Genomic DNA, 230686 nt, shown 5'->3' on the forward strand with positions numbered 1-230686 from the left:
ATCAAAGAGAAAAGTCAAGGAGTCCATGCTGCTGTATGACGCCGGGTTCATCGGATTTATTTGTTTTGGCGAACGTAATCCGTAACCTATACCGCCCATGGCTCGACCTGCGCCGAACGAACGTTCTCCCAAATCACCATACCCGAAACGGGTGTAGGGCGAATTAGTATTGTTTTGCGCCATCAAAGGCAACAGTATGAATATAAGAACGCTTGTTATTAGTACTTTATTAATCTTCAACATTATACTCTAAGATTCTGTTTAATCCTGTCAACACTAAATTAATGTCTGCAAAGATGGAGTTTTTTAGCCGTCTTTCAAAATAAAACGAATGACCGCCTGTTAAAAAAACTAAAAGGTTAGGATATTTTAGCCGAAGCAAATCAATATACCCATCCATCTCGCACACTATACCATTTACTACTCCAGCCAAAATGGCTGTTTCCGTATCCGTTCCGACCAGAGGGACATCCTCCTGTTCGACCACCAAAGGCAATTTCCTCGTAAACTGGTTCAATGCCCTGAACCGGGTTGTCATTCCGGGTGAGATATTCCCCCCTAAATAAGAACCGGAAGCATCGATCAGTTCATATGTAATAGCTGTTCCTGCGTCGATCACCAGCAAATCCTTTCCGGGTTGCAGGTAATTAGCCCCGACAGCGGCCGCCAACCGGTCTCTGCCCAACGTCTCAGGTGTTTTATATTGCACCTTAACCGGAAGAGACACCTTTTCATCGAAAAACACAAAATCCCGAAGATTGCTTTCCAAATATGCAACCAATTCGTCATCTTTATCTATCACTGTCGAATATATTCCTTTTGTCAACGGATATTCCTTAAAGATAGAAGGGATAACTTCCACGCCGAAATCCTTAAACACAAAAGAAGCCTCCATATGCTTCTTGTTGTATACAGCCACCTTCGTTGATGTGTTTCCTTGTTCTATAATGAGATTCACGTGTCTGATTTTTTCCGCAAAGAAAAACAAAAATGATGAGATAACAGACATATCGAAGGCACAAAGTACAAAAAACAGGAAAGGAATGACTTCCTCTCCTGTTTCATCATCTAATATCTTGTTCAATTAATCAGCCAAAATCACCAATTCGGCCCCCGATGCAAAATCCTGTCCGCGTTGCTCGCTCAATGCGGTAAAGCGGATATAGCGGGCTTCGACCGGCTGATCGAACAACACTTTCTTTTCCTTCAGGTTATTTTCAAAAGTGCCTTTCAGGATCGGTTCGCCCCAGTTTTTACCATCCTGGCTGACACTGATCGAATAATCCTTGACGTTACCATTCGATCCGTCCTGCCGGGGAAGGAATGAAAAACCTTTGATCTGTTTTACTTCACCGGCATCCAGATCCACCCAATGCGGATATTTGGCAACGGTCACAGAAAACATCGTATGCCAGATCGTATTCGGATCACCATCCGTCAGGTTCTTGGCATCTCCGTAACCGGACTCTTCGCTGCTTGTATAAATCACTTCCGTCTGTATGCTCTCTATCTTGCTGAATGAAGCCGTCGCATTGATTTTCGGATTATCTTTAAACCAGGCTTTTACGACACCGCCATTACGGAACGGGATAGCCTCCGTATATTCCTTTGCTTTTCCTTTTCCGTCGATCGTATAGCAAATCACAGCGTCTTTACGGGCCGATGAAAGCTCAACAGCTCCGGCACGATTACGCATGATTGTCAACGGCACTTCTCCGGCGGGTGCGACATTTGCAGTAACCGTTAAATCTTCTCCGGCGGGACGGATTATAAAGCCCATGTCATGATGTCCGGCAAAAACACGATCCTGTTCCAGCGGTCCGCCTTGCCCGCAACTGTTTCCACCCAACCCGGTCACTGCCGCATCCAAGTGCAGATAAGTATCTCCAGCAGCCGGCAACTGATAGGGATGGGAAGCCAAAATCAAATCCAGCGCTGAGTATTGAAGAGCCGATGCTGACAAACGACCGGTAGCCACAAACACAGCCCCCTCGCCGTCCGAATCGGTCAGGGCACACCAACGTACATCCTCGTGGTTGCCCATATCTTGCGGTTTCGGGAAATTAACAAACTCACCGGCCACCGTATTCTTATGTTGCTCGATAAACTGTCCGCTCTTGCGGTCGGCATAGTTGTCGATCGGGCCACGTCCGTAATAAGTGAAGCCGGCATATTGCTGCGGGATTTTCATCACATATCCCAAGCGCGGCAATACCAAGCTCGGATGATTGGAGGTGATGCTCGACTGCAATTCGACAGAGCCGTCAGGATAAACGGTCCAGATTTGATTTGTCGTAAACTTGAAATCATTTTCCCCGAAACTCTTATCCGTCAATTCCTCTATGCTGTTCTTCCCCGTACTGGTCCCGCCTTTGATCTTAGCTCCGTTCGGTGCTTGCGACTCGACAGTAAAGGCCAGGACAACCGTGCCATCGTTTCTTTCCTGTACCGTGCTGTTCGTTGCCCGATGTTGCAGGTTATGCAAACCGTGTTCAAACCACTGCGAATAGAACCAGTTGTCGTTATTGGTAAAAGCACGCAAGGCATCGAGCTTCGGGCCGTTTCCTTCGGTTATAACCGTCTTGCCTCCGTAGGCCAGGCTGTAGATCGTACCCGTCTCCATATCAAACTTGGCTACAAAATTGTCACCGCTCACCGTCCTAATCGAAGTATCCGATTTATCCAACTCCGCTTTTCCGGCAGAAGCCGTCACGGCACTGATGGAAGGACGTTCCGTAGCTTCCTGCAACAAAATTTGTTCCTCCGCCATCACAAATCCTTTTTCAGCCCACGGCATATTGTCCTTCAAAAGGAACTGCATCTTTACAAAATATTCGGAATCATTCTTCAGCTTGCCAAAAGGCACAGGTATCGACACTTGTACTTTGGTACGGGCAGGAACCGTCCCGGAATTAACCAAACCCGATTGTAGTTCTTTTCCGTTTTCATAAAGCGACCATCTTATATCATAATCCGAAAGATCCTTAAAATAGTATTTATTGAATATCTCAAAGAGCCCCTTACGGACATCAACCGCTTTCACGCCAATATGCTGATAGACCTTCTTCACTTCATAATACTGTGGTTTCGGTTCCAGATCACCGAACACTATGCCATTCATCACGAACTGACCGTCATTCGGAGTATCACCGAAATCCCCGCCGTATGCCAAATATCGTTTACCGGTCTTTTTATCATAGTTATACATCGACTGGTCCACCCAATCCCAGATAGCACCGCCGCAGAAGAAGTTTGTCGATTCCATCGCCTCCCAGTAATCCACCAGATTACCACAGGCGTTCCCCATCGAATGAGCATATTCGGAAATATGGAACGGATATTTGATATCATAATCGCCTTTCACCGCACCACGCGTCCAACCGATCGACGGGTATTGGTTCGAACCCATATCCACGATATCATTATTACGTTCATATTGAACAGGGCGGGATTTATCCACCTGTTTCAACGCGTCATAAGCAGCCACGAAGTTTTCACCCGGCCCCGCCTCATTGCCCAACGACCAGATCACGATAGACGGATTGTTGATATTGGCATGAACCATTTCCATCACACGTGCGACATGCGCCTTTTTCCATTCCGCCGGATGCGAAAGGGATGCAGCGCCGTAATAATATTCATGCGACTCGATATTGGCTTCGTCTTCCAGGTAAAGGCCATATTTATTGCATAAGAAATACCAGTAAGGATCATCCGGATAATGCGAATTACGCACATGGTTGATATTGGCACGCTTCATCAGCATCACCTCTTTTTCCATCATATCGCGCGTGATGGCATGCCCGACTGCCGGATTCGACTCATGGCGGTTGACACCTTTCAACTTGACAGTCTTACCATTTATATAATAGTAACGTCCGGCCAACCCGAATTCATCTTCTTCTGCCGGTGTATCTTTGATTTCCACTTTACGGAAACCGACTACAGTCGAAACTGTTTCCACCGTTTTGCCTTTGGCATTTTTCAACTCCGCCACCAACGTATAGCAATACGGGAACTCTGCCGACCATTTGTTCGGAGCCTTTACATTTAATAAAGCCTGCGACGTTTGCGTCTGGCCTGGGTTTACGACATCTACCGTTGCCGAAGTTGCCACATTATCAACTTTCGTGTTCTCATCCGAATACAACTTGTTGGCATACAGCGTATATTCCAACTTATACCCTTTAGCCGCTTTCTTATCCAGGTTCCGCACATCGGCCGAGATCGCCAGTGAGCCATCCGTATATACCGCATCCAGATCAGGAGTCACAACCAGGTCGCGAACGTGTACTTTAGGAGCCGAATAGAGAGCGACCGTCCGGAAGATTCCCGGCAGGCGGAACATATCCTGTGCTTCCAGGAAAGAACCGTCGGAACTGCGATACACTTCGGCGGCTACCACATTCGTTCCCTTACGGAGATAAGGAGTGATATTGAAATTAGCCGTATTGCGTGAATTCTTGGAGAAACCCACATAACGGCCGTTAATCCACAGATAGAAGAAAGAGTCGACTCCATCGAAACTGATAAAAACTTCGCGTCCGTCCCAATCCTGGGGTATCTCGAAGTCACGACGGAAAGAACCGACTTCATTCCGATGCTTGTAGGTCGTCCAATTTGCCAGCGGAGTGCGCATCACGCCTCCGCGCCAGTCGTCGACCGCCACCTTATGCTGGAAGATTACCGGCTGGTTCACATAGATCGGAACTCCATATTTTTGGCTGCCGTCTTTCTGGATTCCGTAGATATTCCAACTGGAAGGAACCGGGATATTGTCCCAGCCGGATACATCGAACTCCGTCTTATAGAAGTCTTTCGGCCGTGAATCGGGATCAGGCGCCCAATTGAACTTCCAGTCTCCATTCAGGGACTGCCAAAATTTACTGTTTTCCGGCAATACCTTACGAGCACTTTCCACATCCTGGAAAGGGAAAATATAAGCATGCGGTTGTTCTTTGTTCAGAGCCAGATTCTCAGGAGACTCCCACTCTTTACCGGTCGGCGCTTCTGCCGGTCCGTAACTAAATCCCCCAAGCGGCAATTGATCAGCCATGCTACAGAAAGAAGCACAACAGAGCGCTAAGGCTAATGAGATTTTTTTCATGATGTTCATTTTAGGAATAATAGATTCTATTTGTATATTCACATTTTTCAGACATACCAAAATATCTACAAATATAGGCAATTAACACAGAATACGAAAGAACCACCAGGATAACTGCATCAACTATCATATATTATCATTGATAAAACAACAAAAAAATCACATATCAATTATTTATCAAATATCGGATATGCTTTAAAACTGATATTGAATATGTTAGAACCGACCTTTTTTCCATAACGATAAGTGACTTTTTTCTGTAATAACTTGAAAAACTTCTTTAGAACCGGATGAAACTAAAAACATGATAGTTGCATGATAGTAGTATGACAGTTAAAAACAGGAACTATCATGCTTTAAAGCATTGAATAACAAAATCTATAGAATAATAATGATAGTATGATGGTTATTTTGCAAAATCTTTTATGGAAATATTCTTTCAGACCAACAAAAAAGAGAGATTCAATACAAATCGAAACGTTGTTCCTCAAGCAAAACACTCCCAAGTGCAATAACCTCTTCTTTTTCATCCACAAGATAATACGGAACAGTTCCTTCGAAAGAAACCTGATCGAATCCTTCGGCAATCATATATTCACAATTATAAGGTATTACATGAGTTGAATCAGGTTTGATGATTTTCATATTACTCACTGTTACATCATTTCTTCCGGTTTTACTTATCGCGTTTCTATTTGTAGGAAACTTTCTCTGAGCAACATATTCACATACAAACAAATGGAACGTAATACTATTTTGAAATATGATAATATCATGTTTGTATTCATTTTTCATCTTTAATGTCAACATCTTCGTCTGCTTATCATAAGATTGGCTGACACGTAAAGTTCCTTGCAAATCATAACCGGTCTTTTCCACTTCCAAATCTGCCAATTTATATCCTGTTTGACCGTAACAAGTTGTTGCAATTAATAAACAAACGGATAATAGCGCTTGAAATAACACTTGAATTTTCATAACTTATTGATTTTAATGTTTATAATGTTTTAAGGAATAATTATATAGCGTTTCTTGTTTCCATAGCATATACAGTCTCTCAAGAACATATTTTTCGGAAACCGAAGGATTCAAACGTATTTCTGCACTATATGCATTTATCTCGTTTTTATAATATTCAGGACAAAGCAGATTTTCAATCTTAGACTCTTCACCATTGATAAAACTCATTGGATTCGTGACACCGGCAAATTCATACTTTAACAAATAATCCACATGTTCCGGAGGTATTTGGAGATAATACGGCGGAACAAGAGATATTCCAGTCTTACTTGACCATGCCTCATCATAATTACAATGATAGGCTTCATGATAAAGAATAGACATTTGATCCTGATTTTCATAATTAAAAAATTTATAACAAAGGATGATTTTCTTTCTTCCGGTTTCTTCATCAACTTCAACCTTGGCATTACTTGTGCACACACTCTCCGTAAGCACAATATCCACATCATCTATCCCGCAAGCCAACTCCTTCATTCTTTTCTTTATATCCGGAATCTTTTGGATCAAGTTCGCCCGGGTAATGGAACCGGGAGGCGGATTATTGCTTGTGCCTCCGCCACCTCCGATCCCCGTTTCTCCTCCGATAATCGGATTAGAATCCGTATAGTCTATGGTTTCCGAGATCCAAACCGTTCGTTCCTTACAATATAAGCCACGGGAGACTTCAATGCCATCCCATTCTATGATCCCATAATGGCAATCATAATATTCTTTCCCCAAAGCACGGGTTTGAGGCGGATCTTCGAACTTTAGTTCTCCGCCCGATTCGTCTCCAAAGATATTATAGCTCAACTCGTCGAAGACAAAATCCTGTTGGTAAGCACGAATATGGTCGTTCTCACGTGTAATCGTCCGGTAACGAAGTGTATCCCCCTGTATGTCGAAAAACCAAATCGTATGAATGATTTTCGGGATTTCTTCCTTATAAACCGGAACAAGATAAGAGATGTCCCTTTTCTCTTCTCCCATAGGCAATGCATATTGCCACAAGGGAGTTCCATACAACCGGGTGAATCTGTCAAAAAAAGGAGTGATGCTGTCGACGCGCTGCATGGCTGCTTGGATCAACAACAGATTTTCGTCAAGTTCGAACACCGATTTAGTCATGAAAAGAGAAGCCGAAGCCTCTTCATCCGGTCCAACGATCGGCAAATCGTCTTGGCAGGCGGGGAAAAAAGCGAGAACCAAGAAAACAATAATCCCTAATATTTGAGTCCGTTTCATACATAGTACATTAAATAATTTATTTCAGTTAACGCAACAAGACTGTCCGTCTATATGAGAGGACTTATCGTTCTTTCAAACGATAAACAAGAACAGGTTTAGGTTTGGAAAGTAGGGAATGGCGAAATTCACATCCGGCCATTCCCTCATGGTTATTTATGTGTGTCTGTGAAAAAATTAATACCCTTCATTCTGTTGTCCTTTGATCTGCGGGTTGGAGTCGATTTCTTCTTTCGGAATCGGCCATACCCACATATAATCATCGGCTGATTTAACCATATCCGTACCCAAAGCCGGCAGATAAGACTGAACCTGTGCTTCACTTGTAGAACGGTTTAGCCCTTTCTTCCAACGCTTCATGTTAAAGATATGGGGATCTTCACCAAACAATTCGCGGACATATTCATCCTGAATCTCTTTCATCAAAGCATTGCCACTATACGCCTTTTCGTTCCATCCTTTGATACGGGCTGCTTTCAATTCGTTCAATATTTTGGAAGCATTGGTTTCATCGCCTGACATTGCATAAGCTTCCGCCGCTATCAAATACATTTCAGAAATACGAAATGCCTTCGTCTGGTTTCTATTTTCAGTCTTCCCATCAATAAAAGCTGGATTACCCGGCCACTTGTTACAGTATGTAAGCACAAAGTCACTTACAGACTGGGCATCGATCGAATCGTGAACGAAATAAGCGCCATAACGAATGTCTTTATCCTGATCATACAACCCCAAAACAGTCTTGGTCGGTATATAAGAAGGACGAGGTAAAACATCAATAATTCCGCTAAAAGCACTACCCAACGAATTTGGACAATCTTCCTGTCCTTTAATCATGACGAACTGCCAGATAGCCTCTGTTCCGTTGTCATGTACCCACATTTCCGCATAGGCTTCAGCATCTGTCATCAAAGGATATGTCCCGCTATTGATCAATGATATCGCAGCAGAAATCGCGCTCGAATAATCTTCCTTCTCAAGAGCCACACGGGCTTTCAGAGCTTTAACGACATCTTTCGTGATATAAGCCGAATTCTGCATTCCAGCCGTTGTCACCAAATCCTCCGCCTTAGCCAAATCATCTTCTATTTGTGCAAATGTTTCAGCCAAAGAACTTCGTTCCGGATAGCTGGCATCGTTAGACGAAGGATTGTATTCGTAGACCAAAGGTACGCCATAGTCACTGGTCGCCGTAGACACATCATAATTTTTACAAAAATGACGCGCCAACTCAAAATAGGCAAATGCACGCGAAAAATAGGCATGCCCCATATAAAGACGAACCGATGCCCGATCCGCATCCGACAGCGTATTGGCGTCCAGCAAAGCCTGTGCTCCCTTCAACAAGACATTGGCATTAGCGATATAATTATAGTTATTGCTCCAGCATCCCGAAAAAGCGCCATCCGTAATCGTAAATTCCCAACGGTAAAAAGCACCGTATGTATTCCCGTAATCGGCTGTAGCGATTATCAAACCGGACTGAACCAAGGCATCCATTGCATAAGCGTTTTGCAAATATGAACGCCATTCCGAATGAAACAAATTACTGTATTTCTGACAGTCCAAGACGGATTGGACCGATTCATTCGTCGCAATAGAAGTTTCCGACGTCAAATCCATGTCACAGGCAGTAAAAGCCGTACAGCAACAGGCAAACAAAGACAATATAGTTTTCTTTTTCATATTTCTTTTCCTTTTTAATTAATTAGAATGTAAACTCAGCACCGAACGAGAATTGACGGGTATTCGGATATTTACCTAACTGCAAATTCGAATCGACTTCCGGGTCAGCACCTTGGTACTTCGTAGCCGTCAACAAGTTACGCCCCACAGCAAAGACTCTCAATCCACGAATAAAACCGGTCTTTCTCAAAAAACTTTGAGGTAGATTATAACTAACAGTCAAGTTTTTCAAACGCAGGAAAGAGGCGTTTTCCAATAAATGCGTATCGAAATATCGTGGAGAATTAACAGCCGCGATATTCGTAACCTGTCCCGGAGTGGTCCACATGTTTTCCATTTCGACCGTTTGGTTCAACTGTCCTACAAAATTCGGATTTTCAACAAAATAGCGGTCATTATCAATTATATACTTGCCCAACATAAAAGAGAAATCAGCATTCACACTGAAGCCTTTCCAATCAAAACGTGTACTGAAACCACCTGCCCAGGGAGCAAACTGCTGTTTACCGGTAAATGCAGCATTATTTTCATCATATACCTTCGTCTCTTTTCCATCTTTGTCCAACCAAATCTGCTGTCCATCCTGCGGATCAACTCCTACCCATCTCACATAATAAAACTCCCCGTAAGGTTTCCCTACCTCATATTTTATACCAGTATTTGCCAAGACATATTCATTACGTCCACCAAACAATTCCGTTATTTTGTTTTTATTGTAGTTAATATTAGCCGATACACTCCAGAACATATCCTTGTTGGAAATGATGTCATAAGAAGCAGACAATTCGATACCTCTATTGAGCATGCTGCCGATATTTCCCCAGCCGGAACTATGGCCGGTCGTATAAGAGAACGGGATCGTCATCAACATATCTTCCGTCACTTTGTTGTAAAAATCAAAATCGACACTCAAACGATTGAAGAGACGAGAGTTAAATCCGATGTTCAACGTCTTTTGTTTTTCCCAAGTCAAATCGTCATTCTGTACGGAAGAAATAGCAAAATACTGCTCTCCGTTATAATTGCCCGTACCGATCAATCCTAATGCCGGATAATAAGGATCCCCATCAAAAGCAGAATTTCCGGTCGTTCCGTAACTTGCTTTCACACGCAATTCCGACAACCAGTCGACATCGGAAAGAAATTCCTCTTTCTTCATATTCCACATCGCTCCAATAGAAAAGAAAGATGCCCAACGATTGTTGACACCGAACAAAGAAGAGCCATCCGTACGGTAAGATGCATCCAAATAGTATTTCTCGTCATAATTATATTCGGCACGTGCAAAGAAAGAATTCATCACTTTCTTTTTCAAATCTGCACTTGGCTTCTTATATGTCGTACCATGGCTTATCAATGTCAGACGATCATCCGTAATCCCGTCAACACTTGCTCCGAAAGAACTACCATCATAAATAATAGCTTCTTGACCGACAAGAGCCGTGATATTATGCATTTTATTAATATCGAACTTATACTCGACCGTATTTGTCAAAGTAAAAGAAGTATAACGCTGGAATGATTCTTGAGCCGAACCTGAATAGTTATTATACTGAGCCGGCATATTCCTGTAACGATACCTGTAATCAAAAGCATCCATAGCTTGAGAAGCACGCAATGTCAAACCCTTTATCGGCGTTATTTCTTCAAACATATTCCCGAAAAGACGGATTTTATTTTTTTCTTTCGGTTGATTTTCCAATAAATAATACGGATTCCACAATCCTAATACATCAAGCAAATCTTTACGTTTTCCATACGAAATACTACCATCCGCATTTTCAATCACCCTATATGGAGTCTCGAACGGGAAAGCCCAACGGCTCAATGTCGATACATTATACCAGTTATTACCACTCGAGGCAAATCCATTCGTTTCCCAGTCTTCGTAAGACAGACCTAAATTCACACCTACGTGTAACCAGCTGAAAACCTTCGTATCCAAATTACTACGCAATGTTTCACGACGCATACCCGAAGCCGGTTCCACACCTTCTGCATCGTAATGGCTGGCAGAAATAAAATAATTTGTTTTGTTGGCTACACCGGAAATACTTGCATCCAACTGCCAAGTCGGTGCATTATCTTTCAAGAAATAATCTTCCCAGTCTGTCGAAATGCCCAAACGCATCGCATTTTCGATTTTTGAAAAATCGGCATTCGGATTGATTGTCTTCCACAAATCATAATATTGCGTCGTATTCATCACCTTGGATGTCGGCAATGCCGGTTGTGAAAAACCATATTGACCTTTTACCGTCACGGTTGGTTTAGAACCTCTACCTCGTTTACTCGTAATCACAACCACACCGTTTGCTGCACGTGAACCATAAATAGAAGTAGAAGAAGCATCTTTCAGAATCGTCACATTTTCGATATCACTCGGGTTCAATGCGGTGAATACGCCACTTGATATCGGAGATCCATCCAAAATAAACAATGGCTCCGTAGAAGAGTTAATAGAACTGACACCACGCATACGCATAGATACATTTTCACTCGGTTCACCCGAAGAGGTAAAAACCTGCAGCCCGGCAACCTGTCCCTGTAAAGCATCAGCAAAGTTAGCACTCGGACGATTCGAAATTTTTTCCGACTTAACAGCTGCCACCGAGCCGACCATCGATCCTAATTTTTTTGCAGATCCATAAGTACCCGTAATCAAAACTTCATCCAGCATTTCAGAAGAAGTCCTCATGATAATTGTTTGATTCGGTTTGATTTTAATCACCTCGGTTTCCATTCCGACAAACGAAATTTCCAGTTCTTTTGCTGATACCGGCACATTCGTCAATGTAAAAATGCCATTCTCATCGGTTACCGTCCCGATGCTTGTCCCTTTTACCACTACTGTCGCACCGATAATAACTTCTCCATCCTCTTCCGAAAGAATTTTCCCGGTAACTTTAGACGTTTGAGCCATTACCATACCTATACCTATTATACAACAGGCAAGCAATAACAACATTCTTCTTTTCATCATAATTACACATTTAGATTTATAGTATAAGTCCATTAGATTATTTAGTTCTGATAGAACTCATAGAATAAAATCTGATGCTTCTATTGACAAAAAGAATATTAATCGTTATAAATCAATCAATTAACAGAGAAGACAATCGAAAAAGGAATAAATTTATCACTTTCATGGGTTCATCTCTAAAGAGAAAAATAACAAACGGTCCAAAAAAAATCATATACAACTAATACACAAATACTTATATACTTATTTTCAAATTCAAAAATTATATTACACGACATATTATATATTATTTCATGTAAAATTTCAGTTTTATAAATAAATTATATATATATTTGTGCTAAAATAAAACGTAGTTCTATCAGAACTACGTTTTATACCTCCGATTAAAATTTCAAAAATCAGTATATTTCAAATACAATCGTTCAAATACATCACTTCGCGACACTTTTTTAAAGATATATATTTATTAACACAAATAAAACCTCAATTCAGCAATATATCCAGAAAAATTTCTAACAAAATCAAATTATCACTACTTTTACTTCTAATAATGATCTACCTTAAAGAAGAGGGTAGAAATTATATATCATTTTCCCTTCAAATCAAACGCATAAACAAAGCCTCCATAGTCGACAGCAAACAACCTATTGCCGGACACTGCCACGGATGCTAAAACAGGAGTCCCCATTCTATGGTGCCATAAGATAGCCACAAACGATGCATTGAAATGAACAGTTGATAATATAAAAATACAGAAAAAGTGCACCCAAAGATTATCCCAATCTTTTGATGCACTTCTTTTCTATATTTTTCTATGTAACAGGAAAATCAATCATTCGGCCCAATACTTGTTTTGGACTAAGTTCGGATTGTAAATCAAATCCTGTGTAGCAAGCGGAGTATAATAATACTTCGGATCGACAAAAGTCCATCGACCGATTTGTGAAATCATGCGAACATATCCTTTATCCCCGTTGGTCAACGAATAAGTATTGCCCTCCAACACTTCGACCTGCAAATTATATTTATCTTTATCTGCCTGAGGAATAGCATCTGCATCCGCCTGTGTAGCCACTATTGCATAGTCGGGTTGCCCATCTCCAGTTACATCCAAATAACCTGTTTCCAAATAAACACCTTCCGGAACATTAGCAAGCAGTTTTCCACATCCCCAACGCCTCAAATCTCCGTAGCGGAAACCTTCGCACGCCAACTCGATACGACGCTCACGACGTACCTCATAGACAGCTCCTTTTTGCGAAGAAGAAACGTTCGAATAACGACTTGCCTGAACCGGATCGATATTATTCAGCCAATCGCTCAATAAAGCGTGAGGCATCCCTACACGATCACGCAACTTATTGATCGTCAGATCCACATCTTCTTGTGTCAACTCGCCTAATTCAGCCTTTGCTTCAGCATACATCAACAAAACTTCGGCATAACGGATCAGAGGCAGGTCCGTATAAGAATTATTCCATGTTATTTGATCTGCTGTTCGAGGAGAAAATTTCACTTGCGGATATCCTCCCATGGTCAATTTCGGACGAGAGGGATCAACCTTATCTGCACGGACAAAACCCGGAGCCATAAAAGTCTGCCTCATACGAGGATCTCGATTCTCGAATACTTCTGTAAACTTTTTAGTTGCATAACCCGGTACATCTTGAAACCGTTTCGTTTTGCCATTCTCTACCACCAAATAGTCTTCCATCAAATCACGAGACATACTGGAATTGAAGTCAAACAACGATGCTCCGGCATTATGGTTACGTCCTAAAGCTTTATCATAGTCCTCATAGATAATCATTTCTTTATTATTACTCAAATCTTGACTGCAAAACAGAGCCTCATAGGCATCAATTTCTCCGGATTTAGCTGTCGATAACTCATACATACCTGAATTCATGATTTTTTGACAAGCTTCTACCACTACTCGTAAGAAACGTTCCGAATCGTTCAAATTCAATTCCGGATGATATTTACGCCAGCAACCTTCAGCCAAGGCTATACGGGCCTGAATAGCCAAAGCTCCATTTTTAAACCAACGAGTACGACTCGTCCCATTTGTCATATTATTAACAGCGAAATCCAAGTCCGCCATAATGGAGTCTACAACCAACGTACGAGGATCCTGCGTCTTATACAACAAATCTTTGTCTGTTGTCTGTAAATCACGACTAAACCAAGGCACATCCGAATAAGACAAGACTTTATCATAATACAACTTCGCACGAAACATACGAGCCAAGCCAATATAATGATTAACTTCAGCGACATCGCCATCAACTTTTCCGACTCTTGCCAACATAAAATTGACATTCCGGATATCCTTCCAATCCCAAACGCTTTGATTATCGGGATTAACCTCTCCACGCATCATACTATAAATACTCTGACTTTCCGTATAAATCATATTATCGGAAGGAGCATCCGTATAACCTGAAACTATGTTCCCATACAAACCGTTCGTATAGGCTTCTAAATCACTCGTGTTATTGAAAAATCCGTCTTCCGTAATTGATGTTTCCGGATATCTTTCCAAAAAAGAGTCATTGCATCCGCTCAATCCCAAAAGACCGATGCATCCGAATAACCATATTTTTATATTATTTTTTACCATAACTTATGTCTCAAATTAGAATGTAACATTTAAACCAAAGGAATAGGAACGTTGTAACGGATATATCTGTCCTCCCAAACATTCCGGATCCATCTTGTAATATTTGTATAGACCACTGATCTCACACAAGTTATCACCAGAGAAGAAAACGCGAAGACGACTGATATTTACTTTTTCCACCCATTTTTGTGGAAGTGTGTAACCAAACGTCAAATTCTTTAAACGAGCGTATGCAGCATTTTGCAAATAACGCGTCTGTGGAACGGCTAATCCTCTTCCACTGACATATGCTTGATAAGACTTGACACGAGGGAAATATCCATTCGGATTTTCTTCAGTCCAATGATCATTATAGTTTCCATATGTAAGATTAGTCCATGGATCATAATACATTCCCCAAAAATACGGGTCACGCGTCGGATAATAATCCTTTTTCATTATGCCCTGAATAAACAAGCTAAAATCGAACCCATTCCAATCTCCATTAACAGTAAACCCGAAAGCATAACGGGCACGATCGTTACCAATAATCGTATAATCGCCATGATCATTCAATGTATTTGCACCTTTATTGATCTTTCCATCATTATGCGAATCAGCAGTTGAAAACATCTTCAGATTCTTGATTTAAAAGTTTGTAATTCAGTTAATTATCTCATTATTTTATTTTGTAATCTCCTTGAAAATCAGTAAATTAGAAGAATAAAACCACTCATTTTTCTAATTATGATTCCCAAGGAGAAAAAGTTAATACTAATAGGTTTGTATATGTATATCTGTGATGTCCATAAGTCTTCTCTGCGTTTCCACTGCCAGAGATTCAGTAACAATTCCAATCCTGAGTTTACGGATGAGGAGGTTCTTACCATCTATCTGTTCTGCGGGTACTGCCAGAGATACTTCAACATCAAGGAGATACATACCTTCGCTAAGGAGTATCTGTCATCATGGTTTCCAAAATTGCCGTCTTATCAAACGTTTTGCGTACGCCTAAATATGCTTTCAGAAACATTTAAGGTGCTGGTGGAAACCATGATACAATCATTCAAGCCCAAGGATTGCGACTCCATTATATCCATTGTCGATTCTATGCCGATAGTGACCTGTAAAGGGAAAAACCGAGAGGGGAAAGTAGCTACGGAGATAACATCAAAAGGGTATTGCTCCACTAAGAACATGTACTACTATGGCATGAAACTGCATATGGTAGGACAGCGTAGGGAGGGAACCTTACCTTTTCCGGAAATGATAACTCTGACACCGGCTTCGGACAACGACCTGACCGTATTCAAAAGCGAATGCGTGCCATACCTATCCGGAAAGACGGTGCTTGCAGACAAGATTTACAGCGATTTCTCTTTCTTTAATGAGAACAATCCGGTTAAAGTGCTTACTCCGCATAAAGAGATTAAAGGGGAACCGGAAGTTCTCAAACAGAGGGAGAAAGCTGCAAGAGACCTTTTCTCGCAAGCCGTTTCTAAAGTCAGACAACCTATCGAATCCTTTTTCAACTGGCTGAATGAAAAAACAGAAATTCAAAGAGCATCTAAAGTAAGAGCTACCAAAGGGCTGTTGGTACATACCTTTGGAAAGTTGGCTATTGCTCTACTTACATTTGTTAATTTTTAATTTTTGAATCAGAAAGCCAACTGCTGATTCGCATTCATTATTCAAATCTTTATATTTGACGTCACCCGGAGCCATAGGAGGCGTGCCCGGATATGGATCAACTTCTGTTTGGCTTGCACTGTTATTGATATCTTCCTGAGAAGTGAAAAAACCGTCATTCACCAAACCCCAAATTTCACCCCACTCTTTTCCTACATAATGGTCTCCCAAATCACCTGTTTCATTAGCATATTTCGTAATCCAAGAACGGCTATCACCTATATTAAAGCTTAATCCGTAATTGAATGGTTTGCCAGACAAATTAAACTGATCACGCCAGTTGATTGTCAGATCCCAACCGGTGGTCTTCAAGTCTGCCGCATTCTCCAACGGAACAGCAGTACCTAACACAGACGGCAATTTAGCTCCATCCTTCAACATGTCTTTTGTACGCCGTATATAGCCATCCACTGTTGCCGTAAGACGGTTATTGAAGAAGTTGATGTCCATACCCCAGTCGGTAGTCGTCACTGTCTCCCATGTCAAATCGCCAGCAACCAATCCCGGAGCAGAAACATAAACAGGTTGTTTACCATCCAAAATTTGCGTCGTTTTACCCGATCCCATTGTTGCCAAATAAGGATAATAATTATCTTTCAGATATTGATTACCCAAACTACCGTAAGAGAAACGCAACTTCAGGAAATTGACCACATCCCTCAAAGGCTCGAAAAAGTGTTCCTGTGAAATTACCCATGCTGCAGATCCGGATGGATTGAAAACAAAACGGGAGTCGGTCGGGAAACGTGAGGTTCCGTCATAACGCGCATTTACAGCAAGTATATAACGATTATCATAGGTATAATTCAAACGACCGAAAACGCTTCGAAAAGCCAGTTCCCTGATACGCTGCGTGACTGTCATATCACCCGTAGCCAGATTCGGTGTAGGCAATCCGTCTGTGATCAATTCTTTACGCTGAGCATACTCGTAAGATTCACGCCAACTTTCCTGATTATAACCTACCATTGCAGTGAAATCGTGCTTATCATTAAACAACTTATGAAAAGTAGCATATGCATCGAAAGTTGCCGTTGAGGCTTCTGTATTATCAAAAAATGCAGAAGAGACAGAGTTTTGATACAAGACCGGTGTTTCTGGGCCTTTACGGTAAGGAACGGATAACTGTGCACCGTCTTTGTTATTTCGGTTTGCAATATAAGCAAATGATCCATTCACAAAAAGAACATCTTTAATAATATCCAGTTTAGTCGTAAACTGCGTTGTCAAAGTAGTTTTGTTCTCCTTCTTACGTCCGCCTTCTGCAAAACGCCCCATAATAGCAGCTCCATCTTCCGTATAAGAACCATCCGGATTATATATCGGCACTAATGCATTTCGACGGTTCACTGCCCAGTAATAATCATTTCCCAAGAAATAGGGAGCGTCATAATCAGAAATCACTAAGCTTGTATTGTTTCCCAACGTCCACCACTTAGTCAGTTTAAAATCTAATTTAGAGCGAAGATTATATCGATTGAATTTATCTGTACCTTGCGACACCATTCCGTCCTGAAAATTATAGCCGGCAGAAAAATAATAATTCAGACGGTCAGTCTTTCCTGAAACATCTACTGTGTGGTTTGTAGAGAATGCCAAATTTTTATAAGCTTCTCCAAACCAATCGGTCTGACCAAAATAGGCGTATGTTCCATCAGGTTTTAGATAATACGGGGACAAACTCGGGTCAGCCGAAACTCGCTTTGCATATTCCAGCTCTTCCTGATTATGGTTAACCCCCCAAGGATAATAGAAATCATTACGTGCAGTCGCCACTGTATATGGGTCCGTAATTACATCAGCCATACTACTCAATTTACGCATAGCAAAGTTATTACTGTAATTAACGGTCAATTTTTCCTGTCCGGCAGTCTTTGTCGTCACCAAAATAACACCAAACGCAGCACGCGAACCATAAATAGCAGCCGAAGCAGCATCTTTCAAGACTGAAATACTACCGATGTCGGATGGATTCATACGGTTCAATTCTTCCGATGAAGAAACCACTCCGTCAATAACAATCAGTGGGTCACCTCCATTGATAGAAGTCGTACCACGTATATTAAAGGACGGAGAATCCGTTGCCTGACCACTACCGATCGACACGTTCATATTGGCAACCGATCCTTGCAAGGCCTGACCGACTGTCAAAACCGGACGATTCTCCAAAACTTTGGTAGAAACAGTAGCCACTGCACCTGAAAGGTCGACTTTCTTTTGTACACCATACCCGATAACAACCACTTCATCCAATGCTTCGCTATCCTCTTTCAAGACTATCTGCATAGTTGCTTTCGCCGGTATATCCAGAGTTTGATAACCGATATAAGAAATCGAAATAACAGCACCCGCTGGTACATCCGTCAAAGAAAAATTACCATCGATATCCGTAATACATCCTATCGTCGTTCCTTTAATCACGATATTTACTCCTGTCAACGGTTCCCCGCTCACATCCTTCACATTCCCTGTGATAGATATCTTCTTTTCCTGCTGTACTACGAGAACCGACTTTTCTGCCACTTGCTTTTTGCGAATGATAATCTGGCGATCGTTAATGATATACTCGATATCCGTCCCGTCAAACATCTGTTGCAAAATGTTTTCAACACTACGATTCGTCACATCGACATTCACCTCTCGGTTCAAATTGATGTTCGATCCATGATAAACAAAAATAAATTCACTATTTTTCTCGATGTAAGAAAATACATCCTTAATGCTTCGTCCGTTCATCTGAACCGTCAGCATCGTTTGGGTAGCATACGAAGATTCTGCATAAACGGCAGATCCTCCATAACCGACCAGACATAAGGCTAAACAAGCGCTTTTGAGAAAAGGTGTCGATTTTCGACTGAATTCTTCATTCTTTTTCATACATTTGTAACGTTTTTTCTTTGATACATAAAATTTAGATTAAACATGTTTCCGAGTCGAACGATCTGATCCATCGTTCGACTCCTTTTTTTAAAAAAGATTTCACATAGGCTTTTATTTTTTTGATATGATTATGTCTTTGTTTTCATTCATGGTATAAGTCAAATATAAAGACAGGCATAAGATATTGACCACATCTTCAGGTTTTTCCCTTAAATCCAATTTTCCCGAAACCGGAATGTTTTCTATTTGTTTATCACACACGATCCGGCGTCCGTAATGCCGAGACAATCTTTCAAAAACGTCTCCAGCCATCCTGCCATCCAATAGCATAATATTATCTTTCCAGCAGATATATTCGAATACATCCACATTTTTGATATACGATCCTTCATCGTTTATCGAAATCAATTGATTGGGAGACAGAATTGATTTTTTCTTATTCGTGGTTTCCACTTCTACCTTCCCATCCACCAAAACGACCGATGCGGTCGTATCTTCTTTATAAGCACAGATATTGAATTGCGTGCCCAACACTTTCACTTCGAATCCTTTCGTTTTGACGATAAAAGGGCGCGAAGGATCTTTCTTTACATCCAAATAGACTTCCCCTTCAACGATAATCTCACGTCTGTCATCTTTAAAAAGAGCAGGATAAATCACACGAGAACCTGCATTGACATACATTTTTGTTCCGTCCGAGAAAGTGATATCAACTTTCCGACCTTTGGGGACGATAATCTGGTTTATATCATTTATGCCAGCGTCCTTTTTATGTTCAGGGATTTCCTTTATGACCTGATCATCTAATTCCGGCTGTCCGTCTGTCCCGTATTTCACGGATGATTCATCTCTTAGTTGCATCCTGTTATTACGGGCAAACAGAATGACTTCGTCTACCGGCAAAGCCGGAACATCCTCCAACAAACTTAATGATACGGAAGATTCATCTCTACCGGATTGCCACAAACCAATCCCCATCGCCAATAAAACAGCAATCGATGCAGCCACTGCCGAAAAAGCATAGCAGATTCGTAACCTTTGCAAACGTTTACTTTCAAGCCGGTTCTCAACTTCTTTCCAAGACAAAAGTACATCTTTGCTGTCGACAGATTCAGCCTTATGCACTTTTTTCAGCAAATATCTTCCAGCCTGAAAAAAGGAATCCTTATCTTGTATATCCCGTTCTCTGCTCACTATTAACTTTTTTATTCTTATTACGGACAAAAAAGAGTTTGGTACTCACTTTTTCGGATTTTTTTTCAAAATATATTTTCTTCAATTCAAACAAGCCTCCAACCAACATTTTGTTCATGAATGAATATATGGATTTTTAATGCCTGCACAAGCAAAGAAAATAAGACGAGTCTTGTAGCAGAAGTTCTTAGGACTCCCACGCTTCAATATTACTCTTTTGTAGGGGCAGGGCTCTGCCCATCGGATTTCTATATAGGAAAGGTTGATTACATTGGGCGGAGTAGAACCCCGCCCCTACAGGAGATCATTTTCATATGCCACAAAATCTTCATTTGCGGTGCGTATCTGCCTAACAAGGAATTTATTTATTCCAACAATTGGCTACAGAACTCATTTTCCCTTCAAATCAAACGCATAAACAGAGCCTCCATAGTCGACAGCAAACAACCTATTGCCGGACACAGCCACGGATGCCAAAACAGGAGCACCCATTCTATGGCGCCATAAGAGCGCCCCGCTTTCTTTATCCAGACCATAAAGTACGCCATCTGCTCCTCCGGCAATCACCATGTTTCCGACCAGTACGGGACTCGCCTCGACCGTTGCGGACGGATTACGGAAATAAGGAGCCGTATAGATCATCGACTCACCTGTACGATACCGCCATTTCTCCGTCCAAGTCTCCCGATCCAGGGCGACAATACCTTCCGAGGCCGTCCCGAATATGAGTTCCTTATCTGTTACGAGCGGAGAAGAGGCGACATTCACGCTGAAAGGTAATTTCTTTTGCATCAATATCCGCCCGGTTTTCGTTTCCATCAGGAACAACGATTCGTCCGATGCAAGATAAAAGACATTTCCTTGCATGACTGCCGAAGAGGAACGATGCCGAATCCCGTTTTTCTCCATGCTCCATAACTTCTTACCGGTTGCTGCATCATTGCCGTATAATGCTCCCCAATGTGAGCTGCTGATCAGGACTCCGTTATCCAAAGACATGGTTGCGGTCGATCCTTGGTTTTGATTCCAGTCCTTATTCCGCCAAATTTCATTTCCGCTTTTCACATCGATCGCACAAAGTCCCTTTCCCGAACCGGCATAGACGATACCTTTTTCGACTACCAACCCTTCGATCAAAGAAGGCAGTACTTTTTCTATCGCTAATTTCTTCTCCCAAACCAACTTTCCGGACACTGCATCCAGCGCATAACAATTTCCATCAACATCTTGTGCTACAATCAATCCATCGGAAGCGACAATCGTATTCTTGATCGAATTGCGTACGGCATATTTCCAACGGACCTCGCCCGTGGAAGCATCCATGCAAGTCACCGAAGCCTGTCCTTTCCCGTTCTCGTCGACAGAAGCCACATAGACGTTTTCTTTATAAACGATCGGAGAAGACATATAAATATTAGACCCTACATTCCGTATCCATACCGGACGTAACGAATCCGGACAAACGTTTTCGCATATTCCGGAATGCCGGGAATTACCCAATAAGTTCGTCCAGTCCTGCTGCAAACGAAGAAGAGAAGAGGACGGGCGGTATGTGAACGAACGTTCTGCACAGGCGATCTCTCCGTTGCCGAACTCCGCCATAACCCGGACAGTCATAACCCGGCCGATCCGATCGGGAGTCATGGAAATTTCGGCAAACCAGGCAAAGTCGGTCTGTTGCTGCAACATTTTTCCCGTCAGGATATTCTTACCTTCCACCCGACATTCATACGTAACTTTTTTTACCGGTGACACGGTCGAATAGGCATTGACAGCCAACTGTACATTTCCCGATGGCGTGCAGGGTGCTTCCAAATTATCAATAGATGCGATCTGCAATGATTTGTCGATATAGGGATAACGCAATTCGGACGAAAAATCGCCATGTGCATTTACCTCCATCATACGGAAAGAAGCCGGCGAATGATCGATTCCTCCTCGGATAGGCGTTAAAGAACCGATGCTGTAAGCATGCTTATGTTTATGTACATGGCTGATATGCCAATGCCCGTATAACCAAGCTTTCAGATTATGTTTATCCAGATCGAGCCGTCTGCCTTCACCCATGTCGAAGACGAAAGAGTCGCCGGTCACAGGCAAGTCGTGCCCGAATACAATTATTGGTTTTCCTGCCGGTATTTGTGCAAGGTCGTTTTCCAGCCATTCGTAAACATCAGCCGGGCGATAAGAAGGCGGATAGTCGCCTCCCATCATCGGAGTCACGACATAATGGACGTTCCCGGCATCGAACGAATAATAGACCGGTCCGTAAAGCTGTTCGAACAGTTCTTCTCCATATTTTCCTTTTACCAGATCATGGTTCCCGATCGAATAAAAGACCGGGACATTCATATTGGCCGTATTCATCAAACGGATATGGTTTTTCAACCCGTTCTCGTAGCAGATATCCCCTCCGTGCATGATGAACGCTACTTCTTCATTGGCGGCATAATCACGAAGGTTCTGCACCCAGTCGGAATGTTCGTCATTCGATACGGAACCGTGTATTTCGGTGTCCGAGATATGTACGAACCGATGGCTTCCGTCTTTTCGGATATGAGCTTCATAAGGTACAACCCCGAAATCATACGTTTGTCCTTCCTCGCCGATCCGGCGATAATAAGCATTATCGGTCTTGAAACCGGAAGGAGTCGTAATAAAAATAAACCGTTCTTTCTCATGGCCGGGCAAATCGAACGACCCGTCGCGTGCTGTCCTGACGACATGCAATCCGTCCGAAACCATCACACCGGATAACGGTTTCTCTCCCTTATCGAAAATCCCGTTCTTGTTTTTATCAATAAATACATGCCCTGTATAAGAAGCCTCGGCAGAAAAAGCCACACACCCCAACAGGAGGAATGTTGCATAAATATTTGTTCGTGTTTTCATGTTATCTTCAGGATTTATAAAATTCACAATCATTCTTTCTGAAAAAAGAGTTCACATAAGCTTTATTTTTTCGAAATGATTATGTTTTTGTTTTCGTCTACTTTATAAACAAGATATAAAGACTGGCACAAAATATTGACCACGTCTTCCGGTTTTTCCCTTAGATCCAATTTTCCTGAGATCGGAATATCCTTGATATTATCGTCATACAGGATGCGACATCCGTAATGCCGGGACAACCGGTCGAACACCTCTCCTGCTATCCTGTTGTTCAACAACATCATATTGTCTTTCCAACAGATATATCCGAAAACATCCACCTCCTTTATATCCAAGCCTTTTTCTTGTATGGAAACCAATTGATTAGGTTTCAAGACCGTTTTTTCTCTATCGGTCGTCTCTACCTCCACTTTGCCTTCCACCAATACAACCGAGGCTGCTGCATCTTCTTTATAAGCGCATATATTGAACTGGGTTCCCAGCACTTTCACTTCGAATCCTTTCGTTTTGACGATAAAAGGACGTGAGGGGTCTTTTTTAACATCCAGATAGACTTCCCCTTCCACTATTATCTCACGCCGGTCTTTCCCGAACAGAGCCGGATAGATCACCCGCGAACCGGAATTGACATACATTTTCGTCCCGTCGGAGAAAGTGATATCAACTTTCCGTCCTTTAGGGACAACAATCTGGTTGACAACCTCTTCGTCTTTCTCTTTTTCTTGTCCGGAAATTGTTTTCACAACCTGGCCTTCCACCTCCGGCTTGCCATCCTCACCGTATCTTACGGAAGACTCGTCTTTCAATTGCATCCGGTCGTTGCGGGCAAACAGGACTACTTCATCGTCCGGCAACACCGGAATTTCCTGTTCTAACATACTTACGGATACAGCCGGCTCCTCTGCGGTTTTCCACAGGCTCATTCCGATAGCCAACAGAATCGCTGCAGAAGCAGCGACAGCCGAAAGCACGTATCGGATCCGCAATTTATGCGAAGGTTTGCTTGCCAGCTTTTTCTCTACTTCCTCCCAAGACAAAAGAACTTCGGCACGGTCGGTTGATTCCGCCTCATGCACTTTTTCCAGCAATTTCTGCCCTGCCCGGAAAAACGACTCTTTGTCTTTTATGTCTTGTTCTCTATTCACGATTCACGTTTTTATTCTTATTACGGGTAAAAAAGATTCCGGTACTCACTTTTTCAGCACTATTTTGAAAAAAATCCTTTCTTCTCAAGATAAACTTTCTTCAGTTTTGACAAACTTCTGAATAACAAATTCTTACTGGACTGATAATTTATTTCTAATATCTCGGCTATATCTTCGTGCTTCAGCTCGTTCACATAATAAAGGTAGATGATTTCTTGTTGATGAGGAGATAATTCGGAAAAAGCATGCATGAGAAGTTTAGCGTGAAAATCCGATTCATCCCCGTCTGCAAAGACATCATCGGCGACAAACTTGTCCGCATAGTCGTCAAGGACATCCGAATCTCTTTCCTTCTCGAGCGTATCGAATATTTTGTTTCGCAACGTCTTTATCAAATATCCTTTGAGATTCAGCGTCGGAGAAAGGGTCGAATGATTCTGGATGATCTTTATGAATATATCCTGTATGCAATCTTTTACCAGTTCTTCATCAGATACCAATTTCAGACCATAATGATAAAGCAAGGAATAAAAACGACAATACATTTCTTTAAATGCTTGCCTGTCTCCTTTCAAACATAACAGCCATAGATTTTCTTCTGATATCTCATGCATAGCGGATAATTGTGAGATTTTTTCTGTGTTGCAAAATTAACCCTATTTATCAAACGAGAAAAAGAAAACGATATTAATTTCATATTAAAAACCGCTTGTTTGAGAAACCGAGCATCCAGTATGATTAATCAAAATGTCACCACTACCCCGGCAAAATCGGATTAGTAGGGCATATTTGGGGAATTAGTAGCAAGGGTAATATTTTTTAACACTACAAAGTGTTGCGTTTTACCCTCATAATGATGATAAAATGACATTTGACAGCAGCCCTAAAATTTATATCCGATCGTAACAAAAGCTGATATGTTTTTTGCAGCAAAGTCGTCCAGACCCGTAAATTCCGCAACTTCTTTGAGTTTGTCATTTACATTGATCAAACCCAACTGGCTTTCCAAACCTAAAATGATATTCCGATTCTCATAAGTTATACTCAAACCTACCCCTGCATCAAAACGCTTATTCCCCATTTTTCCATCGTCTATATGGCCAAATGTACCCAACTTATACTCATCCTCCACTGTCTCGAAACCGACTATCGTCGGTATCTTTTTTTCAACGACAACAGAGGTTTTTCCGCCTATGCCATAAGCCACATAAGGCCCTGCCGAGAGAAGCAATCCTGAGTTTTTCGTAAAATTCAAACAAGCCGCAACCATAATCGGAAGTTCCAGATAAAGTTCATTCATTGATGCTTTGCCAATACCAGCCTCCTCTTCCTTATAACCCTTCGAAACAAAATTCAAAGAAGGCTGCAAAGACCAAACCTTATTAAAAGCATAATCCATTCCAGCTCCGGCTTTATAGGCAAATTTGGCCTTTCCTTCCGTATTCTTTCCCCAGAAACTGGCGATTCCAACTCCTGCTTTTGCTTGGAAAGAAACGGGCGATTGGGCCTGTACCTCCTTTCCTAACGCCATCATCACTACACATACACTAAAAACGGCAAACTTTGTTCCCTTCAAAAACAGATTGTTCATATTCATATTCCTCTCTTCTTTTTTATAAAGAACGTGAATCAAGAAGAAATATTATTTGCCCATTCCTGTACATTTTCCTCCGATCTGTCGTATATTTGTAGCTCAACGAGCCGTTTGCCGACAATTGTCGACTGGCTAATAACAACTTTCGGTTTTATGAAAAAAAATATATTCCTGCTCTTTCTACTCTTCACAGCGGCCTCGCTTCAGGCGCAATTCCCGCAGCTCAGCAAAGATGCCGAGATCAGTCTATTGACTGTTTCGCCATCGGAAGACGAAGTGTACACGGTCTACGGACATACAGCTTTGCGGGTAAGAGATGCGTCGAAAAAACTCGATACCGTATTTAATTACGGGATATTCGACTTCTCGAAACCGAACTTCATCTACCGGTTTGCAAAAGGAGAAACCGATTACAGGCTCGCAGCGCAATATACACGCGACTTTCTGATCGAATATGAGATGCGGGGAAGCGAAGTCACCGAACAAATCCTGGATATCGATTCCGCAGGAAAAGCACGGATATGGGAAGCCTTGATGATCAATAACCTACCGGAAAACCGCGTATACCGCTATAATTTCTTTTTCGACAATTGTGCGACACGTCCCGCTGCCATTATCGAAAAGCTGGCAGGAGGGGAAATAGATTATAACGCACCATTCAAGCAGCAGACGTTCCGCGATCTTATCAATTATTGTACGCGCAACAAACCTTGGCTTACGTTCGGATGCGACCTGGCACTGGGCAGCCCGACCGACCGGATCGCGACTTCCCATGAAATGATGTTCCTACCGCCCTACCTGAAAGAAGCGTTCGGTACGGCAACCATTACCGGTGCAGACGGTTCCCGAAAGGAATTGGTAAGTTCAACCCAAACATTGATAAACGGGCTCACCGATGAAGTAAAACCGGACACGGGTTTCTTTACGCCGCTTGTTTGCTGCTGGAGCTTTTTCCTCATCATACTGGCTGTCACATTCGTTGAATGGCGACGCAAATCCTATTTCAGGATTGTTGATTGCATCTTGTTTTTCACAGCAGGAATAGCAGGAGTCGTACTGTTTTTCCTGAGCTTCGTTTCGACACATCCATGCGTTTGCCCGAACTGGAATATCATTTGGTTGCAACCTTTTGACTTGGTAGCTGTTATTTTGTTTACAGTAAAAAAGTTAAGAAAGGCCGCATATTATTATCATTTTATTAACTTTGCGGCGCTTATGCTGATGTTGGCTGGTTGGCATTTCATTCCGCAGCATTTAAACACAGCATTTATCCCGTTGGTAATGAGCCTTTGGCTACGTTCGGGATATGGCGTTTACAGAAAAATATGGAACATCGGGTACGGAAAATACTAACATCGCTCATCGCTATTCTGGCAGCAACCAATCTGGAGGCTCAACAAAGCACGCCCAAATTGGTCGTATGTATCACTGTCGACCAGTTGCGGGGCGATTATATAGAATATTTTTACAACACATTCGGCGAGCGCGGTTTCAAGCGGTTGATGAATGAAGGATTGGTGTATAACAACATCCGGTTCGAATTCTCAGACATCGACGAAGCCAGTGCCTTTGCCACCCTGTTCACCGGAAGCAACCCGAATTTCAGCGGGATATCAGGAAAGAATATCTACGATTTTGACAAGGAAAAGGAAGTTTCGGTCTTATATGACCCGGACTATCTCGGAAACTATACGAAAGAGCATTATTCTCCTCGGAAACTGATCAGCTCCACGATCGGAGACGAACTGAAAATCGCTTCCAAAGGCAGAAGCGATGTATATGCCATAGCCCCCAACCCCGAAAGTGCGATCCTTTCTGCCGGACATGCGGCAAACGGCGCTTTCTGGATGGACGATTACAACGGCAAATGGGCGACAACGACTTTCTACAAAGGGCTTCCCTGGTATGTGGACCGCTACAACAACGGCCCGGAATCCTTGTCGGCACGTTTGGAGCAGATGGCTTGGACGCCGTCCCTGTCACCGGACAAGTTCAACGCATTCCCGTACATTTTGGATGAAATCCCATTCAAATACACATTCAAGGAAAATACGAACGAGTGTTTCTTCAATCTGAAAACCTCGCCTTTCATCAATAAGGAAATCAACCGTCTGGCGCTTCAGTTCCTCGAATATGGGGCTTTCGGTACGCGTTCTTGCCCGGATATGCTTGCCATTACTTATTATGCAGGCAATTATCGCGGCAACATGCATAAGGAATATACCCGCGAGATACAAGACACCTATTATCAGCTGGATAAGGACCTGGAACAGTTGTTGGACAAGATAGACAAGAAAGTCGGGCTGAACAACACGTTGATCGTATTTACCGGTTCGGGATATTACAAGAGCGAAGAAGAATATCCAGACGGCATGCAGTTGACGAATGGCGAATTCCACCCGAAACGCTGTGTCGCCCTGCTCAATATGTATCTGATGGCTATCTACGGCCAGCACACAAATTGGGTAAAAGGATTCTATAACAACCAGATCTATCTGAACCGCAAAGCGATAGAAGACGCAAAGCTGGACTTGACTGCCATACAGGAAAAGGCTGCCGAATTTCTGCGCGAATTCAGCGGCGTACAGTTCGTTGCGACCGAGAACGTCCTGCGTACGGGCAACTGGAACGAAAAAACATCCAAATACTTGCACGGTACGCATCTTTCGAGCCGTGGCGACCTGATCATCGAGTTGCAGCCCGGATGGACCATCAACAACGACGATCCGAAAGCGAAAGTAAAAGTAATACGAAATAATGCAGTTATAACCCCGCTGGTGTTTATGGGCAACGGTATCAAGCCGGAACATATCTACCGCGAAGTAAAAGCCACAGAGGTAGCCCCTACGGTAACCCATGTGTTGAGGATCAGACCACCTAATGCCTCCATCAGCCTGCCGTTGAGGGAATTGACAATGGACAATGGACGATTGGCAATTCCATCTAAATAGACTTCCATTGATATATAATTAAAACAAAATAAAATTAGTAACCATCCAGTTGATAGAGTCAATTGCATCGTCAATTGTCTATTGTCAATTGTCAATTTAATAAGTTATGGGATTTAATGAATTTATGACGAAGCTGTTCGGCAATAAGTCGCAGCGTGACCTGAAAGAAATCACCCCGTATGTGGATAAGATCAAGGCCGTATATCCGTCAATCCAAAAGCTCTCGAACGACGAGCTTCGTGCAAAAACCGATGAAATCAAACAGCGTATCCAGGATTATGTAGCCGATGAACGTGCCAAAGTGGAAGAACTGCGTAAAGGCATCGACAACAAGGAACTGGAAGAACGCGAAGCTATCTGGGCCGAAGTAGACAAGATCGAAAAGAATATTACGGACAAGATGGAAGTGGTGCTGGAAGAATCCCTCCCCGAAGCATTTGCCATCATGAAAGATACGGCCCGCCGTTTTTCTGAAAACGAAACGATCGTTGTAACGGCAAACGACTTTGACCGTAACCTGGCTACCAAATACGACTTTGTGGAAATCGACGGCGACAAAGCTCTCTACCACAACCATTGGATTGCAGGCGGTAACGAAATCACGTGGGATATGGTCCACTACGACGTACAGTTGTTCGGTGGTGTCGTACTGCACAAAGGCAAGATTGCCGAAATGGCGACCGGTGAAGGTAAAACATTGGTAGCGACCCTGCCGGTATTCCTGAACGCGTTGACACGTAACGGCGTGCATGTGGTAACCGTGAACGACTACCTGTCAAAACGTGACTCGGAATGGATGGGGCCGTTGTATATGTTCCACGGATTGTCAGTAGACTGTATCGACAAGCACCAGCCAAACTCCGATGCCCGCCGTGCAGCCTACAATGCCGACATCACATTCGGTACGAACAACGAATTCGGTTTCGACTACCTGCGCGACAACATGGCGATCAGCCCGAACGACTTGGTACAGCGCAAACACAACTATGCCATTGTCGATGAGGTCGACTCCGTATTGATCGACGATGCCCGTACACCGTTGATCATTTCCGGCCCGATCCCCCGCGGTGAAGAACAACTGTTCGAACAATTCCGTCCGAATGTAGAAGTCGTAGTTAACGCACAGAAAGACCTTTGCTCCAAATTGCTGATCGAAGCCAAGAAAAAAATGGCAAGCAGCGATCCTAAAGAAGTGGAAGAAGGTTCTATCCAGTTGTACCGTTCTTTCAAGGGATATCCGCGCAACAAGGCGTTGATCAAATTCTTGAGTGAACAAGGTGTAAAAGCCCAGATGTTGAAGACGGAAGAATACTTCATGTCCGAAAACATGCGCCACATGCACGAGGCTACAGATGAGCTGTACTTCGTGATCGACGAAAAGAATAACAGTATCGAATTGACAGATAAAGGTATCGACCTGCTGACCGGCAAGACCGACGACCCGACATTCTTCGTATTGCCGGATATCACCTCCCAGCTTTCCGAACTGGAACATATCCAGAACGAAGAAGAAAAGCAGGCCAAGAAAGACGAATTGCTGGCCAACTATTCCGTCAAGAGCGAACGCGTACATACAATCAACCAGTTGCTGAAGGCTTACACCTTGTTTGAGAAAGACGACGAATATGTTGTGATGGACAACAAGGTCATGATCGTCGACGAACAGACGGGCCGTATCATGGACGGACGCCGCTATTCCGACGGTCTGCACCAGGCCATCGAAGCCAAAGAACGTGTGAAAGTGGAAGCCGCCACACAGACATTCGCGACAATCACCCTGCAAAACTACTTCCGTATGTATCACAAGCTGGCCGGTATGACCGGTACGGCTGAAACGGAAGCCGGCGAATTCTGGGATATCTACAAACTGGATGTTGTCGTAATCCCGACAAACCGCCCGATCGCACGTAACGACATGAACGACCGTATCTACAAGACAAAGCGCGAAAAATATAACGCCGTAATCGAAGAGATCGTCCGATTGACCGAAGCCGGACGCCCGGTACTGGTCGGTACGACATCCGTCGAAATCTCCGAATTGTTGAGTCGTATGCTTACCATGCGTAAGATCAAACATAATGTCTTGAACGCGAAGTTGCACCAGAAAGAAGCCGAAATCGTGGCGACTGCCGGTCAAAGCAGTACGGTGACGATCGCCACCAACATGGCCGGTCGTGGTACCGACATCAAGCTGTCGCAGGAAGTGAAAGCAGCCGGCGGTTTGGCCATCATCGGTACGGAACGTCACGAAAGCCGCCGTGTAGACCGCCAGTTGCGTGGTCGTGCCGGACGTCAGGGCGACCCGGGTTCTTCCGTATTCTTCGTCTCTTTGGAAGACGATTTGATGCGTCTGTTCGCATCCGAGAAGATCGCCGGACTGATGGATAAATTGGGATTCAAGGAAGGCGAAGTTCTGGAACACAGCATGCTTAGCAAATCCGTTGAACGCGCCCAAAAGAAGGTGGAAGAAAACAACTTCGGTATTCGTAAGCGTCTGTTGGAATACGACGATGTGATGAACTCACAACGTAACGTAATCTATACCCGCCGTCGCCACGCCCTGATGGGAGAACGTATCGGCCTGGACGTACTGAATACGATCTATGACACTTCCGTTGCAATTGTCGACCAACATGCCGATGGCGACTACGAAGGTTTCAAGCTCGAATTGTTCAAGACTTTCGCAATGGAATGTCCGTTCACGGAAGAAGAATTCAAAAACAGCAAAGCCGACAAGTTGGCCGATAAGTTGTTCGAAGAAGCGCTGCAACTGTTCAAACGCCGTATGGAACGTATGACTCAGGTTGCCAACCCAGTTATCAAACAGGTTTACGAACATCAGGGTGCGATGTATGAAAACATCATGATCCCTATTACAGACGGCAAACGCATGTATAACGTCTCCTGTAACCTGAAAGAAGCCTACGAAACGGAAAGCAAAGCCATCACGAAAGCTTTCCAGAAATCGATCGTCTTGCACACTATCGACGAAGCCTGGAAAGAACATTTGCGTGAAATGGACGAACTGCGCCACTCGGTACAGAACGCCAGCTACGAAAACAAAGATCCTTTGTTGATCTATAAGCTGGAATCTTATAACCTGTTCAAGAACATGGTAGATATGATGAACCGTAAGACAGCAGCCGTCCTGATGCGCGGCCAGATCCCGGTTCGTGAAGAGCCGACCGAAGAAGAAAAACAGGCTATGGCTGCTCGTCAGGCTGCTATGGAAGAGGCTGCCCGCCAACGTATCGCTATCCAGAGAGCAGAAGCCGAACGCCGCCAGGACATGAGCCGTTATCAGACACAGAAAACGGATCCCTCCGGCAATAATGCGATCGATACACGCGAACAGCAACGCCAGGAACCGGTTCGCGCCGAAAAACGCGTAGGCCGCAACGATCCCTGCCCTTGTGGAAGCGGTAAGAAATACAAGAACTGCCACGGACAAGGTTTATAATCCTGCCCTGTAACAATAAAGCGAAGGCGGCCCTAAAAAGGTCGCCTTTGTTTTATTTATAAATCCAAAAAAATATAAAATTCTTTTGTCTATTACATTACACTTACTACCTTAGTGGAACTAATTTAAATATTACATTTAATCACCATGAAAAAAATTATCTTATTACTGGCTTTTTGCCTGAGTGTAGGCAATTTATTCGCACAAGATGCGAATGCAGACAAACTGCGTGAAGAAGGAGACGCAGCCATGACTGCAAAAAACTATCCCGAAGTTGTAGCAAAGTACAGCGAATACCTGAAACTTACGAACTATGAAGATGAAAGCCGTATCTTTAACTGTGCATTTGCAGCTTACAATGCTAAAAAGTATGACGATGCTATCAAGTTCTACGACATGGCTATTCAAAAAGGCTATAAAGCGGACGATGCTTATGTAGGGAAAGCGATGTCTTTGCGCAGCCAGGACAAAGCAGCCGATTTTACTGCTACAGTTGAAGCCGGTCTGAAAGCAAATGCTCAGAACGCAAACCTTGAAAAACTTTTGTATGCTTATTGCATGAAAAAAGGACAGGCTGCCCAGAAAGCAGGCAAGACAGAAGAAGCGGAAGAGCTGTTTAAAGACGTTTTAGTCGTAAGCAACGCCCAATATAAAGGTAACGCTCTGTACAGCCTCGGCGTCATGTTCTACAATGCCGGCGCAAAAATCCTGGCTGATGCCAACCCGATTGCGACATCCGATCCTGACAAATACGCTGCAGAAAAGAAAAAAGCAGATGCCCAGATGGCAAAAGCGAAGGGTTACCTGGAACAAGCTCTCGCTCTGGATGCAACAAATGCCAATGCGAAAAAAATTCTGGATGCTGTCAACGCAACGAAATAAGCAAGCGATATAACTTGGTAAAAGAGGTTTGAATGTATGGAACCCCATTCAGCCCAAAATTTTTCAGGCACGGATCTCACGATGTGTAATCCGTGCCTGAATTATGTCTAAACCATTCAAATGCTAATCTTTTCCAAATCGTCCGGTACATAAACGGTTCCGGAGAATGCCTGTGCAGCTTCGCGCATATAAGATTGCTTGCGAGTGTCCAAGTTCCGGTCTTCGGTGTGGTATAAGACCAGATTCTTCACTCCCAATTCCGCAGCCAATCTTCCGGCGTCCAATGCCGTACTGTGGTGCTTCTTATAGGGCTGGAAAACCTCCCGATCCTCATACAGGCAAAAGGCCTCACATAAAAGCCAATCCGCACCTTCCACATAAGAGCGGTTTATCGCGTTATAAGGCTCATCTCCGAGGCATACAAGAGACTGTCCGTCGGGGAGTTGCGTACGAAATCCGAACTGCTTTTCCTTGGTGGATGCGATATCGAAGCATTGCAGGCATAAACCTCCGGCTTCAAATGTTTCTCCATCCTTCACCTCGCAAAACTCGACCGTGTTTCCGATCAATGCGACGATCTTTGCGGGCAACAATTTCCGACAGATCCAATCCAACACTTCTAACACTTTGTCATGCCCATACACTCGGAAAGTACCCGTATATTGTCCGGACAACATTTTCTGCATAACGATACGGACAATCCAGACAGCCCCCAATATATGGTCGGTATGAGCATGCGTCACAAACATGTCGTGTATCTCGCTTATAGCAATTCCAGCTTTCTCCAACTGTCCCAATATGCCGTTGCCACCTCCGGCATCGACCAATAGGATGTTTTTTCCGGTCTTGATGGTAAAACAGGTATTATAGCATCTCGTAACGGTTGCATTACCTGTTCCGAGCATAGTCAGTTCGGTAATCACATTTTCAGTCATAAATATTCGGTTTATATAATTACAGTTACTCATTTTCATTCCATCCGGTCAAACCAATATTCTCCTTCCGATACCTATTCGAACAGGATCCTGAACCGTGTCAGCCCGTCCGCATACGTCCTGAGCGAGAAGGAACAGTTGTGTTTTTGGAGCACTTCGCGGATAAATATCAAGCCGATGCCCTGACCGCCGCGTTTGGTGGAAAAGAAAGGACTGAACAACTTGGCCTCCGTCTCCTTGTCAATACCTTTGCCGGTATCGGCGATTTCCAGGCAGGCCGGATTACGGGAGGTACGGATGTAGATCACGCCATCGTGACCGATCGATTCGGATGCATTCTTGATGATGTTGACCAAAACCTGTTCGAAGAGCGAATTATCCAAATTGACAACCGGTGAAACAGGATCCAGTTCCATCACGATCCGGATATTCCGGTCCAGGCAGACCGTCTCCATAAAACGCTTGCATGAAAAGACGACCGCATTCAGCGGCTGTCTCTTAGTTTGCGGCTCCGGTATGCGAACCACATCGGCAAAATTCGTAATAAAATGGCTCATACTGTAGCAACGCTCTATCGAAACGCGCAAGACCTCACAAATATCTTCCGTGTCCTGCATCTCGCTGAAAGTCGCTTCAAGCGTGTCCAAGGTGGAAGTAATGCCGGCAGTCGTGTTGTTCACCTCATGGGCGATCATACGGATCACCTTCTCATACGCTTTCTTTTCGGCCTTAAAGACTTCCTGCGTCAACATCTCCACCAAATAGAACGAATGATGAAAACCACGATCCACAAACGACGAGTGCGTACATTTATATATATTGGCATCGTTCAGGCGGACTGTCTGCGAATCGTATAAAGGAATCGATTCCAACTCCGTCGCCAAAGGCAAATCCAGTTCCGCCAGGCGCTTACCCACGATATCCGCCGGAGAATGAATTCCCAGCATCCTATGAGCCGCCGGGTTGACGGAAAGAATTTCCCTGTCGAGGCTCAATATAATCACTCCCATCGGCGAAGCGTTGATCAGCAAATCCAGGAAATGGTTCTGTTCCCGCAGATGCAGCCGTTCGTTCTTCAACTGCTCCATCATCTTGTTGAAAATATCGACAATACGGTCCGCCTCCTTCTGCCCCACACGGCTCAGACGGGAACTGAAATCCTGCTCCTTCAACAGTTCCATACCATTCCCTATGATATTAAGAGGCTTGATGATACGGTTATAGAACACAAACAAATAGATAATCGTCAAGATCACGATTCCTTCCACGAAAAAGAACATGAAAGACGATTCCGTATAAAAAGCATGATAAGTAATGATCACCAATACGGACAGCAACAAGAAAGTCAATATCCAAAACAATCCTCTTATTCTCATCTGTCCAACAATTTATTTGTCTACAGGGATATCATACTTCTCAAGACGACGGTACAAGGCAGCCCGGCTGATGCCGAGTGCCGTGGCGACGTGCGAAAGATTACCGGCATGCGTCTTCAACGCTTGAAGAATCGTTTGCCTTTCCAGTTCGTCCAATGTCAGCCCTTCAAGCGAAGGAGCTGCTTCAGCCTTTGCCAACAATGTCGTATGGAGGCACTGGGCCTCGAAGTCGGAAGCATCCAAGACGGCCTTGCCCGACACCAGCATCGTCCGTTCCACCAAATTCTTCAATTCACGGATATTACCCGGATAAGGCAGCTTTTGCAGGAAAGCCAAAGCTTCAGACGAAAAGCGGACAGCAGGCAAGCCATTCATTTCCGACTGTTTGTCGGCAAAATAGCGTGCCAACAAAGGAATGTCGTCTTTACGTTCGCGAAGCGCAGGCAGGTGGATGGTTATCAGGTTGATGCGGTAAAACAAATCTTCCCGAAACGTGCGCCCGGCCACCATCTCGCGCAAATTGCAATTTGTCGCGCTGACCACACGGACATCGACCTTGCGAGGACGGCTGTCGCCCAGCACTTCGAAGGTCTGGTCTTGCAGAACACGTAACAACTTCACCTGGCAGGACAGTTCCAGATCGCCGATCTCGTCGAGGAAGATAGTTCCTTTGTTCGCCATCTCGAAACGTCCGGTACGGTCGATGTAAGCATCGGTAAACGCACCTTTCTTATGTCCGAACATCTCGCTCTCGAAAAGACTTTGTGAAAGCCCGCCGAGGTTGACTTTCACAAACGGTTCCTTCGCACGCGGGCTGTTCGTATGGATAGCTTCGGCAATCAGCTCTTTCCCTGTTCCGCTCTCACCGGTTATCAGGACGGAGGCATTGGTCGGAGCGATCCGGGAAACTGTTCCCAACACATCCATCAGCGGGGCGCTTTGGCCTATGATCTTGTCAAAATGAAATTTATTGTCGGCCTCCAATCGGTTCAAAGGCCTTTCCTGTTCTTTTTTCTGCTCGTTCAACTCAATTGCCGTGCGGATGGATTTCAGCAGTACGAGATTGTTCCAAGGTTTGGTCACAAAATCGAAAGCACCTGCCTGCATTCCTTGCACGGCAAGCGAAATGGATCCCCATGCCGTCATCAGTATAACCGGGACATCGGGTTGGAATATCTTCACCTGCTTCAACAGTTGTATGCCTTCTTCACCGATGGTAGTCAGCGTAAAGTTCATATCCATCAGGATAAGTTGCGGTGCCATCCGGCGTACGACAACCAACGCTTCTTCCGGTCCCGGAACTGCTTCCGGTTCGAACCCGGCCCGTTTCAACAGGAAGGTCAGCGAAGAGCGGACGGCTGCATCATCGTCTATTATCAGGATCATTGATTTATGATTTCAAATTTATGATTTATGATTTGCAAATTTATGGAATTAAATCAATCATTGCCTTACGATCTTCTCAAATTCCGCATCGAGAGTCTGGCCGCTGATGAAATCATAAAGAGTGACACTGCGTATATTGTAATAATAATTCCAATAGTCGTACAGCTCCTGGATATGTTTCTGTTTGGCTTCATCCTTCGATTGTTGCGCGTCGTTCAGGTCCAGGATATTGATCTTGCCGATCATGAATGTCTCGATCGAAGTCTTGTAACGTTTCTCAGCAATCACATCGGCTTCTTGTGCAATCTCCAATTGGGCGGCCTGATTGTTGAAGTTTTCTACCAACAAGAAAATATCTTGATTAAAACTGATCTCCTCCTGACGGATCTTGGATAAAGTCACATCGCGGTTGGATTCGGCAACTTTCACTTTTCCCCGCCGCTTGCCCCAGTCGAGAATCGGGATCGTCATACCGACTTCAACCACCTGGTTCCCCTTCAGCCGGTTATAGGCGGCATCGAACGTATGATCCTTTCCTGTATAACCGATCGTAGCGAAAAGGTTGATACTGCGACGGTTTCCTTTGGCTGTCGCCACCTCATAGTCGGCTTCCAACTGGCGGCGACGAATGTTCTTGGCAAACGAATTGTTTTCCTGTGCTTTCTGCAAGACAACCTCATAGATCATCCGCAAGGAGGGTACGGATTCCGGCAGGACCGGTTCGATCACCTCCTGTTCGCTCAACCCCAAAAAAGCACGGAGCCGGAACATGTTGGCATTGAGGCCGGACTGCGCCTCGGTCAGTTTCCCTTTCATTTGCAAGGCAGACAGTTTCAGCTGCATCAGTTCATTTTCGGAGATATGGCCGATCTTACGCTTGGCAACAGCTATCTCATACAGTTTATCGGCATTTTCGAGATTCTGCCTGGCGATCACCAAATTCTCATTCGCCAACAGGAGGTTGAAGAAATAGCCGATCGTGTTGATCGTCACATTTTCTACACTCTCGATATAAGCAGCTTTCGCTTCCTGGTAGCGGACAGGCTCGATACGTCTTTTCCATTTCAGGTCGTTCACTCCGAAAATCGGCTGCGTAAGCGTCAACCCGATAGGCACGCTCATATATTCGTTGAACGCGCCCTGCCCCAACTGCCGGTTGAAATCGAGGGATGAATTCAACGATATCTTACCACCGGTCAAGGCGATGTTCTGGTCAATCGAAATCTCTCCGTTCAGACCGAGCGAGTTATTCCTGACGAAGGTATACGAGCCGTCGGACTGCTGGTATTTGGTATACTGCTTGCTGTAAGAGGGGAGCGTCCCCTTGAAATTGATCTCCGGTAACTGGTCGGCGATGTGCGTACGGTATTCCCAGTAAGCAGTCTTCAGTTCATTCAAGGCCACCGCAGCATCCACCGATTGCATTTGTGCCAGGTTGATCGCTTCCTTGAGGGTCAGCCTGACGGTATCTTGTTCCTGCGCCAGCAATCCGGCCTCTGACAGCAGAAGAGAAATGATGGCTATATATATCTTTTTCATCGTAATAAATGTTTTGCCCTTCTGTTGGCAAAAGCCATGCCAAAAAGATATACAACTGATTCTCTGCAACATGCCTCAAACCATAGTGTCCGAAAATGAACAGTGTGTCCGTTTTTGAAGTATTATCCGTATCTTTGTCCCATTCTCTCAAAAACAATAAACAAGATGAAAAACAGCGGTTTCACTTTTCGTAAACGACTGGCAAGTTTCCGGTATGCTTTTAATGGTATCCGTTTATTGATACAAAATGAGCATAATGCGTGGATACATTGTTTTACGGCTATTTGCGTGATTATAGCCGGTTCTTTTTTCGGTTTATCCAAGACAGAATGGATCGCAATCACAATCGTAATAGGAGCCGTATTATCGGCCGAAGCTGTCAATTCTTCTATTGAATCATTGGCTGATTTGGTCTCACCCGAATACAACGAAGCGATAAAAAAGACGAAAGACCTTGCGGCCGGTTCTGTTTTAATTATGGCGATAGCAGCAGCCATAGTAGGATTGATTATTTTTCTTCCTAAACTGGGATTTTGAACGACTATTTAAAAGAATAATCTTTTATTTCATTGTTTTCCAATTCTCTTTGTTTATATTTGTGCCATCATTAATTAAACATTAAAACAGAAGATTATGGCACGCACAGTAAATTATCCAAAAAGAGCAGAGAAAATCAAAGAAATGATCGATGATTTAGTAAAAGAAATGGGCTATTCACCACGTATTCCCGCTCAGAAAAACAAACTTAGACTCATCGATATTGACTTTGATAATGTTGACGTTGTAACCCTAATGCAGGTGCAAGCACGCATCAGCCGCCTTATTCTCGAAAAAAGCAAATAACGTAAAAACAGGGCATATCTATAAATGAAACGAATTCTCACCCTGATTTTCATGTTTTTCATTTGTTTATCAGGAAAAACACAGGAAGTTGAGATTAGCGGAAGCCGCAAGGCTGTCCGTACATCAGGAGATGTTTTGGCGCTCGTAACACCTGTAGCGAGCCTGACCACCGTGTTGGTGTTGCAAGACTGGCAAGGACTGAAGCAGGGCGCTTTAGCAGGCGTTTCTACTATAGGTATGACATACGCTCTGAAATATCTGATCAAGAAAGAGCGTCCGGACGGTAGCGACAAACATTCGTTTCCATCCATGCATACCTCGGTATCGTTTACAGGAGCAGCGTTTATCCAACGCCGCTATGGCTGGAAATGGGGAATTCCGGCCTATGCGATTGCTTCCTATGTAGGATGGAGCCGGACATACGCCAAGAGACACGACTGGTGGGACGTAGCGGCGGGAGCTGCTCTCGGAGCCGGAAGCGCTTACATTTTTACCCGTCCGTTTGCCGCGAAGCAGAATTTGTCTATCTGTCCCGTTGCAAGCGATAAACATTTCGGCATATATGCTTCCATGACATTTTAGACAAATTAAGCCCAGCTTCGCAATCCCTGCAAAGCCGGGCTTTCAATAAAAAACAAATAGTGCTATTATCGATCTCTATTCATAATGCAAAGCATCTGCCGGCTCCATCTTGGCTGCTTTATCGGCCGGAAGCCAGATAGCCGCCACAATCGCAATCGCCAGCAATACCCAGGTTAAACAATTGGTCAGGATAAAACGCAGAACCACATGGTCGGGCAGATAAGTGACAAGCTGGTTATTCTGCTTTCCTATTGTTTCTATCAATCCTGCGTATATGAGTTGTATTTCAATCAGCATACCCGGCAAAGAGGCGATCGCCAGTAAGCAAAGCCCTTCCAAAATCAGCAACTTCCGTATGCCGGTACGCGTCGATCCCATTGCCATACGCAAACCGATCTCGTCACGCCTCATCCGGATACGATACCAAAAAGTACCCATCACGCAAAGCATGATATTGATTAAGAAGAATAACAGAAATGCGGTACGGATCCGTACGTTGTTCGTCTGTCCGAATTCGAAATCCGTATCTTTATTGATCTGGTTATACGATTTGACTCCTTTCAGATAAAAATTCCCGACGCGCAACTCACGGCTCATGGTCTGCTTGAAATCCTGCAAAAATTGCTTGTCCGGTATGGATTCACGGCTGCGGACAGCTATCTCCATTTCTTCCGTTATATTATCGGCCGTCGCACGCCATGCTCTGTAGAATGTAAGCTGGGGACGTTCATAATCGAAACGTTTGATATCACCGACCACACCTTTCACAACGAAATTCCATTCGTCCGGCTTCTCCGGACTCTCCAGAATCTGTCCGATTGCATCGCCGTCCGGAAAGAAAGTCTCTTTAGCCATATTGCCGATGATGACGGACTTCGGATCAGCCCAGTCGAAATCATCCACCGAGACAGGTTTGCCTTCTTTTGTCGTATAACGGAAGACTTTGAAGAAATCGGTACGCGGATCAAACAGGATGGCCTGGCCGTGCCCACTGCGTGTCGTATCTTTCCGACTGCGAAACCAATCGCCATAGTAGCCGCCGCCACCCGGGGTGCTCCAATTACTCAATACGGCCAGCGCCTCCACTCCCTTATAGCCGCGGATGCGGTCCAACAAACGGTAGCAGTTGTCTTCCAAAGCTGTCGAATCGCTCTCGCCCGGCTGGTATTCCGAATGCTCCGGCGGAAGCAAGGCCACTTCGACCTGCCAAGTATGATCCATATCGCGGCAAGAGTGCAAACTCTTATTGTACTCCAAAACAAAGAAATAATCCACAATGTACCAAAGCAAACAAAAGACCAGCAACAATTCCACGCCGATCCAGATATTTGCCCGCTTGCGGTTCCATAACTGCTTAAATATATGTTTCAACATAAGGCTTCTATTTAGCGTTCAACGAATAGATAATCTGGCGATGCGAGGCTCTCCAAGCCGGAATCAAGGCTGATAGCAGGTTCAGCAGGAAGCAGACAAACAATGTTATGCCGAACACCTGATAGTTCACCAGCATGGAAGGGCTGAAAACAACGTCCGCTCCTTCCGGCAACACATCGACAAAGGTTGCATCCAACTGCATAATCCAGCTACGGGAGAGATAGAGCAGCAGATAGGACAACAATAACCCGAATACACCACCTAACACCGTAAACAGGAAATTCTCCGAAATGACCTGCACCATCAATGTCGTGACCGGCGCACCGAAAGCACGCCTCACTCCCATCTCAGCCAACCGCCGTTCCATACGGGAATCGGTCATGCCGGACAGACTGACGGCAGGGACCAGCAAGAGGATCAACAAGACCAATCCGTATTGTAAAACCAACTTTCCATATTCGGGCCTGCTATTACTCCAAAAACGAAAAATAGACTGCCAGTAATAATCCGGTTGCCCCAGAGCCGTAAAAGTCTTGTCGTGCAACGTTTTTCCATAACGTTCTACGGCCGCTTCCGCCTCTTTCTTCAAATCAGCCAAGTTCTTATCCTTCGATGCGAGGATATAGGCACTGAACTCGCCCAAGGCTTCAGTATTGTAAAAACTACTGTTCGGTTGATAACCATCGGCGAGCGTATAGGGAAGCCAAATCAAGGAATAGGTTTCACGAGTCACCAACGAGGCGTCTTTCACGATGCCGCATACCCGGTAACTCCGAAAATTCAGGGATATATACTTACCGACAGCTTCATCTTTGCCGAACAGGCGACGCGAGAGGCTTTCGGCAATCACTGCCGTCCGGATGGCCGACTGTTGGTCGGCATCCGTAAAAGGTTTTCCGTCTATGAAACGAAACGGGAACACTTTCCAAAAGTCCGTATTTACATACTTGACTGTCACCGGCAACTGAACCGGATCTCCTTCCGGTTGCAACAGAAACTCTCCATCCTTTCTACTTATCAAGGCAATAGCCTCTACTCCGTCTAAAGAAGCAAAACAGGTATTGATCATTCCCTCGGAAAGGGAACTGCTGGAATTCCTGCCGTTTTCGAAGCTTACCATTCCGCTTTTGGCCACCAGGATTCTGTCACGGTTCGTTTCCGGGTAGATGTTTGCGACCTTCATATAGAAGACGATCGACAAAACCATCACCATCGACACGGACAATCCCGTACCGACAATATAAATCAAGCTGAAGAGGCGTTCTTGCCGGATCAGGTTCCAGGCCTGTTTGAAATAAACTTTTAACATGTCTATTCTGTTATGATTTATTACATTACCTGCCGCCCGTCGAAGAAACGTACCGTACGGCTTGTCTGTTTTGCCTGTTCCTCGTTGTGGGTTACCATGACAATGGTGCGACCGTCTTCCTTGTTCAGTTTGTGGAGCAAATCCATGACTTCGGCTCCCATCTTGGAATCCAGGTTACCGGTCGGCTCATCGGCAAGGATGATGTCGGGGTTGCCGACAATGGCACGGGCAATGGCGACACGCTGGCACTGACCGCCTGAAAGCTGTGTCGGGAAGTGGCGCATACGATGCGAAAGACCGACCTTTTCGAGTACGGCTTCGGCAGCAACACGACGTTCTTTGGCACTGACCTTGCGGTAGAGAAGAGGTAGTTCAACATTATCGAGTACATTCAGTGAATTAATCAAATGAAAAGACTGGAAGACGAAACCCAACTTTTGATTACGAAACATCGCCAGTTGCTTGTCGTTCATATTGGCAGTGTAGGTTCCGGCAATTTCGACCGTACCGGATGTCGGGGCATCCAAAAGCCCAATGATATTTAGCAATGTAGATTTGCCACAACCGGAAGGGCCCATGATACTCAGGAATTCTCCCTTATCGACTGTCAGGTTCACGTTTTCCAAGGCGACCGTTTCGATTTCTTTCGTCCGGTAGATCTTTTCAAGATTTGTAAGTGTAATCATAATCATTATCGTTTGTTGTGGGTAGGATCGAGGCTACCCGTTGTTATTATATTCTTTAATATATACATTCCTATTGGTAATCAGTACGCTTTTGTGCATCACTCATAATGCAACGCCTCCGCCGGAGCCAACCGAACCGCCTTGCGCACCGGGAACCAGACCCCGATGCAGATCATGGCGCCCATCAGAAGATAGGTGAAGCCGAAGGTCGCAAGGAAACGTACAAATGTGAGGGGTTGACGGTAGGAATCGAGTTGGTCCATATAAACCATATTAAAGGCGAAGAAGAACAGCCAAGGCAATGTCAAGGCAAGCAAACAAAGCCCTTCGGCATACATATAGCGCTCCAACGTGATACGGTGGGCCCCCAAAGCCATCCGAAGGCCGATCTCTCCTTTACGGTTTTGCATGCGAAGCCAGAAAGTGCCGATGATACCGAAAAAGACATTTATCAGCATAAAACTCATCAGGGATATCCTGTTTTTTGCCATCCGCGCCTTCCAGCCCAATTGTTGTTCGCGGAATGAGGAGATCGGGGTTACGCCATAGACATAGAGGTTGTTGACCTTCAGCCTCTCCCCCATTCCGTCCAGAAACAGGTTCATCTCGTTCTGCGTGTAAGGACGTTTCATCCTGACACAGAACTCGGCGTTACTGGCTCCAAAATCACTGACGGTCGAATTGTAAGTTTCACCTTCCATACATTGGAAATAGGAGGCTTCCGGCCGATCATATTCACTCGTGCGGATGGAAGTGGAAACCGCTGCGATCTCGGACGACAACTCATTATTGCTATGATACACGCGGCGGCCGACTACATTCGAAGTGCCATGATAGAATCCTTCCGCCATCTCCGGCGTGACCACGATCACATTGTGTCGCCCTGCAACTTTGTCGTACACCGATTCTCCGTCGATCGTCCGGATACGAAAGAGGCGGAAATATTCCGGTGTGACATTGCGCATCTGGAATGCCTCCATATGGGCCGCATAAATTGTATCACCGTCCACAGGTTTGACTTCCCGCCAGGAATTGCCATTCGAATAGGGACAGGAATAGTACGTGACACAAACATCATCCACCTCCGGATTCTGGCGGATCTGAGTCATCAATTGTGTCAGGTCTTCCGGATCGGACGAATGGTAGAGAGAATCGGGGACGTAGCCCGGTGCCTTCACATCCAGATTGCTCAACTTAAAACGCCATACGTTCTCGATATCAAAACCAAGTGGGGCATGATATGTGCGATAATCCACCCAAAATGCATCTATCATCATCCAGAGCACCGCTGCCACCACTAACAACTCTGCAAATATCCAGCCGTTGCTACGACGCTGGTTCCACATTATCTTCAGTATATGTTTGATCATTGTATTCAAGTTTATTTATTGTTTAACGCATCCACAATCTGTTCACGGGCAATACGGATTGCCGGAAGACCGGCGCTCAGCAGGTTCAGCAGCAGGGTAAAGAAGAGGGCGGCAGCAAACAGGACGGGTTTGAAAAGCATCTCGAAAGTAACCGCCGTCTCTTTTGTCAAGAGAAACGACTTGCCGAGTTGGAGCATGACAACGGACAGGACAATCCCGATCAAACCTCCGATCAGAGTGATAATCAGATTCTCGCATAAGACCTGTACGAGCAGGCGTCCTTTCGTTGCCCCAAACGCTTTACGAAGCCCCATCTCCGAACGACGTTTCTGGACAGACGACTGCACAACACCTGTCAGATTCAGCGTCGGCACCAACAACAGAAACAACAGCAAAGGAGCCGTTTTCGTCAGATATTCTTTCCATCCCTTCCGGATGCCACCATTCATATCGTTCGATCCCAAAGCCAGATCCAAACGAGAGAAGACAAAGTTCATTCCCAAAACGAACTCCCGGCCTGCAGCATTATAACGACTGACAGCCTGCTTGATTTCCGTACGGATCGACTCGAAATCGCTTGTTGAACGGGCCAGGATAATTCCCTGGAAACTACCGCAGACACCACCACACGACATACCGTTCACATAATTCGCATTGCTGGTATAAGGAGCCCAGACATCTGCGTAGGCACTGTAAGCGGCCCGCGTCGGATCTTCCACCACTCCCGTAACCGTATGCGGAACATATCCTATCAGCACATCTTTTCCAATCGGGTCCTCCGATCCGAAAAGCTCGCGGGCCAATGTATTCGCAATGACTACACGAGGCAGACCGGAACTGAAATCAGCATCCGTAAACGGTTTGCCGGAAACAAAACGGAAATCAAAGACTTTCCAGAAACCGGGATCGGTGTACTTTATTACATATTCCCTGAACAACTGCCGGTCCGGCAGAGAGACAATCGCATTATTTCTCGCTATCGCCGTCACAGCCTCGGGTGTTTGAAGCGGATAAAGGCATTCTTTCACTACACCATCGGACATGTTGGTCGAATTCCGGTTTTTGTCATCCCGTGAATCCGCCCGTATCCCCAAGATATAAAGCATCCTGTCCCGGTTCGACTCCGGACGGAAACCGACCAAGTTGATCTGAAACTGGAGAACCACGACCAGTATCATCGATATTGAAAGTGCCGTTCCAAGAATTGAAATCACACTGGTAAGGCGATTCTCCTTCAACATCTGGAGAGCTTGTTTGAAATACTGTTTGAACATAAAGTTTACTTTTATTTGTTAATCTTCTATTTTCAGTTTATTCTTATCCTTATAAGCATTCATGTCTGAAACGACGACCTCATCACCTTCCTGCAAACCACTGATCACTTCGACATATTCGAAATTGCTGTCTCCCAGCTGCACTTTACGTTTCAACAACTGGTCGCCGTTTACGACAAAAAGTTCGTATTCGCCTTTTCCGACATAATAAGAGGAGTTGGCAATGCGGAGCACATCATCCTTCACGGCATTCATCACATAGACATCGGTCTTCAAACCGGAACGAAGACGCCTATGATTATCTTCTTCCAATTGGACGGTAAAGGAAATTACACCGTTCTTCGACAAGGGAGTAACATCACTGACCGTCCCGTTCAGCTTTTCACTGCCGATCTTGATAACCGCCTTGCTGCCTGCGGCAATACGGTCACCATAGGTATCGGCAATCTCGCCTTCTATCTTGAAATGGGATAAGTCGGAAACGATTGCCACCTTTGCCCCCTGGCCTATCTGCGAACCAATCTCGTTGTTCACATAGGTCAGGATCGCTTTACGAGGCGAACGGATCTGGGCATCCTCCAACGTACGTCGGGTTTCGGCAAGGCTCTTGCGGAAGATGTTCAAGTCCAATTCTTTTACTTTCAACTCCGCTTCGGCAAGGGCCTGTTCATTCTTATATTTTTGTTCGTCTTCCTTCAACTTGAGAACACTCACATTATAATCGAGTTCCACTTGGCGGACTTTGTCGGTCGTACCGGCTCCCAGACTGTCCAAATAGCGTTCGTTTCGGAGTTCGACAGCTTTGCGATCTAGTTCCATGCGGGAGACTTTCAAGTTCATTTCCATTTCTGAAAGTTTGTTGTGGTTCGTCACGCGTTGTTGTTCCAGTTGCAGGCTCTTCATCTGCTCTTCGTCCAACTGCTTGTTATATTCCGTCTCGGCACTCTGTAAATCCAGTTTCAGGATAGGCGTGCCGACATCGACCGAATCCCCGCCCCGCTTATACACTTCTACGATACGGGAGTTGATCGGTGAATTGATGATCTCCTCAAATGCCGGAATCACTTTACCGGACGCGCTGACCGAAACTTCGATCACTCCCTTGTCGACCGTCGAAATATTGAGATCTTTCCGTTTCAGGCTGGTCTGAAGTATGGAAAACACCATTACGGTCAGGACGATAAGGACACCGGCGATTGCTCCTATCTTGATAAACTGTTTGCGTTGTTCCTTTCTCTGAACTTCTTTTGAAATCTCTCTGTCCATATTTAGCATTGTTTTTATTCTTCTTTTTCCGGCATTCCGCCTTGACGGCTTTTACAGGGCAAACTCCGTGCCAAAAACATAAATCATTGATTACGTGAAGATATGAATCGGAACAGGTGTTCAAAATCGGACAGAGTGTTCGGTTTTGAGAGAACTTTTCGACCTCACCTGTTGTTTATTCGTAACAAATTAAAACGATAAATCATGAAGACTAAAATTTCAATCTTTACAATCTTCGCAAGTTTTGCCCTGCTCTTTGCCAACTGTAGCAAAGACGACGAAAACATACCGGGCGGCATCGAACCTCCTAAAACAATCCTGGACGCTTTCAAGGCCAAATATCCGGATGCACATGACACAGAATGGACTGTCAATGACGATTATTATATAATAGACTTTGAGAATAACTCTCTCGATAACACTGCCTGGTTCGACCATCTCGGAGTATGGGCCATGATTAAGACGGATTTACCGCTAAACCTGTTGCCTGCGGCTATCTCGGCCGATATCAAACAAGGGAAATATGCCGGATGGAAGATAGAGGAAGCCGATACCATCGGCAGAGCCGGAATGGGAACCGTATATAAGGTGGAAGTTGAAAAAGCGAAACAGGAAACCGACCTGTATTATACTTTATACGGCGACCTGATCAAAACATCCGATAATGCTAAAGATGATATCGACCAACCGATCATCATCCCTGAAAAAGTGGCCGACCTGATGGGACTGACCTTCCAGGGAGCAGAATTGCTGTATATAGAAAACACAACCTTTGGCGTACAATTGGCAATCCTCGACGGGAAGACTTTAAAGATTGTCGAACTGACCCAGATATATACATGGAAAAGTACGACCTGGAAAGTCTCGGAACAGGAAGTACCGACAGTCATCATGGATGCGTTCAGAGCCTCCGAATACGGAAATGACCAAGTGGAATCTATTTACATGTTTATCGATGCCAACGGTGCGTTCCACAAATTCAATGTCATACATGACGGGCAGGCCGTAACGGTCGAGTTCGATGTGTTTGGAAATATCGTCACCAACAAATAAAAACGGACAGGCCTCGGATTCCGAACGAATGCCTGTCCGTTCTGAATCCGAAGCCTGTCCGTTTTATCGGGATGGGCGGAAAAATCCACCTATTCGCTGATCAATTCAATTTTTGAACTTTCCACACCCGGAGCAGAAGCTTCGAAGACAATGACGCCCGGTGTTTCTTCCGTCTGTACGATTGCTGTCAGTTGGCCTTTGAAAAGAGACATCTGCGGAGCCTGGAAAGATTCGAGAGATGAAGGGTCACCGTTGGCGGCCGCACGGTAAGAGCCCAAGCCGCGGACATTGAACTTCACCTTATGGGTTGCATCCGGACAAAGGTTGCCGTTCTTGTCGACAACACGGACATTGATAAAAGAGAGATCCTTGCCATCAGCTTTCAGGCGATCGCGGTCTGCGGTCAGTTCGATATGGTGAGGCTTGCCTGCCGTATGTACTTCCTCTTCCGCAACGGCGTTGCCATCCTTGTCATACGCAATCACTTTCAACGTACCCGGCTCATATTTCGTATCCATCCACATCAGGCGGTAGCGCTTCTGCCGTTCGAAACTTTTCTGAGCGGCTTCCGTATAGCTGCTGTCCAATCCGACGCTCAAGTCTTTCGTGCGTTTGCCTTGGCTCTTGCCGTTGATGAACAGTTCGGCTGAAGGATAATTCGTGTATACAAAGACAGGTGTTACTTCACCTTCACGTCCCGGCCAGGTCCAGTGAGGCAGGATATGCAACGTACGTTCAGCCTTGTTCCAATGGCTGCGGTACAAGTAGAAACGATCCTTTGGAATACCTGCAAGGTCGATGATGCCGAACAGAGAGCTATGGCTTGGCCAATCCGTATAGTAGGGAGTCGGTTCACCCAAATAATCGAATCCTGTCCACACGAACTCACCGATGCAATACGGCAAATCTTCATGCTGGATAAAGTCGTCTTCCGGCAGATTAGACCAACCGCAATGCTCCACATCGTAACTGGAGCTCTGATGGTCGTCATATTTAGCCATCGCCTTACGTTCGACCGGAAATTTATAAACGCCACGAGAACTAACCGTCGAAGCGGTTTCGCTACCTAAAATGATCCGCTGCGGCAACTTTTTGTAGTTAATTTTGTATTTGAAAGGACGATAGTTAAAACCGGCCACATCCATCACGGCTGCAAAGTTGTTATTGACCACCGCATCCGGAGCATCCATTCCCTGGGTTACCGGACGTGTCGGATCTTCACGATGGCAGATATCCTGCAACCATTTGGCAATTTTACAATCTCCTTCATTCCACTGGTTGGGCACTTCATTGCCGACACACCACATGACAACACTCGGATTGTTGCGGAAGTTATGAAGCAGATTCATGAGGTCTTTTTCCGCCCATTCGTCGAAAAGCAGATTGTAACCGTTCCGGCATTTAGCCACGTTCCATTCGTCAAAGCTCTCCGCCATGATCATCATACCCATTTCATCACAAGCCCTTATCAACTCAGGAGCAGGCATATTGTGGGAAGTTCGGATCGCGTTGCACCCCATGTCTTTCAGAATACGTATCTGGCGACGGATGGCTGCATCGTTGACGGCAACCCCCAACGGACCGAGATCATGATGGTTACAGACCCCCTTAAAGACAGTCTGCTTGCCATTCAGGAAGAAACCTTTGTCCGGTATGATCTCGATCGAGCGGATGCCGAAAGGAGTCGTGTAGATATCCTTCAGCTTGTCACCTTCGTACAGGCGGGTTTCTGCGGAATACAAAGCAGGCATTTCCGGAGACCATAAGGATGGGTCCTGGATAATAAAATCCTGTTCCACCTGGTCGTTGTCATATTTCATTTGCGCAAGAGAAGTACGGACAGCCGTCAACTTCTGCTTGTCCGGATTCCATAGGCTGGTCTCGACACTATATCGGGCTGGATCAGCGCCTTCGGGCAGGACCACCTTGGCGCGTACGTTCACTTTCGCAAACTTTTCGTTTACCGAAGGAGTCGTGATATATGTTCCCCAAACCGGAATATAGGCATCTTCGGTAACAATCAGATGAACATTCCGGTAAAGACCGGCTCCGGGATACCAACGGGAAGACTCCGGCTGGTTTTCCAAACGTACAGCCAATGTGTTCTTCTGTCCGGGCTTCAGATATTTCGTGATATCGAAGTGGAAAGAGTTGTAGCCATACGGCCAATAGCCGACCTTCTGCCCGTTGATATAGACATTGGCATGGCTCATCGCTCCGTCGAACAGGATCGTTGCCCGCTTGCCAGCCTGGAACTGAGGGACATCGAACTCGGTACGATACCATCCCACACCGACAAACGGCAGTCCGCCGGTACGTCCGGCATGCTCCATCGCCTCTTTTTGGCCATCCTGCGAGATGGCGACCTCCTGTTTATCGTTCTGGGAACTGAAAGGGCCGTAGATCGCCCAATCGTGCGGGACAGTCACAGACTGCCACTTGCTGTCGTCAAAAGCAGGTTTTATAAACTCATTGTTGTCTTCGCGGGTGAATTTCCAGTTTTTCTCCAACAGAAACTCACTCCGTCCTTGTGCCGACAATGCCGACACGCACCCAAACAAGCCTACCAAAGCTGCGAAATAGATTCTTTTCATTCGTATTAATTGTTTTTGTAGTACTTAGCGCAACAAAAATAATTAAATTTGTGACCTTTACAAACTAAATCTACATTTAACAAGACATGCTGTTACAATTATTATTCGTTTTAGTTGCAATTATTATCGGAGCCCGCCTCGGCGGTATCGGTTTAGGAGTATTGGGTGGCCTGGGATTAGGCATCCTCACTTTCGCCTTCGGCCTGGAACCGACTTCCCCTCCTATCGACGTAATGCTGATGATCGTTGCTGTCATCGCTGCCGCCAGTTGCATGCAGGCAGCCGGCGGACTGGACCTGATGGTGAAATGGGCGGAAAAACTACTGCGCAAGAATCCTTCCAAGATCACGATCCTCAGCCCGTTGGTAACTTACATATTCACATTCATTGCCGGAACGGGACATGTAGCCTATTCAGTCCTTCCCGTGATAGCGGAAGTGGCAACGGAAACAAAGATACGTCCCGAACGACCATTGGGAATTGCGGTGATCGCGTCCCAGCAAGCCATTACGGCCAGTCCGATCTCTGCGGCGACCGTAGCGTTGCTCAGCATGCTGTCGGGACATGACATATCGTTGATGAACATCCTGATGATCTCCGTCCCTTGCACATTGGCAGGTGTTCTGGCAGGAGCGTTCTGTTCGCTGCATGTCGGAAAAGAGTTGATGGAAGATCCTGAATACCTGCGCCGTGTGGCAAACAAGGAGTTCAGCGACAATAAATATGTAGCCAAAGGAGTCGAAAACCATCGTGCCGCCCTCCTGTCAGTGATCATATTCGTAGCAGCGACAATCGGTATCGTCCTGTTTGGCTCTATGGATACACTGCGACCGGCATTCAGCCTGGCAAACGGGGCAACCCGACAAATGCAGATGGCGCATATCATCGAGATATTGATGCTTTCAGCCGCCGCCCTTATCCTGCTCGTCACCCGGACGGATGGAATAAAGGCCGTACAAGGTTCCGTTTTCTCCGCCGGCATGCAAGCCGTCGTCGCGATCTTCGGTATCGCTTGGATGGGTGACACCTTTATCGGCGGGAACATGACGGAACTGAAAGGCTCGATCGAACACATCGTAACGGAAATGCCGTGGCTTTTCGGCCTGGCCTTATTCGTGATGTCCATTCTTTTATTCAGCCAGGCGGCGACCATCCGCGCAATGTTGCCGTTAGGAATCGCCCTCGGCATCTCTCCCTATATGCTGATAGCGCTGTTCCCCGCCGTAAACGGATATTTCTTTATCCCGAACTATCCGACCATCGTTGCCGCCATCAATTTCGACCGTACCGGAACGACGCACATAGGCAAATATCTCCTCAACCATTCGTTTATGATGCCGGGATTGGTTGCCACAGGAGTGTCAGTTGCGTTGGGGTTGTTGTTAACGCGGATCATGTTGCCGTGAGACCTTAATTATAGTTTAATTATTTGCAAATATCCTAAACCCGATACAAGTAATGTACAATAAATATTACATTCGTTGAAATTATCCACAAAATGAAAAAAGTTCTATTAGTTGCAGTCTCCGCACTGCTTGCCTGCACTTCTTGTGTAACGAAGAAAAAGTATCTGCTGGCCGAAAACGGACGCCTGGAAGCTATTGCCCGGGGAGACGACCTGCAGAACCAACTTGTGAACTGCCGTGACAACAACGACGGCCTCACCTCACGTCTTGCCGTACTTGAACGAGACACCGCCCGCATGGGTAAAAACATTCGCAATTATCAAAGCATGCTCAGTGCCAACATGACGGAACAGGAAAAGCTGAATTCACTCCTGAGCCAGAAAATGAGCGAACTGGATGAACGCGAACGTACGATCAACGAACTGCAGGATATGATAAATGCCCAGACCGAACGGGTACAGAATCTGCTTAACAGCGTGAAGGATGCCCTTTTGGGGTTCAGTAGTGACGAACTGACCGTCCGTGAGAAAGATGGGAAAGTCTACGTCGCCATGTCGGACAAACTTCTTTTCGAATCGGGAAGCGCCCGTGTCGACAAACGAGGAAAGGAGGCTTTGGCCAAGCTCGCCGAGGTCCTCAACAAGCAATCCGACATCGATGTTTATATCGAAGGACATACCGACAGCAAACCTATCAACACAGCCCAATTCAAAGACAATTGGGATCTCAGTGTTATCCGCGCCACCTCGGTTGTCCGCATCCTGACAAAAGACTACAATGTCAATCCGCTGCAAATACAGCCTTGTGGCCGTGGAGAATTTATGCCGGTTGCCGACAATGAGACTGCTGACGGCCGTGCAAAAAACCGCCGCACGGAAATCATCATGGCTCCGAAACTGGATAAGTTATACCAGATGTTGAACCAGTAATCTGTAGAGAAAAGAATTGAATGCTAACGATTGGCAGCATTCAATTCTTCCAGTTCCATCGTCTGTTCCGCCCAAAGATCCATCGTATCGGAAAGGTTCTTCTTCAATTCGGAATATTCGGTGTATAGGGAAACATCCGCCGCCCCTTCGGGAGTAGCCAGTTTGGCCTCGATAGCGGCAATGGAGTTTTCAAGTTCCGTTATTTTCTTTTCGGATTCGGCTATCGCTTTTTCTATTTTCTTGATTGCCTTGCTTTGTTCCTTGCGAGCTTCATAAGAGAGCTTGTTTCGAGTCGGTTCCGAAGCGGTTCCTTCCGTAGAGGCGGTTGTAGCCTGGGCGGAACGTTCCAATTCGCGCAAGTTATCCATCTTTTTATGTTCCAAAAAATCATAAATGCCTCCTAAATGCTCGACCACCCGTTTATTTCCAAATTCATACACTTTGTCTACCAACCCATCCAGAAATTCACGGTCGTGCGAAACGACGATAACCGTGCCGTCGAACTCTTTCAAAGCATCTTTCAGCACATCTTTCGAACGCATGTCCAAATGGTTGGTCGGTTCGTCGAGGATCAGCAGGTTCACGGGTTCCAACAACAACCGGATCATGGCCAGACGGGTCTTTTCTCCACCTGACAACACTTTCACTTTCTTGTCCGATGCTTCTCCGCCGAACATGAAAGCTCCCAGTATATCCCGTATCTTCAGGCGGATATCCCCCTGCGCCACATAATCTACCGTATCGAAAACTGTCATATTCTCATCCAGCAACTGTGCCTGGTTCTGTGCAAAATAGCCGATCTTCACATTATGCCCCAACTGAAGCTTTCCTGTAAAATCGGTAATCTCTCCCATTATGCATTTAACCAACGTAGACTTACCTTCACCGTTCTTGCCGACAAAAGCGACTTTGTCTCCACGGTTAATCGTGAAAGTGGCATGTTCGAATATCAGATGGTCGCCATAGCGCTTGGCGACATCTTCCGCAATCACCGGATAAGAACCGGAACGGGGAGCCGGAGGAAATTTCAGGCTCAACATAGCCGTATCCACTTCGTCTACCTCGATGCGTTCGACCTTTTCCAACTGTTTGATACGGGATTGCACCTGCACAGATTTGGTCGCTTTATAGCGGAAACGCTCGATGAAAGCTTCCGTATCGGCCAATTTCTTCTGTTGGTTTTCAAAGGCACGAAGTTGTTGTTCGCGACGCTCTTTGCGCAATTCCACATATTCGGAATATTTTACCTTATAATCATAAATCTTCCCAAGTTCTATCTCTATCGTCCGGAAAGTCGTGTTATCGATAAACGCCCGGTCATGCGAAACCAGGATCACCGCATTGGCACGTGTCGCGATGAAGTTTTCAAGCCATTGGATAGACTCTATATCCAAATGGTTGGTCGGCTCGTCCAGCAACAGGACATCCGGTTTGCGGAGCAGGAGCTTGGCAAGCTCGATACGCATGCGCCATCCCCCACTGAACTCGGAGGTCGGCCGGTCGAAATCTTCACGGCTAAATCCCAAGCCGATCAATGTCCGTTCCAACTCGGCATGGTAGTTGTTTCCACCCATCATCTGGAAATGTTCCGTCAAATGCGTGACACGGTCTATGAGATTCTGATACGATTCCGTTTCATAATCGGTCCGTTCGGCCAGTTGTTGGTTCAGCCGTTCTATCTCCTTTTCCATCTCATGGATATGTTCGAAGGCCTGCTCCGCCTCTTCGCGCACCGTCTGTGTATCCGCCAGCTTCATCTGCTGGGGAAGATAACCGATCGTCGTCTCCTTCGGTACGCTGACCGTCCCGGAGGTAGGCGACTGCAATCCGGCAAATATTTTCAGCATCGTCGATTTTCCTGCACCGTTCTTTCCCACCAGTGCGATACGATCCTTCTTATTTACCACAAACGAAACATCATCAAAAAGCGTAAACCCGCCAAACTCAACTGTAAGTCCTTCAACAGAAATCATATTTTTTCTCTTTTTATGGCTGCAAAGGTATACAAAATTTTTATTGGACGGCTCCAAGTGCTCTCTTCCACTTCGATACCGTCCATCTTGTACGTTTGCCTCGACAGATTAGACGTGTTATACATTATATATTAATACAGAGAAAATTCCCCCAGGCCGGCACGTCCTTCGGAAACATCCTCGATTGTCAGGCGGATATATTTCACTTCTCGGTCAACCGTCATCGGTTTGAATTCCCACCCCGTACATTCGCGTTCATACAGGAGTTCCCATCGTTCGCCATCCTCAGAAGTCTCCACCTTATGCTTATAGGAAGAACTGTCTTTCTGGAAAAGAATGCGGCTGGCAGCCACGTATGCCGGACGGTCCAGTACCAGAGTGACCACCTGCGGCAACCGGTCTTCTCCGGCAATCCACCAAGTATGATCATCATTGTCGATTATATTGGAAGCCGGATATCCGTCCTGGCTGCTTCCAACCCGGACCGACGCAATTTTCAAACGAGGTCTTTCTAAGATGTGCTTTTGCCAGGAAGAAGGTTTTACCACGACATTGTCTTCCTCTTTCCCGGTAAACTGGGCATGTTTCCCATCGGGCAGATAGATTCCTTCAAACGGTTTCGTGCTGATTTCCGCTTCACCGGATGACAAACCTTCAGCTGTTGCCTTCACCGTAATCTTACCGGCTTTCTTCGTCGTGCGGACAAATGCGAAACCAACGCCTCCTTCCACCTTCTGAGGATTGATTCCGATACGGCTGATCGTATCTCCGACCAGCACTCCTTCACCAGACACCTGAATCCGGATTTCCTGTCCAGAGTTACAAACCAAAGAACCATTCTTGTCACAAACCTTAAAATAGACAGGGATCATATCCGAGCCGTCGGCAACAGGGACAAGGCCATCCGTCTTGATATCCACAATCAGACGATCGGCTTTTCCCGGAGTGCTCACACTGTGGGTCGCCACCACCTTTCCGTCAACCAGCGCTTCCGCCTTTAATGTTCCGGCTTCATATCTCCCAGCATTAAAGACAAACACCGGGCTGCCGCCTTTCTCGACAACCGAACGATACAACGGTGTCCGTTCTTCCCGTGTCTGAGTTCCGATCAACTTCTCATTACGATAAAGACGGACTTCGTCGCAATTGGAAAAAACCGTTATATCTGTTGTAGACGAGGCGAAATCTCCCGAAGCATTATAAGAAGCGATAAAGACCATCGGCCCTTCATACAATCCGGGTTGTGAAACAGCTTTGTCCCTCATACTCTGCAACATGAAGTAGCTAAATTTCGGATACCTGTTGATATCCACCACACCGCTATACATCGTTTCATCCTGGCTGCCCCGTGCATAGTCATTGTAGCTCCAAACGAAATGTCCACCCATATGTGGATTGGCATCCAGCATGCACCAGTCAAAATAGCCTTTACCATTCAACTGCTCGATACGGCTACGACACTGGCGCATCTGTTCTTCCTCGCTTTCTTTCAAGCTGACACGCGGCTTTTCGCCTACGCCATCTCCCCATTCGCGGGTAAACAACGGCTTGACTACTATAAAATCTTCCGGATAATTACTCATCACATCCCCGTCTTTCGGGAATTTGGAAACCTGTTTATAAAAGACATCATAATAAGGCTCCATCTCCGCATGTCCGAAATAATCGCCCGCCGTGTACATCTGGTCACCCGGATACTCGGCATGAGACAGTTCGAAAATCTCTTTAGCCAAAGAGACCGGATAACGGGATTCGTTCAAAGCCGTTTCCCAAAGAACGACAGATGGATGGTTCCGGTCACGACGGATCATCTGGCGCCCGATCTCATACAAACGTTTAATAAAGGTGGAATCCGGATTATAGAACTGCCATCCGGGAATACACTCCACCACTAACAGTCCATACCGGTCACACGCCTCCAGGAAAGCCGGGTCATTCGGATAATGGGCGGCACGAACCGCATTATAACCACCGCGTTTCAGGTCGATCACATCCCGTACCTGCATCGAGTTAGAAGCCGCATCTCCAACATTGGCAAAAGCCTGGTGACGGTTGGCTCCGCGCATATACAGTTTTTCCCCGTTGATAAAGAATCCTTCCTCGGCCGTGTACCGGATCGTACGAATACCGATTTTCCGGGTGGTTTCGTCGAGAACTTTATCTTTCGATAATAATTGCGTACGCAAGGTGTAGAGATTAGGCGTATAAGGATGCCATAAAGCAGGTTGGTCGACAATGAGGTCCTGCTCCACCGTTCTGTCCGATTGCTTGTGCAAGGTGACCGATGTTTCAACCTCTGTAATGACATGGCCTGCCGAATCGACCAGTTGCGAGAAAACAGACAGTGCTTGATCTTTATCCGTCAAATTCCGGACATGAGTCGCAAGATGTGTCCTCGCCTTGTCTTTCGTTACTTCGGGAAACGTCACAAACTGACCTCCACCGGCAACAATATCTTCCTGCAACGGGTCGGTGATATATACTTTATCCGTAACCACCATCCGAACATCCCGGTAAATCCCACTATAATAATAGAAGTCCATCTTGTCTTGCGGCTTTCCCGGAGGTGTCAGCGGGTCCGGTTCGGCAGAAACCCGGACAGCCAGCACATTATTGCCGTTCCAATCGATACGGTCCGTAAGGTCTGCGACAAATCCCATATAACCGCCATGATGCTCCGTCAGTTTTTGACCGTTCAGATAAACATCGCAATTCGTCATCACTCCTTCAAAAGAGACGACGATCCGTTTATCCTTATATTTTGCAGGCAGTTTGAAATAACGGCGATACCAACCGATACCGTCATAAATGGAGTTTCCGCCGCAATGCTTCGTTTCCAATTGCATGATATGAGGCAGGGTAACAGGCATCCATCCGGAATCATCCAACTCCGTCCGGCTCCCCTCTTCCACTTCTCCTCGATAGAAAGCCCAGTCGGTATTCATATCCAGGATTTCCCGTCCGGAAGATGCAGCAGTATTACAGCTATATCCCAATACGACACAAACGGACAACAAGATAAAAGAAAATATTCGATAATACTTCATGCTATTTCAGTGTTTTTCAATACAAAGGAAAGGGATATATTGGAAATACTCCAATATACCCCTCTTAAAACATGATAAAAATATATCAGTACCTATTAATAACCTTCATTCTGTTTAAGTTGCTCTTTGTTTTTATCAATCGCACTCTGCGGTATCGGCAAATAGCGGTGATACGGTTTGAACACGCGTTCTTCCACCAATTCACTACCCGTAACAACGGCACGTTTTGTAGGATCAGTTTCGTTAGGATCGATCGTACCCGTGATAGCTTTCAAAGGACCGTTCAAAACTGTCTCAGCCACCATCTTGCCGCTGGCATCCGTCCAACGGATGATATCCTGACGGCGAAGACCTTCACCGGCCAATTCTACCGAACGTTCACGGCGAATCAATTCACGCAGTGTTTCTTTCGAACCGTATTTATTTTGATCTACATCCGGCATTCCGACGCGGTTACGGATCTGATTCAACATGCCATAAACCTCGGCAGACGGTCCGTTCAATTCATTTTCAGCTTCTGCATAGCTTAACAAAACTTCTGCATAACGGAAAATGATCGGTTGGCAATTGGTAGACCAAACATCATTGTACTGAGACATCGGAGCCAGATATTTCGCCCAAGTCAAACGAGTTTTGGAACAGTTGTTCGCTCCATTGTTATTGGGATTTGATTTTCCATTGATTTCCTTATCCAATGTGTTCAGCACCTCACCGTTCCAATCCATACCCGGATAAAGAACCGTCATAGCCATACGCGGGTCGCGGTTTGCAAACGGATGAGTAGCATCATAACCACTACCGGCTTCTTCTTTTGTCAAACCATTGCTCATTTCATAAGTATCGATCAGATTCTGTGTCGGAACCATAGAAGACCAACCGCCATCGCCATTGTTATACATTGTAGCGATCATCCAGTTCGAATACAAGTTTTCATCATGCTGAACAGCCGCGATGATTTCTTTCGAGTTTTGTCCGGCTACCATAAAAAGATTTTCGAAACTCGGATCCAGCTCATACTGTCCCAGGTCCATGATAGCCTTAGCAGCGTCTTTTGCCAATTGATAATCTGCATAGAACAGAGAAGCACGCATTTTCAATGCTAACGCCGTACCCTTTGCAATATAACCACTGGCTTTCGGTGCATCGTTCAACATCGGGACAGCTTCGTCCAGTTCATCATAGATAAACTTCTTCACCTCTTCAACCGTGTTACGCGGCACTTTTGCTTCATCGGCCGTTTCGTATGAATCAATGATAGCAACACCGCCATACAACCAGTTCATCAAGAAATACTGGTAAGCACGAATAGTCTTCACCTGTCCTATCAAATCATTTTTCTTGGCAGCGTCAGAGAATTCCACACCTTCGATATTTTTCAGGAAGTCATTGCAACGGCGGATCATTCCGAATGAATAATAGTTGGCGACATTACCCGTCGAACTCATCGTACCTGCTCCGATCTCTCTCCATCCTTCATGAGCATGGAAGTTAAATCCGAAGTCGGATGCACAATCCCAATACAAGATACCGGTTTCGTCTGCCCATCCGTCATAACATCCGATCAAGAATTTTTCGGCATCTCCTTCTGTTTTCCAAGTTGTAGCCGGAGACAAAGCATCCAATGGAGCCGTATCCAAGAAGTCCGAACAAGAAGTCCCGAACAGCGCCATTCCTGACAACATATATACTAATAATCGTTTCATATTTATATCAATCTTTTTTTATCTCTATTTTAAACTATCAGAAAGTTATATTCACACCAAAAGCATGTGTCTGTGTCAACGGGAAGCTGGAAGCACGTTCGGATCCGATTTCAGGATCGACACTTACAAGCATATTGTGGATCGTAAACAAATTTTCTACTGAATAATAAAAACGAACATTTTCAATACCAACCGATTTGATCACATTCTTCGGAAGTGAATAGCCAAACTGCAAGTTCTTCATACGCAGATAGCTGGAATTTTGTACCCAGAATGTAGAAGCGTTATAATTGTTCGATGTTTCATCATAAGCGACACGCGGCATTGTTGCATTCTTGTTCTCCGGAGTCCAAGCATCCAACCAAACGGTTGCAGGATGCGAGTCATCACCTGCAAAATATCCGGTAACTTCTCTGTTGATCAAACGGCTTACACCGGCAGCACCCGTGAATGTCATCGACAAATCGAAGTTCTTATAAGCGGCATTCAAGTTCAAACCGAATGTATACTTCGGATCTGTCGAACCAGCCAGGACACGGTCATCAGCATCAATCTTGCCATCACCGTTGGCATCCTGATAAATCAAGTCGCCGGCTTTAAACTTTTTAGAGAACGGATATCCCTCTTTTCCGGCATATTTATCCATCCAAGCTTGTGCGGCTTCGTCTGATTCAAAGAAACCATCTACCTTATAAACACGGTATGTGTTCAACGCTTCACCGATACGGCGTACCTTGTTGCTATTATTCGGATCGACCATATCCTTACTTCCATCGGTCAGGCCCAAATCTTGCAGAATATTCTTGTTATAGGCAAAGTTACCGGTTGCACCGAATGACCAGTCACCCCATTTGTTATTATAGCTCAAGATCACTTCCACACCACGGTTGGACATCTGACCGACATTATCCTTGTAAGCGCCCAAACCAAATTCGTCAGGGACAGGTACATCCATGATAATACCGGTTGTCTTACGGTCATAATAATCGAAAGTCACGTTGATCTTGTTGTTAAGCGTCGCATCGAAACCAAGTCCCCACGTACGAGACTTTTCCCAAGAGATGGAAGCCAATTTGTAGCTCTTCTGGTAATAACCACTCTGTAAAGAACCACCCAACGGATAGTTGGCATCCAAATTATAAGTGTTCATCCAAGGATAATAGTCATCCAACGCGCTTTGGTTACCTAACAGACCCCAAGAAGCACGCACCTTCAGGTTATTCAACCATTCGGATGTATTTTCCATGAAACTTTCTTCGCTCAAACGCCATGCACCGGAGAAAGAAGGGAAATATCCCCAACGATTGCCATCGGCAAAACGAGAAGAAGCATCCGCACGGATATTAGCTTCAAACAGATATTTGCCTGCATAATCATAGTTGATACGGCCGAACCAAGAGATCATCGCCAATTCACGAGTATAACCTCCATTTTTCTGTGTAGCGGCATCACCTGCATCCATATCTGTCAGGTCGTTTGTCGGGAAGTTCTTACGTTCAGAAGTATTTTCCCGATAATCATACTTTTCCGTATGCCAACCCGCCATTGCTTTCAAGCCGTGTTCGCCGAACTGCTTGTCATAGTTCAACAAAGCATCGAATGTAGCACGATGCCAACCGTAAAAGTTTTCATTCAACTTGTTCGGATCCGACTTCTTGCTTGGATTATACTGAATGAATTTCTGGAAAGCGCGATAATGCTGCTGGTTATTGACATAAGAACCGGTAACCGTTGCAACCAGTCCGTCGATGATCTTATAATCGGCAGACAACGTTCCCGAGAAGTTCTGGTTCTTACGATCCACTGTCTGATCCATATCCAGCCAAGCGATCGGGCTACCATCACTGATCGTACCCCAAGTACCATCCTCATAACGGCTAACAATCCACGGTGCGATACGGTTCAACTGGCGGATAATCTGGTCTGAACTACCACCGGCATAAGAAGAGTTCGGGTCGGAATAGTCGTTCTTGATATAAGCCAAATTCAAACGGACATTCAAACGTTCGTTCAACTTCATGTCCAAATTGGTACGAGCGTTGAATTGTTGTCTTTCGGCGTTAGGCAATATACCTGTTTGTCCTAAATAACCGACAGATCCCATATATTTTACGTTCTCCGTACCACCACTGACATTAACATTGTGAGAGTGCTGTACACCCGTCCGATAGGCTTCATCATACCAATCAGTGTTCGGATGTGTATAAGGAGAAGATCCATCGCGGAATTTATCCAGATCGGATTGTTCAAACCGCGGGTTCAAACCTGCGTCTACCATAGACTGGTTATACAGGCGCGCATAATCGTAAGAACTGATGCGGTCGATCATTTCCGTCGGTTTCTGCAGACCGACATATCCATTGTAAGAAATACGCGGCTTACCAGTCTTACCACGTTTCGTCGTAATCAAAATTACACCATTGGAAGCCTTCGATCCGTAAATAGCAGCAGAAGCAGCATCTTTCAATACGGAAATGCTTTCGATATCGTTCGGATCGACAGAGTTCATCGTACCGGTTTCGATACCATCGACCAAAATATAAGGATCAGCCGTGTTCAAGGTACCGACACCACGCACACGGATCGTACCTCCATCCTGTCCCGGACGTCCACCGCCGGAAGTAACCTGAACACCCGGCATCGTTCCTTGCAAAGCAGTAGAAACATTCTGAACAGGGCGGTTTTCCAAGGCTTTACTATCAATCTGAGCAACAGCTCCGGTCATGTTTACTTTTTTCTGCGTACCGTAACCAACGACAATGACTTCTTCCAGTTTCTGTGTATCTTCGACTAAGTTTACAGTTAAAGTTGCCTGACCGGTATACTTGATATCTTGAGTCACATAGCCAATGAAAGAAACCTGAAGGATATCACCATTGTTAACGTCCAACACAAAATTACCGTCCATGTCGGTAACAGTACCGTTTGTCGTTCCTTTTACGACTACCGACGCACCGGCAACCGGCCCTAATGCATCATTAACTGTACCTTTCAAACTCTTTTGTTGCTGAGAAATGCCAACTTTAGGTGTTGCTGTTCCATTAGATGCGAATACTGTCCCCGAGGAACATAAAGCAGCGGACAACAGCAAAAAGCTGACTGGTCTTACGATTTTCAACATACTAATTGTTTTTTGTTTAATAATAATTATAATAACCACGATATAAACAGATTTCAAGAAGGTGATAAAAACTCACTTATAAGCTCTTTACATTCATGGTATGATTTTTAACGCATATCATTATTTTGTCATATAAATACAGACATAGTCCTTGTAGGACTACGTTCTTTGACGTGGCAAATGTAACACATTTATTTATTATCGTGCATCTTTTTTTAGATAAATTTTTGCAAGAGCACCGTTAAATATATCCTTATGCCATTTTTTATACATTAAGACAAATATATTAAATTATTTTACTAACAAAGATAATATTGGTAGTTAAATTTTCTTTTCACCCTCGTTTTTAACTTTTCGTCCTTTAAAGAATCGACAAATTGACAGTGTTACACCAAATACCCGAATCAGTATTTTTCGTAATACACGCCCTCCGTTCCTCGAATATCTCAACCGAGCATACATCTCAAAATGTTAATTAACAATTAAGTGTATCAGAGTGTTATTTTATAATCATATTGAACATTTCTATCTTTTTCCTGTATACTTATTGTATATTTCTAATAATGCAAGATTACAACTTCTAACCAATAAATTAGTTTATCACGCAATTATCCGCTTTATTACCATAAATATCTCCTCAAAAACGAACAACGAATAATCGAAATAATAGAATCTTTTTCCTGTATATTAATACAAATCAATATATTGTTCGATAATTTCCGGCAAGAAGCTTGCGGCTATCAACTAATAGGCTTACGGCTGCCCGCAGTAGATTTGCGGCATGTGATTTTATCATATACAAGAGAGTAATATCAGAGGACTTGACACGAATTCGGCAAACTTAATCGTAGTCCTACAAGAACTTCATCCAAAAGAACCACCTTTTTGCATATACCTCTTTATATTTTTTACAATAAGTCGTAGTCCTACAAGAACTACGCATATGCAAGCATAAACTTTGATTCTAATTTCTAAAAAATAAGCAAGTAAGAGCAAGCTGTAGAAAAAACACGCCCTCTCAAAGCCTATAGTTTTTAACTATCATTAAACAAAAAACGATTAGTATGTTGAAAATCGCAAGACCAGTCAGCCTAATGTTGATGTCTGCAGCACTGTTCACGACAGAAACAACGTTCGCTTCCAGCGAGGCTGCAACACCCAATGTTGGCATTTCTCAGCAACAAACAAGTTTGAGAGGTATCGTGGAAGACGAATTTGGCCCTGTAGCAGGCGCCTCCGTAGTTGTAAAAGGTACGACAAACGGTACTGTCACCGACATGGATGGTAAATTCGTCCTGGAAGTAAAAAAAGGAGATGTAATCGTAATCTCATTTATCGGTTATTTGACCCAGGAAATCAAGTACAACGGAGAGCAATCTCTCAACATAAATCTTAAGGAAGACACACAGAAACTGGATGAAGTTGTCGTGGTCGGTTACGGCGTACAGAAAAAAGTAAATTTAACCGGATCTGTATCATCAATCAAAGCTGAAGCTCTGGAATCAAGACCTGTATCAAGTGTATCTGCCGCATTAGCAGGACAGATGCCGGGTGTTACAGCTATTCAAGGTTCCGGGCGTCCGGGTAGCCAAACAGGTACAATTACAGTTCGTGGTAAAAATTCTGTCAACGCAGCAAGCCCATTAGTTATTGTAGACGGTGTTCCGGGTAGTATGAACACAATTGACCCTGCCGATATCGAAAGTCTTACGGTATTGAAAGACGCATCTTCTGCCGCCATCTACGGTGTTCAGGCTGCCAATGGGGTCATTTTGATCACTACCAAAAAAGGTAAAAAAGGAGATCGTGCACGTGTTAACTATTCCGGAAATGTAGGTTGGTCGACTCCGACCAAACGTCCTAACTTTTTAGGATCTGCAGATTATGCAATGCTGTATAATGAAGCTACACTAAATGACAATCCAAACAATCCACTCCGTTTCACAGAAGAAGACATAGAACTATACCGTAACGGTACTGATCCTTATGGTCATCCCAATACCGATTGGTATAAAGAAACCATGAACAAAAATGCAATTGAAACAATGCACCATCTTTCCATCAGCGGAGGTTCTGAAAAAACAAGTTATAGTGCATCTGTCGGTTATACACAACAAAACGGTTTGATCGATGCCAACAATTATAAACGTTTTAATGCACGAACCAGCATTGATTCACAAATTAGCAAATGGTTCTCTGCCGGCCTGAATGTATCCGGTTACAGAGGGACTTTAATGGACGGATGGAATAGCGTTGCAGGTATGACACAATTCACAAACCGTGCTACTCCGGTAGAAGGCGTACGAAACGAAGAAGGGAAATTCATCTATAATGGGAAAGACAATCCTGTCGCTTTATTAGGACGTGATGGTTTCAGAAGGACAATGGATCAGCAGGTAAATGGAACATTATATGGGCAAGTAAATATTCTACCCAATTTAACTGCTAAAGCACTATTTTCCGTACGTAATGACGAAAGGAGTGAAGATGCTTTCAAAACACAAATTGTTTACGGTGCTAAAGATGAAGCGACAACCGGTCTCCGTGAAGGATATGAAAAACAGACTTGGTGGAACTGGTATACAACGCAGGTATTGATCAATTATAATGAAACATGGGGAAAACATGATTTAGGTTTACTGGCCGGTTTTGAACAAATTGATTATCGCTACAAACATTTAGAAGCTACTCGTAAAGGAGGTGGAAACAATGAATTACAAGAATCTTTGAGTACATTGGATGCATCTTCACAAACCAATAAAGAGTCAAGATACGAAGTCGCTCATCGTTCATATTTCGGACGTGCTCAATATAATTTTGCTGATAAATATTTATTTGAAGCCAATGTCCGTATAGACGGTTCCTCTCGTTTTGCATCTGGTAACCGTTGGGGTACTTTCCCTGCATTCTCGGCTGGTTGGAGAATTACAGAAGAAGAATTTATGAAAAATGCGGGACTTGACTGGCTTAGTAATTTGAAATTACGTGCAGGTTGGGGACAAACAGGTAACGAAGAGTTGAAGGACGAAGAAGCTTATCTGACAGTTCCTTCGTATGCGTACGATAAATATATGTTTGGAAACACCCTTTATTCAACCATTAAAGAAAGTCGTTATGCAAACCAAGAACTCAAATGGGCGACAGTAACAAGTATCGAAGGTGCAATCGAAGCTTCTTTCTTCAACAATAAAGTAGGATTTGAATTAGCCGGATATAAGAAAACAACCAATGATATGTTATTGCTCCTTCCTGTACAGGGTATATTCGGTATGGATGCACCCAGACAAAATGCAGGTAAAGTCCAGAACACCGGGTTCGATTTAAGTATTTTCCACAACAATTCTATCAGTAAAGATTTTCGTTATGACATTAACTTCAATATTGCTTATGTTCGCAACGAATTGGTAGACTTGATGGATACAGAAGGAAAAGAACCCGGAGACGGACGTGATAATTTCTGGTTCTTGGAAGGTTATCCTATCGGTTCATACTACGGATATGAAGCAGACGGTCTATTCAATTCAGCAGAAGAAGTCGCAAATGGCCCGACGCGTACCGGTACGGAACAGCCGGGGGATATCCGTTACAAAGACTTGAACGGTGACGGAAAAATCGATGCCGCCAACGATCGCAAAGTTATCGGAAAAGAGTTTCCAAGTTGGACTGCCGGTTTAGGAGCCAATTTATATTATAAAGATTTTGATTTGTCATTCTTCTTCCAAGGAGCATTCGATGTAGATGCTTATGTTAATAATGAAGCAGCCTATGCATTCTTCAACGGAGGTAAAGTTCTGGAACGTCATTTGGATCGTTGGACACCCACCAATCACAATGCGTCCTACCCACGTATCACAATGTCAGACCAAATCAACTATCAATTCTCATCTTATTGGTTGCAAGACGCTTCCTATGTTCGATTGAAAAATTTGACAATCGGTTACAACATTCCGAAAGTATTACTAAGTAAAATCAATTTGGATCGTGTAAAAGTATTCCTGACAGGTGAAAACCTGTTCACAATCACCGGAATGGATTCACTTGACCCGGAATCAGCTCCATCTAGTTCCCGCGGAGGTTTATACTCGAACGTAAGAAAAATATCAATCGGTCTTAAAGTAGGTTTTTAAACAACAAATTATAATTTAAAGATATGAAAAAGAATTATTATATAGCTCTTCTGGCTATTACCCTATTCGGCTTCTGTTCATGTAGCGATTTTTTGGATCGCATGCCGGATGATGAACTATCAGACGGTAGTTTCTGGAAAACGCCTAATGACGCAAAAATGTTTATTGCAGACGTATATCGCCAGGTATTACCCGGAAGTAATAGTGGAGATATTGATGGCGACATTAATTCGGATAATGCCGTACACGGTATCAAATGGGCTGCCGGAGATGTATCCAGAGGCATTTATGATCCTGCAGCCATGGGCTGGAGCGGAGACTATAAAGCAATCCGTGCTTGTAACATTTTACTGTCTAAAATAGATAATATTCCTGATTACAACCAAGTTGATAAAGAAGCAGTTATGGGAGAAGCTCGTTTTTTACGAGGTTATATTTATTTCGGACTTATCCAAACATTCGGTGGGGTTCCCTACGTTGACCAACCGGTAGATTTGAAAGAAATGGGAAACATTACACGTACACCGGTTGAAGAAGTTTATACGAAAGTAATAGAAGACTTCGACTATGCAACAGCCCATTTACCTGCCGAATGGGGTAGTAGCGATTATGGACGTGCAACAAAAGGCGCAGCCAATGCTATGAAAGCACGTGCCGCATTATATTTCAAACATTATGACACAGCATCCGATGCTGCAAAAAGTGTAATGGATTCAGGAGAGTATGAGTTGTTTGATGCCAATAATACAGGCAAGTATGCAAATTTATTTTGGGAAGAACAAGAAGCTTGTAAAGAGGCTATTTTAGTAAGACAGTTCAATGCACCGGAATTAACAACTTACATAATCGGTTGGGGATGTTTCCCTACAAAAGGATGGGGTGGTATCAATCCGACTCAGAGTTTAGTTGATGCCTTTGAATGTGCCGATGGTTCTCCGATTGATAAATCCACAACCTACGATCCTACAAATCCATTCAAAGATCGCGATCCGCGTTTAGAAGTTTGTGTATTACATGATGGAGAAGAAATGTATGGCGTAACAATCAAAACAGCACCGCTGAAATCAAGCGGTTCCACAGGTGTTGCCCAACATAACGATGCCACAGCGACAGGTTATTACAATCAAAAATGGTTAGACCCGTCGATCGACCCACAATCCACAGGTTGGGATATGGGTAAAGATTGGCATGTTATCCGCTATGCAGAAGTTTTGTTGACATATGCAGAAGCTAAAAACGAAATTTCACCATTAGATGCTTCTGCTTTTGACGCCGTAAATCAAGTACGTCGTCGTGTAGGTATGCCCGAACTACAAAACACAGATGCAAGCAAACCGACCTATTGTGGCACACAAGATGCTCTTCGCCAGCGTATCCGTAACGAATGGCGAGTGGAATTTGCGCTGGAAAGCGGTAAACGCCAATGGGATATCCGCCGTTGGGGTATTGCTAAAGAAGTATTGAACGCTCCGTTCCTGGGAATGAAATATAAGATGGTTGATGATCCCAATGCTCCGGATGGAGATAACGGAAAGAAATGTATCCTGTATCAGGGTGAAAACATTAAACTGACAGGTAGCAAATATGAAGACTATAACTACCTGTACCCAATTCCACAGGAAGAAATCGACCTGAATCCGGCCTTGATACAGAATCCGGAATATCCGACAAAATAAGTGATACTAATATTTACAGTAAACACGGGAGAACAAACGTTCTCTCGTGTTTCACTCTTTTATGAAGCATATTCATTGGTTACTTTTTATCGTTCTTTTCTGCCTGCTCCTGTTCATGTTCATGGACAGCCTTGCTTATCTTTTCCCTTATCATGAACAGCAGCAGCTTTTCCTGTTTACCCGTTCCTATCTGGAGAGTTATTTATCAGAGCCGGGAAAGTTAGGTGAATATTTCGCAAACTTCGTCATCCAATTTTTCTATCTGTCCTATGCGGGGAAATTAATATTGGCATTTATCCTATCATGCCTGTATCTACTCCCGGTGCTAATCATCCGGAAGCTAACCGTAAGAAACGATCCGTTACAGATAGCGTTACTTCCACCTCTTTATCTATTCATACAATTCGAATCGCCGGATTTTGATATCTGCCGGATCACAAGCCTTTTCTGCACCTTCCTTATCACATATTTACTATCCTTGCTTCCCCAAAAAGCCTTTTACTATGTCACGATCCCTTGTTTTGCACTAACAGGATTCACGCTGGGCTGGATCTATCCCGCAGTTGTTTTCGCAATCCTTTTGCTAACCACATTTTCAGCCCGCATGTTACCCCGTTTTATAATCAACCTTAAAATATATACAAGTTATACAATCCTGTTTCTGATCATGTATGCCTCATGCACATTCTATTTATTTGTATACACTTACAATATGCGTGAGCGGTTACTGATTGAAACAGAAAACCATGTAAAAAAACAGGAATGGGAACAAATCCTTACCTGTACAAGAAAATATAGAGGAGAGAACCAACTGATGGAGTATTTCTGCAATATGGCTCTCTATCATACCGGACGTATGCCTTACGATCTGTTGAAATATCCACAAAACTATGGTCCTAATTCTCTTTTCCTACCTTGGATGAGTAATCCACGACAAAGTAAGTATGGACATTATCTGTATGAACAGTTGGGCTATATCAATGAAGCTCAACGTTGGGCTTCTGAAGCATTGGTGGCTTACGGTGAAACAGCTCCTACCCTTCTGAACCTGATTCGTTACAATATTGTAAACGGACGCCAGGCCGTAGCGATGCGTTTTATCAGAGTATTAAAACAATCTTTGTTCTACAGCAAGCAAGCAGAAGAATACGAAAGGTTGGTTCCTACCGGTGAAGTTCCAGGATTGAAACCTGTTCCCCAACAAAAAGAGAAGAAGGCACGTTTTACCAATATTCAGGATTTAGGTCCGGAACTTATTTTTATCTGCAAGCAGGATTCTACCAATCGTATGGCGTTCGAATACCTGATGAGTTACCTGATACTTAGTAATAAGACCAAACAATTCGTAGAGCATTTACCACGAATAAAACAATTTTCTTATTCAGAAATGCCACCCCTTTACAAAAGCATACTCGACAACTATCAACAAACACAACAATAATAACTCATGAAATTTTCTATTATTCTTATCTATATAGTATTGATGACAGCCTGTAGCCAAAGAATGATTACACCGGATACTTATTTAGATAAACCACCAACTCTGTTTCCTGACTACACAGATGTCACATTTCCGGTCAATATAGCTCCCCCTAACTTCCAAATTACTGAGGATGGAGAAGAATATTATACAGAAATAGGATTCAAAGACAAGGTTTTCTTTACCCTGAAAAGTAAAGAATGCAAAATTGTAATACCTCTGAAACAATGGTACAAGCTAACCTCGGCTGCAGTCGAAAATGATTTTTATATTCGTGTATCTATCCGCCAAAAGGATAAATGGATACAATACAAAGATATCCGAAACTCCATTTCCTCAGAACCGATAGATTCGTATTTAGTATACCGCCTCTTATATCCAGGCTACGAATTATGGAATCAAATGGGTATTTACCAACGGGATCTTTCCTCCTACGAGGTAATTCCGATTATTGAAAACAGCTCAGCCAAATCGACTTGCATGAATTGTCATACCTTCTGCCAAAATAACCCGGAGGCTATGATGATCCATACACGGGGAGATAACGGAGGAACCATCATATCCCGTCATGGGAAAGTCGAGAAAGTAAACGTTAAACAACAGGGGATGAACAATGGAGGGACATATGCGTCCTGGCATCCGAACGGAAGATATATTGCTTATTCCGTCAACGAAATACAGCAGTTTTTCCATTCCACCGGGGAAAAGCCGATTGAGGTATCAGATCGGGAATCCGACTTGATCATCTGGGATTGCGAAATGAACCGGATTATCACCGACTCGCTTATTTATGGACCGGAATGGATGGAGACATTCCCGACCTGGAGCCCGAACGGGGAAACATTATATTTCTGCCGAAGCAGGGCTATTACTCCTCAAACATCTTTAGACAGCATTTATTATGACTTGTACAAAATATCTTTTGATGCCAAACAACAAACATTCGGTAAACCAGAATGTGTATACGAAACATCGGCTTTGCATAAAAGCATTTCTTTCCCGAGAATCTCTCCGGATGGAAACTACCTGATGTTTACTTGCTCTGATTATGGCAACTTCTCCATTTGGCATCCTGAAAGCGAACTTTATCTATTAAATCTGCAAAACGGAAATATCCGAAACATGCAGGAAGTAAACAGTGATAATGTAGAGAGTTTTCATACTTGGTCTTCATCTGGAAAGTGGTTTGTTTTTAGCAGTAAACGTGTAGACGGACTCTGGGCGCATCCGTTCATTGCCTATTTCAATCCGGCAACAGGGCTTGCCGGCAAACCGTTTATAGTTCCTCAAAAAGATTCCGAATTCTATAAAACTTTTACCAAAACTTTCAATCTTCCCGAACTCATAACCACCTCAATAACAGAAAACCAAAAGAGCCTTAAACTAATCCAAAATAAATTGTTATCTTCGTCCCCAAATTAACTACAAATACTAAACATTCATGAAGAAAAAAAGTGTAACTTTATTGGTAGCGATGACGCTTGCCAGCAGTGTATTGTTCTCATCGTGTATTGGATCGTTTGGGTTGTCCAATAAGTTGCTGGATTGGAACAGAAACATTGACAGCAAGTTTGTAAATGAACTGGTTTTCATTGCGTTTTGGATTGTTCCGGTTTATGAAATCTCTGCATTGGCAGATATATTGGTTTTGAACTCGATTGAGTTCTGGAGCGGAAGCAACCCTGTTGCCGATGCCGGTACGGTAAAAACAATCGAAACAAAAGATGGCACGTATGCTATCGAAACAAAAAAAGACGGTTACCACATCCAGAAAGAAGGAGAAGAAAAAGCTGTCGATCTGGTTTTCAATGAAGCAGATCAGAGCTGGAACGTAGAAGCTGACGGTGAATCGACCAAGCTGTTGAAGTTCACTGGTGACGATGAAGTGGTCATGTACCTTCCTGATGGCAAAGAAATGAATGTGGAACTGAACCAGGCCGGCGTACTTGCTTTCAAACAGGTTGCCGAAGGTTATTCTTTCTACGCAGCAAGATAAAACAATTGATAATTGACAATTGACAATTTGAGGTCCTACCTTTTCTTTGCCAATTGTCAATTGCAACAGTGCTAATCTAAATTAAAAATGCATATGAAACACGTGATCAAACAGACGATGCTCGCAGGAGTATTGAGTTGCTTCTTTCTGGGCACAGCATTGGCAGACAATGCGGCGAACCAGCCTGAGAAGCCTTACTGGCAGGACATCCAAGTCGTTGCCGTTAACAAAGAGGCTCCCCGATCCTCTTTTATGAGCTATGGAGACCGTGCTACAGCTCTCTCTTCCCGATATGAAAAAAGTCCTTTCTATTCGTTGCTGAACGGCACATGGAAATTCTATTTCGTAGATTCGTATAAAAAACTTCCTGCCAACATCACAGATCCTTCTGTCAGCACTTCCGATTGGGACGACATCACCGTTCCGGGAAACTGGGAGGTTCAGGGACATGGCACTGCCATATATACGAACCACGGATATGAGTTCAAACCGCGTAACCCGCAACCTCCGCTGTTGCCGGAAGCGAATCCGGTTGGTGTTTACCGCCGCGACTTCGAGATTCCTACCGGTTGGGACGGACGTGACGTATATCTGCATATCGCCGGAGCTAAATCGGGCTTATATGTTTATGTAAACGGCAAGGAAGTCGGCTATAGTGAAGATTCCAAGAATCCAGCCGAATTCCTAATCAACAAATACCTGCAACCGGGCAAGAACGTGCTGACGCTGAAGATCTTCCGTTGGAGTACCGGTTCCTATCTGGAATGCCAGGACTTCTGGCGTCTGAGCGGTATCGAACGCGACGTCTATCTGTGGTCGCAGCCCAAGATTGCTGTCAATGATTACCGTATCGTCTCCACGCTCGACGACACGTACAGAAACGGTATTTTCAGTCTGGCAATGGACATCAAGAACCATTCCGATAAGGTTAAGAACATCGACGTCACATACGAATTATTAGATGCAAAAGGCAATGTGGCTGCAACGGCCGAGAACAAGCTGTGGGTAAGCCCAAACACGATTGAGACGACTTCGTTCGAAAAGACATTGGATAACGTGGAAACTTGGAATGCAGAGCATCCAAACCTCTACAAGCTGTTGATGACGATCAAAGAAGACGGCAAGGTGACGGAGGTGATCCCGCAGAATGTCGGTTTCCGCCGCATCGAAATCAAAGAGATTGACCGGATCGCCGGTAACGGCAAACCGTACACCGTCCTGCTGTTCAACGGCCAGCCGATCAAATTCAAGGGCGTAAATATACACGAACATAACCCGCTGACCGGGCATTACGTAACGGAAGAGTTGATGCGCAAGGACTTCGAATTGATGAAGTTGCACAACCTGAACTCCGTCCGCCTGTGCCACTATCCTCAGGACCGTAAGTTCTACGAGCTTTGCGACGAATACGGACTGTATGTCTACGACGAGGCCAATATCGAATCGCACGGCATGTACTACAACCTGCGCAAAGGCGGCACGTTAGGCAACAACCCGGAATGGCTGAAGCCGCACATGGACCGTACGGTCAACATGTACGAACGCAACAAAAACCATCCGTCCGTAACGATCTGGTCATTAGGCAACGAAGCCGGAAACGGTTATAATTTCTACCAGACTTACCTCTACCTGAAGAATAAAGACAAAGACCTGATGAACCGTCCGGTCAACTACGAACGTGCTCTTTGGGAATGGAATAGCGACATGTATGTACCGCAATACCCAAGTGCCGGATGGTTGGAAGAGATAGGCGCGCAAGGCAGCGACCGCCCGGTTGCACCGTCCGAATATGCCCACGCTATGGGTAACTCGACCGGTAACCTGTGGGGACAATGGCAAGCCATCTACAAATATCCGAACTTGCAAGGCGGTTGGATCTGGGACTGGGTAGACCAAGGTATCCTGACCAAAGATGAAAACGGAAAAGAGTTTTACGCTTACGGCGGCGACTTCGGCAAAGACATGCCGAGCGACGGCAATTTCCTTTGCAACGGTTTGGTCAATCCGGACCGCACACCGCATCCGGGAATGGCTGAAGTGAAGTTCGCGCATCAGAACGTCGGCTTCGAGGCTGTAGATGCGGCAAACGGCGTGTTCAAGGTCACCAACCGTTTCTACTTCACGAACCTGAAGGACTATATGTTTACTTATACCATAAAAGCAAACAACAAGATCATCAAGAGCAACAAGATGTCGCTCGACCTGGCTCCGCAAACTTCACAGGAAATCACCGTTCCCGTAGCTGGCCTGAAACCGCAGGCAGGTGTGGACTATTTGGTTGACTTCGCCGTTACGACCGTAAAGAAAGAAGGACTTGTTCCTGACGGCTACGATATCGCACAGGATCAGTTCCGTCTGCCTGTCGAAACCGACAAGGCGGCTTACAAAGCAGGTGGTCCTAAACTGACCGTATCGGAAGAAGGAGACAACGTGAAGGTGACTTCCTCGAAAGTAAACTTCGTATTCGACAAGAAAGCCGGTGTCGTCACCTCTTACAAAGTTGGCGGTACGGAATACTTCAACGAAGGTTTCGGCATCCGGCCGAACTTCTGGCGTGCCCCGAACGATAACGATTACGGAAGTGGCGACCCGCAGCGTCTGGAAATCTGGGAACTCTCAAGCCGTAACTTCAACGTGGCAAACGCTTCTGCTGAAATCTCAGACGGCAACGCAATCGTGAAAGTCGACTATAAATTGCCTGCCGGCAACCAGTTCGTCATCACTTATAAAATCTATCCTGACGGCACCATGAACGTGGCAACGCTTTTCACTCCGGCTCATTTGGACGGGAAGAAGATCGAGATATCGGAAGCAACCGCAACTGCCACATTCTCGCCGGGTCGTGAGAAGATGAGCGAACGCGACAAGATGGTCGTTCCGCGTATCGGCGTACGTTTCCGCCTGCCGGCAACGATGGACCAACTGGAATATTTCGGTCGCGGCCCGCTGGAGAACTATTGGGACCGCAAGGCCGGTTACATGATCGGGCAGTATAAGAGCACGGCTGAAGAGCAGTACTTCCCCTATGTCCGTCCGCAGGAAAACGGCCACCATTGCGATACACGCTGGATCTCATTAGGCGGTAAAGGCAAGAACCTGTTGATCGTTGCAGACGACGAGATGGAATTCAACGCAATGCGCAACTCTGTCGAAGATTTCGATGCAGACAAGACAACCAACCGTCCGTACCAGTGGAACAATTTCACTCCGGAAGAGATTGCCAATCGCCCGAAAATCGGACCGTACGGCAAACCTCGCCAGACACATATCAACGACATCACACCGCGCAACTTCGTTGAAGTATGCGTCGATCTGAAACAGCAGGGATTGGCCGGCTACGACAGTTGGTATTCACGTCCGGAACCGGAATACACTTTACCGGCAGACCGGGAGTACAAGTGGGGCTTCACATTGATTCCCGGCGCTAATGCCAACAGCGCACAGAAGAAAGCGGGTTACAGTTACAAATAAGTAATCCCGTTTTACATAAACTAAAAAAGCGGTTGCCCTATTTCCGGGCAGCCGCTTTTTTTGTGCAAGCATCCGATCTGGCTTCACCATTCCTTGAACCCCTTTGATTATTGTCATGCGAGAAGGTGAAGGCAGTCCCAAGGAATGGGTACTACGTGGCGATACGGTGTTGTATGTCTCCGCTCCTGATATTCGCAAAGCGATTGAATACGACTTGGAACAAGAACGTCAGTTCGATTATTCTAAAGTGGACAGAAATGGATTAGTGAGCCAAAATCAAGAAAATGCAATAACCTTGATAAATTTCTACATCGGCATGGCCGAGCAACTTCGAGGTCGTATAGAGGTCTGCCCCTGCTCCAGCGGTAATATTAAGCAAACGCAAATCACCCCGTGCCAATGAGAAGTGACGGCAAATTCCTGATTTTGGCGAAAAAAATAAAAGAGCCGGACTTTATTCTGCCCGGCTCTCCATAAACTTATTCAATGATTATTGATTTCTACTTAGCGTAACTTACCGCACGAGTCTCACGGATCACCGTGATCTTCACCTGACCCGGATAAGTCATTTCATCCTGGATCTTCTTTGCGATTTCGTTTGACAGGTTTTCGGTATCCTTGTCGTCGATCTTGTCGGCTCCGACAATTACGCGAAGTTCACGACCGGCCTGGATGGCATATGTCTTCACTACGCCCGGATAAGAAAGGGCCAACTGTTCCAGATCATTCAGACGCTTGATATAAGCCTCGACAATCTCGCGACGGGCTCCCGGACGTGCGCCCGAAATGGCATCACAAACCTGTACGATCGGAGCGAGCAACGTCTGCATTTCCACTTCGTCGTGGTGAGCGCCTACGGCATTGCAGATATCCGGTTTCTCTTTATATTTCTCGCAAAGCTTCATTCCTAAGATAGCGTGCGGCAATTCCGGCTCGTCATCAGGCACTTTCCCTATATCGTGCAACAGTCCGGCACGTTTTGCCTTTTTCGGGTTCAATCCCAGTTCAGAAGCCATCACTGCACATAAGTTGGCCGTTTCGCGTGCGTGCTGCAACAGGTTCTGACCGTAAGAAGAACGATATTTCATCTTACCGATCATACGGATCAACTCAGGATGCAAGCCATGAACACCAAGGTCGATGACAGTACGTTTACCTGTTTCCACCACTTCGTCTTCAACTTGCTTTCTTACTTTCGTAACCACCTCCTCGATACGTGCCGGATGGATACGTCCGTCCTGTACCAACTGGTGCAAAGCCAGGCGGGCTATTTCACGACGAACCGGATCAAAGCCGGACAACACGATTGCTTCAGGCGTATCGTCAACGACGATCTCGATACCGGTCGCAGCTTCCAACGCCCGGATGTTACGGCCTTCACGACCGATGATACGGCCTTTGATCTCGTCCGATTCGATGTGGAAGACCGTAATCGAATTCTCGATTGCCGTTTCGGTCGCCACACGCTGGATGGACTGGATAACGATTTTCTTCGCTTCCTTATTGGCCGTCATCTTCGCCTCTTCCATGATCTCGTTGATATAGGAAGTTGCTTCCGACTTGGCTTCGTCTTTCAGAGATTCGATCAAACGCTCTTTCGCTTCTTCGGCCGAAAGTCCGGAAAGTGTCTCCAGATGTTCAATTTCACGCTGATGAAGTTTTTCCAAATCCTGCTTCTTCTTATCTACCAGTTCCAATTGGGCAGCCAGGTTCTCCTTTACGGCATCCACTTCGCTATTCTTGCGTTGCAGGTCTTCCTGACGTTGGTTCAAACCCAACTCGCGTTGTTTCAACTTAGCCTCAACAGACTGTATCTTCGAATTACGGGCGGATACCTGTTTCTCCAGGTCCGCTTTCAAATGAAGAAACTTCTCCTTTACTTCGAGCAGCTTCTTCTGCTTCATTACTTCCGACTCCTTCTCAGCCTCGCGTATCACGGCGTCATACCTTGACTTCATAAGGATTCTCATCACAAACCACACGAGCAGACCTCCGACAATGAAGGTTACAAGTGCTATGATTATAGTCATACCCATTTTACTTATAGTTTAAATTCAGTTATATTATTATACAAAAAAAGCACTGCCTTACATGGATACCCCATGCAAAGTAGTGCGGAAACGCATCTTCTCTATTCTTACAACTATTTATCCTTCAGGTAGCTATCCAATTCATCGGTCAGCTCCTGTATCTTTTCAGTAAAGGGACTTGTGTCATTCTTTTCCTCCAACTTCAGGTTTTCCACCGATAGTTGAAAGGTCACCATGGCTAACAAATCTTTTACATCCACTTCGGAATATTTCTTCCGGTACTGGTCCATTTTCATCCTGATTTGCCGGACAGCCTCACGTGCTTCCTGCTCCTCGCTCCGGTTGATCCTGATACCATAGCTTTTACCGGCTATCTCTACATGTATAAGAAATTTATCGTCCATCGCCTCTATTCGTTTAATAGTGCAATGCACTTATCTACTTCCCGCACTAACTTCGATAATCTCATCCTGGCACTTTTCATTTCTCCCTCATTGACAGAAACAACTCGCGCAGTCAGCATATTATCACATTTGGCATTCAACTCTTCAATCGTCTTTATCGCCTGTTGAAGTTTCCCTTCTTTCTGTACCAAAAAGTCTTCAAGCTCGTTGATTTTCTGTTTTTGCCTATCGCAAAGCTCCATCAAATCACGAACCCTAACATCAAATACAGCCAACAATCTTTTATGATCTTCGGTCATTTCACACCAAATTCTACACAAAAGTAAACTATAGAATTGAATAAAACAACGAATCGGTTTGTTTTTTTGACAGAAAACGTCCGGATACACAAAAGGCCGTTCAAACTAAAATCCGAACAGCCCTCCTTCCAATAGATTCTGCTACGCTATTTTTTATACTAACGCAACATACAATTCACCCTCGACATCTTCGAAAGCCAATTTGCCTTCTTTAGCCAACCAACCCAAAGCAGCATACACATCTTTTTCTGTTTTGATTTTAGTTGCTTTCTTTACTGCCTTAACACTCATTTTACCGCCTTCATTTAATGCGTTCCAAACAAGGCCGGCGTTTGTTCCAATCAATTCGATCATTTTTCTTTTTGTTTTGTTAATTCGTTAACGAGGGCAAATTTATAGATTAATCGATTAAAACAAAAGGATATAGATGTTTTTTAGCATAAAACAGTCGCTTTTTATGCTTTATAAGCATAATTAACACTATTATAACACAATTATAGTGTTATTTTTGCCCTATCCTTAACCGTAACAAGCTCCGCCTCCATGTTTATGGCTGAAACATATTTGCTTAATAAGGTGGCGGCATACTTCCCTGCCGACTCCAGACCATCCAATCCGGAATAACCATTTATAATCATTAACAGGCGGGTAGTATCCAGCCCTATTTTTGTACGTTCTTCGTCGCTGGTCGGAGTTCCGACTCCGCCGACCGCATCCCGATAGACCGGCAAACCGGCAATATTCAGTTCGCCACGCCCGATCCCATGATAAATTTCACCTTCCCGGCCAACTCCCAACACCAGGCTGTCACCGGCAATCTTATCCGCATCGAAGCCTCCGATGGAATATCCACTCCGGATAGAAACCAAATTGATGAGATCGACCAACGTATCGACCTTATAAAGGGGTAATTCGCGAAGAATGCGCCGCCGCAACGCCTCGGAAGAGGGACGATAGCGGTTCGGATCTTTCCCCAGACGCTTATAGGCCTGGCGGGTGGCCTGTATAGGAAGCCATTTGTTGATTTGTTCCAGTTTAACTGTCTCCCGGACGGCCTTTTCTTCGTCAGCCATCTCCTGCCAAAGCCGTTCGTCCGATTCCGAATTGCAAACATCACAAGACATAACCAAAACATGCAAATCCGGACAGGCTGTAGCTACTTCTTCTGAAATTGAAACGCTTATCATTGGAGAAATTTATGATTTATGATTTGTAAAACTATATATTGTTATTTATCGACTGCTTGCTGTTTAACAATGATCCCGGACAAGAGGCGTCCGCTCTTGATTCCCAGACGACGGGCGGAGAAGAACTCGTTGGGGTGGGTGTAGGTGCAGATGCCGGCAAGTTCGATATTTCCGGCCGGAAGACCTTCAGACAATAATTGCAGGCGGTTGGTCTCCCATAAATCGATATGGGCTTTTCCGGTATCGGCATCGCGCTTCAGAATACGCGACATTTCAAAACCGGCCTCCCGAAAGGCTTCGACTACTTCCTCGCCGACTTCGAAAGCTTCGGGACCGATGGAAGGTGCGATGCCGGCTTTCATAAAGCGGGGATCGGCTCCATATTCATCCATGAGATAGCGAACGGTTTTCGCGACAATCCGTTGTACGGTTCCCCGCCAACCGGCATGAACGGCGGCTACCGCCTTCACATCGGGGGCATACAACAAGACCGGGACACAGTCGGCCGTCGAAACAGCAATGCAAACACCCGGCACATTTGTCGCCAGCGCATCCACTCCGTGCATGTAAAGCCGCTGTTCTTCCAAAGGAAGGGATAGGAAGGATGGTCCGATCGAACGTATCTCCGCCCCGTGGACCTGGAAAGGCGCAAAGATACGTTCGGCAGGTATTCCGATCGCATCCGAAAGAATTTTCCGGTTCGCCCGGACGGCTTCCGGATCATCCCCGCTGTATTCACCGGGATTAAAGGAGGCATACGTGCCTTCGCTCACTCCTCCCTGACGGGTTGTCACAAAATGAGAGATGTTGCAATCCTCGCTTAATACGGGGAATTGCAACATCTTCACTTTATCATTTGGATGTATCTTCATCTTCTTCGTCGTCCCAATCTTCATACTCTTCATATTCTTCATCGTCGTCGGGATCGTCTTCGTCAAGAGGAATGACAAAATCGTCATCGTCAAGCGGAAGTGCGCTTACATCGATGTTTTTATGTACAATACGCTCTACCTCGTGGAACGTTTCCTTGTTCAGTTCCTTCCACAACAGGTCTTTCAGTTCGGTGATCCCCATTCCGGTAACGGAAGAGATAAAGACATGAGGAACGCCTTCCGGCAGATCTTCGGACAACGCCTCGATCAACTCCTCATCCAGCATATCGCTTTTTGTGATAGCCAAGACACGGCTTTTATCCTGCAAATCAGGATTATACTTAACCAGTTCACCCAGTAGGATTTCGTATTCCTTCTTGATATCATCCGCATCGGCAGGCACCATAAACAGGAGCAACGAGTTGCGTTCGATATGTCGCAAGAACCGCAAGCCCAAGCCTTTGCCTTCACTGGCTCCTTCGATAATACCGGGGATATCGGCCATGACGAACGAACGGTTGTCGCGATAGCTTACGATACCCAAGTTCGGTTCGAGCGTCGTAAACGGATAATTGGCAATCTTCGGTTTGGCAGCCGAAACAACCGACAGCAACGTCGACTTTCCGGCATTCGGGAAACCGACCAGACCGACATCGGCCAGCAGTTTCAGTTGCAGGATCACCATACGTTCCTGCGCCGGTTCGCCGGGTTGCGCATAGCGGGGAGCCTGGTTGGTCGACGTCTTGAAGTGGCAGTTGCCCAACCCTCCGCGTCCGCCTTTCAACAGCATTACCTGCTGACCGTCTTCGGTCACGTCACAGATAAACTCGCCCGTATCGGCGTCATACACGACTGTTCCGCAAGGAACCTCTATCACACGATCTTCACCGTCTTTCCCGAAACTGCGTTTAGCACCGCCGCCTTCACCATTCGTCGCCATGATATGACGTTCATACTTCAGATGAAGAAGCGTCCAGTAATTCCGGTTTCCACGAAGATACACATGGCCTCCTCGCCCTCCATCGCCTCCGTCGGGACCTCCTTTCGGAATGTATTTCTCGCGGCGAAAGTGAGAAGACCCTCTCCCGCCCTTACCAGAGCGGCAATAGATCTTTACATAATCTACAAAGTTTGATTCAGCCACTTTTACTTTTCAATTTATGATTTACAAACTATTTACAGCTTCTTTGATACGGCCAAAGATTTCTTCGATTGTACCCATACCTTTGATGGCGACATGTTTGCCTTCACCAATATAGTAGTCAGCCAAAGGAGCCGTCTGCTTGTGATAAACATCCAGTCTTGACTTGATTGTTTCCAGATTGTCATCCGAACGGCCTGAAACCTTGCCACGTTCCAGCAGACGTTTGATCAGTTCATCTTCGTCTACCTGAAGGTTCAGCATAACGGAAACATCTGTTCCACGTTTATTCAACATTTCTTTCAGAGCTTTTGCTTGCGGGATCGTACGAGGGAAACCGTCGAAGATGACGCCTTTGGAGTTCACCTTGCTGTCCAAAACCTTGGCCAACATGTCAACGATCAGTTCGTCAGGAACCAACTGTCCCTTTTCGATGTAATCTTTAGCAATCTTACCCAGCTCTGTCTCGTTCTTCATTTCAGAACGCAAAACATCACCTGTAGAAATATGGTCCAAACCATATTCTTTAATAATCAATTCGCTCTGTGTTCCCTTTCCTGAGCCGGGAGCACCAAAAATAACAATGTTCAACATAAAAAAGTTTACTTTTTAAATTGACAATTGACAATTGATAATTGACAATCACCAGCCAAATTCAACCGCCCATCGTCACTCTTTATATAATTAATGTAACCAATTTCTTCTTTTCCCGATTGTCAACTATCAATTGTCAACTATCTTATAGATATCCCGATAGCCCCGTCCCATCTCATCATAGTCCAGTCCGTAACCGACAATAAAGTCACTCGGAATCTGCAAGCCGACATAATCTGGTTTCAGGTCGCACTTCAACGAATCGGGTTTGAACAGCATAGTCGCCAGTTTGACATCGGCCGCTCCGTCCTTACGAAGTTTGTCCATCACATATTGCATCGTAAAGCCGGTATCGATGATATCTTCAATCAAAATCAAAGTCCTCCCTTTCACATCGGCCTGTACCGGCATAATCTCACGGACCACACCGGTCGTACTGGTCCCTTTATAGGAAGAATAGCGGGCAAAAGTAATTTCATAGGGTTCTTTCAACTGGCGCATCAGTTCCGCCGTGAACATAAAAGCCCCGTTCAGGATTCCCACGAATAACGGATGCGTGCCTTCCACATCGGCGCGAATGCGTTCCGCCACTTTTGCAATTGCGTCCTTTATCTCTTCTTCCGGGATAAAAAGTTCAAATTCTTTGTCTTTTAATCGAATCCTTTCCATATTCCGTTTGATTTTCGAGGGGACAAATGTACAACTTTTTCGGGTAAGCACAAACAATATTCCGGATCACAAACTCCAACTTCGTATATATTCCAGCAAAGCAGCCCGGTCCATCCCGCAAACATTCAAATATTCCACCCGATTCCGCCTTTCATTTGCCAAATCTGCAAACCAAGAATTTTCGTTCCGAGAATGATACAAATGATACAAGGTTCCAGAAGTACGAGAAATTGACAAACCCAATATTTCCATCCTCTTCACTCGCTCTAAATCCTCGCATCCCCAACCATAAAAATGTTCATTTTCACCGCCTGCTTGCAAATATAATTTTCTATCAATAAAGAAAGCCCCTCCAAACGAATGTATCATAACCGATAAGACATCGTCACCTGAAAGCCTGCCGGAAAATCTCTTTTTCCCAGCCTTCACCAACAAACTTTTTTGCTCGGATAGAGAACAAAACCGCCCATCATAAGGATAACATAAAGCAACCGTTCCATTCGCTATCCTGCGGACAGCCTCCGTTTTCTGTTTTTCTGGTACAAATACATCCGTATCCCAAACTCCGACTATACATGTTTCCGACATCCTAATTAATCGGTTCAAATAATGTGTACGATGAAATACCCGATCATGGTCTTCCACAAAAAAATACCTTACATTCTCATAATGCTCTTTCAACCAATAGTGCGGCACCTCATCCGCCTCCAAAACTAATATGGATGTATTTATCCAATGAGACAAATGTTCAATTACCCAATCCAGATTATGACTTCTCTCTTCCGAATCTATGCGGACAGGTATAACAATCGTCACATGTGGATCCTCTCTTTCACATGTCGACAACTTCTCAATAATAACGGGACATATCCTCATCGAGCAGATCAATCCAAGATCCCTCGTCAATAAAATATCGTCACCTCTCACATCCTCGCAATCCAAATAACTTAATAGACAAATCAAATTCTGTTTGTTCCGAATAAAATTCAAATCATCATTCTGTTTATTTTCAATACGCAAAAGCAAATAATGAATCCAACCATATAAAGAATCCCGATCTTCTTCTTTTAGTGCCAAGCACAACCAATCTAACTGACGGTCAAAATTTGCCAACACCACTTCTTCCTCTCCTTCCACAAAACCATTCCGCAAAAGGCACAAAAAACCACAAGCGACATCAAACAAACCTGATACTTCTTTTTGCCCCATTTCCTCACACACTTGGTTCACCCTCCGATCCGCCTCTCTTTCCAATGCTCCGTCCGCCTTATACCGGGCATAAATATATAGAGTGATGATTTTCCCCAATTCTTCATCTCTTAAAGAATGAGCATCCAGATATCCGAAAGAAGTTCCACCGTAACATTCGGAAAAAGACAATCTGTAATGTGTCCGGATCTGTTCCGCATACATCTGTTGCAACCGCATACGCTTTTGAGAAATTTAATCAGGATGACAACGATAAATCATCAAAATATCCGGCAAGTTTTCAACTTTTCCATATAAAACAAGCCTACAAACCAAATCATAATCTGACGCATACCGATAAGCTTCGTTATACCCGCCCAATTCACGCAACGCTTCCATCCGAATCATCAAAGAAGCGTGCATAAAACTATTCCGATCCAACAAAGCCAACCGAATCTCTTCATCTCCCAAAGGATGCCTACATTTCCGAAGCGTGTCGGAAAAAGTAAAACCAGATCCGACAACACACAAATCACGATGGTTTTCCAAATACGTAAACTGCTGTTCCAAACGGGTAGGAAAAGCCAGATCATCAGCATCCATCACAGCTACATATCGTCCTTTTGCTTTTGCAATTCCTATATTACGTGCCGGATAATTCCCCTGATTTTCTTCATTCCGCACATACACGATACGTTCATCCCGACAAGAAAGAATCTTGCTTTCCGAATTGTCATCCGAACCGTCATTGACAACGATCAACTCGAAATCCTGAAATGTCTGGTTCAAAATACTTTCGATCGCATCTTGTACATATTTTTCCTGATTATAGACCGGCATGACTACCGATACGACAATATTCCGTTCCGTATTCCCTTTCCAAGATTCAATTGCAGGAAAAGGGGCTAAACTGTTCGTCGCCAAATAATCATCGATTTGACGACAAACACGAAGAAAAGGATCTGATTTCTGTTCCCCGGCCATCTTCATGAAACCAGGCGATAATGGGACATTACGCCACGAATGAAACTGTTCGTACAAGCAGTCATCCCGGCAGCAATCTTTTAAAAAGCCTGCCAATTCTTTCGGAGAATCGAAAACGTTCACATCAACAAAGCAATGTTCTCCCGGTTGGAAATTTCGTATATTAGGAGCGCCCAAATAAACAGGAACCGAACCTGCCAATAAAGGATCATAAAATTTTTCAGTCACATAATCCTCTTCTATCGCATTCTCAAAAGCAATAACGAACTTATACTTCCGGTACAAGTTCAGTTTGCTATTCCTCCCCGTATCTTCTTCCAACAGCCGGTTTTGCATCCATTTTCCATAAGAATCGATCGGGAGATAACGCATCAGTTCTGACAAATATTCAAACCGTCCGCTTTTATCCAATAAACTGGATATCAACACACAAACATCACCTTCTTTATTTTCCTCTCCCCGACTTCTCGATAACAAATCCTTATATTCATATTTATAATACGGATACAAGATGTCATCCGTTTTCCTATATCCCATCTTCAGCTCGAACAAAGAAGCAAAATCCAGCTCATCCAGCCACTGGAAATTCTGTCCGCTTTCCCTGCTCCAGGCAACCCAAACCTGCCCCTTTATTTTATAGGACAAATAATCGGCCCAACATCCATCTGCTGTCGGCAAATGAAACAGGACGGCTGTTGCTTTCGGTAACAATTCACGATTGGTCGAGACGCTCCAATTCCCCGGCAAAATCCGCCCTGTCGGGAGAGGTTCTCTCGGAAAAGGATTCAAAACCAATAACGTTTTTACACGCCTTTCATTTTTCATTACTTTACCCTTATATTCATTCTACAGGAAACTTATAACGCCAAAACGGATCATCATCCCACGTCGACAACATTATTATTTCATTCCTTTGTTCATCCAAATACACATAACCCCATCTATCCAACCTATATTTTTTGATTGGATTTCCGTTCCAATCATATTGTTCCAAATAAATATAAATATTTCCTTTCGAAGATTCTCTCACCGCATCGGCAGGTGTACGTCCACTATACAATATATAAATATATTTATCTGTCACAGCTGGTCTTTCCCAATAATACGTAATATTACGATCCAAGCCATCCGCGATTTTCAACGATCCATAATCAAATTCTGTCTGTTGAAAATTAAGCGTTCGTACATCATTACCTTCCAAATCCATAAACCGCAATATTCTGAAATACTTATAGGCATAAAACATCCTGTTTCGATCAAGATTTACTGCAAAAGAGCCTATATAAGCAAAAGGAGACTTCCGCTTAGGATTCAATTGCAAGCTATACAATTCTTGAACGCTCATCGAGTCGCCATTCATAGTCGACCGGAAAATGCTTTTTCCGGTTTTGCTGTCATTCACATAGAAAAAATCATCTTTTCCGACATTATATATATCGGATTTAGTGCTGAATCCTTGCTTTATGGATGAATCAAACGGGTATGGATACGGCTTGAAATTCCCTTCAAAATCACACTCATACAATTTATCTTTTGTTTCTTCGTACAAATAGCACAGCAACGAATCATCTGTTGCCGGCACTACTTGCGTCACCATAAATTCATCCGGACCGTTTCCTATCGTTCCGATTTTTCGGATAAAGCGCATACTCGGATATTCAAACATAAGGAACGGGCGGCTACCTCCACGAAAATCATTGTTACTAACAACCGCCTTACTTCCTTTCCAAACCATCATTGATTGAAGAGTTCTCCAAATAAACGTATCAGGCACCAAATTCTCACCCTTCAACTCAATAACCTCACCAAATGCTGTTTCATCCTTCATCAGGAAATCTCCGGCTTCTATTGGGGATAGTTGCACTCTTTCCGGTTCACTCATATCGACCGACAATGTATCGGCAAGAACTTCTCCCTCACTGCTTTTTGCGTGAAATTGGCAAGACAAACAAAGGATAGATAATAAAATTACTATATTTTTCATTTTTTGTTTTTTTGTAAATAAGACTTAAAGAAAGTGCGTCCAAAGACGCACTTTCAACAACCCTTACGAACCTTGTGTACAAGGTTCGTAGCAACATCCAGAATTTGCCATCTTATAAATGACAAACAGACCGATAGAACTCTCAAGTTCACGCTTTAGATCCGGACCCGACACCTCCACCAGGAGATTCAAGACCGCCAGCTCCATTTGCTCCGCTATTGCCTCCAACAGAAGAACCTCCTCCTGCCCCTGCATAATAGCAACCGCACACGCAGCAACCTACCTGGTTAGCACCTCCAAAAAGAGAATTCATCTCTTTTTGGTTCAAATTCGCTTTTGAAAGCTGATTCAGCTTTAATTCGCCAAGTTTGACCATAACCTTTATTATTTAATTGTTAATAATAAGACGGGATTATTCCCATCCTGTTTTTTTATAAAATCGAACATAAATCCATCTTCCGCATAACCAATTCGTAATTAGACGGAGAAGGGCACAAATATTTATTACTGCAACCTTTGCATTTTCCTCTGTCACGGGTATAAAACCAGGATTTCCCCTGTTTCATTTCCGCATACACCATCTGTTTCAAAGATTGCAGAAATACGTTTCCTATACAAGGATGATTCAGATTGGCATACGTATCCCCGTCTGGAAGGATGATCAATTTTCCATAAAAATATTCGTTTAGCGTTTGCCTCCTGAATATGCTGTTCTTGTCTACAACATAGTCTGTTATATCCGACAAAGAGGTATAAACATTTTTCTCGAAGAAACTTTTATTATGCCCGTCATAAAACAGGTTCAAGTGAACTTTGGAAGAATCTATCCCAAACCGGTCTACGAAAAAGTTCAAACAAGCCACATCGTTTTCCGACGAAACGACAAAATCCATATCCATCTTATAAGACTTTATCATTCCTGCACATTCATCAGAACACGCCTCCAAATTCCAAACCGGAATTATAACTCTTACATCAGGTAACAATACATCGAACGCATCAAATCGTTCAAGTAACGGTTCGAGGTTTTCGATATGTATATAAAACTTCTTCTTGAAACTGAATTTCTCTACACCGGAAAGCAATTGCCGCCAATGCGTATAAGCCAAAAGATTCCCACCTGAAAAGTTCACTTTCCGAACACCCGAATTTTCAATATCGAGCAATAAATTAAAACACCTCTCCCACGGCATCTCACCCCTGCCGGAATTCAAACAGCAGTCGAATTGTCGGCTATACCCAGAACAGGAACGGCAGTTCCGGTCACAGGAAGAGTTCAAAAACAATGTCACTTCATTCAGATTTTTCATTATATTTCTTCCGGAAAAGACATCATCCTCTTTTAAATGCTTCAACGATGCCTCAGGCAAGACCTTCAATTTGGGCTTGAATATGAAAGGACGCACCCCTACACTCTTGCAATCGGCAAGATCACCGGAAAAGCTATTTCTTATCTGTGCAACAAACAACTTGACCGTCTCGTTGCCCAACAAACCACTGTCCAGCCGGATACAATAGCCGCTGTCCGGTTCCAATAATTTCAACAGAACATGATCAAGCAATATGTCTTCCTCGCATTTCAGATAAAACCCATTGAGCGAATTATAGACAAGTACATGCCCTTTCCCCTTGAATAAAAAGACATACGGCTCCAAATAAAACCAATATTGAGTCAAACCACTATCCATACGCTATACCAACATTAATTTGTTCAACACCTTTTCATAAATTCCTCTATACGTTTCGGCAAATGACAGCAGTTCCGAAAAAAAGACATTGGCCTGATGCCAAGAAATATAAACTGGACATACTATTTTTCCATCTTCTTCCTTTTGAGAAAAGACACATTGCCCGCAATTCTTCCACAAGGCACACGTCCGGCATTGGCGAACCACCTTCTCATATTTCGAGCGATAAATCGCAGAAACCGATTCATAATCGACCACGACATCCTTCTTCCCGACTTTCGACAGAAATTGGTTCTGCCCCATCCTTTCACACGGCAAGATCTTGCCGTTCACAGTCAAAAACAATTTTCGCTCGAATGGGAAACAGGTACCCGTAGGTATATATTTTCTTCTTTTTCTATCTTCAAACAGATCAAGATAAGACAGTATCGTATTTCCGCAATATCCATCTATAAAGGCGCCGAATTGGATAACCATCCTGTCGCTAACCAAATCTTTTAGATTGGCCGGTATTTTCTTACGTTTGGATTTGTCGAACCAAGTTTCTCTCTGTTTAAAAACCATTGACTGAAAATGTTCCAATTTTTCAGGATTCAGGCCGACCGTATTCAATTGGGATATGTCCACCTCTTTATTGAAATACTTCTTGAAAAAACGGCGGACATCGTGTTCTATACAGTTTTTATGCATCACTGCATTAAAACGGACATACCGCTCAAAATAATCAGGATGTCTGCTTTGCAACAACTTTACATTCTCGAACACTCTGTCAAAACTGTTTTCCCCATTTCTTGTCACTCGATGTATATTGCTATCCCGATCTCCGTCCAGGCTAACCAGCAAATTGACTTTTTTCCCTGCTAAAAAATCCATATATTTATGCAACAACAAACCGTTTGTTGTCATATTGTAGGAAAACTCTATACTTTTCAATCCTGCCAATTCTATATATTCCACAGTTTTCTCTATCAAAGCCATATTCAATAATGGCTCTCCTCCATAGAATGCGATTGAAATTGTATTCTTAAAAGAAACATTCAACTCCGATCGCCAAATTTCGACTAAATAGTCTAATAGAGCACGAACATTTTCAAATGTTTGCTGTTTCCCCGTTCGTTCGTCATAATTATTATAATATTCCCCATAAATACAGTAATGACATGCCAAATTGCAGCGGTCCGTCACCTCGATAACGACTTGCCGGATGTTGGCCACAGACTGTTTTATTTTGTCAGGCTCTATATGCGTATTAAAGTACGGTTCATATTTATCAAAGACACCGTTCTTTTCCCAAAATTCGACCTTTGCCTTATAATAAGGTTCAAGCCCGTCGACCTTTCCGTCCAGAACATTTTTCATTTGCGGATGGACAAAATAAAACGAACTGCTATTATTCGAATAATAATAAGAGTTTCCACCTTGCGTATTCAATAATATTTGCTTTTTCATAAATCTGCTTTGCTTTAATTAGAACGATTTCATCAACGATTCATATAATCCCGTCAACTTTGCCTTTTGCGCTTCTATGCCATACATCAAACGAACCTCCTGTATGTTTTGCCTATATTTTTCCCTGACAGTCCGATCATAAAGCAGCAACTTCATTTTCGCCTTCAAATCTTTTACAGTCCGGGAAAAACTTTTTTTATCAATTTCAAAATATAGCCCGAACCTTTCATTCCCCAGCAAATCACGCAATCCAGACGTTTTATTCGCTATAACAGGCAATCCGCTCATCAACATTTCAAGCGCTACATATCCGAACTCCTCATGAAAAGAAGGGACGACCCCGATATCCGCTATAGCATAAAGCCTGTATAATTCTTCTCTGGCAATTCTCCCGGTAAAAGTGATCTTGTTCCAAACCGGTGTGGAAGTCTTCAGAAAATAATCATAATTGCCACTTCCGCAAATGACAAGCCGCAAATCCTTATCTTCTTGCAAAAGTTCGATAAAAGCCGCCTGCAAATATTCAAGTCCTTTTATAATTTCCAATCGTCCCGCAAAAACGATAAGCATCTCTTCTTTTGTAACATGTAACCTTTCTCTCTCTTGCCATTTATCTACATCTGGATAATTAAAATTTTCATATTTTACAGAATGAGGTATCAACGATATCTTCAACGGATCGACCCTGTAAACAGACAATAAATTATCTCGCGAACTCTCTGAAACAGCTATTACATGATCTGCTATTTCATTGATAAAACGACTCTCTTTATATACAGAATCCTTCACATGAGATGTAACCGTATCACATTCCAACGCATTCAAAGTTTCCTGCAAACGCTGTCTGTCCCCCAGTAAATCCAAACACCATCCTTGATAATGTACGGTAAGCAAAATCCGGCAATCCAAATTTTGCTTCAACTTTAATGCGAACCAGTACAATGAATAGCTATTGAAATGGAATATATTTTTATCCTCCATCGACACATAAGGAATAATGACATAAAACAAATTTCGTTCCCACCGTTCAAGCATCGTTTGTCCGATAATACCACGATATGAACTCGATGGTATTTGTATATGACGAATTCCGTTTTCTACACGAACAGCAATCTCATTCACACCATTATCACCCAAAGACACAACATTTACCCTAAAAGATGTTTTCTCCAATGCTTTCAGCACTTGATGCAAATACGTTCCTATCCCATATCGGGACGAATCAGAAATTTCTATGATAAAATAAATACTGTTCATGACATTAACAACATTAATCCATATCCAGAACATCCATCACATAGGCCTAATCCGGAACCGATCAATTCTAATTTTGTATTTGCTAAATCCACAAGCTGGCTATTTATGTCAAAATCAGTATGCAACTCAGCTTTATCTTTGATAATGTTCCACTCCGACATATATTCATAAGTAAAAGGAATTTGATTGGCATACTGGACACGCATAGATATATAATAATACATTCCCTGCAACCCATGTTCTAAAGAAAAATCATTCACATACTTTACATTTACGGCTAACAATTTGCTATCTATATTTTTAAGTATGATATCGGCACTCCCATCTATAAAATCATTTTTCAACAAATATAATATTCCCCATCCGATCCCAGACAACCCGTTTTCAAAATTTACAGGAGTATCATCACTAATATCTTCATATAAATCAGCAAAAAGATCTCCTACTAGTTTTTCATAATAAGTACTTTGTTTATAACGGGCATAATGGGCAAAAAACAATATAACTCCCATCATTCCATGAAACAACCCTGTATTCGTTAAAAAAGGGCTGTTCAATACCAAATGGTCGGCAATTCTGCCTAATAAAAGATCTTTGTACTTATTCATACTATCTTAATCTAAAGCCATCTCCTTGTAATAATAAAATTTTCTCAAATATAGTAAATATTTTTCAACAATCACGATTTCTCAATAAAAAACAATATTCTTTATAATAAAAACAGCAAACCCATAACCGTTTCTGTCCGCCTTCCCTGCTCCAGGCAACCCAAAGCTGCCCCCTTATTTTATAAGACAAATAATCGGCCCAACATCCATCTGCTATCAGCTAATGCAGTTTTTCCATTGTTTATGCTACCTTTCAGAATAAAAGCGTTACTTTTACGGTGTAAAATATGATACCAATATCAAAAATCGCACTCTAACATGATATTTGAACGTAAGAAATACTTAGATGAACTTATCACAGGACGTGGAAACGGACTTGTGAAGATTATAACTGGTATCAGACGATGCGGAAAGTCTTTTCTGCTGTTTGACATCTGGCATAACTGGCTGTTGGAACATGGGGTGACCGATAGTCACATCATCGAAATTCAACTTGATGATTTCCGAAACAGACGATTGAGAAAGCCAGATGCCTTACTTGACTATATCGACTCCAAGGTTGTAGATGACGGCAATCCTTATTATGTAGTTTTGGATGAAGTACAACTTGTGGAGGAATTTGTTGAAGTCATTCTTAGCTTGACACACATGAGGAATGTGGATGTGTATGTATCAGGCTCCAACTCTCGTTTCCTGTCAAGCGATGTTGTGACAGAGTTTCGTGGCCGAGGTGACGAGATACGCATATGGCCTCTCACCTTTGATGAATACTTCAAGGGCATTGGCGGTGACATACGCAAGGCTTGGTTGGATTATTACACTTTTGGCGGACTTCCACAGGTAGCTCTGTTGGAAACGGAAGAAAAGAAAACAGATTATTTGCGTGGGTTGTATGAAACGACCTATCTCCGTGATGTGATAGAACACAATCATCTACGCAATCCTGAAGGGATGAAGGAGTTGGTGCGTGTGCTTGCTTCGGGCATTGGTTCTTCCACCAATCCTACCAGAATTGCAAACACTTTCCAGTCCGTACAAGGTGTTACCATTAAAAGAGATACGATAAAGCAATACATTGATTATTTGAAAGACTCATTTTTGATAGAAGAGGCTCTGCGTTATGATGTAAAGGGTAGAAAGTATATTGGTACCGAGACAAAATACTATTTTGCAGACATAGGCATACGTGCTGCCATTCTCAACTATCGCCAACAAGAGGAAACGCACATTATGGAGAATATCATCTATAATGAGCTTCGCAGTCGTGGGTATAATGTTGATGTCGGTTTGGTGGAGATTGGAGGTAAGGATGAGAACGGAAAGTTTGTCAGAAAGCAGCTGGAGGTTGATTTTGTTGTGAACCGACCGCCATACAGGGTCTATATTCAATCTGCTTTTCATATGCCTACGCCAGAAAAAGAATTCCAAGAGCGTCGCCCTCTATTGTCTATCAACGACCATTTCCGAAAGATTGTCATTGTAGGTGATGACATTCACCGTAAGGAAGATGAAGTCGGTGTTCTTACAATCGGATTATTGGATTTCCTAACTGACAAGAATTTGTTAGAACAGGGCTAATCCTATTTTCAGATAATAAAATTACTATATTCTTCATTCTCGTTTATTTAGAGATAAAACTTTTAAAAGGCGGTGTACATTCAACAAAGCGACAATACTAATACTACTTGATAATAAATTAGTTTTCATAACATATTTAAGCGTTAATAATATTCTATTATAAAGAGTAATGTATCATGGTTTCTTTAAAGCTTATAGTTTCGTTTTTTTCATTTGTAACAATTAACTTATTTGTCGTATATATAACACCGTTCCATATTCCTGATATATCAGAAAAATCTCCATCGACAGAATTCTTGACTTTCATCGAAAAATCTGCAAATATTTGATATCCGCTATTAAAAGATTCCAACTTGTATTCACATCCTGCTGGTATTTCAAAAGAATGTGTATAAGCAATCGAATCTGTAAAAATACAAGCAGCCCCGTTTTCTAAAATATATTTAAAATCAGAATCACCTATGAATTCTCCATTTACATTAAAAACAGGAAGTCGTGTTTCTACATTACAAATATTTTTGGGAAATAGAACTCCGAGAAATACACAGCTTTTCTTTCGATAGGTACATGTACTACAATAGGGGAACTATGATCTTTATTATCATATATTCCTATAAATACAGGATCTTCCAATGCTATAACCTCTTTTACTCGATATTCAATGAAAACTGATTCATAAAGCGATATCTTTTCGCCATAAGAATCGTCATTACAACCAAACAAAATACCCAATAGGCTTAATAATGATATTTCAATCGTCTTTCTCATAACACATCTAAGGTTGGTTTCAAATATAGAGATTTAAATCCGCCCAATCTATTTTGCAACTATAAATAATATTAATAAAATATTTTAAGTATAACATCTACTTTATTTAAAGCTATCTGTATGTTGACCGGGCAAAAAACATCAAACCCGTAACCATTCCTGCTCAATGGACAATACCGGCAAATCAGAGAAAGACCGATTTGACATTTTGCCACTTTTACAGAGACTATGCTACCCCTTTGCTATGTTAAAAAATATTACCCCTAAGTGTATATTCCAAAATATGGGGTAGTAATTCGAAATTAACAGGGTGTAGTGACATTTTGATATAATACAAATCTGATTTTCTTTTTTCTATTTCATCTTCTGACCTTGGTCTGGATGCTATCATTTATCGTAGGGACAGAGATCGAATCCGGTGAATAAAAGCGAAACAGATACTGTCCAAACAAAAAGTCACGAAGAAGAAGCGATTGATTCTAACATTATATACTCTGAATATCAAGCGATTCTCCAAAATGCAATCAATTGCCTTCCTCCACAGCGCCAAAAGATATTCAATATGAGTCGCATGAAAAATATGTCTCATAAGGAAATTGCCTCTGAAAGTCGTGTATCTTGATATTTTCTCGTATCAGCCCGAAGATGCTATTCCCGGCTTCGGGAATGCGTCACCCCAAAAAACTTTTTCAAATCAAATAATGGTTTGATGTAATAAAATCTGAACAATAACCCCTATTTCCTGCTTTTTCTCTTTCGATCAAAATATCAGAGTATTTTAGTTTGATGTTTTGATGCTGTTTTTTCTGTTTTGTTGATAAACGGATATATGAGACCGGCAGAAAATGAAAATATATTGTTTAGAGAGATATAGAAAAGGGATAAACGCTTGCATTTTGGAAAAGCTTAACCTCCGGAGATTTGTCTGTAGCAAAAAAGATTGGTGGCGGCTTAGGATATTTGAAAAGGGATTCAAGCCTTTATGGCCATGAAGACGGTCGTTATTGAGATGAAGACGGTCATCGTTACCGTGAGATGCCGAGATCATCATGCATGAAGACGGTCGTCAAGGCAATGACGACCGTCTTCGTGGGAAAAAACAGTGCACCTCACGGCAAGAAGGCCTTTTTTTGTCAAAAAAGCCTGAATTTAATGCAATTGACAAAAGATACGTTTCTCTGTTAAAGAAACAATATTATACAATAAGTGTTCTTCGGTAGTGTAATTCAGTTTTTTGTTACGACCGATATGATAATTGTATCCTGCATAAGCTCTTCATAAAATGACTCTTTAAGTCCATTTATAAAATATACACACAATAGTTTTCAATGTAGGGGGTGCCCCTCATGTTTTTTAACCTACATTGATATGATAGACTAAAATATTACCAAAACAGAAGTAAAAAACAGAACAATCGATCTTGATGCCATTACAATTACATATAAAATTAGTCTATCTCAGAACTTTTCACTAATTTCGCACCAATATTTTAAATGAATGTAAAAAAGATACGACGATGGTAAAGAGATCTGTTTTAGCGTTATTTATTGTATTGTTATTCAGTAATAATCGGGTAGAAGCACAAGACGTTAACATAATCAGCGGAAACCAGTTGAACCAATCTGACCTGGTTGCGGTTCCCGATACGCTTCCCACATTAGACTTGGAAGAAACGGAACTGGATAAAATTCCTGATCTCAGGACACAGTTTGAAAGACTCAATAACAGCTACTCATCTCCTGCTACACCGAGTGAAAATTTGATCCGCTTTTTAAAGAAAGACGAGATAGAGTTATCGCCGGAAGCACAATACTGGGTGGATTGGGTACGCGACCCGTCTACTATCATCAGCCCGTGGGCGACCTTGCGGGATACGGCAATCATCAATCCGCTGTTCACCCCGATCCTGTTCAAGGGAGGGCTTATCCCGGAAGACCTGCAATTGTATGATAAGGACTTCGCGGCGAAACAGCGCCCCAACTTCCCGTTATTCAAACCGGACACGACGCTATTCCAAGACGAAACTCTAAAGAACAAGTTAGAAAATACGGCTTATAATTATGTACGCGTGAATTATCCGGAATATTTCCGCTACTCAGAGCGCGACCTGCCGACAGATGTCGTCAAAACGCATGTCATCAAGAAAGTGACATACGAACCGGAACTGATCAAAATAGAAAAAGACCCGAACGCATTCAACGACGTGGACGCTCCGGTCAAGTTCATCCCGGAACGTCGTTATTGGGTTTCCCATTTCGAAAGCGCCATCCAGTTCGCTCAAAATTATATTTCCCCGAACTGGCATAAGGGAGGTGTGAGCGCATTGAACCTGACCAACCGCCAATACTTCGTTTACAATTACAATAAAGACAAAGTTCAGTTCACAAACGAACTGGAATGGAAAACGAATGTCTATACGGCTCCAAAAGACACGTTGCGCGATTATAAGATCGGTGACGACGTGTTGCGTCTTCACAGCAACATCGGTTACAAAGCATTCAACAGGTGGTTCTATACTTTCGATGCAACTTTCCAAACGCAGTTGTTCAGCAATTATGCCGAAAACACGGACAACAAGCTGGCAAGTTTCTTATCACCGTTCAGTGTCAACCTCGGTATCGGTATGAAATATGACCTGAATAAAACATTCCCGAACAGACGGCATAAAAAAGTGACCCTATCAGCAAACATGGCACCGCTTTCGTACACATTCATGTACAGCACGAATGAGAACATCGATTTGGGACGTCACGGTTTCAAAAAGGATGAAGCAACGGGCAAATACAACCGCCAGCTCAGCCAGTTCGGTTCCACGATCAATGCAACCATGACATTCCAATTCAACCGGAACGTAAGTTGGTATTCACGTTTTTACTATTTTACCAGTTACGACCGCATGTTGGGTGAATTTGAAAATCGTCTGACAATGGCCATCAGCCGCTTCTTCTCTACGACCATATCTTTGAACCTCCGGTATGATGATGCCGTGGCAAAGAAAGAAGATTTCAACAGTTATCTTCAGGTCAACGAGCTGTTAAGCTTCGGGTTTAATTACAAATGGTAAGACAAAGTCTATTATTTCCATAATAAACTTTGTTAATCGTGACATAATTTCCAAATTATACGTACTTTTGCCTCGGTTTTGCAATGTCGAGATTACAAATATGAGCGAAAGTATCAATCACAATGGTGTTATAGAGAAGATCGACGGCGGTACGGTCTATGTCAGGATCATTCAACAATCGGCTTGCTCCGGGTGCCATGCGAAAAGCATGTGTACGGCATCCGAAAGCAAGGCAAAGGTTATCGAGGTTCCGGACAACTCTGGTAAGTTCCATGTAAATGAAGAAGTCCAGTTATGCGGGCGAAGTTCACTGGGCCTGCAGGCAGTGCTTCTTGCATTTATATTTCCGCTTATAATAGTTTTTGCGACTATTGTAACAGGTACAAGTATGCAATGGGAAGAAACCACATGCGGGTTAACCGGATTACTGCTATTAGTTCCTTATTATTGCATATTATACTTTTTACGCGACAAACTAAAAAAGCGATTCATTTTTACTTTGAAAAAACTTAATTGACAAACATATCATGATTTTAATTGCCGTTATTTCATTAGGAGCGATTGGAGCCATCGGCGCAGTTTTTCTATACGCCGCCTCCAAGAAGTTTGAAGTATACGAAGATCCTCGTATCGCACAAGTACAGGAGGTATTGCCTGGAGCCAATTGCGGAGGTTGTGGATATCCCGGATGCGGTGGTTTTGCTACGGCTTGCGTGAAGGCTGACACTTTGGACGGCCTTCTATGTCCCGTAGGCGGAGCGCCGGTAATGGGAAAAGTTGCCGCCATCCTCGGAAAAGAAGCTGCCAGCGCAGAACCGATGGTAGCCGTTGTTCGTTGCAACGGAACTTGTGCCGCCCGTCCGCGTACAAACCAATACGACGGTGTGAAGAGTTGTGCAATTGCCTCGACCCTGTATGGAGGAGAAACCGGCTGTTCGTTCGGTTGCTTAGGCTATGGCGACTGTGTGGCAGCATGTAACTTCGACGCTATCCACATCAACCTTGAAACAGGACTTCCGAATGTGGACGAGGACAAATGTACTTCATGCGGTGCTTGCGTAAAAGCTTGCCCGAAAAACATCATCGAGCTGCGTAAGAAAGGGCCTAAATCTCGCCGCGTCTTCGTCAGCTGTGTGAACAAAGACAAAGGCGGAGTGGCCAAGAAAGCTTGTGCCAACGCTTGTATCGGTTGTGGCAAATGTGCAAAGGAATGCGCGTTCGAAGCAATCACAGTGGAAAACAACGTGGCTTATATCGATTACACCAAATGCCGCTTATGCCGCAAGTGCGTAGCCGCATGTCCGACCGGTGCCATCCACGAATTGAATTTCCCGCCACGCAAAGAGGCTGCTCCGGCTGTGAACGCTGACAAAGTAAAACCGGCAACAGCTCCGAAACCGGCTGCCCCAAAGGCAGATGCGCCGAAGACGGAAGTTCCGAAGGCAGAAGCAAAACCGGAAGCGCCAAAGGCTGAAGCCCCGAAAGAAGAGGCTTCCAAGGCAGAAGTTCCAGTAACAAACGCTACGCCAAAAGCAGAAACTCCAAAAGTTGAAACAAAAGAAGAAACAAATCAAAAATAAAATCTAATAGTATGCTAAGGACATTTCGAATCGGAGGTATACATCCGCCCGAAAATAAATTGTCTGCCGGTAAAAAAATTACCGCGTTAGCTGCTCCTAAGCAGGTAATCATACCGCTTAGCCAGCACATCGGGGCTCCGGCCCAGGCAGTGGTCAAGAAGGGTGATCTGGTTAAAGTAGGAACACTTGTCGCCAAGGCAGGAGGTTTCGTTTCCGCCAACATCCACTCGTCGGTATCCGGTAAAGTAAACAAAATAGATAACGCACTCGACTCAAGCGGCTACAAGCGTCCCGCCATCTACATCGATGTGGAAGGAGACGAATGGGAAGAAACGATCGACCGCAGCGATGCATTGGTAAAAGAATGCACGTTGTCATCCAAAGAGATCGTCGACAAGATTGCAGCAGCCGGTATCGTCGGTTTGGGTGGGGCTACCTTCCCGACACAGGTGAAACTGATGCCGCCTCCCGGAAGCAAGGCTGAGATCATCATCATCAATGCAGTCGAATGTGAACCTTATCTGACCTCCGACCATTCTCTGATGATGGAAAAAGGCGAACAGATATTGGTTGGCGTCACATTGCTGATGAAAGCCGTGAATGTAAGCAAAGCCGTTATCGGCATCGAAAACAATAAACCCGACGCAATCGCCCACTTGACGAAACTGGCGGTAGCCTATCCTGGAATCGAGATCATGCCGCTGAAAGTGCAATATCCGCAAGGGGGTGAAAAGCAGCTGATCGACGCCGTGATCCGTCGCCAGGTAAAGAGCGGCGCCCTGCCTATCTCGACCGGAGCCGTCGTACAGAATGTTGGAACCGCCTACGCCGTCTACGAGGCCGTCCAGAAGAACAAACCGTTGTTCGAACGTGTCGTGACCGTAACAGGAAAGGCCGTTGCCAACCCGTCGAACTTCCTGGTCCGCATGGGTACGCCTATCAACACACTGATCGAGGCAGCCGGTGGCATTCCCGAAAACACGGGTAAGATTATCGGTGGCGGCCCGATGATGGGTAAAGCGTTGGTAAGTGCCGAAGTTCCGGTAACCAAGGGTAGTTCCGGCGTGTTGCTCCTGACAAAAGAAGAATCTGTCCGCAAGCCGATGCAGGACTGTATCCGTTGCGCCAAGTGCGTGAACGTCTGCCCGATGGGGTTGAATCCGGCCTTCCTGATGAAATTCACGATCTATAAGGATTGGGAAAAGGCCGAAGCCAACTACATCCAGGACTGTATCGAATGCGGTTCATGCAGTTATACTTGCCCTGCCCACCGTCCGCTGTTAGACCAGATCCGATTGGGTAAAGGTAAAGTTATGGGTATTATTCGTGCAAGAAAGTCATAAAACAAGAGCAATATGGAAAACAAATTATACGTGTCTCCCTCGCCCCACATTCATGGCGGCGACAGCATAAGCAAAAATATGTACGGTGTACTGATTGCCCTTGTTCCGGCTTTCTTGGTATCACTCTACTTTTTCGGACTGGGTGCACTGGTCGTAACCGTAGCTTCGGTTTTCTTCTGCGTCCTGTTCGAATATCTGATTCAGAAGTTCCTGATGAAAAAGGAACCGACCATCTGCGACGGTTCGGCCATCCTGACCGGTGTCTTGCTGGCGTTCAACCTACCGTCAAACCTGCCGATCTGGATCATCGCCATCGGTGCGCTGGCTGCCATCGGTATCGGTAAGATGTCGTTCGGAGGCCTGGGTAACAATATCTTCAACCCGGCACTGACAGGACGTATCTTCCTGCTGATCTCTTTCCCGGCACAAATGACCACCTGGCCCGTTGCCGGACAGTTGACATCTTATACCGATGCGACGACAGGTGCAACCGTTCTTTCACTGATGAACGAAGGGGCACTCGACAAGATGCCGACACTCAGCGATATGCTGGTCGGTAACATGGGCGGAAGCCTTGGTGAAGTCAGTGCATTGGCACTGTTGTTAGGTATGTTCTATATGTTATGGAAGAAGATCATCACCTGGCACGTTCCGGTATCCATCTTCGTTACGGTATTTGTCTTTACAGGTATCATGCATCTGGTGAATCCGGTTCAATATGCAAGCCCGTTCGTCCATCTGTTGTCCGGAGGCCTGATGTTGGGAGCTATCTTCATGGCGACCGACTATGTGACTTCACCGATGAGCAAGAGCGGAATGATTGTCTACGGTGTCGGCATTGGTATCCTGACAACGGTGATCCGTCTGTTCGGTTCTTATCCCGAAGGTATGTCATTTGCCATCTTCATCATGAATGGAGTTACTCCGCTAATCAACAGTTATATGAAACCTAAACATTTCGGAGGAAAATAAGCATGGCAAAACTAAAATCAACATTACCCAATATGTTCCTTTCACTCACGATCATCTGTGTAGTGGCAGGAGCGATATTAGCCGGTGTGAACATGTACACCACCGGCCCGATTGCCGCCACCAAAGCTGCGGCGCTGGAAGCAGCGATCAAAGCAGTCACGCCGGCATTCGACAACAAACCGACAGAAGATGCTTATATGGCTGTTACGGCAGACGGCGATTCGCTGAAAATCTATCCGGCGATGAAAGACGGCAAACTCGTAGGAGCGGCTGTCGAAAGCAATACACAGAAAGGTTTCAGCGGCGAGATCAAAGTGATCGTCGGTTTCGATACCGAAGGCAAACTGTTGAACTACTCCGTACTGCAACATTCCGAAACTCCGGGTCTGGGAGCCAAGATGCAGGAATGGTTCCGCGCAGACAAGAACCACCAAAGCGTATTGGGACGCAAGCTGGCTGACGGCGAACTGAAAGTATCCAAAGATGGCGGTGATGTAGACGCTATCACTGCTGCGACAATCTCCAGCCGTGCATTCCTGAATGCCGTGAACCGCGCCTACAGTGCTTTTTCCGGTGCCGACGGATTGACCGGGGCAACCACATCATCCGATAACACAACTAAAGAAGGAGGAAACGAGAATGAGTAATCTGAAAATATTGATGAACGGTATCATCACAGAGAACCCTACATTCGTATTGCTGTTAGGTATGTGTCCGACACTGGGTACGACTTCTTCGGCACTGAATGGTATGAGTATGGGATTGGCGACCATGTTCGTGTTGATCTGTTCCAACATGGCTATATCCGCATTGAAGAATGTAATCCCCGATATGGTCCGTATCCCCGGATACATTGTCGTAATCGCCACATTCGTAACGGTTGTACAGATGTGCATGGAAGCATTTGTCCCTGCCTTATACGCAAGTTTGGGATTGTTCATTCCGTTGATCGTCGTAAACTGTATCGTTTTGGGACGTGCTGAAGCTTTCGCCGCTAAAAACGGGGTTGTAGCCTCGGCTTTCGACGGGATCGGTATCGGACTCGGCTTTACGATCGCCTTGACACTGTTAGGAGCTATCCGCGAACTGTTGGGAACCGGCAAACTGTTCAACCTGACGATCATGCCGGAACAATTCGGCTCGCTGATTTTCGTCTTGGCTCCGGGTGCTTTCATCGCACTGGGATTCCTTATAGCTATTGTTAATAAACTGCGTAAAGCTTAAAACAAGGTAAGATATGGAATATATATTAATATTTATCGCCGCTGTATTTGTCAACAACGTTGTGTTGTCCCAATTCTTAGGTATATGTCCGTTCCTCGGCGTATCCAAGAAAGTGGATACAGCAATCGGTATGGGAGCAGCCGTTGCATTTGTGCTTACCATTGCGACACTTGTGACTTTCCTCGTGCAAAAATACGTATTGGATGTGTTCGGTCTGGGCTTTATGCAGACCATCAGCTTCATCTTGATTATCGCCGCTCTGGTTCAGATGGTGGAAATCATCCTGAAGAAAGTGTCTCCTGCCCTCTATCAGGCATTGGGAGTATTTCTTCCGCTGATCACGACTAACTGCTGTGTGTTGGGTGTCGCCATCCAAGTAATCCAGAAACAGTATAATTTGTTAGAATCTATAGTATATGCATTCTCCATTGCTATTGGATTTGCGTTAGCTTTGATTATCTTTGCAGGTGTCAGAGAACAATTAGCAATGACAAATGTTCCCGATGGCATGAAAGGAACCCCGATCGCCCTTATCACAGCTGGTCTGCTGGCAATGGCGTTTATGGGATTCTCGGGGATCGTTTAAGATTTAAGATTTATGATTTATGATTTATGGCGACAAGCGATATTTGTTATTATAAATTATAAATCATAAATCATAAATCCTTTCATAAATCATAAATCATAAATTTTCTCTCCTCATGAAACAGAAGATTTTAGTAGCAGGTGGAACTGGTTACATCGGATCACACACCACGGTAGAACTGCAAAACGCAGGTTACGAAGTAGTCATCATCGACGACCTGTCTAACTCCAATATAGAAGTATTGGACGGTATCGAACGCATCACAGGCATCCGTCCTGAATTTATCAAGTTAGACTTGAAAGATAAGGAAGGAACGCGCGAAGCACTGAAAGCTCATCCGGGCATCAAAGGAATCATCTTGTTTGCCGCCAGCAAAGCTGTGGGCGAATCCGTACAGCAACCTTTGAAGTACTATCGTAACAACATTGTGACACTGGTGAACCTGCTGGAACTGATGCCGGAATTCAATATCGAAGGTATTGTTTTCTCATCTTCTTGCACCGTTTACGGACAGCCTGATCCTGAAAATCTGCCTGTAACCGAGAATGCCCCGATCAAACCGGCTACTTCTCCGTATGGAAATACAAAGCAGATCAACGAAGAGATCATCCGCGATACGATCCACGCCGGCGCTCCATTCAAGAGCATCATCCTGCGTTATTTCAACCCGATCGGAGCACACCCGACAGCTGAGATCGGCGAATTGCCAAACGGTGTTCCTCAGAACCTGATCCCGTATCTGACACAAACGGCTATAGGTATCCGCAAAGAGTTGAGCGTATTCGGTGACGACTACGACACGCCTGACGGTTCCTGCATCCGCGATTACATCAATGTCGTAGACCTGGCTAAGGCTCACGTGATCGCTATGGACCGCATGTTGGGTGGCAAATCCTTGGATAACGTCGAAATCTTCAACCTCGGAACCGGTAACGGTGTTTCCGTATTGGAACTGATCAATACATTCGAAGCTGCAACAGGCGTTAAAGTCCCGCACAAGATCGTAGGTCGCCGCGAAGGTGATATCGAAAAGGTTTGGGCCAATCCCGAACGCGCCAATAATGTATTGGGTTGGAAAGCAACTGAAACGTTGGCCGATACTCTGGCTTCTGCCTGGAAATGGCAAAAAAGACTGCGCGAACGCGGTATCATGTAATCGAATTTATCTTCATAAACCAAAAAAGGGAAACATCAGCTGATGTTTCCCTTTTTTGATTTATAAAGGTCCGAAATTTTATTGTCCCAATATATTCTGGATAGCCGAACGCCAGTCTTCTCCATTTTCAGGCTGGTAGGTATGAAAACCGAGCTTCTGTCCTACTTCTATATTTGATTTGGCATCATCGACAAACAACGTTTCGGTGGGAACAAGTGGGGCATCCTCTATCATCCGGTCGAAGATGGCGGCATTCGGTTTCGTCACACCAACTTCATAAGAGGTGTACATCTTATCGAAATAAGCGGATATCGGACGACCGGCAGGAGAAAAGGCTTCGCTTCTCGCCCATGACTGAATGATCGGATTCGTATTGCTTAACAGATAAACTTTATGCTTCTTGCGAAGCTCCAAAAGGAAATCCAACTTGTATTGAGGCACATCGGCAATAAAACCCATCCAGGCATACTTGATCTCATCATAAGTGAGTTGCTTGCCGGTATGCTCGCATAATTTCCGGCAGAAGGTTTCGATATCAATCTTTCCGTTCTCCACTTCCAGGAAAAAACCTTTCTGTTCATACGGATCGAGCAGTTGCTTTGCATCCTTCACTCCGATCTCTTCAAAACGGCGTACAGCCTGACCATGATCCAGGTCGATTAATACGCCTCCCAAGTCAAATACAACATTTCTGATTATTTCCATATCCATTGTTTATACTCACAAACTTACACAAAAATGCCCGAACAGGCAAGTAAAAAAGATGAAGGTCGCACCAACCTGTCCGGGCTTGTGAATATATATAAACTCCTTTTATTCGAGTTTATGAATAACGAGACCGGAACGCAGTTTCGGTTCGAACCATGTTGTCTTGGGCGGCATGATGTTGCCGGTATCGGCTATGTCCATCAGTTGCTTCATAGTGACAGGATAAAGAGCCAGTGCCACTTTCATTTCGCCACTGTCCACACGGCGTTTCAATTCTCCCAAACCCCGGATACCACCGACAAAATCGATACGTTTATCCGTACGAAGATCTTTTATACCTAAAATTTCATCCAAAATCAAATTGGAAGAGATTGTCACATCCAAAACACCGATCGGATCGTTATCATTGTATGTGCCTTGTTTGGCCGTCAAAGAATACCATTTTCCTCCCAAATAGAGAGAGAAGTTATGCAAAGCAGCCGGTTTATAAATATCCGTTCCTTTTTCTTCCACGATGAAATTCTTTCCCAATTTACTCAGGAATTCATCTTCCGACAAGCCGTTCAAGTCTTTCACCACACGGTTGTAATCGATAATCGTCAATTGGTTTGCCGGGAAACAGACTGCCATAAAATAGTTATATTCCTCGTCACCTTTATGAGATGCATTCTGTTTGGCTTTCTCCGCACCTACCAACGCAGCAGCAGCAGAACGATGATGGCCATCGGCTATATACAAGGAAGGCATTTCAGCGAACAGTTCCGTGATGCGGGCAATATCTGCCGGCTCGTCGATGATCCAGAACGTATGGCCGAAACCATCGTCTTTCGCAACAAAGTCATATTCAGGCGTACGGGAAGTATATTTGGCGACAATCTTATCCAACTCGGCATTATCGGGATAAGCAAAGAATACCGGTTCGATATTGGCATTGTTCACCCGGACATGTTTCATGCGGTCCTCTTCCTTGTCACGCCGTGTCAGTTCATGTTTCTTGATAACGCCATTCATATAATCGGGCACATAAGCACCGACAACCAAACCATATTGCGTCTTGCCGTTCATGGTCTGGGCATATACATAATAACATTCTTTCTTATCCTGTACCAACCAACCTTTTTCCTGGAACATCTGGAAATTGGCGGCTGCTTTCAGATAAACGGCAGGATCATGCTCATCTGTCCCGACCGGAAAATCGATCTCCGGTTTAATGATATGATAAAGAGATTTATCGTTGCCTTTTGCTTCTTCACGTGCCTCCTCGGAGTTTAACACATCGTAAGGACGGGAAGCCACTTGTTCGATCAGTTCTTTAGGAGGACGGATTCCTTTAAAGGGTTTAATTCGTGCCATGATATTTTAGATTTATGATTTATGATTTATGATTTATGATTTATGGAGCTTATTTTTAGAGGTAAGGATTATGGATACGAGGATTTTCCTTAATTCCTGACAATCACAATATAAAGAATCAAACTGTGATTGGGATAAATAATCCGTTTTCTCTAATATCGTCAACCAATAAATCGTTTCGTTCGTTTCCTTTTGGGATATTGCCAACTTATGAATAAAATCTGACGAAGATTCCGCAGAAAGAGCTTCGCTTATATTCGCTCCAACCGAAGTCCCGCAACGCAAAAGTTGCTTACTTATAATGAATTCTTTCTTCTCTCCTGTCAAATACTTATATACATTAACAATCCGAATCGCAAACAACAAGGCTTTCTCATAGGTCGGGTTTTGCTCCATAAATCATAAATTATAAATCATAAATCTATTTATTTACTCTGAACTTTTCACATCCATCTTTCAGGAAGCCTTCGATCTGCTTGGCTGCGGCAATACCGGCATTGATATTGGCTTCGGCAGTCTGAGCGCCCATCTTTTTAGGTGTGGAGAAATAGCGGCCGGCAAATTTGGCGGCAAACTCTTCGTTGGCTACGGGCATAATATCGGTTACATATTTCAAGTCCGTGCGTTCTTCCATCAACTTGATCAGTTCGGCTTCGTTGATCACTTCCTTACGGGCCGTATTGACCAGCAGGCCGCCTTTCGGCATCTTGCCGACCAGAGCGTAATTGATGGAATTTTTTGTTTCGGCAGTAGCCGGGATATGCAAAGAAACGACATCGCAAGTAGCATAGAGTTCTTCCGGTGAAGCTACCGGTTTCACCCCATCCGCTTCAATTGCCGAAGCCGGGCAGAAAGCATCGAATGCATAGATTTCCATTCCGAAACCTTTCGCGATACGGGCCACATTGCGGCCAACGTTGCCATAGGCGTGGATACCCAGTTTCTTTCCTTTCAATTCCGTTCCGGATGTTCCGTTATAGAAGTTGCGGACAGCCATCACCATCATTCCGAAAGCCAATTCGGCAACAGCATTGGAGTTCTGCCCCGGTGTATTCATCACACAGACATTATGCGCTGTCGCAGCTGCCAGATCGACATTATCGTAACCGGCTCCGGCACGAACCACAATCTTCAACTGCTTGGCAGCATCCAGCACTTCGGCATCGATCACGTCACTGCGGATAATAATTGCATCCACATCTTTGACAGCCTCCAGCAGTTTAGCCTTCTCGCCATATTTTTCCAGCAGGATCAGTTCATCACCTGCACCTTCCACTACTTCGCGGATACCTTTCACAGCTATCGCTGCGAAAGGTTTATCTGTTGCCACTAATATCTTTGCCATAATCAATGCTGTCTTTCAAAATCTTTCATACATGCAACCAAAGCTTCAACACTGCTCTTCGGCATAGCGTTGTACAGAGAGGCACGGAAACCACCGACAGAACGGTGTCCCTTGATACCGACCATACCTGCAGCCGCAGCAAATTTGCTGAATTCGTCTTCCAGTTCCTTATATTCGTCATTCATCACGAAACATACATTCATGATAGAACGGTCTTCGGCAACGACAGTTCCTCTAAACAACTTGTTGCGGTCGATTTCATCATACAGGATAGCGGCATTTTCCACATCTTTCTTTTCCATAGCAGCAACACCGCCTTGTTCCTTATACCATTTCAATGTCTGCAAAGCGGCATAGATAGGCAGCACGGGAGGAGTGTTAAACATGGAATCCTTGTCGATATGAGTCTTGTAGTTCAACATCGTCGGGATCGGACGGTCCACATGGCCCAAAGCATCCACACGTACGATAGCCAATGTCACGCCGGCAGGAGCCAGGTTCTTTTGTGCACCGGCATAGATAATATCATATTTGGACACATCGATCGGACGGGAGAAAATATCGGACGACATATCGGCAACCAAACGTTGTTTCACATCCGGATCTTTGCGAGTTTCCGTTCCGTAAATCGTATTATTGGTCGTAATGTGGAAATAATCCGCATCGTCGGCAATCGTATAATCTTTCGGAATATATGTATAGTTCTTATCTTTGGAAGATGCTACGACCTCGACATCCCCGAACAGTTTTGCTTCCTTGATGGCTTTGGATGACCAAGTACCGGTATCTAAATAAGAAGCTTTCTTATTCAAGAGATTGTAAGGCACCATACAGAACTGCAAACTTGCACCTCCACCCAAGAAAACGACCTCATAACCAGCAGGAATATCCAGCAATTCTTTGATCAGCGCACGCGCTTCATCGTTCACGGCAATGAATTCTTTACTTCTGTGAGAGATTTCAAGAAGAGATAAATCCATACCCGCAAAATTCTCTACTGCAGCAGCCGTATTTTTAATTGTATACTCGCTCAAGATAGAGGGACCTGCATAAAAATTGTGCTTCTTCATACCAATGTCTTTTTAATGTTAATATAATTCAAGTAACTAATTTTCTAAAAACAGGCGACTAATGTACAAAATAAATTGTCAAATATCAATTGTCAATTCTAATACCGATCCCCCCACAAACGTCTCATTTGTTCAATTAGTTTGTGTTCGGACGGATTTTCCTGTCCTTTCCACAGTCGCTCGTTCAAAATCTCCTTTGGAAGGAATTCTTGTTTGACAAAATGATTTTCATAATCATGCGCATATTTGTAATCTTTTCCGTAATTCAACTCCGCCATCAACTTTGTCTGTGCATTTCGCAAATGAAGGGGAACAGGCAGATTGCCTGTACGGTTCACCAGCTCCAACGCATCATTAATTGCCATATAAGCCGAATTACTTTTAGGACTGCATGCCAGATAAACGGTTGTTTCCGCCAAAATGATCCGTCCTTCAGGCCAGCCGATTTTCTTCAAGGCATCAAAACAAGCATTCGCCAACAACAGAGCATTCGGGTTTGCTAACCCGATATCTTCCGATGCTGAAATAACCAGACGGCGGGCTATGAATTCCGGGTCTTCACCACCGGCAACCATACGTGCTAACCAATAGACGGCAGCGTCAGGATCACTTCCGCGAATGGATTTGATGAAAGCGGATATGATGTCATAATGCATCTCCCCTCCTTTATCGTACGCCACCGGATTTTCCTGCAAGCGCTCCACCACCTTTTCATCTGTTATTTCAATCTTTTCATTTCCTTCTTCTGCAGCGACAACGAGTTCCAGTATATTCAGCAGTTTTCGCGCATCGCCTCCGGAATAACGCAACATGGCGTCTGTCTCGGCCAGCACGATATTCATATCCTTCAATACGACATCTTCCGTAACCGCCTTATTCAACAATGTTAACAGATCCGCTTTCTCCAACGACTTCAAGACATATACCTGACAACGGGAAAGCAACGGACGGATGACCTCGAACGAAGGATTTTCCGTCGTGGCACCGATCAAGGTTACCACACCTGTTTCCACTGCGTTGAGCAAGGAATCCTGCTGCGACTTGCTGAAGCGATGTATTTCGTCAATAAACAGGATCGGCGAAACGGTATTGAAAAAGCGGTTGCTTTTGGCCTTTTCTATTACATCCCGTACATCTTTCACTCCTGAACTAATCGCGCTCAACGTATAGAACGGAGCTTCCAGTTTATTCGAAATAATCTGCGCCAGCGTAGTCTTTCCTACTCCCGGAGGTCCCCACAATATAAAAGAAGGGACACGGCCCGCATCAATCATCTTCCTAAGAACAGCCCCCGGCCCTACCAGGTGTTTCTGCCCGATATAATCGTCCAACGTTTTCGGACGTAATCTCTCTGCTAACGGTTGACTCATCATGCCAGCAAAAGTCGCATATTTTATTTACTTTTCAAAGCATAAATACAGTAAAAATTCAAGGCTATTTTAATGTTTGACAACAGAAAAATATGATAAAAAGTAAGCACACACAGCACCACACAGCCTTTCAAACCTAAATCAAGTATCATTTTGTCATATTTATTCTTCCGATCGATCAAATACTTGTCCCCCTCCCTGCCCTTCTGTATCCATCGTTCTCTGTTTTAGCGGATATTTTCCAGATCACGCACAACTGTCATATCCATAATATCACTATAGATTTCCGTTGTCCGTACGCTTTTATGCCCCAACAGCTTCTGGACAGTCGTGATATTCGCGCCATTATATAATAATAAGGTAGCATTGGTATGGCGTGCCATATGAAAAGACAACCTTTTGTCTATTTCTACCAGCCGGCAGATCCTTTTCAATTGCTTGTTCACATTCGAGTTTGCCGATACAGAAACGCCGAACAGCGTTCTTGAATAGCGTTTGCTATAACGCTCATAGATAGCGAGAGCCTTTCCGTCGAACAGCAGGAACAAAGGAAGCCGGACATTTACATCTGTCTTGACCGACGAATAGATCAACCACAACTTATCATCGATCAGATGGAAATTTTCGGGTCGTATACTCACAATATCGGAAAAGCGAAGCCCCGTATAGCAACTGAAAAGAAACATATCAAGCGTCCGTCTGAGCGTTCGTTGCAAATTAGGAGCGATTTTCTCCAACCTATTCAATTCTTCCGGCGTCAGATGTCCGCGCTTACTCTCCATATATTTAATCTTATACTTGCGGAAAGGATATTTCTGCAATTCAAACAGATCCTTATTAATCGCTAGGTTGACATATCTTTTCAAATGCTTCATGTGTTTGGCAATCGTATTCCTGTGATATTTGTGTTCAAGAAGGAAACGTTCAAAATCGCACAGGAAGTTAAAGGTCAGATCGTCAAAAGAGACTTGTGGCTGAAACTGGCACAGAACCTGCAAAGTTGACAAATGATTTTTCTGCGTCGATAGTCTCAGATTACTATGATCGATCTCATTTTTCATAAAAGAGATAAAAGAGGACGAGACAGGTTCGAAATCCCCCCTCTCCTTCAAATCACTCAAAGAGAATGAACGTCCGCTTTGGGCCATGTCCAATTCGATCCGTTCCAAATAAGCAATATAATCCTTAATATACTGATTGAGTTCATCCGTGTTAGGATGATTTCTCACAACTTTTCTCTTGCTATCCCACTGCGTGGGTTTAACATAGATTTTCGTTGAAAAATACTTCTTTTGCTTATTCAGGTAGGCCTCTACCTGAATCAAAGCTTTTCCTTCTGCATTCAATCGCTTTTTTCGATTGAATACAAGATTGTAAATAACTTTTTCCATGATATACATTATTTTCTGAATGAGAACACGAAGGAACGATAATAAGTTCTTTGTTTCGTATGAGACAAACTAAAAGTTTGTTATTACATCTTATTACCTTCTCTTTTTTCTCCTATCATCAAATAGGAAAAGCCACGACACACATGCCATGGCTTTTCACGTTTGCAAAAATGAATATTATTATTTCTCGGCAGTGTCTTTACCCAATTGTTCTGTTCAACTCCAAAACCGGAATATATCCTGTAACAACGACCTCGTCAAGGACCTCCGCGTCCGACTCCATAACTACATTAAGAGTCGGCCTAACCCCGATTTCCAAGGGCTTCATTCCCACGAAGGAAATTACCAGAGTCTTTGCAGAACTCACCCGTACGCTATAATATTAATTATCAGAAAATTAGATTTTCAACATTTAAAAACAGATGAAAAAAAACGATCAAATCACATTTTGGCAATATATTATATATCAACAACTTACCAAATGTATACAAAAGTTCTTTTTATACAAATAGGACCAGATTTCTACCAGCTTTACCGAGTCATGCTTATCTGTATTATGCGTCTTCCTCTGCCAGGATTCATCAAGTATTAAAATGTTTAAAAATTTCAACAAAAAAATCGACCAATCATTATCCGGTTTTAATAATTTTCTACCCATGTGAACCTAAGCCGTTTTTTTACCTCCCTAAATCGTCCCAAAACGACACTTGGACGAGAGGTTAAAAATAGAAAATTTTAAAAGAGGCAAAACGAAAGACATTCCGTACGAAATCGATCTAAAATATAGATTTTGCATAACCTTTTGTTAATTTTCATCCCTCCTTTCATGAAATACTATTAGTTTTTTGTTGTTATAATAAATTTATTATTACATTTGCCCTGTCTTAGGAATATTTATACATTGTTTGTACGTATAATACGTATAAAATAGATAGTGCAAATTAGTTATTTATAAGTTAAACAAAAAAAGTGTGTCTATGAAAAGGTTAACTTTCCTTTTATTTTGCCTATTATTAGGTATTGGGATGGCCAACGCTCAGACGACGAAAGTGACAGGTACTGTTATTTCGGCGGAAGACAACGAGCCCATCATTGGTGCATCTATAGTTGTTAAAGGTACGACTATAGGTACAGTAACAGATTTTGACGGTGCATTTTCACTGGATGTACCGAGTTCTGCAAAGACTCTGGTAATTTCTTTTGTAGGTATGAAATCTCAAGAGGTCGGAGTGAAGTCAAAACTGAATATCGTGTTGGAACACGATAACCAGATGCTTGATGAAGTAATGGTTGTCGCTTATGGAACAGCGAAAAAAAGTTCTTTTACGGGATCGGCTGCAACAATTAAAAGTGAGAAAATCACATCTCGTCAAACCTCTAATGTTACAAATGCTTTGACTGGACAGGTTGCAGGTGTACAGACAACGAGTAATAACGGACAGCCCGGAAAAGATGCTGAAGTCCGGATTCGTGGCATCGGATCTATTTCTGCCAGCAATAAACCTTTATATGTAGTTGACGGTGTTCCTTATGACGGTGAAATTTCAGCAATCAGTACTTCCGATATCGAATCCATGACTGTGTTGAAAGATGCTGCTTCTAATGCTTTGTATGGTGCCCGTGGCGCTAATGGCGTAATTTTGATTACAACAAAAAAAGGTAAAAGCGGTGAAGCGAATGTCAAATTCGATGCAAAATGGGGGGTGAATAAACGTGGAGTACCTAACTATGAAACGATTAATGATCCTGCGAAATTTTATGAACTGAATTATTCTTCTATTTATAATGCAGACTTGAAAGGATATGCTGCAGCTGGAGATTTAGTAAACGCCAATGCATATGCTAATCAAGCTTTACTTTCTGGAACATACTTAGGCTATCAGGTCTATTCTGTTCCGACAGGAGAATTATTGATCGGCATGGATGGTAAGTTGAACCCTAAAGCTACGCTTGGTTATTCCGATGGCACTTATTATTACATTCCGGATAGTTGGTCAGATGAAATTTTCGAAAATAATGTTCGGCAGGAATATAATTTAAGTGTTAGCGGTGCTTCTGACAAAATGAATTATTATATGTCCGCTGGCTATCTGGATGATCAAGGTATCGTTCCTAACTCCGGTTTTCAGCGTTATTCTGCTCGTTTGAAAGCGGATTATCAAGTAAAACCGTGGTTAAAAATGGGGGCTAATATTTCATTTACCCATTATGATAGCCGTGAACAGGATACAGAAGGTGGAACTTCGAATGCGAATATATTTTATGCCTCTAATATTATGGGAGCGATATATCCGATGTATATCCGTGATGCCCAGGGAAATATAATGACTGATAGCCGTGGTTTCCAACGCTATGATTATGGAAAGAAAGGACAGGATACGAATGGATCCCGTAATACTATCCCTAATGCTAATCCATTGGCCAGCTATATGTTGGACAAAATGAAATATTCCGGAGACGTAGTTAGTGGCAAATGGTTTGCTGATATTGATATCTGGGGTGGAATCAAAGCGAAAGTGAATATTGGAGTGGATGCCAATAATGTTCGGAATACCGATATGGTGAATCCGTTCTATGGTCAATACTCGGAAACGACAGGTGTCGGCGGTTTGATTTCTGTTTCCACCCAACGTACATTCAGTGTAAATCAACAATATCTGCTGACTTACAATAAAACGTTTAATGATATACACAACCTGGATGTTTTAGTCGGTCATGAAAATTATAATTATAAATACCAATATTTATATGGCCAGCGTGAAAAACTGTATAACCCGAATGTCCCGGAATTGGATAATGGCATTTCAAACCAATACAACTCATCTTATTCAAAAGATTATGCCACTGAAGGCTGGTTGTTCCGTGTACAGTATGATTATGATGGAAAATATTTCGCTTCAGCTTCTTATCGTCGTGATGCTTCTTCTTGCTTCCATCCGGATAATCGTTGGGGTAATTTTTGGTCTATTGGTGCAGGTTGGTTATTGAATAAAGAAGCTTTCCTTGAAAATCAAAGTTGGATTAATATGTTGAAATTTAAAATCAGTTACGGTTTACAGGGAAATGACAATTTGATGTACGAAGGTGGTTTGTATCGAAACTACTATCCGTATCAAGACCAGTTTACATTGGCCAACAGTAATGGGGATTTTTCAACTTCTCTATATTATAAAGGAAATAAAGATATTACATGGGAAACTTCTCATAGCTTCAATACCGGTTTTGATTTTACGTTATGGGGAGGCAAGCTGAGCGGTTCAGCTGAATACTTCTCCCGTAAAACGACAGATATGCTTTATTTCAAACCTGTTGCAGCCTCGATGGGATATTCTCGCTTTCCAGAAAATGTAGGTTCTATGGTAAACCGCGGTGTTGAAATCGATTTGAATTCGAATATTATCGAAACAAAAGATTTCTCATGGAGCGTAAATTTGAATATGACTCATTTTAAAAACAAAGTATTGGAACTGGCACCTGAGCTGAATGGCCAGATGATTGATGGCGGTCGTATCTATCGTGAAGGAGAATCCATGTATCAGCTTTATTTGCCGAAATATGCAGGTGTAAATCCAGAAACAGGGGAAAGCCAGTGGGCTTTGTTAGAGCCAGATGCCAATGGTAACACTGTTACAACGTCTTATTCTGCTGCCTCGGAAAATCGTTTTGCAACAGGAGATATTCTCCCTAAAGTATATGGAGGATTCGGTACGAGTTTTGCTGCTTATGGTTTTGACTTGTCAATATCGTTTGCTTACCAAGTCGGCGGTCGTATTTTGGACTACACATATCGGGAGTTGATGAGCCCTGCAGCTACAGGTAGTGCTTTGCACAAAGACATGTTGAACGTCTGGACTTCTGAAAACAAGAATACAGACATTCCTCGCATGAATATAACCGATAAATATACGAATAGGCAGTCTGACCGCTTTTTGACAAGTTCTGATTATCTGAGTCTGCAAAATATCACATTTGGTTATACTCTACCGAAAAGCTTGACTCGTAAGTTACAAATTGAAGGTGTTCGTTTGTACTTTGTAGCAGACAATGTTGCTCTGTTGACAGCTCGTAAAGGGTTGGATCCACGTCAAGGCTATGTTGCCTCAGATAATGTTTATTCACCGATCCGTACGATTTCTGGTGGTATATCATTGAATTTCTAATCCATTAAATTGTTTTTGAATATGAAATTAATAAACAAATATATGATGTTCGCAACAGCCACCTTTATACTGGCTTCTTGCGATTTGGATAAATATCCTGAAGGTCAATATGTTTCTGAAGGTCAGAAAGAAGAAACAATCAAAGACAGACCTAACTTGATTACGGCTGAGGTTAATGCCATGGCGGCTAAATTGAATGCTTTCGGAACAATCTCAGATGATGCTTCTACTTTCCACAATGATTATGGGATTCCTGCCGTTTCTATGGCTTTGGAGTCTGGTGGACAGGATCTTGTAGCATTGGTTACCGGATATAATTGGTTCAATACCTCCCAAAACTATTCAGACCGTGTTTATGATAGTTCTATGGATGAGCTGATCTGGAAAACTTTTTATAATCATTTGAAGGCTGCCAATAACGTATTGAACCTGATTGACCCGGCCACAGACGATGCTTCTTTGAAAATTTATCGTGGCCAGGCCTTGGCTGCTCGTGCATATGACTATTTGAATCTGGTTCAGATTTATCAGTTTACTTATGTAGGGCATGAAGATGCTTTGGCCGTACCCATTGTAACGGAAAAAATGTCTGACGAAGAAATGCAAAATAATCCTCGTGCAACGGTTCGGCAGGTATATGAGCAGATTATGAGCGATTTGAATCAGGCAGCAGAATTGTTGGCCGGTTTTGATAATGGAGCGAATAAAGACCAATTGGATGAAGCGGTCGTGTATGGTTTGCGTGCCCGTGCCAATCTTCTGATGCAGAAATGGACTGATGCGGCAAAAGATGCAGAAAGAGCTATTGCCGGTGGAACACCGCAATCATTGGCTGAAGTTTCCACTCCGACATTTAATTCTGCTACTGCAAATTCTTGGTTATGGGGTGTCATGATTACTCCGGATAATGATGTCGTACAAACCGGTATCATAAACTGGCCTTCTCATTTGTGTTCTTTTACGGGGAACGGATATACTTCAGGTGTTCCTGACGGATACAGAAAAGTGAATACGGCTTTATATGACCAGATTCCGGATACAGATATTCGTAAACAATGGTTTTTGTCTCCGGACAACACCTCTTCTTTGATAGACAACGAAAAGGTTGAAGGTTATTCTATTGTAGAGTATTTTGGTCTTGAACCGTATGTGAATACTAAATTTGGTGCTTATCAGAATGTGTTTGGGAATACAACTAATGCTTCAGACTGGCCATTGATGCGTGTGGAAGAAATGTATTTGATTAAAGCAGAGGCAGAAGCTATGAGTGGAAACCTGGCAGCAGGTAAGGCTACATTGGAAAATTTCGTACAAACTTACCGTGACCCATCTTTTACAAGTAAAGCTGCTTCGGCACAGCAATTTCAAGATGAGGTTTGGTTACAGCGACGTATGGAACTTTGGGGTGAAGGTTATTCATTGTTCGATCTTTTGCGCTTGAAAAAGCCGATTGTTCGTAAAAATACGAATTATCATGCTTCCGTACAATTTAACTTGGAACCGGAATCTCAGATAATGATTTACCGCATTCCGCAATGTGAAATGGAGACCAATACAGGTATTTCTGATACAGATAATAATCCGGCAGCACCACAGCCTACCTTATAATTCCGTGTAATCCGTGCTTGAATTATATCATATTATTATCAAGCAGCATGTATGAAACCGGTTAATTTGAAATCAACTTATTTCAAATTAACCGGTTTCATGTTTGTCCTTTCCAACTATTGTTGCTACATTTGTTTTTGTATAAGAAATATTGTTCTATGGAGGCACCATTTGTTTACGGGCGTATTGCCGATGACCGGAATTTTACAGATAGGGAAAATGAGATCGCTTTGTTAATGCAAAACTTCAAAAATCTCATTAACACAGTGATTATATCTCCACGCCGTTGGGGTAAGACCTCTTTGGTAAATAAGTGTGCCAAACTTTTATCCGAAGAAGATAAAGATATCCTGGTCTGCCAGGTCGATATTTTTAATTGTAGAACGGAAGAACAATTTTATACAGCTTATGCAAATGCTTTAATGCGGGTGACCACTTCTGCTTGGGAGGAATTCGTTGCCGGAGTGAAAAAGTACCTGAGCCGAATGGCACCGACGGTCTCTCTTTCCGAAGGAAGCCAAAGCTATGAATTATCTTTTGGTGTCAGTTTTAAAGATAATCGATTGTCTTATGATGAAATATTAGATTTGCCGCAACAAATCGCCAAAGATAAAGGCAAAAAGATAATCGTCTGTATTGATGAATTCCAAAACATCAACGAATATGAGGATTCGCTTGCTTTTCAGCGCAAACTTCGCGCTCATTGGCAGACGCATACATCTGTTTGTTATTGTCTGTATGGGAGTAAACGCCATATGTTACTGAGTATTTTCAATGATTACAGTATGCCTTTTTACAAATTTGGCGATATTTTATTCTTACAAAAAATCGGACGAGAAGACTGGGTTACATTTATATCTCAACGGTTTGCAGCTACCGGAAAGCAAATATCGGACGTATTGTCCGGCATGATTGCCGATAAAATGAAAAACCATCCGTATTATACTCAACAATTAAGCCAGCAAACCTGGTTGCGTACTTCAAAAGATTGTTCAGAGGCAATTGTCAATGAGGCATTCAATGGTTTAATAGGACAATTGAGCTTGCTTTTTACCAATATAATAGATTCTTTGACTTCCCGTCAAATCAACTTTCTGATAGCTATTGCTGACGGAGTCGTCAATTTTTCTTCTAAAGATGTATTGAAGCGATATCAATTGGGAACTTCAGCGAACATCAAAAACCTGAAAAAAGCGACACTTGAAAAAGATTTGATCGATATATTGCCGGGCAATATAATCGAAATCCAAGATCCGGCTTTTGAATACTGGCTTAAAAATATATATCAAAATTCCGTAAAATAATTTTATTTATATGAAAAAACCGGAAGGGAAGCCGGTAGAATTATGGTTCTGCTTGGGCTCATTGGTGATATGGCTTTTATTTATGCTTTGAACTTTAAATGCTTGTATATAAGAATAATATGATTTTTTGCATTAAAGAGGATTTCCTTTTGTAGGTGAATAGCTGTTTAGGTTTTGTTGTGGCTTAATATGTTGATAATCAATAATGTGATAAACGGATAAGTTCTGCAAAGACTCTGGTAGTTTCCTATGTGGGTATGAAATCCCAGGAAATTGAAGTGAAATCAAAACTTAACATCGTGTTGGAGCACGATAACCAGATGCTTGACGAAGTGATGGTTGTTGCTTACGGTACGGCAAAGAAATCGTCTTTCACCGGAGCGGCTTCTACAATGAGAGGAGAAAAAATCCAAAAAATGCAGGTTTCAGACATTTCCAAGTCTTTGGAAGGTTCCATTGCCGGTGTGCAGATCGCATCTTCTTCCGGTACTCCCGGTTCAAGTGCAAACATCCGTATCCGTGGTATCGGTTCTATTTCAAGTAGCCAAGAGCCACTGATCGTTGTGGATGGTGTACCTTACGAAGGTTCTTTGAACTCAATCTCCACACAGGATATCGAGTCTCTGACCGTACTGAAAGATGCTGCCGCCAACTCTATGTATGGTGCTCGTGGTTCTAACGGTGTGATCATCGTCACGACTAAAGGTAGCAAGTCGGGAAAAGCCAGGATCAACTTCGAAGCACGCTATGGTTTCAACGCTCGTGGCGTCAAATCATACGACGTGATTTCCGATGCCGGCGAATATTATGAAATGATGTACGAATCTTACCGGAACAGTTTGATTCCGTCAATGGGATATGCAGGTGCAAGTCAATATGCAGCTCAGAATTTAATTTCTAAGAACTTGAAATATAACAAATTCGCAGGTGTTGCTGACAATGCTTTGATCGATCCGTTAACCGGAAAACTGAATTCGGCTGCAACTTCCTATAAATGGGCTGACGATTGGACGAAAGACCCGTTTGAAAATGGAAGCCGCCAAGAATACAACATCAATATTGCCGGTGGTACGGAAAACACACAGGCTTATGCTTCTTTAGGCTATTTGTCTGACAATGGTTATGTTGTCGGTTCTGATTTCGAACGTATATCCGCACGTGTAAAAGTAGACCAAAAGATCGGCCAATATGTAAAAGTCGGCGGAAACATCGCATACGCCAATACGGTACGAAGCACATTCGGCGATGAAAGCAGCAACTACTCCAACCTTTTCATGTTCTCTCAAAACATCGCACCGATCTATCCGATCTACCTGTATGACGGAAACGGCCAGCTGATGTATGATGAAAAAGGGAACGTACGATATGACTTCGGTACCGAAAACGCTCGTCCTTACGCTTCCGAACAAAACCCGTTGGCTGTAGCCAAGGAAAACATCCGCAAAATCTTGAGAGACAATTTAAGTTCTCGTGGCTATTTGGAAGCTAATTTCCTGAAAGATTTCAAATTCACGTTGAATATTGCTTACGATGTGTTCAACACGAACCAGACGGATTTCTCAACCCCTATCGGTGGTGATGCTGCAAGTGTAGGCGGACGTGGTTACAAATACAACACTCGCCGTGGAGCATTGAATGTCAACCAGCTGTTAAACTGGACACGTTCTTTCGACAAGCATAATATTAATGTATTGTTGGGACATGAAACAAAAAATGACAAATACAGCTACATGGAAGGCCACATGACGAATTTCGCCGACCCGACCAACCCTGAATTCAATAATGCCGCCCAATACCAGGGCTTGAACAGCTACACAGCTGAATATGCTTTGGAAGGATATTTCGGAAAAGCAGAATACAACTATGCTGACAAATATTATGTAACAGCCAGTCTCCGTCGCGACGGTTCTTCTAAATTCTACAAAGACAACCGTTGGGGTACATTCTGGGCTATCGGTGGTTCTTGGAGAATCAAAGAAGAGAACTTCTTGAAAGACAACCATGCAATCGACAACTTGAAGTTGAAAGCCAGCTTCGGTACACAAGGTAATGACAATATCTTGGATGCAAACGGATATACAATCTGGAAAGCTTATTCCGACCTGTACACTGTAGACAGAGTGGATGGCGATGCCGCTTTCACGAAAACATTGCGCGGAAATAAAGATCTGACATGGGAAAAGAGTAACAACTTCAACTTAGGTGCCGAATTAGGCTTATGGGATCGTATCGACGTGAATCTTGATTTCTTCATCAAAGAGACAAAAGACATGCTTTACCAAAGCCCGTTGGCAACATCCGAAGGTAGCCCGACTTACATTTACCGCAATGAAATGGATATGAAGAACACCGGTTTCGAATTCGATATCAATGCGAACATCATCGACAACAAAAACTTCAAGTGGAATGTTGCGCTGAACGGAACGACTTATAAAAACAAACTGACCAAGCTCCCAGCCTCCAAACCGGCAAGCGACTATCCCGACGGATATCAAGCTGGTCTTTACTGGAGAAAATTAGGCGGTTCCTTGTATGACTTTTATGTATACGAATATGCAGGCGTTGATCCGGAAACAGGAACACCGCTGTATAATAAATATCTAAAAGATGAAAACGGAAACGAAACCGGAGAAATTGAAAAAGTGGCAGAAATCGGAGACGCAACACGTCGCCAGTCCGGCAAATCTTCCATTCCTAAATTCGTCGGCGGTCTTTCCTCTACATTCGAAGCTTATGGATTCGATTTGACAATCCAAACTGCATTCCAGCTGGGTGGCTATGTTTACGATAGTTCTTATTCAAGCTTGATGAATCCGGGAGACCAAGGTTCCAATTTCCACAAGGACATGTTCAACCGTTGGACTCCGACCCATACAAACACAAATATCCCGGCATTGGGTTATTCAAGCCAGGATCAATCCATTGCGAACGGCAACTACGTGGATTTCTTCTTGACGAAAGCCTCTTATTTCAGTCTGCGTAACATCACGTTGGGCTACTCGTTACCATCCAACCTCTTGAAAAAAGCAGGTGTCGAAAAATTGCGCGTGTACCTGACCGGTGACAACATGTGGTTGCTCTCAAAACGCAAAGGTTTGGATCCACGTTTGTATTTCAATGGTACGACCAAATTCTCATACTCAGCTCTCAGTACCTATTCCATCGGTTTGAACCTGACATTCTAATTATAACAGACAATATAAAAACATAGACAAATATGAAATTTACAAAATATATCGCAGCAAGCATGATCGCACTGGCAGGACTGACCTCCTGCGGCGATTCGTTCTTCGATACGGAATATACGCAACATCTTGATGAAAGTGCAGCCGGTGAAGCCGCAGGTAAAAATCCGGATGTATTCCTGAACGGCATGTGGTCGTGGATGGTTATCTACAGCCAGACAAACAGTGGCGCACACGACGATTTCGGCTACATGGGTTCTTTGCATGCCACAGACATGATGGGACAAGACATCAGCATGGGGGCTGCCCATTGGTTCCAATACGACTATCAATTGGACAACCGTTTAGAGGCTTACCGCCGTACCAAATGCCATTGGACGAACTTCTATACGATGATCGCTAAATCAAACGAAATTATCAGCCTCTATCCGGAAGGAGGAGAAACAGTTTCGCAAAAGGGTTTGTTAGGTCAGGCGTTTGCCATCCGCGGGCTCTCATACATGCACTTGATCCAGCTGTACCAGTTTACAGTAGATGCCTCCGGAAACATCAACTCTGACGCTCCGGGTATTCCGTTGATGTATGTCAGCGCCGATGGTAAAACCGATGAAGAGATCGCTGCTGCAAAGGGACGTAACACGGTTAAAGAAGTATTCGCCCAGATCGAAAGCGACCTGTTGAAAGCCGTCGAAAACCTGGAAGCCGGTTATACACGTCCATCCAAAAACTATGTCGACGCCAGCGTTGCCAACGGTTTCCTCGCACGTTACTACTTGCTGAGCCAACAGTGGGAAAAGGCAGCTGCCGCAGCCAACAAAGCCCGTGCCGGTTATACAATCATGGAATCCAATGCTTCAGGCCTGTATGACGGATTCGTGACGGTAAACAACGTCGAATGGATGTGGGGATTTGCCCATACCACCGAAACGCAAACAGCTTACGCATCTTTCTTCTCCATGATATCCAACCTTGCACCGGGATATGCCGGTATCGGTTATGCCCCTCGTTTGATCGATGCTAAATTGTATTCACAGATTCCGGAAGATGACGGACGAAAAAAATGGTTCAACGGACCGGAAGGAGATGCAAGCCAGCCTACTACCGGCGCACAATTGCCTTATGCCAACATCAAATTCGGACATTTAAGCGACTGGACCGAAAACTACATGTACATGCGTGCAGCCGAAATGGTTCTGATCGAAGCAGAAGCTTATGCTCATCTGAATCAAGGCGCCAAAGCAGCCGAAGTATTGAAAGTGTTGATGAGCAAACGCCAGCCGAGCTGGAATAAAGCAACCGTGACAGTCGAAGACGTTTATTTGCAACGTCGTATAGAGTTGTGGGGAGAAGGTTTCTCTTTCTATGACTTGAAACGTCTGAACAAGGGTATCGACCGTACTTATGAAGGTAACAACCATTTACCGAGTTTCGATATCAAAGTGGATGCACAAGATGTAAGATGGACCTATCAGATACCTCTGTCTGAAATCCAGGAAAACACCTTGATTAGCGAAGACGATCAAAATCCGTAATCTTTAAACTTAAGAATCGAACAAGATGAAAAATATATTTAAAACATTCATTTCATGCATGGCTTTGTCCATTGCCGTAACGAGCTGTTACGATGTAATAGATGACAAAGCAGATATAGATGGCCAATATGAACAGGCCAGTGACGTGACAGCTTCAATGAGTGGTGCTTCCACCCCAAGTTTTTCGGAAATTTCCGCAAGCGGAAGTATCAGTGGAACAGAAGGTGTATTGGAAGCCGGCTTCATGCTATCGACATCAGCCGATTTTGCAACCTACAGCTCCTATAAGAGTGAAGAAGTAGCAACCTCTTTCACGACAACCATCGGTAACCTGACAGAAGCAACGACTTACTACATCCGTTGCTATGCCTATACTGTCGGCGGAACCAAAGTGAGCGAAGTAACGACGGTAACCACTCCTGCCGCTCCTGTCTATGATCTGAACGGCACTTACACTGCTGTCGATTATAGCACAGATGATGATTCTGCAGGAGATGCTTACGAAGTAACTGTCGAATTTGTCAATGGAAGTACGACCGATATCAAGATCACGAACCTTTGGGACGGTGGTAAAACCATCGATGCTGTCTACGATCCGGCTTCCGGCAAAATCTCCATTCCGGCTCAACAGCTCATCTTTGTCCATGCAACCTATGGTGATGTCTGGATGGAAGATGTTAATGGAACCAATAGCATTAACGGACAGTTCACTGCTAAAGGCGGATTCTTGAACATCAATGCTTTCAACGCTGTATGCGGTGCTGGTTCTTTCGGTGGACAGTATGTCAAGATGAACCATAAGTAACAAAGAATCCTGATTGTAATTATCAGTCGATGTCAATAAAAAAAGGTGTGCCGAACATTTCGACACACCTTTTTTATTGGTACTCCTTTCTTATCGTAAGAATCATTTCGCGAACCGGACATCCGTCCCTTTATCCTCTTTTGCCTTAATGGCCAGGACCCGGCCCTGCTCTTTTACCTTTCCGGTTATGAATTCCGGGATATTAAAGGATTTCATAAAGGAGTGATAGAACTCCGTGTCTTTCTGTGGCAGCAGAAACGGCTTGCCTACTTTGCCATCTTCGTCCACATAAGCAATATACGGACGTGTATATAGGCCGTCTATCCGCCGGCTGCTGAAAACAAACCAACGGCTGTTGCTACTCCAAGAATGATAGCTTTCCACATCGTCGCTATTCACTTCCGTCAACGGACGGCTCGTGCCTGTCCGGAGGTCTGCCATATACAAATCTGCATCTTTATGCCAGATCGAAAAGTTTCCATAACCGGACAACGTATATAAGAGGTAACGCCCGTCAGGCGAAACACGCGGGAAAGAAGCACTCATCCCACCCTCCTTCGCTTTGTAAAGCGTGTCGACCTGCGTCCCGAAAGCACGTGTCGACGGATCAAAGGAGACGAAACATAAGCTATATTTGACTTCCGAGTATTCCTGCGGAATCGGCCGTGCCTCAGCAGTGCAGAAATAGAGTGTCTTCCCGTCGGGAGAGAAAGTCGGGAATGTTTCAAAAGCATCTTTCGAAAAGATGTTCGAAGCCGTCACTATCTCATGTTTTTCCACATCGTACACCACGACATCGGAAGCCTCGTCATATACTTCCACCCTATTCTTGTCATTCAGATGAAAAGCCTGCTTGGTCGTATTCACAGAGAAAGCCACATATTTGCCCGAAGGATGCCAGGATGGATAAACCAAAGAAGAAATCGTTTCCTTTGTTTTGGTATTCAGTTTTTCAATCTTATCGCCATCGACCAGGATCGTTCCCGGAAAAGTCTCACGCATATGGAACAGCATCTTATCCGGGTTCTGCATGCAAAACGAGTGGCAATTCACACAATTGTTACCACTCATCTTGTTTTCTATAATGGGAGTTTGCGTATAGCTCTCAAGGTCACGCTGGTAGATTCCCATCTTGTTCCACAACTCATATCCCGGATCGATCAGGCGGTAAGCCAGATAAGCGTCTATTTTTTCCGGAGCGACCCGGATCGTCAAAGGAGAATAGGCCATCCATTCATTACCCTGTTTCACCCGGACCGTCACCTGTATGGACTTACCGGCAGCCGATTCCAACAATTTCTTCCATTTGGAAGGAGGAATCACAAAACCGCCCTTTTTGCCTTTCACCTCGAATTGTTGCCCTTCAAAAGAAAAAACAGCACTCGATCCGGCATTCTGGCCGTCCAATGCAAAATTCAGGGGAGCTATATTAGGGGGAATCACCACTCCGTTATAATCCGGAAAAACAGCAGGCATTTCGTCCAATGTACGACTCACCTTCACCGAGTCGGAACAAGACAACAAAGCGGCCAGCATACATACATATATATTCTTTCTTTCCATGTCCTTAAACATCATTTAAACATAAAGTAAAACCAGTAGGTATTCCCGTACGAGCGGTTCAACAACCCGGCTATAGCACTGTTATTGCGGTTCGCAAGCACTTGCTTTTTATAGTCGGCGAAGCGGGTTGCTGTCGTTTCGGAGATATTGAAACGTTTCCAATAGTCCGGTTCTTTTTCAGACATCACAATGACGGCTTCCTGGAAATGCACCGGCAAGGCGGGCAGAAACTCCGTCCCGTAATATTTCTCCACCAGTGCTTTAAATCCTTCCAAATCTTTAGCCAGCAAATACATCGCGCCCAAATACTGCAAAGCGGCAGAATTGGCCGGTCCTTTTTTCAAGAAAAGTTCCAAGTCTCCCGCCAATCCGTTTATCATGGCCAACGAATTCCGATCGGGCAACATCCGCCTGCGGGCTCCCAATACGGGATCGTTTTCGACAGCTTCGTCCTGATAAAGGAATTTGCGCTGTGAGCGGGCCCAATCCCGGTATGCGTACGTTTTCTCAAGTACCGAGATATATTTTTCAGCTATAGGGTAAGTGCCGTAAATCAGATTCGTCTGCACCAATCTTTTCAACATACGCGGATTACCATCCTCCATGGCGCTCACATAACCTTCAAAAGCCATTTCCTGCGAAGAAGCGGTCGCTCCCATCGTAAAATAGATATCGCTGAGCAGGCAAGAGATATTTTCCGATTTATTCCACTGCACAAGCAACCCCTGCGGTCCTCGCTGGTCGAAGTTGAACATTTTATCAGAGAGTTCTCCCTTATTGGCCAATGCCATATTCAGATGACACATATACAAGAAGTTGGTCAGTTTTCCTTTGCACTCTTCTATCGCCTTGTCCCATTGTTCCGTACGGGTAAAATAATCCAGTTTTTTCAACTTCAGCGTCTTTGCATCGCTATACTTGGGCATTCCCCACCACAGAACAACGCCGACCATCGCCAGCTGAACGAAACAAACGATCCCCGCAAGCCATTTCTTCCCTGACTGTTCTTTTTTATTCCGGAAAAAGAAAGCAATGAGAAAAACCAGAGGCAGGCAAATCCAGGAATAATAAATGATTTCTTTAGGATGGAGCGTATTATGATAATACAGATCCGGTTCGAAAGCCCATCGGTATTCTCCCATCAAAGAAAAAGAAACCGCTCCGAGGCCCAATAGCAAAACTTCAGCAACCCCGATCAACGAGACATACCATTTGGGCGTCTTCTGCATCCCTTCGAACAAACAGGCCATCCCGGCAAACAAGACGGCTATCGATCCTGCCAGCCAAAACAAGACCGGAACCAGCACGCAACCTGCAACCAGGCGAAAAAGCCCATTCCGTATCCGCATGTATCCGCAAAGCAAAGCTGCCATCATCAGATAGCTAACAGTACCCTGGACCCGGTAATTGAAGTCGAAATGCATGAACAGCAAAGCCAACATCGGCAACACATAGAGGATAAAGAGCTTCGAAGCAGGCGCGACCCGCTTCACGATACCGGCCGTGCAAATCCCGACACCCGTCAGCAAAGCCGCAGTGACCAACGCTCCAACATAGGAGCGGATAAAAAACTGTACCAGGAATTCCGCCACCAACATGGAAAAGCCTCCCGGAAGCACCAGTTTATTCTTTATATACGTCTCGGAAAACAAAAACAGTTGGCTCTGCTCTATATAGTAAAAGTGATACTCGAAACCCGTTTGCAAAAAAGCAAACAAAACTCCGAAAACGATCAACCAAAAGACGACAAGTTTGTATTTCATCAGACAAATCCTTAAGCGTGTTTAACCAATTCAAAACGTTTATCCACGCAAGCCGGCAATTCATGCGGATAGTGCGTGACATAGATCAGCGTCTTGCCCGGACGCGAACAGAACTGCTCGATGATGGCAGCCGCCTTCTTCTTATTGCTCACATCCAAACCGTGCAACGGCTCATCCAGTATAATCAGGTCAGGATCTTTGACGAACGCACGGGCTAAAAGCGCTAACCGCTGTTCGCCGGAAGAAAGCGTAAGGAAAGAACGGTCTTTCAAACCTTCGATACCGAAGACACGCATCCAGGCCAAAGCGACCTGTTGCTGCTGTTCCGTACATTTCCGAAACAGCCCGATCGAGTCAAAAAAGCCGGAACCGACGATATTCAGCGTCGGGACATTCTCCATATAGAAAAGATGCATTTCTGGGGAAACATATCCGATGCGCTTCTTTATATCCCAAATGCTTTCGCCTGAACCGCGTTTCCGGTCAAAAAGATAAAGCGTGTTGGCATACGATTGCGGGTTATCGGCATAAATCAAACTCAACAAAGTCGATTTGCCGGCTCCGTTCGGACCGAACAAGGCCCATTTCTCTCCGTTCTTCACTTCCCAATCCAGTTCTTTCAGGATCGTACGGCTACCATATTTGATCGAAACATGTTCCATCCTGAAAGTGACGAGATGGGTGGAAGGCTCTTTCCGTTCCTCTACCGGAAGCGAAAACGGTCCGTTCCAAACGGAATCGCCTTTCCTTTCGGACGGGAACAATTCGGCTATCAGCTCTGTTTGCGCCAGGAATTCCTCGCGGCTGCAAACCGGAAGGCATCTGCGCTGCTTGACCGGCAAGACATGTGTAATCATTTCGGGGATATCGTCCGGATTGGAGAGCAGTAAAACCACCTGCACGCCTTTCAATTTCGTCATTTGTTGCAACATTTCCACCAGGATGCCTCGCGAAGGAGCATCCAGCCCGATAAACGGATTATCCAGTATCAAGACACGGGGACGCTTCAACAACGTCCGGACAATCAGAAACTTCCTCAACTCGCCGCTGGACAGGAAGATCAGCTTCTTCGGCAAGAACTCTTCTATACCGAACAACGACAATACTTTATGATAGTCTTCCGATCCCGCATCTTCTTTTAATATTTCTTCTATTGTCGGGACTTCGTCCGTTTCAGTCGAATGCCAACGTTGCTGATAATAAGAATTGCGGCAATCGGCCAAGGAATAAATATCTTTAAACGCTATGCTTTTCACCAGGTTACCGACATTCCCCTCGTATCCGAAAGTTACTTCTCCCTCTTTCAATGCAAATTTACGCTGCATGACATCGGCAATCAATGTCTTGCCCGCACCGTTAGGACCGATGACGGCCCATTGTTGTCCCTCTTCTATTATCCAGTTAAGAGGTTCTTCAAAACGCAGTTCCGGCAGGCGGGTTACGACGTCTTGAATATTTACCACTATTTTCCTATTTTCCATCGCCTTTTTATTATACGAAGCAAAGGTAACAGAAAAGGGGAAACTCTCCCAAGCTCCCCCTTCTATTTTGTACAGGTATATTGTTATATATTCCTTCGCAAATTAGTTACCAAAAACAAACCTGTACAGTATCCCAACGTTCGTTTTAAAAATATACTTAAACTATTTACACCACAAATATAGGAAATAATTTTACTTATTATCATCCTATAATTCATATTTGTTATAAAATATAACGTTCTCAGCCAATTTGGCGACATATTAAAAGACACGCGTACCTTTTCCCAAATGAATATCCGAAGCCTGCGTTATAATCACCTGCTTAACCCCGGCCTCGATTGCCTGAAACGAATTTTCGAGTTTAGGAATCATACCGCCTTGAATCACGCCGGCTTCCACATACTGGTTGAAAACTGTACGGTCTATTTCGGGAATCACACTTTCATCATCGTTCTCGTCTTTCAAAACTCCTTTCTTTTCAAAGCAGAACATCAATGTCACATCAAAATGTTTTGCCAGAGCTTTGGCTGCTTCGCCGGCGATCGTATCGGCATTGGTATTCAACATATGTCCTTGTTTGTCATGCGTAAGGGGGGCCAATACGGGAACAATACCCTGATGGATCAGGGAAGCCAGCAGATCCGCATTCACCTCTTTCACATCGCCTACAAAACCGTAGTCGACTTCTCCCACCGGACGTTTGTCCGACCGCATCAAGTTCATATCCGCTCCGGTCAGCCCCAACGCGTTTATGCCTAAGGCCTGAAGGCCGGCGACAATATTCTTATTGACCAGTCCGCCGTAAACCATTGTAACCACTCTCAGCATGTCCGCATCCGTAATCCGGCGGCCGCCCACCATCTTGCTTTCGATGCCCAACTGTGCAGCCAGCTTCGTAGCGGAACGTCCGCCCCCATGAACCAGCACTTTATATCCTTCCACCTGCGAGAAATCATTCAGCAGATTGCGGAGTGTTTCTTCTTCTTCCACAATCTTTCCTCCCACCTTAATCAGCGTAAGCTTTTCCATTCCCATAAATTATTTTAATTTTTTTGTGCCAAAGGTACTAAAAAATAAAAGATTTATATACTTTTGCACCATCCAACGCGGTAGTAGCTCAGTTGGTAGAGCATCAGCTTCCCAAGCTGAGGGTCACGAGTTCGAGCCTCGCCTACCGCTCCAAAGAAAACACTCTCTGATTATCACACCATTAACAGATAATCGAGAGTGTTTTTCTTTTACAAGATAAGAAAATTTCGGACTGACCCAAAATGGCACAACATTTTTATCCGGTACACGCAACGGAAAATTATGGATAGCCGGATTTGAAACAAAGTCAAAAGAACAAAACTTTGAGTTCGTTGATAAGGATGACGTTGCCTTATCCGACGGCATCACAACACTTAGTAAGGCTATCGAAGTTGTTGCCGGAGAAGATGTAAGTGTCTTAGAACGCCTAAAAAGCGACCTACAATATATAAAATTTCAGATATGACAAAGAAAGAGGCTATCAAAATATTTGAAGAAAAGAAAGTTCGTGCCGTTTGGGATGACGAAACGGAAGAATGGTATTTTTCTGTCATAGATATAATATCAGTCTTGACAGATAGTTCCAACCCTACTGACTACTTCAAGAAGATGCGCAAACGTGACGAACAGCTTGCTTTGTTCGTGGGGACAAATTGTCCCCAGGTAACAATGCAGACAGAAACGGGGAAAAAGCGTAAAACATTGGCTGCCGATACACAGGCTGTCTTCCGTATAATCCAATCCATTCCTTCGCCCAAAGCCGAGCCGTTCAAACTCTGGATGGCACAAGTTGCAAAAGAACGTTTGGACGAAATGCAGGACCCGGAACTGACTATCGACCGGGCAATGATGGAGTATAAAGCATTAGGTTATTCGGACAATTGGATTAACCAACGTCTGAAAAGTATCGAGATACGCAAAGAACTTACCGACGAATGGAAACGACATGGTTTGCAGGAAGGAGTACAATTCGCTACCCTAACGGACATCATTTATCAAACATGGGCCGGTAAGACTTCTAAGGAATATAAAAAATTCAAAGGGCTGAAAAAAGAGAACCTCCGGGATAATATGACAAATACGGAACTGGTGCTCAATATGCTTGCAGAACTGTCAACTAAACAAATTTCCGAGGCATCCGAGCCGGATACATTCAATGAACATATAGATGTTGCCAAGCAGGGCGGTGAAGTAGCTCGCAATGCAAGACTTGAATTAGAAGCGAAGACCGGAAAGAAGGTCGTTTCTCCGTTCAATGCAAAAACGGGATTGAGATTGAACCAAGAAAACAAAGAAAAAAGCGACAATGAGTAGAACCAACACTCTCTGATTATCACACCATTAATAGATAATTGAGAGTGTTTTTCTTTTTACCCAAAACAAACAGCACAAATAGCAAAAGAATACCGGAGCTATACAATATAATTTGTTCTCGATATTGCCGAGTATATTTCCGACAATGCCGAGAATATACTTGACAATGCCGAAAATATACACGACAACATCGAAAACAAATTACATGCACTACTAAATCCAAACGGATCAAAAGTAAGCAAGACTTTTCTTTCAAGTAAAAAGTAATATTCCTACATTTGTATGCACAAAGAAACAAAGACAGCAGATAGTTATGATAAAGATATTCTCAACAGACAAAGTCAGAGAGCTCGATAAATATACCATTCAAAACGAACCGATCAGCTCTATCGACTTGGTAGAACGCGCGGCAACCGTATTTACAAGTGAATTTTGCCGCCGCTATTCCAAACAAACCCGTATTATCGTCTTTGCCGGACAAGGGAACAACGGAGCCGACGCACTGGCAATCGCCCGTATGCTGACAGATGCCGGTTATCGGGTAGAAACCTATCTGTTCAATCCGTCCATGCGTCTGACCGAGGACTGCGAGTTGAACAAACAACGGTTGCTCCACATGGAGAAGATCGAATTCACGGAAGTCGTGAATGATTTTGTCCCGCCCGAATTAGAAGAGCGGGATGTCGTGATAGACGGCCTGTTCGGCTCCGGCCTGAATCGCCCTCTAACAGGGGGATTCGCTGCGATGGTAAAATATATCAACCAATCGGATGCGACCGTCGTTGCGATCGACATTCCTTCCGGCCTGTTCGGAGAAGACAATCGGAAGAACGATCCGGACTCCATTATACGTGCCGACCTGACGTTGACATTCGGTTTTCCAAAATTGGCGTTCCTGCTTCCTGAAAATGCTGAGTTCGTCGGTGAATGGAAAGTGCTGGATATCCTGCTACACCCGGATATAATAGCCAACACCCCGACACAATTCACATTGGTGACGGAACAGGACATTGCCTCCGTCTTCCAACCCCGCAACCGCTTTGCCCATAAAGGAACATTCGGCCATGCGCTTCTGATAGCCGGAAGCCGTGGCAAGATGGGAGCCGCCCTCCTGTCCGCCCAAGCCTGCCTCAGAAGTGGAGCCGGTTTATTGACCGTTCATATTCCTGCACGAGGCGAACAGATACTGCAGACTGCTTTCCCGGAAGCGATGGTCGATCTCGACCAGCACCAAGACTATTTCAGCTCTGTCACCGGTATCAAAGCCTACTCCTCCATCGCAATTGGCCCCGGTTTGGGCAAACACCCGGACTCAGCCAAAGCTTTGGAACAGTTGCTCCAGGTGGTGGAAAAACCGCTTGTGATCGATGCCGATGCATTAAACCTGATCGCTGCCAACAAAGATTTGCTGAAACGCATCCCTCCACGCAGCATCCTTACGCCGCATCCCAAAGAGTTCGACCGGATAGCGGGAGAAAGCAACAATTCATACGAACGGCTGAAAAAGGCCCAGGCTTTCGCTGTCGACCATCAGGTTTGCGTTGTCCTGAAAGGGGCTTATACGGCAGTCTGCACGCCTACCGGAAATGTTTATTTCAACAATTGCGGTAATCCGGGGATGGCTACGGCCGGCAGTGGCGATGTACTGACCGGTATCATCCTGGCACTGCTCGCACAAGGGTTGGAGCCCGAAACCGCTTCCGTTGCCGGAGTTTTCCTGCACGGGACAGCCGGCGACCTGGCTGCAGTCTACCACTCCGAAGAGAGCATGATCGCCAGTGATATCACAAACATGTTGGGAAAAGCGTTCAAGCAGATAAAATAGATGTCCTACAGCCACAAGAACATTATCTAAAAAGGAAAAGAGTTTTTCAGGTTGGTTGCTAACAAAATATTTCATAGTTTTGTACAATCATTCATTAGAGATAAAACTTAGATTAGAATATGAAGAATTTAATCATTATAGCCGGTCTGCTCCTTAGTTTACCCATTATGGCCCAGACGAAAGTTGTAAAGAAAAATGCCGTCAAGGCAAATAATTTCGGTATAACTTATTCGCTTCCCAAAACATCTCTGATTGTAGATGCAGAAGTCACGAAAGTAACTTGCAAAGCCGGCCCTTACTATAAATACGCAGAAAAATATTTAGGCGTGAAAGACGCCATCACCGCAGATAAGGTCTATTACGAATTAGGAAAGATCAGCCTGGTCAACAAAGGCGTGCCCGATGCGGACAACACATTTATCGTTGAGTTTAAAGCCGGCACCGTCGCCCCGTACGCCTATCTGACAGAAGACGGGCTGCTCTGTTCCATCAATGCCGAATACACGCCCGATGAAGCGGCTGAGGAAGCGGCAAAAAAGAAAAACCAAACTCCGGGAAAAGTCTCCGATGCTTCCGTTCTTTCTGAAGAGCTGCTCATGGCGGGGTCTACAGCCAAGCAGGCAGAAGTGGCAGCCAAACAAATTTACCGTATCCGCGAAAGCCGCATGAACATCCTTACGGGCGATGCCGATAACCTGCCGCCCGACGGCGAAGCGATGAAACTGGTCATCCAACAATTGGAAGAGCAGGAGAAAGCGCTGACCAACTTGTTCACGGGTATCCGGACAAAAGAAGTCAGCGACTACGAAGTGACGATCGTTCCTTTCGACAACCTCGATAAAGAAGTGTTATTCCGCTTCTCGCCCCAGCTCGGTATCGTGGATGCCGACGATCTGGGCGGAGCTCCTGTCTATATGAACTTAAAAGCCATCGACCGCGCTCCTGCTTTAGACCCGAAAGAGGCTGACAAGAAAGAGAAATCACTAAAAGGCATTATATATAATGTACCGGGTAAAGCCAGCATCGAAATCAGCATGAACAAAAAAACACTTTACAAAGGCGAAGCGCTAATCACCCAGTTCGGTACACGGGAAGGACTCGCCCCCGTTATGTTCGAAGACAAAAAAGCTCCGGTAAAAGTTTATTTCTATCCGGAAACAGGTGCAATAAAACAAATCATTCAATAATCATCTAACAATTTTAATTCTATGTTTGAAGGACAACCTAAAGGTTTATACGCGTTAGCCTTAGCTAATACCGGCGAGCGTTTCGGTTATTATACCATGCTCGCGATCTTTGTGCTTTTTCTAAAAGCGAACTTTGGTCTATCGCCAGGTATGGCAGGCACGATCTACTCAACATTTCTTGCTTTGGTCTATTTCCTGCCGTTTATCGGTGGTATCTTAGCCGATAAATTCGGCTACGGTAAAATGGTGACAATCGGTATCGCCGCCATGTTTGCCGGATATATTTTGCTCGCATTGCCATTAGGCAACGGGACAGTGGCTTTAGCTTGTATGTTTGCCGCATTGTTGGTGATCAGTTCCGGAACAGGATTATTCAAGGGTAACCTGCAAGTAATGGTCGGCAACCTATACGACTCTCCCGAATATGCATCCAAGCGCGACTCCGCATTCAGTATCTTCTATATGGCCATCAATATCGGTGCATTGTTTGCACCTACGGCAGCCGTAAAGATCATGGAATACGCACAACAAAATTTAGGTGTGAGCGTCAATGACTCTTATCATTTTGCATTCGGGGTAGCCTGCGTCTCGCTGATCATATCCATGGCTATCTATTATGCATTCCGCCGCACATTCAAACATGTGGAAGGAAATGCCAAACATGTTGCAAGTGCAGGAAAAGAAACGGCCCAAGCGGAAGAGCTCTCGCCCCGCGAAACAAAAGACCGTATCATCGCGCTGTGTTTAGTGTTTGCGGTTGTCATCTTTTTCTGGATGGCCTTCCATCAGAACGGGCTTACGCTGACCTATTTCGCCGACGAGTTCACGGCAAAAAGTTCAACAGGCTTGGAAAGCATGATGTTCGACGTATGGAATCTGGTTGCCATAATCTTTATCGTCTATGGTTTGTTCTCCCTATTCCAGTCTTCGACAGGAAAAGGGAAAACGATATCGGGTATCGTCGTCCTGCTTGCACTTGCCTTCTTAGGATGCCGCTATAGCTCACTCAACGGTTCGGTTCCAGTAGATGCTCCGATTTTCCAGCAGTTCAACCCGTTCTTTGTTGTAGCATTGACTCCTGTCTCCATGGCCATATTCGGGGCCTTGTCCAAAAGAGGAAAAGAGCCGTCGGCTCCACGTAAAATCGGTCTCGGCATGTTGGTGGCAGCATGCGGGTTCATTCTGATGATGTTTTCATCATTCGGCCTGCTGACACCCGAAGCTCAATCCGAAGCGATCCAGGCAGGCACTGCCTCTTTTGTTTCGCCCAATTGGTTGATATCCACTTACCTGGTTCTTACATTCGGCGAGTTGTTGCTTTCACCTATGGGTATTTCCTTTGTTTCGAAGGTTGCTCCTCCCAAATATAAAGGAATGATGATGGGTGGCTGGTTTGTAGCCACAGCCATCGGAAACTATTTGACAGCCGTAGCAGCATGGATCTGGGGTGATTTGCCTCTGTGGATCGTATGGGGTGTATTGGTCGGAGTATGTCTCGTCTCTGCCGTTTTCATCTTCTCGGTCATGAAAAAATTAGAAAAGGTAGCATAAACCATGCGAAAGCAGTATACATATAAACCTGTTGCCCTCCGCTTCAGAAGGTGGAGCCGGAAGGGGTATGCTGCTTTCATCAGCATACAGCGGACTGTTACGATCGGGCAGTTGTCGGCCAACGTATCCGAACGGATCCAGGCGAAAAACGGCTCCATCCATACGTCCGTACTCACTCTCGACAAGACCGGTGAGGGGGAAATCGAAGAAGAAGAAGGGAAGACGTGCTGCCCCGACAGCTCGGGAAGCATCCTGTCTCTTCTGCCCTTGCAAACCGTATGTCCCGTACAGACGGTTAGCCGGCCTGCGGCATCGTACGCACATGTAGTAAAAAATAACATTTCCGAAATCGCGGAAGGTCTCAGTCATAGGCTGAAGACTTTCCGCGATTTTCGTTTATACAAATACGGAATCATATGATTGAAAAACTCAAACAACACGTTCTTTCCGGCGGCATGATCAACGAAGAACAAGCAAAAGAACTGGCTGCCGCCCCGGATAAGGAAGCGCTCTACGAAGCAGCTCACCAGATCACCCGCCATTTCATGGGAAACAAGTTCGACACTTGTTCCATCATCAATGCCAAAAGCGGCAATTGCAGCGAAGACTGTAAATGGTGTGCACAGTCCGGCCATTATAAAACGAACGTGACGCTCTACCCGCTGCTGCCGGCAGAAGAATGCATCCGCCACGCTACGTACAACTACAAACAAGGGATCGGCCGCTTTGCACTCGTCACCAGCGGTAAAAAAGTTACGGACAAAGATATGGCTAAGATCACGGAGACCGTACGCCGCATCAAACAAGCCTGCGGGATCAAATGTTGCGCCTCGATGGGACTTCTAAACCGTGAGCAACTGCAAGCCCTTTACGACAGCGGAACAGAAAATTATCATTGCAACATAGAGACTGCCCCCTCTTATTTCCGCACCCTGTGTACGACCCACACGATGGAGCAGAAACTCGAAACGATCCGGACAGCCCGGGAAATTGGTTTCCGCATCTGTTCAGGCGGGATAATCGGGATGGGCGAAACGATGGAACAGCGTATCGAAATGGCTCTATTCCTGCAAAAGGAAGGAATTCTTTCCATCCCGTTGAATCTCCTGCAACCGATACCCGGCACACCGTTGGAAAAGGCACAACCTCTGACGGACGAAGAGTTCCTGACCACGATCGCCCTATTCCGTTTCATCAACCCGAACGCTTACCTGCGTTTCTCCGGCGGCCGGGCGCAACTGAGCGAAAAGTTGCAACGCAAATCTCTTTACATAGGCATCAATTCGGCAATCATCGGTGACCTGCTGACAACCATCGGAAGCCGGGTGGCGGAAGACAAAGTCCTTTTCACCTCCGAAGGATATTCATTAACCGAAAACACAGATTGGGAAAGATGACGACAGAAGAATTACTCCATTTTGACCGGGAGCACCTCTGGCACCCGTACACCTCGACAATCGATCCGCTTCCTGTCTACCCGGTGGAACGGGCAGATGGGGTCACGATCACCCTGAAAGACGGGCAGAAACTGATCGACGGCATGTCTTCGTGGTGGGCAGCCGTGCATGGCTACAACCATCCGGTGTTGAACGCTGCGGCCAAGGCACAGTTGGACAAGATGAGCCACATCATGTTCGGAGGCTTTACCCACGAACCGGCCGTAGAATTGGCTGCCAAGCTACTTCCGCTACTGCCTCCTTCCATGGAAAAGATATTCTTTGCCGACAGCGGTTCCGTTGCGGTGGAAGTCGCCATGAAGATGGCCATCCAATATTGGCAGTCGCAGGGAAAACAGGAGAAACACACTTTCGCAACCATCCGCAGCGGCTATCACGGAGACACCTGGCACGCGATGTCTGTCTGCGATCCGGTTACCGGCATGCATGGCATCTTTGCCGGAAGTCTGCCTGTACAATACTTCATACCTCAGCCTTCCGTCAAATTCGGGGAGAAATGGGACGAAAAGGCAATCGAACCTCTAAAAGACTTGTTAGAGAAGCATGCAGGAGAGATCGCCGCTTTGATTCTTGAGCCTGTCGTCCAGGGGGCAGGCGGCATGTACTTCTATTCTCCTGTATTCCTGAAAGCGGCACGCGAATTGTGCGACCGGCATCAGGTATTGCTGATCTTTGATGAAATCGCAACGGGGTTCGGACGGACCGGACGCCTTTTCGCCTGGGAATGGGCGGGGGTGGAACCGGACATCATGTGCATCGGCAAGGCGTTGACGGGAGGTTACATGACTCTGTCGGCAACCGTCACCAGCACACCCGTAGCCGACATGATTTGCAGCGGCGAGGCTGGTTGTTTCATGCACGGGCCTACTTTCATGGGAAATCCGCTGGCCTGTGCAGTTGCGTCGGCCTCGGTCTCTCTCCTGTTGGAAAGCGGATGGCAGGAAAAGGTAAAGGCCATAGAGGCACAGCTCCGGGAAGAACTGGCTCCAGCCGCCTCTTTCCCCGGCGTACAAGAGGTGCGTGTGCTAGGGGCCATCGGCGTGGTCGAGATGAAGGAACCGGTGAATATGGCTGTCTTGCAAAAACGTTTCGTCGAAGAGGGCATCTGGGTCCGCCCGTTCGGCAAGTTGGTTTACCTGATGCCGCCCTTTATCATCACAAAAGAGGAACTGTCGAAATTGACAAAAGGGTTGCTGACCGTATTAGATGCAAAATAGGATGAAAGATTACAACAACTTATTAGAGAAGCTGAAGGCTACCGGAAACCTGCGCAGTCTTCCCGATGTCGTCCATCGTGGCAAATGGATAGAGAAAGAGGGGCGGACAATGCTCAACCTTTCTTCCAACGACTATCTCGGGCTCTCGTCGCGACAGGATCTGCGCAACGAGTTCATCGGGCAGTTGCAGGAAAGCGGCCTGCCGTTCTCTTCTTCTTCTTCCCGGTTACTGACGGGGAATTTCACGGTCTACACTGAACTGGAAAAGCTGATGGCCGATCGCTTCGAACGCGAAGCCGCCCTGCTGTTCAACAGCGGTTACCATGCCAACACCGGAATTCTTCCTGCCTTGACGGACAAACAATCATTGATCCTGGCAGACAAACTGGTACATGCAAGCATCATCGACGGGATCCTGCTGAGCGGCACTCCTTACCAACGCTACCGCCACAACGACTATGGACATCTGGAACAGCTATTGGCTAAATACGCACATGAATACGAGCAGGTCATTATCGTTACGGAAAGCATTTTCAGCATGGACGGAGATGTCGCCGACCTTCGCCGCCTGGTGTCCTTGAAGAAAAGCTATCCGAACATATGGCTTTATGTGGACGAGGCGCATGCCATCGGTGTAAGAGGAAAGAACGGTTTGGGGATCGCCGAGGAACAGGGTTGCATCCGTGACATAGACCTCCTGGTCGGTACATTCGGAAAAGCGTTGGGGTCGATGGGGGCCTACCTGTTGTGTAGCCGGACGGTCAGGGAATATCTGGTCAACACGATGAGGCCTCTGATATTCAGCACGGCACTTCCGCCGGCACAAATCGCCTGGACAAAGTTTTTGTTTGAGAAACTTCCGGGCTTTACCGATGAACGGCATCGTCTGTCCGTCACCAGCCATCTGCTTTCGGAAGCCTTGAAAGGGAAAGGGGGAGAAATATCGGCAAGCCACATCATCCCGTTCATTATCGGAGAAAACGAGGACTGCATCCGAACAAGCCTCAGCCTGCAACGGAAAGGCTTCTACTGCCTTCCCGTCCGCCCTCCCACGGTTCCCAAAGGAACGGCAAGAATACGTTTCTCATTGACTGCCGGGATAACGGAAGAGGAGATAAGATGTCTGATTTATGAATTATGACTTATATCAAAATGTACAAACTGTAATTCATCATTCACATAATTCATAAATCATCATTCATAAATCACAAATCATGAACATATATAAACAAATAAAAACAGGCAACAAAAAGCTTCTTCTTGTCTTTTCCGGCTGGGCGGCCTCTCCTGAAGTATTCCGGCATCTGGAAACGGAACCGGATACGGATCTCTGGATTTGCTATGACTACCGGGGAATGGATTTTGACGGAGAAGCTCTTTCCGGCTACAGGGAAATCCGACTGGTGGCTTGGTCATTAGGCGTATGGGCTGCTTCGGTCGTGTTTGGCAAAAGGCCTATATCTTTCACCGAGGCCGTTGCCGTCAATGGAACTCCCTGCCCCGTCCATGACCGGTGGGGGATTCCGGAAACGATCTTCCGGGGAACATTGGATAACGTAACCGAAGATGGCATGCGCCGCTTCAACCGGCGCATGTGCGGCAAACGGGACCTCCTGCAGGCCTACGAGCAGATACAGCCTCGTCCGCTCGCCGACATCCGGGAAGAATTGGAGTGCCTGTACACCGAAATAAAGAAAGCCTCACCTGCTTCTCCTTTGTTTAACGGATGGACACAGGCTCTCATCTCCTCCGAAGACAGGATTTTCCCTGCTGCGAACTTGCATGCCTTTTGGCAAGACCGTTGTCCGGTAACCGAGATCGAGGCTCCTCATTATCCTTTTTATTTGTGGAAACAATGGAATGAAATATGGAAGCAATAGAAGCTAAACGTATACATAGCCGCTTTACACGTGCCTTGTCCAGCTACGACAACCATGCCGAAGCCCAACATCGTATCAGCCGGAAGCTTGCCTCCCTCCTCTCTCATCAGACGGATGCACATTACAGGCGGATGCTGGAAATCGGTTGCGGCACGGGTGGATTCACCAGGGAACTGAAACAACAATGCCGTATCGACGAATGGATCTTGAATGATCTTTGCGAGGACTGCGGGGAAAAGATAGAGCAACTCTTCCCTTGCTTTCCTCCCCGCTTCATAGCCGGAGATGCCGAAACGCTATCTTTCCCCGGCAAGTTCGACTTGATTGCATCTGCCTCCGTTTTCCAATGGATAAAAGAACCGGAAGTGTTTCTCCACAAATTGTCGGGGTTGCTGGTGCCGCAAGGTATGCTCCTGTTCAGTTCTTTCCTGCCCGGCAACCTGCACGAGATTAAGGAACTGACAGGGGAAGGACTCGTGTACCCGACTTTCGATACACTTGCCGGATGGCTATCCGCCGCAGATTTCGAGCTGTTGCATTCGGAAGAGGAGACAATCGTCCTCACCTTCAAAACCCCACTGGACGTACTGAGACACCTGAAGGCGACCGGCGTCACGGCGACCGGCAACGGCCGTTGGACAAGGGGCCGGCAGGAATCTCTCTGCAAACAGTACTCGGAGCGGTTCTCCACATCCGACGACCGGGTGACGCTCACGTACCGCCCGCTTTATATATTAGCAGTAAAAAAATAAAACAATATGAAAGGAACAGTCTTATTTATTACAGGAATCGATACCAATATCGGTAAAACGTTCGCCACCGGCATGATCGCATGCGCATTGGCTCAAAAAGGGAAACGGGTCATCACTCAGAAAATGATCCAGACAGGTTGCACGGATGTTTCGGAAGACATCGAAATGCACCGGAAAATCCAGGGAATCCCTTTCACCGAAGAGGATAAAGCCGGATTAACTTGCCCCTATATCTTCACCTACCCCTGCTCTCCCCACATGGCCGCAGAGAAAGACGGGCGGGCAATCGACCTCTCCGTCGTCACGGAAGCAACCCGCCGCCTGCAGGAGAAATATGAATACGTCTTGCTGGAAGGAGCAGGCGGATTAATGGTCCCCAACGATTTTCATTCGCTCACCATCGATTACATAAAAGAGCAAGGCTACCCCGTTATCCTGGTGACATCCGGTAAGTTAGGCAGTATCAACCATACCCTGTTAAGCCTCTTCGCTTGCAAACAATATGGAATTCCGGTCCGGGCAGTCGCATACAACCTCTATCCCCCCACCGACGAACTGATAACCGCCAACACCCTGGAATACCTCACCCAATACCTGGCAAAAGAATTCCCCGGAACCGCCCTCATCACACTTCCGGAAGCAACAAGCAAAGCAGACATTGATATCAGCAGCCTGCTCTAAAGCCCCCTTCCCCCCTTTTCAAAACACCGGTGTTTTGGATGTGAAACACCGGTGTTTTGAAATCAAAGCATAGGTGTTTTGAAATAATTGCATTACATTTGTGATGTAATAAAATATAAGCGACTATGAGCCAGACAATCTATCCCATCGGCATACAGAACTTTGAGAAAATCCGGAAGGACGGTTATCTTTATATCGATAAAACTGCCTGGGTCTATCAATTGGCCAATACCGGAAGTTATTACTTCCTGAGCCGTCCGCGACGCTTCGGGAAGAGCTTGCTGCTCTCTACCATAGAGGCTTATTTGCAAGGGAAAAAAGAACTGTTCAATGGACTGGCGATAGAGAAACTGGAAAAAGAATGGAAAGCATATCCGGTGCTGCATCTTGATTTGAATGCGGAAAGATATTCAGAGGCCGGGGCATTAGAGAGTATACTAAGACGCTATCTAAACCTTTGGGAAGATCGTTGGGGGAAAGACGAACGCGAAATAACGCCTGCCGATCGTTTCACGGGAGTGATACGCCGCGCCTGCGAGAAATCAAAACAAAGGGTGGTCATATTAGTTGACGAATATGACAAGCCGTTGCTACAAGCCATTGGAGACGAAAGGTTGCAAGAGGAATTCCGTTCCATACTGAAAGCTTTTTACGGAGTCTTGAAAACAATGGACGGATATATCAAGCTTGCCTTCCTCACCGGAGTGACCAAATTCGGGAAAGTCAGCGTGTTTAGCGACCTTAACAATCTCATGGACATATCGATGGATAACCGTTATGTGGAAATATGTGGTATCACCGAAAAGGAAATACATACCTACATGGAAGACAGTTTGCGCGAACTGGCAGAAGCTCAAGGATTAAACAACGAGGAGACCTGCAGAAAGCTGAAAGAACGGTATGACGGTTACCATTTCACTGAAGACTCTATCGGCATATACAACCCTTTCAGCCTGCTGAACACTTTCGCGAAAAAGAAATTCGGAGACTACTGGTTCGAAACAGGAACGCCTTCCTATTTAGTGGAGTTGTTAAAGCATACCCATTACGATCTGTATGAAATGGCAAACACTGAGACCGATGCTGATGTGCTCAACAGCATTGACGCCGCATCCAGGAACCCCATACCTGTCATTTACCAGAGCGGATACCTGACTATCAAAGATTATGATGCCGAATTCGGGATCTATAAGTTAGGGTTCCCTAACTTGGAAGTAGAAGAAGGTTTCGTTAAATACCTACTACCTTTCTATACAAACGTCAGTGCGGCCAAAACGCCCTTCGAAATCGGACAATTTGTACGGGAAATACGAACGGGCAATTACGACGCCTTTTTCAAACGCTTGCAAAGTTTCTTTGCCGACACTCCATACGAGGTGATAACAGGACAAAAACCGGAAAGAAACACGGAACTGCATTACCAGAACGTGCTTTTCATCGTCTTCAAACTTGTTGGACTATACACTAAAGTGGAATACCACACCGCTAACGGACGGATTGACCTTGTGTTGCAGACAGAACGCTACATCTATCTGATGGAGTTCAAACTCAACGGTACCGCTGAAGAGGCTTTGCAACAAATCAACGAGAAACAGTACGCCCTACCTTTCTATAACGACAACCGAAAACTCTTTAAGATCGGAGTGAACTTCTCGTCCGAAACACGAAACATCGAACGGTGGATTGTAGAGAAATGATAAGTCAAAAAACATTCCCGTTTTTACCATCATCCGAATAATTGCATTACATTTGTGTAACAATAAAATGCAAGCGACTATGAGCCAGACAATCTATCCCATCGGCATACAGAACTTTGAGAAAATCCGGAAGGACGGTTATCTTTATATCGATAAAACTGCCTGGGTCTATCAATTGGCCAATACCGGAAGTTATTACTTCCTGAGCCGTCCGCGACGCTTCGGGAAGAGCTTGCTGCTCTCTACCATTGAGGCTTATTTGCAAGGAAAAAAAGAACTGTTCAATGGACTAGCGATAGAGAAACTGGAAAAAGAATGGAAAGCATATCCGGTGCTGCATCTCGATTTGAATGCACGCCACTACAAGGATACCGACTCTTTGACCAGTATCTTGAACGAATACTTAGAAAGATGGGAAGCCTTGTACGGCAACGAAAAACAAGGGCGAGGGTTGGAGGAACGTTTCGCTTATGTTATCGAAAGGGCTTATAAGACGACAGGACAACGGGTAGTGATCCTCATAGACGAATATGACAAACCAATGCTGCAAGCTTTGCATGATGACGAACTACAGGAACAACTCCGCAATATGCTCAAACCTTTCTACGGAGTCTTGAAAACAATGGACGGATATATCAAGCTTGCCTTCCTCACCGGAGTGACCAAATTCGGGAAAGTCAGCGTGTTCAGTGACCTTAACAACCTCATGGACATATCGATGGATAACCGTTATGTGGAAATATGCGGTATCACTGAAAAGGAAATACATACCTACATGGAAGACAGTTTGCACGAACTGGCAGAAGCACAAGGTATAAACAACGAGGAGACCTGCAGAAAGCTGAAAGAACGGTATGACGGTTACCATTTCACTGAAGACTCTATCGGCATATACAACCCTTTCAGCCTGCTGAACACTTTCGCGAAAAAGAAATTCGGAGACTACTGGTTCGAAACAGGAACGCCTTCCTATTTAGTGGAGTTGTTAAAGCATACCCATTACGATCTGTATGAAATGGCAAACACTGAGACCGATGCTGATGTGCTCAACAGCATTGACGCCGCATCCAGGAACCCCATACCTGTCATTTACCAGAGCGGATACCTGACTATCAAAGATTATGATGCCGAATTCGGGATCTATAAGTTAGGGTTCCCTAACTTGGAAGTAGAAGAAGGTTTCGTTAAATACCTACTACCTTTCTATACAAACGTCAGTGCGGCCAAAACGCCCTTCGAAATCGGACAATTTGTACGGGAAATACGAACGGGCAATTACGACGCCTTTTTCAAACGCCTGCAAAGTTTCTTCGCTGACACTCCATACGAGGTGATAACAGGACAAAAACCGGAAAGAGACACGGAACTGCATTACCAGAACGTGCTTTTCATCGTCTTCAAACTTGTTGGACTATACACTAAAGTGGAATACCACACCGCTAACGGACGGATTGACCTTGTGTTGCAGACAGAACGCTACATCTATCTGATGGAGTTCAAACTCAACGGTACCGCTGAAGAGGCTTTGCAACAAATCAACGAGAAACAGTACGCCCTACCTTTCTATAACGACAACCGAAAACTCTTTAAGATCGGGGTGAACTTCTCGTCCGAAACACGAAACATCGAACGGTGGATTGTGGAATAAAGGAAAAAGAAATAAGACAGAATCCCCACCCTAAAGCATAGCATTACGAGTGCTAAAGCATAGGGTTTGGGAAGCTAAAGCATAGGGTTACGAATCACCCTATGCTTGGGCTTGGAATATTTACTTGAAGAAGAACCTGAAGATGTCGTTTCCGTTAGCGTAGATCAACAAGGCGAACAACAAGACCATCCCGGTGATCTGCGCATATTCGAGGAATTTGTCGCTTGGCTTACGCCGTGCTATCACTTCGTAGAGCAAGAACATCACGTGGCCACCATCCAAGGCGGGAATCGGCAGGATATTCATAAAGGCGAGGATGATAGAAAGGAAAGCTGTCTTCATCCAGAACGTCTGCCAATCCCATTCTGCCGGGAACAAACTTCCGATCGTACCGAAGCCTCCCAAACTGGAAGCTCCTTCTTTTGTAAAGACATATTTCATGTCGCTGACATACCCTTTCAGCGTGTTCACTCCTAACATGACACCGGCAGGGAAAGATTCGAAGAAACCATATTTACGAGTCACCGTCTGATATATATCAAAAGGCGAAACCGAATAGACACCCATTTTCCCGGCCGTATCCGTATGTAGCGTCAATGTCTGCGGGACACCGCCACGGTAAAAGCCGACCAAGACATCCTGATCCTTATTTTGTGCAAGCACTTCGCCCACTTCATAGAAGGAAGGGGTTACGATCCCGTTAATAGACACGATACTGTCTCCCGGTTGCAAACCGGCTATTGCAGCAGGCGATCCGCCATTTTCCGTTTCGCCCAGTTCGCGTACGACCATCGGGAAACGATAGGACGCAAATCCTTTCTTTTCCCGCATAACGCGCTGTGCCATATCTTCGGGGATAGGGATAACCGTTTCAACACCGTCACGCAAAACCGTTACGGTCTGCGCATTGAGGACGTGGCGGAAACAGTCTTCACCGAAACGCTCCAATTCCGTATCGTCTGCTTTCAGCAAGATATCACCATCCCGGAATCCTACGTTATGGAAAGTCTCGCTATAATCCATACCGGCCTTCACATTTTTCAAAGGCAGGAAAGTATCGCCCCACGTGAACAACACCATCGAATAAATAAACAGCGCCAACAGGAAGTTGAACAACACGCCCGCAACCATGATCATCAACCGTTGTCCGGCAGGTTTGGAACGAAACTCATAAGGCTTCGGCGGCTGTGCCATCGCCTCCTTGTCCATGCTTTCGTCGATCATGCCGGATATCTTGCAATAACCTCCCAAAGGAAGCCATCCGACACCGTATTCCGTATCACTGTTCTTAGGTTTGAACTTGAAAATCGAGAACCACGGGTCAAAGAAAAGGTAGAATTTCTCCACCCGGACCTTAAAGATACGAGCAAAGATAAAATGCCCGAACTCGTGGACCAACACCAATATCGATAAGCTCAGAATGAGCTGTAAGGCCTTAACTAAAAATGTCTCCATACTTTGTCAATTGACGATTGACAATTGACAATTGACAATTATACTCCTTCTTGCCCCTTGTCCATCCTCAATCGCCTTATTCTTAATTATTATCTATATCTTTCTTTATCTTTATAATGTTTCCTCTTCTAATTGCCAATTATCCATTCTCAATTGTCAACTGAAAAATTGCTCTGCAATTTTTCTTGCCTCCGCATCCGTCGCCACATAATCTTCGTAGGTCGGAACAGGGATAAAGGTGGCTTTCGCCATTGTTTTTTCGATCACGTCGCTCATCTGCAGGAAGCCGATCCCGTCACGCAGGAAAGCCGCTACCACCACTTCGTTGGCTGCATTCAGGATACAAGGCATATTCCCTCCTTTCCGGACCGCCTCGAATGCAAATGCAAGATTACGAAAACGTTCCATATCCGGCTCCTCGAAAGTTAGCGTCGCATATCGGGTAAAATCCAGACGGGGCGCTTTACTGTACAGCCGTTTGGGATAAGAGAATGCATAGCTGATCGGAAGTTTCATGTCGGGAATGCCCAACTGGGCGATCACCGCGCCATCTTCGAACTGGACCATCGAATGGATCACCGACTGCGGATGCACCACGACCTGTATCTGTTCCGGTGTAACTCCGAACAGCCACTTCGCTTCGATCATCTCGAACCCCTTGTTCATCATCGACGCCGAGTCGATCGTAATCTTTGCGCCCATGCTCCAGTTGGGATGCTTCAACGCCTGTTCCTTGGTTACGACAGCCAGTTCCTCCATTGTCTTGGTACGGAAAGGGCCGCCGGAAGCCGTCAACAATATCTTTTCCACGGGGTTCTCCCACTCTCCCGCTAAACACTGGAAAATGGCAGAATGTTCAGAATCAACAGGAAGGATAGGTACTTTGTGTTCAAGAGCCAAAGCAGTGATCAGTTCGCCCGCCACCACCAGCGTTTCCTTGTTTGCCAACGCGATCGCCTTGCCGGCTTTGATCGCGGCAATCGTCGGTTTCAACCCTGCATATCCCACCATCGCCGTCAGTACCATATCGATCGGCTCCGACTGTACGACCTGGGCAATGGCATCCGAACCCGCCCAAACCTTGATGGGAAGGTCTTCCAACGCCTCCTTCAATTCGGGATATTTCTGCTCATTGGCGATAACTACCACTTCGGGCATATATTTACGTGCCTGATTGATCAACAGATCCACCTGATTATTGGCAGTGAGAGCATACACTTCAAAAAGGTCGGGATGTTCGCTGACCACTTCCAAAGCCTGCGTTCCGATTGAACCTGTAGAACCTAATATGGCCAAGTTTCTTTTCATGCGTATTAAAATGCTATATATTCTTCGGGATTGACCGGACCGCCTTTATACCACAACTCGAAATGGAGATGCGGGCCGGTCGACAGTTTTCCCGTATTGCCTACCAGAGCAATGGCCTCGCCCGCAACGACGCGGTCGCCCACCTCCTTCAGCAACAATTCGTTATGTTTATAGATAGATAAAAAACCGTTCTTATGCTGCACCTGTATCACATTTCCGAAGTTCGGATCGAAGCCGGCAAAAACCACCGTCCCATCCAACGTCGACAGCACGCTTTCCTTCGGAGCGGCAACCAAATCGACGCCATAATGACGGATATTGGCATCATAATGAGAAGAGACCACACCGTTTACGGGTTTATAGAAAAATATGCCGTCGGTAGGAACCGGATTCGGATCCAGTACAGCCAGGTTATATTTCTCCGCTTCTTCAAAATCTTTTACAAATTTCTGTTCTTCCTTTGTTTGCGGAATCTCATAGTCAGGGTTCACCCGCGCCAACGAATCGATCTCGCGAATCGAATCGATCGGCATCGTCCCCGACAGGATACCTGCCACATTATTCAGATAAAGAGATTGTATCTGTATCATCCTTTCCAGCGAATCGGCACGCAAGGCATTCTGCATGATCTCCTTACGGACTTCCACATCCAGATATCCCGGCAGATAGTTCCGTATCGGTGTCTTGATAATGATAAAAGCCGTGAAAGCAATCAGCAGGAAAGCAAAGAGGGCCAACATCGCAAATGCGGAAAGTTGCGACAATCGGAAAGACCATACCTCTTCCAGCGTCCCTTCATTGAAGAAAGACAGTTTGTATTTAAACCGGATCCGATGCCAGAATGATTTCTTATTTGTTCGTCTTTGCTTTTGTGCCATGTGTATTCGTCAATTTCATAAATCCAAGAGACCTTCCGGAATGGAAACAGTCAGCTTCTTATTTTCATGATCGGCAGACAAGATCAGCTCCTCGGCGGCAGGCAATAACAGTTCTTCACCGTTATGATCGATCTGCAAAAGGACATTGATGGTCGATTCGTCTACATCGGTAATTTCGCCTATTTCGCCATGATGTTCATCTATGACCCGATAACCGATAAAGCTGTCCCAAGTCATATCGCCCACCAAGTCGTCCTCATCCACTTCATCAAGCGAATAAAAAACCTCGCGGTTGGAAAACTCACGGGCTGCTTTCTCGTCATCCACATTCTTCAACTTCAGAAGGATGACTGTATCCGTCTTATAGCGGTATTCCTCGATGAAAAAAGGAACCAGGATTCCATCCATCTCGCATATGATATACGGATCGTCCGAATCGTCGAAGACATCACTGTTCGTAACCAACGCAATCTCCCCCTTTATGCCGTGAGGTTTGGCAAACTGCCCTATCTTGAAAACTTCTTCTTTCTTAATCATGACAAGAGTGTTTAAAGTCGGGTTATACGAGCCCCGATGTTGTTCAACCGTTTGTCAATATTCTGATATCCACGGTCTATCTGGTCGATATTGTGGATATGGCTGGTTCCTTCGGCACTCATCGCTGCGATCAGCAAAGCGATGCCGGCACGGATATCAGGAGACACCATATTGGAACCGCGCAGTTTGAAACGATTACCCAACCCAATCACAGTCGCCCTGTGCGGATCGCAAAGAATGATCTGCGCCCCCATGTCGATCAGTTTGTCGACAAAGAAGAGACGGCTTTCGAACATCTTCTGATGGATCAGCACACTGCCGACAGCCTGTGTCGCGACAACGAGAAAGACACTCAGCAAGTCCGGCGTCAGCCCCGGCCAGGGAGCATCGGCAATCGTCATGATGGAACCGTCTATAAAAGTCTCGATCTGATAGGAATCGTGTGTCGGGACATGGATATCGTCACCGATCTGTTCGACCGTAATACCCAGACGGCGGAATGAATCGGGGATAATCCCCAACATATCATAGCCTGTATTTTTGATCGTGATGTCGGAACCTGTCATTGCAGCCATCCCGATAAAACTGCCGACCTCGATCATATCCGGCAAGACCGTATGCGTAGTGCCACCCAACGCCTCCACTCCTTCTATTGTCAGCAGATTGGAACCGACACCCGAAATACGGGCTCCCATACGGTTCAGCATGGAGGAGAGCTGTTGCAGATAAGGTTCGCAGGCGGCATTATAAATCGTTGTTTTCCCTTCCGCAAGCACAGCAGCCATCAGGATATTGGCTGTTCCGGTCACCGAAGCTTCATCGAGCAGCATATAGGCGCCCTTCAACTTCTTTGCCTCTATTTCGTAGAGTTGGCGGTCGGGGTCATAACTGAAGCAAGCCCCCAACTTCTGAATACCGACAAAGTGAGTATCCAAACGACGGCGTCCGATCTTATCGCCTCCCGGTTTCGGGATCAGCGCCTTGCCAAAACGGGCGACCAACGGGCCGACAATCATCACCGAACCACGCAGGGAACCGCTTTTACGCAAGAACTCGTCCGTCTCCAGATAGTTCAAGTCGACAGCATCAGCTTGGAAAGTATACGTATCGGCAGCCGGATGTTCCACCTTCACCTGCATGTCGCGCAGGAGTTGTATCAGGTTATTCACATCCAGGATATCCGGCAAATTATGGATTGTCACTTTTTCCGGCGTAAGCAAAGTTGCACAAATGACCTCCAAGGCTTCATTCTTTGCGCCCTGCGGTACAATTTCACCGGACAACCGGTAACCGCCTTCTATGACAAATGAACTCATCGACCTTTACGTGAATAATTTTTCTTCGTGTTCGTATTGTTGCGAGCGAGTATATCGCGGCTTTCCGCCAACTTATGTACCTCTTCATCCAGAACGATCCGGCCTTCCGACAGTTCGTCGAGGTCTTTGAAAATCTTCCGGTCGTCTACGGATTCCTTGTTCCAGGTCAGGAACGATTTCTTCATCTGGGTAGCCAACAATTTGATCAATTGGTCCTTTTCCACACCCGGTTCGAATTCGGTTGCTTTCTGGATCATTTTCTCAAGCGTCTTGCCGTAATGACGGTAGCGTATCCGCGAATTGTTATAAGGTATGCGCGGGGGACGCGAGTAAAGGTCTTCTTTCTTTACGATCTCATACGGATAATCGATGTCCAGTTTGAAGTCGGCCATAATAGCCAAGTGATCCCAAAGAATATGCTTGAAGTCGTTTACATCGCGTAAATGGGGAAACATGTTTCCCATGATGTTGATTATTGTGTCTGCACAGCGTTTACGTTCTTCCCTGTCCTCAATGGTAATGCAATAGTCCACCATATTCTGTATATTGCGTCCATATTCGGGCATAACCAATTTCTTTTCTTCTGTATTATATTTCATTCCAAATTCTGTTTATCCGGCAAAGTTACAGATTATAATTGATTTAAACAATACGGCTTCCACTCTGCATAGTGTTAAGAAATGCCTATAAAACCAAGGAGAAAGAAAACTACAGGTATTGAGAACAAATACCAAAGTACTGCTTTTTATAAAGTACTTGAGCTCGTTTTGGCGTGCAAAACGAGCCTTCCGGATCTTTCCTTCATTAAGTCCGTTAATTGTTAAATAACCTGTTTTTTACAATAAGTAATAAAGGATCGGCAAAGGTAATTTCTTCCGGTGGACACAAACAAATTAGGGGACAAGGATATTCCCTGCCCCCTAATTGAATTTTAGTCCGTTATTATTTTGATTCTGGTGTCTTACTAAAAATGGCGTGGATACGCTTCATGTCGAACTTTGGGGTACGGTCGTAATAATAAATACCGTTTTGCTCCTGTTCCACATCCGTAAGCTGCGTATAGCAATAGCCCCAAATATCATTTGAGAGAGAAAGCACAGCATCCACCTGTCCTTCCAAGCGAGTGTAGAATTCTTCCAACGAACGAGGAGGCTCACCGTATCCCCAAGAGGTATTCTGGGCGCTCTCCGTCTGTTGTGCCGGATTCCACTTGATTCCGCCAAACTCATCCACCAGGTAAGGCATATCCTTCTTATATTCCGGAAAAGCATACTGGTCTGTATATTTAAGGCCGTTATAACCGATATTCATCGGCATCAGATGAATTTCCCATTTCGGAGCTTCCATCAGCTTGCCGCCGTTATACAATTTTTCCTTCAACTTGGCAGGATCCTGTTCGTAGTTATGAACGGTCCAGATATCGGTTGCGATATGCGTACCACCGCTTGCCCCATGGAAAGGGCGCGTCGGGTCGATCATTTTCGTCAGGTTGTAGAGGTCGTGCATCAAGCGCGGATACTGTACACGGTCGGGCCAGAACTCCTCGTTGGTCGGCGTCCAGATCAGGAGTGACGGATGGTTACGGTCGCGCTGCACAATCTCACTCCATTCGGTAATGAAATTACGAGCCGTCTCCGTATCGTTACAATCCATCCCCCAGCTGGAAGCTTCCCCCCAAGTCAGATAACCCATCTTATCAGCCCAATAGTAGAAACGTTCTTCGAAAACCTTCTGATGCAGGCGGGCACCATTGAAACCTGCCTCCATAGAGAGTTCGATATCCCGTTTCAACGCCTCGTCACTCGGAGCCGTCCAGATACCGTCGGGATAGAAACCCTGATCGAGCACCAGACGCTGGTAGTAAGGCTTATTGTTCAGATAAATCTTATTGCCTTCGATATGCACCTTGCGCATACCGGCATAACCATTGACCTCATCAATTACATTTCCATTCTTATCCAAAACCTTGTACTCCAGACCATAGAGGAAAGGATTTTCCGGACTCCAGGTCTTCATCTTCTTAACCGGAAGAACCACAGAAGACAGGGAGCTTGCCGAAACCGTCTGGCTGGCAACAACCTTGCCGTTGTCTTTCAGCGTCACCTGCAATTTTCCTCCTGCCTCCTTGTAGAAGCGGGGACGGACCACCAATTGCTGCTGGTCGATATCCGTCAGGACCTGAACCGACTGCAATCCTTCCGGATGGACAGCTTCCATCCAGACCGTCTGCCAGATACCGGTCGTACGGGTGTAGTTGCAGCCATAAGAGGCATATTGCAGATTCTGCTTGCCAGTCGCTTGTTTGGCTCCGCGCACGTCGCTCTCCACATAGACGACCAGACTGTGTGTCTGCCCCGGCTTTACCAGAGAAGTGATATCCACGGCAAACGAAGAAGTCCCACCGAAATGGCGATTAGCCAAAACACCGTCGATATAGACTTCCGATTTATAGTAGACCGCACCGAAATTAAGCAGAATACTCTTTCCGTTCCATTCCTGTGGAATCGTGATCGGACGCTGATACCAGAAATGACGGATGAAGTCTGTATATCCTATGCCGGACAATTTACTTTCCGGGCAGAAGGGAACGGTGATCTTCTTTTCAAAGCCGTTCGATTTATAGAACTCGCGCTCCATTCCCGAACCACCGAAATCAAACGAGCAAGTCCATTCACCATTCAGGTTGACCCACCCCGCCCGCTCAAACTGCGGACGGGGGTATTCGGGACGCGGCATGGACCAGACAGAGGCCACGCACAGAAAAATAGATAGAAAAGCAATGCTAATCCGTTTCATGCTTTTACTTTAATTCGTTAATAACCGACTGATTGGCTTTCTTTACGGCAGCTTCATCGATCTTGATCACTTTGCGGTCGTAGGTCATCAAACCGTTTACTTCACCTTCCACATCGGTTGTCTGCGTGTAGACAGCAGCCGAGAATCCTCGTTTTACATAACCTTTCAGGATATTGGCATATTTCACATATTCAGCCGTCACTTCGTCGCTATTCTTAAACTGCACATACCCCCAGTTGCGTTTGTTCCACCACAGGTGATTTTCCACCGGAAGACCGATTCCGCCGTATTCGCCCAACACGTTCACACGCTGCGGGTCGAACAGGAACATATCGGGAGCCGGATAGTTATGCAAATCCAGTATATCACCACAAGGACGATGGTTACCACCGCTTGCCGGGTTCACCAGACGGGAAGGATCGTAAGTTTTTGTCCATTCAGCCGCTTTTTCCGTTTCAAACTGTCCCCATGCTTCGTTGAAAGGTACCCAAACAACTACGGAAGGATTGGATACGCAAAGATCCATGATCTCTTTCCATTCGCGGTAATAGTTGGCCTTGGATTCAGGCGTACGTTCATTGTCTTTTCCTCCGTTATACACATGGTGATCCCAGATATAAGAACCATGATCGCCACTCGGCATATCCTGCCATACCAGGATACCTTCCTTATCGCAATGATAATACCAACGTGCCGGTTCCACTTTCACGTGCTTACGGATCATATTGAAGCCCCAGTCTTTCGTTTTCTTGATGTCGAACAGCAAGGCCTCATCTGTCGGAGCCGTATAAAGTCCGTCAGGCCACCATCCCTGATCCAGCGGGCCATACTGGAATAAGTCCTGATTATTCAACTGCATGCGCATAATGCCGGAAGCATCGCGTTTGGAAGATATCTTGCGGAAAGCCGTATATGACTTTACTTCATCCAGCACCTTCCCGTCTTTCGACAAAGAAACCGTCATATCATACAGATAAGGATTGGACGGGCTCCAGAGTGTCGGGTTTTGTACAGACAAACGCAATTCCTTTCCCTGAACGCCTTTTGCAGAAGCCACAACCTGGCCTTTGTCCAACAGCTTCACGGTGACGATACCCGAATTGCAGTTGCAAGAAGTTCCGACCGTCACATTCAGCGTGTTATTGTCGATATTGGGAATAGACTTCACGGAAGTCACATGGGCGGCAGCTACCGGTTCCAACCATACTGTCTGCCAGATACCTGTCACAGGCGTGTACCAAATACCTTCCGGACGGGAAGTCTGTTTACCGCGCGGTTGATATCCCTTATCGCTCGGGTCCCATACACGGACAACCAGCTTCTGATTGCTCTTTCCGGTCAGATACGGAGTAATATTGAAAGAGAACGGAGTGAAACCTCCTTTGTGGGAGCCGATCAGTATGTCATTGACAAACACATCTGCTTTCCAATCCACCGCACCGAAATTCAGTACGATATCTTTATTTTTCCATGCAGTAGGAACAGAGAAAGTACGTTTATACCATAACTCGTTTTTTTCACCTACTTCTTTCTGGACTCCGGAAAGAGAGGATTCGACAGCAAAAGGAACCAAAATCTTGCCATCGAACGTTGCCGGTTCTACATCGCCGACCGGTTTGATGGCATATTCCCATTCGCCGTTCAGATTCTGCCAATCTCCACGTTCCAATTGCGGACGGGGATATTCGGGAAGGACGTTCGTCGGATTCACTTGTTCCGACCACGGTGTCTTGATCTTATCTCCTACCGGTTTCCATTGAGCCTGTGCGCCCAAGGTCAGTGCCAATGCACAACATACTAATAAGGCCTTTTTCATGATTTATGATTTATGATTTGTAAATGATTATAATTCTCAATTTTCTCAATTAACAAACTCCGGAGCTTCCGCTTCCAGCGAAGGACTTGCCCCTTCGACTTCCGGCCAGCCATCTTTCCAACGGATCCGGTCCAACATCAAGACACGTCCGGTAGGATGCGCCCGGCTCACGGCGTGATAGAGGATCCAGTCGTTTCCACGGTCGTCCGCCACGATTTCCGAATTATGCCCCGTGCCGACAAAAGCATCATTTCCATGGATCAATATCTCGTGATGATTTTCCATCATCGGCTGCCCCTGTTTGTCCGTGTACGGGCCGAACAGGCTGTCAGAACGGCCTACAACTGTAGTATAGGTACTTTTCAATCCTTCACAACAACTCCCTATCGAGGCAAACAGATAATAATAATCGCCTCTTTTATGGATGTAAGTACCTTCGTAGGCGGTTCCGGCAACCTGTCTTTTCTTGGCTCCGTCCCGAACAGATAGGCCGTCTCCCGACAGCTCTATCCCATAGATACCGCGGAAACTACCCCAAAACAGGTATTTTTTCCCGTTATCTTCCATGAAAAATTGGTCTATAGAATTTTGAACTTGAATTGTCTTGCTTCGGAACAACGGTCCTTTGTCGATGAACGGTCCTTCCGGCTTGTCGGAAATAGCGGCACCGATCCCGCAAGTCCATTCGCCTCCCCAGACGGACATGGAGTAATATAATACATATTGTCCGCCGATATAATTGATGTCCGGCGCCCATAAGCCACCTTTCGGTTCGAAGGTCGGACGTGTTTCTTCCGTGAAAGCCGTCCCGATCTCTTCCCAGTCCACCAAGTTGCGTGAACGATGGATCGGCGTGTTGCGGATATCTTCGGTTGCATACAGATAGAAATAGCCATCATTCGCTTTGATGACGGTCGGATCAGGCAAGCTGTAATCGATCACCGGATTCCGGTAAGTGCTCTTGGCCACTGTGGCCGGTTCTTCCGCCGGTTCCGGACGACAAGAAGGTTTATGCATCTGCTGTTCCAACATCTTCATAAAAAAGCCGCCTACCACCGAGCGGGCACGCATATTGATGGACCGGCCGTCGGTCGCCTCGTACCAGTCGGTCAAAGGCACGCGAGGTTCGGTTTCGTTCACATATTTATACGCGGGTGAAACCAAACGCGAGAAATCTTCTTGAGTATCAGCCAGGCAGGCCGTCCATAAGATCCAATCGACTTTGGTATAGGTCTTGCGACTGTCAAGCGGAAGGCCGAACGGCTGCTGCCGGTTCAAATAGAAAGCGACCTCTTTCCGGGCGATCCTGTCCGGAAAAATATGCAAACCCAACACTTTATCCCAAACCAGATTGTACTTCTGGCTCCAAGTGTTTTCCCGATCGAATGTCAACCGGAAATGATCTCCATCGTCAGCCATCCGTTCCCATTTCTTCGCCATTTCACGAGCGGCAGAAACATACCGAACCGCCTGTTCCTCATCTCCCAACATCTCGGCCAATTTGCCATATCCGGCAATACCCATGATCGCTTTTATCGAAAGGTTGGCATTATGAGCCAAATGTCCGGCAAAATCATCCGTACACAACTGGTTCTCCGGATCAAGCCCTTCTTTCAACAAGTAATTAGCCCAAACGCCCAATGTTTTCCAATGCTTGCGGGCATAATCCGCATTGCCTTCGCGCAGAGCGATGGCTGTTGTCAGAATCAACATATTCCCACATTCTTCGACCGGCATATCGAATGGATACGTTTGCCCGTTGGCATGCGGATAGGTCCCGACATCATGGGCGGCAAAAGGCTTGTTCCATTGTCCGCTTTCACTGTAATAAAAAATCGGATTCAACATACCTTTCAGAAGTTCCGGGTTATAAAGCAAGAACAAGGGAGCAGACGGATACGTCACATCAACCGTACCGATCGAACCATTGCTGAAATTCTCTTTGGAAAGGAACAACAGGTTCCCATCTTTATCTTCCACGAGTTTGTGGGCAGCTACCGCCTGGCGGTAAGCGACGGCACAAAGTTCTGCATATTCTTTTCCTCCGGCCTTTTCCGCATCCTCCATCAAACGAGTGTCGAAATGCCGGCAGCGATCCATAACCGAACGATATTCTTCAGCCGATCCTTCAAAGGCCTGCCGAATGTTTTTCTTCCCGTTATGCTTCCAATATCCCATACGATTGTCCTTGAAATACTGGATCGAATACAAATCGTCATAGCCGACCATCAGGAAACCTGATTGAGGAGAACCGGACATTGTCTTCATATCGTGACTGAAAACAAGTTGTTGCCGGTCGTTCACTTTCATCTCTGTCTGTTTTTTCGTCCGGGCTGCCAGATAAAAATATCCCCAGTCGATACGGACATCATCTCCTTTACGTACCAAGACAGGTTGCTCGACGGTTCCGGCTTTCAGATACGAAATGCCGTTTTCCTCTTCAAAGGCCACTGTCACAGCCTGATCGTCCGAATGAACAGCCAAAGAAGGAGAAGCCTCGACCGTCAGACGGGTTTCATGTGCCTTTCCATCCGTGGCATGGACCTGCCAGGATATATAGTTGACAGGCGTGGACATACGGTCCAGATCATCCAACAAAAGAGGAGACGTAAAAATGAGATCCAAACAGATCGGACCACATTCGAATGTATAATAGGTCTGTGTCGGAAGAACATTCACCGACCGTTGAATCGCTGCTTTTTCAAAACGTACCGGAGTCTCTTCCGTCGAAACTTCTTTCCCCATAAAACGATAAGAAACCCCATCAACATCGATAACGCCCAACAGCCCCTGCCCCTTTCCGGTCCAGTGACGGGTCACATCCTCGTTCAGCCGGTCCGTAAACGACCAAATACTGGTGTAAGGATCTATTGTTATCAGAGGATAAGCCGGAGAACGCAAGGCACTCTTCTTATCCGGCTGAAACAAATCTCCTGAACCGCAGGATACGTTCAGTATCCCAAGGCAGCAAACCACCAATAGTATCAGAGAGGTTCCCTTCATTTTTCTATATGTATAATAAAGCACAACATTCATAAGAACTTAAATTTCTTTTGTCTGAAATCCTGATGCAAAGATATTTCCACATCTTTAAAACCTCTTTCAAGGATCAATCCGAAGCTTTCAAATATCAATCAAAATCGTACAAAAGCCTCTCAAATAGTGTTTTTTTACTTATTTTTGCAGCGTACGAAAGATGAACAACTACTTTGTATGAAATTTTTCCTGACAACCATAACAGGCTTGCTGTTGCTACTCCTTCCCTACTCCGGCAAGGCGCACGATTTGTATTTCCGCCACTATACCAACAAACAAGGATTATCACACAACACGGTCTATTGTGCCCTACAGGATAAAAAAGGATTCATGTGGTTCGGGACGGACGACGGGCTGAACCGCTTCGACGGTCACCAGTTCCGTATTTACCGCTACAACTCGTACGACCCGGAAAGCCTGCCGAACGACAGGATCATCAGCCTTTTCGAAGATTCGACCGGCAGGATATGGGTCTGCACCTATTCCCACACCTGCTATTACGACTATCAAACAGATACATTTCATCCTCTGACCTTTTCCGACAGCAACAACACTCCGGAATATTTCCAACAAATCAGGGAAGACAATAAAGGAAATTTATGGCTGATGAGTTACAACCGGATTGCCCGTTATGCTCTTTCCGGCGAAAGCAGCCCGCATTTCTATTCCGAAGGAGAACAAGTTAGCCTAATAGACATCACGATGAACGAAGAGAGCGAACCGATCCTCGCCGGACGCAGCGATCTGTTTTTCTACAAACCGGAGACAGACAAATTCGTCCATATCCCGTTACTGACCGAAAAGGAAAAAGAAAACCCGATCAACCTTTCCAAGCTTTGCCTCGTGCCGGACTGGGGCATACTGGTCGGAACAGATCGTGCGGGACTCAAGTTCTACGACCGGCACAGCCGGAAAACGGAAACGGTCATTCCTGACATACAGGTCCGCGACATCAAACAGTACAGTGAAAATACCTATTGGATCGCATCCGAATCCGGTATCTATATATTGAATATGGTGGACCGGAGCATCACGCACCTGCAAAAATCGTTAACAAACGAATATACGATTTCCGACAATGCAGTCTACTCGATCACAAAAGACCGTGAAGGAGGAATATGGGTTACCACCTTTTTCGGTGGGATCAATTATCTGCCCAAAGAATATGTCCCGTTCAAATACTTTATCGGAGGAAAAACCCATTCGGGAATGTTGGGAAATGCCGTACGCGAAATCTGTCCGGACCAGTACGGCAACCTCTGGTTAGGGACGGAAGACAACGGGATCAACCGCTACACCCCCGCTACAGGCGAGATCACAAACTTCTCCCGTACCAACCCCTTCCACCCGCTTTCGGCAACCAATATCCACGGTCTGCTTACCGACGGCAACCGGTTATGGGTAGGGACATTCAACACCGGAATAGACCTGTTGGATATTCCTTCCGGAAAAGTCATCGAACGATATACCCGGAGCAATACCGGCAATCTGCTTCCGGCAGACTTCATACTCTGCTTTTGCAAACTTTCAGAAGACGAAATCCTGATCGGGACCTCCGCCGGGCTTGTCCTCTTCAATAAAAAAGAAGAACGTTTCATTCCCTGGGGAACAGAGATCAAATCGCTGGTGCGTCAAATCTTCAAAGACAGCAAAGGAGACATATGGATCGCGACTTCTTCCGGCGCTTACCGCTATTCCCAAACCGACAAGAAGTTTGCACATTATACATCCAGCCGCGAACGGTCGCAGACCATCGGCGACAATAACGTGACTTCCATATTCGAAGATTCGAAAAACAGGATTTGGGTGACAACCGTCTACGGATTCTCTCTATATAACGAAATATCGGATTCATTCAACCGCATCACAATCGAAAACGGACTGCCCAGCAATATCGTATACCGTATATTGGAAGACGACGAACATCTTTTCTGGATTGCAACAGCCAACGGGCTGGTTCGTTTTAATCCGGAGACATACGTGATGAAAACTTTCTCATACACGGATGGCCTGCCCGAAGCGCAATTCAACTATTGTTCCGCCTACAAAATGCCGGACGGGACCATGTATATGGGAACTATTAACGGAATGATAGCCTTTAATCCGCGTGATTTTAAAGAAGATGTTTACTCCCCGCCGGTATGCATCACTCGCATAGATGTGCAGGACGACCGTATCGGTGCTCCTAAATATAACGTCAACCGGATTATGAAAAACGGAGAATTAAGGCTTCCGCATAACCGTTCGACCTTTACCCTTTCGTATGTCGCATTGAGCTACACCTCACCGGACGCGCTCCAGTATGCCTACCGCCTGGACGGAAGTGACAAGGACTGGATCTATATGAAACAGAATAAAGACGTGACCTTTGCCAACCTGTCACCCGGCAACTATGTTTTCCGTGTAAAATCGACCAACAGCAGCGGAGTTTGGCAGGATAACGAAACGACTCTCCGGATCACAGTGACACCGCCGTTCTGGGCTACCGGATGGGCATTGCTCATTTATTTTCTGATCTTATGCCTGTTGATCATACTTTGGTATAACTATAAAAAAGCCAAACTGGAAGAGAAACACCGCATCAACCGCGAAATATTCGAAAGCAAGAAGGAGAAAGAGCTTTACGATGCAAAAATACAGTTCTTTACCTTTATCACACATGAAATACGGACACCACTCACCCTGATCAAGGCTCCGTTGGAAAAAATCCTCCGTTCGGGAGATGGGACACCTGCCACACAAGAGAACTTGCGGATCATCGAGAAAAACACCGGCCGGCTGTTAGACCTCAGCAATCAGTTATTGGACTTCCGCAAGACGGAAAGCCGTGGGTTCAAACTAAACTATGCCACGACCGATGTCGTCCTCTGGCTGGAAACGATCCTGCACCCGTTTCGCCCGGCTTTCGAACAAGAGAACAAGATTTTCACGGTCAAACTACCGGAACAACCTTTCGAAGCCAGCCTGGACCGGGAAGCGTTCTCCAAGATCGTCAGTAACCTGGTCAGCAACGCACTGAAGTATTCGGACAACCGGATATCGCTCGAGCTGCTTCCTCCTTCGGGTGAAGAGCGAATGTTCGCCTTGCTCGTCACCAACGACGGACATCTGATCCCCGACAGTGAAACCGAGAACATATTCAACCCGTTCTATCGGCTCAAAGAGACAGAAAATCGGCAGGGCAGCGGTATCGGTTTATCGTTAGCCCACTCTTTAGCCGAGTTCCACCGCGGCAAACTCTTCTACCGGCAAACGCCGGACGGCTTGAACCAGTTTGTCTTGATGTTGCCGGAACAGCAAGAAGGCTGTTATCGGATCGCTGCCGGAAACGAAAAAGAGAATACGGAAATTGTTACTTTGACCGAAACCGGCAAATCCGTGATCTTGATTGTCGAAGACCAGGATGACATGCGCCACTTTATCGCCCGCGAACTGAAGGAAACATATCAGGTGTTAGAAGCGGAAAACGGGAAAGCAGCCCTCGATCTGGTCCGTAAGAATACGGTCAACCTGATCATCAGCGATGTCATGATGCCGATCATGGACGGTTTCGAACTTTGCAACGAAGTGAAAAATGATGTCAATGTCAGCCACATCCCGTTTATCTTGCTGACAGCACAACATAACCTGCAATCGCGCCTGAAAGGCCTGAACACGGGGGCCGATGCCTATATGGAGAAGCCATTCTCCATCGAACTGCTGACGGCACAAGTCAGCAACCTTTTGAAAAACCGCGAGCTGCTGAACAAAACATATTTAGAGAAACCGCTCGCTCCGGTAGCCTCCCTCGCCGTTTCACCGGTAGATGATATTTTCCTTCGCAAACTGAACGAGTATCTGGAAGAGAACCTCAGCAACGAAGCCCTTTCTGTTGAAATGCTTGCCGACACAATGGGAATGAGCACATCCAGCCTCTACCGTAAAGTCAAGGGCCTGTCCGGTATTTCCCCTAACGACTTCATCCGCATTGCCCGCTTAAAAAAAGCGATCCTGCTGATGCAGAACGGGGAGAACCGCATAAGCGAGATCGCTTTCCAAGTAGGCTTCTCCTCCCCGGCTTATTTCTCTACCTGTTTCCAGAAACAATACGGAAAGACACCATCGGAATATCTGAAGCAAACGGGAACGAAAAATTAAATTACATGGAATTACAAGCCATTCTCTTTCTTTACCAGAGCAAGAAGTTTCGTGATTTCATCTGACGAGATCGTTTCACGCTCTTCTTTATCATACATATAAAAAGAACAATTGTTCCGGTTTCCTCATCGACAGAGTAAGTAAAAGTAATTACACGTGCACCATGACTTTTACCTTTATTCTTGCTGTCGATCGCCATCCGTACCTTCCGGACTCCGCCACCCAGGCTGACACCGGCTTCGGGATTGACGTGGAGTTCAGCCAGCAAACGGGCATAATCCTGCGACATGGAATGGTATTTTTTGCCAAGGCGTCTCAATTCTTTGGCAAAAGTTGATATATATTTATTCTATAGTCCATGAAGCAATTCTTCTGCATCAGGTAATTTCTTGCCTGCCTTCTTCGCCTGATAGAACTCGTTCAGCCCCGAACGGATACCGTCCAGAATTTCCTGCTTGCTGATATACTCCACCTCTTCCTCGTTGACGACCTGCCGCTACCTGCCGCTCTTTCACTTTGGCAAGAGCACGTGTCAAAGTGCGCTTAACGGTTTTCAGCACGTCGATATCTTCCGTGTCCAGTATATCACGCATAAGTTCGATGCGCAAGGAATCTACATCTAATGTTGTCATATTGAGTATTTTATGATTTTGGACAAAGGTACGTTTTTATTCCTTTGTCCAAAAACATTTATACCAAACATCATTCGGCCACCGGGAAAGCGGAAATCCTCAACCTCGCTGCTCCCATAGGGACCAGAGTGATTTCGTCCAAACGGTCAGACTTGCGGGCGTTTTCGTATGGAAGGACTCCGCATAATCCATATTCGTCGATTTTCCAATCCGGGACCAAACGTCCTTGTGCCTTAAATTCCATCGGGACGGAAGAGAGGGTGAAAGGATTGTTGTCCGAAGGCCAGTTTTTACGTTGCAAAGTGACGGGCGACTGGACCTTCAACGCATAGTTCCATGGGCTCCCCGGCAGAATCTCAAATGTCGGCCATGCGGAGGCATCTGCTCCTTCCTGCCATTTGGAATCCCAAACGGCAGTCTCGGTACTGGGCATTTGCTTGTATTCTTCTTCTACTTTCAAGGACAGGGTAAGCGGGCCGTAATCGACACTGACACTGTTCTTATTTACCTGCCACCGGCGAACGGCATATTCCATCGGAAGGTTCAAGACAACCTCGTCACCATCTTTCCATTCCCGTTCGATACAAGCATATGTTCCGGGAGTGAGCTTCGCCTGCTGAGTTTTCCCGTTAATCTGAACAGAAGCATTTTTACACCAGGACGGGATACGGAGATAAAAGGGGAAAGATACGGTTTTCGGGGTTCCAACCGTGAAACGTGTCATTTCTTCAAACGGATAATTCGTCTGTTCATGCAAGGTGATTTCCGTTCCGTCGCCCACCTTTACATTAGCCTTACAAGAATTATATAAAACGGCAGCCACCCCGTTGTCCGGTGTCGCCAATACCAAATGCTCGACATAATAGGGCCAGCCAAAGCCATGGTTGTGCTGGCAGCAACGACTGCTGAACGGGTTCATGGCCAGGAACGGGCCGGAGTTATCCAACCCCGGATGATGGTTGCGTGAATCGCTGATCGCCATATTCGGACAAGTCAGATAACGAAGTGCCCGGTAATCCGGCATCAAAGAAGCCGGGTAGCTGTTGAACGCGACATCTTCGAGATGATCGGCCCAATAAGGATCGCCACTGATCAGAAGCATGATCTCGTCGGAGGCCATCTGCTCCACAAAACCACAAGTCTCCGTTCCCTGCCGAGGATCGAAGAAACCGATACGGGCATTCTCGTCCGCCCCGAACATCCCGCCGGGGACCTGGCCGAAAGCACGGCGTATCAAACTTTGGACATTATAGCTGGCAGCCAACATGGCAGAGTCTTTTGTAAACAGATAATAGGTGGCAGGTTCGCGGAAACACTGGGCGACATTCACATTGTGCCAGTTCGGAAGCTGAGTCGATTTTGTCCAGTCCGCCGTATTCCGGTGAATCTTTTCGGCAAGCGGAAGAAGCGACTCATCGCCCGTGCGGTTATACAGCCAGACCACACTCCAAAGATTATCTCCTCCGCGGCTGTTTTCCCAATAGCTGGACAGAAAAGCATCATCGGGAACCGTTTGCAGATAATGACAATAGCGGGTCATAAAATCGATCACCCGATTATCGTTCGTATATTCATGATAGGATTGCATGATCCAGAGAACGATCATGTTCGGCCAAAAATCCTGTTTACCGTTATTCAGATGCACCGGTCCGAAATTACCGTCCGTCCGCTGACTTGCCAGGATGGCTTCTATCCAGAAATTCGTCTCCTTCAACAAGGCCTCGTCTTTCAAGGCATACGCCATATTACCATAACCACGCAGCCAGTAGGGCACTTCTTCCCATCCCCATTCGCCACCGTTCTTCAGCCAGGCATTGTTCCCTTTTTGCAGCCAGGCGCTAATCTCTCCCAGGTGACCGCAAAGCCCATCCTTCTGTAATTCGACCTGTCGCTTGATCCAGCCTTCCGGCTCAATGCTTCCGGCGGGCAGCTTGATAAATTGCAATGGTTGTAACGGAGCCCGGTTACTTACATAGTAGTCGTTGCGAGATGCTGTGGACAAACGTTCCATCGTCCGGATCTCTTGCGTCTGCTTTCCGGCACACGATGCCAACAGAATTGAGAAAAGTAAAATCGTCTTTTTCATTTTTATCAGATTTATTGGGCAAAGGAAAGAACTCAGGCTGAAAAAAACGATAAGGGATCAATCAAAAACATATAAAAATCGTTCTACCACCTTCTCCCGATGGAAAAGTGGTAGAACGACCTTACACTTTCAGCTGCTTTTCTTCCAAGAGAAAAGCAAGATCATTTTCTTAACTGCCGTATGCCGTAATACAACAGGCGAAGTACGACCGACAACCCGTAAAAGCCACATGTGATGAGCAGCATCCACGGTAATTGTGTCCAAAGTTCGGACCAACTTGTACCGTATGCAATGATAGAAACGATATTCATCAGATAAGCAAGCACGATACAAACACAGAATATCTTAATTTCCGTTTTTTGTCTCTTTACAGATAATACGATGTCTTTCATACTCATGCGAAATTTAGATACGGTATTTTATATTCATCCGGGAAAGTAATCACCCGTCCTTCATCAATCGCCTGCAAACCCAACAGCCCCAAGACAGAAGAATAATAAGCCTCTTCTACCAAATCAGGAACCGGTTTACCGGTAATGGCCGCTTCACAAAAAGCCGTAACCAGCTCGACGGAGCCGTCTCCGGATGCTCCGACCGAGGACTGCCCGCTGATGCTCGTCACTTTATCCATGATCAGATGTCCCTTGTTTACCGATGCGGTTTCCGGCACCCAGCTCGGACCGGCGAATGAAACATTATCGAAGATCTGATGCTCGATCTGATTGATCAGCTGCATGATTCCGGGAGCAGGTTCGACATCCTCAAAATAATATTTTCCCTTTTCCGGTTCCATCGTTCCCTTACTTCCCAGAATTTCCTCTTCAAGGCCGTAAAACTTATTGGCGATCATGGATTCGTACGTCATCTTCACACCGTTCGGATAATGATAAATCAGGTTGATGCTGTCATACACTTCGCGGCCATCCTTCCAATAGACGATATCTCCCATACCGGCCACCTTTTCGGGTAGCATCCGGAGCGCCCAGTTTCCGACCTGCAACTGATGGGTAGCCAGTTCCGTCACCAAACCGCATGAATATTCCTTATATAAACGCCAATTGATCTTACGCTCCAAGTCGGGAGATGGGACGGGACGGCGCCAGTCGTTATTACGGAACCAATACGCCCGTATCGAATTGATCTCGCCCAACAATCCGGCATGGATCATTTCCATGGCCTTTATATATTTCGGATCATACAAGCGTTGCTGGCCTATAAACATCACTTTGCCGGATTCTTTAAATACATTATACATATCCAGGCAATCCGAACAGGTCATCGCCATTGATTTCTCGCAGAACGTATGCTTGCCCGCATGCAACGCGTCTATTGTGATATGTGCATGTTCATACAACGGGGTTGCGATCATGACAGCCTGTACATCTTTGTCTTCCAAAAGTTTCCGGTAGTCGTCATACGTCTTGGCTTTCGGATAGAGAGCCGAAGCCTCTTTCAGATGGGGAGGATAATTATCACACAAGGCTACCACATCGGCATACGGTATTGTCTTCAGATTATTCAGGTGGTACTGCCCGCGTGAACCTGTACCGATAAATCCGATCCGTACTTTTTCCTTTGCGATCTGTACCTTATCGTCGGCACTACAGGACTGCAACCAGGGAAATGCAGAAAGCAGCGCACCGCCTCCGCCAATCATTCCCAGCTCCTTGAAGAAGCCCCGTCGGCTTAAATTGACTGAATTCTCATCATTTTTCATAACTTATATACATGTTTTTCATAAATATCAAAATGAGATGCGATTACCGGGATACGTTCATCATCGGCAATCATAAAGGCTGTTGTCAGAATCTCCGCCACGACCGGATCTTTTGCCACAACCGACACCATTTTCTTTTCATCCACGAATGTTCCCGTATGCGGGTTCACAATGTGGCGCGGATGGGAAGGCATATTTCCCGATGTCGATAGCGAACTGTCACACAATTTCAAATCGGCAATCCGCTCCTTCGTAAACGGATTGTCAAGGCCAACCGGCCAATATTCGCCGCACGGATGCGTACCGACCGCCAGAACCGAACTATTTCCGAAATTAATAAGGGCCTTTGCGATTCCGTTCTCTTCCAACAATTCCCGTATTTTTGCAAGCGCATATCCTTTCCCGTACCCGCCGAGATCGATGTGTAAAGATTCGGAAAAGAAAAAAATACTTTTATCTTCCTCCGTCAACAATACCTGGTTGAATCCCTGCAAAGTTATATCAAAATATCCTTCCGTCAATTCATTATAGCGCTTGCAGTCCTGCAATATCTCCCAAAGTTCTTCTCCCACCGTCACCGGATAATGTCCGGCTTCCCGGTTAACAAACGAGACTTCGCTCTCCGGATCGAACCGGTTCAGCATCTTATCCAGCCGCCGCACTTCCGATTCGATCTTTTCCCAGACCGTACCAAGAAGACGGGGGTCGCCACCGACCATCAAGATGTCGAACTGCGTTCCCATCACCGACGACATAGATCCATGGAAAAGCCCGGAAGCCGCATAGTAGTTAGAATAAGACATAAGCCATTTGTTATTTTTACACGGTACATAAAGAGGTGTGCGTACACACGTTGCAAATATAGGGGATTTGTTCGTTTCGCAAGTAGAATTAGGCAACCTTTTTCTCAAAAGGTTGCCTAATTAGCGTTTATTTTCGTTTAAAACATTTACAACTCAACCTTAGCCAAACAGAATTCCGGATTCACAACAATGGCATAAACATCGTTTCCGCCCGGCGTTGCCCCGATTCGGAGCGTAGGCATCTTTAAATCCTGTATTTGCAGGAGATTCCCTTCATAATCATATACAAAGATGGTTTTCGGAAGCTTCGTCTCGTCCCGGCCGATAGTCGATTCGTCAACCGGGTCCGTTTTATAGTCGCGTTGCAACGTGACTATATAATCTTTTGTCCATACGACTTGGGCCATATTCATTTTTGTCATATCCGGTTTGATCTTATTTCCGGTTTGCCGGTAAGTTTGTTCTCCCCTTTTTTCCCACAAAAGTTCAAAATTATCTCCTTTCTTTTGATAAGCCGCCATATAATTAATGTTGAACGGAGCGTAAAGCAGCAATCCTTTATCCGGCTGATAAGCCAAAGTTCCCTGCACTACATCGAACAAGTTTTCTATTTCTTCCTCAAACAACGGTTTACCGAAATGCTTTCCTTTATAAAGAAACGATTGCGCATTCATCGGATCGAAAGCAAGCAAATCCTCAGGTGTGACGGCGATCAGCGGCATTTTTCTAACAGTTTCTTTTTCTTCTTGCTTGAGTAAAGCCGGACGGCCCAATTTCAAGTTGTCCATCGAATAGGTATGCAACTGGTTCTTGTTGATATCACCCACCAGAAGCAAGTCGTTGTCAGCCACACAATATGTTGCCATCGAAAACTCTCCGGGAGCTTGCCCACGCCGGACACATTTGCCTATCTCCTTATAACTCTTTTTATCAATTATATGCGCTTGTTCTTCTTCTCCGAACGGATCCGTCCAGATCAAATAATTGTCCGAGACGAATACTTCGCCGGGAAAATCCGTGGTGATATCATCATAAACAATCGTAACAGCCGCATCTTTATACACCACCTCATGCGCCGATGGAGAACAAGAGACAAACAAAACGGTATAAATCGCCAAAAGAAGAGAATGGAAATAGATTTTTTTCATAACGTTGAACTTTAATTGTTGATTAGCAACAAATATACTTCTTTTTTCCATGGATCACCCTATAGCTGTCATGTATGAACTTATTGTCTTTTTTTGACCTTATTGTAATAAACGCATGAATACCCATTGGTCCAAATCGAAACAGCCTGGCATATATTTTGCTTTTCTATCCCGTTTATTTCAAATTACCCTTGCATGTAATATTTTTTAATAAACACATAAATCTGCAACCAACTAAATATCAACGACATAATCATTTATTGGTTTTCAGGAGGGCATATTGTATTTTTCTACTTGAAAAACAGGTTTTATCGCGCATCAAAAAAGTTGCCTATCAAGATCATTTTGATGTTGCCGACGCTGAAAAAAGGAACCTGCCATTCGTTTATTACAAGATAAACGCTTACATTTGCATTTAAAAGTATTATCTAAAATCTATGACTCCTATGAGTACACAAATAAGCAAAAGCCTGATGGCGCTTTTCTTTTTAGGAATGATCGTAGCCGGTTGCAACACCAACACCAAGCAAACGGCCGATAATGACATCAAATTTGATTCTATCCGGGTGGATAGGACCTACCATCTGCTGGATAATCCTGATAACCCCAATTGCAACCTGCAATTGAACTTCACCTATCCCACCCAATTTCCCGATAAAGAGATTCTGAAAAAGATACAGAATGACTTCGTCCTCGCCTACTTCGGCGAGAATTACGAGGGCCTGCCTCCCGAAGAGGCGGTCGCCAAGTACACGGAAGATTATCTGAACAACTATAAAGAACTGGAAACCGATTTCAAGACGGAGTTGGAAAAGAAAGACGATCTGCCGGTCGGAGCCTGGTTCTCTTATTTCGAAATGTCGTCGGATGAAATCGCCTACAACCAGAATAACATCCTAAGTTATACCGTAAGTTTTGAAAACTATACAGGCGGTGCACACGGTTCGCATGCTTACAACAACCATGTGATCAACCTGAAAACAGGCAATGCGATCACGGAAGAAGATATTTTCATCGAAAACTTCCAGGATAGCCTCGCACAGATATTAATCGATCATATAGCCAAACAAAACAAGGTGGAAAATCCGAAAGACCTGGAAAACATCGGTTTCTTCAGTGTCGAGGAAATCTTCCCGAACGGAAATTTCCTGGTCGATGGAGACGGTATCACATACACCTTTAATGAATATGAGATCGCCGCCTACGTGGTAAGAGAAACAAACGTATTCTTGCCTTACGCGGAAATCCAATATCTATTGAAGAAAGACAGTCCGATATATCAATTGACAATTGAGAATTGACAATTTAAATATAATAAAAATCCTATACATATATCTATGGATAACAACGCAACACTTCTCCCCCAATTATCAATTGTCAATTCTCAATTGTCAATTCTAAAGAACTATTTTCCGGAACTGACCGATACACAAAAGGAACAGATAGAAGCCTTGTTTGATTTATATTCAGACTGGAATTCCAAAATCAATGTTATTTCACGCAAAGATATAGAGAATCTGTACCTGCACCACGTGCTCCATTCGTTAGGCATCTTGAAGATGCTGAAATTCAAAGAAGGATCGAATATCATGGATATCGGTACGGGAGGAGGTTTTCCCGGCATACCTCTTGCGATCCTGCTTCCCGAAGTAGAGTTCCATCTGGTAGACAGTATCGGAAAAAAGATCAAAGTCGGACAAGCCGTAGCCGAAGCGATCGGCCTGAAAAACGTCACCTTCCGCCATTGTCGCGCCGAAGAGGAAAAACAATTATTCGACTTTGTCGTGAGCCGCGCCGTCATGCCGCTGGCCGATCTGGTAAAAATTGCTCGTAAGAATATAAAAAAGGAACAACAAAATGCACTTCCTAATGGTTTGATTTGCTTGAAGGGAGGAGAGTTGCAGCATGAAATATTGCCATTCCGCAAACAAGCTGTCAGCCTCAACCTGAGTGACCATTTTAAAGAAGAATTTTTCCAAACTAAAAAAGTTGTTTACGTACCGTTATGATTACTATAAAATCGTTCGAGTTCAATTATTTCCAGGAAAACACATTCCTGCTATATGATGAGACACGCGAAGCCGTGCTGATCGATTGCGGTTGCTGTCGCAAGGAAGAGGAAAAGGAACTAACCGACTTTATCCTTGAGAACAAATTGACATTAAAACATTTGCTCTGCACGCATCTGCATGTGGACCATGTATTCGGAAATGGTTTTATCCATAAGACATACGGTTTGGGCCCCGAAGCGAACAAGCTTGATGTAGAAAAACTGCCCTCTCCGGACGAACAAGCCAAGCTGTTCGGGCTCCGTCAGCATGTCGAGAACGTTCCGATTGAAAAATATATCGTAGGAGGCGAAATCATCAAGTTCGGCACATCCGAACTTCAAGTGCTGACCGTTCCCGGACATTCGCCCGGAAGTGTCGCTTTCTATAACCAAAAGAACGGTTTTGCGATTGTCGGCGATGCATTGTTTGCCGGGAGCATCGGCCGTACGGATCTCTGGGGAGGGAACCAGGAAGTATTGGTTGCCGCCATCCGGGACAAGCTCCTCTCGCTTCCCGACGAGACAATAATCTATCCGGGACACGGACCGGAGACAAGAGTCATTGATGAGAAGTTTAATAACCCCTATTTATAATTGACAACTAAGAAAAAATTCAGAAATCATAATTCATAATTCATAAATCATAATATTATGGACACAAATAAATTTGTAAACCGCCATGTTGGTATTTCGGCTGAGGACATTCCTTCCATGCTGCAAGCCATCGGCGTCAAATCGGTTGACGAGTTGATCGATCAGACCATCCCGTCCGATATCCGTTTGAAAGAGCCGCTTAACCTTCCCGAACCCATGACGGAACGTGAGTTCGCAGAGCATATCTCGGAGCTGGCATCCAAGAATGAAGTCTTTACTTCCTACATCGGAATGGGCTGGTACGACACGGTTTGCCCCGCGCCTATCCAGCGTAACGTATTTGAGAACCCGATTTGGTACACTTCCTACACTCCGTATCAGGCAGAAGTTTCACAAGGACGTCTGGAAGCATTATTGAATTTCCAGACTGTCATTGCAGAACTGACCGGCCTGCCGTTGGCTAATTGTTCCCTGTTGGACGAAGCGACAGCCGCAGCCGAAGCGGCAACCATGTTCCACGGAAGCCGTAGCCGTGCGCAAGTGAAAGCAGAAGCCAACACGTTGTTTGTCGATGAAAACGTATTTGCCTCTACACAGGCCGTAATCAACACACGTATGATTCCGCAAGGCATCAAGGTGGTTACGGGCGATTACAAGACATTTGAATTTACTCCGGACGTGTTCGGGGCAATCGTCCAGTATCCGAATGCCGACGGTTCGATCGAAGATTATAAAGAATTTATCGTGCGTGCCAATGCCGGCGGAGCACGTGTCGCCGTCGCCGCCGACCTGATGAGCCTTGTCCTGCTGACTCCTCCTGGAGAATGGGGAGCAGACGTCGTGTTCGGAAGCAGCCAGCGTTTCGGTATCCCGATGTTCTACGGCGGCCCGTCTGCTGCATTCTTTGCAACGAAAGACGAATACAAGCGTTCCATTCCCGGACGTATCATCGGCATTTCCAAAGACGCCTATGGACATGCTGCTTATCGCTTAGCTTTGCAAACACGCGAACAACATATCAAACGTGAAAAAGCGACTTCCAATATCTGTACCGCTCAAGCCCTACTGGCCACAATGGCAGGCTTCTACGCCGTTTACCACGGTGCCGAAGGATTGAAGAACATCGCCGGCCGCATACACGCTTCTGCCGGTTTCCTGGCTGGAGAACTGGAGAAGTTGGGCTACAAGCAATTGAACAAAGACTATTTCGACACGCTGAAAATCCAATTGCCGGAACACGTATCCGTCAATGCCCTCCGCGAGATCGCATTGGAATGCAAGGTGAACTTGCGTTATTTCGAAGCCGGACAGGTCGGCATCAGCTTGGACGAGACAACCGGACCGACCGATCTCGGCGTATTGCTGTATATTTTCGCCGGAGCAGCCGGAAAGGATTACATGCTGAAAGAAGCTGTTCCTGAAAAGACGTATTTCGACCCGAAATTCACCCGTACTTCCGAATTCCTGCAAGAAGACGTATTCAAGAAATATCATACAGAAACGGAGCTGATGCGCTACATCACCCGCTTAGGACGCAAGGATGTTTCATTGGCCCAGTCCATGATCTCCTTAGGTTCTTGTACGATGAAACTGAATCCGGCATCGACCATGCTTCCGCTCAGTCGTCCGGAATTCATGAATATACATCCGTATGCGCCGGAAGACCAAGTCGAAGGGTACACGGAACTGATCGAGAACTTATCGGCTTACTTGTGCGAGATCACCGGATTCAAAGGCTGTACGTTACAACCGAATTCCGGGGCCGCCGGCGAATATACAGGTCTGCGCGTAATCCGGGCTTACCTGGAAAGCATCGGACAGGGACATCGCAACATCGTCCTGCTTCCTGCCTCTGCCCACGGTACGAATCCGGCAAGTGCGATCCAGTGCGGTTTCACGACCGTTACGGTAAAATGTGACGACAAGGGTAACATCGACTTGGAAGATTTCCGTGCAAAAGCCGAAGCCAACAAGGACAACTTGGCTGCCAGCATGATCACCTATCCATCCACTCACGGTATCTTCGAAGTGGACATCAAGGAAATGTGCGACATCGTTCACGCTTGCGGCGGTCAGCTGTATATGGACGGAGCCAACATGAATGCACAAGTCGGCCTGACCAATCCGGGTACCATCGGAGCAGACGTCTGCCACCTGAACCTGCATAAGACTTTCTCTTCTCCTCACGGCGGCGGCGGTCCCGGCGTAGGTCCGATCTGCGTTGCCGAGCATCTCGTTCCGTTCTTGCCGCAACATCCGGTATTGTGGGGCAACGACCTGAACACAGTCTCCGCCGCTCCTTACGGCAGTGCGGGCATTCTGCCGATCACATATGCTTATATCCGCATGTTGGGAACAGAAGGGTTGGAGACGGTCACCAAGACTGCAATCCTGAACGCAAACTATCTGGCGGCTAAATTCAAAGACACTTACGGAATCGTTTATACAGGTGCCACAGGCCGCGTCGGTCACGAACTGATCCTGGAATGCCGCACCGTAAAAGAACGTTCGGGCATCGATGAAGGCGACATTGCCAAGCGTCTGATGGATTTCGGCTACCACGCACCTACTCTTTCCTTCCCCGTCCACGGCACTCTGATGGTCGAACCGACCGAGAGCGAAAGCAAAGCCGAACTGGACCGTTTCGTCGAAGTTATGGAATGTATCTGGAACGAAATCAAGGAAGTGGAAGAAGGCAAGGCTTCGAAGGAAGACAACGTTTTGAAGAACGCACCTCATCCGGAATACGAAGTTACGGCCGATGAATGGAAACACGAATATCCGCGTAGCAAGGCCGCCTTCCCGTTGGATTGGTTGCATGACAGTAAATTCTGGGTGAATGTAGCCCGTGTGGACAATGCGTATGGCGACCGAAACCTGATCCCGACACTTTGCGCATGCGAAAATTAATATAAACCCGTATAACGCAAACGGCACGACGATGCAGCTCTTATTTTCTCACCTGCATTCTCCGCCGTTTGCGTTATTTTTTTCAATAACAAACAACAAATTCTATGAACACGACAACTAAAGAGAAAATCAAATTCAGTAAAGCCTTTTGGGTAGCAAACACTGTTGAACTCTTCGAACGTGCCGCGTACTACGGTGTTTTCATCGTAATCACCCTCTATCTCAGCCGGATCCTCGGATTCAACGACATTCAGGCCGCCGGTATCGCCGGAATCTTTTCCGCCTGCCTCTACCTGCTCCCCACGTTTGCCGGAGCCCTTGCCGACAAGATCGGTTTCCGTAACTCCATGTTAATCGCTTTTACCCTACTCACGTTCGGGTATTTGGGATTGGCCGTCTATCCGACCTGGCTGCAATCCGCCGGATTGGTGCAATACGGAACGAGCACCACGTTTACGGGATTGTTGGAAAGCAACCTTCAATATGGAATTATCCCGATCATGATTCTGATCGTATGTGGCGGCGCCTTCATCAAGAGCGTGATTTCCGGAACGGTAGCCAAAGAGACGACTCCCGAAACCCGTGCCAAGGGGTTCTCCATCTTTTACGCGATGGTCAATATCGGAGCATTCTCCGGCAAGACGATAGTCAAACCACTCCGCGAAGCTCTCGGAAACGAAGGGTTTATCACGCTGAACTACTTCTCCGCTTCCATGACATTTCTGGCTTTACTCGCGATCTGGTTCTTCTACAAGAGCAACCAACACAGTGGTGAAGGAAAAACATTCAGCCAAATCTGGCAGGCACTAATCAAAGTATGTTGCAACGGACGTCTTATAACCCTGATCCTGATCATTACGGGATTCTGGATGGTACAACACCAGTTATATGCGACAATGCCTAAATACGTGCTCCGCTTGGCAGGCGAAGGGGCTTCTCCTTCGTGGTACGCGAATGTCAATCCGTTGGTGGTAGTGTTGACGGTCAATCTGGTCACCCAGTTGATGCGGAAGAGAACGGCTCTGACGTCTATGACTATCGGGATGTTCATCATGCCGGTATCGGCTCTATGTATGGCTTCCGGCAATATGCTGGACGGCAGTTCGACTATCCTGAGTATGCACCCGGTCGCCTTCATGATGGTGGTCGGCATTGTATTCCAGGGTCTGGCCGAGACTTTTATCTCTCCGCGTTTCCTCGAATATTTCTCTTTGCAGGCCCCGAAAGGAGAAGAAGGGCTTTATCTGGGATTCAGCCATCTGCACTCTTTCCTTTCTTCTATTTTGGGATTCGGGCTGTCCGGATTCCTGCTAAGCAAATATTGCCCTGAACCGACCCTGTTCAATACACACGAAGAATGGGTCGCGGCAAGCGCCCATGCCCATTACATCTGGTACTACTTCGGAGCAATCGCGTTGGTTTCAGCATTCGCCCTGATCATCTACGGACAGGTCGTGAAAAGGCTGGATGCAAGATAGGAGATATCGAAAGAATATGCTCAAAAAAACCTAAAGTGTGCAGATTCCAGACGAAAGTTCTTTGATATAAAGAATGTTTGATTACTTTTGCAGGTCAGTATTTAGAAGGTTAATATGAACAAATATCCAAATATAGAAATCTAATATTCCTATAATATGAGTTTAAAAATTATTGTATTGGCGAAACAGGTTCCGGACACGCGCAATGTGGGAAAGGATGCGATGAAAGAGGACGGTACTATCAACCGTGCCGCTCTTCCCGCAATCTTCAATCCGGAAGATCTGAACGCATTAGAACAAGCCCTCCGCTTGAAAGACGCCTATCCGGGAACTACGGTAACCCTGTTGACAATGGGCCCGGGACGTGCAGCTGAAATTATTCGTGAAGGTTTATATCGGGGAGCAGACGGTGGATATCTGCTGACCGACCGTGCATTTGCCGGTGCCGATACATTGGCAACGTCCTATGCGCTTGCCACGGCGATCAAAAAAATAGGCGACTACGATATTATCATCGGAGGACGCCAGGCTATCGACGGCGATACGGCACAAGTAGGTCCTCAAGTTGCTGAAAAGTTGGGATTGACACAGGTCACATATGCCGAAGAAATCCTGAACGTAGACGAAAAGAATCGCAACATCACAGTGAAACGGCATATCGACGGCGGTGTCGAAACCGTAGAAGGCCCGCTCCCCATCGTGATTACGGTCAATGGTTCGGCAGCCCCCTGCCGTCCGCGCAACGCCAAACTGGTGATGAAATACAAACGGGCATTGGGCGCCCAGGAAAAAGCCTCCGCTCCTGCCTGCCATCCGGAAGGTGCATCGGCACAATCATACTCCGAGTTGTATGAAAAACGTCCGTATCTGAATATTCCGGAATGGAGTGTTGCCGACGTAGACGGAGATCTCGCTCAATGCGGTCTGTCCGGTTCTCCGACAAAGGTGAAAGCCATTCAGAACATCGTGTTCCAGGCAAAGGAAAGCAAAACGCTGACCGGTTCGGACAAGGATGTGGAAGATTTGATTGTCGAACTGTTAGCTAACCATACGATTGGATAATTGACAATTAATAATTGACAATTGACAATCACATACGGTAAAAAAGATTGAACTATATGAATAACGTATTTGTATATTGTGAGCTTGAAGGTACGACGGTTGCCGATGTAAGCCTCGAATTGCTGACCAAAGGTCGCAAGTTAGCCAATCAGTTGAACTGCCAACTCGAAGCCATCGTAGCAGGTTCCGGACTGGAAGGGATTGAAAAGCAGGTGATGCCTTATGGTGTGGACAAGGTGCATATTTTCGATGCTCCGGGTCTGTTCCCATACACTTCTCTTCCTCATTCTTCTATATTGATCAACCTCTTCAAGGAAGAAAAACCGCAGATATGCCTGATGGGTGCGACAGTTATCGGACGCGACTTAGGTCCCCGTGTTTCTTCAGCCCTAACAAGCGGTCTGACCGCCGATTGCACCTCTCTCGAAATCGGTTCGCACGAAGATAAGAAAGCTGGTAAAACATACGAGAACCTGCTATACCAGATCCGTCCCGCTTTCGGTGGTAACATCGTAGCGACGATCATCAACCCCGAACATCGTCCTCAGATGGCGACCGTACGCGAAGGCGTGATGAAAAAAGAGATCCTGGATGCCGATTATAAAGGCGAAGTGGTCAACCACGACGTCGCCAAATATGTTCCTGAGACGGAATATGTCGTAAAAGTCATCGACCGCCACGTAGAAAAGGCCAAACATAACCTGAAAGGCGCACCGATCGTTATAGCCGGCGGCTACGGAATGGGCTCCAAGGAAGGTTTCGACATGTTGTTCGAACTGGCCAAGGAACTTCATGCCGAAGTGGGCGCCAGCCGTGCGGCCGTTGATGCCGGTTTCTGCGACCATGACCGCCAGATCGGCCAGACGGGTGTGACGGTCCGTCCGAAATTGTATATCGCTTGCGGTATCTCCGGGCAGATCCAGCACATTGCAGGTATGCAAGATGCCGGTATCATCATCTCTATCAACAACGACGAGAACGCTCCGATCAACACGATTGCCGACTACGTGATCAACGGCACCGTTGAGGAAGTGATCCCGAAGATGATTAAGTATTACAAACAGAACAGCAAGTAAAGAGATGGCAAATTATTATACAGACATTCCGGAACTCAAGTATCACTTGAACAATCCGATGATGGAACGTATTTGCGAACTGAAAGAACGCAATTACAGAGATAAAGAAGAGTTCGACTATGCACCGCAAGATTATGCTGATGCAATGGACTCGTTCGACAAAGTGCTTGAAATCACAGGTGAAATCACAGGCGATATCATCGCCCCCAATGCCGAAGGCGTGGACGAAGAAGGCCCTCATTGTGCAAACGGACGTGTGGAATATGCTTCGGGGACCAAGCAGAACCTGGACGCGATGGTGAAAGCCGGCCTGAACGGCATGACGATGCCGCGCCGTTTCGGTGGTTTGAACTTCCCGATCACACCGTACACCATGTGCGCCGAAATCGTGGCTGCCGCCGATGCCGGATTCGGAAACATCTGGTCGTTGCAAGATTGTATCGAGACATTATATGAATTCGGAAACGAAGACCAGCATAGCCGCTTCATTCCGCGTATCTGCGCCGGAGAGACGATGTCTATGGACTTGACAGAACCGGATGCGGGTTCCGACTTGCAATCCGTGATGTTGAAAGCTACTTTCGACGAGAAAGAAAATTGCTGGCGTCTGAACGGCGTGAAACGTTTCATCACAAACGGAGATGCAGACCTTCACCTGGTCCTGGCCCGTTCGGAAGAAGGCACGAAAGACGGACGTGGCTTGTCCATGTTCATCTATGACAAGCGTCAAGGAGGCGTGGATGTCCGCCGTATCGAAAACAAGTTGGGTATTCACGGTTCGCCTACATGCGAGTTGGTCTACAAGAATGCAAAAGCCGAACTTTGCGGAGATCGTAAATTAGGTTTGATCAAATATGTGATGGCGCTGATGAACGGTGCCCGTCTGGGTATCGCCGCACAGTCTGTCGGTCTGAGCCAAGCCGCCTACAACGAAGGATTGGCTTATGCGAAGGAACGTAAACAATTCGGTAAGGCGATTATCGAATTCCCGGCCGTTTATGACATGCTGTCTATCATGAAAGCGAAGCTGGATGCCGGCCGCGCATTGTTGTATCAGACCTCCCGCTATGTGGATATATACAAAGCGCTGGACGACATTGCCCGCGAACGCAAGCTGACTCCGGAAGAACGTCAGGAACAGAAGAAATATGCCAAACTGGCTGACTCTTTCACTCCGTTGGCTAAGGGTATGAACTCCGAATATGCCAACCAGAATGCATACGACTGTATCCAGATCCATGGTGGTTCGGGCTTCATGTTGGAATATGCTTGTCAACGCATCTATCGGGATGCCCGCATCACCTCCATCTATGAGGGTACGACACAGTTGCAGACAGTTGCAGCCATCCGCTACGTGACCAACGGTTCTTATTTGGCTACCATCCGTGAATTCGAAACAATCCCGTCTTCACCGGAAATGGACCCGTTGAAAATCCGCCTGGTTGAAATGGCCAATAAGCTCGAAGCCTGCATGAACAAGGTGAAAGAAGCCCAAAACCAGGAATTGCTCGACTTTGTTGCCCGCCGGCTGATGGAAATGGCTGCCGACTGCATCATGGCTCACCTGCTGGTTCAAGATGCGACGAAAGCTCCCGAATTGTTTGCAAAATCAGCTGTCGTATACTTGAATTATGTTGAAGCAGAAGTGGAAAAACACAGCAGCTTCATCCTGAATTTCAATGCCGACGAATTAGCAAGCTACAGACAATAATAATAGACATTATTGTTTTCCCATAAAGGAAAGAGGGGTGTGTTGACAAGGACACACCCCCTTTTATTTTATCAATGGCCATACGATCGATTACGGTAATTCATTTTGATGATGCCACAACCCCCATTGCATAATGCCGCGTAAAGATAAATATACCAGGAATGCCATCCATAAGGCGTGATTTCCCATTATCCCGAAAAAGAGGTAACAGATCAAAAAGAAAGAGCCGGAGGCGACCAGCATCGAATAAAGCATCAGGCGGGTAGCCGTCGCACCGATCAAGATGCCATCCCAAAGAAAGGCGGCAAAGCCGGCAAGCGGGACTGCCAGCACCCAATAGAAATAGATTCCGGCCTCTTGTATGACGTCCGAATCATCTGTCAGAAGAGAGAGAAAACCTTTTCCCCCTACCCCATAAAGCAGGGTAAACGAAAGGGACAGCCCGATTCCCCAACCGAACAACAGACGGATCATCCGGTCAAGGGCCGTTTTGTTCCGGGCACCGATATAACGCCCCGTCAAAGCCTCGCCTGCATAGGCAAAACCATCCATAATATAGGAGAAAAGCGTGAATAATTGCATCAGTAAGGTGTTAACAGCCAAAACGACATCACCCTGCCGCGCACCCATAGAGGTAAAAAAGGCAGTAACTGCCACCAAGCAAAGCGTACGAAAGAAAATATCCCCATTCACCCGGAAGAAACGACGCATGGCGGCCTTATCCAAAACCTCATGCCAACAAACACGAACATTCAGCCGCTTCCGATAAAATACCCACCACAAGAATACGGCCATCCCGAAGCCCCCATATTGGGCGATCAGTGTTCCCGTCGCAACCCCTGCCACCTTCATGCCGAACACAAAGACAAAAATCAGGCTCGCCATGATGTTCACTATATTTTGGGTGATCGCAATAAACATCGGGAAACGGGAATTCTGCATTCCGATAAACCACCCGGAGAAGCCATACAGCCCCAGCACAGCCGGTGCGCCCCATATGCAGATATTGAAGTACAAGGCAGCCAACCGCTCCACCTCATCTGTCGTATCCAAGAGGGAAAAAGCGAGTTCGCGTATCGGATATTGGAGCAGAAGCAGAACCAGAGAAATCAGAATCCCGACACCGACTGAGCGGTACAAAACCCTCGCCACCTCCCCGAGATCCCGTCTTCCCAAAGCCTGCGAGGTCATCCCGCTCGTTCCCATCCGCAAGAAACCGAACAGCCAGTAAATAATATTGAACAACATTCCACCTACCGCAATCGCCCCGATATAGGAAGCGGCACCCAAATGTCCGACAATCGCCACATCGACCAACCCCAACAGAGGAACTGTTATGTTGGAAACAATAGAAGGAAGTGCTAACTGAAGTATCTTTTTATTCATTATTTATCGTATCTAAAAAAACTATTCCTAATTTTGTCGGCAAAGTTACAGATTACTTATAAAATAACATGATTACACTTATGTTTCAATAACAAACAAAAACGCGAACCCTAAGTGATTGTAAAAAACGTTGGATGTTCGCATTCCCTATAAATCATACATTTACAGATTTATTTAGAGAATATGAACATTTATCATTTTTCTACTTTATCATTCGCAAAATTATAAGTTAAAAGTGTTATCAATAAAGCTTTTCATAAACATGGAGTCGCATCCTTTACGGATGCGTGGATTGAAACATGGTGGTTTAAATGACGAACCTGTAGAGGTAAGTCGCATCCTTTACGGATGCGTGGATTGAAACTAAAAAGTCTTTGACCTTAAAGACAAACCGTGGGTCGCATCCTTTACGGATGCGTGGATTGAAACCTCCTGTCGCGAATGAAGTCCCCGTATAGCCTTGTGTCGCATCCTTTACGGATGCGTGGATTGAAACTTGCCATTTATTATCATATACCACTCCTTTCGAGTCGCATCCTTTACGGATGCGTGGATTGAAACTTTGTTAAAAGTCAAATCCTGCAATTCCATATCAGTCGCATCCTTTACGGATGCGTGGATTGAAACCTGCCGTGCTAATGTGAATGAAGAAACAAGGCACGTCGCATCCTTTACGGATGCGTGGATTGAAACATTTTGCTGCCAACTCAAAGGACCAGGTAAAGATATGTCGCATCCTTTACGGATGCGTGGATTGAAACATCGTAATAAGTAAAAGAAGTCGTATCAGCCATGTCGCATCCTTTACGGATGCGTGGATTGAAACCATTAGACATAAAATTAAAAAAAAACTGCTGTACGTCGCATCCTTTACGGATGCGTGGATTGAAACGCCGGTTTGCAGAAAGAGCAGCGCAAGGCGAGTGTCGCATCCTTTACGGATGCGTGGATTGAAACATCGAGGCCTGCCATCAGCTGGTCTGTGATCAGTCGCATCCTTTACGGATGCGTGGATTGAAACTGTTCATTTGGCTAAGATAGTCGTATCGAATTGGTCGCATCCTTTACGGATGCGTGGATTGAAACCAACTGCCCGATCCACCCGAAATAGTGGCTGTCCGTCGCATCCTTTACGGATGCGTGGATTGAAACTCAGAGGGCTTCGGCCAATAAGTAATTGAATTGTGTCGCATCCTTTACGGATGCGTGGATTGAAACAGACGCAGGGACTGAAGGTTTGCAATGCGAGGGGTCGCATCCTTTACGGATGCGTGGATTGAAACAGCGCGTTGTCGTATAGCGGCAGCACACTAAGTAGTCGCATCCTTTACGGATGCGTGGATTGAAACCTAACTTGCAGCCGGGGCAAATCCCATCCACACAGTCGCATCCTTTACGGATGCGTGGATTGAAACCGTTTCGTCCGGCGAATTGTCGAGACCGTTTTCTGTCGCATCTTTTACGGATGCGTGGATTGAAACGTGTCGGGAATCCGGGTGGAGAGCATCGGCAGGCGTCGCATCCTTTACGGATGTGTGGGTTGAAACATCTATACGCTTGATCTCTCAAACGGCGCAGGGGGTACGTCCTTTGCGGATATAATTATTATAATACTTTTGTAAGAAGATTGATTAGAATATTTGTTTGTTAAAGAATAAAATATATCTTTGTGGATAGGAGTTATAAAGAGACCTTATAACTCAAAGCATAAACACCTTATATTACGTTAACCTAAACATATGGTATATACAAATAAAGAATACTGTCTTGAGGTTAAAGGAAGCATGGCCTGCTTTACCCGTCCGGAGATGAAAGTCGAAAGAGTTAGCTACGACATAATAACGCCTTCTGCTGCCCGAGCCATTTTCGAATCTATATTTTGGAAACCAGCCATACAATGGAATGTTACCCGAATAGAAGTCTTAAATCCAATCAGATGGTTTTCCATGAAAAGAAATGAGGTTGGAAGTTTAATGAGTCCCCGTTCATCCGGGTTATTCATCGAAGATAATCGGCAACAAAAATCCAGTTTGCTACTAAAAAATGTTTGCTATAGAATTTTTGCAGAGTTGGAATTTATACCTATAAGAAATAGAGCAAAAGAAAATAAATTGAAAGTGGCATCAAAGTTCTCTGACGAAAATCCAGGCAAATATAATGCTATGTTCGAACGTAGAGCTAAAAAGGGGCAATGTTTCAATCAACCCTATTTAGGTTGCCGTGAGTTCTCCGCAGATTTCACATACATCGAAAATCCGGTAAAAGGAGACGGAATACCTGAAGATCGTGATTTAGGATATATGCTATATGATATGGATTTCACAAACGAAAAAGATCCAAAGCCAATGTTCTTCAGGGCCATAATGAAACAAGGAGTCTTGATCGTTCCATCCATTAACAGTGAGGAGGTACGCCGATGATTTTGCAAGCATTATACGAATACTACCAGCGTAAAGCTGCTGATCCGGGGAGTACCATTGCTCCCCATGGATTAGAATGGAAAGAAATACCTTATCTTATTCTGATAGATAAAAAAGGGAAATTTTTAGAACTACAGGATACCACTGAGGGGGTAGGAAAACAGAAACGAGCAAAAAAATATCTGGTTGTCAAAAGTAAAGGACGTCCCGGCAGCAACAGTTGGCAAACGGCTAATGTCTTTTGGGACCATTTCGGATATGTGTTAGCCCAACCTAAAAATACGAATGATAAAGGAATGCCAAAAGCACTGGACGATGCCGCTAAACAAAATAAAACCTTTATTCAGGAAGTCAGACGGCTTGCCGAAATGTATCCTTCCAATGAAGAGATTCAAGCAGTAGCCAAATTTTACGATAATCCTGATAATCTTCAACGTATAAAAATGGACCCTTTATGGGAAGAATGTATCAAAAAAGACGGGACAAACATCTCCTTTAAAGTAGCAGGAAACAATACTATCGTGGCTGCAAATCCGGATGTAACATCATCCATAGAAGACTGTTCCGACAAAGATGAACCAACAGGGATATGCCTCATCACCGGGAAAAAGGCTCCGATAGCCATACTCAATAGTGCCATAGCCATACCCGGAGGTAAGAGCGGAGCTAAACTGGTTGGCTTTCAAAAGAAATCAGGTTACGATTCTTATTATAAAGAGCAAGGTATGAACGCACCTATTTCAAAAGAAGCGGAAGCTGCTTATACCACAGCTTTAAATTCTTTATTGGGAAAAGATTCCTCTAACAAATATCGCTTGCATGACACATCCGTTGTTTTCTGGTCTCAGAAACCGACAAAGTTAGAGCAATGTTTCTGTTTCATATTTACATCTCCTCCCAAAGATGATCCGGATAAAAACACGGAAGTTATCAGAGACTTCTTGAAGTCCCCATTCTCGGGAGTATTGAATGATGAGGACAAAACTCCCTTTTACGTATTAGGTTTATCTCCTAATGCCGCCCGTATCTCCGTTAGATTCTGGCGACAAGGAACAGTAGGCGAATTTGCCAGTCACATCAGACAACATTTTAAGGACTTGGAAATCATTAAAAGCAAGAATCAAAGAGCCTATTTTTCTTTATTCAACTTACTGACCCAAGTTGCGTCCTTAAATAAAATGGAAAATCTGCCTCCCAGTTTAGCCAGCGATTTAAGTCAAAGCATATGGGATAACCAACCCTATCCGACCACATTGCAGATGCAATGTCTGATACGAATCAAAGCAGACCGAAATATAACGTCGATAAGAGCCGCTATACTCAAAGCCTACTTAAATAGAAAATTCAGAAATCATAATAATCCACCTAAAGAAATTCAAATGGCATTAGATTTAGAAAATAAAAACCAGGCGTACTTATGTGGCCGCTTGTTTGCTATCCTTGAAAAGATCCAGAGTGATGCTATCCCAGGAGCAAATTCTACGATCAAAGAGCGTTACTATGGTGCAGCGTCGACAACCCCGACAACTGTATTCGGCCGCTTGTTGTCTTTATCCAGACACCACCTTGCAAAATTTGATATCGGGAAATCTGTTTATTATGAAAAATTATTGCAAAGTGTTATCACCAACCTGGATAGTAACGGGTTACCTAAGTATTTATCGATGGATGACCAGTCCCGTTTCGCAATCGGTTATTACCATCAAAGAGAAGATTTATATAAAACAACAGACAAAGAAAAAAATTAATAGTATACAAATATGGAAACTGCAATAAAAAATCGTTATGACTTCATTTATTTATTTGATGTACAGGATGGTAATCCGAACGGTGATCCCGATGCCGGAAACTTACCCAGAGTTGATCCGGAAACAGGAGAAGGTCTGGTTTCCGATGTCTGCCTGAAACGTAAAGTCCGGAACTTTGTCCAAATAGTAAAAGGTGGAGAAAGACCGTATGATATATTCATTAAAGAGAAAGCGGTATTGAATAATCTGATCACTGAAGCGCATAAACAGGAAGGGGTTAAAGATATAAAAGAGAAGGGAGATAAAACAGAGGCTGCCCGGCAATGGATGTGCAGAAACTTTTATGACATAAGGACATTTGGAGCCGTACTAAGTACTGGTGAAAACGCCGGACAGGTTCGTGGGCCTATCCAATTTACTTTTGCCCGTTCCATCAGTCCGATTGTTACCGCCGAACATAGTATAACCCGTATGGCTGTGGCTACGGAGGAAGAAGCTAAAAAACAGAGTGGAGATAACCGCACTATGGGACGTAAATTTACAGTTCCTTACGGACTATATAAAGCTAACGGATTTATTTCCGCTCATTTAGCCGCACAGACCGGATTCAATGATGAGGATCTGAACTTATTCTGGGATTCATTGAAAAACATGTTCGATCATGACCATTCAGCAGCCAGAGGAATGATGAATGCCCGCAAATTGATCGTATTCAAACACAGTACCGCATTAGGTAATGCTCCAGCTCATTCTTTATTCGGTTTAGTGAAGGTTCAACTCAAGGATGACCAACGCCCACCCCGTTCGTTCGACGATTATATTGTTACCATCGACAAGGATAAACTGCCGGAAGGAGTAGAAGTTTTGGACATGATATAGTTATCCTTGTTTTTATCCGTATCTGAAAAGTAAAAGAGATCAAAGAATCAGGCTTTAGTTGCTGAGTCCTCCGATACATTAAGAGGTATAGAGGGAGAAGCCGCTACAACTTATTTCTCTGTATTTAACCAGATGATCATATCGCAACGTGAGGATTTTCCTTTTAACGAGAGGAACAGAAGGCCACCTAAAGACAAAGTAAATGCCCTATTGTCATTCGTTTACACATTGCTGAATCATGAGGTACAATCTGCATTGGAAACAGTAGGACTTGATCCATACGTAGGTTTTTTACATACCGATCGACCTGGAAGAGCGAGTTTAGCATTAGATATGATGGAAGAGTTACGAGCCTACTTAGCAGACAGGTTGGTTTTGTCTTTAATTAATCGTAAACAGATATCCGGTAAGGGTTTTGTCGAACACGGAGATAACGGGATTGTAATGGATGAAGATATCAGAAAAGAGGCGATGCTTTTAGCTCGTTTTTTGAGAAACGATTTAGATAATTATCCGGTCTTTTTAATGAAGTAAGTTTATGTATGTTCTAGTTACATATGACGTAGAAACGATGACTTCCGACGGACAGCGCAGGTTACGTCAGGTAGCACGTCAATGCCTGAATTATGGCCAACGCGTCCAAAATTCCGTTTTTGAATGCTCTGTCTCGCCTGCTCAATTTACCGAGTTAAGATTAAAACTATTGGATATCATCGATCATAAAAAAGATAGTATCCGTTTCTATTTCTTGGGAAATAATTATTCTAAAAGAGTTGAATACATAGGCGTCGTCACATCCTATAATGTAGAAGACGAACTTATAATATAACTGTTTGCGAACATTAAGCATTAGCAAAAAGCTGAAGGTTTCGCAATCATTGATTATTAACCTATTAAACACACCTATTAGTTTTATTTCATCAATAAAGAATCCAAAAAGTTTATTATCGCATAAAGGCATTGATAACAGACTGTAAATGTTAGCATTATTTGCAATGCAGTCGTACCTTATATAGGTACGTGGATTGAAACCACAGTGGGACTTTCTGCATCTTTATCGTCCTCGTCGTACCTTATATAGGTACGTGGATTGAAACTATATCGGCTTTAGTATTATCCGGTTATCAGGAGTCGTACCTTATATAGGTACGTGGATTGAAACATCAGCCCGTGCTCGCCGTACTTCGCGTTCAGCGTCGTACCTTATATAGGTACGTGCATTGGCCAGAAGTTGATACACGTGTCATAGCCGTCGCATCCTTTACGGGTGCGACGGTAGTGTTATTGTTGCAATTCAGACACATTTCAATCCAAACGCACTATTATAACCAACTCAATCTGTAACACCTATCGCACCAACAGTAGTTCCTCTACCCAAGCACCGTCCAAAACCAATCCGGCTCGTTCATCATAACACCTTCCATCTTCCAATATAAAAATCCCAGCATACTCTCCCACTGTTCCCTGTTTACATAACTGTTCGAAATCCCATTTTCTAATGGACACACTATACTGCTGTAGCTTACGTAACAACCAAAATTCCGGGCCAATCCGCTTCAGTTCTTCCAGTAAGGTTGCGCCATCACCATAGCCGACCAAGATGGATACCGAGTCTTTATCGTCTATCAACCGGAACTTCTCTGCAGCAGTTGCAAACATAAAGTGCATTTCTGCAAAACCTTTATATAACAGACCTTTTATATCAGCCTTATCAAAGGTGTTACAATTGCCATAGAATAAGCTGAAATATTGAGCCATACACTCCGGAGAAAACAAGTCACTCCCATCGGAAACAGACAGTATCTCCCGCAAAGCAGCCGCTCCCTTTCCCATCAAACCACGCAAAAGAGTATTCTCCAAATTAAAGACAAAAACCTGACCCAATTTACCCACATGATTCAATTTGCCTTCCCGGTTACATCTTCCTGCCGCCTGTATGATTGAATCCAGACCGGCAAAAGCACGGTATACTACAGGGAAATCAATATCTACCCCGGCTTCAACCAACTGCGTACTTATCACACGGACAGGTTCATTGTCCTTCAATTTCTGTTTGATCAATTTTATAACTTCCATGATATGCGCGGAACACATCATACGCGACAAATGTAAAGTTCCTTCAGGCATTCGCCGGTAAAGCTCTCGCGCGTCCTTACGAGTATTTACAATACATAGCACACGATCATACCCCGACAGCTCGTCGGCAAGTTCATCGAAGTTAGTGGTTGTGCCTGGTTTCGGCCAATGCAGCTCCACCCGTTTAAAAGCCTCAAACAAATTATCATGCACAGAAGTAATTTCTGTCACGGGAGTTTTCAGTCCGTCAAAAGCCTCCAGCCCAGTTCCGATACGACCGGAAAAAACGGGTAATGTGGCCGTAGTAAACAAAATGCTGGCTTTAAAAGAGGCTTGCAAGCTCTGCAAAACATCCAGTATGGGGTGCAAAAACTCAACCGGCAACATCTGCGCCTCATCCAGAATAACAACAGAGTTACAGATATTATGCAATTTCCGGCATCGCGAAGTGCGGCAAGCATACAACGATTCAAAGAACTGCACATTTGTCGTCACAATGATCGGAGCATCCCAATTTTCCGTTGCCAGCAAAGAAGGGGATCGTTCGTCGTCATTATCCTGTTGCAAATTACTATGATGCTCCACCACATTCTCCGCTCCGAAAATATCCCGGAGCACGGCAGCCGTCTGTACAATAATACTCGTATAAGGGATAACGATAATAATCCGTTTTTTTGTGTAACGAACAGCATGGAGGAGCGCCCAAGCCATCGACGCCAATGTCTTTCCCCCACCCGTCGGAACTGTCAGGCTAAAAAAGCCGGGAAGGCTCTCGGCCATCTTCCGGCAACGGGACAGGATAGCCGCCCGCTTCTCATTGATGAAAGAAGCAGGCGCATTTGCCGTAAGCGATTCCATATAGGCATCAAACCGATCCTTCAACGTTTCCATAGAATCATATTGCCCACGCCTGGCGGCCTGTTCCGGATGCATAAACCGCTCCGTATCCAAGTAGTCGGCATCAACCAGGCAAGAGAACAACATGCGAATCCATTGATGTATATCCTTCTCAAAATCACCAATCAAAGGCTGGTCTAACGAAGCAACCACCTCTTGCATCTCTACCGGTGCATCTTTCAGCATCTCCTGGTAACAATCTATTTTAGATAGACGTCTATTCAAATTGGCCTCCCCGGAAGAAGTCCAGTCCAGCAATCCCGAATGATGTCCGGCTATACAATAAGCCAATGGAGGATAATAACCCGGCAATTTTTCTCTCGCCAAAATCGCCCCAGCCGAGGAATGGTCGGGTTTATCCACCACTTTCTGTTCCACCGCCATGCCGGACACGCTACGGATATAAGGTTGAAAACTATTCTTTGTATATTTCCCCATATCATGCCACCAGCCATTCTGCTTTCCCCAAGCCGCTGCCCCGAAAACAGATGCAAACGATTCGCTCAACGCGGCCGTACCGACTGAGTGTTCCTTCACCGTCTGTATCCGGAAAGTGCCTTCCTCCACTCTGACATGTGCTATAAAATCTTGTTCTTTCATCATTTCATATAACAATTTTCCACTATCCATTCGCCATTTACAATAGCGACTTATAAATAGCTATATAATAAAACATTACTTCATTGCAAATGGCAAATATTTTTGTCAGCTTGTATCTTACCGCCATCCTGTCTCAGTATTATCGCGTCTGTGCTAAAGGTATAAAATATAACAGCATAAACAATAGTTATTCATAACATCTTTCATTCAGATAAAAAACGAAGGCTGCGGGATTCACATCCGGCAGCCTCCTACACTAACTCTTAACTTTAACCAATGAAAAAACAATAATCTACTTTATTTAGTTTTTTAGTGAAGCGATTGCGGCTTCGTAATTCGGTTCATTACTCCAAGTAGGTATATCCATACAAACCGGAACGATAGTTGGAAAGGAACTCCTTGCCTTCTTCAACCGAGATCTTGCCTTCCTTTACAGACTTGGTCACCCAGGTTTCCAACGTCCTCACCAGCTTTTTGGGGTTATACTGAACGTAGTCGAGCACTTCGGCAACCGTTTCTCCATCGATGACCTGATCGATGTTATAGCCCTTTTCGTCGACCGTTACATGCACGGCATTCGTATCGCCGAAGAGATTGTGCATGTCTCCCAAAATTTCCTGATATGCTCCCACCAGAAAGACACCGATATAGTAGGCCTCTTTTCCTTTCAGCGAATGTACCGGCAGATCATGTGAAACATTGCGTGTCGAAATAAAGTTGGCAATCTTGCCATCCGAGTCGCAAGTGATATCCTGCAAAGTCGCCGTCCGATCCGGCCGTTCGTCCAACCGTTGGATAGGCATGATCGGGAAAATCTGATCGATCGCCCACGAATCCGGTAAGGACTGGAAAAGCGAGAAATTACAGAAATACTTATCGGCCAAGAGCTTGTCCAGCTTGCGAAACTCATCCGGAGCATGTTTCAGTCCGGACGCTATCTGGCTAATCTCACGCGTCACCGACCAGTACAAACGTTCGATCTGGGCACGGGTCTTCAAATCGACAATGCCGTGGCTGAACAGGTCCAATGCCTCCTCGCGTATCTGTTGCGCATCATGCCAGGCTTCCAACATACGGCTTTGGTTCAGCTTATCCCAAATCTCATACAATTCATGCACAAGCTCATGGTCGGTTTCGCTCACTTCGAAGTCTTCGTCCATTTCGGGGAGCGTGGCCGTTTCCAGCACCTCAAATATCAAAACGGAATGGTGGGCCGTCAGCGAGCGTCCGCTCTCCGTTATGATATTCGGATGCGGGATGCCATTCTTGTCGCTGACATCGACCAGGGTGGAAATGGAGTCGTTCACATATTCCTGGATGGAATAATTGACACTGCTCTCGCTATTGGAGGACCGGGTCCCGTCGTAATCGACTCCCAGGCCGCCGCCTATATCCACAAACTCGATGTTGAAGCCCATCGCATGCAATTGGACATAGAATTGCGACGCTTCGCGCAAAGCTGTTTTTATACGGCGTATCTTGGTCACCTGGCTGCCAATATGGAAATGGATCAGCTTCAAGCAATCCGCCAGGTCTTTCTTTTTCAAAAAGTCGAGCGCCTCCAGCAACTCGCTCGATGTCAGGCCGAACTTGCTGGCATCTCCTCCGCTCTCTTCCCATTTGCCGCTACCGGAAGAGGCCAGCTTGATGCGGATGCCGATATTCGGGCGGACATTCAGTTGTTTGGCCATCTTGGCGATCAGAACCAACTCGTTGATCTTCTCGACAACCAAAAAAATCCGTTTACCCATTTTCTGTGCCAGCAGAGCCAGTTCGATATAGCTTTCATCTTTATAGCCGTTGCAGATGATCAGAGAATCGGAATCCGTGTTGACCGCAATCACCGCATGGAGTTCGGGTTTGGAACCGGCTTCCAATCCCAAATTGAACTTCTTGCCATGGCCGATGATCTCTTCCACCACCGGACGCATCTGATTGACTTTTATGGGATAGATAATGAAATTCTGCGCCTTATAACCATATTCATCAGAAGCCTGCTTGAAGCAGTTCGCAATCTTTTCTATACGGTTATCCAGAATATCCGGGAAACGAATCAGTACAGGAGCCTCCACATCCCGTAATTGCAACTCGTCGACCAGCTCCCTCAGATCTACACCTGCGCCGTCTTTACGAGGAGTTACCACTACATGACCTTTGTCATTGATACCAAAGTACGAAGTACCCCAACCTGTTATGTTGTAGAGTTCTTCTGAGTCTTCAATACGCCATTTTCTCATCTCTTTTTCAGTGCAAAAAACACATTTTTGTATTTGGAATAAATAAACAGATATTGTTTCAGACGTTACAAGTCAATATGTTTATCGACGAGCTATCCATCAAAATGGTTGTAAATATAAGCAATAGATATATAAATATGGCAGATTTAGCCAAGAAACATTTCAAACAATATAAGATATTCCTTTTTAAACATCATTAGCGTCTATATTTCTTTTATGGATTTTACTATTCCAACCGAAGACATCCTACTACCGAATTATTCCATTATACGTTAATAATCAAAAACTATGGCATATAAATCCGTAATTCATATACCATAGTCTCAGTAGAACTATATACAATATTTGAACATAACAGAAATTAGTCATCAAGTACCTTAACTATGAAAATCAAGAATTACAAGTTTTATCTTCCCAAACTTCCATTTGTTATGCTAAACGCCACACGATGCAAAATTAATTAATTTATTAAAACTAAAAAGTTAATTGATAATTACTTTTTACCGTTTTATACCCAAAAGAGGCAAGATATTATTTTTAAACCACACTAAACATTTAATTATAACACACTTGCATCAATATACTTTTTCCCCTCAATGATATACAACATTTTTAATTATACAACAAACCTTCCTATAGTATAGTATTTAACGATAGATCAGATCATTACTCACAAATCACCCATACAGCTTGATTTTCAAATAATACAACAAATACAAACCACAAATTTACTTTTTTCTTACAACAAACAACAGAAATCTATCAACCGACAGAAACTTCCATTTTTCACTACACCGCAGTTCTACTGAGACTATGGTACAACAAAATCATCATCGGTAATTGCAAATTTGTTTAATATTAAATATAAGAATGTATATTATGGTAAAAAAGTTAACTTTTATCTTGCTATTTTCCTTAATAGGAATTAGCTTGATCGTTGCCCAAAACGTAAAAGTGACGGGGACGGTTACTTCTGGAGATGATGGATTACCTATTATCGGAGCTTCCATTGTAATCAAAGGTACTGCGTTAGGTACAGTAACAAATTATGACGGAAATTTCACTTTAGAAGTCCCGCCAAATGCAAAAGTTCTTCAAATTTCATTCGTAGGAATGAAAACTCAGGAAGTCGGAGTAAAACCCGTTATCACAGTCGTTTTACAATCTGATGTGGAAAATCTGGATGAGGTTGTCGTTACGGCTCAAGGATTGACCCGTAAAGAGAAATCATTAGGATATGCGACCCAACAAGTCAAAGCAGAAGAGCTTCAAGCCGTCAGACAAACTGACCTCAATAATGCTTTAGTTGGCAAGATTTCAGGAATTCGTTATATGGGCGGTTCCGGTGCAACATTTGATGCAGGGAAAATAGTATTGCGTGGAACAACCGGCTTGACAGATGTAACAGGATCAGAGCCGCTATATGTTGTTGACGGAGTTATCTCAAATGCCAATGCAATCAATATGGACGATGTCGAGTCTGTCAATGTCCTGAAAGGTCCGGCAGCAACTGCACTATATGGAGCCCGTGGAGGCAACGGAGCCATTATCATCACCACAAAAGGAATAAAAGGTGATAATATGGAATTTAATGTGAGCCATACTATTTCTTGGGAAAAACCCTATATCCATGCAGATATCCAAAAAGATTACGGTGGTGGCAACCTCGGTGCGAAAGGAGAAATGTACACATTCAATTATGACCCCGGCAAACATCCGGAATATTTACAACAATTGAACGGCGTGAAATATTTCGATTACGGTTCAGATGCCAGTTGGGGCACCGCTTTCGATGGTCGAGAATATGCACCCTGGTATGCTTGGGACCCAACTCACCCCAAGTTCGGGCAAACAGCAAAATGGGAGTATAAAATGGATCCGAATGACTTGTTCGATACAGGCCTAACCAATACGACAAACCTCTCTTTCGCACGCTCAGGCAAAGATTATATGACACGCATATCTTTTACAAATTCAGCCCGTGACGGTATCGCCCCTAACAGTGATGCTGTCCGCCGTTTCCTTTCTGCAAAAACGCAGTTCAAACCGGTAGACCGCCTGACGGTTTCTTTAGATTATAAATATACATACCGCAAGAACCACAATGCAGCCAAAGAAGGTTATGGAGGAGAAGGCAACGTGCTTTACTCCTATTTGCAATGGGGGCAAACAAACCTCGACATAAACGATCTGCGTAACTACAAACGACCGGATGGTACATTTTATGCATGGAACATCAAAAGCCCGACAAACACCGATGCCAACTTTCATGACAATCCGTTTGCCTTATACAACGAGATCAACAAAACCGAAATTTATCAGTGGAATGTGTTCAGTGCTGATGCCCAACTCGATCTTCCATGGAATTTGAAAGCAGGAGTCAGAATGAACGGAAATATCCGTAATTACTTCAAGGATTTCGAAATGCCATTCAACTTTCTTGATCAGGTTCCTCGTCTGGAAGAAGAACAAAATTCTTTGATTGATCTACAGGTACAAGGACGTCTGACTTGGAGCGACCGTTTTATTGACGACCGTCTGTCCGTAGATGCAGTTCTTTTCCTTGAAAACAGAAATTACACTTATAAGGTTACTACCGCTTTCACTCGTGATGGCCTGACACAAGACGACTTTTTCTCTACGGCAGGCTCGATAGGACTTCCGGGTGGCAGCACATCCAAAACAGAGATGAAAGAACAAAGCATATACGGAACCGGAACACTCGGATGGGACGACACTTACTATTTCGATTTTTCCCTGCGTAACGACTGGACCTCCACATTACACCCCGACAAAAACAGCTATCTGTACGGAGGTGTTTCCGTTGCAGCGATAGCCAGCAACTGGTTTAAAGATGCGGCACCGTGGCTTAGTTTCTGGAAAATACGTGCTTCCATGGCACAGGTCGGTTCAACCATGAGTGCTTATAACGTATATCCGACCTATAAAGTAAAAAACAGTTCCGGTACATTAATCAAATACGGTTCATTGTCCAATATGTGGAACGATGCGAATCTCAAAGATCCGTATATCAGGCCGACCATTTCAACTTCCTACGAAATCGGTACGGAATTCAGATTTCTGAACAATCGGATATGGGGAGACTTCAACTTCTACAACCGTGATTCAAAAGATCAAATCATCAATGTCAACACGACTCCCGCCAGTGGTTATACCAGCCGCAAAATGAATGCAGGTTTGATTCGCAACCGAGGGTTCGAACTCAGCATAGGCGGTGCTCCTATACAAACAAAAGACTGGGGATGGGAAATCAATGCCAATATCTCGAAGAACAACAACACACTGGAAGAATTGGCCGACGGGCTGGATTCATACCGGATCACTTATATGGGATTGATGACCTATATCTATACATATGCAGAAGTAGGCAAACCGATCGGTGTAATCCGAGGATCTGGCTGGGAAAGAGACGATAACGGAAATTTAATTCTGCACAAACTGACCAATCCTGACCAGGTAGCCAAATATGGTGAATATATTCCAGGAATGGAATCAAATGCAGAAAAAGAACTTGGCAACGTCCAACCAGACTTCACCGGAGGATTTACAACTTCTGTCCGTTTCAAGAATTTCCGCTTAGGCGCTTCTTTCGACTTCCAAATCGGTGGCAACATTGCGTCCTTTACCAATGAAAACGGAGAAGGCTCCGGAATTTTATCCTCTACAACCGGGCTGAACGACAAAGGCAACCCGATCCGTAACCCGTTGTCAGAAGGTGGAGGTGTCCGTTTGGATGGCGTCGTAGCCAATGCCGATGGCTCTTACAGCCCTACAACGACCTATATCGATGCCCAGTATTATTTCCAAAGCATGAAATCCACATTGTTTGAAGACTATGTATACGATGCCAGCTACTTAAAATTACGCGAACTGTCGTTGACATACGACGTTCCATCTGTCTTCCTGAAAAAAACACGCACAGGAGTCAAAAAAGCAAGCATAGCATTCGTTACCCAAAATCCGTGGTTGATATATTCCGGCGTACCCAACATCGATCCGTCTGAAGCAGGAAATGCTTATTGGGGATTTTTGGAAAATGGCCAAGCCGCAGCAACCCGCTCGTTTGGCTTCACAGTAAATCTTACATTCTAAATTTATAAGGAGGAATTATATATGAACAAAATAAAATCTTTGACATGCGCATTGACCTGCGCTATAACATTATCCGGTTGCGGAGATTTCGGAGACACCAATATAGATCCCAACAATCCGTCCCAACCAAATGCGAGTTTTATGTTTACATACGCATGTAAAACTATGCCGAATTTCACATTGACTGGGACTTACAATCCTTGGAATCAATTGTATCCCCAATATTTGTCGGAACGTAAGACCATCCAGCATTCAACTTTCCTACAATCCAACTACGGCATCGGGACTTTCTATACAGAACCATTGCGAAATTTAGAAACAATCATCAAGTTAAATACAGATGAAACAACCCGAAACGAATCATACGTCGTTTCTTTAGGGAGCTCTGAGAACCAAATAGCAGCTTGCCGTACATTACGTGCATTCATTTATATGCACTTGACAGATGCATTAGGTATGCTTCCCTACTCGGAAGCCCTGAAAGGCGACGATGGCAATTTCACTCCTAAATATGATACGCAAGAATTTATTTACACGGATCTGGATAAAGAGTTGGCAGAAGCTTATTCACAGTTTAATGAAAACGGAACATTAAGCAAAGATTATGACATACTCTATAACGGAAACATCAGCTATTGGAAAAAGCTGAATGCATCTATCCGTATGATGATGGCAATCAAGTTGTCAGATGTCGCTCCCGACACAGGTAAAGAACGTTTCAGCCGGGCATATACAGATGGAGGCATGACAGATAACACAGAACGGTTAGAATACAAATATCTGGCAGAGTCGGCTAACGAAAATCCTTTATACAACAATATCGTCGTACAAGGCCGAGAAGACTTCGCCCCATCTAAAACACTGTTAGATCAGCTGATTGCCTATAAAGACCCACGCCTCGAAGCTTATGCCGACCCCAACAGCGAAGGGGAATATGAAGGGATACCGTTCGGCATCACCATCAGTGAGTTGCCCAATTACACCAATACGACAGCCATCTTCGACGAACGTTATTATAAGCAAAATTCGCCAATGGTAATCATTTCTCCTTCCCATATCCTGTTAATCCAAGCAGAAGCGGCCCTGAGAGGGTGGATTTCAGCCGATGCAGAAAAACTATACCAAAAAGGCATTGCCGCATCATTCGACCAGTATGGCCTATCAGATAAAACCGACGAATATATCGCACAGCCTCAAATCGCCTTTACGGGTTCTACAAGCGAAAAGATAGAAAAAATAGCCATGCAACGTTGGTTGGCCAACTTCATGCAAGATGGTTTTGAAGCTTGGTCGGACTGGCGCCGCCTGAATGTCCCCAAACTGAAGCCGGGTCCTGGATCTACAGCCCTGCATATTCCATATCGTAAAGTCTACGATACGCCGGATTTCAATTCGAACAAAGACAACTACGATATAGCTATTGCCCTGCAGGGCCCGGATACAGACGACACACGCGTATGGTGGGATGTCGCTCCTAATAATTGATCACTTAATAGCTAATTATATCAGACCAAAACATGGACACACTTTTTATAACTATTATTGGAGGGTGTGTCAAAACTCAATTATTAAAAAGATGAACTTATAATTTGAAATTTGAGCATCCTAAAAGATCCCCAAAAGGGTCGTATCATTACTCCATACAGAGCTTGATACGACCCTTTTAAGTGTTATACGTTACAATCTGTAACTTTTAGAAGTTGTCATTTCTGTTTTGACACACCCTCCTGTTTTTTTTAAGTTTCCTTTTTCGTATCTTGAAAGCAAATAAAGTATATGTTATATGGCATACAAAAAAAGACAGAGAAGAGCATCGGAATGCGGTAATTAAAAAGATCAGGACCGACAAGAAGTATGCAAAGGAATTTTTCCAAAGAGCTGGTATAATTGACGAAAACGGAAATCTTACTGAAATATACAGATAAACTTGTTTGACAAACATTTGCCTATCGTTTTTGTTTTCATTATATTTGCATGAGAGATACAAGAAAAACAGAATGAGTCCTAGAGTTATCGTGCAAGATGGTTTTGTCGTAGAGTTCCATTCTCGAGAGGAGGTTAGGATGCATGTTCATGCATCTTCTAATGGTAAGCAGGCAAAAATTTGAATTGAACCAGATATTGAAGTTGCTATGAACTACGGATTTTCAGAGAAAGAAATAAAAAATATTATTCAAATAATTACAGACAATGAACAATCTATTAAAGACAGATGGATTAACCACTTCCGCGGAAGTGATGCTCATTACTAAGAGTGGAATATTACTTTACCTTAACGGTAAGGAATATTTTCTTGGATATGAGGGTTATCCATGGTTCAGAACTGCTCGGGTGAATGAAGTTATGGATGTAAAGTTGGACGATTGCAATGTATTACGTTGGGAATCATTGAATGTTGATCTGGAAGTAGACAGTATTATACATCCCGAAAAATATCCTTTGATTTTTAGTTAGTACGTCAATCAATTTAGAATATAAGCCCCGCAATGTGCGAGGCTTTTTTTATGCCATAACGTCAGCGAGCTGCTCTGCCTGTTTCTCATTATCTTTTTACTGATCGGTACTGTTCTTCCCGATGCCGGCGGTTTCATTTTCCTTTGACATAACTTCTGATTTGACTTAATAAAATTTGCCAACGGCGATACACGCAGACAACTATTGGCACGTAGCAGGCATATCGTAATGAAGAATTTATAATCAAAGGATTAGTAAAAATCTTAAAAGAAACGCGTTGATTATATTACTAATAATCAACGCGTCACATTAGTGATTCCGGAGCGATTCGAACGCTCGACCCACGCCTTAGAAGGGCGTTGCTCTATCCAGCTGAGCTACGGAACCATCCTTATTTGCGGTGCAAAGGTAATGATTTTATTTTAACGAGCAAATATTTCGACTGTTTTTTCCGAAAATCATAAGCCGGCGGAGAGGCATGAGGGTGGAAATAAGGGGGATCAGAACGGATATCCTACTGCAAAATGCCATGCGAAGTTGCGACCGAAGTTCGGGTGCAGGACTGCCCATTTCTTTTTGCCGTTTTCCTGCGGGTTATAGGCTTTCAGGCCGGTGTCGAAGCGGAGCAGGAAGAAGTCGAAATCGAGGCGGAGGCCTAATCCGTAAGAGATGGCAATCTCTTTGTAGAAGCGGGAGAAATCGAAGTTGCCGTTCGGACGGCTCTCGTCCTTATGAAAGGTCCAGATGTTGCCGGCGTCGATAAAGGCTGCCATCTCGAATTTCCAGAACAGCTTCGTGCGGTATTCCACATTCAAATCCAGGCGTATGTCACCAATCTGCTGGGCAAAGGACTTGACCGAATCGGCCGGCATGCTGCCGGGACCGAGCGAACGGACCGACCAGCCGCGGACGCTGTTCGCCCCGCCAGAGAAATAGCTGCGCTCGAAGGGCAGCATCTTCGAGTTGCCATACGGGTAACCGACGCCTACACCGACGTGGAAAGCCAGCTTGTTACGGTTATCCAGCACGATGCCTTTACTGAAATCCATATCGCCTTTCACAAACTGGGCATAATTGATCCCGAACAATTTATAGCGCCCCTCGTCGTCCTTTCCCGCACCGGTCAGCCGGGAAAGCCCGTACAACAAGTTACCCGCCATCTCGAACGAGAAACGGACGGAATGCGTGTTCCGCAACCGGTTCTGAGGATCATAGTTTGTAAACGAATAGGTATAACCAGAACCGACGATGAACTGGTCGGTAAAATTATACCGGAGCGTGGATTCAGGCAAATCGCTCTTGAACGCCGAGTCGACTTTCGGCAAATACACATAATCGATGTCCAGCAACTTGAACACGTGCCGTGCCTGCATGTTGCTCCGTTCCTGCCAGATGTAGTTCCATCCGGCCGAGAGAATAGACCTCTTGAACTGAGGCCGCGTCTGCATGTTGTAGCTAACCCTCAATTCGGTCGTCGCGCGGATCTTGCGGCGGAAATTCTCATGCACGAAGGGAAACAGGAAGCGAGGAAACAAAACGGAGACCTCCGTCCCGAACTCCCAGAAGTTGTTTCCCTCCGACTGGCTGCCGGTCAGCGCCTCGTAAGCGCTTCGAACTTTAGCGGAGAAAACCTCCGAGCCTTTGAACAGGTTCCGGTGCTGATAGTTCAAGCTCGAAGCAAAACCGAAGTCACCTGCCGAGTTCGTCCCGTCCAGGTCGACTCCGAAGCCTTGCAACTTGGCAGGCGAAGTCAGGATCGTACAATTGAGCTTCATCGTGTCGTTCTCTTCGACCTCCGAAAAGCGGATGTTCACATTGCGCAAAGCCCGCAATGTGGCAAACGAAGAATAGGTCTGCTCCACCGTCCGCTCGTTGTAGAGACGTCCGGGCATGATATAATTGCTCTTGCGCAAGACACCCGGACGGATGCTTCTGCCGTTCTTACCGTAGAGGACGCTGATGCCGCCTGTCCGGACCGTGTCGTAAGGCATGGCGCCCGCCTCCTCCAACGTCAGCGGGTCGTAATCGGTCACGATCGAAACATCCTTGATGTAATACCGGCGGTGCACCGTGTCGACCACCGTCCCGTCGGGCTTCTGCAAGCGATAGGGTTTCAGCAACATGTTCAGATCCACGCTATTGCGGTTCAAAGAGCTGTCGGCGACATAAGACAAATAATCCCGGTTGAAGGCATAATAGCCGCGCCGGCGGAACAAGGTCGTGAGGCGCTGGCGTTCCTTGTCCAGCACATCTCGGTCAAACAGCGCGCTGTCCTTTATCAGGGAGGTGTAATCATCGGAATAGGTATGGAAAGCCGAAGCCAGCATGGAGCGCGAAGGCGGTTTGAGCCTGGCGATACTGTCGATCACCGGATCGTTCAAATCCATCGAATAGTCATGGATACGGTAAGGGACATTGGGGACGATCGCATAGGTGACGACAGCCCTTTTGCTCCGCGAAGTATCGATGGTGGCCGAGACCTCGGCGTTCATATATCCTTTATTGAGAAAGAAGCGCTTCAACTCGTCGACCGATTGCGTCACCAGCGCCGTATCCAGAATAACGGGCGCCTCTCCCATCCGGCGTAGCTGCTTATTGATCCATCTCTTCTCGTTCCGTCCCGACCAGTCGTAGACGAACAACTGCCATTTCATCAACCCGAATGCCTTAAAGTTGGGTTGTTGGCGCAAATAAGGCTTCAAATCACCGGTCTTATAAGTCGTCTTGCCATCCGACACGATCTCCACTTTATCCAGCAGATATTCTCCCTCGCCCACATATTTTGTCGAGCTACAGGAGAAGAACAGCAACAGGAAACAAATGAAATATAGTGTCCGGATTCCCTTCATCATTCAAACTTTTACGCCCACAAATGTAAACTATTATCTTGTAATAACCGAATGACCGCTTCCTTTTTCACCACACAACCACACACGCAACGCAAAAACATATAGATAGAATATGCCGACCGGGCTCAAAGGACTTAAAGCGGTTCGCAGATTAATTTGTACCCGATCCCTCTTACATTCAATATCTTGATACGAGGGTCTTTCTCCAGTTTGTGCCGCAACTTGGTGATGAAAACATGCAGGCTGCGTGCATTATAAAAGCTGTCGTCTCCCCATAGGCTCAGCAGAATGTCCTTGCTATAGATCGGCTGGTTCTCATATTCGCATAGGCGTTTCAATATCTCAGATTCTTTGTAGGAGAGTTTGTCGCTTTCACCGGCTATCAGCAAGGTCTGGGCTTTCGGATAGAAAGTATAAAGTCCGATCTCATAGAATTCGGATCTTCCCTCCTCTTGTTTACTTTTGACCAGGAGAGCTTTGGCACGAACAACCAGTTCGCGCAGGCTGAACGGTTTGCGGACATAGTCGTTTGCACCTAATTCGAATCCGGAGACGATGTCGTCTGTCGAAGAACGGGCACTCAAGAAGAGCACCGGCACTTCTTTGTTTTCCTTCCGGATCCGCCGGATCATTTCGAACCCGTCCATTTCCGGCATCATGACATCCGCGATAATCAGGTCGGGAACATACTTATAGAAACGATCGATCCCCTGCAGGCCATTCTCGGCCGTTATGACCCGGCATCCTTCTTCTTCCAATGCATCTTTGATGATCATGGATAAGCTCGCTTCATCTTCAACCAATAATATCGATTTCTTATCTTTCATTTGTTTGCGGTAATGTGATTATGAAACAACTCCCCTTTCCAGGCCGGCTTTCCACCCGGATCGTACCGTTATGTTTGTGTACCATTGTCTTGACATAAAACAGCCCGATGCCATGCCCTTTTACAGGCGGTCGTCTGCCGTTGGAAACCCGGTAGAATTTATCGAAAATATGCGCCTGGTGTTCTTCTTCTATTCCGATGCCGTTGTCAGTGATGCGGATGACGACCGAACCATCGTGCACTTCTGCCGCTATCCGGATTTGCGGACTATCACCTGAATATTTGACGGCATTGTCCAGAATGTTGCTCAAGATGTTGTAAAGATGCGTCCTGTCGGCTTCCAGTACAATCCTGTCCGGCAAGAATTCCTGCCCGACATGAAAGAGCTTGGAGGACTTGAAGCTCTGTTGTTCGACGATTTTGTCGAGCAACTCGTTCAGGTCCACTCTTTCATATTTGAGTTTGAAATCTTTTTTACGTTCCAGGCTGAGCGAAAGGATTTGCTCGACCATATTGCCGAGACGTTGCAGTTCCTCATGGCAGACATGCAGGTATTTGTTTGTCTTTTCTTTGTTTCCGGTTATGTTGTAATGGATCATGGCTTCGACCGCTGCATAGGTGATCGCTATCGGGGTTTTCAATTCATGCGTGACATTGTGCGTAAAGTCATCCTTCAATTGTTCCACCGTCTTTTGGTGGATCAGAAACCAGAACATATAAGCAAAAGAGAGGATCAGGATCAGCAGGATCAGGAATGAAGAGAACAGGATACCCGACATCATACGGATCGTTCCCCACCGGGTCGGTTCGGTGTAAACCAGATAAGCCCTTTTATGGTAGGTCGTGTATTCCCATTTATACAGGTCGTATTCTGCCTTGTTCAAGTTCGCCGGGACGGACGAGGCAATGATCGAGCTGTCTTCCAGATTCCACATTTCGGTATAATGGCGAATATCCAGCCCCCCTTTTTGCAGGTGGGAAGACAAGATACTGTCGAATTTCGCAAGGTCGACCGGTTTGACCGAGTCGAGCACTTCATGTAGGGCTTGCTGCATCTGCAATCCTAACTCTCCTAACGAACTGAAATCGTTACCGACCTCCACTGCCGTGCTTTTTAGCATTTTACCCGTTTCGTTACGGAAAGTCCGGCTCCGGTATCGAGGATGATAGATATTCGTGTCCAAAGGTTGGACGCTCAGTTTGGGAATAACCGAATCCTTGTCAGGAAACCGGGTACTGAGAGCCGCACCACCTTCGGTATCGGCAATGACGGTTGTCTCTCTCTGCCTGTGCGTGACCTTGCTGATAAAATCAGCGCGGTCGAACAGTTCGATATGATCAGCATTTTTGATCGCCATCCGGATCTCTTCCCTGTTCTGTTTTTGCCGGGAATGGTAAAGCCCCGTTATCCAGAACAATTGGTAGATGAAGATACCGGACAACGACAGGATAACCAGTATGATTACATATTTGAACGAAGATTTCATACAAACAAAAGTAGGGAAAGTTTACCTGATCCCGTTTATTTGGTAAGACTAAATAACATTCGTACCGAGTGATGTTATATAGTCTTACGAAAGAAGGGAGATGTTTGGAACTATCGTTTCCGTATGCAACCTTTACCTAAAAAAAAGAATACGATGAAACACATTTGTTACTATTTATGGATCGGATTTTCACTCATCCGAATGCCGGCGTGGGGACAAGGCGAGGCGAAGAAGGAGTATATCCTGGTGAACGACAGCATAACGGTCGATCTGCCGGAAGTCTTTGTGAAGGCGGAACGTCCACTGGTAAAAGTCTCGGAAGGGAAATTGCAGTATGATATTCCGAACCTGGTCAAGAACAAACCGGTGGATACGGCTTTCGATGTGATAGGCGAATTGCCCGGCATACGGAAAGAAGGGGATAATCTCTCGGTTATCGGGACCACATCTACGGCTATCTTGATCAACGGGCGTAAAAGTTCGATGACAGCGGGGCAACTGGCCGAAATGCTCAAGTCTGTCTCTTCCTCCAAGGTCAGGCAGATAGACGTGATGTACAGCACGCCTCCCCGGTTCGGCGTGAAAGGGGCTTCCATCAATGTCATAATGGAGAATGAGAAATCTTTAAAAAATGTCTTGAAGGGGGAAATCTCGCTGACGGGCAAGCAGGGGTATTTCTTTTCTCCCTCCGGCGGGGCGAACCTGTCGTATGTGGGTAAAAGCTATTCGGCAGATATTTCCTATTCCGCCACCTATAACCGCAGCCGGCAGGAGGAAGATATGTTTGCCCGGCCGACAGTAAACGGGCAGCCGTATGAGATCGAGCAGGACGACTGGTACAATTCCGTAAACTTATCCCACAATATAAGGGGAGCATTCGATTTTGACCTGAAAAATAAGGATCGTTTGTCCGTCTCCTATACCGGACGTTTCTACGATCCTGACAAAATATCGCGCAGAGGGGCTTCTACCGATTTTGCCGGAATACAACGGGTAGAAACGAATCTGGAATTGTCCGGCGCTTCCGACTTGCATAATGCCCGGATCGATTATGTCAGCCATAAGGGATTCAATGCCGGGATGGATTATACTTTTTATAAGAATAACGACAGGCAACATCTGGTGAATGATTTTGAGAAAGAAGACGAACAGACGATTTCCACCTTGTCTTCCCAGCGGGTACGACGTGGAAACCTGTATATAAATGACACTCGTAAGCTGAGGAAAGGATGGGCTTTGAATTACGGAGCGGAAGCCTCCCTGTCGGACACACACAACGAGTCCGGCCAGTCGGTCGACAGGGTAATAGCGGCAGAAGGCACGTTTCGGCTGAAACAGAAGGATTATTCGGTAGGAGGTTTTGCGGGTTTCACCAAGCAGTTCGGAAAGAAGATTTCGCTGGATGCCTCGGTTTCCTTACAATATTACAAAGCCTCAGTCGATTCTGCCGGTAAGAAAAAGACATTGTGGAACAGGGTGAGCCTCTTTCCGCAGCTTAACTTTACTTACAAGGCACATCCGTACGGCCTGCTAATGTTCTCGTTCTCCAGTGACAAATCGTATCCGTCCTATTGGATGACAACTCCCAATACTTATTATATGAATGTGTACAGCTCCATGATCGGCAATCCGGACCTGAAGCCACAACTTTCCTATTCCATGCAACTGAATTATATCATCAAAAGTAAATATGTTTTCGGCCTGTTTGCCAATATCCAGCCCGATAAGATACAACAGATGACGTACCAGCGCCACGATGTGCTGAGGTCTGTCTTCCAGACAGTGAATTTGGATATCTACAATATGTACGGAGCGGTCGCCGTCCTCCCTTTCAGACCTTTTGATTTTATGAGTTCCAGGCTGACACTGATGGGTTGCGCCATTCGTAACAAAGGGACACTCTATGATGTCTCTTTCGACCGTAAAAAACTGTTTGGCCGAGCCGAACTGAACAATACCTTCTACTTGACCAAAGACCGGAACTTGTCGCTGGAGTTGCGTGGTTATTGCATCCCTCCAGTCATACAGGGATTGTATGACGTCGATCTGATATACAACGTATCGGCCGGCCTGACCTGGACATTTGCAAAAAAGAAGATGCACCTGACGGTTCGGGGAAATGACTTGTTCGAGGGAGCCAATCCCGTCACCCATGTGGATGAACAGGGGCAGAAAAGCCGGATGAAACTGTGGATGGACAGCCGGAATGTGACACTGACTTTACGGTATAGTTTCGGCGGCTACAAAGAGAAAAAGGCTAAAGAGGTAGACACCTCGCGTTTAGGAACGGGAATCTGACAGGCCTGCGTTTCGAGTAGCCAACATGGTAAATAATACCCTCGAAAAGTACCCTGTAAACGAAGAATATTCGGTCGAAAAGTTTGGTGTAAATGCAGAAAAGTTCGGTGTAAACGAAAAAGGTTCGGTGAAAAAGTTCGGTGTAAATGCAAATAGGTTCGGAGATACATCGAAAACACCGAAGAAGGTCAGTAAAACTGCACAAAAGATAATTGACCTCGTTATTTCTGACCCATCAATCACAGCCGATAATATGGCTAATAAGATTGGTGTAACTAAACGTGCTATAGAGAAAAACATCAAAAGCCTTAGGGATATGGAGATTTTGGCTCATGAAGGTTCTGATAAAGCTGGCTATTGGCGCATTATTGTTAAACCATAAACTGAATAATAAACCGATGGAAACATCCTTCATACCACTCAGTGCAATAATTGCCATTTTGATTATCGCCTTTTTGTTTGCATTGCGTGTCCGCTTGTTTGCAGATGTTATGCTTGCTACCTTGCTGCTCAAAATGGTGACCCTCGCAAACCACAGATTGCATTTGCTCAAACTTACTTTGCCGTACAAACTTGTCGTGCAGAACTTATAGAGCAACGTCTTATTGAAGTTGAAAGAGTCAAAGCACGTGCTAAACTACAGGAAACAGAACACAAACTTTCCGGTGTTCTTTATGAACGTGGTGTGATTCTTTTCGACATCTATTCGCTCGAAAGTCAGCGAAAAGCGCTACATTTGTATAAAATCAACCAATTAGGGTATGGAAAGATACAACAAACCTCCATTGACATATACAGAGCAAGTGGAATTGCTGAAATCCAGAGGAATGACTGTTTCCGATGAAAAGCGTGCAGAAAGGCTGCTTGCCAATATCAGCTATTACCGTTTGAGTGCCTATATGCTGCCTTACAAGCAAAGAAAGGACGGAAGCATTCTTGACGCTTTCAAAGGCGGTACGACATGGAATATGATATATAACCTATATGTGTTTGACAGAAAGTTGCGTCTGCTCGTATTTGATGCAATCGAACGGCTGGAGGTTGCCATACGAACGCAGATCATTTATCAACTTAGCCATAAATACGGCTCTCACTGGCAGGATAGGCAGGACATTTTCAATCCGCCGGCAGAAATTACATTGAGGGACGGACGGAAAGTGACAGTGGATGTACATGGCGACATACAGAAACACATCAAGGAACAACTGCATAACAATAAGGCGGAAGTGTTCATACAGCATTACCGGAACAAATATGATGAACCGGAAAATCCACCCTCTTGGATGAGCGTGGAAATTATGTATTTCAACCACCTGTCACGGATATGTACGGGACTGAAACAACGTGCGGACATCAACGGCATAGCCTCTTATTTTGCAATTCCACCGAAAACATTCTGTTCGTGGCTCCACACCATCAACTATGTACGGAATATCTGTGCGCATCATGCCCGACTTTGGAACCGTGACTTAAATATCGTACCTGAGCGACTTTCTTTTTCAAAGAGGCTCGACTGGATAAGTCACCCGGAAACGGCAAAAAGGAGCAAGATATATTATTTCTTCTGTATGTTGAACTATATGTTGCAGACCGCCAATCCTACATCACCATTCAAGAGCCGTTTGAAAGATTTATTGAATGAGTATGCAGATATAATCTCTCTCAATGCAATGGGATTTCCTGCCGATTGGGAAGACGAAAAAATCTGGAAAGATGAAAAATAACTATCCAAGAGCATTGCGGATTCAGAGAAAAAGCGTACTTTTGCAACATATTACAAGGACAGTTTGTTAAACTCAAAGATAATAAGCCTCCCGGGCGCGTCGTAAGACAGCATACTTGGGAGGCGTTTTTCATTTTAAGGGATGTGTCTAAATATACTTGTTTCAAATTCTCATGGCTTTGGAGAACAACAGACACAGTCATCTCCGTAAGCATAAAAAAACAAAACGGGGTGCAACTCACTGAGTTACACCCCGTTTTAACTATTTATCGTTATAGATGTTATCTATACTTATTTCACTTCTTCGAAGTCGACATCCGTTACGCCGCCGTCTTGTTTGTTGTTTCCGGCGTTGTTACCGGCTTGCTGGTTGAAGTCGGGACCCGGTTGTGCGCCGCCTTGGGCGTTTTGGGCGTTGTACATTTCCTGGCTTGCGGCCTGGAATACGGTGTTCAGTTCGGCTGTGGCAGCATCTATGCCGGCGATGTCCTGAGCTTTGTGGGCTTCTTTCAGCTTGTTCAGGGCAGCTTCGATAGGAGCTTTCTTGTCGGCCGGGAGTTTGTCGCCCAGGTCTTTCAGTTGTTTTTCGGTCTGGAAGATCATGCTGTCGGCCTGGTTCAACTTGTCGATACGTTCCTTTTCCTTCTTGTCGGCTTCGGCATTTGCCTGAGCTTCTTCTTTCATACGTTTTACTTCGTCTTCGCTCAAACCGCTGGAAGCTTCGATACGGATGCTCTGTACCTTGCCTGTGCCTTTATCTTTGGCCGATACGTTCAGGATACCGTTTGCGTCGATATCGAATGTCACTTCGATCTGAGGAACGCCACGCTGTGCGGCTGGAATTCCGTCGAGGTGGAAACGGCCGATCGATTTGTTGTCTTTCGCCAATGAACGTTCGCCCTGCAGCACGTGGATCTCCACTGAAGGCTGGTTGTCGACTGCCGTCGTGAAGGTCTCGGACTTCTTGGTCGGGATCGTCGTGTTGGCTTCGATCAACTTGGTCATTACGCCACCCATCGTTTCGATACCCAATGACAACGGAGTGACATCGAGCAGCAAGACGTCTTTTACTTCACCAGTCAACACACCACCCTGGATGGCTGCACCAACGGCTACCACTTCGTCCGGGTTGACACCTTTGGACGGAGTCTTACCGAAGAATTTCTCCACGATAGCCTGTACGGCCGGGATACGTGTAGAACCACCTACCAAGATCACTTCGTTGATGTCCGAAGTTGTCAGTCCGGCGTCTTTCAAGGCCTGGCGACACGGTTCGATACAAGCCTGGATCAGGCTGTCGGCCAACTGTTCGAATTTGGCACGTGTCAACGTCTTGACCAAGTGTTTAGGCACACCGTTTACCGGCATGATGTACGGCAGGTTGATCTCCGTGCTTGTTGTGCTTGACAATTCGATCTTGGCCTTTTCGGCAGCCTCTTTCAAACGTTGCAGAGCCATCGGGTCCTTACGCAGGTCGACGCCTTCTTCGCGCAAGAATTCATCTGCCAGCCAGTCGATGATCACATGGTCGAAGTCGTCACCACCCAGGTGAGTGTCACCGTTTGTGGATTTAACTTCGAACACGCCGTCGCCCAGTTCCAGGATAGAGATATCGAACGTACCGCCACCCAAGTCGAACACGGCGATCTTCATGTCCTTGTTCGTCTTGTCCAGACCGTAGGCCAGAGAAGCGGCTGTCGGTTCGTTTACGATACGGCGAACGTTCAGCCCGGCGATTTCACCGGCTTCCTTGGTTGCCTGACGCTGTGCGTCGCTGAAGTATGCCGGAACGGTGATAACGGCTTCCGTTACTTCCTGTCCGAGGTAGTCTTCCGCTGTTTTCTTCATCTTCTGAAGGATCATTGCGGAGATTTCCTGCGGCGTGTAGAGACGTCCTTCGATGTCGACACGCGGCGTATTGTTGTCGCCCCGTACGACTTTGTAAGGCACGCGGCTGATTTCTTTCTGTACCTGGTCATAGGTTTCACCCATGAAACGTTTGATAGAGAATATTGTCTTTTCAGGGTTTGTGATAGCCTGACGTTTTGCAGGATCACCTACCTTACGTTCACCACCTTCAACAAATGCTACGATTGAAGGAGTGGTTCTTTTACCTTCGCTGTTTGCTATTACAACCGGTTCGTTGCCTTCCAGTACGGCAACGCATGAATTGGTTGTTCCTAAGTCGATTCCAATAATTTTTCCCATGATTGTTACTATTTTTTATTGTTATTATTTTCTTGTTTCTGCTTCTCTTTCGAGTCGCATTAACCATTCTACAAATCGTATGCCAAAGTAACAAAGATGGGTTTTGAAAAGTTTTTGCTGACAGAAAGTATGACAATACGTCAGTCTTTGTATTCCTTTACGGCGTCGAACGAGGGGCAGGCTTTTTGAGGATTCAGGTCGCGGTGGCCCACGGTGAGGGCTGCCGGAAACCAGCGTTTCAGCTCTTGCAGCAATCCGGCAAGGGCGGCTTTTTGGGCCGGCGTGCGTGTGTCAGCCGGGTGTCCGCCGTTGTCCAGCCCGCCTTCGTAGCAGACGCCGATGCTGTGGCGGTTATGGCCGAAGCAGTGTGCGCCCTCGGCAGAGAGCGGCCGGCCGGGATGTACCCGGCCGTCGCGTGTGATGTAATAGTGGTAGCCTATGTCCCGGAAGTGCCGGAAACCGATGTGGTCCCGGCGGCAGTCCTCGAACGAGTACGGCTGCCCGCAGCGCGTGGCGCTGCAATGGATGATGAACAGTGTGATACGTCTCATGCGTCTCTCTCTTTTTTATGTGTGTGTGTCAGTCTGTTTACATGCAAGCCGTGACGCCCAAGGCGCTGCCCAAGGCTGTCGCGACGACGATGATTACTTTGAGAATGACACTCCAGATGGACTTTTTTTCGTTTTTTTCTGCCATGAGAATAAAGATTTATGATTTATGATTTATGATTTATGATTTATGATAGAAGGTTTGTCAAAACTATCCTGTTCCCGCGCTTGACGCGGGATCGCATGAAAACTGACCGTATAAATATCTGATTGATAAGGCCTGTTCTTTTGCGGCCCCGCGCTTGACGCGGGGACAAGTATATTTTGACACATCTCCTTGCGCTTTTCTCTTACGCCTTCCTTTTACGCCGTTCCTCTTACGCCTCCTGTCAATTGTCAGTTATTGACTGTCGAGTGCTTAAAGTTCGCCCGGCCGTTCATCTCCGCCATCTCCGCCACCGTCGGTGTTGCCGTCTTCTTCGGTGTTGTAGGCTGACAGTTCTTTGAGTTGCGCTTCGAGTTTCAACCGGTTGATGGCGAGGGTTCCGGTGGCGCGACATTTGAGGCGCAACCCGACCACGTGGGTGGTGACCGACCATTCTTTTGACGTTTCGGCTGCTTTGCCGCGGATGCCTACGCCGAAGATGGCGAGGTCGTCCAGCTTCACGTTCTTGCCGTCGAGAAGCAGCTCCTTGATACAGGAGGTCATGTCTTTGAGGACCCCGTGGATCGCCCCTTGTGAATAGGGGGTGTTGTGTTTGGCCATGTGTTCGGCCAAGGCACGCGTGTCGAGCGTTTCGTCCGCCACGGCCCTTGCCAGCCACTTTCCGCTGAGCGGGGTGGACTTGGTCTGGTTCTGATACTTTTTGTAACGAATCATGTTGTTTGTTTTTAAAGTTTATACTCTCGGAAAAGGAAACCAACCGTCCGGCGGGAAGTTGCCTGCCTTCTTCCTTCCGGACGGTATGACAAAGATAGCACCGCCGGACAGCGCCTTTGCGCGTTAGGGGGCGTTGCGGGGAGTTGTGTGGGGAAGAAGCGCGTTAGAGCAGAGAAAATAAAAGGGGCGAAATATTTCATAATCCGTTGATTTTTCGTATATTTGTAGAAAACAGATCAAGATAGACTGACATGGAAAAACAGACTGATTTTCGCTTTCGCAGTTACGGCCGCACGGAGCTGGCGCTGCTCTATAACCCCTGCCTCACGCCCAAAGCCGCCTACCGGAAACTGGTCGGGTGGATCGACCATTATCCCGGCCTCGCCGTCCGCCTTGCGGAGCTTGGCAAGCTTCCCGGTTCCCGTTCCTACACACCTGCCCAGGTACGGGAGATCGTCGAAGCGCTCGGCGAACCCTAACCCATAGCTTTACGGCAGCTAAGGCTATGGGTTAGGGTTGCTAAAGCACCGCTTTACGCCATTGTTTACATTACCCATGCAAAATGGTTACCCCGTAGGGGCAGGGCTCTGCTCTGCCCATTGAATCCGGGGTCGGCCCATTGAATCGGGAGTCGGTCCATTGGATTCGGGGCAAGGCGGGGGTTGTTTGCATGGGCGGAGTAGAACCCCGCCCCTACAGGGTTGTTTTTGTGTCGATGGCATCGCCCATGCAAAATGGTTACCCCGTAGGGGCAGGGCTCTGCTCTGCCCATTGAATCAGGGGAGCGGCCCATTGAATCGGGGGTCGGTCCTTTGGATTCGGGGCAAGGCGGGGTTAAAAAAAATGCCATCATTGATTATCAGGTATTTATGGTGACAGATGATAGATAAAACCCCGTTTCTGTAAAAGTTTAAGGGAAAAGTGAATTAGAAGAGGGTGCCTTTAAGGGAGCCTATTCTAATTCAAATACACAGAAAAGTTTTGCAAAAAGGCCTTTTTATCTGTCATCTGTCACCCGGCCGCCTGTCATGAAGGAGACGAGATGTCCGGTTCGGGAAGGATGCTTTTCATCTCGTCCGTCGTGCGTTCGACCACCAGCCAGATGGTTCCGCTTTTGGTCCGTGTGTTCGTGTAGCCCAGTTCTTTCAAGGATCTGCCGACCTGCACGGCATTCAGCCGGATACTGCCGCCGAAGCGGGCGACGATCTGGCTGGCGGTGACGTAGGAGCCTTTCTCGTAGCCGGCGGGCTGGCGGTAGTGCATGAGGATCAGTTCGCGTGCAGGGTTGGGCGTCTCGAAGCGGCGGTTCGCGTTGTTGAGCTCTTCGATCTCGTGGTCGCGAAACCAGTAGCAGAAGCCGTCGTCGAGCAGGGCTTTCGCCTGCGCGTAGAGCGCCTCGTATGGGATCCGGACATTCCAGGGGTTGTCGATCGCCGCGACTTCGAACGGCAGCCAGCGCCGGTTGCCGGTGTCGTCGGTGAGGAACTGGAGGTTGTTGCCGGTGGCGCAGAACGAGGCCACGTGCGGCAGGTGCACCTTGTTGCGCCCGTAGGCGGGGCGTTCGTTCACGTAGAGCGTGGTGGTCATGGCCTTGAGCTGGTTCAGTTCGCTACGTTGCATGGAGTCGATCTCCTCGAAGTTGACGAGCAGGTTCTCGGTCATGGTGAAGAGGTCGTCCTTCGTGAGCCGTTGCGAGTTGGTTTTGGAGGTGTAGTAGCGCCTGAGGACGGGCGGCAGCAGGTTCTGGAAGAACGACGTCTTGAAGCAGCCCTGCCGCCCGATCAGGACGAGGATGACGTGGTTCACCACCTTCGGGTCGAGCGCGGCGGCGATCATCCCGACGAACCAGCGGCGGAAACAGAGGTCGAAACGCGCGATGTCGCCGTCGGCAGGGTGCACCATGGCGGCCAGGTTGCCGATGTGGTCCGTCGTGCCGTCCCACGGTCCCGCCTTTTCGAGAAACGCCTTCAGAGGATGGTAGTGCGGGGCGAAGTCGGAGAGCAGGAGCGTGCGCAGGTGGACGAGGTCCGCCTCCATCCCGGCGCGGTGCATGGAACACCAGAGGGAGTTCTCGACCGTGTCGTTCATGGGCGCCCAGTCGGCGGGGGCGGTGGCGGCGGGGCTTCCGTCGGTGGCGGTAGTGCCGTCGGTGGCGGGGCGGTATTCGAGCTGGTGCGTCAGTTGGTTCACCCGCAGTTGCATGGTGCCGTCGATGAAATGCTCCATCTCTTCGATCGTGGCTTTACGGCGTCGCCCGTTCTCGTCGCGGGCGGCGAAGTCGGCGAGGTGCATCGTGGCGTGTTCGGCGGTCAGCATGTAGCAGCTTTTCGCGGTGGAGCGGACGGCGTCCGTGTCGTAGTCGGAAAACGCCTCGACGGCCCATGCTTCGGCTTCGGCCTCCGGTATGCCGAAACGGTTCATCAGGTAGAGGCTCCGGCTGATGTAGTTGTTGTGGCTTCCGGCGACATAGCGTACGCCCCCTTCTTCCACAAGGCGGCGCACGGTGCTTTCGGCATGTGCGGCAGTCGGCTTCTGCCCTCTGCGTTTCTTCTGGGAGGCGGATGCCATCCCACGGTTTTGAGGAGCGGGAGGCGGATTCTCGATCTTCATCGGTTCAGCGTCGGGACGGTAGAGCGTGTCGGGATCGTGGCAGATCACGGACATGCGGGTGGCGTTCTTGCACTGCCGGTCTATGACGATGCCGGTGAGCCGGGCGTAGTAGTCGTTGACCGTCTGCCAGGCCGCGGGGAAGTTCTTTCCCGTCACTTCGTCTGCCATCCGCGCGATGACGCGTATGCCCTGCCCCGACAGCGTCTTGTAGGTCAGGAACGAGTGCGGGTCGGCCTTTGCCTTGGCGAGCGTCTCGTCGAAAAGCTCGCCGGGAATGCCGTCGATGTCCACCATGATGAAACCCGAATAGCCCTTGACGTGCTTTGCCGTACGCCCACCTGCCAGGATGACGGAGGGAATGAAGGAGGGTTGGTTCTGTTTGATCTGGCTTTGCTGACGTTTCAAGACTTCGTCCTTCAGTTCCTTGCCGGCCGCAAGCGAGCGAAACTGGGTGGTGGTGGCGGCATGGCTGCCGCCGGTAAGTTCTTGTACGATTTCTTCCCATGTGCAGGAAGCCGGTACGGTCGCACGGAGCGATAAGAAGCGTGCGGGGTGAAATTGCTTTTCCATGTGAAATAATTTTATTTAATTTGCATAATATTCAGGTTCGCCCTCCGGAACAACACGGCCGGATGAGCGATATCTGATATTTTCGGCAAATTTATGTCTTAGCCCGTATCCTCTGACCCCGACATGTGGGGGTCACGGTGAACGGATTTTAATGAAGATGTCAATATTTAAACATTTATAACATATAAACATGAGAACAATCTATGCCTATCCCGAATTGGGATTGTATGTCAGTGAACAGATGAGCCGTTACCTTATAACCGAGCGATTCTACAAATACGAACTGTCTGCCGGAAGCCGCAGCTACGGTTCGATTAAAAAGGGGGCGACCTACGTCTGAGTTACTACATCCGCTTCATCGACCTTCTTTTCGACCTCGCCGGCGAAGAAGAGTTCCGCCTCCTGGTCCTCGAGGCACTGGAACTGTACATACTGGCCCGGAAGAAAAGACAGATGGCAAACAACAGGAATTATCAAGAAACCGAATAAATGGCACGAAGTAACACTCGAATTTGCGCGATTTGCAAAATCCGAAAAGTCGTAAGTTTCTTTATCTTTAAAAAAAAATTACTTGCAAACACCAAGTCTTTTGACGAATTTTACGTATCTTTGCAGCCGTGAACAATCAAGAGTAAAAAGTTTATCAATAATTCAATTATAATATAGCATGAAAAACTATCTTGTATTTTCTATGGCGGCTCTGTTGGTTGGAGCTTCGTGCAGCAACACGAAACAGGAAAAGGCTGCCGAAGGTTTTACCGGTGCGCCGGGGGAAGTAAAGTTGATCACGCTCGATCCCGGACACTTTCATGCAGCTTTAGTGCAAAAGGTATCCTACCCACAAGTTTCTAAAGATGTTTATGTGTATGCACCCACCGGTTTTGACGTAAACGAACACCTAAAACGAATAGAGGGTTTTAACACACGTGCGGAGAATCCGACCTCTTGGAACGAGATTGTTTATACGGGCGATGATTATCTGGAAAAAATGTTGGCCGAAAAGAAAGGCAACGTGATGATCCAAGCCGGAAACAACGGCAAGAAGACCGAATACATTAAAAAGACGCTCGAAGCCGGGATCAATGTGCTTTCCGACAAACCGATGGCGATCGACAGCCGGAACTTCAAGCTGCTGGAAGAATGTTTCGATATCGCCAAGCAGAAAAACATCATGCTCTATGACATCATGACCGAACGGAACGAGATCACGACTATGCTGCAACGCGAACTGTCCACTATCCCGGCTGTTTATGGCGAACAACTGAAAGGCTCTCCCGAAGAACCGGCCATCGTGAAAGAAAGCGTGCACCACCTGTTCAAGCTGGTAGACAACAAACCGCTGACCCGTCCGGTCTGGTATTTCGACGTGACCCAGCAGGGCGAAGGCATTGTCGACGTGACGACTCACCTGGTCGACCTTGTGCAGTGGGAAGCATTTCCGGAACAGATCATCGACTATAAGAAGGATATCGAGCTGTTGGATGCCAACCGTTGGGCAACCGCTATCAGCCCGGAAGAATTCAAACAGGTGACCGGCACGGACGCTTATCCCGACTTCCTGAAGAAAGATGTTGAAAACGACACGTTGAAAGTTTTCTGCAACGGTGACATCCTGTACAAGATCAAAGGCGTGACAGCCAAGGTCTCGGTGATCTGGAACTACACCTTCCCGAAAGGCGGCGGCGATACCCACTTCTCTGTCATGAAGGGCAGCAAGGCCGACCTGGTGATCCGCCAGGGCAAGGAACAGAACTACCAGCCCGAACTGTTTGTCGAAGCCGTGAAAGGCGTTGACCTGGCTGCTTACGAAAAGGACCTTGTCGCATCGATGGAAAAGGTATCGGCCGAATATCCGGGCGTGACTTTGAATAAAATCAGTGACAGCGTATGGCTGGTCGAAATCCCGGCCAAATACCGTGTAGGCCATGAAGCCCACTTCGGCCAGGTAACAGAACATTTCCTTGAATATCTGAAGGACGGCAAATTGCCAGATTGGGAAGTCCCCAACATGCTGTCCAAATACTACACGACAACATCCGCTCTGGATATGGCAAAAGCAAAAACCAAGTAAAAAGAACTTTCTTTCACAGATCTCATAGTTAAGGTCAATCCTGCATCAAGCCCCCCAAAGCTTGGTGCAGGATTTTTTATTTTAAGGACTCAGAGGAGAAGTTGTGCTTTCGGAAATTGCCGGGGGTGACGCCCGTATGCCGGCGGAAGTAGCTGATCAGGTAGGATGAGGATTCGAAGCCGAAGTTGTCTGCAATTTCCTTTATCGTGAGATCCGTGCTTTTCAACACCTGTTTCAGCTCCATGATTATTTGCCAGTCTATGCATTCTTTGGGGGAATAGTGCATGGTCTTCTGCGTTATTTTCGCCAGATAGTGGGTGGTGATATTCAGCTTGTCTGCATAGAACCGGACCTCGTGCTCCAACCTGCTGTTGTCGGCCAGCAACCGCCAGAAACGGTTCAGGATGCCGTGGGCCGTTCCCTTTTCTTTCCGGCCGTGATTCTCCATATAGGATTTGCAACCCGCTTCAAGGGCGGAAAACAAATTGCAGAGATGATTGTGAATCATGAAATTCCGGATATCGCTTTTCGTGCACGAAAGTATCCATCCGGCACTGACGAACCATGACTGCAACACTCGTATTTGTTCCGCAGAAAGATACAACACAGGATTGTCCATCCAAAAATCCCAAAAGTCGGCAGACAGCCTGAACGCCACCTCGTCAAACAGCTTGTCGTCCAACCGGATAAGCCGGAACCGCGTATTGGCAGACAACCTGTTTATCTCAAAATAGGCATCCGAAAAGACCGGAATGAAACTCCCCCGGCAAATTCGATACCGGCTGAAGTTGACCGTTGCGATGCCGTGGCCGCTCTCGCAAAACAGAAAGAGGGTCTCGGACGAGGAATGGGGCACTCTCGCGTATTGAGGCGGCAGTTCCGCATGCCGTATTTCTATCGTTTGGTTATTATGTTGTGATTCTATTTCCATTATTATTGCAAAGATAGCAATAAAACCGGTGAAAAAAGAGTATCAGTTTCCATATTCGATACATTTGGCGTGATTTTCAAACTGCCTGAAGGCAAGGAACAGGCTAACTTTGCACCCAGTTTAAAATCCGAATTATGAATAATGTAACAGTGGGACTCGCATTATTGGCGGGTTCTTTTTTTGCAGTGTCGTGTGGTAATGGCACATACGCTGAGCAAGAACAGGAGTATCCGGCCATAATAGCCGGCCAATCCGATGTGACGATCGAGGATGCCTTCACTGCCGTCATCGAAGGACGGCAGGACGTGGAAATTTATCCACAGTTGTCGGGCAAAATCTCGAAGGTCTGCATAAAAGAAGGGCAACAAATAAAACAAGGGCAGATATTGTTTGTCATCGACCAAGTACCTTACCAGGCAGCCTTGCGAATGGCTACGGCGAATGTCCATGCCGCAGAAGCCGGGCTGAAAACGGCACGCCTTGAGCGTGACAGCAAAAAGGAACTGCTCAGGGAGAATGTGATTTCCGATTATGAACTTCAGACAGCCGAGAACAGCCTGCTCGCTGCACAGGCGGCTTTGGAACAGGCGCAGGCGCAGGAGATCGACGCACGCAACAACTTGTCGTACACGGAAATCAAAAGCCCCGTCGATGGAGTGGTCGGTGTGCTTCCTTACAGGACAGGGGCATTGGTCTCGTCACAGATAGCCCAACCTTTGACAACCGTATCCGACAATTCGGAAATGTATGTCTATTTTTCCATCTCCGAAAAACAGCTTCAGGATATGATCGGGCAATATGGCTCGATGGCAGAAGCGATCGCCAATCTTCCCGAAGTGTCGCTGAAACTCAGCAATGGCCGCAAGTTCAAGTCGCCCGGCAAGATAGAGACGATAAGCGGAGTGATCAACCCTCAGACGGGGACGGCTTCTGTCAAAGCTGTTTTCCCGAACAAGGAGGGATTGTTGCTGAGTGGCAATGTCGGCAACGTGATATTCCCGAATGTGGAGAAAGGCGTCATTGCCATCCCGCAGTCGGCGACATACGAAATCCAGGACAAGGTGTATGCCGTGAAAGTCACGGATGGCAAAGCCGCGGTAACACAGCTGGAGGTCAGCAGATACAATGACGGGCACAGTTTCCTCGTGAAATCGGGGCTTGCCGTCGGCGATACGATTGTTCTTGAGGGAACGGCCACGATCCAGGACGGGCAGGATATTAAGGTAAACACACAAGAAAAAGAATAACAGTGATGAATCTCAAATTTTTTATCGACCGGCCGATACTCTCTGTCGTCCTGTCTGTGGTGATCGTATTGTTGGGTTTGATCGGCTTGAAGTCTTTGCCGGTTGAACAGTATCCCGATATTGCCCCACCGACAGTCACCGTCTATACGACGTATCCCGGCGCAAACGCCGAAACGGTGCTCAGAAGCGTAATCGTTCCGTTGGAGGAAGCGATCAATGGCGTTGAAAACATGTCATATATAACTTCTACGGCCTCCAATAGCGGAAGTGCCGAAATCATGGTCTATTTCAAACAGGGTACAAATCCCGACATGGCAGCCGTGAATGTGCAAAACAGGGTGGCGACAGCCGAGAGCCTTCTTCCGGCGGAAGTCGTGCGCATCGGTATCACGACGGAAAAACAGCAGAACGCCGAACTGAAGACTTTTGCCCTGTATGCTCCTGAAGGCGGATATGATGCCCGTTTTCTTAACAACTACATGAAACTCAATGTAGAACCGCGTCTGAAACGAATACAGGGGGTCGGCAAAGTGCAACAGTTCGGTGCGCAATACAGTATGCGTATATGGCTGAAACCGGACCGGATGGCGCATTATCATCTTGTGCCCTCGGATATTACCGCTGTGCTTGAACGGCAGAACATAGAGGCGACAACCGGTTCTTTCGGCGAGAACCATGACAACAATTTCCAATACACCATGAAGTATCGCGGGCGTTTCTCCACACCGGAAGAGTTCGGAGAATTGATTGTCAAGGCTCTTCCCGGTAGCGAAGTCCTCAAGTTGAAAGAAATAGCCGACATTGAACTCGGCGATGAGGATTATTCGTTTTCCAATCTCCTGAACGGCCGCCCGTCAGCAATGGCTATGATCTACCAGACGGCGGGGTCGAACGCCTCGTCTGTCATCAATGAGATCGACCGGGTTATCGAAGACTGTAGCAGCAAACTGCCGAAAGGGCTTGAGTTCGTGACCTTGAACGACACCAACCGTTTCCTGTATGCTTCGATCCGTGAGGTTATATGGTCTTTGGTGATAGCTGTTATTCTTGTCGTATTAGTGGTGTATCTGTTTCTTCAGGACATACGTGCGACACTGATCCCGACATTGGCTATTTTCGTATCGGTGATCGGCACATTCGGCTTTATGGCGATTGCCGGATTCTCGATAAACCTGCTGACGTTGTTCGCGCTTGTCCTTGCCATAGGCACGGTGGTGGATAATGCCATCATCGTGGTAGAGGCGGTGCAGGCTCGTTTCGAATCCGGCTATAAATCATCGTATATGGCAACCAACGATGCGATGGGCGGCATTACCTCAGCCATCGTGGTGTCGACCATCATATTCATGGCGGTATTTATCCCTACATCCATGATCGGCGGAACATCAGGCACGTTCTATACCCAATTCGGCATAACGATGGCTGTCGCGGTAGGATTGTCGGCGGTCAATGCCCTTACCCTGTCTCCTGCCCTCTGCGCGATAATGATGCGTCCCTATGACGACGAAACCGGATTCGGCGCACGGTTCCGGAAGGCCTATTCGATCGCGTTCAATGCCATACTTGAGCGCTATAAGAACGGGGTGTTGTTCTTTATACGCCGCCGTTGGGCTTGCGTCGGTTTGGTCGTGCTTTGCCTTGCCGCGTTGTTCGTCCTTATGCAGAACACCAAGACGGGGTTTGTTCCGGACGAGGATACGGGGACGGTGTTGGTGAGCATGAACACACCGGCGGGGACTTCGCTTGAAAAGACGAACAAGATCATCCGGGATATGCAGGCGCGGTTCCAATCTCTGCCCGAAATCGAGTATTCGGGCGGTGTCGGCGGATGGTCGTTTTCCGGTATGGGTCCCTCGATGGGGATGTTCTTCCTTACACTGAAGCCGTGGGACGAACGTACCGGCGAAGGCCAGAGCGCGAAGGATATATCCAACCGGATTTACGAAATAGCGCAAAGCATTCCAGATGCCGGCATTTTTACGACTACGCCTCCCATGATACCGGGCTACGGCATGGGAAATGGTTTCGAGTTGTATGTCCAGGACAAGGTCGGCGGTGAGATAGAAGAACTGAAACAGGTTTGCGAAAAGTTTGTGGCGGAACTGAACCTGCGTCCGGAGATAGAAGCTGCATATACAGCTTTCGACACTAATTATCCTCAGTATTGGGTTGATGTCGATTTCGCCCAATGCGAGCGTGCAGGGATTAGTCCGGCCGAAGTGCTTTCCACCATTTCGGGGTATTACGGAGGCGAGTATGCTTCCAATTTCAACCGGTTCTCGAAATTGTACCGTGTGATGATACAGGCCGATCCTGCGACACGCGTCACCCCCGAATCGCTCAAACATTTCTACGTCCGCATAGGAGAAGAAATGGCTCCGCTGTCGCAGTTCGTCACCTTGACGAAGACATACGGCCCGCAATCGATCTCACGTTTCAACCTTTATAACGCGATTTCCGTCAGCGGGACCCCGGCGGAGGGGTACAGTTCGGGAGATGCGATCAAGGCTGTCGAAGAGACTGCCTCTAAGGTCCTGACCAACAATTACGGTTATGAGTTCGGAGGTATTTCGCGTGAGGAATCATCGAACACGGGCAACACGGTCCTTATTTTTGTCATCTGCGGCATACTTGTTTACCTTATCCTCAGCGCTCTGTACGAGAGCCTGATCATGCCGCTCTGTATCCTTATCTCAATCCCGGCGGGATTGATGGGGAGCTTCCTCTTTGCGAAACTGTTCGGGCTGGAAAACAATATATACCTTCAGACGGGATTGATCATGCTCATCGGGCTTCTTGCCAAGACAGCCATCCTCATCACTGAATATGCCGGTGAGCGGCGTAAGAACGGAATGACCTTGAAGCAGTCTGCCGTAGGCGCGGCAAAGGCTCGTCTGCGCCCGATACTTATGACGGCGCTGACAATGGTGTTCGGTATGTTGCCGCTGATGTTCGCGTCGGGTGTAGGGGCTAACGGGAACTCGACGTTGGGAACGGGTACTGTCGGCGGAATGGTTGTCGGGACATTGGTGCTTCTATTCCTCGTTCCGGGACTTTGGATGATATTCCAGTCGCTCCAGGAAAAGATCCGCCCGGCATCCGATATCGCGGAGAAAACCGATTGGGCGATTGAGGCTGAGAAAGAATATGTTGCTGAACAAAAAAAACAGAAAGAATGATACGGAAATATATAATAATACCTGTGTCCGCTGTATTGTCGCTTATGAGCTGTGGCGGGAGTTGTTCACGGACCCGTGTTTGCAAAAGCTGATGGAACTGGCTTTGGCCCGGAATACGGATTTGAGAGTAGCCTATCTGAAAACCAATGAAGCTAAAGCGGTAGTACAAAATGCCAAACTCGCTTACCTGCCTTCGGTCAATATAAATGCCGAAGGAACGATAAGCCGTTTTGACGGGAGTACTTCAAAGACGTATAACCTGGGTGCGGGGGCAAGTTGGGAAATAGACCTGTTCGGCAAGCTGACGGCTGCAAAACGCGAAGCAGTAGCCGCCCTCGAAAGCTCCGAGGCTTACAGGCAAGCCGTGCAGACGCAACTTGTCTCGACTGTCGCCGATTCGTATTACACCCTGTTGATGCTTGACAACCAGTTAGGCATCAACACCGAAACCCGAAAGAACTGGACGGAGACGATACGCATACTCGAAGCCTTGAAGAAGAACGGCAGGTCGAATGAGACTGCCATACTTCAGGCATAATACGCCTCTACCACGCTCTTGGCGGCGGATTGGATTACAATCCGCCGCCAAGTTGGCAAAATATCCGCATTCTGTTGAACGACAGACTTCCTTTGGATATTCTGTTAATAATCGAACTTAACGCCTTTTTCCCAAAGAGGAAGTAACTTTTTTACAATATCGGGATTTTCTTGCGCTATGTTTTTGCGCTCGATGCGATCCGGCCCGTATTGGTAAAGTTCGGTGACCGTTTCCCCTTTTTTATTGTAACGGGTAAAACGATATTCCGGAGTTCGGAGTGTCATGCAATTTCGGTAATAGCTGTATGCTGCGTCTGTCCATTTTTTGTCTTTAGGATTGTTGAGTAATTTAGCAAAGCTATGTCCGTCCAGTCCTTGAGGTACGGAAATATTGCAAAGCTCCATAAGAGTCGGATAAATATCGATGGAACTGACAATCCGGTTGTTTTTAATTCCGGGTTTGCATTTGGGGGCTTTTATTACGAGTGCGCTGCTTAAAGATGTCTCATGCAGTGTGTGTTTTCCCCAAACCCGCAGATCTCCCAAGTGCCATCCATGATCTCCCCATAGGATAATAATCGTATTATCCATTTTTCCACTGGCTTCGAGAGCATCCAACACTTTTCCTACTTGGGCATCCATATAACTTACGCAAGCGAAATAGGCGTGACGGAGCTTACGTGCATACTCGTCGGAAACTCTGTTTTCGATGGAAGGCATTTCGTCTCCTAACTGATAACTCTTGAACTCCGCACTTTCATGTAGGCTTACAGGATCACATCCTTCCGGGATATCCGGCATAGGTGAAATAGGAATAGAGGCTTCATCATACATGTCCCAATATTTTTTAGGAGATGTGAATGGCAAATGAGGTTTGAAGAAACCGACAGCCAGGCAGAACGGTTCGTTTTTAGCTGTTAGTTCGTTTAGCTTTTTGACCGCCAGATTGGCTGTCAGACCGTCTGGATAACCTTCATCGGCAACATCGGCACATTCGTAAGGTTTCACTTGCTTTTTGCGGTTTTGCCGGTTACTGCCATCCGCATATCCGAAAAAGGCATTCCACCCGTTCCCCCATTTTCCGGAGTCGAAAAGCATTTCATCCCAACTATAAGGCAGTTCAGGCTTATCGGTTTTCGGAGCTTCATAACCATATAGGCAGCCATCGACATAGTGGCTAATCTTTCCGATTCCGACAGTATAATAGCCATTCCGGCGTAAATGATGGAACATCGTTTCCGGGATTTCACCCTCCGGTTTATCAGACAGCCTTGTCCGGCATGCTTCGTTGGAAAGATCCGATTTGTCTTGAGGAAAATGTCCTGTCAACATGCTGGCACGTGACGCTCCGCTTGTCGGGACTTGCACGTAATGCTGGAAGAACAGGCTGCCTTGTGATGCCAACCTGTCGATGTTCGGAGTTTTCACAATAGAACCATAAGCTCCTAATTCCCGGCGAAGGTCGTCTACGCATATAAAAAGTATATTAGGCTTCGTCTCGTTTGCCTTCTTTTGTGCATAGCTTTGAAAGGGCAATGCCAACAAACAAACCGACAGTAAAGGATAATTATTTTTCATGATGTCTAAATTGAATGTGAATACAAAAGATTTATAAATACAACCTACCGGCCGATAATAGCCGGTAGGTTTAGATATTATTGTTGATCGTCTATGACTGTTAATGGAGGAATATTTTTTTCGTACCCGATATACCCTTTATTCTGGTTGATGGTCCCTCCCTGGTTGCTATCGATGGCACTTGCCGGAATAGGCCAAAGAACGTGGAATGGGCTTATCTTGAATATGTTTGTTCCCCATAATATATCGCCAGCCTTATAAAATTCATTTTTGGCTACAGTCCGGTCATACCAAAAGTTCTTTTCGGAGAAATTCTCTACGGAATAGCCGTTAAATCCTTTTTCAGCCATGATAAAGGCGATCCGGGTTAATTCGGTTTTTCTGAATTCTTCTGCAAAAAGTTCTCTTGCCCTTTCGTCTAATATATAATCTATCGAAACTTGCGAAGCTGCAATGGGATCGGCATTCGCACGTACTCTCACCGTGTTTATGTCGGCTGCTGCTTTATCTGTTTGATTTAACCAAAAGTAGGCTTCAGCTCTTAAAAGATAAGTTTCAGCCAACCGGAATAAGTACCAATCCGAATGTCCCCCATATGGCTGATCGGGTCTTTCTTCATCTTCAACATATACTTTATAATAAGGGAATGGATACCAACAATGAATCGTGTCCTTTGGATTTGTGTATTGTATCTGTACGGGTTGCCCGAAATATTTGGAAGCTGGATTGTTGTAAATGAATTTGTCGACAGAGAACCAGTTTACTTGCTCGTCATGCCTCAAATCCTTATTACAGTTATTCCATATTTCATAATTATAGTAACTGCAGGGCCGGACATAACCGACACCTCTTCCTATTTTTATGACAAACTCGTTACCTCGTGTATCGATAGTTCCTCTTTTCCCGTCGGGATCTTTCATATAAGATGAATTCCACCAAGAGGGGACATAACGACGCATGGCTTGGGTGCCTCCGCTTATTTCTGCTTCGGGGAATCCGTAGCGTTCCTGTACGACAAGGATGCCTTCTTTATTTGAAGATGAACTTTTATTGTCTTTTTGATGGAGATCCCAGATCGTATTATACTGCGGATCGGAAGCGTCTACCCCGAAGCGGTCAGTCATTAAGGCATGGATTCCGTCATTAATGACAGCAGAAGAGGCTTCGACTGCTTCTGTGAATTTTCCGTTTGACAGATATATTTTGGTAAGTAAATGGTTGCCTGCTGCTTTAGATACAGCACCGGGAACTACCGTTTGGGGTAACCACTGGACTGCCCATGCTAAATCTTCTTCTATTTTTGCAAGTATCGTTTTTCTTGAATGCGTGTAGAAGTCGATTTTAGGAGCCGTATGTTCTATATTCAAAAAAGGGACATCTCCATATAAATGGACTAATCTATAATACCAATAGGCTCTGTGGAAATACGCTTCGGCAATAATTGCGTTTTTGATTTCTTCAGTATCGAATTTGCCATTGTCAATACGTGACAGGATAACATTTGCATTTCGTATCTGGTTATACCCTCTTGTCCAGATCTCATGGAAGTCGTAGGTAGAACCGGTTCCTGTAGGTAATACTTGAGTATCAAAATTGTGTATGGCATTGGCAGCTTTATTGGCACTGATGGCAATGTCTGAAGCAATGAGCTCGGAAGCCAGCCCCCCTCCTTCTCCATAAAAATCGGGACGTAAGTTCTTGCGAAGGTTAACCAGTACTCCTTCAAATCCAGCCTTATCCGTATAAATAGATTCAGGTGTGAAGATAGAAAGGGGTTTTATCTTCAAGAAATCATCTCCGCATGAAATAGTTGTAAACAGAGATGCACAAATGATATATTTTATCCAGTTTTTCATAACTTGTTTGTTTATAATGTGACATCAATTCCAAATGTAAAGATTCGAGGCATAGGCGTATTTCCTGATTCAGGATCCCATCCTGACCACTTTGTGAAAGTCAACAGGTTACGCCCACTCAAATATACTTTACAATGTCCGACTTTTAAATTTTTGATAATATTTTCGGGAATATTATAAGCGATGGATAAGTCCTGCAAACGTACAAAGCTGCTTTTTTCATAAATACTATATCCGGGTGTGTTTACAGTATTAAGTCTGGTGTACTTGTTTGTCGGATTTTCCGGAGTCCAGTAAGGCAATGCGTAGCTGTTGGCTCTATCCTCGACATTAGACGTGTTGCTCAACAGGCTGTTTGCTTTCCAGTGGCCTAAGTCTGCACGGATGAAACAGGAAATCTGGAAATTTTTGAAAAGAGTAAAGTCATTTCGAAGCCCTAAACGGAAACGAGGCTTCGTATAGCCTTGAAAGACTTTATCTTCCTGAGTGGAAACTCCATCTTCATTAGGATCATATAATTTGACATCGCCAGGTGCTTTCCCGAATGATTTGGCCAATTCTTCTTCTCCAAGTTGGTAAATACCTAAGAATTTGTAATCCCATATTCGGTCTATTGATTCCCCGATAAACCATCCATTGTTGATATCATCGCCTTCTTTTTGACCGATTACATTGCCATTTTCATCTAAGATATTGACCATTTCTCCATAGAGATGTTTGATCTTGTTTCTATTAAATGAGAATGTCAATGTCGAATTCCAACTGAAGTCCTTATTTTGGATATTGTAACTATTAAGAGTCATTTCAAATCCTTTGTTTTGCAATTCTCCCATATTGGACATTACATTGTTGTATCCAATAATTGTCGGCAGGCTTCGTTTAAGCAGCAAGTCATTTGTAATCATGCTATAATAATCTACCGAACCATTTAACCGGCTGTTTAAGACGGAAAAATCCAAACCTAAATTTAAAGCCTTGGTTTTTTCCCATTTCAGATATTGGTTTGCCAGTGAACTGCTGTATATGCCTGAGATCAATGTGCTACCTGTCAGGTATTTGTTTGTCTCGAGTTTAGCCAATGCATCATAAATTCCGATATCCCGGTTACCGTTTATTCCATAAGAAGCTCTGATCTTGAGATTATTTATCCATTTGATATTGAAGAACGATTCGTCGGATAAATTCCAAGCTAAAGCTCCGGAAGGAAAAGTCGCATAAGGATTTTCCATACCAAAAGCCGAATATCCGTCTCTACGAATAGATAGAGTCAGGAAGTAGCGGTTCATGAGCGTGTAGTTCAGACGGCCCATTATTGCGGTACCGGTCGAATAGGTATCTTCATTTTTAATCGTAGGTGATCCTCCTGTTCCTAATTGATGAAAACCTAAGGCTTCACTGGGGGTGAAATTTATATTTTCACCGGTATCTTTCCATGTTTGTTTCTTTTCTGCATTATATAAGAACGTTGCATAAAAATCATGAACTCCAAAAGTTTTTTTCCATGAAACGATATTGTCTATTTGCCATTCGTAGAGCGAATAGTTGATGCGTCGTCCGAAGCCTCCTGTTTTGTTACCGCTTGGAATGCTCGACGGGTCATAGTAGTAATTTTTTTGCCAGTCATAGCGATTGATATAAGAGACTTTGTAACTGAAACCAAATGGTAGTTTCAGATCGGCATATAAAGTGGCAAACAGATTTTGGGAAACATTGAATTTATCCCGCTTTTTGTATAAAAGAAATGGGTTTTGTTCAATTCCAGAATCGTCATGGGGGTACCATTTTAGTTCTCCGTTTTCATCATAGGGTTGTCCTAAAGGACTTTGGCGCACTATATTGGATAATTTGATAGCTTCATTGCTTTCATCTTTATTGCTAAATTGTGCATTGATTCCTACAGTCAGGAATTCTGCAACTTTAGTATCAGCATTAATACGGGAACGGATTGTTTTGTACTCGTCACCCTTTATATAACCTTGATTGTCCGTATAGCCTAATGACCAGTAATATTTGGTTTTACCAATGCCACCGGATATGTTGACATTATAGTTTTGTCTTAATCCGGGACGTGTAGCCTCGCCATACCAATCATAAGTATTCCCGTTCAGATAGTTTTGTTGTTCGATCTCACGTAGATTCAGACGTGTCATCCAAGTTAGAATTGGATCGGACTGGAATGACGCATCGTAATTTTGCCATGTATCGACATCTATACCTTCCGGTAATTGATTGGGGTTGTTGTAGTATCCTTCCGGTTTGTCTGGATTTATTCTGCGTTGGAAATCCTGCCTGCGTTGGAGGAATCCGGACAAATCATTCGGTTTGATTTCGTTGGTGAAGTCTGTTAAACCCAATTGGGCAGAGAAGTTGATTGTCATTTTTTCTCCTTTGCCTTGTTTGGTATTGATGATTACTACACCGGCAGCGGATCGAGAACCGTAAACGGCAGCAGAACTTGCATCTTTCAATACGTCTATAGTCTCGATATCCGAGGGATTGATATCATTGATTGAGCCATTGAAGATAACTCCGTCCAAGACTACCAGCGGTGAATTGTTGGCAGAGAGTGAAGCCGGGCCTCGTATTTCCATTTCACTCGCTCCGGAAGCGGAAGTCCCGATATTGGAATTAAAACCGGCAACGGTTCCATTCAGCATATCCAATACATTCGTACTTTGCTGAGTGGCATATTTATCGGCTTTTACCTGAGCAATGGCTCCGGTTAGATCTTTTTTCTTAACAGCTCCGTAACCGATTACGACAACTTCTTCCAATGTTTGCTGGTCTTCTTGTAAAACCACTTTTAATATGGATTTCCGGTCAATTGTGATTTCCTGTGTATTGTAGCCGATATAAGATATTTGTAAGATGTCTCCTTCGCTTGCTTCCAAGCTGAATTTGCCGTCAACATCGGTAATGGTACCGTTAGTGCTACCTTTTATCAGGACGTTTGCACCGATGACAGATTCTCCTTGTGTGTCGACAACTGTTCCGGTAATAGTCTTGAGTTGTGCCTTGAACAAAGCAATGTGCTTATTCGATATCCGAAAAGATATGCTCCTTTTGTCGTGAAACAAATTTTGCAACAATTCGTTTAAATCCATATTTGTTCCTTGGATGGAGGTTCTTTCGTTCCGGTCAATTTCGGTGGTGTTATAAACGAATTTGTATCCGGTCTTTTCTTCTATCTCATTGAATATTTCTTCATATGTTGCATTCTGCTTATTCAGTGATAGTTTTACCGTTTGTGCATAGGCGAAGGTAATATTGACGGACAAAAACAATAAAAGAAGTCCTAAAAGGTTGATTCTGTGTCTGAGAATTCTTTTAAAAGAGGAATAATGTTCCTCACAGGTAAAATCCTTTGGATTTTGCCTGATAAATAAAAATTTATCCATAATTTTGTATGTACTAATTTTAAAATTGGCAGTGTGCAATCTGCCGATTAACAATTTAGAAATTGGGAATGGTTGCAACATTCCCAATTCTTTTTTTGTATGTCTCTTTTTAATTAAATTCTGTTTTTCATGTGCTGTCCATAATCGTTTGTCTTTGTGGTTTAACATTCTGTATTTATTTCAGGAAAAGCTCTCCTTTCCTTTTTTCTATTTTGTATCGAGCAGAGATTTGCAAAACGGATAATATTTCATCCAATGTTTCTCTCTCTGTAAAGTTGGCATTGAAAGTTTGTTTTTTCAGATTTTCGTTTTGAACATGTATTTTTACATGGAAAGCCCGTTGTAGTTCTTGCATGATTTCTTCTAAAGAACTATCCCTGAATATGAAATTGCCGGTAACCCATGAGATCGTGTTTTCCGGGCGTATTGTTGATACGCTCAGGTTATCATCCGATTTAAAGAAGACCGCTCGTTCCCCGGGTGATAGTATCCGGTCTGCCGTTTGTGAGAGGTTTTTACTTTTATATAAACCTACTTTCCCGGTGATAAGGGTTACCTCTGTTTTATCCGGTTCCGCGTCGACATTGAATGTGGTTCCTAATACGTGTATTCCGATGCCGTCAGTCTGGACGATAAAAGGTTTCTTTTCGTCTTTACGGACTTCAAAGAAGGCTTCTCCTTTTATTTCGACCTGCCGGATCTGTTTGCTGAACTCTCTCGGATAGCGTAGGCTGGCGTTGGCATTTAACCAAACGACACTGCTGTCGGGCAATGTAATTTTTGTTTTTGCATCGGGGACGGCTGTCGTTTCATAATAAACGAGTGTTTGTTCCGGCTCATTGTCTATCAACAGGAGGCTGGAAACCAACAGGAGGGCTATTGAAGCTGCTATAGATAAATATTTCCAAGCAGAGTTTCCTTTACCGGCATAAGATATGATGACAGGCCGTTTAATTCTATCTGTCAAACGGTCGGACATCCGCTTTTCATCAAATGGCAAAGACTTAAAGCGTATATGCTTTGTCAATGATTCAAATTCTTTATTGTTTTGTTCATTTTCCATCTTATTCCGGTTGCTTTATAAATAGAGATGACAGGTGATGCAAAAAACTCCTATTCGGGATACAAAAAAAATAGAGGCCGTAGGACTAATTGCCTATATATATATTATGGTAAAGAAACATTTTTATTTTTAAGTGTTGTCT

161 protein-coding genes, 2 tRNA genes, 7 pseudogenes and 1 CRISPR repeat array (1 of these 171 cut by a window edge) are annotated in these 230686 nt (G+C 45.3%); of the genes and pseudogenes, 77 read left to right on the forward strand and 93 right to left on the reverse strand.

Annotated features, from left to right (window positions below):
* The 9 genes and pseudogenes from BQ9893_RS12035 to BQ9893_RS12080 form a co-directional block, all read right to left on the reverse strand.
* Positions 1 to 243: the beginning of a BamG family beta-barrel-assembly machinery protein gene (locus BQ9893_RS12035; RefSeq protein ID WP_075966264.1), read on the reverse strand. 1047 nt of this gene lie to the left of the window's left edge; the window shows 243 of its 1290 coding nt (coding positions 1–243); its start codon is at positions 241 to 243; its stop codon lies beyond the left edge, outside the window.
* On the reverse strand, positions 230 to 1009 hold the full coding sequence (locus BQ9893_RS12040; protein WP_075967352.1) for a type III pantothenate kinase: 780 nt from the start codon (positions 1007 to 1009) through the stop codon (positions 230 to 232). Before BQ9893_RS12040 ends, BQ9893_RS12035 begins: the two co-directional genes overlap by 14 nt.
* A gap of 75 nt (positions 1010 to 1084) precedes the next feature.
* Positions 1085 to 5107: a glycoside hydrolase family 2 TIM barrel-domain containing protein gene (locus BQ9893_RS12045; protein ID WP_075967353.1), complete on the reverse strand. Its 4023-nt coding sequence runs from the start codon at positions 5105 to 5107 to the stop codon at positions 1085 to 1087.
* Between the two features lie 462 nt (positions 5108 to 5569).
* Positions 5570 to 6085, reverse strand: coding sequence for a hypothetical protein (locus BQ9893_RS12050; RefSeq protein ID WP_139322605.1), 516 nt, complete (start codon positions 6083 to 6085; stop codon positions 5570 to 5572).
* A 12-nt stretch (positions 6086 to 6097) separates the two neighbouring features.
* Positions 6098 to 7354, reverse strand: coding sequence for a hypothetical protein (locus tag BQ9893_RS12055; protein WP_075966266.1), 1257 nt, complete (start codon positions 7352 to 7354; stop codon positions 6098 to 6100).
* Between the two features lie 177 nt (positions 7355 to 7531).
* Positions 7532 to 9040, reverse strand: coding sequence for a RagB/SusD family nutrient uptake outer membrane protein (locus BQ9893_RS12060; protein WP_075966267.1), 1509 nt, complete (start codon positions 9038 to 9040; stop codon positions 7532 to 7534).
* 22 nt (positions 9041 to 9062) lie between these two features.
* The gene (locus BQ9893_RS12065) at positions 9063 to 12020 is read right to left on the reverse strand and encodes a SusC/RagA family TonB-linked outer membrane protein (protein ID WP_075967354.1); all 2958 of its coding nucleotides are present in this window, start codon (positions 12018 to 12020) and stop codon (positions 9063 to 9065) included.
* A gap of 835 nt (positions 12021 to 12855) precedes the next feature.
* Positions 12856 to 14646 carry a RagB/SusD family nutrient uptake outer membrane protein gene (locus tag BQ9893_RS12075; RefSeq protein WP_075966269.1) on the reverse strand — a complete coding sequence of 597 codons (1791 nt, stop codon included), beginning with the start codon at positions 14644 to 14646 and terminating at the stop codon, positions 12856 to 12858.
* Positions 14647 to 14661: 15 nt separating this feature from the next.
* Positions 14662 to 15243 (reverse strand): annotated as a pseudogene (locus BQ9893_RS12080) (SusC/RagA family TonB-linked outer membrane protein); the annotation flags it as partial.
* A gap of 399 nt (positions 15244 to 15642) precedes the next feature.
* Here BQ9893_RS12080 and BQ9893_RS12085 point away from each other — a divergent pair.
* A complete protein-coding gene (locus BQ9893_RS12085; protein WP_244155011.1) occupies positions 15643 to 16275 on the forward strand; it encodes a transposase in 633 nt (210 codons plus the stop codon).
* On the opposite strand, the gene BQ9893_RS12090 is transcribed toward BQ9893_RS12085, so the two are convergent.
* The 6 genes from BQ9893_RS12090 to BQ9893_RS12115 all read right to left on the reverse strand — a co-directional run bounded on the left by BQ9893_RS12090 (position 16252) and on the right by BQ9893_RS12115 (position 26022).
* On the reverse strand, positions 16252 to 19191 hold the full coding sequence (locus BQ9893_RS12090) for a SusC/RagA family TonB-linked outer membrane protein (protein ID WP_081415450.1): 2940 nt from the start codon (positions 19189 to 19191) through the stop codon (positions 16252 to 16254). The genes BQ9893_RS12085 and BQ9893_RS12090 overlap by 24 nt on opposite strands.
* Positions 19192 to 19305: 114 nt before the next feature.
* Positions 19306 to 20388 (reverse strand): FecR family protein, encoded by a 1083-nt coding sequence (locus BQ9893_RS12095; protein WP_075966271.1) that lies wholly within the window; start codon positions 20386 to 20388, stop codon positions 19306 to 19308.
* Positions 20389 to 20778: 390 nt separating this feature from the next.
* Positions 20779 to 23280 carry an outer membrane protein assembly factor BamB family protein gene (locus BQ9893_RS12100; RefSeq protein WP_075967355.1) on the reverse strand — a complete coding sequence of 834 codons (2502 nt, stop codon included), beginning with the start codon at positions 23278 to 23280 and terminating at the stop codon, positions 20779 to 20781.
* Positions 23281 to 23342: 62 nt separating this feature from the next.
* Positions 23343 to 24425, reverse strand: coding sequence for a FecR family protein (locus tag BQ9893_RS12105; protein WP_075966272.1), 1083 nt, complete (start codon positions 24423 to 24425; stop codon positions 23343 to 23345).
* A gap of 59 nt (positions 24426 to 24484) precedes the next feature.
* The gene (locus BQ9893_RS12110; protein ID WP_075966273.1) at positions 24485 to 25039 is read right to left on the reverse strand and encodes an RNA polymerase sigma factor; all 555 of its coding nucleotides are present in this window, start codon (positions 25037 to 25039) and stop codon (positions 24485 to 24487) included.
* 269 nt (positions 25040 to 25308) lie between these two features.
* Complete coding sequence (locus tag BQ9893_RS12115; RefSeq protein WP_081415451.1) at positions 25309 to 26022, reverse strand: porin family protein; 714 nt, start codon at positions 26020 to 26022, stop codon at positions 25309 to 25311.
* 150 nt (positions 26023 to 26172) lie between these two features.
* Between BQ9893_RS12115 and BQ9893_RS12120 the strand changes: the two genes are divergently transcribed.
* The 4 genes from BQ9893_RS12120 (at position 26173) to BQ9893_RS12135 (ending at position 33312) form a co-directional block, all read left to right on the forward strand.
* The gene (locus tag BQ9893_RS12120; RefSeq protein ID WP_075966274.1) at positions 26173 to 27372 is read left to right on the forward strand and encodes a lipoprotein N-acyltransferase Lnb domain-containing protein; all 1200 of its coding nucleotides are present in this window, start codon (positions 26173 to 26175) and stop codon (positions 27370 to 27372) included.
* Complete coding sequence (locus tag BQ9893_RS12125; RefSeq protein ID WP_075966275.1) at positions 27345 to 28970, forward strand: alkaline phosphatase family protein; 1626 nt, start codon at positions 27345 to 27347, stop codon at positions 28968 to 28970. The genes BQ9893_RS12120 and BQ9893_RS12125 overlap by 28 nt, the downstream gene beginning before the upstream one ends.
* 106 nt (positions 28971 to 29076) lie before the next feature.
* Entirely contained in the window at positions 29077 to 32430 is a 3354-nt protein-coding gene (gene secA, locus BQ9893_RS12130) for a preprotein translocase subunit SecA (RefSeq protein WP_075966276.1), read from the forward strand.
* 147 nt (positions 32431 to 32577) lie between these two features.
* Entirely contained in the window at positions 32578 to 33312 is a 735-nt protein-coding gene (locus BQ9893_RS12135; RefSeq protein ID WP_075966277.1) for a tetratricopeptide repeat protein, read from the forward strand.
* Between the two features lie 116 nt (positions 33313 to 33428).
* On the opposite strand, the gene BQ9893_RS12140 is transcribed toward BQ9893_RS12135, so the two are convergent.
* The 4 genes from BQ9893_RS12140 to BQ9893_RS12155 form a co-directional block, all read right to left on the reverse strand.
* Positions 33429 to 34247 carry an MBL fold metallo-hydrolase gene (locus tag BQ9893_RS12140; RefSeq protein ID WP_075966278.1) on the reverse strand — a complete coding sequence of 273 codons (819 nt, stop codon included), beginning with the start codon at positions 34245 to 34247 and terminating at the stop codon, positions 33429 to 33431.
* A gap of 74 nt (positions 34248 to 34321) precedes the next feature.
* The gene (locus BQ9893_RS12145) at positions 34322 to 35623 is read right to left on the reverse strand and encodes a sensor histidine kinase (RefSeq protein ID WP_075966279.1); all 1302 of its coding nucleotides are present in this window, start codon (positions 35621 to 35623) and stop codon (positions 34322 to 34324) included.
* 12 nt (positions 35624 to 35635) lie between these two features.
* Entirely contained in the window at positions 35636 to 37009 is a 1374-nt protein-coding gene (locus BQ9893_RS12150; RefSeq protein WP_075966280.1) for a sigma-54-dependent transcriptional regulator, read from the reverse strand.
* A gap of 57 nt (positions 37010 to 37066) precedes the next feature.
* Positions 37067 to 38548 carry a TolC family protein gene (locus BQ9893_RS12155; RefSeq protein ID WP_075966281.1) on the reverse strand — a complete coding sequence of 494 codons (1482 nt, stop codon included), beginning with the start codon at positions 38546 to 38548 and terminating at the stop codon, positions 37067 to 37069.
* Positions 38549 to 38713: 165 nt separating this feature from the next.
* Between BQ9893_RS12155 and BQ9893_RS12160 the strand changes: the two genes are divergently transcribed.
* The 3 genes from BQ9893_RS12160 (at position 38714) to BQ9893_RS12170 (ending at position 39973) form a co-directional block, all read left to right on the forward strand.
* Positions 38714 to 39085 carry a diacylglycerol kinase family protein gene (locus tag BQ9893_RS12160; protein WP_075966282.1) on the forward strand — a complete coding sequence of 124 codons (372 nt, stop codon included), beginning with the start codon at positions 38714 to 38716 and terminating at the stop codon, positions 39083 to 39085.
* Positions 39086 to 39181: 96 nt separating this feature from the next.
* Positions 39182 to 39391: a hypothetical protein gene (locus BQ9893_RS12165; RefSeq protein WP_075966283.1), complete on the forward strand. Its 210-nt coding sequence runs from the start codon at positions 39182 to 39184 to the stop codon at positions 39389 to 39391.
* Positions 39392 to 39415: 24 nt separating this feature from the next.
* Positions 39416 to 39973, forward strand: coding sequence for a phosphatase PAP2 family protein (locus BQ9893_RS12170; protein ID WP_075966284.1), 558 nt, complete (start codon positions 39416 to 39418; stop codon positions 39971 to 39973).
* Positions 39974 to 40048: 75 nt separating this feature from the next.
* On the opposite strand, the gene BQ9893_RS12175 is transcribed toward BQ9893_RS12170, so the two are convergent.
* The 6 genes from BQ9893_RS12175 to BQ9893_RS12200 form a co-directional block, all read right to left on the reverse strand.
* Positions 40049 to 41347, reverse strand: coding sequence for an FtsX-like permease family protein (locus BQ9893_RS12175; protein ID WP_075966285.1), 1299 nt, complete (start codon positions 41345 to 41347; stop codon positions 40049 to 40051).
* A gap of 7 nt (positions 41348 to 41354) precedes the next feature.
* Positions 41355 to 42656: an ABC transporter permease gene (locus BQ9893_RS12180; RefSeq protein ID WP_075966286.1), complete on the reverse strand. Its 1302-nt coding sequence runs from the start codon at positions 42654 to 42656 to the stop codon at positions 41355 to 41357.
* A 20-nt stretch (positions 42657 to 42676) separates the two neighbouring features.
* On the reverse strand, positions 42677 to 43342 hold the full coding sequence (locus BQ9893_RS12185) for an ABC transporter ATP-binding protein (RefSeq protein WP_075967357.1): 666 nt from the start codon (positions 43340 to 43342) through the stop codon (positions 42677 to 42679).
* A gap of 98 nt (positions 43343 to 43440) precedes the next feature.
* Positions 43441 to 44712: an ABC transporter permease gene (locus BQ9893_RS12190; protein WP_075966287.1), complete on the reverse strand. Its 1272-nt coding sequence runs from the start codon at positions 44710 to 44712 to the stop codon at positions 43441 to 43443.
* An 11-nt stretch (positions 44713 to 44723) separates the two neighbouring features.
* On the reverse strand, positions 44724 to 45986 hold the full coding sequence (locus BQ9893_RS12195; protein ID WP_075966288.1) for an ABC transporter permease: 1263 nt from the start codon (positions 45984 to 45986) through the stop codon (positions 44724 to 44726).
* 18 nt (positions 45987 to 46004) lie between these two features.
* Positions 46005 to 47252 (reverse strand): efflux RND transporter periplasmic adaptor subunit, encoded by a 1248-nt coding sequence (locus tag BQ9893_RS12200; protein ID WP_075966289.1) that lies wholly within the window; start codon positions 47250 to 47252, stop codon positions 46005 to 46007.
* A gap of 204 nt (positions 47253 to 47456) precedes the next feature.
* Here BQ9893_RS12200 and BQ9893_RS12205 point away from each other — a divergent pair, with 204 nt between their 5' ends.
* The gene (locus BQ9893_RS12205; protein ID WP_075966290.1) at positions 47457 to 48305 is read left to right on the forward strand and encodes a PepSY-like domain-containing protein; all 849 of its coding nucleotides are present in this window, start codon (positions 47457 to 47459) and stop codon (positions 48303 to 48305) included.
* An 89-nt stretch (positions 48306 to 48394) separates the two neighbouring features.
* Here the strand turns inward: BQ9893_RS12205 and galB are convergent, their stop codons facing one another.
* The gene (galB, locus tag BQ9893_RS12210; RefSeq protein ID WP_075966291.1) at positions 48395 to 50899 is read right to left on the reverse strand and encodes a beta-galactosidase GalB; all 2505 of its coding nucleotides are present in this window, start codon (positions 50897 to 50899) and stop codon (positions 48395 to 48397) included.
* Between the two features lie 86 nt (positions 50900 to 50985).
* On the opposite strand from galB, the gene BQ9893_RS12215 reads away from it, so the two are divergent.
* Together BQ9893_RS12215 and BQ9893_RS12220 are read left to right on the forward strand one after the other, a co-directional pair.
* Positions 50986 to 52305: an anaerobic C4-dicarboxylate transporter family protein gene (locus BQ9893_RS12215; RefSeq protein ID WP_075966292.1), complete on the forward strand. Its 1320-nt coding sequence runs from the start codon at positions 50986 to 50988 to the stop codon at positions 52303 to 52305.
* A gap of 92 nt (positions 52306 to 52397) precedes the next feature.
* Positions 52398 to 53234, forward strand: coding sequence for an OmpA/MotB family protein (locus BQ9893_RS12220; RefSeq protein WP_075966293.1), 837 nt, complete (start codon positions 52398 to 52400; stop codon positions 53232 to 53234).
* Between the two features lie 23 nt (positions 53235 to 53257).
* Here BQ9893_RS12220 and BQ9893_RS12225 read toward each other — a convergent pair whose 3' ends face one another.
* The 4 genes from BQ9893_RS12225 to BQ9893_RS12240 form a co-directional block, all read right to left on the reverse strand.
* Positions 53258 to 55207 carry an ABC-F family ATP-binding cassette domain-containing protein gene (locus BQ9893_RS12225; protein WP_075966294.1) on the reverse strand — a complete coding sequence of 650 codons (1950 nt, stop codon included), beginning with the start codon at positions 55205 to 55207 and terminating at the stop codon, positions 53258 to 53260.
* Between the two features lie 131 nt (positions 55208 to 55338).
* Complete coding sequence (locus tag BQ9893_RS12230) at positions 55339 to 58254, reverse strand: glycoside hydrolase family 2 TIM barrel-domain containing protein (RefSeq protein WP_075966295.1); 2916 nt, start codon at positions 58252 to 58254, stop codon at positions 55339 to 55341.
* 95 nt (positions 58255 to 58349) lie between these two features.
* A complete protein-coding gene (locus BQ9893_RS12235) occupies positions 58350 to 59957 on the reverse strand; it encodes a RagB/SusD family nutrient uptake outer membrane protein (protein ID WP_075966296.1) in 1608 nt (535 codons plus the stop codon).
* A 37-nt stretch (positions 59958 to 59994) separates the two neighbouring features.
* Complete coding sequence (locus BQ9893_RS12240; RefSeq protein ID WP_075966297.1) at positions 59995 to 63078, reverse strand: SusC/RagA family TonB-linked outer membrane protein; 3084 nt, start codon at positions 63076 to 63078, stop codon at positions 59995 to 59997.
* Positions 63079 to 64142: 1064 nt separating this feature from the next.
* On the opposite strand from BQ9893_RS12240, the gene BQ9893_RS12245 reads away from it, so the two are divergent.
* The 7 genes from BQ9893_RS12245 to BQ9893_RS12275 all read left to right on the forward strand — a co-directional run bounded on the left by BQ9893_RS12245 (position 64143) and on the right by BQ9893_RS12275 (position 76231).
* A complete protein-coding gene (locus tag BQ9893_RS12245) occupies positions 64143 to 67205 on the forward strand; it encodes a SusC/RagA family TonB-linked outer membrane protein (protein ID WP_081415452.1) in 3063 nt (1020 codons plus the stop codon).
* A gap of 23 nt (positions 67206 to 67228) precedes the next feature.
* Positions 67229 to 68881 carry a RagB/SusD family nutrient uptake outer membrane protein gene (locus tag BQ9893_RS12250; RefSeq protein ID WP_075966298.1) on the forward strand — a complete coding sequence of 551 codons (1653 nt, stop codon included), beginning with the start codon at positions 67229 to 67231 and terminating at the stop codon, positions 68879 to 68881.
* Positions 68882 to 68942: 61 nt separating this feature from the next.
* Positions 68943 to 70322: a DUF6057 family protein gene (locus BQ9893_RS12255; RefSeq protein ID WP_075966299.1), complete on the forward strand. Its 1380-nt coding sequence runs from the start codon at positions 68943 to 68945 to the stop codon at positions 70320 to 70322.
* Between the two features lie 6 nt (positions 70323 to 70328).
* Positions 70329 to 71783, forward strand: a complete 1455-nt coding sequence (locus tag BQ9893_RS22545) for a TolB family protein (RefSeq protein ID WP_075966300.1) — start codon at positions 70329 to 70331, stop codon at positions 71781 to 71783.
* Between the two features lie 19 nt (positions 71784 to 71802).
* Entirely contained in the window at positions 71803 to 72357 is a 555-nt protein-coding gene (locus tag BQ9893_RS12265; RefSeq protein ID WP_075966301.1) for a DUF3332 domain-containing protein, read from the forward strand.
* 93 nt (positions 72358 to 72450) lie between these two features.
* Positions 72451 to 75828, forward strand: coding sequence for a glycoside hydrolase family 2 TIM barrel-domain containing protein (locus BQ9893_RS12270; RefSeq protein WP_075967359.1), 3378 nt, complete (start codon positions 72451 to 72453; stop codon positions 75826 to 75828).
* A gap of 115 nt (positions 75829 to 75943) precedes the next feature.
* Complete coding sequence (locus tag BQ9893_RS12275) at positions 75944 to 76231, forward strand: hypothetical protein (RefSeq protein ID WP_139322607.1); 288 nt, start codon at positions 75944 to 75946, stop codon at positions 76229 to 76231.
* 97 nt (positions 76232 to 76328) lie between these two features.
* Here BQ9893_RS12275 and rny read toward each other — a convergent pair whose 3' ends face one another.
* The 17 genes from rny to BQ9893_RS12365 all read right to left on the reverse strand — a co-directional run bounded on the left by rny (position 76329) and on the right by BQ9893_RS12365 (position 92182).
* Positions 76329 to 77864, reverse strand: a complete 1536-nt coding sequence (gene rny / locus BQ9893_RS12280; protein ID WP_075966303.1) for a ribonuclease Y — start codon at positions 77862 to 77864, stop codon at positions 76329 to 76331.
* Positions 77865 to 77971: 107 nt separating this feature from the next.
* Positions 77972 to 78262, reverse strand: coding sequence for a cell division protein ZapA (locus BQ9893_RS12285; protein ID WP_075966304.1), 291 nt, complete (start codon positions 78260 to 78262; stop codon positions 77972 to 77974).
* 5 nt (positions 78263 to 78267) lie between these two features.
* Complete coding sequence (locus BQ9893_RS12290; protein ID WP_075966305.1) at positions 78268 to 78561, reverse strand: hypothetical protein; 294 nt, start codon at positions 78559 to 78561, stop codon at positions 78268 to 78270.
* 153 nt (positions 78562 to 78714) lie between these two features.
* Positions 78715 to 78915, reverse strand: coding sequence for a winged helix-turn-helix domain-containing protein (locus tag BQ9893_RS12295; RefSeq protein ID WP_075966306.1), 201 nt, complete (start codon positions 78913 to 78915; stop codon positions 78715 to 78717).
* Between the two features lie 140 nt (positions 78916 to 79055).
* Positions 79056 to 79748, reverse strand: a complete 693-nt coding sequence (locus BQ9893_RS12300) for a B3/B4 domain-containing protein (protein ID WP_075966307.1) — start codon at positions 79746 to 79748, stop codon at positions 79056 to 79058.
* Positions 79749 to 79789: 41 nt separating this feature from the next.
* Entirely contained in the window at positions 79790 to 80653 is an 864-nt protein-coding gene (pgeF, locus tag BQ9893_RS12305) for a peptidoglycan editing factor PgeF (RefSeq protein WP_075966308.1), read from the reverse strand.
* Positions 80601 to 81764: a GTPase ObgE gene (gene obgE, locus BQ9893_RS12310; protein ID WP_075966309.1), complete on the reverse strand. Its 1164-nt coding sequence runs from the start codon at positions 81762 to 81764 to the stop codon at positions 80601 to 80603. Before obgE ends, pgeF begins: the two co-directional genes overlap by 53 nt.
* Positions 81765 to 81785: 21 nt before the next feature.
* Positions 81786 to 82355, reverse strand: coding sequence for an adenylate kinase (locus BQ9893_RS12315; RefSeq protein ID WP_075966310.1), 570 nt, complete (start codon positions 82353 to 82355; stop codon positions 81786 to 81788).
* 129 nt (positions 82356 to 82484) lie between these two features.
* On the reverse strand, positions 82485 to 83024 hold the full coding sequence (hpt, locus tag BQ9893_RS12320; protein WP_075966311.1) for a hypoxanthine phosphoribosyltransferase: 540 nt from the start codon (positions 83022 to 83024) through the stop codon (positions 82485 to 82487).
* Positions 83025 to 83090: 66 nt separating this feature from the next.
* Positions 83091 to 84332: a galactosyltransferase-related protein gene (locus BQ9893_RS12325; RefSeq protein ID WP_167369870.1), complete on the reverse strand. Its 1242-nt coding sequence runs from the start codon at positions 84330 to 84332 to the stop codon at positions 83091 to 83093.
* A gap of 135 nt (positions 84333 to 84467) precedes the next feature.
* On the reverse strand, positions 84468 to 86021 hold the full coding sequence (locus BQ9893_RS21115) for a glycosyltransferase (RefSeq protein ID WP_081415454.1): 1554 nt from the start codon (positions 86019 to 86021) through the stop codon (positions 84468 to 84470).
* Positions 86022 to 86037: 16 nt separating this feature from the next.
* Complete coding sequence (locus tag BQ9893_RS12340; protein WP_075966312.1) at positions 86038 to 87180, reverse strand: BF3164 family lipoprotein; 1143 nt, start codon at positions 87178 to 87180, stop codon at positions 86038 to 86040.
* Positions 87181 to 87328: 148 nt separating this feature from the next.
* Positions 87329 to 87556 carry a TIGR04149 family rSAM-modified RiPP gene (locus BQ9893_RS12345; RefSeq protein ID WP_075966313.1) on the reverse strand — a complete coding sequence of 76 codons (228 nt, stop codon included), beginning with the start codon at positions 87554 to 87556 and terminating at the stop codon, positions 87329 to 87331.
* A 55-nt stretch (positions 87557 to 87611) separates the two neighbouring features.
* The gene (locus tag BQ9893_RS12350) at positions 87612 to 88868 is read right to left on the reverse strand and encodes a TIGR04150 pseudo-rSAM protein (protein ID WP_075966314.1); all 1257 of its coding nucleotides are present in this window, start codon (positions 88866 to 88868) and stop codon (positions 87612 to 87614) included.
* Between the two features lie 3 nt (positions 88869 to 88871).
* Positions 88872 to 90317 (reverse strand): radical SAM peptide maturase, encoded by a 1446-nt coding sequence (locus tag BQ9893_RS12355; protein ID WP_075966315.1) that lies wholly within the window; start codon positions 90315 to 90317, stop codon positions 88872 to 88874.
* Positions 90318 to 90335: 18 nt separating this feature from the next.
* Complete coding sequence (locus BQ9893_RS12360; protein WP_075966316.1) at positions 90336 to 91574, reverse strand: glycosyltransferase; 1239 nt, start codon at positions 91572 to 91574, stop codon at positions 90336 to 90338.
* A complete protein-coding gene (locus tag BQ9893_RS12365; protein ID WP_075966317.1) occupies positions 91571 to 92182 on the reverse strand; it encodes a lanthionine synthetase LanC family protein in 612 nt (203 codons plus the stop codon). Before BQ9893_RS12365 ends, BQ9893_RS12360 begins: the two co-directional genes overlap by 4 nt.
* A 318-nt stretch (positions 92183 to 92500) precedes the next feature.
* On the opposite strand from BQ9893_RS12365, the gene BQ9893_RS12370 reads away from it, so the two are divergent.
* Entirely contained in the window at positions 92501 to 93760 is a 1260-nt protein-coding gene (locus BQ9893_RS12370) for an ATP-binding protein (protein ID WP_075966318.1), read from the forward strand.
* A gap of 501 nt (positions 93761 to 94261) precedes the next feature.
* Here BQ9893_RS12370 and BQ9893_RS12375 read toward each other — a convergent pair.
* A complete protein-coding gene (locus tag BQ9893_RS12375) occupies positions 94262 to 94528 on the reverse strand; it encodes a hypothetical protein (protein WP_075966319.1) in 267 nt (88 codons plus the stop codon).
* 418 nt (positions 94529 to 94946) lie between these two features.
* Between BQ9893_RS12375 and BQ9893_RS12380 the strand changes: the two genes are divergently transcribed.
* The 10 genes from BQ9893_RS12380 (at position 94947) to galE (ending at position 104453) form a co-directional block, all read left to right on the forward strand.
* The gene (locus tag BQ9893_RS12380) at positions 94947 to 95150 is read left to right on the forward strand and encodes a sigma factor-like helix-turn-helix DNA-binding protein (RefSeq protein ID WP_075966320.1); all 204 of its coding nucleotides are present in this window, start codon (positions 94947 to 94949) and stop codon (positions 95148 to 95150) included.
* An 894-nt stretch (positions 95151 to 96044) separates the two neighbouring features.
* Entirely contained in the window at positions 96045 to 97592 is a 1548-nt protein-coding gene (locus tag BQ9893_RS12385) for a DUF3078 domain-containing protein (RefSeq protein WP_075966321.1), read from the forward strand.
* A 100-nt stretch (positions 97593 to 97692) separates the two neighbouring features.
* The gene (locus BQ9893_RS12390; protein ID WP_075967360.1) at positions 97693 to 98109 is read left to right on the forward strand and encodes a SoxR reducing system RseC family protein; all 417 of its coding nucleotides are present in this window, start codon (positions 97693 to 97695) and stop codon (positions 98107 to 98109) included.
* A gap of 10 nt (positions 98110 to 98119) precedes the next feature.
* A complete protein-coding gene (locus BQ9893_RS12395) occupies positions 98120 to 99172 on the forward strand; it encodes a Fe-S cluster domain-containing protein (RefSeq protein ID WP_075966322.1) in 1053 nt (350 codons plus the stop codon).
* An 11-nt stretch (positions 99173 to 99183) separates the two neighbouring features.
* A complete protein-coding gene (gene rsxC / locus BQ9893_RS12400; RefSeq protein ID WP_075966323.1) occupies positions 99184 to 100515 on the forward strand; it encodes an electron transport complex subunit RsxC in 1332 nt (443 codons plus the stop codon).
* Between the two features lie 12 nt (positions 100516 to 100527).
* Positions 100528 to 101487, forward strand: coding sequence for an RnfABCDGE type electron transport complex subunit D (locus BQ9893_RS12405; RefSeq protein ID WP_075966324.1), 960 nt, complete (start codon positions 100528 to 100530; stop codon positions 101485 to 101487).
* Positions 101488 to 101489: 2 nt separating this feature from the next.
* Complete coding sequence (locus tag BQ9893_RS12410; protein ID WP_195482423.1) at positions 101490 to 102134, forward strand: RnfABCDGE type electron transport complex subunit G; 645 nt, start codon at positions 101490 to 101492, stop codon at positions 102132 to 102134.
* Positions 102127 to 102711 (forward strand): RnfABCDGE type electron transport complex subunit E, encoded by a 585-nt coding sequence (locus BQ9893_RS12415; RefSeq protein ID WP_075966326.1) that lies wholly within the window; start codon positions 102127 to 102129, stop codon positions 102709 to 102711. The genes BQ9893_RS12410 and BQ9893_RS12415 overlap by 8 nt, the downstream gene beginning before the upstream one ends.
* Positions 102712 to 102724: 13 nt before the next feature.
* Positions 102725 to 103297: an electron transport complex subunit RsxA gene (gene rsxA, locus BQ9893_RS12420; RefSeq protein ID WP_075966327.1), complete on the forward strand. Its 573-nt coding sequence runs from the start codon at positions 102725 to 102727 to the stop codon at positions 103295 to 103297.
* Between the two features lie 115 nt (positions 103298 to 103412).
* Entirely contained in the window at positions 103413 to 104453 is a 1041-nt protein-coding gene (gene galE / locus BQ9893_RS12425) for a UDP-glucose 4-epimerase GalE (protein WP_075966328.1), read from the forward strand.
* A gap of 78 nt (positions 104454 to 104531) precedes the next feature.
* Here galE and BQ9893_RS12430 read toward each other — a convergent pair whose 3' ends face one another.
* The 7 genes from BQ9893_RS12430 to BQ9893_RS12460 all read right to left on the reverse strand — a co-directional run bounded on the left by BQ9893_RS12430 (position 104532) and on the right by BQ9893_RS12460 (position 111690).
* A complete protein-coding gene (locus tag BQ9893_RS12430; protein WP_075967361.1) occupies positions 104532 to 105158 on the reverse strand; it encodes an HAD family hydrolase in 627 nt (208 codons plus the stop codon).
* 108 nt (positions 105159 to 105266) lie between these two features.
* Positions 105267 to 106514, reverse strand: coding sequence for a DUF1015 domain-containing protein (locus BQ9893_RS12435; RefSeq protein ID WP_075966329.1), 1248 nt, complete (start codon positions 106512 to 106514; stop codon positions 105267 to 105269).
* Positions 106515 to 106547: 33 nt separating this feature from the next.
* Complete coding sequence (locus tag BQ9893_RS12440) at positions 106548 to 106910, reverse strand: four helix bundle protein (RefSeq protein ID WP_075966330.1); 363 nt, start codon at positions 106908 to 106910, stop codon at positions 106548 to 106550.
* Between the two features lie 25 nt (positions 106911 to 106935).
* Complete coding sequence (locus tag BQ9893_RS12445; protein WP_075966331.1) at positions 106936 to 107859, reverse strand: NAD(P)-dependent oxidoreductase; 924 nt, start codon at positions 107857 to 107859, stop codon at positions 106936 to 106938.
* A 2-nt stretch (positions 107860 to 107861) separates the two neighbouring features.
* Positions 107862 to 108929, reverse strand: a complete 1068-nt coding sequence (gene serC / locus BQ9893_RS12450) for a 3-phosphoserine/phosphohydroxythreonine transaminase (RefSeq protein ID WP_075966332.1) — start codon at positions 108927 to 108929, stop codon at positions 107862 to 107864.
* A gap of 98 nt (positions 108930 to 109027) precedes the next feature.
* A complete protein-coding gene (locus tag BQ9893_RS12455) occupies positions 109028 to 110299 on the reverse strand; it encodes a replication-associated recombination protein A (RefSeq protein ID WP_075967362.1) in 1272 nt (423 codons plus the stop codon).
* Between the two features lie 227 nt (positions 110300 to 110526).
* Positions 110527 to 111690, reverse strand: a complete 1164-nt coding sequence (locus BQ9893_RS12460) for a site-specific integrase (protein WP_075967363.1) — start codon at positions 111688 to 111690, stop codon at positions 110527 to 110529.
* Between the two features lie 977 nt (positions 111691 to 112667).
* On the opposite strand from BQ9893_RS12460, the gene BQ9893_RS12470 reads away from it, so the two are divergent.
* From BQ9893_RS12470 to BQ9893_RS12495, 6 genes are all read left to right on the forward strand, one after another.
* The gene (locus BQ9893_RS12470; protein WP_244155127.1) at positions 112668 to 115850 is read left to right on the forward strand and encodes a SusC/RagA family TonB-linked outer membrane protein; all 3183 of its coding nucleotides are present in this window, start codon (positions 112668 to 112670) and stop codon (positions 115848 to 115850) included.
* A gap of 21 nt (positions 115851 to 115871) precedes the next feature.
* Positions 115872 to 117458: a RagB/SusD family nutrient uptake outer membrane protein gene (locus BQ9893_RS12475; RefSeq protein WP_075966334.1), complete on the forward strand. Its 1587-nt coding sequence runs from the start codon at positions 115872 to 115874 to the stop codon at positions 117456 to 117458.
* Positions 117459 to 117616: 158 nt separating this feature from the next.
* Positions 117617 to 118762 carry an AAA family ATPase gene (locus BQ9893_RS12480; RefSeq protein ID WP_075966335.1) on the forward strand — a complete coding sequence of 382 codons (1146 nt, stop codon included), beginning with the start codon at positions 117617 to 117619 and terminating at the stop codon, positions 118760 to 118762.
* 218 nt (positions 118763 to 118980) lie between these two features.
* On the forward strand, positions 118981 to 121947 hold the full coding sequence (locus BQ9893_RS12485; RefSeq protein ID WP_262497389.1) for a SusC/RagA family TonB-linked outer membrane protein: 2967 nt from the start codon (positions 118981 to 118983) through the stop codon (positions 121945 to 121947).
* A 32-nt stretch (positions 121948 to 121979) separates the two neighbouring features.
* Entirely contained in the window at positions 121980 to 123479 is a 1500-nt protein-coding gene (locus BQ9893_RS12490) for a RagB/SusD family nutrient uptake outer membrane protein (RefSeq protein WP_075966337.1), read from the forward strand.
* Between the two features lie 25 nt (positions 123480 to 123504).
* Positions 123505 to 124284, forward strand: a complete 780-nt coding sequence (locus BQ9893_RS12495; protein ID WP_075966338.1) for a hypothetical protein — start codon at positions 123505 to 123507, stop codon at positions 124282 to 124284.
* A 102-nt stretch (positions 124285 to 124386) separates the two neighbouring features.
* Here BQ9893_RS12495 and BQ9893_RS12500 read toward each other — a convergent pair whose 3' ends face one another.
* From BQ9893_RS12500 to argB, 4 genes are all read right to left on the reverse strand, one after another.
* The gene (locus BQ9893_RS12500; RefSeq protein WP_075967365.1) at positions 124387 to 125847 is read right to left on the reverse strand and encodes a TolB family protein; all 1461 of its coding nucleotides are present in this window, start codon (positions 125845 to 125847) and stop codon (positions 124387 to 124389) included.
* Between the two features lie 11 nt (positions 125848 to 125858).
* The gene (locus BQ9893_RS12505; RefSeq protein WP_075966339.1) at positions 125859 to 127610 is read right to left on the reverse strand and encodes a DUF6057 family protein; all 1752 of its coding nucleotides are present in this window, start codon (positions 127608 to 127610) and stop codon (positions 125859 to 125861) included.
* Between the two features lie 11 nt (positions 127611 to 127621).
* Entirely contained in the window at positions 127622 to 129091 is a 1470-nt protein-coding gene (locus tag BQ9893_RS12510) for an ATP-binding cassette domain-containing protein (protein WP_075966340.1), read from the reverse strand.
* Between the two features lie 261 nt (positions 129092 to 129352).
* Positions 129353 to 130120 (reverse strand): acetylglutamate kinase, encoded by a 768-nt coding sequence (gene argB / locus BQ9893_RS12520; RefSeq protein ID WP_075967366.1) that lies wholly within the window; start codon positions 130118 to 130120, stop codon positions 129353 to 129355.
* Between the two features lie 77 nt (positions 130121 to 130197).
* On the opposite strand from argB, the gene BQ9893_RS12525 reads away from it, so the two are divergent.
* The 14 genes from BQ9893_RS12525 (at position 130198) to BQ9893_RS12590 (ending at position 145329) form a co-directional block, all read left to right on the forward strand.
* Positions 130198 to 130273: transfer RNA gene (locus tag BQ9893_RS12525), tRNA-Gly, on the forward strand.
* Positions 130274 to 130582: 309 nt separating this feature from the next.
* The gene (locus BQ9893_RS12530) at positions 130583 to 131434 is read left to right on the forward strand and encodes a BRO-N domain-containing protein (protein ID WP_075966341.1); all 852 of its coding nucleotides are present in this window, start codon (positions 130583 to 130585) and stop codon (positions 131432 to 131434) included.
* Between the two features lie 313 nt (positions 131435 to 131747).
* Entirely contained in the window at positions 131748 to 133259 is a 1512-nt protein-coding gene (locus BQ9893_RS12535; RefSeq protein WP_075966342.1) for a bifunctional ADP-dependent NAD(P)H-hydrate dehydratase/NAD(P)H-hydrate epimerase, read from the forward strand.
* 119 nt (positions 133260 to 133378) lie between these two features.
* Positions 133379 to 134446, forward strand: coding sequence for a DUF4831 family protein (locus tag BQ9893_RS12540; RefSeq protein WP_075966343.1), 1068 nt, complete (start codon positions 133379 to 133381; stop codon positions 134444 to 134446).
* 21 nt (positions 134447 to 134467) lie between these two features.
* Complete coding sequence (locus BQ9893_RS12545; RefSeq protein ID WP_075966344.1) at positions 134468 to 135997, forward strand: peptide MFS transporter; 1530 nt, start codon at positions 134468 to 134470, stop codon at positions 135995 to 135997.
* Between the two features lie 3 nt (positions 135998 to 136000).
* Complete coding sequence (locus BQ9893_RS12550; RefSeq protein WP_075966345.1) at positions 136001 to 136417, forward strand: hypothetical protein; 417 nt, start codon at positions 136001 to 136003, stop codon at positions 136415 to 136417.
* Positions 136414 to 137394: a biotin synthase BioB gene (gene bioB / locus BQ9893_RS22155; protein ID WP_075966346.1), complete on the forward strand. Its 981-nt coding sequence runs from the start codon at positions 136414 to 136416 to the stop codon at positions 137392 to 137394. Before BQ9893_RS12550 ends, bioB begins: the two co-directional genes overlap by 4 nt.
* A complete protein-coding gene (bioA, locus tag BQ9893_RS22160) occupies positions 137391 to 138671 on the forward strand; it encodes an adenosylmethionine--8-amino-7-oxononanoate transaminase (protein ID WP_075966347.1) in 1281 nt (426 codons plus the stop codon). The genes bioB and bioA overlap by 4 nt, the downstream gene beginning before the upstream one ends.
* Position 138672: 1 nt before the next feature.
* Entirely contained in the window at positions 138673 to 139812 is a 1140-nt protein-coding gene (locus tag BQ9893_RS12565) for an 8-amino-7-oxononanoate synthase (RefSeq protein WP_075966348.1), read from the forward strand.
* A 73-nt stretch (positions 139813 to 139885) separates the two neighbouring features.
* A complete protein-coding gene (locus BQ9893_RS12570) occupies positions 139886 to 140551 on the forward strand; it encodes a DUF452 family protein (protein WP_075966349.1) in 666 nt (221 codons plus the stop codon).
* Complete coding sequence (gene bioC / locus BQ9893_RS12575; RefSeq protein WP_075966350.1) at positions 140539 to 141303, forward strand: malonyl-ACP O-methyltransferase BioC; 765 nt, start codon at positions 140539 to 140541, stop codon at positions 141301 to 141303. Before BQ9893_RS12570 ends, bioC begins: the two co-directional genes overlap by 13 nt.
* Positions 141304 to 141309: 6 nt before the next feature.
* Positions 141310 to 141984: a dethiobiotin synthase gene (bioD, locus tag BQ9893_RS12580; protein ID WP_075966351.1), complete on the forward strand. Its 675-nt coding sequence runs from the start codon at positions 141310 to 141312 to the stop codon at positions 141982 to 141984.
* Positions 141985 to 142109: 125 nt separating this feature from the next.
* Complete coding sequence (locus BQ9893_RS12585; RefSeq protein WP_075966352.1) at positions 142110 to 143681, forward strand: ATP-binding protein; 1572 nt, start codon at positions 142110 to 142112, stop codon at positions 143679 to 143681.
* 79 nt (positions 143682 to 143760) lie between these two features.
* Positions 143761 to 145329 carry an ATP-binding protein gene (locus BQ9893_RS12590; protein WP_075967367.1) on the forward strand — a complete coding sequence of 523 codons (1569 nt, stop codon included), beginning with the start codon at positions 143761 to 143763 and terminating at the stop codon, positions 145327 to 145329.
* A gap of 120 nt (positions 145330 to 145449) precedes the next feature.
* Here the strand turns inward: BQ9893_RS12590 and rseP are convergent, their stop codons facing one another.
* The 9 genes from rseP to BQ9893_RS12635 all read right to left on the reverse strand — a co-directional run bounded on the left by rseP (position 145450) and on the right by BQ9893_RS12635 (position 158438).
* A complete protein-coding gene (gene rseP / locus BQ9893_RS12595) occupies positions 145450 to 146784 on the reverse strand; it encodes an RIP metalloprotease RseP (protein WP_075966353.1) in 1335 nt (444 codons plus the stop codon).
* 156 nt (positions 146785 to 146940) lie between these two features.
* Complete coding sequence (locus BQ9893_RS12600) at positions 146941 to 148092, reverse strand: 1-deoxy-D-xylulose-5-phosphate reductoisomerase (RefSeq protein WP_075966354.1); 1152 nt, start codon at positions 148090 to 148092, stop codon at positions 146941 to 146943.
* A gap of 5 nt (positions 148093 to 148097) precedes the next feature.
* Positions 148098 to 148970, reverse strand: coding sequence for a M23 family metallopeptidase (locus tag BQ9893_RS12605; protein WP_075966355.1), 873 nt, complete (start codon positions 148968 to 148970; stop codon positions 148098 to 148100).
* 15 nt (positions 148971 to 148985) lie between these two features.
* Positions 148986 to 149507 carry a ribosome maturation factor RimM gene (rimM, locus tag BQ9893_RS12610; RefSeq protein WP_075966356.1) on the reverse strand — a complete coding sequence of 174 codons (522 nt, stop codon included), beginning with the start codon at positions 149505 to 149507 and terminating at the stop codon, positions 148986 to 148988.
* 11 nt (positions 149508 to 149518) lie between these two features.
* Positions 149519 to 150823 (reverse strand): UDP-N-acetylglucosamine 1-carboxyvinyltransferase, encoded by a 1305-nt coding sequence (murA, locus tag BQ9893_RS12615; RefSeq protein ID WP_075966357.1) that lies wholly within the window; start codon positions 150821 to 150823, stop codon positions 149519 to 149521.
* Complete coding sequence (locus BQ9893_RS12620; RefSeq protein ID WP_075966358.1) at positions 150820 to 151422, reverse strand: DUF4290 domain-containing protein; 603 nt, start codon at positions 151420 to 151422, stop codon at positions 150820 to 150822. Before BQ9893_RS12620 ends, murA begins: the two co-directional genes overlap by 4 nt.
* Before the next feature lie 343 nt (positions 151423 to 151765).
* On the reverse strand, positions 151766 to 153619 hold the full coding sequence (locus BQ9893_RS12625; protein ID WP_075966359.1) for a glycoside hydrolase family 2 protein: 1854 nt from the start codon (positions 153617 to 153619) through the stop codon (positions 151766 to 151768).
* A gap of 4 nt (positions 153620 to 153623) precedes the next feature.
* On the reverse strand, positions 153624 to 155435 hold the full coding sequence (locus BQ9893_RS12630) for a glycoside hydrolase family 2 protein (RefSeq protein WP_075966360.1): 1812 nt from the start codon (positions 155433 to 155435) through the stop codon (positions 153624 to 153626).
* A 45-nt stretch (positions 155436 to 155480) separates the two neighbouring features.
* Entirely contained in the window at positions 155481 to 158438 is a 2958-nt protein-coding gene (locus BQ9893_RS12635; RefSeq protein WP_075967368.1) for a glutaminase domain-containing protein, read from the reverse strand.
* Positions 158439 to 158648: 210 nt separating this feature from the next.
* On the opposite strand from BQ9893_RS12635, the gene BQ9893_RS12640 reads away from it, so the two are divergent.
* Complete coding sequence (locus tag BQ9893_RS12640) at positions 158649 to 162608, forward strand: hybrid sensor histidine kinase/response regulator transcription factor (RefSeq protein WP_075966361.1); 3960 nt, start codon at positions 158649 to 158651, stop codon at positions 162606 to 162608.
* Positions 162609 to 162619: 11 nt separating this feature from the next.
* On the opposite strand, the pseudogene BQ9893_RS12645 reads toward BQ9893_RS12640, so the two are convergent.
* From BQ9893_RS12645 to BQ9893_RS12675, 7 genes and pseudogenes are all read right to left on the reverse strand, one after another.
* A pseudogene (locus BQ9893_RS12645) lies at positions 162620 to 162948 on the reverse strand (addiction module toxin RelE).
* Positions 162949 to 162985: 37 nt separating this feature from the next.
* Positions 162986 to 163240, reverse strand: coding sequence for a hypothetical protein (locus BQ9893_RS12650; RefSeq protein ID WP_075966362.1), 255 nt, complete (start codon positions 163238 to 163240; stop codon positions 162986 to 162988).
* Positions 163241 to 163310: 70 nt separating this feature from the next.
* Positions 163311 to 165326 carry a beta-L-arabinofuranosidase domain-containing protein gene (locus BQ9893_RS12655; protein WP_075966363.1) on the reverse strand — a complete coding sequence of 672 codons (2016 nt, stop codon included), beginning with the start codon at positions 165324 to 165326 and terminating at the stop codon, positions 163311 to 163313.
* Positions 165327 to 165487: 161 nt separating this feature from the next.
* A complete protein-coding gene (locus tag BQ9893_RS12660) occupies positions 165488 to 165718 on the reverse strand; it encodes a hypothetical protein (RefSeq protein WP_075967369.1) in 231 nt (76 codons plus the stop codon).
* Positions 165719 to 165720: 2 nt separating this feature from the next.
* On the reverse strand, positions 165721 to 167043 hold the full coding sequence (locus BQ9893_RS12665) for a Gfo/Idh/MocA family protein (protein ID WP_075966364.1): 1323 nt from the start codon (positions 167041 to 167043) through the stop codon (positions 165721 to 165723).
* A complete protein-coding gene (locus BQ9893_RS12670; RefSeq protein WP_075966365.1) occupies positions 167040 to 167846 on the reverse strand; it encodes an FAD:protein FMN transferase in 807 nt (268 codons plus the stop codon). Before BQ9893_RS12670 ends, BQ9893_RS12665 begins: the two co-directional genes overlap by 4 nt.
* Before the next feature lie 146 nt (positions 167847 to 167992).
* The gene (locus BQ9893_RS12675; protein ID WP_139322608.1) at positions 167993 to 168994 is read right to left on the reverse strand and encodes a hypothetical protein; all 1002 of its coding nucleotides are present in this window, start codon (positions 168992 to 168994) and stop codon (positions 167993 to 167995) included.
* A 446-nt stretch (positions 168995 to 169440) separates the two neighbouring features.
* On the opposite strand from BQ9893_RS12675, the gene BQ9893_RS12685 reads away from it, so the two are divergent.
* The 8 genes from BQ9893_RS12685 to BQ9893_RS12720 all read left to right on the forward strand — a co-directional run bounded on the left by BQ9893_RS12685 (position 169441) and on the right by BQ9893_RS12720 (position 179875).
* Positions 169441 to 170295 carry a DUF3298 and DUF4163 domain-containing protein gene (locus BQ9893_RS12685; RefSeq protein ID WP_075966368.1) on the forward strand — a complete coding sequence of 285 codons (855 nt, stop codon included), beginning with the start codon at positions 169441 to 169443 and terminating at the stop codon, positions 170293 to 170295.
* Between the two features lie 36 nt (positions 170296 to 170331).
* On the forward strand, positions 170332 to 171003 hold the full coding sequence (gene rsmG, locus BQ9893_RS12690; RefSeq protein WP_081415461.1) for a 16S rRNA (guanine(527)-N(7))-methyltransferase RsmG: 672 nt from the start codon (positions 170332 to 170334) through the stop codon (positions 171001 to 171003).
* The gene (locus BQ9893_RS12695; protein WP_075966370.1) at positions 171000 to 171638 is read left to right on the forward strand and encodes an MBL fold metallo-hydrolase; all 639 of its coding nucleotides are present in this window, start codon (positions 171000 to 171002) and stop codon (positions 171636 to 171638) included. Before rsmG ends, BQ9893_RS12695 begins: the two co-directional genes overlap by 4 nt.
* A 57-nt stretch (positions 171639 to 171695) precedes the next feature.
* Complete coding sequence (gene gcvP, locus BQ9893_RS12700; RefSeq protein ID WP_075966371.1) at positions 171696 to 174548, forward strand: aminomethyl-transferring glycine dehydrogenase; 2853 nt, start codon at positions 171696 to 171698, stop codon at positions 174546 to 174548.
* 104 nt (positions 174549 to 174652) lie between these two features.
* Positions 174653 to 176026 carry an MFS transporter gene (locus tag BQ9893_RS12705; RefSeq protein WP_075966372.1) on the forward strand — a complete coding sequence of 458 codons (1374 nt, stop codon included), beginning with the start codon at positions 174653 to 174655 and terminating at the stop codon, positions 176024 to 176026.
* A gap of 156 nt (positions 176027 to 176182) precedes the next feature.
* Entirely contained in the window at positions 176183 to 177088 is a 906-nt protein-coding gene (locus tag BQ9893_RS12710; RefSeq protein WP_075966373.1) for an electron transfer flavoprotein subunit beta/FixA family protein, read from the forward strand.
* 56 nt (positions 177089 to 177144) lie between these two features.
* A complete protein-coding gene (locus BQ9893_RS12715) occupies positions 177145 to 178164 on the forward strand; it encodes an electron transfer flavoprotein subunit alpha/FixB family protein (RefSeq protein WP_075966374.1) in 1020 nt (339 codons plus the stop codon).
* Between the two features lie 4 nt (positions 178165 to 178168).
* Entirely contained in the window at positions 178169 to 179875 is a 1707-nt protein-coding gene (locus BQ9893_RS12720; RefSeq protein ID WP_075966375.1) for an acyl-CoA dehydrogenase family protein, read from the forward strand.
* Between the two features lie 90 nt (positions 179876 to 179965).
* On the opposite strand, the gene BQ9893_RS12725 is transcribed toward BQ9893_RS12720, so the two are convergent.
* The gene (locus BQ9893_RS12725) at positions 179966 to 181261 is read right to left on the reverse strand and encodes an MATE family efflux transporter (RefSeq protein ID WP_075966376.1); all 1296 of its coding nucleotides are present in this window, start codon (positions 181259 to 181261) and stop codon (positions 179966 to 179968) included.
* 267 nt (positions 181262 to 181528) lie between these two features.
* Positions 181529 to 182808: direct repeats of the CRISPR family, unit length 32 nt; unit sequence GTCGCATCCTTTACGGATGCGTGGATTGAAAC.
* Positions 182809 to 183000: 192 nt separating this feature from the next.
* Here BQ9893_RS12725 and cas5c point away from each other — a divergent pair.
* The 5 genes and pseudogenes from cas5c to cas2 all read left to right on the forward strand — a co-directional run bounded on the left by cas5c (position 183001) and on the right by cas2 (position 187137).
* Positions 183001 to 183681 (forward strand): type I-C CRISPR-associated protein Cas5c, encoded by a 681-nt coding sequence (gene cas5c, locus BQ9893_RS12730; protein ID WP_075966377.1) that lies wholly within the window; start codon positions 183001 to 183003, stop codon positions 183679 to 183681.
* Positions 183678 to 185429, forward strand: coding sequence for a type I-C CRISPR-associated protein Cas8c/Csd1 (gene cas8c / locus BQ9893_RS12735; protein ID WP_075966378.1), 1752 nt, complete (start codon positions 183678 to 183680; stop codon positions 185427 to 185429). Before cas5c ends, cas8c begins: the two co-directional genes overlap by 4 nt.
* A 12-nt stretch (positions 185430 to 185441) precedes the next feature.
* Positions 185442 to 186308 carry a type I-C CRISPR-associated protein Cas7/Csd2 gene (gene cas7c, locus BQ9893_RS12740; RefSeq protein WP_075966379.1) on the forward strand — a complete coding sequence of 289 codons (867 nt, stop codon included), beginning with the start codon at positions 185442 to 185444 and terminating at the stop codon, positions 186306 to 186308.
* A 33-nt stretch (positions 186309 to 186341) separates the two neighbouring features.
* A pseudogene (cas1, locus tag BQ9893_RS12745) lies at positions 186342 to 186842 on the forward strand (CRISPR-associated endonuclease Cas1); the annotation flags it as partial.
* Positions 186843 to 186846: 4 nt separating this feature from the next.
* Positions 186847 to 187137, forward strand: coding sequence for a CRISPR-associated endonuclease Cas2 (cas2, locus tag BQ9893_RS12750; protein ID WP_075966380.1), 291 nt, complete (start codon positions 186847 to 186849; stop codon positions 187135 to 187137).
* Positions 187138 to 187655: 518 nt separating this feature from the next.
* Here cas2 and BQ9893_RS12755 read toward each other — a convergent pair.
* Positions 187656 to 189884 carry a CRISPR-associated helicase/endonuclease Cas3 gene (locus BQ9893_RS12755; protein WP_075966381.1) on the reverse strand — a complete coding sequence of 743 codons (2229 nt, stop codon included), beginning with the start codon at positions 189882 to 189884 and terminating at the stop codon, positions 187656 to 187658.
* A 341-nt stretch (positions 189885 to 190225) separates the two neighbouring features.
* On the reverse strand, positions 190226 to 192118 hold the full coding sequence (gene speA, locus BQ9893_RS12760; RefSeq protein WP_075966382.1) for a biosynthetic arginine decarboxylase: 1893 nt from the start codon (positions 192116 to 192118) through the stop codon (positions 190226 to 190228).
* A gap of 879 nt (positions 192119 to 192997) precedes the next feature.
* Between speA and BQ9893_RS12765 the strand changes: the two genes are divergently transcribed.
* From BQ9893_RS12765 to BQ9893_RS12780, 4 genes are all read left to right on the forward strand, one after another.
* Positions 192998 to 196231 (forward strand): SusC/RagA family TonB-linked outer membrane protein, encoded by a 3234-nt coding sequence (locus BQ9893_RS12765; protein ID WP_075967370.1) that lies wholly within the window; start codon positions 192998 to 193000, stop codon positions 196229 to 196231.
* Positions 196232 to 196252: 21 nt separating this feature from the next.
* Entirely contained in the window at positions 196253 to 197716 is a 1464-nt protein-coding gene (locus tag BQ9893_RS12770; RefSeq protein WP_075966383.1) for a SusD/RagB family nutrient-binding outer membrane lipoprotein, read from the forward strand.
* A gap of 647 nt (positions 197717 to 198363) precedes the next feature.
* Positions 198364 to 198483 carry a hypothetical protein gene (locus BQ9893_RS22550; protein WP_394333239.1) on the forward strand — a complete coding sequence of 40 codons (120 nt, stop codon included), beginning with the start codon at positions 198364 to 198366 and terminating at the stop codon, positions 198481 to 198483.
* Complete coding sequence (locus BQ9893_RS12780) at positions 198470 to 198685, forward strand: DUF2442 domain-containing protein (protein ID WP_087880695.1); 216 nt, start codon at positions 198470 to 198472, stop codon at positions 198683 to 198685. Before BQ9893_RS22550 ends, BQ9893_RS12780 begins: the two co-directional genes overlap by 14 nt.
* Before the next feature lie 313 nt (positions 198686 to 198998).
* Here the strand turns inward: BQ9893_RS12780 and BQ9893_RS12785 are convergent.
* The 4 genes from BQ9893_RS12785 to BQ9893_RS12800 all read right to left on the reverse strand — a co-directional run bounded on the left by BQ9893_RS12785 (position 198999) and on the right by BQ9893_RS12800 (position 203847).
* Positions 198999 to 199072 (reverse strand) — tRNA-Arg (locus tag BQ9893_RS12785).
* Between the two features lie 113 nt (positions 199073 to 199185).
* Entirely contained in the window at positions 199186 to 201537 is a 2352-nt protein-coding gene (gene tamL, locus BQ9893_RS12790; RefSeq protein ID WP_075966385.1) for a translocation and assembly module lipoprotein TamL, read from the reverse strand.
* A 131-nt stretch (positions 201538 to 201668) separates the two neighbouring features.
* Positions 201669 to 202361, reverse strand: a complete 693-nt coding sequence (locus BQ9893_RS12795; RefSeq protein WP_075966386.1) for a response regulator transcription factor — start codon at positions 202359 to 202361, stop codon at positions 201669 to 201671.
* Positions 202351 to 203847, reverse strand: a complete 1497-nt coding sequence (locus tag BQ9893_RS12800) for a sensor histidine kinase (RefSeq protein WP_075966387.1) — start codon at positions 203845 to 203847, stop codon at positions 202351 to 202353. The genes BQ9893_RS12795 and BQ9893_RS12800 overlap by 11 nt, the downstream gene beginning before the upstream one ends.
* A 153-nt stretch (positions 203848 to 204000) precedes the next feature.
* Between BQ9893_RS12800 and BQ9893_RS12805 the strand changes: the two genes are divergently transcribed.
* The 4 genes and pseudogenes from BQ9893_RS12805 (at position 204001) to BQ9893_RS12820 (ending at position 207869) form a co-directional block, all read left to right on the forward strand.
* Positions 204001 to 206145 carry an outer membrane beta-barrel family protein gene (locus BQ9893_RS12805; protein ID WP_075966388.1) on the forward strand — a complete coding sequence of 715 codons (2145 nt, stop codon included), beginning with the start codon at positions 204001 to 204003 and terminating at the stop codon, positions 206143 to 206145.
* Positions 206146 to 206149: 4 nt separating this feature from the next.
* Positions 206150 to 206527, forward strand: a pseudogene (locus tag BQ9893_RS12810) (HTH domain-containing protein); the annotation flags it as partial.
* A 108-nt stretch (positions 206528 to 206635) separates the two neighbouring features.
* A pseudogene (locus tag BQ9893_RS22165) lies at positions 206636 to 206833 on the forward strand (DNA damage-inducible protein D); the annotation flags it as partial.
* Positions 206834 to 206906: 73 nt separating this feature from the next.
* Positions 206907 to 207869 (forward strand): Abi family protein, encoded by a 963-nt coding sequence (locus tag BQ9893_RS12820; protein WP_075966389.1) that lies wholly within the window; start codon positions 206907 to 206909, stop codon positions 207867 to 207869.
* Positions 207870 to 208159: 290 nt separating this feature from the next.
* Here BQ9893_RS12820 and dnaK read toward each other — a convergent pair whose 3' ends face one another.
* From dnaK to BQ9893_RS12835, 4 genes are all read right to left on the reverse strand, one after another.
* Positions 208160 to 210076: a molecular chaperone DnaK gene (gene dnaK / locus BQ9893_RS12825; protein WP_075966390.1), complete on the reverse strand. Its 1917-nt coding sequence runs from the start codon at positions 210074 to 210076 to the stop codon at positions 208160 to 208162.
* Positions 210077 to 210216: 140 nt separating this feature from the next.
* Positions 210217 to 210627 carry an N-acetylmuramoyl-L-alanine amidase gene (locus BQ9893_RS12830; RefSeq protein WP_075966391.1) on the reverse strand — a complete coding sequence of 137 codons (411 nt, stop codon included), beginning with the start codon at positions 210625 to 210627 and terminating at the stop codon, positions 210217 to 210219.
* 37 nt (positions 210628 to 210664) lie between these two features.
* Positions 210665 to 210772, reverse strand: coding sequence for a smalltalk protein (locus BQ9893_RS21735; protein WP_167369871.1), 108 nt, complete (start codon positions 210770 to 210772; stop codon positions 210665 to 210667).
* Between the two features lie 270 nt (positions 210773 to 211042).
* The gene (locus tag BQ9893_RS12835) at positions 211043 to 211504 is read right to left on the reverse strand and encodes an HU family DNA-binding protein (RefSeq protein WP_075966392.1); all 462 of its coding nucleotides are present in this window, start codon (positions 211502 to 211504) and stop codon (positions 211043 to 211045) included.
* A gap of 251 nt (positions 211505 to 211755) precedes the next feature.
* On the opposite strand from BQ9893_RS12835, the gene BQ9893_RS12840 reads away from it, so the two are divergent.
* Positions 211756 to 211983: a DUF4248 domain-containing protein gene (locus BQ9893_RS12840; RefSeq protein ID WP_075966393.1), complete on the forward strand. Its 228-nt coding sequence runs from the start codon at positions 211756 to 211758 to the stop codon at positions 211981 to 211983.
* 547 nt (positions 211984 to 212530) lie between these two features.
* Here BQ9893_RS12840 and BQ9893_RS22555 read toward each other — a convergent pair.
* Positions 212531 to 213730 (reverse strand): VapE domain-containing protein, encoded by a 1200-nt coding sequence (locus BQ9893_RS22555; RefSeq protein WP_394333251.1) that lies wholly within the window; start codon positions 213728 to 213730, stop codon positions 212531 to 212533.
* A gap of 414 nt (positions 213731 to 214144) precedes the next feature.
* Positions 214145 to 214684, reverse strand: a pseudogene (locus BQ9893_RS22560) (BT4734/BF3469 family protein); the annotation flags it as partial.
* Positions 214685 to 214874: 190 nt separating this feature from the next.
* Here BQ9893_RS22560 and BQ9893_RS21740 point away from each other — a divergent pair.
* Positions 214875 to 215024, forward strand: a complete 150-nt coding sequence (locus tag BQ9893_RS21740; protein ID WP_167369872.1) for a hypothetical protein — start codon at positions 214875 to 214877, stop codon at positions 215022 to 215024.
* A 327-nt stretch (positions 215025 to 215351) separates the two neighbouring features.
* Positions 215352 to 216755, forward strand: coding sequence for a putative oxidoreductase C-terminal domain-containing protein (locus BQ9893_RS12850; RefSeq protein ID WP_075966395.1), 1404 nt, complete (start codon positions 215352 to 215354; stop codon positions 216753 to 216755).
* Between the two features lie 76 nt (positions 216756 to 216831).
* Here the strand turns inward: BQ9893_RS12850 and BQ9893_RS12855 are convergent, their stop codons facing one another.
* Positions 216832 to 217686 carry a helix-turn-helix domain-containing protein gene (locus BQ9893_RS12855; protein ID WP_075966396.1) on the reverse strand — a complete coding sequence of 285 codons (855 nt, stop codon included), beginning with the start codon at positions 217684 to 217686 and terminating at the stop codon, positions 216832 to 216834.
* A 134-nt stretch (positions 217687 to 217820) separates the two neighbouring features.
* Between BQ9893_RS12855 and BQ9893_RS12860 the strand changes: the two genes are divergently transcribed.
* The 3 genes and pseudogenes from BQ9893_RS12860 to BQ9893_RS12870 all read left to right on the forward strand — a co-directional run.
* Complete coding sequence (locus BQ9893_RS12860; RefSeq protein ID WP_081415462.1) at positions 217821 to 218933, forward strand: efflux RND transporter periplasmic adaptor subunit; 1113 nt, start codon at positions 217821 to 217823, stop codon at positions 218931 to 218933.
* 5 nt (positions 218934 to 218938) lie between these two features.
* Complete coding sequence (locus BQ9893_RS12865; protein WP_075966398.1) at positions 218939 to 222112, forward strand: efflux RND transporter permease subunit; 3174 nt, start codon at positions 218939 to 218941, stop codon at positions 222110 to 222112.
* Between the two features lie 52 nt (positions 222113 to 222164).
* Positions 222165 to 222647, forward strand: a pseudogene (locus BQ9893_RS12870) (TolC family protein); the annotation flags it as partial.
* Positions 222648 to 222754: 107 nt separating this feature from the next.
* Here BQ9893_RS12870 and BQ9893_RS12875 read toward each other — a convergent pair.
* From BQ9893_RS12875 to BQ9893_RS12890, 4 genes are all read right to left on the reverse strand, one after another.
* Positions 222755 to 224227, reverse strand: a complete 1473-nt coding sequence (locus tag BQ9893_RS12875; protein ID WP_075966400.1) for a sulfatase — start codon at positions 224225 to 224227, stop codon at positions 222755 to 222757.
* Between the two features lie 77 nt (positions 224228 to 224304).
* On the reverse strand, positions 224305 to 226083 hold the full coding sequence (locus BQ9893_RS12880; RefSeq protein ID WP_075966401.1) for a RagB/SusD family nutrient uptake outer membrane protein: 1779 nt from the start codon (positions 226081 to 226083) through the stop codon (positions 224305 to 224307).
* An 11-nt stretch (positions 226084 to 226094) separates the two neighbouring features.
* Positions 226095 to 229187, reverse strand: coding sequence for a SusC/RagA family TonB-linked outer membrane protein (locus BQ9893_RS12885; RefSeq protein ID WP_244155129.1), 3093 nt, complete (start codon positions 229185 to 229187; stop codon positions 226095 to 226097).
* Between the two features lie 469 nt (positions 229188 to 229656).
* Positions 229657 to 230544 carry a FecR family protein gene (locus BQ9893_RS12890; RefSeq protein ID WP_075966402.1) on the reverse strand — a complete coding sequence of 296 codons (888 nt, stop codon included), beginning with the start codon at positions 230542 to 230544 and terminating at the stop codon, positions 229657 to 229659.
* Between the last annotated feature and the right edge of the window lie 142 nt (positions 230545 to 230686).

It is taken from the genome of Parabacteroides massiliensis, assembly GCF_900155425.1.
Taxonomy (GTDB): Bacteria; Bacteroidota; Bacteroidia; order Bacteroidales; family Tannerellaceae; genus Parabacteroides; species Parabacteroides massiliensis.

Excerpts from the sequence above, each read along its gene's own strand:
- BQ9893_RS12090 (WP_081415450.1), bottom strand. The coding sequence starts at position 19,191 with ATGAAAAAGAATGAAGAATTCAGTCGAAAATCGACACCTTTTCTCAAA.
- BQ9893_RS12540 (WP_075966343.1), top strand. The coding sequence starts at position 133,379 with ATGAAGAATTTAATCATTATAGCCGGTCTGCTCCTTAGTTTACCCATT.
- BQ9893_RS12140 (WP_075966278.1), bottom strand. The coding sequence starts at position 34,247 with ATGACTGAAAATGTGATTACCGAACTGACTATGCTCGGAACAGGTAAT.
- BQ9893_RS12200 (WP_075966289.1), bottom strand. The coding sequence starts at position 47,252 with ATGGACAGAGAGATTTCAAAAGAAGTTCAGAGAAAGGAACAACGCAAA.
- BQ9893_RS12675 (WP_139322608.1), bottom strand. The coding sequence starts at position 168,994 with ATGAAAAAAATCTATTTCCATTCTCTTCTTTTGGCGATTTATACCGTT.
- BQ9893_RS12460 (WP_075967363.1), bottom strand. The coding sequence starts at position 111,690 with ATGGAAAAAGTTATTTACAATCTTGTATTCAATCGAAAAAAGCGATTG.
- BQ9893_RS12060 (WP_075966267.1), bottom strand. The coding sequence starts at position 9,040 with ATGAAAAAGAAAACTATATTGTCTTTGTTTGCCTGTTGCTGTACGGCT.
- BQ9893_RS12855 (WP_075966396.1), bottom strand. The coding sequence starts at position 217,686 with ATGGAAATAGAATCACAACATAATAACCAAACGATAGAAATACGGCAT.
- BQ9893_RS12840 (WP_075966393.1), top strand. The coding sequence starts at position 211,756 with ATGGAAAAACAGACTGATTTTCGCTTTCGCAGTTACGGCCGCACGGAG.
- BQ9893_RS12245 (WP_081415452.1), top strand. The coding sequence starts at position 64,143 with ATGTTGAAAATCGCAAGACCAGTCAGCCTAATGTTGATGTCTGCAGCA.
- tamL (WP_075966385.1), bottom strand. The coding sequence starts at position 201,537 with ATGATGAAGGGAATCCGGACACTATATTTCATTTGTTTCCTGTTGCTG.
- BQ9893_RS12290 (WP_075966305.1), bottom strand. The coding sequence starts at position 78,561 with ATGACCGAAGATCATAAAAGATTGTTGGCTGTATTTGATGTTAGGGTT.
- gcvP (WP_075966371.1), top strand. The coding sequence starts at position 171,696 with ATGGACACAAATAAATTTGTAAACCGCCATGTTGGTATTTCGGCTGAG.
- BQ9893_RS12385 (WP_075966321.1), top strand. The coding sequence starts at position 96,045 with ATGGTAAAGAGATCTGTTTTAGCGTTATTTATTGTATTGTTATTCAGT.
- BQ9893_RS12055 (WP_075966266.1), bottom strand. The coding sequence starts at position 7,354 with ATGAAACGGACTCAAATATTAGGGATTATTGTTTTCTTGGTTCTCGCT.
- BQ9893_RS12410 (WP_195482423.1), top strand. The coding sequence starts at position 101,490 with ATGGCAAAACTAAAATCAACATTACCCAATATGTTCCTTTCACTCACG.
- BQ9893_RS12360 (WP_075966316.1), bottom strand. The coding sequence starts at position 91,574 with ATGAACAGTATTTATTTTATCATAGAAATTTCTGATTCGTCCCGATAT.
- BQ9893_RS12590 (WP_075967367.1), top strand. The coding sequence starts at position 143,761 with ATGAGCCAGACAATCTATCCCATCGGCATACAGAACTTTGAGAAAATC.
- BQ9893_RS22555 (WP_394333251.1), bottom strand. The coding sequence starts at position 213,730 with ATGGAGCATTTCATCGACGGCACCATGCAACTGCGGGTGAACCAACTG.
- BQ9893_RS12755 (WP_075966381.1), bottom strand. The coding sequence starts at position 189,884 with ATGATGAAAGAACAAGATTTTATAGCACATGTCAGAGTGGAGGAAGGC.
- cas5c (WP_075966377.1), top strand. The coding sequence starts at position 183,001 with ATGGTATATACAAATAAAGAATACTGTCTTGAGGTTAAAGGAAGCATG.
- BQ9893_RS12550 (WP_075966345.1), top strand. The coding sequence starts at position 136,001 with ATGCGAAAGCAGTATACATATAAACCTGTTGCCCTCCGCTTCAGAAGG.
- BQ9893_RS12650 (WP_075966362.1), bottom strand. The coding sequence starts at position 163,240 with ATGACAACATTAGATGTAGATTCCTTGCGCATCGAACTTATGCGTGAT.
- BQ9893_RS12110 (WP_075966273.1), bottom strand. The coding sequence starts at position 25,039 with ATGCATGAGATATCAGAAGAAAATCTATGGCTGTTATGTTTGAAAGGA.
- BQ9893_RS12535 (WP_075966342.1), top strand. The coding sequence starts at position 131,748 with ATGATAAAGATATTCTCAACAGACAAAGTCAGAGAGCTCGATAAATAT.
- BQ9893_RS12455 (WP_075967362.1), bottom strand. The coding sequence starts at position 110,299 with ATGAGTCAACCGTTAGCAGAGAGATTACGTCCGAAAACGTTGGACGAT.
- BQ9893_RS12395 (WP_075966322.1), top strand. The coding sequence starts at position 98,120 with ATGATTTTAATTGCCGTTATTTCATTAGGAGCGATTGGAGCCATCGGC.
- BQ9893_RS12270 (WP_075967359.1), top strand. The coding sequence starts at position 72,451 with ATGAAACACGTGATCAAACAGACGATGCTCGCAGGAGTATTGAGTTGC.
- BQ9893_RS12800 (WP_075966387.1), bottom strand. The coding sequence starts at position 203,847 with ATGAAATCTTCGTTCAAATATGTAATCATACTGGTTATCCTGTCGTTG.
- BQ9893_RS12345 (WP_075966313.1), bottom strand. The coding sequence starts at position 87,556 with ATGGTCAAACTTGGCGAATTAAAGCTGAATCAGCTTTCAAAAGCGAAT.
- BQ9893_RS12500 (WP_075967365.1), bottom strand. The coding sequence starts at position 125,847 with ATGGAAAGAAAGAATATATATGTATGTATGCTGGCCGCTTTGTTGTCT.
- bioB (WP_075966346.1), top strand. The coding sequence starts at position 136,414 with ATGATTGAAAAACTCAAACAACACGTTCTTTCCGGCGGCATGATCAAC.
- bioA (WP_075966347.1), top strand. The coding sequence starts at position 137,391 with ATGACGACAGAAGAATTACTCCATTTTGACCGGGAGCACCTCTGGCAC.
- rseP (WP_075966353.1), bottom strand. The coding sequence starts at position 146,784 with ATGGAGACATTTTTAGTTAAGGCCTTACAGCTCATTCTGAGCTTATCG.
- BQ9893_RS12545 (WP_075966344.1), top strand. The coding sequence starts at position 134,468 with ATGTTTGAAGGACAACCTAAAGGTTTATACGCGTTAGCCTTAGCTAAT.
- BQ9893_RS12355 (WP_075966315.1), bottom strand. The coding sequence starts at position 90,317 with ATGAAAAAGCAAATATTATTGAATACGCAAGGTGGAAACTCTTATTAT.
- BQ9893_RS12145 (WP_075966279.1), bottom strand. The coding sequence starts at position 35,623 with ATGAGAATAAGAGGATTGTTTTGGATATTGACTTTCTTGTTGCTGTCC.
- BQ9893_RS12180 (WP_075966286.1), bottom strand. The coding sequence starts at position 42,656 with ATGTTAAAAGTTTATTTCAAACAGGCCTGGAACCTGATCCGGCAAGAA.
- BQ9893_RS12370 (WP_075966318.1), top strand. The coding sequence starts at position 92,501 with ATGATATTTGAACGTAAGAAATACTTAGATGAACTTATCACAGGACGT.
- secA (WP_075966276.1), top strand. The coding sequence starts at position 29,077 with ATGGGATTTAATGAATTTATGACGAAGCTGTTCGGCAATAAGTCGCAG.
- BQ9893_RS12175 (WP_075966285.1), bottom strand. The coding sequence starts at position 41,347 with ATGTTGAAACATATATTTAAGCAGTTATGGAACCGCAAGCGGGCAAAT.
- BQ9893_RS12695 (WP_075966370.1), top strand. The coding sequence starts at position 171,000 with ATGATTACTATAAAATCGTTCGAGTTCAATTATTTCCAGGAAAACACA.
- BQ9893_RS12075 (WP_075966269.1), bottom strand. The coding sequence starts at position 14,646 with ATGGTAAAAAATAATATAAAAATATGGTTATTCGGATGCATCGGTCTT.
- BQ9893_RS12705 (WP_075966372.1), top strand. The coding sequence starts at position 174,653 with ATGAACACGACAACTAAAGAGAAAATCAAATTCAGTAAAGCCTTTTGG.
- BQ9893_RS12505 (WP_075966339.1), bottom strand. The coding sequence starts at position 127,610 with ATGAAATACAAACTTGTCGTCTTTTGGTTGATCGTTTTCGGAGTTTTG.
- BQ9893_RS12565 (WP_075966348.1), top strand. The coding sequence starts at position 138,673 with ATGAAAGATTACAACAACTTATTAGAGAAGCTGAAGGCTACCGGAAAC.
- BQ9893_RS12830 (WP_075966391.1), bottom strand. The coding sequence starts at position 210,627 with ATGAGACGTATCACACTGTTCATCATCCATTGCAGCGCCACGCGCTGC.
- BQ9893_RS12170 (WP_075966284.1), top strand. The coding sequence starts at position 39,416 with ATGAAACGAATTCTCACCCTGATTTTCATGTTTTTCATTTGTTTATCA.
- BQ9893_RS12350 (WP_075966314.1), bottom strand. The coding sequence starts at position 88,868 with ATGGATAGTGGTTTGACTCAATATTGGTTTTATTTGGAGCCGTATGTC.
- BQ9893_RS12390 (WP_075967360.1), top strand. The coding sequence starts at position 97,693 with ATGAGCGAAAGTATCAATCACAATGGTGTTATAGAGAAGATCGACGGC.
- BQ9893_RS12865 (WP_075966398.1), top strand. The coding sequence starts at position 218,939 with ATGAATCTCAAATTTTTTATCGACCGGCCGATACTCTCTGTCGTCCTG.
- BQ9893_RS12405 (WP_075966324.1), top strand. The coding sequence starts at position 100,528 with ATGGAAAACAAATTATACGTGTCTCCCTCGCCCCACATTCATGGCGGC.
- BQ9893_RS12125 (WP_075966275.1), top strand. The coding sequence starts at position 27,345 with ATGGAACATCGGGTACGGAAAATACTAACATCGCTCATCGCTATTCTG.
- BQ9893_RS12340 (WP_075966312.1), bottom strand. The coding sequence starts at position 87,180 with ATGAAAAATATAGTAATTTTATTATCTATCCTTTGTTTGTCTTGCCAA.
- BQ9893_RS12275 (WP_139322607.1), top strand. The coding sequence starts at position 75,944 with ATGCGAGAAGGTGAAGGCAGTCCCAAGGAATGGGTACTACGTGGCGAT.
- BQ9893_RS12230 (WP_075966295.1), bottom strand. The coding sequence starts at position 58,254 with ATGAAGTATTATCGAATATTTTCTTTTATCTTGTTGTCCGTTTGTGTC.
- BQ9893_RS12435 (WP_075966329.1), bottom strand. The coding sequence starts at position 106,514 with ATGGCACGAATTAAACCCTTTAAAGGAATCCGTCCTCCTAAAGAACTG.
- murA (WP_075966357.1), bottom strand. The coding sequence starts at position 150,823 with ATGAGTTCATTTGTCATAGAAGGCGGTTACCGGTTGTCCGGTGAAATT.
- BQ9893_RS12570 (WP_075966349.1), top strand. The coding sequence starts at position 139,886 with ATGAACATATATAAACAAATAAAAACAGGCAACAAAAAGCTTCTTCTT.
- BQ9893_RS12720 (WP_075966375.1), top strand. The coding sequence starts at position 178,169 with ATGGCAAATTATTATACAGACATTCCGGAACTCAAGTATCACTTGAAC.
- BQ9893_RS22550 (WP_394333239.1), top strand. The coding sequence starts at position 198,364 with ATGAACTACGGATTTTCAGAGAAAGAAATAAAAAATATTATTCAAATA.
- BQ9893_RS12655 (WP_075966363.1), bottom strand. The coding sequence starts at position 165,326 with ATGAAAAAGACGATTTTACTTTTCTCAATTCTGTTGGCATCGTGTGCC.
- BQ9893_RS12685 (WP_075966368.1), top strand. The coding sequence starts at position 169,441 with ATGAGTACACAAATAAGCAAAAGCCTGATGGCGCTTTTCTTTTTAGGA.
- BQ9893_RS12100 (WP_075967355.1), bottom strand. The coding sequence starts at position 23,280 with ATGAAAACACGAACAAATATTTATGCAACATTCCTCCTGTTGGGGTGT.
- argB (WP_075967366.1), bottom strand. The coding sequence starts at position 130,120 with ATGGAAAAGCTTACGCTGATTAAGGTGGGAGGAAAGATTGTGGAAGAA.
- BQ9893_RS12625 (WP_075966359.1), bottom strand. The coding sequence starts at position 153,619 with ATGAAACGGATTAGCATTGCTTTTCTATCTATTTTTCTGTGCGTGGCC.
- BQ9893_RS12725 (WP_075966376.1), bottom strand. The coding sequence starts at position 181,261 with ATGAATAAAAAGATACTTCAGTTAGCACTTCCTTCTATTGTTTCCAAC.
- BQ9893_RS12475 (WP_075966334.1), top strand. The coding sequence starts at position 115,872 with ATGAAATTAATAAACAAATATATGATGTTCGCAACAGCCACCTTTATA.
- BQ9893_RS12445 (WP_075966331.1), bottom strand. The coding sequence starts at position 107,859 with ATGGCAAAGATATTAGTGGCAACAGATAAACCTTTCGCAGCGATAGCT.
- cas7c (WP_075966379.1), top strand. The coding sequence starts at position 185,442 with ATGGAAACTGCAATAAAAAATCGTTATGACTTCATTTATTTATTTGAT.
- BQ9893_RS12225 (WP_075966294.1), bottom strand. The coding sequence starts at position 55,207 with ATGATTTCTGTTGAAGGACTTACAGTTGAGTTTGGCGGGTTTACGCTT.
- BQ9893_RS12240 (WP_075966297.1), bottom strand. The coding sequence starts at position 63,078 with ATGTTGAAAATCGTAAGACCAGTCAGCTTTTTGCTGTTGTCCGCTGCT.
- BQ9893_RS12215 (WP_075966292.1), top strand. The coding sequence starts at position 50,986 with ATGCTGTTACAATTATTATTCGTTTTAGTTGCAATTATTATCGGAGCC.
- BQ9893_RS12045 (WP_075967353.1), bottom strand. The coding sequence starts at position 5,107 with ATGAAAAAAATCTCATTAGCCTTAGCGCTCTGTTGTGCTTCTTTCTGT.
- BQ9893_RS12835 (WP_075966392.1), bottom strand. The coding sequence starts at position 211,504 with ATGATTCGTTACAAAAAGTATCAGAACCAGACCAAGTCCACCCCGCTC.
- BQ9893_RS12765 (WP_075967370.1), top strand. The coding sequence starts at position 192,998 with ATGGTAAAAAAGTTAACTTTTATCTTGCTATTTTCCTTAATAGGAATT.
- BQ9893_RS12440 (WP_075966330.1), bottom strand. The coding sequence starts at position 106,910 with ATGGAGCAAAACCCGACCTATGAGAAAGCCTTGTTGTTTGCGATTCGG.
- BQ9893_RS12640 (WP_075966361.1), top strand. The coding sequence starts at position 158,649 with ATGAAATTTTTCCTGACAACCATAACAGGCTTGCTGTTGCTACTCCTT.
- speA (WP_075966382.1), bottom strand. The coding sequence starts at position 192,118 with ATGAGAAAATGGCGTATTGAAGACTCAGAAGAACTCTACAACATAACA.
- BQ9893_RS12115 (WP_081415451.1), bottom strand. The coding sequence starts at position 26,022 with ATGAATATGAACAATCTGTTTTTGAAGGGAACAAAGTTTGCCGTTTTT.
- BQ9893_RS12510 (WP_075966340.1), bottom strand. The coding sequence starts at position 129,091 with ATGGAAAATAGGAAAATAGTGGTAAATATTCAAGACGTCGTAACCCGC.
- BQ9893_RS12530 (WP_075966341.1), top strand. The coding sequence starts at position 130,583 with ATGACAAAGAAAGAGGCTATCAAAATATTTGAAGAAAAGAAAGTTCGT.
- BQ9893_RS12295 (WP_075966306.1), bottom strand. The coding sequence starts at position 78,915 with ATGATCGAATTGATTGGAACAAACGCCGGCCTTGTTTGGAACGCATTA.
- dnaK (WP_075966390.1), bottom strand. The coding sequence starts at position 210,076 with ATGGGAAAAATTATTGGAATCGACTTAGGAACAACCAATTCATGCGTT.
- BQ9893_RS12185 (WP_075967357.1), bottom strand. The coding sequence starts at position 43,342 with ATGATTACACTTACAAATCTTGAAAAGATCTACCGGACGAAAGAAATC.
- BQ9893_RS12890 (WP_075966402.1), bottom strand. The coding sequence starts at position 230,544 with ATGGAAAATGAACAAAACAATAAAGAATTTGAATCATTGACAAAGCAT.
- BQ9893_RS12630 (WP_075966360.1), bottom strand. The coding sequence starts at position 155,435 with ATGAAAAAGGCCTTATTAGTATGTTGTGCATTGGCACTGACCTTGGGC.
- BQ9893_RS12365 (WP_075966317.1), bottom strand. The coding sequence starts at position 92,182 with ATGAATAAGTACAAAGATCTTTTATTAGGCAGAATTGCCGACCATTTG.
- BQ9893_RS12220 (WP_075966293.1), top strand. The coding sequence starts at position 52,398 with ATGAAAAAAGTTCTATTAGTTGCAGTCTCCGCACTGCTTGCCTGCACT.
- BQ9893_RS12805 (WP_075966388.1), top strand. The coding sequence starts at position 204,001 with ATGAAACACATTTGTTACTATTTATGGATCGGATTTTCACTCATCCGA.
- BQ9893_RS12710 (WP_075966373.1), top strand. The coding sequence starts at position 176,183 with ATGAGTTTAAAAATTATTGTATTGGCGAAACAGGTTCCGGACACGCGC.
- BQ9893_RS12665 (WP_075966364.1), bottom strand. The coding sequence starts at position 167,043 with ATGAAAAATGATGAGAATTCAGTCAATTTAAGCCGACGGGGCTTCTTC.
- cas2 (WP_075966380.1), top strand. The coding sequence starts at position 186,847 with ATGTATGTTCTAGTTACATATGACGTAGAAACGATGACTTCCGACGGA.
- BQ9893_RS12265 (WP_075966301.1), top strand. The coding sequence starts at position 71,803 with ATGAAGAAAAAAAGTGTAACTTTATTGGTAGCGATGACGCTTGCCAGC.
- BQ9893_RS12205 (WP_075966290.1), top strand. The coding sequence starts at position 47,457 with ATGAAGACTAAAATTTCAATCTTTACAATCTTCGCAAGTTTTGCCCTG.
- BQ9893_RS12190 (WP_075966287.1), bottom strand. The coding sequence starts at position 44,712 with ATGATCAAACATATACTGAAGATAATGTGGAACCAGCGTCGTAGCAAC.
- BQ9893_RS21115 (WP_081415454.1), bottom strand. The coding sequence starts at position 86,021 with ATGAAAAATGAAAGGCGTGTAAAAACGTTATTGGTTTTGAATCCTTTT.
- BQ9893_RS12770 (WP_075966383.1), top strand. The coding sequence starts at position 196,253 with ATGAACAAAATAAAATCTTTGACATGCGCATTGACCTGCGCTATAACA.
- BQ9893_RS12120 (WP_075966274.1), top strand. The coding sequence starts at position 26,173 with ATGAAAAAAAATATATTCCTGCTCTTTCTACTCTTCACAGCGGCCTCG.
- BQ9893_RS12150 (WP_075966280.1), bottom strand. The coding sequence starts at position 37,009 with ATGATCCTGATAATAGACGATGATGCAGCCGTCCGCTCTTCGCTGACC.
- galB (WP_075966291.1), bottom strand. The coding sequence starts at position 50,899 with ATGAAAAGAATCTATTTCGCAGCTTTGGTAGGCTTGTTTGGGTGCGTG.
- BQ9893_RS12495 (WP_075966338.1), top strand. The coding sequence starts at position 123,505 with ATGAAAAATATATTTAAAACATTCATTTCATGCATGGCTTTGTCCATT.
- cas8c (WP_075966378.1), top strand. The coding sequence starts at position 183,678 with ATGATTTTGCAAGCATTATACGAATACTACCAGCGTAAAGCTGCTGAT.
- BQ9893_RS12795 (WP_075966386.1), bottom strand. The coding sequence starts at position 202,361 with ATGAAAGATAAGAAATCGATATTATTGGTTGAAGATGAAGCGAGCTTA.
- BQ9893_RS12480 (WP_075966335.1), top strand. The coding sequence starts at position 117,617 with ATGGAGGCACCATTTGTTTACGGGCGTATTGCCGATGACCGGAATTTT.
- BQ9893_RS12065 (WP_075967354.1), bottom strand. The coding sequence starts at position 12,020 with ATGAAAAGAAGAATGTTGTTATTGCTTGCCTGTTGTATAATAGGTATA.
- BQ9893_RS12600 (WP_075966354.1), bottom strand. The coding sequence starts at position 148,092 with ATGAAAAGAAACTTGGCCATATTAGGTTCTACAGGTTCAATCGGAACG.
- BQ9893_RS12850 (WP_075966395.1), top strand. The coding sequence starts at position 215,352 with ATGAAAAACTATCTTGTATTTTCTATGGCGGCTCTGTTGGTTGGAGCT.
- BQ9893_RS21735 (WP_167369871.1), bottom strand. The coding sequence starts at position 210,772 with ATGGCAGAAAAAAACGAAAAAAAGTCCATCTGGAGTGTCATTCTCAAA.
- pgeF (WP_075966308.1), bottom strand. The coding sequence starts at position 80,653 with ATGAAGAGTATGAAGATTGGGACGACGAAGAAGATGAAGATACATCCA.
- BQ9893_RS12300 (WP_075966307.1), bottom strand. The coding sequence starts at position 79,748 with ATGATAAGCGTTTCAATTTCAGAAGAAGTAGCTACAGCCTGTCCGGAT.
- BQ9893_RS12820 (WP_075966389.1), top strand. The coding sequence starts at position 206,907 with ATGGAAAGATACAACAAACCTCCATTGACATATACAGAGCAAGTGGAA.
- BQ9893_RS12860 (WP_081415462.1), top strand. The coding sequence starts at position 217,821 with ATGAATAATGTAACAGTGGGACTCGCATTATTGGCGGGTTCTTTTTTT.
- rimM (WP_075966356.1), bottom strand. The coding sequence starts at position 149,507 with ATGATTAAGAAAGAAGAAGTTTTCAAGATAGGGCAGTTTGCCAAACCT.
- BQ9893_RS12085 (WP_244155011.1), top strand. The coding sequence starts at position 15,643 with ATGCTTTCAGAAACATTTAAGGTGCTGGTGGAAACCATGATACAATCA.
- BQ9893_RS12415 (WP_075966326.1), top strand. The coding sequence starts at position 102,127 with ATGAGTAATCTGAAAATATTGATGAACGGTATCATCACAGAGAACCCT.
- BQ9893_RS12235 (WP_075966296.1), bottom strand. The coding sequence starts at position 59,957 with ATGAAACGATTATTAGTATATATGTTGTCAGGAATGGCGCTGTTCGGG.
- rsxA (WP_075966327.1), top strand. The coding sequence starts at position 102,725 with ATGGAATATATATTAATATTTATCGCCGCTGTATTTGTCAACAACGTT.
- BQ9893_RS12780 (WP_087880695.1), top strand. The coding sequence starts at position 198,470 with ATGCTCATTACTAAGAGTGGAATATTACTTTACCTTAACGGTAAGGAA.
- BQ9893_RS12315 (WP_075966310.1), bottom strand. The coding sequence starts at position 82,355 with ATGTTGAACATTGTTATTTTTGGTGCTCCCGGCTCAGGAAAGGGAACA.
- BQ9893_RS12620 (WP_075966358.1), bottom strand. The coding sequence starts at position 151,422 with ATGAAATATAATACAGAAGAAAAGAAATTGGTTATGCCCGAATATGGA.
- hpt (WP_075966311.1), bottom strand. The coding sequence starts at position 83,024 with ATGGAAAGGATTCGATTAAAAGACAAAGAATTTGAACTTTTTATCCCG.
- BQ9893_RS12160 (WP_075966282.1), top strand. The coding sequence starts at position 38,714 with ATGAAAAACAGCGGTTTCACTTTTCGTAAACGACTGGCAAGTTTCCGG.
- BQ9893_RS12285 (WP_075966304.1), bottom strand. The coding sequence starts at position 78,262 with ATGGACGATAAATTTCTTATACATGTAGAGATAGCCGGTAAAAGCTAT.
- BQ9893_RS12430 (WP_075967361.1), bottom strand. The coding sequence starts at position 105,158 with ATGGAAATAATCAGAAATGTTGTATTTGACTTGGGAGGCGTATTAATC.
- BQ9893_RS12040 (WP_075967352.1), bottom strand. The coding sequence starts at position 1,009 with ATGTCTGTTATCTCATCATTTTTGTTTTTCTTTGCGGAAAAAATCAGA.
- BQ9893_RS12375 (WP_075966319.1), bottom strand. The coding sequence starts at position 94,528 with ATGAGAAAGACGATTGAAATATCATTATTAAGCCTATTGGGTATTTTG.
- BQ9893_RS22545 (WP_075966300.1), top strand. The coding sequence starts at position 70,329 with ATGAAATTTTCTATTATTCTTATCTATATAGTATTGATGACAGCCTGT.
- rsxC (WP_075966323.1), top strand. The coding sequence starts at position 99,184 with ATGCTAAGGACATTTCGAATCGGAGGTATACATCCGCCCGAAAATAAA.
- BQ9893_RS12490 (WP_075966337.1), top strand. The coding sequence starts at position 121,980 with ATGAAATTTACAAAATATATCGCAGCAAGCATGATCGCACTGGCAGGA.
- BQ9893_RS12135 (WP_075966277.1), top strand. The coding sequence starts at position 32,578 with ATGAAAAAAATTATCTTATTACTGGCTTTTTGCCTGAGTGTAGGCAAT.
- BQ9893_RS12715 (WP_075966374.1), top strand. The coding sequence starts at position 177,145 with ATGAATAACGTATTTGTATATTGTGAGCTTGAAGGTACGACGGTTGCC.
- BQ9893_RS12250 (WP_075966298.1), top strand. The coding sequence starts at position 67,229 with ATGAAAAAGAATTATTATATAGCTCTTCTGGCTATTACCCTATTCGGC.
- BQ9893_RS12635 (WP_075967368.1), bottom strand. The coding sequence starts at position 158,438 with ATGAAGGGAACCTCTCTGATACTATTGGTGGTTTGCTGCCTTGGGATA.
- BQ9893_RS12050 (WP_139322605.1), bottom strand. The coding sequence starts at position 6,085 with ATGAAAATTCAAGTGTTATTTCAAGCGCTATTATCCGTTTGTTTATTA.
- rsmG (WP_081415461.1), top strand. The coding sequence starts at position 170,332 with ATGGATAACAACGCAACACTTCTCCCCCAATTATCAATTGTCAATTCT.
- galE (WP_075966328.1), top strand. The coding sequence starts at position 103,413 with ATGAAACAGAAGATTTTAGTAGCAGGTGGAACTGGTTACATCGGATCA.
- BQ9893_RS12670 (WP_075966365.1), bottom strand. The coding sequence starts at position 167,846 with ATGTCTTATTCTAACTACTATGCGGCTTCCGGGCTTTTCCATGGATCT.
- BQ9893_RS12165 (WP_075966283.1), top strand. The coding sequence starts at position 39,182 with ATGGCACGCACAGTAAATTATCCAAAAAGAGCAGAGAAAATCAAAGAA.
- BQ9893_RS21740 (WP_167369872.1), top strand. The coding sequence starts at position 214,875 with ATGAGAACAATCTATGCCTATCCCGAATTGGGATTGTATGTCAGTGAA.
- BQ9893_RS12605 (WP_075966355.1), bottom strand. The coding sequence starts at position 148,970 with ATGGCACAAAAGCAAAGACGAACAAATAAGAAATCATTCTGGCATCGG.
- BQ9893_RS12195 (WP_075966288.1), bottom strand. The coding sequence starts at position 45,986 with ATGTTCAAACAGTATTTCAAACAAGCTCTCCAGATGTTGAAGGAGAAT.
- BQ9893_RS12585 (WP_075966352.1), top strand. The coding sequence starts at position 142,110 with ATGAGCCAGACAATCTATCCCATCGGCATACAGAACTTTGAGAAAATC.
- bioD (WP_075966351.1), top strand. The coding sequence starts at position 141,310 with ATGAAAGGAACAGTCTTATTTATTACAGGAATCGATACCAATATCGGT.
- BQ9893_RS12880 (WP_075966401.1), bottom strand. The coding sequence starts at position 226,083 with ATGAAAAACTGGATAAAATATATCATTTGTGCATCTCTGTTTACAACT.
- BQ9893_RS12470 (WP_244155127.1), top strand. The coding sequence starts at position 112,668 with ATGAAAAGGTTAACTTTCCTTTTATTTTGCCTATTATTAGGTATTGGG.
- BQ9893_RS12885 (WP_244155129.1), bottom strand. The coding sequence starts at position 229,187 with ATGGATTTAAACGAATTGTTGCAAAATTTGTTTCACGACAAAAGGAGC.
- BQ9893_RS12155 (WP_075966281.1), bottom strand. The coding sequence starts at position 38,548 with ATGAAAAAGATATATATAGCCATCATTTCTCTTCTGCTGTCAGAGGCC.
- rny (WP_075966303.1), bottom strand. The coding sequence starts at position 77,864 with ATGGGTATGACTATAATCATAGCACTTGTAACCTTCATTGTCGGAGGT.
- serC (WP_075966332.1), bottom strand. The coding sequence starts at position 108,929 with ATGAAGAAGCACAATTTTTATGCAGGTCCCTCTATCTTGAGCGAGTAT.
- BQ9893_RS12660 (WP_075967369.1), bottom strand. The coding sequence starts at position 165,718 with ATGAAAGACATCGTATTATCTGTAAAGAGACAAAAAACGGAAATTAAG.
- bioC (WP_075966350.1), top strand. The coding sequence starts at position 140,539 with ATGGAAGCAATAGAAGCTAAACGTATACATAGCCGCTTTACACGTGCC.
- BQ9893_RS12875 (WP_075966400.1), bottom strand. The coding sequence starts at position 224,227 with ATGAAAAATAATTATCCTTTACTGTCGGTTTGTTTGTTGGCATTGCCC.
- BQ9893_RS12255 (WP_075966299.1), top strand. The coding sequence starts at position 68,943 with ATGAAGCATATTCATTGGTTACTTTTTATCGTTCTTTTCTGCCTGCTC.